The organism is Sphingomonas sp. J344, from assembly GCF_024700005.1.
Taxonomy (GTDB): Bacteria; Pseudomonadota; Alphaproteobacteria; order Sphingomonadales; family Sphingomonadaceae; genus Sphingomonas.
The window spans coordinates 564,619-791,245 of record NZ_JAJONB010000001.1; the positions used below are offsets into that span (position 1 = coordinate 564,619).

The window sequence follows — 226,627 nt, forward strand, 5'->3', positions numbered from 1 at the left end:
ACCCGTACATCCTGATCCACGAGAAGAAGCTGTCGAACCTCCAGTCGATGCTTCCGATCCTCGAGGCGGTCGTGCAGTCGGGTCGCCCGCTCCTGATCATCGCCGAGGACATCGAGGGTGAGGCGCTCGCCACGCTGGTCGTCAACAAGCTGCGCGGCGGCCTGAAGGTCGCAGCGGTCAAGGCTCCGGGCTTCGGCGATCGTCGCAAGGCGATGCTGGAAGACATCGCGATCCTGACCAAGGGCGAAGTGATCAGCGAAGACCTGGGCATCAAGCTCGAGTCGGTCACGCTGGGCATGCTCGGCACCGCCAAGCGCGTGTCGATCGACAAGGACAACACCACCATCGTCGACGGTGCGGGTGAAGCCGATGCGATCAAGGGCCGCACCGACGCGATCCGTCAGCAGATCGAAGTCACGACTTCGGACTATGACCGCGAGAAGCTCCAGGAGCGTCTGGCGAAGCTGGCCGGCGGCGTCGCCGTCATCAAGGTCGGCGGCGCTTCGGAAGTCGAAGTGAAGGAGCGCAAGGACCGCGTCGACGACGCGCTGCACGCAACCCGCGCAGCCGTCGAAGAAGGCATCGTCCCCGGTGGTGGCACCGCGCTGCTGTACGCGACCAAGGCGCTCGACGGTCTGACCGGCGTCAACGAGGACCAGACCCGCGGCATCGACATCGTCCGCAAGTCGCTGACCTCGCTGGTTCGCCAGATCGCGGCGAATGCCGGCCATGACGGCGCGGTCGTGTCGGGCAAGCTGCTCGACCAGTCGGATACGTCGTTCGGCTTCAACGCCGCGACCGACGTGTATGAGAACCTGGTCACCGCCGGCGTGATCGACCCGACCAAGGTCGTCCGCACCGCGCTGCAGAACGCGGCCTCGGTCGCCGGCCTGCTCATCACCACCGAAGCGGCGGTGAGCGAGCTGCCGGAAGACAAGCCCGCCATGCCCATGGGCGGCGGCGGCATGGGCGGCATGGGCGGCATGGATTTCTGATCGAGAACGGCCTGAGCCAAGCACGCTTGGCTCAGGACTCGTTCCGATCCGGACGGCGGGTCGGCTTCGCCGAACCCGTCCGACGCCCCGGCTTTGCCGGCGCGGGATCCAGAAGCCCGGCAACCACACCGGACAAAAAAGGGCCGGGGAGGCGACTCCCCGGCCCTTTTCGTTACGCAACGCTACCCGTTACTCACCGCATCCCGAGCAATCGGAATGCCGCAATCGCCTGATCCATCGTCTCACGCTCGCCCGGAGCCTCATCGCTCGGCGGCGGCGCGCTGACCATGATGCTGCCCACGCTGTAGCGCGGCAGCTTCGCCCGCTTCTCCTTGGGCAGGCTTGCCGCCACCGGCAGCCGTCGCCCGAAATCGCTGGGCAGTGCGTGGCGGTGATATCCGCTGCGCCACACGACGCGATATTTGCTCGGCACCGTCCGCCACGGCCCGTCGGCGCGCATCATGTCGCGGCCGCAGCGGGTGCAGCGGGTGAAGAAATATCCCTCGTTCCAGATCTCGTCGCCCGGCTGATGGCCGGTCAGGTGACAGCGCGCCATGGCCCCCACCCTCGCTTACTGAAGCTTGGTTGCGGAGTGGACCAGTGCGACCAGGTGCGGATCGTCGGACTTCATCGCATCCTCGATCGACCAGATTTCGAAGGTCTCTCCGGTACCGACGAACAGCGCGACATTGGCGATGCCGGCGACCGCGCGTGCCCAGCTCGGCAGTTTCACGAATTCGTTGGGCCGCCAGAATTCCTCGCAGAACCCGAACAGGCGGCGCGACGGGGCGGGCGGCGGCGGAACGGCGCGGCGCGCGGCGCTCTCCGCATTTTCAGTCTGCTGGTCGTCGCAGTTCATCGTCAGTTGCTGCCACCACTGGACGCTCGATCCGACCAGGCAGTTCTGCGACCCGTGCAGGCCAAGAAAGATGCTCGGCCCGTCACTGGTCACGTTGCGGCGGACAAACGAGGGAAGGCGCACCAGGCCATTGGCCTTCACCGGAACAATGCAGTGACCGGCATAGGGAACGAAACCACCCATCGGACGGGGCCGCGACGGGCGGGCCGGAGGGGCCGGGGCGAAGCGACCATCGGTCGGGGCGAACAGGCTGCGGCCGTTTCCGGACGCTGCAGGCCAGGGGGCGATCCTTCCGCCGCGCGGGGCAATTTGAACGCTTTCGAACGCTACATTACGCATGACCATCTCCGTACCCGACTCACGGTCTCAACAAGCACCTTTTCCCTCGATTCATGGTTAATTTGCGATATCGGGATTCTACGATCAGAGAATCTACAACTCGTAAAATGACGATTCGACGCGCAGTCGCCATAATATTCTCTATGAAAATATTTTAGCCATCTCGGGAATTATGTATTATAGTGCAATGACTATACATAGATATACACAGCCTGTGCTTTGCGATTCTAAATTTATCCTTAAAAACATCTATAAAATTCTTGGGCACCAAAGAGACGCATCAACGCGAGCGATTCTCATCTTGATGGCTGGCAAATGAAGGAATCATCGCAACTCCGCGAGTCGCGGCGGTCGACATTGGGAAAATACGGAGCCGCAGGACCGTCCGATCCGGGCAGATTTCCGGGTCGGAAACGAAAGTAATTTCTCCCGATTGCGCGCCCCGCCTGCGACGCATCACAGGGGAATCGCGGTCGCTCAAAGACATGCCGCAGCTTGGGGAAATTTAACGCTTCGGCGTTAGGCCATGCGCGTGATCCAGGGTCAGCAGGAACGGCAATGAACGCGGTAACCGCTATTGACGCAGCAAGCGCTCGCGCGCCTGCGCGCACTGCGCCCCGCGCCGGGCGCGCGACGGCGCGGGTCGAGATACTGCCGCTCGGCACACCCGGCCCCACGCTCGCTGCGGATTGGGATGCCCTCGTCGCCGACGCCGCCGAGGCCGATGTGTTCGCCGAGCGCTGGTTTGCCGAGGCCAGCCGAACCCTCTCGCCTGCCGGTGTCCGCCAGTTCCTTGTCCGTCGCGGCGATCAGCTGATCGCGCTGATGCCCATCGTCGCCGCGAGCCGCTATGGCCACATCCCCATGCGCCACAGCGAGAATTGGGCCCACTACCACCGCTTTCTCGGCGCTCCGCTTCTCCGCCGCGGGGATGAAGTCGAGGCGTGGACCGCAATTCTGGGCGCGCTCGACGCCGACCGCGATGCGGGTGCGCTGCTCCATATCAGCGGAATGGTCGAGGGCGGCCCCGCGCATCGCGGGCTGATCGAAGCCGCGCGACAGCTGGGTCGGCCCTGCGACACGGTTCATCGGATCGAGCGCGCGATGCTGTCGAGCACGCTGTCGCCCGAGGACTATTACGCGGCCACGGTGCGGAAAAAGAAGCGCAAGGAACTGGCGCGGTTGCGCACCCGACTGATGGAGCAGGGCAAGGTCGAAACTCGTCGCCTCGCTCCCGATGCGCCGGTGCAGCCATGGATCGACGCCTTCCTCGCGCTCGAACGCGCCGGATGGAAGGGTGAGGCCGGCTCCGCGCTTGCATGCACCCCGGAGACCGCAAGCTTCTTCAACGAGGTCGTCGGCGGCGCGCATCGGGCGGGCAAGCTCGACATGCTGCGCATCGATCTCGATGGAGCGCCGGTCGCGATGCTGGTCAATCTGCTCGCCGCGCCCGGTGCCTTCTCGTTCAAGACCGCGTTCGACGAACGGCTGTCACGCTTCTCGCCCGGGGTGCTGATCCAGATCGAGAATCTTCAGCTGCTGGCGCGCGGCGATACTGGCTGGATCGACAGCTGCGCGGTCGAGAACCACCCGATGATCAACAGCCTGTGGGGCGAACGCCGCGCGATCGTCCGGGTCTCGGTGCCGCTCGCGGGCGCGCGCCGGCGCGCGATGTTCACCGCAGCGCGCGGGCTGGAGAAGGCCGCCGCGAGCCTGCGCCGACTCCGCACCCCGCACCCTGCCCCCGTCGTGGAGAGCGACACATGACGACCCCGATCTTCGACGCCGAAGCGCGCTCCGCCTTTTCCGCCCTCTATCCCGAGCGGTCGGGCGTGTTCGGCCATCAGCTGTGCGGTCACGAGTTGTTCGAACTCGATGCGCTGGTCGCGCTGTCGCAGCGCATCCGCCCGGTCGATGTCGAACAGAATCTCGCCAACATTCCGGTCGGGATCGACCCGTCCGACCTCAAGTCCAACGGGCTGTCGGTCGAGGAGTCGATCCGCTCGATCGAGGAAAATGGCTCATGGATGGTGCTGAAATTCGTCGATCAGGACCCGCTCTACCGCAACCTGCTCGACACCGTCCTAGACGAAATCGAGCCGCTGGTCGCGCGCAGCACCGGCGCGATGCTCAAGCGCGAGGCGTTCATCTTCGTCTCCTCGCCCGGCGCGGTCACACCCTTCCATATCGACCCGGAGCACAACATCCTGATGCAGCTGCGCGGGGAGAAGGTGATGACCGTCTTCCCGGCCGCAGATCCTGAACTGGTGCCCGGCGCGCTGCAGGAGGCGTTCCATGAGGGCGGACATCGCAACCTGCCGTTCCGCGACAGCTTCGCCGCCAAGGGCACGCCACTGCGCCTGACGCCGGGCGATGCGCTGTACGTGCCGGTCAAGGCACCGCACTGGGTGCAGAATGGCGACGCGATGTCGATCTCGCTGTCGGTCACCTGGCGCTCCGAATGGAGCTATCGCGAGGCGGACGCGCATGCACTAAACCGCCTGCTGCGCAAGGCTGGGCTCGACCCGGCAATGCCCGCACGTTTTCCGAGCCAGAACCATCTCAAGTCGGTCGCCTGGCGCGGCATCCAGAAGGCGCGACGCATGACGGGCCACGCCGAATGACCGCGCATTTCCCGCTGATCGAGGCCGCATCGGCGCGGGTTGAGGCACGCATCCTCGACTCGCTTGACGCACTGCGCATCGATGCGGCGGGAATGCTCGACCGCCCGTTTCAGTGCGGCCAATATGATCGGATCGACTGGCTGGCGCTGACCGCCCGGCACCTCTGGCCCGACGCGCCGCTCGCCGTCGCGTCAGCGCGGCAGGGACCGCATGCGCTGTGGCTCCCGCTGCGGGATATCGGCACGGGCCGGGCGCGCGGCTTTGCCAGTTGGTACACACTCGCCTTCGCACCCATCGCGACCCCGGGCTGTCCGGCGGGGGTCCGCGCGACGCTGCTCGCCGCGCTGGTCGGTGAAGTCGCCAGGCGCTTCGGCGCGCTGACGCTGTGGCCGCTGGAACCCGATGTCGCGGCGCAGTTGCAGGCCGCGTTCCGCAGCGCCGGCTGGGTCGCAATCGACCGGGTCGAGGCGGCACACTGGGTCGCCCATACCGGGGGGCTTGATTTCGACGCCTATTGGGCACGTCGCGGCTCGAAGCTGCGCAACACCGTCCGCCGTCGTGCCAGGAACAGCCCCGTCGAGACGATGATCTTCGACGGCTTCGATGCCGAGGCGTGGGCGGCCTATGAGGCGGTCTATGCCGGAAGCTGGAAACCGAACGAGGGCTCGCCCGCCTTTGTCCGCGCCTTTGCCGAACAGGAGGGCGCGGCGGGCACGTTGCGACTCGGCATTGCGCTGCGCGACGGCCAGCCGGTCGCCGCCCAATTCTGGACGGTCGAAAATGGCGTTGCGACCATTCACAAGCTTGCACATCTGGAGAGTGAACGCGCCCATTCGCCCGGCACCCTGCTGTCCCATGCAATGTTCCGCCACGTCCTGAACCACGACCGCCCCGACCTGATCGACTATGGCAATGGCGACGAGGGCTATAAGGCCGAATGGATGGATGAACGCCGTGCGCGATACCGACTGCGGCTGTTCAACCCGCGCAGCCTGAGCGGGCTGTCGGCGGCAGCGTTGACGGGCGCCCAGACGCTGCTGCGTCGCTTCGGTCGCTGACATACTGGTGCGACCGGACGGTGCACCCTAAAGCCGCGATATGCGCGCCGCCGACCATCGCCTTCCGCTGATCCTGCTGCCGATCGCGCTGTTCGGGATCTTCTTCCACTGGCAGATCCTCGACATCGCCAATGTCGGCTGGCTGCTGCGCGGCACCGACAATGGCGAGAATGCGCTGGGGCTCCATGCCTGGCTCCACGATCCCGCGCCCGGCTTCCTGCGCACCACCCTGCTCGGCGCGCCGGAAGGGACGCCGTTGCTGTTCACCGACAGCAACCCGTTGCTTTCGGCGATCGGGTTTCTGCTGAAATGGGCGCTGCCCGCCGATGCGCAGCTGATCGGATGGTGGCTGCTCGCCTGCATGTTCCTCCAGGTCTTCTTCGCGTGGTTGCTGCTCCGCCGCTATGCGCCCGGCCCGGTCGCCCTGTGGTGCGGCGTGCTGTTGCTCGCGGCGCTCCCGAGTTTGTTCAATCGCGTCATCCATGTGAACCTCATGGCGCATTGGCTGATCCTGTGGGCGCTCTGGCGGTTCGACGATCCCCAGCGCTCGGCATCCAATCGCGGATGGGCGGTGCTGATCGCACTCACCACCTTCGTTCACAGCTATCTGCTAGTCATGGTCGCCGCGATCTGGGCAAGCGCGATGCTCGAGCGGCTGGGCAGGGATCGCAGCGCCGCGCCGCGGCTGATCGGCGAGGGGGCCGCCATGGTCGCGATGGTGCTCGCGATCGCCTGGACCCTCGGCGTGTTCGGCGACTTTCAGGCCTCGGGGAATTACGGTGCCTTCGCGATGCCGCTCGATGCATTGTGGAACCCGGCCGTCGAGACCTATTCGACGTTCCTCCCCGCGATCGAGCAGCGGCCCGGACGCGCGTTTGAGGGGTTTCAGTATCTCGGCCTCGGCCTCCTGATCCTCCTCCCCGCCGCTGCGTTGCTCGCGCGTCGCCTCCCCCGCCCCGGACCAGATGCCACAGAGAGCCTCACGCGCTATCGCTGGCTGATCCCGGCGCTGGTCGCGCTTACCCTGCTGGCAATCAGCACCTATCCCGATATCGCGGGATACGCGCTTCCGAGACTCCATCTGCAAGCCGACATTGCCAACGCGCTCGACGCGGTGCGCGCGTCAGGGCGGCTGTTCTGGCCGGTCGCCTATGTGCTGATCTTCGTCGCGCTGCGGATCCTGTATCGCCTGCCCGAGCGTACCGCGCGGCTCGCGCTGATCGCCGCTACAGTCATTCAGGTCGCCGATCTCGCCCCGATGGCCGTCGCGATCCGCGCGCAGTCTGCAGAGGCGCGCCGCGCGCCACTCTATATCCGCACCGCTTCGCCCGAATGGGACCGCATCATCGCCCAGGCCGACGACATCGCCTTCGTCCCCGGCGACGTGACCAAGGGACTCGGCCATTTTCAGGAGATCGCCTGGCGCGCGGCAAAGGCCGGGGTGCCGGTACGCAGCGTCTATGTCGCGCGCGTCTCCCACGCCAGCGCGGCACGACAAGAGGCAGAATCAGCCCGCTTCCGTGCCGGAGAGGTCGTTCCCGGCCGCCTCTACATCCTGATCGACGGCGAGCGGGTGCCACCGCCGCTGATGCTCCAGGCACGCCCGCTCGACGGGGTCACGATCGTGTTCGAACCAAAGCGCTAGAGTTTGTTTCAGCAGCGCTGAATCCGACTCAAAGGTCAGTCCTTCATCGCCGCCAGCACGTGCTTCACCTCTTGGCTGCGCCCGCGCGGCAGGATCAGCACATCGTCGCCATCGACCACCACGATCAGGTCCGACACACCGACCAGCGCCACCTTCTTGCCCTCGCCGGCGCGGACCAGACAATTGGCGGTGTCGATCGCCACCACATCGCCGCGACACGCATTGTTGCTGGCGTCACAGGCACTGATTGCGTGGAGCGCATCCCAGCTACCGACATCGGACCAGCCCATCCGCACCGGCACGACCGCGACCCGGGACGCCTTCTCCATCACCGCATAGTCGACCGAATTCGACGGCGATTTGGCGAATTCCACTGCGTCGGGAAGGATGCGGTTCCCGTCCCGCACCGCGCGGTCCATCGCCGCCTGCGACGCTGCCAGCATCTCCGGCGCGAACTGCGCCAGCGCATCGAGGAACACGTCCGCGCGGAACAGGAAGATACCCCCATTCCAGAAATAGTCGCCACTCGCGACCATCGCCTCCGCCGCTTCGAGCGCCGGTTTCTCGACAAAGCGTTGCACGCGATGGATCCCGTCGCCGATGGCCTCGCCGCCTCGGATATAGCCATAGCCGGTCTCGGGATGGTCGGGGCTGATTCCGAACGTCGCCATCCACCCGTCGCGCACAGCCGGAAGCGCGGTCTCGATCGCCGCATGGAATGCCGGAATGTCGGCAATGACATGGTCCGACGGCATCACCAGCAATGGCGAGGACCCGCCGACCGCCAGCGCAGCAAGCGCGATCGCGGGCGCGGTATTGCGACCCATCGGCTCCAGGATCATTGCCTGAATAGCTTCGATCCCGCCCAGTTGCTGCTCGATCATCTCGGCATGCAGCGCGTTGGCAACCACCACCGGCGCTGCGAACCCCGCCTCAGTCGGCGCGCGCCGCGCGGTGAGCTGGAGCATCGTCTCATCGGCGGTCAGCGCCAGCATCTGCTTGGGCCGTTCGGGCCGCGACATCGGCCACAGCCGGGTACCCGATCCGCCCGACAGGATCACCGGAACGATCGCTTCGATCTCGCTCATTGACTGCCTTTCCGAACCCGCCGCCATCGACCCATAGGCGGCACGCGCCGCCCCAACCAAACACTTATGTGAACAGCAGTTTCCGCCGTTCAGCATTTCTTCGTCAATTTCGCCGACATGCGGGTCTAGTGTCGGATTTGTTTACACTCGCGCATTAGGGTTGGGCCACCATGATCCGCCTGTTCAAACATTATATCCCGAATGCGGTGCTCTTGCTGGCGCTGTTCGACCTCATTCTGCTGTTCGCAGCGGCGGAGTTCGGCTGGCTCTATCGCGCGCAGCAGATCGGGATGGACGTCGATCCGATCGTCACCCGCATCCCGCAAATGCTCAGCTTCGTCGCCAGCCTCGAGCTCGCGATGATCGCCGTCGGGGTATATGGGGCCGACGCGCTCCAATCGAACCGGGTCGCGACCGCACGGCTGCTGGTCGCGATATCGCTCGGCACGATCTTCTTGTCGGTGATCTTCTTCCTCGTCCCCTCGCTGACCTTCTGGCGCTCGAACCTGCTGTACGCGATGCTGGCGTCGTTCGTGGCCTTGTTCGCGCTGCGCATCCTGCTCGGCAAGACTCTGGGCAGCCAGGTGTTCAAGCGCCGGGTCGTGGTGCTGGGCGCAGGCGCGCGCGCGGAGCGCTTGAAGCAGCTCTCCAAAAAGCCCGGATCGGGCTTCGTCGTCGTCGGCTATGTGTCGATGAGCGAGGCCAACCGCGTGATCCCGGAAGCGATCGCGCGTGATGCAATCTATAATCTCGCCGACCATGTCGTGCTGCTCAACGCAAGCGAGGTGGTGCTGGCACTCGAAGAACGCCGCAACGCGCTCCCGCTCAAGGATTTGCTGCGGATCAAGACCACCGGCGTCCACGTCAACGAAATCTCGACCTTCCTCGAACGCGAAACGGGCCGCGTCGACCTGCAATCGGTCAACCCCAGCTGGCTGATCTTCTCCGACGGATTCTCATCAGGGCGGATGCTGTCGAGCATGTTCAAGCGGCTGTTCGATATTGCGGCCAGCCTGATCCTGCTCGCGCTGTCGCTCCCGCTGATCCTGCTCGGCGCGCTCGCGGTGAAGCTGGAAAGCAAGGGCCCCGCCTTCTACCGCCAACGCCGCGTCGGTCTGTACGGTCAGGGTTTCGACATCATCAAGCTCCGCTCGATGCGACAGGATGCCGAGATCGCGGGCAAGGCGATCTGGGCCGAAAAGGACGATCCGCGCATCACCCGGGTCGGTCGCTTCATTCGCAAGGTGCGGATCGACGAATTGCCGCAATGCTGGAGCGTACTGAAGGGCGAGATGAGCTTTGTCGGCCCGCGCCCCGAACGGCCCCAGTTCGTCGAGGATCTTGAGCAGCAGCTGCCCTATTATGCCGAGCGCCACATGGTAAAGCCGGGCATCACCGGCTGGGCGCAGATCAACTATCCCTATGGTGCGTCGATCGAGGACAGCCGGCAGAAGCTGGAGTACGACCTCTACTACGCAAAGAATTATTCGCCCTTCCTCGACCTGCTGATCCTGCTCCAGACGATCCGGGTGGTGCTGTTCCCGGACGGAGCGCGGTAACTTCATGCTCGCGACGCTGATCCTGTGGGGCCACGCGCTCGCCGCCCTGTTGTTCGGCGCGATCGGCCTGTGGGCGTTGCGCAGCGACGGGGCGGCGATGCCGCGCGTGCCGCTGGTCTCGGCTCTCGCGGTAACCGCGCTCTGGGCGCTGGCGGTAGCGGGGATCGGCGAAGGCGACCTCGTGACCCAGATCGCCGCAGCAGCGCGCAATCTCGCCTGGTTCGGCTTCATGGTCGCGCTCTACCGCAGCGGCGCGATCGACCGCCCGCCCGCCGCGATCGGCACGGTCTTCGGCGTGGTCGCGGTGGTGATCGTCATGGCCGCAACGCTCGACGTGCTGACCAGCGCCGCCAGCAACCTGCCGCGCCCCGTGCTCGACGCCGCGCTGCTGCTCAAGATGCTGGCGACGGTCGCCGCGCTGCTGCTGGTTCAGGGGCTGCACAGCGCACTCGCCCCGCGCCAGAGCCATGCGGTACGACCGGTGATCCTCGCGCTCGGCGCGATGTGGCTGGTGGACATCAATCTGCTCGCCGTCGCATGGCTGGTCGAACGCTGGCCGCTCCAGCTGGTCGCAGTGCGCGGCTTTGCGATGGCGCTGATCGCGATGGCCATCGCTTCCGGCCTCCAGCACCGCGGCGAACGGCCGGTGCAGATGTCGCGGACAATGGTCTATCAGGCGCTCACTCTGGTCGCGATCGGGGTCTATGTCGCGTTGCTAGCCGCAGCCACCAGTGCGCTGGCCGCGATCGGAGGTCCCAACGCGCGTCTGCTCCAGACCGCCTTCGTCTTCGGATCGACCGCCGCGATCCTGACGTTGGTGTCCAGCTCGTGGCTGCGCGCCTGGATCAAGGTCAAGCTCGCCAAGCACTTCTTCCGCCACCGCTACGATTATCGCGCAGAATGGATGCGCTTCACCGAAACGCTGGGCGAGCCCGAGGGTGCCGCCTCGCTCGACGAACGAATCGTCAAGGCACTCGCCGATCTCACCGACTCTCCGGCCGGAGTGCTGCTGCTGCCGCAGGGCGACAACCTGACGGTCGGCGCGGGATGGAATGTCGCGCGCGCCGATCTGCCGACTGGCTATGGCGAGAGCTGGCAGCTCGACCGCGTCGATCCCTCGCTTGTGGTCGAACTCGACACCGGCGCGGGTGCGGACGCGGTGCCGCCGTCGATCCGTGCATGGGATCAGGCATGGGTCGTGGTGCCGCTGCCGCATCAGCAACGGCTTGCCGGCGCGATCGTGCTCGCCCGCCCGCCGGTACCGCGCGCACTCGACTGGGAGGATTTCGACCTGCTCAAGGCCGCCGGCCGTCAGGTCGCGAGCCATATCGCCGAGGAACGTGCGCAGGAGGCGCTCGCCGAAGCCGAACGGTTCGACGAATTCAACCGCCGCTTCGCGTTCATCATGCACGACATCAAGAATCTGGTGAGCCAGCTGACGCTGGTTGCGCGCAACGCCGAACGCCATGCCGACAATCCCGATTTTCGCGCAGATATGGTCGCGACGCTTCAGGATTCGGCGGGGCGGATGAACGACCTGCTCGCGCGCCTGTCGCAGCATCATCGTGCGCGCACCGATCCGCCCGTCGCGATGCCGCTGACCCCGCTCCTGCGCCGCATCGCGCGCAGCCGGGAAGCGACTCATCCGATCGAAGTGGTCAGCAAGGGCGATCCGATCGCCATCGCCGATCCGACGCGGCTCGAAACCCTGATCGGCCACCTTGTCCAGAACGCGATCGACGCCAGCGAGCCGGACGCGCGCGTCACTCTGGCCATCGTCGAGCTGGGGGATGCCGTCGCGATCGACGTGATCGACCGCGGCTGCGGCATGTCGCCCGCCTTCATCCGCGAAAAGCTGTTCCGTCCCTTCGTCTCGTCCAAGCCCGGCGGGTTCGGCATCGGCGCGTTCGAGGCGCGCAAGCTGGCCGAGGATATGGGCGGACGGATCGACGTATCGAGCGCGGAGGGGCGTGGCAGCCGCTTCCGCGTCACCCTGCGCGCCGCGCGCGCCGACACCAACGCACTTGGAAACGCCGCATGACCGACAAGCCCGCCGCCCTGCCGAAACTGCTCGTGGTGGAGGACGACCCCGGCCTTCAGCGCCAGCTGCGCTGGGCCTATGAGGGCTATCAGATCCTGCCCGCGAGCGACCGCGAGAGCGCCATCGCGCTGCTCCGCGCCGAGGAACCGGCGGTGGTCACGCTCGACCTCGGTCTGCCCCCGATCCCGACGGCACCAGCGAGGGGTTCGCGGTGCTCGAAGCCATCCTCGCGCTCAAGCCCGATACCAAGGTGATCGTCGCCTCCGGCCATGGCGCGCATGAATCGATGCTGCGCGCCATCGCGATGGGGGCGTGGGACTTCTACCAGAAGCCGATCGACATCGACGCGCTCGGCCTGATCGTCGCGCGCGCCTTTCACGTCCATGCGCTCGAAGCCGAGAACCGCCGCCTCGCCGCGCGCGAGGAACGCGGCAACGCGCTGGGGGGATCATCACCGGCGCGCCCGAGATGCTCAAGGTCACCCGCACGATCGAGCGCGTCGCCCCCGCCGACGTTTCGGTCATGCTGCTCGGCGCGAGCGGCACCGGCAGAGGAACTGCTCGCGCGCGGACTGCACGAGGCAAGCGGGCGCAAGGGTGCGTTCGTCGCGATCAACTGCGCCGCGATCCCCGAAACCCTGCTCGAAAGCGAGCTGTTCGGCCATGAGAAGGGCGCGTTTACCGGCGCGGTCAAGACGACCGAGGGCAAGATCGAACAGGCGCAGGGCGGCACCCTGTTCCTCGACGAGATCGGCGACGTGCCGCTCCCGCTCCAGGTCAAACTGCTGCGCTTCCTGCAGGAGCGCGTGATCGAGCGGATCGGCGGACGCAAGCCCATCCCCGTCGACACGCGCGTGGTCTGTGCGACGCATCAGGACATCGACGGTATGGTCGCGGCGAACAGCTTCCGCGAGGACCTCTATTACCGCCTCGCCGAGATCGTCGTGCGCATCCCCAGTCTGGCCGAGCGCCCCGGCGATGCCGGGCTGCTCGCGCGTCACCTGCTTCACAAACATGCGACCGCGATGAAACTGCCCGCCAAGAGCTTCGCCCCCGACGCGCTCGACGCGATCGATGCGTGGCACTGGCCGGGCAATGTCCGCGAGCTGGAAAACCGAGTAAAGCGCGCGACGATCATGGCCGATGGCAAGCTCGTCACCGCCGCCGATCTCGACCTCGCGCCCGCCGAGGTGGCCGAACCGATCAACTTGAAAGCGATCCGCGAAGCCGCCGACCGCCGCGCCATCGCGCATGCGCTTGCCCGGGCCGAGGGCAATATCTCCGGCACTGCGCGCCTGCTCGGGATCAGCCGTCCGACCCTCTATGACCTGATGAAGGCCTATGACCTCCAGCCCTGAACCCCGCCGTCGCCGCCGTTCGGGCGAAGTGCGCGCGCGGCGCGGCGTCACGCTGCGCCGTCTGGTCGTGTTCGGCCTGTGCCTCGGCGCGTTCGCGGTCGCGCTCTTCGCGTTCAAGTCGGTCGTCACCGGCGGCCCCGATCCCGCCGCCGCGCGCGAGGCGCTGGCGCGCAGCGAAGCCTATCTGAAAGCCAGCAACGCCTCCGCCGCGCGCAGCCAGGCGTTCAGCGCGGTCCGCGCCGACCCGGCATGGGGCGAGGCGCATCTCGCGCTCGCCCGCGCCAATCTCGCGCTCGACGAAGGCGTCGCCGCCGAAGCCGCGCTCCGCCGCGCGCTCGACAGCGGCATCGCCCCGGCGCGCACCCATGCGCTGATGGCGCACGCGATCCTGTTGCAGGGCGACCCGCGCCGCGCGCTGGTCGAAAGCCGCAAGGCGCCGGATGCCGACCGCCTCTACGCCCTGCGCGTCCAGACCCGCGCCTATGTCGCGGGCGGCAACCTTGCAGCCGCGCAGGAGGCGGCGCTCGCAGCCGTCACCCTCGCCCCGCAAAGCGCCGACGCCTGGACCGAACTCGGCCGCTTCCGCTTCAACGCCGGCGACGTGGTCGGCGCGATCGAGGCGAGCGCCAAGGCGGTCGATCTCGACAAGGGCAATACCGACGCGCTGCTGCTGCGCGGCGAGCTGGTGCGCACGCAATATGGATTGGTCGCGTCGCTTCCCTGGTTCGACCGGGCGTTGCAGCGCGACCCCTATCGCCACGCGACGCTGATCCAGTACGCCGCGACGCTCGGCGATGCGGGCCAGACCCGCGCAATGCTCGACCTCACCCGCCGCGCGATGGAGGTTCGCCCGCGCAGCCCGCAGGCGCTCTACCTTCAGGCCGTGCTCGCCGCGCGTGCGCAGCGCTTCGACCTTGCCCGCCAGCTGCTGACCCGCGCCGGCGGCGGTGTCGGCCAGCTTCCCGGCGGGCTGTTGCTCGGCGGCGCGCTCGATCTCGAGGAAGGTGCCTATGCCCGCGCGATCGAAAAATTGCGCACGCTGATCACCCTCCAGCCGATGAACATCAATGCGCGCAAATTGCTCGCCGCCGCGCTGCTCCGCGCCGACGCGTCGAAGAACGGCATCGACGTGCTGCGCCCGGTCGTCGCACGCGGCGACGCCGACACCTACGCCCTCACCCTCGTCGCGCGCGGCTATGAGCGGATCGGCGAGCGGGCCGAGGCGGCACGCTATTTCGACCGCGCCGCGCTCCCCGTCCGGGACAATCCCGACTGGTTCAGCTCGGACGATTCGCTCCCGATCCTTGCCGCTGCGGCGGGCAAGGCGGGCGGCGACGATCCCAAGACGCTGATCCCGCTGCTGCGCGGCCTGATCGAGGGCGGTCGCGGGTCCGAAGCCCTGACCCGCGCCGAAGCCGTGGCGCGCCGCAACCCCGGCGCGCCGGCATCGGCCAGCCTGGTCGGCGACGTGCTGATGCTGCTCAAGCGTCCCGGTGACGCGGTGGCGTGGTACAAGACCGCCGCCGGCATCCGCTTCGACGAGCCCGCGATGCTGCGCCTGGTCGAGGCGCTCGACCGCTCGGGCCAGCGCCAGACCGCCTCGACCACATTGGCGCTGTTCCTCTCGCAAAACCCGTTCAACCTGTCCGCGCTGCGCCTGTCCGCGCATTGGCAGGCTGCGGCCGGCGATTTCGACGCGGCGATCGATTCTGCTCGAAGCGATCCGCCTGCGCATCGGCAATCGCGACGCGGCTTTGCTCGCCGAACTCGCCTTCGCCTATGCCGGTGCCGGCGAGCCCGACCGCGCCGCACGCTATGCCGAGGCGGCGTATATCATCGCCCCCACCAACCCGGCGGTTGCCGGCGCGATGGGCTGGGCGCTGGCACAGGGTGGCGATCATGCGGGCGGCATCGAGCTGCTGCGCAAGGCCGTGACCCTCGCCCCGCGTCACCCGATGCTCCGCTGGCAGCTGGCACAGGCTTATGCCGACGCCGGCCGTAGCGCCGAAGCCGTCGCCGAAACCCGCGCCGTGCTGGCAATCCCTGGCTTCACCGACAAGGGCGCGGCGGAGGCCCTGCTGGCCAAGCTGGCATAACCCGCCTCTCTTCGTCGTCCCGACCCTGCGCCGGGACAGGGCTTTCTTGCTTTGGACAGCGTGCAAGGAAGTCCGGTCCCGGCTCAGGGCCGGGACGACGGTGTAGCTTGCCAACCCCGCCCCACCCCCTAGCCCTCGGGCCGATGACCGACCCGCTGGACCGCATTGCCGCCGCGCTCGAACGGCTCGCGCCGCCACCGCCGCCCGCGCCGGACCTGACCGCGCACCCGGCCTATGTCTGGCACCGCGGATATCTCCAGTCTGCCCGCGCCTTCGCGCCGCTCCCGCTCGCCGAACTCGTCGGGATCGACGCACAGAAAGCCACGCTGGTCGAAAATGTCCGCCGCCTTGCCGCGGGCCTGCCCGCGCACGACGCATTGCTGTGGGGCGCACGCGGCACCGGCAAGTCGGCGCTCAGCAAGTCCGCAGTCGCGGCAGTACAAGCCGAAGGCGGAGCGGTCGCGCTGGTCGAGGCACAGGCCGACGCGCTCGACACGCTCCCCGACCTGTTCGCCACACTCGCCGAGGCACCCCGCGCGTTCGTCGTCTTTCTCGACGATCTCGGCTTTGACGCCGCCTCGGACGGCCGCGCGCTGCGCTCCTTGCTGGAGGGCGGGGCCGAGGCGCGCCCGGCCAACACCCGCCTCTTCGTCACCGCCAACCGCCGGCACCTGATCCCCCGCAACCTCGAGGAACAGGCGAGCGCGATCAACCCGCGCGACAGCATCGACGACAGCCTCGCGCTCGCCGACCGCTTCGGGCTCAGCCTCGGTTTCCACGCGATCGATCAGGACACTTATGTCGCGATCGTCCAGACCTATGCGCAGGACCACGGCCTGCCCTTCGACGCGGCGGAGGCGATCAACTGGGCAACCCGGCGCGGCAGCCGATCGGGCCGCGTGGCCTGGCAATATGTCGTCGATCTGGCGGGACGGAACGGCAAGCGCCTGTGAGGGGCCAGCTCGCGATCCAGCATGTCCATATCCATTGGGACAAGGCGGCGCGGGGGATGCCCTGGTCGGGCGTGCGCAATGCGCTGCCCCGCGAACTGCCCTTCGATCCGCCGCGCGCCAGCGAGCGCGGCTGGTATCAGCGCATCGATTATCAGGCCCGCGACAGCTTTGTTCCAACGACCAGCTATGGCGAGCTGGGCGAGATCGAGGACTGGCGCGTCCCGCTCGCCACGCGGATGGAGGGGAAGGATCACCTCTGGATGCGGTTCAGCGTCGTCAACCGCGAACCCCGTCGCCCGAATCTCGACGAGTGGATCGTCCGCCTACCCTACGGCCAGCGCGTCACCTTGCGCAGCAATTCAAAGTCGGACGGCGACCATGACCGCTGGTATTTCGAGGATGTGATCCATGTCGGCTGGGCCGACACCGCAACCCTCGACCTGCCGGTATTCCGCGAGATCGACGAACGTGCCCTGCTGTTCTGACGGCGCGATGGACCTTCCCGGCCCGCACGCGGTTCTTGCGCCATGACAACGCCCCTCCCCGTCCCGCGCGAAGCCGTATTGATCGTGAACGCCAAATCTCGGCGCGGCGCGGCGCTGTTCGATGAGGCACGCGAAAAGATTGCGGCAGCGGGCATCCGCCTGATCGCCGCACACCCGGTTACCGATCCCGACCTACTCGACGAAACCGTCCGCGACGCGATCCGCAGCGGCGCGCCGATGGTGATCGTCGGGGGCGGCGACGGGTCGCTGTCGGGCGTCGTCGACGACGTGGTGGGCAAGGACGTGGTGTTCGCGGTCCTGCCGCTCGGCACTGCCAACAGCTTCGCGCGCACGCTCGGCCTACCGCTCGACCTAGACGGCGCGATCCAGGCCATCGCCACCGGCAAGCGCCGCCGCGTCGATCTCGGCATGATCGACAACGACTATTTCGCGAACGCCGCTGCGATGGGTTTGTCACCGATGATCGGGAAGACCGTGCCGCACAATCTGAAACGGTATCTGGGCCGGGTCGGCTATCTTGCCTGGGCGCTGTGGTGCTTCGCCCGCTTCCGCCCGTTCCGCGTCACCGTCACCGACGCGCGCGGCGCGCACCGCATGTGGGCGAGCGAGGTGCGCATCCTCAACGGCAAGTTCCATGGCGGCGTGGTGATGAGCGACGAGGCCGGTGTCGAGAGCGGCGAGATGATGATCCAGGTCGTTACCGGCCGAAACCGCTGGCGGCTCGCCTGGGACTGGTATCTGCGCTTTTTCCGCCTGCGCAGCGCCGAGAAGATGGTCGAGGAATTCCGCGGCACCGAGTTGAAGGTCGACGCCCGCCCCCGCCGCAGCATCTCGATCGACGGCGAAGTGCTCGCGCGCGTGCCCGTGACGGTGCGGGTGGCCGAGCGCGCAATCGACGTGGTTGTGCCGTCCGGAACTTCGGACAGCTAGTCGAGTGAGCAAACCCTAGGGTCGGGACCCATAAACGGGATTCCCTTGGCGGCTGGGATGTGATTCATGCGCTGCGCCAGCAGGAGCGTGGATTTGAGCGAGTTTTGGTTGAGTGAAGCCCAGTTCGAGCGGCTGCGTCCGCTGCTGCCGGACAAGGTGCGCGGTGTGGCGCGGGTCGATGATCGGCGGGTGATCAGCGGCATCATTCATGTGGTGAAGTCGGGCGGGCGCTGGGTCGACGCGCCGGCCTGCTACGGGCCGAGGAAGACGCTCTACAACCGGTTCGTGCGCTGGGCGGCAAAGGGTGTGTGGCAGGAGCTGTTCGTCACGCTCGCGGCAGCAGGCGGGCCGCCCGCCGAGGTCCTGATCGACAGCACGCATATGAAGGCGCACCGCTCCGCGGGCGGTGGAAAAGGGGGCGCTCGTCCAGGCGATCGGGATCAGCCGGGGCGGCCGCAACAGCAAGCTCCACGCGCTCACCGACGGCGAAGGTCGGCCGCTCCGCTTCCTGCTGACCGGTGGCCAGGTCGCCGACTGCCGCGCAGCCGATGTGTTGCTCGATGATCTCGCGCCGCGCACCATCGTGCTCGCGGACAAGGCTTACGACAGCAATGCGATCCGCGACCTGATCGAGCGGCAGGGTGCCGTTCCGAACATCCCCTCCAAGACGAACCGCCGCTGGAAAAGCTGCTTCTCCAAGACGCTCTACAAGGGCCGCAACGCCGTCGAGCGCATGTTCTGCCGCCTCAAGGATTATCGCCGCATCGCCACCCGCTACGACAAGCTCGCCACCAACTTCCTCAGCGCCATCTACCTCGCCGCAGCCGTCACATGGTGGTTATGAGTCCCGACCCTAGCTACATTCCGCACAAAATAGGGGGCACTATGGCGGAAGCTCGTATCTTCATCAGCATGGGAACGCCATACACTGACGAACAACGGCGCTTCAGAGACGATCTGGAGACCTTCTTGCGCGATACTTGCGGGGTCAACCCCAGGATTATCGGAAAGAATGAATACCCGGATGGCAACCCGCTAACCAAGATAAAATCTGTCATGTCGCAGTGTCACGGCGTGATTGTTGTCGCCTACGAACGAAAGTTCTTAGAAACCGGAAAAGAGAGGCGGGTCGGACCGACACCGTCCGATTTGACGCAACGAGCCTACACGACGCCATGGAATCATATCGAATCGGCGATGGCATATACCCTCGGGATCCCTCTTTATATTCTGTGCGAAAATGGCCTGACAGAGGAAGGTCTGATTGAGAGCAAGTTAGACTGGTACGTACAACGGATCGCGGTTCGATCTGACGAGTTAGCCCGTCCGGACGTTCGCCAATCGCTTCAAGGCTGGGTTGCAAATCGCGTTGCGCCACTCAGCCGCCGCCCGCGAATACTTCGGACCATCGAGGGCAATGTAAAGCTCTCCGATATGACACCGAAGGAAATGCTTGGCGCCTTGGCGATCATTGTCGCTGCATTCACAACAGGTGCCACAGTGGCAACGCTCGTCCCGCAATTGTTCAAGTGAACTGCAGACGAGGCCCTCAGCCCAACCCCTCGGCCATCTCCGCCAGCTCCAGCCAGCGCAGTTCCGCCGCATCCTTCTCGTCGCGCGCCTTGGCGATCGCCGCCATCAGCGCATCAAACTTCTTCGGATTCCTGGAATACAGGTCCGGGTCGGCCAGCGACGCCTCGTCGCGCGCAATCGCCGCGTCGAGCTCCTCGATCCGCTTGGGCAACAGGTCGTAATCGCGCTGATCCTTGTAGCTCAGCTTGGTCTTCGCCTTGGGCGTCTCCGCGACCGGCGCGACCTTCACCGCCGCCTTCTTCGCCTCGGTCCGTACCTTGCGCTTGGCTTCCCAGTCGGCATAGCCGCCGACTACCATGTCGACCGTCCCCGACCCGTCGAGCCCGATCGTCATCGTCACCGTGCGGTCGAGGAAATCGCGGTCGTGGCTGACGATCAGCACCGTGCCGTCATAATCCGCGATCACCTCCTGCAGCAGGTCGAGCGTCTCGAGATCGAGGTCGTTGGTCGGCTCGTCCAGCACCATCAGGTTCGAGGGGCGCGCGAATTCCCGCGCCAGCAGCAAGCGCGAGCGCTCGCCGCCCGACAGCGTCCCCACCTTCGCCTCGACCATCTCGGGCGCGAACAGGAACTCCTTCAAATAGCCATGAATATGCTTGCGCACGCCCAGCACATCGACCCATTCGCCGCCATCCGCGACGACCTCGCGCACCGTCTTGTCCGGCTGCATCCGGCTGCGCTGCTGGTCGATGATGACCGGATCGAGCGTCTTCGCCCGCGTGACGCTGCCGCTGTCGGGCGCGATCTCGCCGGTCAGCAGCTTGAGCAACGTCGACTTGCCCGCGCCATTCTTGCCGACGATGCCGATCCGGTCCTTGCGTGTGATGCGCAGCGTCAGGTCGCGGATGATCGTGCGGTCGCCATACGCCTTCGACGCATGCTTCGCGTCGATCATCACCTTGGTCTTCGAATCGTCCGCCGCCGTGGTCAGGTTCGCCGCGCCCTGTGGCCCGGTCATCGCCGCCCGCTCGGCGCGCATTTCCAGCAGCTTGGTCAGCCGTCCCTGGTTGCGCCGCCGCCGCCCGGTCACCCCGCGCTGCAGCCAATGCTCCTCCAGCTTCAGCCGCGCGTCGAGCTTCTCGACCGCCCGCTGCTCCTCGGCATAGACCTGATCGGTCCACGCCTCGAACCCGCCGAACCCCACTTCCGCCCGCCGCATTGCCCCGCGGTCGAGCCACAGGGTCTGCTTGGTCAGGCGGGTGAGGAAGGTGCGGTCATGGCTGATTACCACGAACGCGCCGCGATAACGGGTCAGCCATTCCTCCAGCCATTCGATCGCATGGATGTCGAGATGGTTGGTCGGCTCGTCGAGCAGCAGCACATCCGGATCCTGCGCCAGCGCCCGCGCGATCGCCGCGCGGCGTCGCTCGCCGCCGCTCGCCGTCGCTGCCTCGCGCGTCAGATCGATGCCCAGCTGGTCGGCAATCGCCTCCGCCTCATGCTGCGCGGGCGCGTCGTCGCCCGACAGGACATAGTGCATCAGCGTGGCACAGCCGGTCATGCGCGGCTCCTGCTCCAGCATCACCACGCGCGTCCCCGGCTGGATCGTCCGGCGTCCCTCGTCGCTGTCGATCTGTCCCGCGATCAGCTTGAGCAGGGTCGTCTTGCCTGCGCCATTGCGCCCGATCAGCGCGAGCCGGTCGCGTTCTCCGATATGGATGTCGAGGTTGCGAAACAGCCAGCCCGATCCCTGGATCAGGCCAAGCTTTTCATAGGAAAGTACGGGTGCAGCCATGGCGGGGGCAGGTAGGGCCATGCCGCGATCCGGGCAACCCGTTGCGCACGGCGATCCTGACAGCCACCTTTCCGCCGCATTCACGGGCTGTTCAACGCGCCAACCCTATGCCATCCCCGTTATGAAGATGATTGGCGTTCTTTGTCTCGGCGCGTGTCTCGCCGCCGCCGTCCCGGTACACGCTTCGCCGCAAGATCGGCGCAGCGACCAGGAGGCTGCGCGCGAAGGGCGGATGCAGGGCAAGCTGTTGCCGCTGCGCGTGATCGAGGCCCGGGTGGTGCCGCACATGGTGCGACAGGGCGCACAATATCTCGGCTTCGACTTCGATTCGGGAACCGGCATTTACACGCTGAAGTTCCTGCGCAATGGAAACGTCATCTGGGTCGATGTCGATGGCCGCACCGGTCAGGTGATGAGCCGGTCGGGCGGCTGAGCCGGCGATAAAGAGGGAAACACCGATGCGCGTTCTGATCGTCGAGGACGAACCCAATCTCCGCAACCAGCTCCAGTCCACGCTTGAGGGCGCGGGCTATGCGGTCGACACCGCGAGCGATGGCGAGGAAGGCCATTATCTCGGCTCGACCGAGGCCTATGACGCGATCGTCCTCGATCTCGGCCTGCCCGAGGTGGACGGGCTGACCGTGCTCGACCGCTGGCGGAAAGAGGGCAAAACCACCCCCGTGCTCGTGCTCACCGCGCGCGACAGCTGGTCGGACAAGGTCGCCGGGCTCGATGCGGGCGCGGACGATTATGTCGCCAAGCCGTTCCAGTCGGAAGAACTCATCGCCCGCCTGCGCGCGCTGATCCGCCGCGCATCGGGCAATGCCTCGGCCGAATTGATCGCGGGCGACATCCGCCTCGACACCCGCTCGGGCAAGGTGACCAAGGCCGGCGACCCGGTGAAGCTGACCGCGCAGGAATACAAGCTCCTGTCCTATTTGCTCCACCACAAGGGCAAGGTGGTCAGCCGGACCGAGCTGATCGAACATATCTACGACCAGGACTTTGACCGCGACTCGAACACGATCGAGGTGTTCGTGACGCGCATCCGCAAGAAACTGGGCGCCGACGTGATCACCACCATTCGTGGGCTCGGCTACAGCCTCGAGGAACCGGCGGAGGCCGGTGCCTGACCTGCCCTTTGGACTGACGCTGTCGCGATCCTTCCCGTTCGTGCGCCGCACGCCGGCGCAGGACGTGGCGGCACCGGTCGAAACACGCCCCGGCGACCCCGCGCCGCGTATGTACACCCCCAGCACCGGATCGCTCAGCCGCCGCATGATCCTGATCGCGGCAGCGTGGATCACGTTGCTGCTCGCGGGCGGCGGCTTTGCGCTCGATCGCGTGCTGACCGGGGCGATCACCCGCAATTTCGACGACCAGCTCGAATATTTGCTGACCTCGATGATCGTGTCGGCGGAAATCGACGCAGAGGGAAATGTAGCGTTCAACCGCGCATTGGGCGACCAGCGGTTCCTCGAGCCTTATTCGGGCCTCTACTGGCAGGTCGCGGGCAAGGGGGTCGAACCCTTCCCCTCGCGTTCGCTATGGGACCGTCGGCTCGACACCGCCCGCGTCCATGATGGTCGCGACCTCGAAACCTATGATTCGATGCAGTTCGACCAGCGGCTTCGCGTCGTCGAGCGTGACGTGACGCTCCCCGGATCCCCGGTGCGCTGGCGCTTTCAGGTCGCCGAAACGCGCGAGGTGCTCGACGCGCAGATCGACGCGCTGCGCAAGACACTGGTACGCAGCTTCCTGCTGCTCGCCGCTGGCCTGATCGCGATGGCGGCGCTCCAGACCTGGTACGGCCTCCTCCCGCTGCGCAAGCTGCGGCTGGCGATCCAGAAACTGCGCACCGGCGAGACCCCCGAATCGAGGGCGCGATGCCCGCCGAGGTCGCGCCGTTGGTCGAGGAACTGAACGGGCTGGTCGCGCATAACGACAAACAAGCCGAAGAGGCGCGACGTCACGCCGGCAATCTCGCACATGCGCTCAAGACGCCGCTCACCGTCATCATGAATGCCGCGACAGCGCAGTCCGACGACCTCCCCGCGACGGTGGTGCGGGAGGCGCGGACGATGCGGCGACAGGTCGACCATCATCTCGCCCGCGCCCGCGCGGTCGGTCGCCGCGGCAGCGCACACAGCCGCGCCGCCGTCTGGCCCAGCGTCGAATCGGTCGAGCGCGCGGTCGCCCGCCTCTATCCCCATGTCCGCATCGACACCGACGGGGCCAAGGATCTGGTCGCGCATATCGAGCGTCAGGACCTTGACGAGATCATGGGCAACCTCGTCGAAAACGCCGCCAAATACGGCGGGGGCAGCGTGTTCATCACCGTCCGCATCGAGGCCGGCTTCGTCGAGATCCTGATCGAGGACGACGGCACCGGCATTCCCGAACCCGACCGTATCCGCATCTTCGACCGCGGCGTGCGGCTCGACACCGGCAAGCCCGGCACCGGCCTCGGCCTCGCCATCGTCCGCGATGTCGCCGAAATCTATGACGGCACCGTCACGCTGGAGGAGAGCGAGGATCTCGGCGGGCTGATGGTGCGGCTGCGGCTGCCCGCCGCGACCGCTTAACCCATTACGCCAACGAACCGCCACCGCCCCGTCACCGGGCTCAACACCAGATCGCAGCCGCAATCTCGGCACTGGGTTTCGAACTCGCCCCGGCCGGGACGGTCGCGGCGGCGCGGGCGGTGGATGCCGAGATGGCACCGGACGCCGGGACGCGCGGACGGGGTTGACGCATTCATCGTCAGTCTCCTGTTCCGGCCCCTGTCGATCCACTCGTGGCGGCCAATTCAGGCGGGATTCAGGCGTCCAGATGGCGCATCGCGGCGGCGGCGATCGACAGGCTCTTCTTGCGCGCTTCGGGATCGAAGATGGAGCTGGTCAGCATCACCTCTTCCACCCCGGTCCGCGCGATAAAGCTCTTCAACCCCGCGCGGATCGCCTCCGGACCGCCGATCGCGGTGCATTCAAGGACATGGTCAAGCATCGCCCGTGCCTGGGGCGGCAGACCTTCGCGATAGCCCGCCACCGGCGGCGGCAGTGGCACGCCGGTCCCGGTGGACCGCAGCGCGACGAACGCCTGCTGCATCGAACTGGCGAGCAATTTTGCTTCCGCATCATCATCCGCCGCGAACACGTTGAACCCGGCCATCGCATAGGGCTTGTCGAGTACCGCCGAGGGGCGGAACTGACGGCGATAGACATCCAGCGCCTCGTCGAGCGCGCTTGGCGCGAAGTGCGAGGCGAATGCATAGGGCAACCCCAGTGCCGCAGCGAGCTGGGCGCCATAGAGGCTCGACCCCAAAATCCACAGCTGCGGCTTCGCGCCCCCGCCCGGCACCGCGCGGATACCGGTCTGCCCGTCATCGGCGAAATAGCTTTGCAGCTCCATCACGTCGCGCGGGAACCCGTCCGGGCTGCTCTCCAGCGTCCGCCGCAGCGCCCGCGCCACGGTCATATCGCTCCCCGGCGCACGCCCCAGCCCCAGGTCGATCCGCCCCGGAAACAGCGCGTCGAGCGTGCCGAACTGTTCGGCGATCACCAAAGGCGCATGGTTGGGCAGCATGATCCCACCCGCGCCGACGCGGATCGTCGAGGTTGCCGCGCCGACATGCGCGATCACCACCGCCGTCGCCGCACTCGCGATCCCCGCCATGCCATGATGCTCCGCCACCCAGTAGCGAGAGTAACCCTCGGCTTCGGCATGGCGTGCGAGATCCGCGGCGCTGGCGAAGGACTGGCTTGCCGACCCGCCCTCAAGGATCGGGACGAGGTCGAGCAACGAATAAGCGGTCATACACGCCCAGATAGGTGCGCGAAGCTAGAACCCAAGGGTAAAGCGCATCGCGACGCCCAGATCGTCGGGCAACACGGCGAAATTGCCGGGGTCGCGGCGATAGAACAGGTTCGCGCTGACATCGCCGAACCGCAGCGTCCGGCCATAGGCGAATTCGACGTCGACCTCCCGCCCGGTGGGGGGCAAGGTTCAGCCGCTGCGCGCTCCATCCGTCGACCTGCTCGCCGTCATAGGTGTAGCTGCTGGGCAGCAGCAGATCGAGCCCGCCGGTGGCGACACGCAGCGGCTGTGTAATCCGCAACCCTGCGTGGTCCCACCGGTCGAATATCCCGCGCTTCACCAGATCGACCGAATAGGCGCTGGTACGCAGCAGCCCGCTCCCCTCCACCCCGCCGCGCAGACGGGCGTGGGTCCAGCCAAGCCGTGCGGTGCCACCGAGTTGCCAGCCACCACCCAGATCCCACTGCGCGCCGCCGTCGAGGAAGGTCGATCGCGCCCGCGCCGCACCCAGCGCGCCGCCGAAACGCGCACCCAGCACCGTGTCCGCTTCCACCAACAGGGTCGCCCCCGCCTGAAGCGTCACCGGACCCAGCGTCCGGTCGACCGCCAATGCCCATTGACCATAGCCTAGGCGACGCTCGCGCCCGAACCGGGCGAGCAGCGGCGCTTCATAGGATCGACTGATCGCCGCGCCGCTCTCCGCGCTTGCCGTCACGCCGAAACTGCCGACCATGTGGCGCAGCGCCACCGCGCCGTGCACGTCGCTCACAAATCCCGCACCGCCCGATTCCGGTGCCACGAGAAATGCCGGGCCGGAGCAGAATCGTGCCGCCGACGCGCGCGGCCAGCGCATTGCCGCGCTCCGACGCCCCGATCGCGAATGAGGTCCGCGCGCCCAGCCGGCCCGTGACGCTGCCGGCGATCGCGCGCGCGCGCTCCGCGTCGTGGCGACCGATCGACATCCGGTCGATCCGCGTCTCGCCCGGCCCCGGCACGATCGTGACCGCTACCGCCATGTCCTTGACCCCGACAGACAGACTGCGGTGGCGTGCGCGCAATGCACCGTCCAGCCGGCGGGCCGGACCGCTGCGCTGGATCGTGCGGGCAAGATCGAGCGCATAGGCGCGGTCGAATCCGTCGAGCACGATCGCGCCGAGGCTGGCGGTGGCGGCGTCACCCATTGCCGCCGACAGTGCCGCATTCGCGCCTTCCGACGCGGGCGCGCGCGATCCGGCAAGCGACAACGCCCCGATCGGCTGGAACGCACGGGTCAAATCCATCACCCCGCGCCCGTAGACCGCGTCCGGACCCGGCGCCCCCGCGTCGCGCGCCGAGGCATAGAGCAACGCGACGATCTCGGCTCCGGTCAGGTTCGGGAAGGCCGATGCGAGCAACGCGACAGCGCCCGAGATTTGCGGTGCGGAGAACGACGTCCCCGACCACAGAAAGGGCGTGTTGTTGTTGTCCGGAGCTCTGACCTGCTCCCCCACTGCCGACAGATAGAAGTTCGCGCTCGTCCCAGCGCGGTTCGAAAAGCTCGACATCTGGTCCGACGCGCCGACCGATCCGGCGATGATGACCAGCCCGCGCGAGATCGCGTCGTTGGTCGCAGGAGCAGTGAACGGATCGGGCTGCGCGGCACCGTCATTGCCCGAGCTGATCACGATGATCACCCCTGCCTGGGTCGCCCGGTTGATCGCCTGGTTCAAGGTGTTGGTGGCGCTTCCCCCGCCCAGCGAGATGTTGATCACCCGCGCGCCATTCTGTGTCGCGACGTCGATCGCGCTGGCGATGGCGGTGGTTGAAAAGCTGCAACCATCGTCGTCACCGCTGGTGGTCGAACAGCTTCCCGGCGTGTCCGCCCTCAGGGCGATCACCGTCGCCTCAAAGGCGACTCCGTGCGTGCCCGCGCCATTGCGTCGGCCCGCTGCGGTGAAAGCCACCGCCGTGCCATGACCGTCTTCGTCGTCGGCGCTCGGCGACCCTGCGGTCGAGCGTGACGCCGGATCGATCCGACCGCCAAATTCGGCGCTGTCGAGGTCGATTCCACTATCGATGATGCCGACCTTCACGCCCTGGCCCCGACCGCCGGCATTATAGGCGGCGAGCGCGTTCATCGAAACGGCACCGCCGGTCGCGCGATATTCGCTCGTATCGAAATTGGTGGCCGGCGGCGTCGGAGTAGGGGTTGGGCTGGGAGCGGGGCTCGGACTCGGACTCGGACTGGGCGTGGTCACCGGGGGAGCGGGGCTAGGTCCGCCGCCGCCGCTGCTGCACGCCGCCAGCCCCGACGCGACCGCAAGCAGCGGAACCACCGGTGTCGAGATCAAGAGGCTGAACCGGATACGAATCCCGATCGAACGCGCCATGTTACTCTCCCTGTCCTGACCGACAGAATGACCCCTTATAGTTCACAAGCCATTGTCGCGCGCGTCCAAGTTTCACCTCCTTGCGGGGCGTCCGAACCGAACCTACAGGCGGTCGGGCATGCACCCCGACCTCGCCCATATCGACGCCTGGTTGTTCGACCTGGACAACACGCTCTATCCGGGCAGCGCCGACCTGTTCCCGCAGATGAACGCGCGCATCGGTGCCTATGTCGCTCGGCTGCTGAACCTCGATCCCGAAACCGCGCACCGCGTGCAGAAGGACTATTTCATCAGCCACGGTACCACGCTCGCCGGGCTGATGGCCGACCACGGCATCGACCCCTATGAATATCTGGCCGATGTCCACGATATCGAGATGGACGTGCTCGAACATAACGCGCCGCTCGCCGCCGCGATTGCGAAGCTGCCGGGGCGCAAGCTGGTCTTCACCAATGCCGACGCGCCTTATGCCGAAAAAGTGCTCGACCGGCTCGGCATCCGCGAGCATTTCGAAGCGATCCACGACGTCCACGCCAGCAGCTACCACCCCAAACCGCACCCGCACGCCTATGCCAGCGTGTGCGAGGCGTACCGCATCGAGCCGAAGCGCGCATTGTTCGTCGAGGACATGGCGCGCAACCTCGCCCCGGCCAAGGCGATCGGGATGACCACCGTCTGGGTCGACAATGGCTCGGAACAGGCGCCGGACGCCGACCGCAGCTTCATCGATTTCATCACTCACGACATCTGCCACTGGCTCGAAACCATTCAGGAGCAATCATGACCGACCTCGCCGCCACGATCGACGCCGCCTGGGAAGACCGCGCCAACATCTCGCTCGCCACGACCGGCGCGGTGCGGGGAGGCGGTGGCCGAGGCGCTGAACCTGCTAGACAGCGGTGCCGCGCGCGTTGCCGAGCCGACGGCAAGCGGCTGGCAGGTCAATCAGTGGCTCAAGAAAGCCGTACTCCTGTCCTTCCGGCTCAACGACAATGCGGTCGACCATGGCGGCTTCGACAAGGTGCCGCTCAAGACCGCGGGCTGGGACGATGCCGCCTTCCGCGCCGCCGGCTTCCGTCAGGTGCCGGGCAGCGTCGTCCGCCACGGCGCGCATATCGGTCGCAACGTCGTGCTGATGCCCAGCTTCGTGAACATCGGCGCGTTCGTCGGTGAGGGCACGATGGTCGACACTTGGGCGACCGTCGGCAGCTGCGCGCAGATCGGCAAGAACGTCCACCTGTCGGGCGGCGTCGGCATCGGCGGCGTGCTCGAACCGCTTCAGGCCGACCCGGTCATCATCGGTGACGGCGCGTTCATCGGCGCGCGCGCCGAAGTGGCCGAGGGCGTGCGCGTCGGCGAGGGCGCGGTGCTGTCGATGGGCGTCTATCTCGGCGCGAGCACCAAGATCGTCGACCGCGCCACCGGCCACATCTATCGCGGCGAAGTGCCCCCCTATGCCGTCGTCGTCCCCGGCACCCTACCCGCCGAGGATGGCAAACCGGGCCTCTACTGCGCGGTCATCGTGAAGACCGTCGACGCCCAGACCCGCAGCAAGACCGGGATCAACGAACTGCTGCGGGATTGAGCGGCACGCGGGGCGCAGAAACGATTTTCCTACAAGGCATGCGATGCGCTAACCCGTATCGCATGCGACCAACCCCACCCCCCGCCCCGGCTGACACTGCCCGCACACACGCATTTTTTGTCAGCATTGTCGTCAGTTTCGTCGGAGGGGCGGCGGCATGACCGAGCCGATGACCTATGGGCGCTACCTTGCGCTCGACCAGCTGCTGACCGCGCAGCATCCGATCTCGGACGAGCATGACGAGCTGCTGTTCATCGTCATCCACCAGACCAAGGAACTCTGGCTCAAGCAGATGATCGCCGAGCTGGAGGTCGCGCTCGACCTCGTTCGCGGCGACCGACTGGTGGAAGCGTATAAGGGCCTCGCACGGGTCAGCCGGATCCAGGCCGTGATGACGCTGTCTTGGGAAATCCTCACCACGATGACGCCGAGCGATTACACCCGCTTTCGCGATGTCCTGGGGTCGAGCAGCGGGTTCCAGTCGGACCAGTTCCGCGCGGTCGAAACCTTGCTGGGGGTACGCGGCGGCGGGGTGCCGGGGCCGTTGACCGAACTATATGGCGCACAGCCGAGCTTGTGGGACGAAGCCAACGCCGCGCTCGCCCGTGCCGGGTTCGAGCTGCCAGAAGCGGCGCTTAGCCGGGACTGGGCCAAGCCCTATGAGGCCGATCCGCAAGTCGAAGCGGCATGGGCGAAGGTCTATCGTGAACCGGGCGCGAATTGGGAGCTGTACCAGCTCGCCGAAAAGCTGGTCGACATCGACGACGCGCTCGCCACCTGGCGGCACAAGCATGTGCTGACCGTCACCCGCGTCATCGGCATGAAGCCCGGCACCGGCGGCACGCCGGGCGCGTCCTATCTTCAGTCGACGCTGACCAAGCGCGCCTTTCCCGAACTCTGGTCGCTGCGGACGCTGCTGTGACCAGCTACAAACACCTCTTCCAGCGTTCGATTGCCGCCGCCCCCGATCGGCTGCACTTCGCCGCGCACAGCCACCACCTTTGGCCCGACGCCTCCTTCGTCGGCCATCAGGCCGCATGGCAGGACGCGGCGCGCCTCGCCGACCGCAAATGGGACCGGGTCATGGGCGAGATCTGGCCCGCAGCCCAGGCCCATGTCGCCGCCGAGTTGGCGCTACCCGACCCGGCGTCGGTGGTGTTCGCCGGAAACACGCACGACCTGATCCTGCGCATCGTCTCCGCCCGCGCCGAACGCCCGCTCCGCGTCCTCGCCAGCGACGGCGAATTCCACAGCTTTCGCCGCCAGTCGCAACGCTGGATCGAAAGCGGGCGGATCACCCTCAACACCGTCGAGCGCGGTCCCGATTTCGACGCGCGTTTCGTCGCGGCGGCCCACAGCGGCGACCACGACCTGATCTTCGTCAGCCAGGTGATGTTCGAAACCGGCGCGGTGTTCGACGCCATCGCCGATCTCGCCGCACTCGCTCGCCCCGATGGCCCATGGGTGGTGGTTGACGGCTATCACGGCTTCATGGCGATCGAGAACAACCTGTCGGCGGTCGCGGACCGCATCTTCTACGTCGCCGGGGGCTATAAATACGCCATGGCGGGCGAAGGCGTCGCCTTTCTCCACTGCCCGCCCAGCTTCGGCGCGCGGCCGGAGATTACGGGCTGGTATGCCGAATTCGCCGACCTCGAAGCCCCGCCGCCCGGGCAAATCGGCTATGCCGCCGATGCGATGCGATTCATGGGATCGACCTTCGACCCCAGCGGCCTCTACCGGCTGGTCGCCGTCCGCGACATGCTGCGCGAGGAAGGGCTGACCACCGCCGCGATTAACGCCCATGTCGCCCCGCTCCGCGAACAGCTTCTTGCCGGACTGAACGGCACCCCGCTCGCCGATGCAGAGCTGCTCAACCCCGGCACTGACCCGCGCGCGCGTTTTCTCGCCTTCCGCTCGCCGCGAGCCGCAGCATGGAAAGCCGCGCTGATGGAGCAGGATATCGTCACCGATGTGCGCGGCGATGTGCTGCGGATCGGCTTCGGCCTCTACCACGACGAGCGCGATGTCGACCGGCTAGTCGGCGCCCTGAACGATCTTGGAGACGCCTAGCCGAGGGATGTCGATCGCCGGACAGCGGTCCATCACCACCGTCAGCCCCGCCGCCTCGGCCCGCGCTGCCGCCTCGTCGTTGATGACGCCCAGCTGCATCCACACCGCCTTCGCCCCGACCGCAATCGCCTCATCCACCGCCTCGCCAGCCGCGATCGGGCGGCGGAAGATATCGACGATGTCGATCGGCTCGCCGATTTGCGCGAGCTCGCGAAACACGAACTCGCCATGAAGATGCTCACCGGTGATCTGCGGATTGACCGGAATGACGCGATAGCCATGCTCCTGCAGCATCGCCATCACCCGAAAGCTTGGCCGGTCGTGCCGGTCGCTCGCCCCGACCAGTGCGATGGTCCGCGCCCCTTCGAGCAGCGCCTTGATGTCGGCATCATCGGTCAGCGGCATGGCTCAGCCTTTCTGCGTCTCCAGCCAGGAAAGCACCTTCCCGGCCATCTCAGCAAACGCCGCGCCCTCGACCCCGTTCCCCGCAGCCGGCGGGGTGCCAGCGTCGGACGCGGTGCGAATCGCGATATCGAGCGGGATGCGCCCCAGAAACGGCACGCCCAGCCGTTCCGCCGCAGCCTCCGCCCCGCCCTTGCCGAACGGGTCCGATACCTCGCCGCAATGCGGACAGGCATAGCCCGCCATATTCTCGACGATCCCGATCACCGGGATGCCCGCCTTGGCGAACAGGTCGATCGCCCGGGTCGCGTCGATCAGCGCCAGATCCTGTGGGGTCGAGACGATCACCGCACCCGCTGGTCGATGCTTCTGGATCATCGTCAGCTGCACGTCGCCGGTGCCCGGAGGCAGATCGAGCACCAACGTGTCCGCCGCGCCCCAATTGGCATCGACCAGCTGGGTCAGCGCCCCCGCCGCCATCGGCCCGCGCCACGCGATTGCCTGCCCCTCCTCGACCAGCCCGCCCATCGACAGCATCGGCACGCCGAACGCGGTCGCGAGCGGCACCAGCTTCTTGTCGTGCGCGACCGGCTTGCGACCCTCGACCCCCATCAGCTTGGGCTGGGACGGGCCATAGATATCGGCATCGACCAGCCCCACCTTGCGCCCGGCACGTCCCAGCGCGATGGCGAGATTGGCCGAGACGGTGGATTTCCCCACCCCGCCCTTGCCGCTCGCCACCGCGATCAGGCGTCGACTGACGCGCTGCGCCGTGCGGGCGATTCGCACTTCGTCGATCCCCGGCACCATCGCAACGGCGCGCAGATCGGCCTCCAGCGCATCCTGCGCCGCGTCTGGCAGCCCGGTGACGTCGAGGATGATGCTGGCGCGTGCCCCCTCGACGCGCACCGTGGCGCGGCCAGCGGCGATGGGGGCGAGGAGGGCCTGAAGTTCGGTCTGATCGGTCATGCCGCGCGACATAGGACGGCTTTCGACTAGTGCCACTGTAAATCCGCCGCGCGGTCCCTATAAAGACCGGTATGGCGAGACTGAAAGGCTGGATCGCGCGCGCTGCCGGAGTCGGCGGAGTGCTGTGGAACGAGAACAAGGGCCCGTGGGGCGGTGGCAGCGGCGGGAGCGGCGACGACGACGGCAAGGGCGGCGATGCCGGCTCGGGCGGTAACGGCGGCGGGCCGCGCAATCCCTGGGCATTCCCGCCCGAGGGCAAGCGTGGCGGCAAGTCCAATGTCAGCAGCCTCGACGATTTCCTGAAGCGCGCGCGCAAGGGCGGCGGCGGAGGCGGGGGCCGTGGTGGCCTGCCCACCGGCATGCCCGGCCGGCCGGTCGTGCTGATCGCGATCGGGCTGCTCGTGCTCGCCTGGATCGCCTTTACCAGCGTCCATGTCATCACCCCGGAACAGCGCGGCGTGGTGAAGTTGCTCGGTCGCTACTCCCACACGATGGAGCCAGGCATTGCCATGACCCTGCCCGCACCCATCGCGACGGTCGACAAGGTCAATGTCCAGAAGATCACCAATGAGGATTTCCCGCAGGGCAGCGGCGAGAATCTGATGCTGACCCAGGATCAGAATATCGTCGACCTCGCCTATGCGGTCCGCTGGGACATCGCCAATCCGGAGGATTTCGTCTTCCAGATCGCCGAGCCCACGACGACCGTGCGTGCGACGGCGGAAAGCGCGATGCGTGCGGCGGTCGCCGGGGTCACGCTCAACGACGCGATCGGTCCGGGTCGCACGGTGATCGAGGCGCGGGTACAGCAGACGATGCAGACGATCCTCGACGAGTATAATTCCGGCGTCCGCGTTCGCGGCGTTTCGATCAAGAACGCCTCGGCCCCGGCTGCGGTGGATGAGGCATTCAAGCAGGTCACTGCCGCGCAGCAAGCCGCAGAAGGCGACCGCAACCAGGCACGCGCCTATGCCCAGCAGGTGCTCGCGGGCGCGCAGGGTGCCGCGACCGAGTTCGACAAGATTTACGAGCAGTACAAGCTCGCCCCCGAGGTTACCCGCCGTCGACTCTATTACGAGACGATGGAAGCGGTGCTGGCCAAGTCGAACAAGACCGTGATCGAGACGCGCGGCGTGACCCCCTATCTTCCGCTCCCGGCGGCGCGCGGCAATCCCGCACAGCCACAGGTTCAGCAAGGCCAGCAGGCGCAACCTGCCCAGCAAGCCCAGCAACAGGGAGGCGCACAGTGAACTCGATCCTCACCCGCCCCGTCCTGTTCGGGGGCTCGCCCTCGCGCTGCTCTTCGTGCTGCTCAACACCGTTTTCATCGTCGACGAGACCAAGCAGGCGGTGATCCTTCAGCTCGAGCAGCCGGTCCGCACGATCAACAAATATCAGCCAGGCGAGCAATTCGGTCGCAGCACTGGCGCCGGCATCAAGGTCAAGGTGCCGTTCGTTCAGCGCGTGGTTTGGGTCGACAAGCGCGTGCTCGACATCGAGCTGGAGAACCAGCCGGTGTTGTCGACCGATCAGCTGCGGCTGGAAGTCGATGCCTTTGCCCGCTTCCGCGTCGTCGATCCGCTGCGCATGGTGGTGACGGCAGGGACCGAGCGTCGCGTCGCCGACCAGCTCCAGCCGTTGTTCGGGTCCGCGCTGCGCGCCGAACTCGGCAAGCGCACCTTCGCGTCGCTGCTCAGCCCCGAGCGCACGGCGGTGATGGACAACATCCAGGCCGGCCTGCAGCGCTATGCCAGCCAATATGGCGTCGAGATCGTCGACGTCCGGATCAAGCAGGCCAACCTGCCCGAGGGTAGCCCGCTGCAATCCGCCCTCAACCGCATGGCGACCGCGCGCCAGCAGGAAGCGACGACGATCCGCGCCAACGGCCAGAAGGACGCGACGATCATCCGCGCCGAAGCCGATGCGAAAGCGGCGGAAATCTATGCGGCCGCGTTCAACAAGGATCCGCAATTCTACGATTTCTGGCGCGCGATGCAGTCCTATCGCACCACCTTTCTCGGCAATGGCCGTGATCCGATGGGCGAGACGTCGATCATTCTCTCGCCGGACAATGACTATCTGCGCGAATTCCGGGGCCAGGGCCGTTAGGCTCTGGTCACCACGTGTCAGGAACCAACCGGACCCCAACGGCTGTCGGTTCGTTCATATTCAATCGCCGTTCAGCTATCTCAGGCGAGTAATACACCGATGACCGAAACTTCGCCCGGCAAGGGCCGCAACTCCAAGGGCCAGATGACCAAAGGAACCACTCAAGTGCGCTATGCCTATGCGATCACCTCCGCGCTCCTGATCGGCGGCGCGAGCGCTGCGCTGGTGCTCCAGAACCCAGCCGGTGCCCAGACAGCACAGAATGAGCCGGGCGCAATTCAGGCATCGGCGCCGCGCGCCGAGCGCGCCGATGAGCTTTGCCGACATGGTGGCAAAGCTCCAGCCTGCGGTGGTGAACATCTCCACCACGCAGCGGGTGCAGGTCCAGGCCAATCCGTTCGCGGGCACGCCGTTCGGTGACCTGTTCGGCGGCCAGCAGGGCGGCGGCGGCCGACCGGTGACGCGTCAGGCCGAATCGCTCGGCTCGGGCTTCCTCATCTCGGCCGATGGCTATGTCGTCACCAACAACCATGTGATTTCGGCGGGCCAGCGCGGCGCAGTGGTCGAAACGATCAAGGTGACGCTGGCCGATCGCCGCGAATATACCGCCAAGCTGATCGGCCGCGATCCCGCCACCGATCTCGCCGTGCTCAAGATCGAGGGCGCGAACCTGCCCTTCGTCCGTCTCGGCGATTCGAACCAGTCGCGCGTCGGCGACTGGGTGATCGCGATCGGCAACCCCTATGGGCTGGGCGGTTCGGTGACTGCGGGCATCATCTCGGCGCTGCATCGCGCGACCGGCCAGGGCGGCCCGCTCGACCGCTTCATCCAGACGGACGCGTCGATCAACCGCGGCAATTCCGGCGGTCCGCTGTTCGACCTCAGCGGCAACGTCATCGGGATCAATTCGCAGATCCTGTCGCCGACCGGCGGCAATGTCGGCATCGGTTTCGCAATCCCCTCGTCAGAGGCAAAGGCGATTATCGAAACGCTGATGAAGGGCAGCAGCGTCGAGCGCGGCTATCTCGGCGTCGGCATCCAGCCGCTGACCGACGATCTCGCCAAGTCATTCGGCGTGCCCAAGGGCAAGGGCGAGCTGATCAGCCGGGTCGAACCGGGCGAGGCTGCGGCCAAGGCCGGGATCAAGCAGGGCGACATTATCGTCAAGATCGACGGGAAGGACGTCACCCCCGACCAGACCCTGTCCTACCTCGCCGCGCGCGTTGCGCCGGGCACGCGCATCCCGGTCGAACTGATCCGCGACGGCAAGCCGATGACGGTGCAGGTGACCGTCGGCAAGCGCCCGCCCGAGGAGCAGATCGGTGGCTTCGATCCGGATGCCGATGAAGGCGCGCCCGGTGGCGACGACGCAACCCAGGCCGGCCCCGCTTCGCTCGGCGTCAGCGTGACCGCGCTGACCCCGCAGATTGCGCGCACCATTGGCGTCGATCCGGCAACCAAGGGCGTCGTCATCGTCGGAGTCGACCCGGCGAGCGACGCCGCACAGAAGCAGCTGACACGCGGCCTCGTCATCACCTCTGTTAACCGTCAACCGATCGAGACGCCGGCGGACTTCGCCCGCCTGGTCAACGCGGCCAAGGCATCGGGCGCGGACTCGGTCGTGCTCTACATCATGGCGCGCGGCGGCGTCGGCACCTATCGCGCGGTCGCATTCGCCCGCTGATAGGGGCTGGCCTCGGCACGCATTCTCCCTAATGCTGCGCTTCTGATCATCGGGAGCGCAGCATGTCGGACGAGAGCGATCTGTTCATTGGTCTGGGCGGGGGCGAACGTCAGGCGCTGGTCCTCAAGCGCGCCAACCGGCATGGCCTTGTCGCGGGCGCGACCGGCACCGGCAAGACGGTCACGCTTCAGGGCCTCGCCGAAAGCTTCAGCCGCGCAGGCGTTCCGGTGTTTGCCGCGGATGTAAAGGGCGATCTTTCGGGTATGGCGATGGCCGGATCGCCGACCGCGAAGACCCACGAGCCGTTCACCAAGCGCGCCGTGGAAATCGGCTATACCGACTGGCAATATGCCGCAGCGCCAGTGCAATTCTGGGATCTGTTCGGCGAGCAGGGGCACCCCGTCCGCACCACGGTCTCCGAAATGGGGCCGCTGCTGCTCGGGCGGCTGCTCGGGCTCAACGACACGCAGGAAGGCGTGCTCGCCATCGCTTTTCAGGTCGCGGACGATGACGAGTTGTTGTTGCTCGACCTCGACGACCTTCAGGCAATGCTCGCCGCATGCAGCGAGCGGGCGGATGAACTGAGCGCGCGCTACGGCAATGTCGCCAAAACCAGCGTCGGCGCGATCCAGCGGCAATTACTCCAGCTGCGCAGCCAGGGCGGCGAACATTTCTTCGGCGAACCGGCACTGTCGATTCAGGATTTCATCAAGACCGACGACAATGGCCATGGCGTGGTCAACATCCTCGCCGCCGACAAGCTGATGGCCTCGCCCCGGCTCTACGCCACCTTCCTGCTGTGGCTGCTGTCCGAGCTGTTCGAATCGCTCCCCGAGGTCGGCGATCCCGACAAGCCCAAGCTCGTCTTCTTCTTCGACGAGGCGCACCTGCTGTTCGAGGAGGCACCAAAGGCGCTGCTCGACAAGGTCGAACAGGTCGTTCGCCTGATCCGGTCGAAGGGCGTCGGCGTCTATTTCGTGACCCAGAACCCGATCGACATCCCCGAGGACGTCGCCGGCCAGCTCGGCAACCGCGTCCAGCACGCGCTGCGCGCCTTCACCCCGCGCGAGCAGAAGGCGATTCGGGCCGCCGCTGAAACCTTCCGCGCCAACCCCGACCTCAATGTCGAAACCGCGATCACCGAACTCAAGGTCGGTGAGGCGCTGGTGTCGGTGCTGATGGCCGACGGCGCGCCCTCTCCGGTCCAGCGAACGCTGATCAAGCCGCCACGCGGTCGCGTCGGGCCGGTCACGCCGGAGGAGCGCAAGATCCTGATCGAGACCGATCTGGTCGGCGCGAAATATGACGCACTGGTCGACCGCGAGTCCGCCGAAGAACTGCTGACCGCCAAGGCGACCGAAGCCTCCGCCGCCGCTGCCGAAGCCAAGGCGCAGGACGCGGCCGAAAAGGCTGCGCTCGCCCAAGCCAAGGAAGAGGCACGCGCCGCCAAGGAAGCGGAGCGCCAGCGCCTCGCTGCACAGCGCGAAGCCGACCGTCAGTCGCGGCTGGAGGAAGCGGCGAAACGCAAGGCCGAGCGCGAGGCCGCGAACAATCCATGGAATCGCGCAGTCAAATCCGCGACCCAGTCCGCCTCGACTGCCGCCGGTCGCGCAGTCGCGGGCGAGGTATCAAAGGCGATCTTCGGCAAGAAATCCGGCGTCGGCGCCAGCGTCGTCGGCGGGATCGTGCGCGGGATTCTCGGCGGCTTGTTCAAGGGGCGGTGAACCCGCCCCCTACATCACCGCCAGCAACGACTTGATCGACACGAAGGCGAAGGCAACCGAGCTGTCGGCGACACCATAGGGGATGAAGATAGAATCCCCATGGCGGAGCGCGCCGCACGAATAGACGACATTGGGAACATAGCCCTCGCGGTCCTCGCTCGCCGCCGCCAGGATCGGCTCGCTGGTGCGACCGATGACCTTCGACGGATCATCCTTGTCGAGCAACGCCGCGCCGATCGAATATTTGCGCATCGCCCCGACCCCATGGGTCAGCATCAGCCAGCCCTCGTCCAGCTCGATCGGCGGGCCGCAATTGCCCATCTGAACCAGTTCCCACGGGAATTTGGGGGTGATCAGCTTCACCCCTTCGTCCCAATGGGTCAGGCGATCGGATTCGATCAGGAAGATATTTTCCCCATCCTGTCGCCCGATCATCATGTACTTGCCGCCGACCTTGCGGGGGAACAGACCCATGCCCTTGTTGCGCGCGGCGCTGCCGGTCATCGGGACCAGATCGAACTCGCGCCAGTCGCGGGTGCGCAGCATCTCCGACTGGATCTGCGACCCGTTATAGGCGGTGTAGGTCCCCAGCCACTCGTCGCTTCCGTCGTCATGGGTGAAGCGCGTCAGGCGCATATCTTCCAGCCCGTTGGACTGGGCGCGGGTGATCGGGAACAGCAGCGTCCCCGACAGCGTCGAATCGCGGTGGCGATAGACCTTGACCGGCCCCTCCGGCGCGCGCTCCTCCGCCTCATGGGCGTCGGCAGAGGTCGCGAAGGGCGGTTCGGGCGCGAGCGTCAGCTCGTTCTTGTCGGTGATAATCCCCTCGCGAAACGCGACCGAGGAGATATGCCCCTCCCCCACCGCACGCAGGCTCATCAGGATGCGCAGGCTGCCCCTGGGCATTCCCGACTGGTCGTAATGTGGCACCGCGCTCGGGTTCATCAGCGCGGCGGCGGCATAGCTGTACTCGTGGCAGAAATAGGCACCGATCAGCTGGCGTTTCTCGTCGCCAATGCTCGCGCCGTCGAGGCCCAACTGTACCTCGATCTCGTCATAGCGGGTCATGAACACGCGCCGCGTCTGCCAGTGGCGCGCCTCGAAATCCTTGAGCACTGTCTCGAGCTGCGCGCGCGCCTCGCCCGGCGACATGTCGAGCACCGCACGCACCAGCCGCTCGGTCCGCGACGGCGCGCCATTGGTCGACTGCCAGCCGATGTGAAACGGACGCACCACCACCCGCGAGGGGTCGGCGTGAAGCCGCAGCGGATGATGATACAGGTCGAGCATGCGTCCCCCCGGACTCTTCAGCGCGGTCGCCATGACTAAGCGACGGCTTTTCCCGGGTCTGCCACGAATTGCGCGCGACGCGAAAGGGCGGAAATGGCGCAATTCGCCAGTTGGAGTGCCAGGATCGATTCGGCACCTTGGTTGCGGTTGAGCCCGTGCGGGGTCAGCCCATCGAAACAGCCGCCATCCGCAGCGCTGGCGAGCGGCAGGTCGAGGTCGTTCTGACCGAGATACCAGCGATAGGCGCGATGCGCCTCATCCACCCAGCGCGCTTCACCCTTCGCGTCGAACGCAGCGGCGCAGGCATCGATCGTCGCCTGTGCCTCCAGCGGCTGCTGGTCGAATGGCATCGGATCGGCATAGGCGCGCCCGAAGCTCTCCGTGCCAACCGCGCGGAAGCGCCCTCGGGCGAGGTCTGCTGCCCGACGATCCAGCTCAGCGTCGACAGGCCGCACGCAACGAAATCGGGTCGGTCGAGCGCGCGTCCGGCACGGATCAGCGCCTCAGGGAGTCGGGCATTGTCATAGGCGAGGACGATCTCGAACCATTCCCATTCGGGCCGGCGCGCGGCGTCGAGCAGGCTGACCAGCTCTTCGCCAAAGCGTTCGAGCAGCGTCCGCGACAATGCATGCCCCGGATGCGCGTCAAGCATCGCGGCGGCACCCAGCATCGCAAAGGCGCGGGCGCGCGGGCTGCCGAAATCGAACGCGATCGACGCGGTCTGGTCGAACAGCACCCGCGCCCAGTCGCGATATTTGACGTCGCGCGCCTCAGCAGCGGTGACGCCAAGCGCCCACAGCGTGCGACCGTTCGAATCCTCCGATCCCTCGTCCTCGCACCAGCTGCGGTCGAATCGCATGAAATTGCGGAAGCGGCGTGCATCGGGGTTCCACGCAAATTGCACGAACGCGGCATAGATGCTGGTCCAGCGGTCGCGCTCGCTCGCGTCGATCGGGTCGATGCGATGCATCAGGATCAGCGCGCGGGCATTGTCGTCGATGCAGTAGCCGTGACGCCGGTCGGGCACGGCATAGATCGAATGCTGGAGCATCCCCGTCGCATCGCTCATCCGCTCGACCGCGCGGAAATCGCCCGCCAGCACGGTCGCGCGCGACGTCGGATTCACCACAAGGCGCGGCGGGCGCGTGTCTCGCACCGCATCGATCAGGGTCGCTACTGCCTCCGCGATCCGCGGCCAGATCATCGTCCGCCCGCGCGCATAGGCGCGGCGCGCCATTTCCGCGCGCGCATCGCCGTCGTCGAGCAGTGCACCGATCGCTTCCGCGAACGCGCTGCTGTCGCCGAACGGGACCAGCACACCATGATTGTCGGCGAGGATCTCTGTGGCATGGACATAGGGGGTCGACACCACCGGCTTGCCCATCGCCACGGCATAGGACAGCGTCCCCGACGTGATCTGCGCCGGGTTGGGATAGGGCGTCGCGTAAATGTCCGCCGCCTGAAGATAATCGAGCAGTTCGTCCTGGTCGACAAAGGCGTTGACGAAGGCGATGTGCCGTTCGACCCCCAATTGCGCGGCCAGCGCATGGAGCCGGTCGCGATACGCCTCGCCCTCATGCGCCACCAGATTGGGGTGGGTCGCGCCGAGAATCACATAGAGCGCGTCAGGATGCTTCGCCGCGACTTGCGGGAGCGCCTCGATCACCGTCTCGATCCCCTTGCTGGGGGCGAGCAGGCCGAACGTCAGGATGACCTGGCGCCCGTCCCAGCCGAAGCGGCTCTTCATTGAATCGGGATCGACATAAGCGCGGTCTGGCACCCCGTGGGGGATCACCACGACTTTGCGCGGATCGACGCCATGCGCGCGGCGAAGAATGTCGCGCCCCTTCTCCGCCATCACGATCACGCGCGCGGCGCGACGCAGCAGCGCTTCCATCACCCGGCGCTCGTCGGAATTGGGCGCTTCGAGCACCGTGTGCAGCGTCGCGATAACAGGAAGGCCGGTGCGGTCGAGCAGCGCGATCAGATGCTCGCCCGCCGATCCGCCATAGATGCCATATTCATGCTGGACCCAGATCGCCTGCGCGCCCGAGGCATCGATGGCGCGCGCAGCGTCGAGATAGGCGGCACGGTCGTCCTGCGGGATCGTCGCAGTGACGGCGGGTGGGAAGGCATAGGCCCCGGGCCTGTCGTCCATTGCGTAGACATCGACCCGCATATCCGGGAAGCGCGTACGCAGCGCCTGGTAACAATCCGTCGTGAAGGTCGCGAGCCCGCACTTGCGGGGCAGGAAATTGCCGACCAGCGCAATATGATCGACCCGATCAGGCAACGGCGACGTTCGCGTCATCCCGACATCCTTCGCAACAGCAACATGGGTTAGCCCGAATGCCGGGCAAGCAATCTCCAAACGTTATCGTGACATTATGGTTGCAACCATGCTGCGATGCAACATCGTTGAATCGGTCGAAATCACCCGCGCGCGCGGTAGCCCGGGACGTCCTGTGCCGGGATCCACACGCCCTTGGGCGGCTCCCCCGATTGCCAGAAGACATCGATCGGAATGCCCCCGCGCGGATACCAGTATCCGCCGATGCGCAGCCATTTGGGCTGCATCTCGTCGAACAATCGCTGGCCGATGCCGACGGTGCAATCCTCATGGAACGCGCCATGATTTCGGAAGCTGCCGAGGAACAGCTTGAGCGACTTGGATTCGACGATCGTCTCGCCCGGCACATAATCGATCACCAAATGCGCGAAATCAGGCGCGGCGGTGATCGGGCAGAGCGAGGTGAATTCGGGCGCGGCGAAGCGGATCAGATAATCGGTGCCGGGTCGCGGATTGGGGACGTAATCGAGCACCGCCTCTTTGGGGGAAGCGGGAAGCGCGCTGGTTTGGCCGAGATGCTTTGGAGTCATGTCGGCCATTTAGGCGTTCGTGCGCGATTCGGAAACTCGACGCGGCACCCTGCGCGGATTAGGGTGAAACGATGGACGCGCTGGTAACCCCGCAATGGCTGGAGGACGCGCTCGGCGCGGCCGACCTCAGGATCCTCGACGCGACATGGTTCCTGCCCGATGCGGGACGCAACGCGCGCGCGGAGTTTGAGACGGGGCATATCCCCGGCGCGGCGTTCTTCGACATCAACGCGATTGCGGACAGCACCAGCCCCCCTCCCGACGATGCTCCCAAACGCCGGACAGTTCGCAACGCAGCTGGGCGCACTGGGCGTCGGAACGGGCGACCGGATCGTGCTGTACGACAATGCCCCCCACCATACCGCGACGCGCGCCTGGTGGATGCTGCGTGCGTTCGGGATCGAGGCGGCTTTGCTCGACGGCGGCTTTGCCCGCTGGGTGAAGGAAGAGCGTCCGGTCGAGACCGGCGCCGCCAACCCGGCCCCGGCAACACTTGCGGTCACCCCCGATCCGGCGCGGGTCCGCACGCGCGATCAGGTGCTGGCCAATATCGTCAGCCATGCCGAGCAACTGGTCGATGCCCGCTCTGCCGCCCGCTTCACCGGCGAAGAGAAGGAAACCCGGCCCGGCTTGGCCAGCGGCCATATTCCGGGCAGCGCCAACATCCCCTATTCATCCTTCTTCAACCCCGACGGGACGTGGAAGCACCCGACCAGCCTGAGGTTGGCGTTCGAGGATGAGGGGGTCGAGGTCGAGCGACCGGTGATCGCCACCTGCGGATCGGGGATCAGCGCGGCGGTGATCGTGTTCGCGCTCCATTTGCTCGGCCATCCCGCCGCGCTCTATGACGGCAGCTGGGTCGAATGGGGTGCGCATCCCGACACGCCCAAGGCGACGGGCGCGGCATGAACAATGGCGAGGGCAAGGGCGACGGGACGAAGGTCGTCGGCGCGGGACGGCGGCCCGAATGGACCCAGGGCATCGTCAACCCCCGGTGTGGCGCGCGTCGACCATCCTCTACGACAATGTCGCGCAGCTGCGCGCGGCGGCGGGGCGCGACACCCACCACCGGCTGTTCTACGGCCGCCGCGGCACCCCGACGCAGTGGAGCCTCGCCGAAGCGCTGACGGAACTGGAGCCGGGGGCGGAGGCCACGTTCCTCTACCCTTCCGGTGTCGCCGCCGTCTCCGCCGCGCTGCTCAGCGTGCTGTCGCCCGGCGACGAGCTGCTGCTGGCGGACAGCGTCTATGACCCGACGCGCAGCTTCGCGACCGGCTTCCTGACGCGGTTCGGCGTGACCACACGCTATTACGACCCGATGATCGGCGGCGGCATCGCCGACCTCATCGGCGACAACACCCGCGCGATCTTCATGGAAAGCCCGGGCAGCCTGACCTTTGAGGTACAGGACGTCCCCGCCATCGTCGCTGCCGCCAAGGCGCACGACGTGACGACGATCATCGACAATACCTGGGCGACACCCTTGCTGTTCCCGGTGATGGCGCTGGGCGTCGACCTGTCGATCCTCGCCTGCACCAAGTATGTCGTCGGCCATAGCGACGTGATGCTGGGCAGCGTCACCGCCGCGCCGTCGCACTGGGCAAAGCTGCGCGACACCAGCTTCGCGCTGGGCCAGACCGCGAGCCCCGACGATGCCTGGCTGGGCTCGCGCGGCCTGCGCACCATGGCGGTGCGGCTCAAGCATCATGGCGCAGTGGCGCTGGAGATCGCGCGCTGGCTGGAGACGCGGCCCGAGGTGGCGCAGGTGCTGCACCCAGCCCTCCCCTCCTGCCCCGGCCACGACCGGTTCGTCCGCGACTTCAAGGGGTCGGCGGGACTGTTCAGCTTCGTTCTCAAGGGCGGGACCGAGGCGTCGCGCGCCGCGCTGATCGACGGGTTGGAGCTGTTCGGCATCGGCTATAGCTGGGGCGGATTCGAGAGCCTGGCCATCCCGATCGACCCGCAGCGCCACCGCAGCGCGACAAAGTGGGAGGCAGCGGGGCTGGCGGTGCGATTGCAGATCGGACTGGAGGATTCCGCCGACTTGATCGCCGACCTTGCCGCCGGGCTCGACCGGTTCCGGGCGACGACGTGATTCCGCCCGCGCTTGCCCGCTGGCTCGCCGACAGCGGATTCGGTGCGCCGAGCACAGCAGAGCTGATCGAAGCCGCGATCGCTGGCGGCATCGCCATTGCCGTGCTCACCGCCGGCTGGCTGGCCGGACGCCGGCTGGGTCCACCTATTGCGACATTATGGCAGGCGCGCGTGGGCAATCATGTCGAGGGGCTGGCGCACCGGATGAATGCGCTGGTCCGTCACGGCAGCGCGGCATTATTGCTCGCCATCGTGCTCAATTCCTGGACCTGGACACGTCTGGCGGAGGCAGGGCTGGGCTTCGCCCTCGCATCGGCCAGCGCGATGACGGTGCTGGTATTCATGCGTGGGCTGCACATGCCGCGATGGAGCGCTTGGGCGGTCGCAACGACCATGTTCGCCGCGATCCTGAGCCATGCGATCGGCGGGTTCAACGTCATCACCGACACGCTCGACCGGATCGGCATGGATGTCGGGACGCGGCGAATCTCGCTGCTCGCGGTGGTGACGATCCTGATTACCGCCATCGCGCTCTACGCCGCCGCGCGCCTCGCCAACCGCGTCATCGCGCATTCGATCGGCCAGGCGCGGGGCTTCGACGCGACCCAGAAACTGCTGGTGCAGAAGCTGGCCAGCATTGCGGTGATCGTCGTTGTCTTCCTGCTGGGCATAGACCTGCTCGGGATCGACCTGACCAGCTTCGCGGTCTTCTCCGGCGCGATGGGCCTCGCGGTCGGCTTCGGCCTGCAGAAGACCGTCGGCAACCTGATCGCAGGGATCATCCTGCTGATGGACCGGTCGATCAAGCCGGGCGATGTCATCGTGGTCGGCGACAGTTTCGGCTGGGTCAACAAGATCGGCGTGCGCGCGGTGAGCGTCATCACCCGCGACGGCAAGGAACATCTGATTCCGAACGAGAATCTGATGACGCAGGAGGTGGAGAACTGGTCCTTCTCCGACCGCAATGTCCGTGTCCGCATTCCGGTCGGCATCGCCTATGAGTCCGACGTCAAGCTGGCGCAGAAGCTGATGCTCGATGCCGCCCTGGAAAGCCCGCGCGTGCTCGACACCCCCCGCCCCAATGTCTGGCTCACCTCGTTCGGCGACTATGCGCTGGAGCATGAGATCCTCGCCTGGATCAGCGATCCCGAGGGCGGCGTCGGCAATGTGAAGTCGGACGTGCTCAACCGGCTATGGGTCAAGTTTCAGGAACACGGCATCGAAATCCCCTTCCCGCAGCAAGTGCTTCACTTCCGCAGCAGCAAGGGCGACCGCATCGGCAGCGTCGCGGGCGTGCGCAGTGAAGCGCCGCTTGGCGGAAACGAGGACGCTCCCTAGATCGGACCCGTGCCAGAGACTGTTTCAGCCCGCATCGCCGAAGGAGTCGCGTCGATCCCGGCGACGCAGTGGGACGCCTGTACGGGTCGCACCAACCCCTTCCTGTCGCACGCTTTCCTGTCGGCTTTGGAAGCATCGGAATCTGTCGGGGTCGCGGCGGGGTGGCAGGCGCTGCCGATCGTGATCGAGGACGCGGACGGCGTCCCCGCGGCCATCGCCCCGACCTATGCCAAGAGCCACAGCCAAGGCGAATATGTGTTCGATCACGCCTGGGCCGATGCCTACGAGCGCGCAGGCGGCAAATATTACCCCAAGATTCAGGTCGCGGTGCCCTTCACCCCCGTACCGGGCCCGCGCTTGTTGCTGCGCGATCCGGCGCTGGCCCCCGCGCTGATCGCGGGCATCCGCGCGTTGACCGACAATAACCGGCTGTCGTCGGCACACGTCACTTTTGTCGACGAGGGCCAGCTTCCGCTGTTCGAGGAAGCCGGGTGGCTGGTCCGGGCGGGGACGCAGTTTCACTGGCACAATCGCGATTATGCGGATTTCGACGCCTTCCTCGCCGTGCTGTCCTCACGCAAGCGCAAGGCGATCCGCAAGGAACGTGAGCGGGCGCTGGATGGCCTGACGATCCGCCACCTGACCGGCGGGGAGATCACCGAGGCGCATTGGGACGCCTTCTGGGCCTTCTATCAGGACACCGGCAGCCGCAAATGGGGCCGCCCCTATCTCACCCGCCCCTTCTTCTCGATGCTGGGCGCGGCGATGGGCGATCGGGTGCTGCTGATGTTCGCCGAACGCGACGGGCGGCCGATCGCGGGCGCGCTCAACCTGATCGGCGGCGATGCGCTGTACGGGCGGTACTGGGGCTGCGTCGAGGACGTACCGTTCCTCCACTTCGAGCTCTGCTATTATCAGGCGATCGAGGCGGCCATTGCGCGCGGCCTGTCACGAGTCGAGGCGGGGGCGCAGGGCGAACACAAGCTGGCGCGTGGCTATGTACCCGTTACGACCTGGTCGGCGCACTATATCCCCGACCCCGGTTTCCGCCGCGCGATCGAGGAGTATCTGGTGCGCGAGCGCGACGCGGTGGCGCGGGAACAGGAATTTCTGGGCGAAATGACGCCGTTCAAACGGGGCGGTTAGGCTTCCTTTTTCGCCGCCTTCCACGCCTCCAGCTGCTTCTGCTTGTCGCGCTCGAGAAACTCGCGCATTTTCTGGATATGGCCGCGATAGGGGCCGAGATCCTCCGGGTTCAGGATCGCGGCGGGCGTGCCATGATCGATCTTGAACAGCGCGCTGTTGCCGTCGCGCCAGACCGGGATCAAACCCGCCTCAAGCCGCTTGTCGTAATTGGGCGGGCTGATCACCCACAGATAGTCATAGGCATGGCGCGGGAAGCGCGCGAGGCTGACCGCGACCGGCCGCCACCACTCGCGCGGACATTTGGTGTCGGTGACGATCTGTGACGGGTCATGGCTGAACCCGCGCGCCTGTTTGTAGCGGACCGTGAGCAATTGCCCGCCCGCCATCGACCATTGGTCGTTGGTGTATGCCAGCTTCCGCACCATCGCCATGCCGGGCAGATGCTGGAGCCGCGTCATCGTCCATTCGTTGTAGCAAGTCTCGCCGACGAAGCTCAGCAGCCGCGCGCCTTCGGGCACATGATCAAGCGCCTTGAGCTCACGATCATAGGACTTGTCGTAAAGATAGTTGCTCCACGTCGTCGTACCCATGCGGACGAGGAAGAAGGCGAGTCCGGCCATCGCCAACAGCTTCGCGCCCTGGGTCGTCATCCCCGGCTTGGGCCGCAACGCGATCACCGCGATGGCGATCATGTACGGTGCCAGCCGCATATCGGCATAGGCCGACCCGAACACCACGCGGGGCAGCAGGATGAACACTGCGATCAGGAACAGCGCGGAGATGCCGAGATGCCGCGAATATTCGATATTGGGATCGCGCAGCCCCTTGAGCAGGACGAGGAACAACACGCCGAGGCAGGCGATGTCGAACAGCTGCCAGCGGTCGCGCAGGACCATCAGCACCCACCAGATTTTCGCACGCCAGTTGAACCAGTCGCCGGTGACCCCGCTGACATCCCCCGCGCTGCGCCACATCAGCATCAGCACTGCGGCGGGAATCAGCGACAGGCAGTGAATGCCCGCCATGAACCAGGGCACGACCCAGCTTTGCACGAAATTGGCGTGCCACGGCCCTGTGCGCGGCCCACGCATATCATGCTGGCGGATCAGCTCGGCGGCGAAGCACAGCACGCCCAGCGTGCCCCAACCAAAGGTATGCGTGACCCAGATCAACATGCCGATCGGCACGAAGATCACCGCGCGCAGCCGGATCTTGCCCAGCCGCGCCAACCGCAGCCACAGCGCAAAGGCGTTGAGCGCCAGCGCCATCGACAATGCGAAGTTCGCAAAACCGAAATGGAAGGCGTAGTTGTAGGCCAACGGTAGCGCGAACAACGCGGTCGCGGGGATGCGCCCATGCACCTCGCGCGCGATCCACAACAGGCCGGTGACGGTCAGCACCGGAATCGTGATGACGATCAGCTTGACCGCCAGCTCCAGCCCGAAAATCGGCTCGAGCGGTATGATCAGCAGATCGAGCCCGAGATTGCCGATGAGGCTCCACTCGAACTTGTACCAGTCGTTGAGCCAGGGCACCTCGGCATGGCTCAGCTGGACGCGATAGCGCGCCATGTGCCCGGGCAGGTCGACCTGCGGCGGGATATCCGGCCACAACAGCGGGATCGCCGCCGCGAACGCCGCGAACAGCACGAACCAGCGCGTCTGCCACCATTGCGGCGTTTCTGTCGGAATGCCCCCTTGCATCCGACCGCCTTTACTGCGGCGCAGCACCTGCGGGCAAGCGGCTTGCCGAACGGTCGACCGCATAGAGCGCCGACCCGCCCTGTTTCCAGACGAGAGTCAGGCCAGCGGCGGCATGTGGCGGGATCGGCGCATCGATCAGCCAGACATGCGTGAACAGGTTGTGCGGAAAGTCCGTCAAGGCATCGGCGCGGGGCAGCAGATTGGGATCGTGTGGACAGGGCTGTACGACCGAAATCTGTGACGGGTCATGCGCGAAATAGCCCGCTGGAACTTTGACGCTCAACAGCGGCGCCCCCTCCATCCGCCATTGATCATTGGCGAAGGCGGCGCGGCGCGCGGTGGCGAAGGCGGGCAAATGCGTGCGGCGGCTGTGCGCCCAGGGCTGGTCGCAGCTGTCCCCGACCAGTGCGAAGACGCGCGCCCCACGCGGGAGGTGGTCGAGCGCGACGAGTTCGCGCTGCCAGTCGGCATCGTATAGCGCGAAGCTGGTGGCGGTGGCGAGGGTGCGGACAAGGAAGAAGGCAAGTCCTGCCAGAGCGATCGCACGCACCGGTGCGCCCTCCTTCGGGTTCAACCCGGCGAGCGCCACGGCGAAGGCGAAGGGGAGCAAACGCAGATCGGCATAGGCCGATCCGAGCAGGGTGAAGGGCAGCAGCAGAAAGGCGAGGGCGGTCAGCGCGGCAGCGGCGGCCGCCTGTGGCGCGATCCGCCCAGCCTGTCCCCGGATACCGGCATAGACGGCGGCGACGACCACCAGCAGGGCGGGCAGGTCGAGCCAGATCCAGCGGTCGCGCAGCACGCTGCCCAGCCCCTTGAGCTTCGCGACCAGGTCGATGAAGCGCCCGGTCTCCGCCGCGCCCCCGCCGCCACTCCAGACCAGCATCGCCAGCACCGGCGGTGCGAGCGGGACCGTGGCGATGGCGGCATCGAACGCGGCGCGCAGTATTGGTCTGTCCTTGGCCCGCGCCGCCCATTCGCCCGCGACGACGAACAGGCCCAGCATCGCCCAGCCCATCGCGTGGCACGTCCACACGATCAGTCCGAAGGGCATGAAGATCGCGGTGCGCAGCCCGATCCGGTTCAGGCGTCCGAGCCTAAGCCAGAACGCCCAGCCGCCGAGCGCAAGCGCCATGGCGAGGCAGTAATTCACGAACCCGAACTGAAACGGATAGCTGTAGGCCAGCGGCAGCGCGAACAGCGCCCATGGACTGACCCGCCCGGTCAACTCGCGGCTGAGCCACAGCAACGCCCCGGTCGTCAGCACGGGGATCGCGATCACCACCAGCTTGACCGCAGGTTCCAGCCCGATGATGGGGCCGAGCGCGGCCACCAACAGATCGACGCCGAGATTGCCGACCAGCCGCCATTCGAAGCTGTAATAGCGATCGAGAAGCGTCGCCTCATCGCCCAGCATCACGCGGTACCGTCCGATATGGCCGGGCAGATCGGTGAGCGGCGGCACAGCGGGCCACAGTAATGGGAGCGCCGCGAGCAGCAGCGCGGAGGCGAAGAACCACCGGCTTTCCCACCAGCGCCCGCTCATCGCGCCACCCGATAGACGCTCGCGCCCGCCGCAACCGGGGTCAGCCACTCCGGTGGCGTCCCTGCCCGCAACGCGGCGCGCAGCGATCCGGCGGGCGGGGCGCCCAGCTCGTCCCACGCACCGCCGCAGTCGGCGAGATAGTCGATCCGAAGCCGCCCCGCCTCGGCCTGTGCCCGCGCGACCGGCAAATCAACCAGCCGATAGACGGCGAGGTTGCCTTCGGCATTGCGGTGGTACGGTGCGGCGAGGATGCGGTGGCGCGTCTCGGCCAGCGCATAGGCACCCAGATCGATCGGCGCGGCGACCGTCCCGGCGGGTTGCGCCGCGAGTTGCGCGAGCACAGCCCCGCCGTCGCACTGCGCCGCTTCCGGCTTGGGCGCAGCAAGACCTCCCAGCGCGGGATAGACCAACCCCGCCGACGCGATCCATGCGGCGGCAAGCACCAGCGGCCCGCGTTGCCGTGCCTCGGCGATCAGCGCGGCCAGCGCCGGTGCGGCGAGCAAGGTCCCCGCATAAATTCCGCGTAGCTGGACCAATGCCAACGCCAGCGCCGCCAGATGGAACGCGGCCAGTACCGCCCATTCCACCGCGCGCGACTGCCGCCACTGCCACGCCGTCGCGCCAAGCCCGACCAGCGCCAGCCCGACATAGCCGATGGCACGATCCAGCGGCGCGACGAACAAGGGCTGTGCCTCCGCCACCCGCGCCAGCCACAGTCGCTCAAGCAACGGATCGACCCCGCCATAGGGGGGACAGACAGGCCGGAGAGAGAGCAAGCGCGACGGCGGCCGCGACACCGCCGAGCAGGATCGCCGCGCCCACCCGTGCGCGTGGCGCCACAAGGCGGCTTCCGGCCAATGCCAGCCCGGGCGGCACAAGCGCGGCCACTTGCGCGGCGCGCCACAGCGGTGCGGCAAAGGCATCACAGCTGGCGACGTTCCACCCGCTCGTGCGGAACAACAGCGCGGCGATGCCGAGACCCGCAACCAGCGCCACGCCATAACCGAGCAGCCGAGGCCGCTCCCCCTCCCCCGCGACCGCCCAGCGCAACACCAGCACTCCGCCGCCGAGCCCAAGGAAGGGCGCCGTCTCCATCCCCACCACCAGCGAGGCGACGCTCGCCACGCCCGCCGAAACGCCGCTGCGCCACCCGCCCGGGCAGATCAGCGCGCGGACGAGGATGAGCACCAGCACCAGCTGCACCCCGTGATGGTCGATGCGGCCGGGCAGGAACAGCGCACTGGCGGGGTAGGCCAGCGCGGCGACCACCACCGCCACCGGTGCTGAAACCTCCAGCCGTCGCGCGATCGACGCAATCAGCATCAGCGCGGCTGCAAACAGCAGCATCGGCGACAGCATCACCGCGACCAGCTCCGCCCCATGCGCCCCCAGCAACGGGGTCAGCAATGCGACGATCGCCCCCGGCACCAGATCGGGCAGCCGCGACCAGTGCATTTCCAGCCCCTCGGGGCCGAGCCGATGCTGGGCAAGGTCGTTCCACCCCTGCCCTGCCAGCCAGTCGCGGATCTGCTGCAACCGCATCACATCGTCGGTATCGGGCAACTGCAACGCCGACAGCGCCGCCCAATCGCGCCATGCCCAAACGAGTGCGAGCAGGGCCGCCAGCCCAGCCGCCACCGCGTTGTCACGCCAGACTATCGATCGCCCCGCCCCCATGACGCTTCGCTATCCCATCCCGGTTAACGTTCGTCGAGCGCGATTGCGCACCCGAGCCCTACCGTTAGGCTGGCGGAATGAAACGCATCCTCCTGATCGGCCTGCTCCTCGGCCTCGCATTGGCCGGCTATGGCTATTGGGGGGCGCTGCGCGATCCCACCGTGCGCACCGCGACCATCGCGATGGCGGACTGGCCGAAGGGCCAGCCGCCGCTCCGCGTCGCGCTGCTCAGCGACCTGCATGTCGCGGGACCCGACATGCCGCCCGAACGGCTCGCCCGGATCGTGACTCAGGTAAACGCGCTCAGGCCCGACCTGGTGCTGATTGCGGGCGATCTGGTGAGCGACAAACGGGTGTCGACGCACCGCTATGCGGAGACTGAGGCCGTCGCCCCACTTGGCGGGCTGCGCGCGCGGCATGGCGTCGTCGCGGTGCTCGGCAATCACGATCATTGGCGCAACACCGCCGGGATGCGTCGCGCGCTGGAGGCGAACCGGGTCACCGTGTTGAGCAACAGCGTCACCCGCCGAGCCGGGCTGATCCTCGCCGGGGCGGACGACGACTTCACCGGCCGCGCCGATCCGGCGGCGCTGATCCGCGCCGTCGCGCCGCTCACGGGACCGGTGGTCACGCTCAGCCATTCGCCCGATATCGTCCCGGACCTACCCGAGCGCTTCGGGCTGGTGCTCGCCGGGCACACGCATTGTGGCCAGGTCGCGCTCCCGCTGATCGGGCGACCGGCGACGATGTCGCGCTATGGAGATCGCTTCGCCTGCGGGCTGATCCGGGAGGGCGCGCGAACCATCGTGGTCGGCGCGGGGCTTGGGACCAGCGTATTGCCGATCCGCATCGGCGCCCCGCCCGACCTGTGGTTGATCGAGCTTACTGCCCCCGCCGCCCCAGCAACCGCAGCCGCAGCGCGTTGAGCTTGATGAACCCCGCCGCGTCCCGCTGGTCATAGGCGCCCTGGTCGTCCTCGAACGTCACGACCTTTTCGCTGTAGAGCGAGTAAGGCGACTTGCGCCCGACGACATAGACGCCACCCTTGTAGAGCTTCAGCCGCACGGTCCCGGCGACCTTTTGCTGCGAATAGTCGATCGCCGCCTGCATCATCTCGCGCTCGGGCGCGAACCAGAAGCCGTTATAGATCATCTCGGCATAGCGCGGCGCCCATTCGTCCTTGAGGTGTGCGGCGCCGCGGTCGAGCGTGATGCTCTCGATCCCGCGATGCGCGAGGTGATAGATGGTGCCGCCCGGCGTCTCGTACATGCCGCGCGACTTCATGCCGACGAAGCGGTTTTCGACCAGATCGAGCCGGCCGATGCCATGCTTGCGCCCCAGATCGTTGAGCGCCGCCAGCAGCGTCGCGGGCGACATCGCCACGCCGTTGAGCGCGATGCCATCGCCCTTCTCGAAATCGATCGTGATATATTCGGGCGTGTCCGGCGCGTCCTCCGGGTTCACCGTGCGCGAATAGACATAGTCGGGGGTTTCATCCCACGGATCCTCGAGCACCTTGCCCTCGGACGAGGTGTGCAGCAGGTTCGCGTCGGTCGAGAACGGCGCTTCGCCGCGCTTGTCCTTGCTCACAGCAATCTGGTGCTGTTCGGCGAACTCGATCAGCTTGGTGCGGCTGGTCAGGTCCCATTCACGCCACGGTGCGATGACCTTGATATCCGGGTTGAGCGCATAGGCCGACAGTTCGAAACGGACCTGATCATTGCCCTTGCCGGTCGCGCCATGGCTGACCGCATCGGCATTCACTTCCTTGGCGATCTCGATCAGCCGCTTGGAGATCAGCGGGCGCGCGATCGACGTGCCGAGCAGGTACAGCCCCTCATACAGCGCATTGGCGCGCATCATCGGGAACACGAAATCGCGGACGAACTCCTCGCGCAGATCATCGATATAGATGTGCTCGGGCTTCACCCCGGCATTCAGCGCCTTTTGCCGCGCGGGCTCCAGCTCTTCGCCTTGCCCCAGATCGGCGGTGAAGGTCACCACCTCGCACTGATATTCCTGCTGCAGCCATTTCAGGATCACGCTGGTGTCGAGACCGCCCGAATAGGCGAGAACCACGCGATTGATCTTGTCGGCCATTGCTGTTGCTCCAGAGGGAAGTTCGGGTGCGCCTCTAGGCCCGGGGGGCGGGTTCCGCAACCGTGGCGAACAGCCGGGGCAGATGGATCGCGAGCAACCCGGCGCGGAAAAAGTAGCTCGCCAGCAGCGCCAGCCACAGGCCGGTCGCGCCGAGCGGGCGCAGCAACAGGTCGGTGGCGATGTAGAAGGTCGTGGCGAGGATCGCGGCGTTGCGCAGCGCTCGCCCCTGCGTCGCACCGATGAACACGCCGTCGAGCAGCCATGCCGGAACCCCGACGATCGCGGCCAGCGCGGCGAGCGGAAGGACGGCGCGGGCGGCCTCGCGCACCTCGACATTGGTGGTCAGCAGGTCGATCAGCGCGCCGCCGAACAGCAACGCGGCCAGTGTCGCGAACAGGCCGAAGCCGACCGAAAACTCCCCCGTCAGCCGGATCGCGCGCCTCAGGTCGCTGCGTGACCCCCTCCCCACCGCCTGCCCGACCCGCGATTCGGCGGTGAAGGCGAAGCCGTCGAGGACGAAGGCGAAAATGCTGACCAGCTGCATCAGCACATGGTTCGCAGCGAGCGGGACGGTGCCGAGCCGCGCCCCGGCATTGGCGAGCCACAGGAACAGCGCGAGCAGCGCGATCGTACGCACCATGATGTCGGCGTTGACCGCGAAGAGCTTTTTCCACGCTTCGCCATGGAAGAATCCGGCGCGCTGGGCGAGCAGGGCGCGCGGGCCGGCCATCCGCACGACCAGCACGATCCCGGCGATCAGCCCGACCCATTCGGCGATCGCGGTGCCCAGCCCCACGCCGCGCGCTCCCATGTCGAACTGCCAGACGAACAGGACATCCAGCACTCCGTTGACGAGGTTGACGAGGATCTGGAGCGCCAGCGTCTCGCGCGTGCGGCCCAGGCCGTAGAGCCAGCCATTGATCGCGTAGAAGCCGAGCGCGGCGGGGGCGCCGAGGAAGCGCGCCGTGACGAACTCCCGCGCCGCCGCGTCGAGCGCCCCACCCCCGGCCAGCAACGCGAACGCCGCCGGGACCAGCAGAATCTGGAGCGCCACCAGCACCGCACCTATCCCCAGCCCCGCCGCGACCCCGCGCACCAGCAGGCCATCGACTTCCGCCCGCGCGCGCCGGCCATGCGCCTGCGCGGTCAGGCCCGTCATCCCCATGCGCAGGAAGCCGAACGCCCAGAATATGAAGCTGATGATCGCCGTCCCCAGCGCCACCCCGGCCAGCGCGGCGGCATCGCCGGTCCATCCGATCACGGCGGTATCGACCAGCCCGACCAGCGGCACCGTCGTCTGCCCCAGCATGATCGGCCAGGCCTGCGCCAGAATCGAACGGCGGGTGAGCGGGGCCGATTGCATCGCCGCCCCTTGCGGCTAGACTGGCGGAAAATCCAGCGAGGTCATGCCGTGGCCGAGATCAAGACCAAGCCCACCCCCGTCGATGTCGGCGCATATCTCGACGCGGTCGACAATCCCATCCGCCGTGACGACGCAAAGACCGTCTGCGCGATGTTCGAACGGATCACCGGCGAGTCGCCGAAGATGTGGGGACCGTCGATCATCGGCTTCGGCAGCTATCACTATAAATATGACAGCGGGCACGAGGGCGACATGTGCCGACTCGGCTTTTCGCCGCGCAAGGCGGAACTGGTGCTCTATGTCCTGACCGAAGACCCCGGCCAGCCGGAGAAGCTGGCGCGGCTGGGCAAGCACAAGACCGGCAAGTCGTGCCTCTACATCAAGAAGCTGGCCGACGTGGACATGACCGTGCTGGAGGAGATCACCCGCGACGCGCTCGCCTATATGAACGCGAAATATCCGAATTGAGTTAGGCGGCACTCGCTCTGGCCGGAACGGGACGCACCCCGTCTATTCACGGCATTGCCCGAACCTCCCGCATGGAGGATAGGGAAGTATGACAGATCAACGACAGGCGCCGCCCGCACTCGAGCGGGTCCAGCAGAATTGGCTGGCGGCAAGCGAGCGCCGAATCCTCAACTGGCTGTGCGCGCATATGCCATCTGCGGTCACGCCGGACATTCTGACCGCGATCGGCATGATCGGCGCGGTGATGGTCTTCGTCGGCTATGTCGCGAGCAATTGGAGCATGGACTGGCTCGCGCTCACGCTGGCGGGCTATGCGGTGCAATGGTTCGGCGACTCGCTTGACGGCAGCCTGGCGCGATGGCGGCGGATCGAGCGGCCGTCCTATGGCTATTTCATCGACCATAGCTGCGACGGGCTGGCCAATCTGCTGATCGTCGCAGGGATTGGGCTCAGCCCCTTCGTGACGATGGACATCGCGATGATCGCGTTGGCCGGATATTTGCTGATGTCGATTCACGCCTTTCTGTCGGCGCGCGTGGTCGGCGAACTGCGCCTGTCCTATCTTGCTGCGGGGCCGACGGAATTGCGGCTGATGCTGATTGGCATGACGGTGATGATGTGGGTACTGGGGCCGGATCGCGGTCTGTTCGGCACAATTTCCGGCTTTGACCTGTTTGTCGGCGGGATCGGCACGATCCTGATCCTGCTGTTCCTGGTGCAGACGATCACGACCGGACGACGGCTCGCGGCACTGGAGCGACGGCCATGAACGTCGCCCTCGCCCTGCTCGCGTTTCAGGCACAGCCGATGGGCGTCGCCCCCGGCCCGTTGCCCAGAGCCGAAGCCGAGCGCCGCGCCGCCGAGCGCTTCGCCGATCTGGACCTCAACGAAGACGGGTCGATCGAGCGCGACGAAGTGCGCGCGCGCTTCGATTTCGAGGGGAGCGCGGAGGCGACCTATGCCGCAGCGCGCCAGTCGAAGAAGGCGAGCGCACCGCGCGCGCCGGTCAGCTCGCCGCGTACCGATTGGGCAAAGGCCGATGCGTGGTTCGCTGCGGTCGACAAGGATGGCGACGGCAAGGTGACACGTGCGGAACTCGGCACCTATCTCGGCGCAGACGTCGAGCAGATCGGCGTCCAGTAATCAGCTGCGCAGCCGCGCTTCCTCCTCTGCCATATAGTCCCGGGTGATCGGCAGCGCGGTGCGCGAACGGCAATATTGCAGCTGGTAATTGACCAGCCCGCCATTCTCGAAGCTGACCAGCGACCCGGCGAGATAATAGGTCCACATCGCGAAGAAGCGCTCGTCGTACAGCGCGACGATCTGGTCGCGCGCGGCCATTGCGCGGTCGTACCAATGCTGAAGCGTATGGCCGTAATGCAGGCGCAGCACCTCCACATCGGTCAGGAAAAAGCGCAATTCCTCATGCCCGCGCAGGATTTCCGACAGCGCCGGGATATAGCCGCCGGGGAAGATATACTTGGCGGTGAACGCATCGGTCACCCCCGGCCCACCCGCGCGTCCGATCGTGTGGAGCAGCATCACCCCGTCGGGCGTCAGCAGCTCGCGGCATTTGGCGAAGAAGGTGCGATAATGCGCCGGGCCGACATGTTCGAACATGCCGACCGACACGATCCGATCGAATTGCCCGGTGACGTGGCGATAGTCGATCAGCTCGAACCGCACCTTGCCCGCCACCCCCGCCGCCTCCGCCCGCGCGCGCGCGACTTTGAGCTGCTCCTCGCTCAGCGTGACCCCCAGCACCTCCGCCCCGGTCTTTTCGTGCAGGTAGAGCGCCATCCCGCCCCAGCCGCAGCCGATGTCGAGCACCGACATGCCCGGCTGGATCGCCAATTTGGCCGCGATATGCGCCTTCTTGTCCAGCTGCGCCTGTTCCAGGCTGTTCGCCGGATCGGTGAAATAGGCCATCGAATATTGCCGGTCGGCGTCGAGGAACAGGTCGTATAGCCGTGCCGACAGGTCGTAATGATGTGCGACATTGCGCTTCGACCGCCGCGCCATGTTCACCCGGTCGAGCCGGAAACGGACATTGTCGAACGCGCGCCTGAACGCGCCGGGCGTCAAGTTGCCGGTCTTGTCCTCCCACCGGTTGTTCGCGGTCATCAGGCGCAGCAAGGCGAGGATGTCGCCTCGCTCGATCACCAGCTGCCCGTCCATGAAGCTTTCGGCAGCTCCCAGCGCCGGATCGGTCAGAATATGACGACCCACCGATGGATGCGTAAAGCGGATCGTGACGGGTGCCAGATCAGCATCCGGCGCACCGAAACTGCGCGCGCTGCCATCCGCGTGGATCACAGTGAGCTCGCCGCGCTTCACCGCGCGGGTGAAGAAATGGTCGATCAGCGCCATGGATGACAGGCTAACGGCTCGGCACTTCTTCGCAAGTGCGAAGGGGTTAAGCCGCGAAGCTAAATCCCCGCATACCATTCGTAATCAGCGACATCCTCCCAATATCCCCCCTTGCCGCGCCCGACACCGTCCAGCGACGCCACTGCCTCGATCCGCATGACATATTTGGCGTGCTTGTAGCCGAGCTGTCGCTCGACCCGCAGCCGCACCGGCGCGCCATGCGCCACCGGCAGGATTCGGTCATTCATTGCCCAGGCCAGGATCGTCTGCGGGTGAAAGGCGTCGATCAGGTCGATCGACTCATAATAGGCGCCACCACGCAGGCTGTCGGCACAGTGGAACACCAGATACCGCGCGCCATCGCGCAGACCCGCCGCATCGAGGATCGCCGACAGCTTCGGTCCCTGCCACTTGCCGATCGCGCTCCATCCCTCGACGCAATCATGCCGCGTGATCTGCGCGCGCTGCGGCAATGCCCGCAGGTCGTCGAGCGACAGGCTGAGCGGACGCGCGACCAGCCCGTCGACGCGCAACCGCCAGTCGGCAAAGCGGTTCGCCGCCAGCGCCTGATAGGCTGGCGTGCCGGGGTTGCGCGTGCCGTTCGACCGGAAGCGCGGCGACATGTCTTCGGGTGAAAATTCTCGCGCGAGCGCGTTGCGGTTGGTGATGACCCGCTGAAGGCTGCGATGCACCGCCTCCGCCTTGAACAAGATGTCGCGCCCTGCCTCGCTCTTCCCGACACGGTCGCATCCGGCGAGCAGCCCGCCCGCCCCCGCGACGATCAGGTTGCGGCGGGTGATGAGAGTCATGGCGCATCCTCCGGCGGCACGCGCCACTTGCCGGTGAGCATCGATCGCACCTCGTTCACCGGCCCGGCGAGGATCACCAGCGTCAGGTGGACGATGATGAACAGCGCCAACAGCATCGCGACGATGAAATGGATCGACCGCGCACTCTGTCGCCCGCCAAAGACATCGAGTAGCCAGGGCCAGGCCGCATTCATCCCCGGCGACATGGCAAGTCCGGTGAAGATGACTAGCGGGAGCAGGACGAAGATCACCGCCGCATAGCTCGCCTTCTGGAAGATATTGTACGCGCGGGGATTTTCCGGATCGTGGAAACGCAACGCCCAATGCGCCTTGAGATCGGCGCGCAGGTGCCCGCGCGACAGATCGCTCCACCGGATGCGCAGATCGCGCTGGAAATGCCGGTTGAGCAGGCTGACGATCATGTACGCCAGCAACGCGAACCCCAGCACCAGCGCAAAGAACAGGTGCCAGCGCCGCGCCAGCGCAAGATTGTAGGTCGAGGGGATCGTCAACCATCCCGGCACCCGCGCGGTGTCGAAGAACCAGATCAGCTTGAACCAGGGCCGGTCGAAATTCGCGCCATATTCGCCCCAATAAAGCTGACCGTGCGCGTTGAGGATCATCAGCCCGCTGCCCAGCAGGATGATCACGCTGATTGCGGTGACCCAGTGCCAGATCCGCGTTGCCAGCGCGTGGCGACGAATCACCGTCGAGGAAGGATCATCCATAGGCACGGACGAAGAATATCACCGTCGTCGCCGCCGTCACCAGCAACGTCCAACCGCGCACGACGCCCGGCGACATCCGCTTGCCGATCGCCGCGCCGCCGAACCCGCCCAGGATCGAACCGGCCAGCATCGGCAGACACGCGCGCCACTCGACCATCGCGAAGCCGATGAACACGAACGCGGCGGCGAGGTTGGCGACCGCGAGCATCAAGGTGCGGATCGCGAACAGCCCGCGCGGCTCGATATTCGCGAGCAGCCCGTAGATCGCGGTGGTCATCAGCCCCACTCCGCCACCGAAATAGCCGCCATAAATGCCGAGCAGCCCCTGCGCCCCGATCAGCGTCCGCCGCCCGATCGTCACCCGCGCGTGCAGCCAGTCCGCCGCGCGTCGCCCGAACGCCATCACGACGAACGCGAACAGCAACAACCAGGGGATGACTACATCGAACGTGTCACTCGGCGTCAGCACCAGCAACAGGCTGCCCGCCAGCCCGGCGGTGAAGGTGATGGTGGCGAGCAGCAGCACCGATAGCCCGGCTACTGGCCCCAGCTCGTCGCGAAACCCCCCATGCGCTGGTCGCGGCGCCGGGCAGCAGCGCGACGTTGGAAGTGGCATTGGCGATATTGGCGGGCAGGCCCAGCGCGATCAGTGCCGGAAGCGTGGCGAACGTACCGCCCCCCGCCAGCCCGTTCATCGCGCCGCCCAATATGCCGGCCCCGGCGGCAAGGAATAGTCCGGCCATATCCATGTGCCGCCTCTTGCGGGATGCCGCCAGGCACCACAAGTCCCGCACGGACAAACCGGGGGATATGATGAAGCTCGATCTGGTCGACGTATTCGGGGCGGACGGAAACACCGGCAACCCGCTGGCGGTCGTGCACGACGCCGCGGCGATGGACGCCGATGCGATGCTTGCCCTGACCCGCTGGCTGGGCTTTTCGGAAACGACCTTCCTGATCCCCGCCACCGATCCGGGCGCGGATTATCAGGTCCGCATCTTCTACCCCGCGGGCGAACTGCCCTTTGCCGGACATCCCACGCTTGGCACCTGCCATGCCTGGCTTGAGGCAGGCGGCGTACCGCGCGATCCGGCGCTGATCGTCCAGCAATGCGGCGCGGGGCTGGTCCCGATCGCGCGCGACGGCGAAATGCTATCCTTCCGCGCCCCGCCGCTGATCCGGTCCGGTCGGCTCAGCGACACCGAGCGCGCCGAGGCCGCACGGCTCGCCAATGTGCCAGCCGAGGCGATCGTCGATGCGGTTCACGCGAATAACGGGCCCGGCTGGCAGCTGTTGCGGCTGCGCACGGCGGCGGATGTGCTCGCGGTCGATCCGCCCCGCGCGCGCGCCGGTCGGCACCGATATCGGGCTGGTCGGCCCGCATCCCGACGGTAGCGACATCGCGTTCGAGCTGCGCGCCTTCTTCACCGACGGCAATGGCCGACTGGTCGAGGATCCAGTGACCGGCAGCCTCAACGCAGCGACCGCGCAATATCTGTTCGAAGCCGGGTTGGCGCAGGGCAGCTATACCGCCGCGCAGGGCCGAATGACCGGATGTGATGGGCGAGTCGCGGCACGGATCAATGCCGACGGCCATGTCTGGATCGGCGGACGCACCGCGACCGTTGCCCGGGGCGCATCCTTAGCCTAGCGCCGCCTGCTTTTCCTCGGCCAGACGGTCCAGCTCGGCGCGGCTCTTCTTCTCGCTCGCCGTCTTGAGCTGACCGCAGGCTGCATCGATGTCGCGCCCGCGCGGGGTGCGCGCCGGGGCGGAGATGCCGGCCCCGAACACGATCTCCTGAAACGCGCGAATCCGCTCGGGCGTCGAGCATTCATAGGGCGCGCCGGGCCAGGGGTTGAACGGGATCAGGTTGACCTTGGCGGGCAGCTTGTACTGCTTGATCAACCGCACCAGCTCACGCGCATCGGCATCGCTGTCGTTCTTGTCACGGAGCATCACATATTCGAAGGTGATCCGCCGGGCATTGTTCGCGCCGGGATAGTCGGCGCACGCCTGGAGCAGCTCCTCGATCCCGAATTTGCGGTTCAACGGCACGATCTCGTCGCGCACTTCCTTGGTCACCGCATGGAGCGAGACGGCGAGGTTGACCCCGATCTCCTCCCCCGCGCGCGCCATCATCGGCACGACGCCGCTGGTCGACAAGGTGATGCGTCGCTTCGACAACGCGATCCCGTCGCCGTCCATCACGATCTTCAACGAATCGCGGACATTGTCGAAATTATAGAGCGGCTCGCCCATCCCCATCATCACGATGTTGGTGAGCATCCGTCCCTCGGGCTGGCTCGGCCACTCGCCCAGCGCGTCGCGCGCCAGCATCACCTGCCCGACGATTTCGCCGGGTTCGAGGTTGCGGACGAGCCGCATCGTGCCGGTGTGGCAAAAGCGACAGTTGAGCGTACAGCCGACCTGCGACGATACGCACAGGGTGCCCCGATCAGCGTCGGGGATGAACACCATCTCGTAATCTTGACCGTCGTCGGACCGCAGCAGCCATTTGCGCGTTCCGTCGGTCGATACCTGCGCTTCGACCACCTCGGGCCGCGAGATTACGAATCGCTGCGCCAGCCAGGGCTGCATCGCCTTGGAAATATCGGTCATCAGCGCGAAATCGGTGGCCCCGCGATGATAGATCCAGTGCCACAATTGCTTCGCGCGCAACTTGGCCTGTTTCGGCTCAAGCTGCGCCGTCTCCAGCGCCATGCGCAGGTCCGCCTTGGACAGGCCGAGCAGGTCGATGCGCCCATCGGCACGCGGTTTCAGGCTGCGCGGAACGGGCACGGGATCGATGTGCCCGGGGATGGGCATGGGAGGCGACGAGACTGACTGCATGGCGCGCCTATAGCGGAAGTGACGCCGCATTTCCATGCCCCGCCCATCCCGGGGGAGCCACGGCCCGCCGAGGAAGGGTTGCGCATCTGGGTTGGGGTCTCAAATTCTTGTGGTGCGCGTCCCAGACGCTTTGTTTCCAATGACTTTGGAGTTTCACCTTGACCCATTTGACCCGCTGGGCGCTGGCCGCGTCCGCTTTGATCGCCTCGCCTGCCATCGCCCAGACCGCCGCGCCCGCAGCTCCGCCTACCCAGACCGAAACGGCGACCCCCGCCCCGGTCACCGACGCCGAGATCAAGATGTTCGCCAAGGCTGCGCTCGCCGCCGATGCCGTCACCAAGGATGTGTCGATTCCCGCCGCCGACAAGACCGCCAAAATGACTGAGGCGGTGACCGCTGCAGGACTTGAAACGGCGCGGTTCAACCAGATCGCTACGCTCGCCCAGAGCGACCCGACGGTGAAGGAGAAGGTCCAGGCCGAGATCATCGCCGTGCGCGACGGGCAGCAGACAGGCGCTCCGGCACCGACGCCAAGCCCGACGCCAGGCCAGCAGCAATAATCGGCCAGCGCGCGGCCTTACCGCCGCGCGCAACCCATCGCGGCGGCGTCGATCGCGGTCGCCGCGCCCTTGAGCGCATAGACATCGGCAAAGGCGCCGCCGCCGCGCGCGACGCTCTCGACGCTCATCGACCGGCTTGAACGGATCGCGGCGACGATTGCGCGATCGGTGCGCGGATCGGGTGCCCAGGCATCGCTTGCCCCGGCGATCAGTTCGAACCGCCGCTCCCCGATCGCCAACGTCACCTTGGCACGCGGATCGCGGGCGCGGCTCAGTCGAACATGGAACTGGTTGCGCGCGCCGGATCGCGGCCAGTTGGCGATGCTGGCAAATGCTCCAGCTCTGCCCCGTACTGGCTGGCCGATCGCGTAGCAGCGCGCCGGCGCTGCGTCGCGGAACGCCCCCCAGCCGTCGAACACGCCGAGAGACTCGCGTCCCTGCCCCTGCACGGCAAACGCAGCGGCGAGCAGCAGCGCGATCATGCCGGCGCTCGCCCGGTGCCCAGATGCACGACCGTCTCCACTCCGCGCTCGATCATCACCACCGAACCTTGCGGCAGGCCCGGCGCTATCGGGGTCGCGAATTCAGGGTGCGCGCCCTGCCCCGTCATCACCCCGCGCAGCACCCGGCTGGAAATGCCGTGCATGACGATCAGGCGATCACCGGGATCTTCATCCGTGTCGCCGAGCCAGGCCGAAACGCGCGCCGCAATCTCGGAATAGCTCTCGCCATCGGGGGCGGGGTAGAGCAGCCCGGTCGCGGCGAGGACTGGCAGATCGCCCGCAACCAGTTCGTCATAATAGCGTCCACCCCAGCACCCCATGCCGATCTCGGTCAGCCGTGCATCCTGCCGCGCCGCGTGCCAGTCGAGCTCGAGATGCTCGGCCATCACAGCCAGCGTCTGAAGCGCGCGCCCAGTGTTCGACGCCCATAATGTCAGCGCCGGCGCGGCCCCGAGCAGACCGGCGAGTGCGCGGCCCATCTCGTCCGCCTGCGCGAATCCGGCGCGGGTCAGCGGGGTGTGCGGGTAATCGCCCTGCAACCGCCGCGCCGCGTTGAACACCGTCTCGCCGTGCCGTGCAATAAAATCGCGTCCCTTGCGCATAGCCGCATTGCTTGGGTTCCGTGTGGCCAAAAGGCAACGGTTTTCCGCGTTTATCCGGCGTTCATGCAACTTGTGCGGCGCAGCGCCATTTGACCTCCCGACCCGCAAACGGGTCCAGTACAAGGAGTTTTGTATGCGTTACGCAATCGCCGCCGCACTGGCCGCATCGACCATGATCGCGGCTCCGGCTCTCGCCCAGGACAGCACCGACCCGACCTTCACCGGCTTCCGCGTCGGCGTCGTCGGCGGCTATGACATCATCCGTCCGGGCAGCACCGAGGACAGCGATATCGATGGCGACGACCAGAATGTCGACGGCTTCCTCTATGGCGTCGAGCTGGGCTACGACATCGGCGTCGGCGGCGCAGTGGTCGGCGTCGAGGCGGAGCTGTCCGATTCGACCGGTAAGGTCGAGGCGCGGTCGACCGACCCCAATTTCTTCGGCTTTGGCGAAGTCGGCACCGGTCGGGATATCTATGTCGGCCTGCGCGCCGGCGTCCTCGCCTCGCCGAGCACGCTGATCTATGCCAAGGGCGGTTACACCAATGCACGGCTGAACGTACTCGCCACCGACGGCACGACCGAGCTGCGCGAGAATTTCGAGCTGGACGGCTGGCGGATCGGTGCTGGCGTCGAGAAGGCGATCGGGACCAACACCTATGCCAAGCTCGAATATCGCTATTCCAACTATTCGAAGGCGAATTTCGAATATGACAATGGCGCGATCACCGAGGATTTCGACATCGATACCGATCGGCATCAGGTCGCGGTGGGCGTTGGCTTCCGTTTCTGAGCGGCCCGCCATCCACAAATGAATGACGCGAAGGGCTGGAGCGGCTTGCTCCAGCCCTTTTTCACGTTAAGGATATCTCGAACTTCCGACGGCAATCCACGCGCCGTCAGTTGAATTTGGGCGGCCGCCCGGGGGTTTGGAATACACATGAAAGCGACGATCGAACGCGCCACGCTCCTCAGGGGCCTCAGCCACGTCCAATCGGTGGTCGAGCGGCGCAATACCATTCCGATCCTATCCAACGTGCTGATCGAGGCATCGCTCGACGGATCGCTCCGCCTGATGGCGACCGATCTCGACCTGCAGATCGACGAAACGGTTCCTGCCGCGGTGGATCAGGCCGGCGCAATCACCGTCCCCGCGCACACTTTGTTCGACATCGCGCGCAAGCTGCCCGAAGGGTCGCAGGTCGAACTCACCGCAGCGGAGGGCAAGATCAAGGTCAATGCCGGCCGCGCCAAGTTCGAACTCGGCACGCTGCCGCGCGACGATTTCCCGGTGATCGCGGAGGGCGAATTGCCCACCGTGTTCGAGCTGCCGGCCGAAACGCTCAAGCAGATCATCGACAAGACCCGATTCGCGATCTCGACCGAAGAGACGCGCTACTATCTCAACGGCATCTTCCTCCACGTCGCCGACGACATGCTGAAGGCCGCCGCGACCGACGGCCACCGTCTCGCCCGCGTCACCGTGCCGCGCCCCGAGGGGGCCGAGGCGATGCCCGACGTGATCGTGCCGCGTAAGTGCGTGGCCGAGCTGCGCAAGCTGCTCGACGAAGTCGACGGGTCGGTCGGCGTGTCGCTGTCGGGATCGAAGATCCGCTTCGACCTGGGCGCCGCGATCCTGACGTCGAAGCTGATCGACGGCACCTTCCCCGATTACAGCCGCGTCATCCCGACCGGAAACGACAAGATTCTCAAGATCGACCCGCGCAGCTTCATGCAGGGCGTCGATCGCGTCTCGACCATCGCGACGGAAAAGACCCGCGCGGTGAAGATGGCGCTCGACCGCGACCGGATTACTTTGTCGGTGACCAGCCCCGACAACGGCACCGCGGCCGAAGACGTCCCCGGCGAATATGCAGCCCAGCCGTTCGAGATCGGCTTCAACTCACGCTATCTGATGGACATTCTCGGCCAAATCGAGAGCGACCTGGTCGAAGTCCACCTCGCCGACGCCGCCGCGCCGACGCTGATCCGCGAGAATGACAAGTCGCCCGCGCTCTATGTGCTGATGCCGATGCGGGTGTAATCGCACCCTCTTGCGTCGCCCGCGCTAATCACTTATTTACACGACTGTCAGTAAGGACGGTCGGATATGGCAACGCAGGCAATCGACTGGAGCAAGCCCCGCAAGCGCGAATGGGGAACGGCGCTCACCGCATTGCGCCGCCTGCTTTCCAATGGCGACGACACCGTGCAGGTGTTCCGCATCATGCGTGCGCTCAACGGCGACACGGTGGGCAAGAATTATCGCAAGCTGCTGACCACGCCGAATGGCGGGCGCATCGCCTATCGCCGCACCGAGCTGGCGGAGAAATTCTCCGACCGGGCCTGGCTCGATTCGCTGCCCGAGGGCAGCGTCGGTGCAGCCTATCGCGCGTTTCTCGACCGTACCGGCTATTCGGCGCAGGGGCTGGCCGATGTCAGCTATGCCGATGCCGATGTCGAGCGCGGGATCGAGCATCCCCACGCCTGGTATGGTCGGCGCGAGCGCGACATCCATGACATCTGGCATGTCATCACCGGTTATCAGGCGGACGAGCCATTGGGCGAGGCGTGCCTCGTCGCCTTCTCTTATGCCCAGACCCGCGGGCTCGGCTGGGCGTTCATCGCGCTCGGTGCGGCGCTCAAGAGCCTGCGCGTCACCGGATCGCGCAGCTTCGCCAAGGCGGTGCGCGAAGGCTATCGCCACGGCAAGGCCGCGCACTGGTTGTCGGGCGAGGATTATGAGGTGCTGCTCGCCGAACCGCTCGACGCGGTGCGAGCGCGGCTTAACATCGGTGACCCGGTCCTGTACCGCGCGGCACAGGCCGAACTGCGCGACAAGGGCGTGCAGGGAATCTGACGCGCGGCCAGACCGTCGGCGCTATCGCACGCTCTCGGGAATGGCTAGGGCACTCTGATGGCCCTCACCCGCCTCGTCCTCACCGATTTCCGCAATCATCGTGACACGATCCTGACCCCAGGTGCTGGGTTCACCGTGCTGGCTGGCGACAACGGCGCGGGTAAGACCAATGTGCTGGAGGCCGTGTCACTCCTCGCCCCCGGTCGCGGCCTGCGCCGCGCGCCATTGGCCGAAATGGCGCGACAGGGCGGCAGCGGCGGGTTCGGGGTGGCCGCGCAGCTCGATGGTGAGGTCGAGATCGGGACCGGCACTCAAGCCGCCTCGCCCGAGCGCCGCATCGTCCGCGTCAACGGCGCGACCGCCGCAGCAACGTCGCTCGGCGAGTGGCTGACCGTGCTGTGGCTCACGCCCGCGATGGACCGGCTGTTCGCCGAACCGGCAAGCGAGCGGCGGCGCTTCCTCGACCGACTCGCCCTCGCGCTAGCGCCGGGCCACGCGCATCACAGCGCCCGCTACGAAGCCGCGATGCGCGAGCGCAACCGGCTGCTGGGGGCAGAGGAGCCCGCCGATCCCGACTGGCTGACTGCGCTGGAGGCGCGCATGGCCGAGCATGGCGCGGCAATCGACGCGGCGCGCCGCACCACCGTTGCCCAGCTCTCCGATCGTCTCATCGCGCAACCCGAAGGGCCGTTCGCCCGCGCGGGCCTTGCCATCGAGGGTGACGATGCGACCGACCTCGCCGCGCGCCTGCGAGTCGGCCGCTCCCGCGACGCCGCCGCCGCGCGCACGCTGATCGGCCCGCATCGTCAGGATCTTGCGGTCACGCATCTCGGCAAGGGCCAGGCCGCGCATCTCTGTTCGACCGGCGAGCAAAAAGGCGCTGCTGCTCGCCATCATCCTCGCCCATGCCGAACTGGTCGCCGATCGGACCCAGCGCGCGCCGATCCTGCTACTCGACGAGGTTGCTGCGCATCTCGACCCCCCGCGTCGAGCGGCGCTGTTTGAGCGTCTCGCGGGACGCGGTCAGGTGTGGATGACGGGCACCGAACCTGAGCTATTCGCCGAGGCAGGAGCCGCCACCCGGCTCAGCGTTCGGGACGGCGCGATCCACCCCGCTTAAGGCCCATTTCGCTTCCGTTTTGTGACTGCGGACCCTATATGCTGGGCATGGCATCAGACGACAACAACACCACCGATTCCGCTCCCAACTCCAACGCCTACGGCGCCGACAGCATCAAGGTCCTCAAGGGCCTCGACGCGGTGCGCAAGCGGCCCGGCATGTATATCGGCGACACCGATGACGGATCGGGCCTGCACCACATGGTGTTCGAGGTCAGCGACAACGCGATCGACGAAGCTCTGGCCGGGCATTGCGACAAGATCATCATCCAGCTGAACGCCGATGGTTCGGTTTCGGTCGAGGACAATGGCCGCGGCATCCCGACCGGCATCCACTCCGAAGAAGGCGTATCGGCGGCCGAGGTCATCATGACCCAGCTCCACGCCGGCGGTAAGTTCGAAAACACGTCGGACGACAACGCTTACAAGGTCTCCGGCGGTCTGCACGGCGTCGGCGTGTCGGTGGTCAACGCGCTGTCCGAATGGCTCGATCTCAACATCTGGCGCGATGGCGAAGAGCATTACATGCGCTTTGCCTATGGCGATGCCGTCGCCCCGCTCAAGGTGATCGGCCCGGCGAACGGCAAGAAGGGCACGCGCGTGACCTTCCTCGCCTCGACCGAAAAGACGCCGGGCGATGGCGGCACGTTCAAGAACCAGATCGAATATGATTTCGACAAGCTCGAGCATCGCTATCGCGAGCTAGCGTTCCTGAACTCGGGCGTGCGCCTGTTCCTGCGCGACGCGCGTCATGAAGAGGTCAAGGAAGTCGAACTCTTTTACGAAGGCGGGATCGCCGCATTCGTGGAGTGGCTCGACCGCAACAAGTCGCCGCTCTTCCCCGAACCGATCTCGGTCAACGGGCAGCGCGACGATATCGGCATCGACGTCGCGCTGGAGTGGAACGACAGCTATTACGAAAACGTCCTCTGCTTCACCAACAACATCCCCCAGCGTGACGGCGGCACCCACCTCGCCGCGTTCCGCGCGGCGCTGACCCGCACCATCAACAATTATGCCGACAAGTCAGGCCTCCTCAAAAAGGAGAAGGTCACGCTGACCGGCGACGACATGCGCGAGGGGCTTACCGCGATCGTCTCGGTCAAGCTGCCCGATCCCAAGTTCAGCAGCCAGACCAAGGACAAGCTGGTGTCGTCGGAAGTCCGCCAGCCGCTCGAAGCGCTGATGGCCGACAAGATGTCCGACTGGCTGGAGGAAAATCCCGCGCTCGCCCGTGCGATCATCCAGAAGGTGATCGACGCCGCCGCTGCACGCGAGGCCGCGAAGAAGGCGCGCGAGCTGACCCGGCGCAAGGGCGTGATGGATATCGCCTCGCTCCCCGGCAAGCTCGCCGATTGTCAGGAGCGCGATCCGGCCAAGTCCGAACTGTTCCTGGTCGAGGGTGACTCGGCCGGCGGCTCGGCGAAGCAGGGCCGCGACCGCCATTTCCAGGCGATCCTCCGCTGCGCGGCAAGATCCTCAACGTCGAGCGCGCGCGTTTCGACCGGATGCTGTCGTCCAAGGAAATCGGCACGCTGATCCAGGCGATGGGCACCGGCATCGGGCGCGACGACTTCAACCTCGAAAAGCTGCGCTATCACAAAATCGTCATCATGACCGACGCCGACGTGGACGGCGCGCATATCCGCACTTTGCTGCTCACCTTCTTCTACCGCCAGATGCCCGAGATCATCGAAAACGGGCACCTCTTCATCGCCCAGCCGCCGCTGTACAAGGCGACAAAGGGCCGGTCGGAAGTGTATCTGAAGGACGATGCCGCGCTCGACGATTACCTCGTCGAGGCGGGGGTCGCGGGCAACCGGCTGGAAACCGCCGACGGACCGCGCTTCGGCGAAGACCTGGCGGGCCTTGTCGACCATGCGCGTCGCATGAAGACGCTGATGCGTTATGTCCCCCGCCGCTACGATTCCTCGATCATCGAGGCGCTGGCACTGGGCCGCGCGCTTGATCCCGAAGCGACCCGCGAGCAGCGCGGCGAGCGGCTGGCGGCGGTGACGCAGCGGCTCGACCTCACCGACAGCGATGCGCGCTGGACCGCGCGGGTGACCGAGGATGGCGGCTTCCATTTCGAGCGCTGGTGGCGCGGCGTGACCGATCACCACATCATCGAAGCCGCGTTCCTGACCTCGGCCGAAGGGCGCAAGCTCCACGCGCTCGCCGCCGAACAGGCCGACAGCTATGCGCAGATCGCCAAGCTGGTCTCCGCGAAGGTGGCGCAGGCTGAAGAAGCGGCACCGGTTGCGGAAGGCGAAGAGGAACTCCCCGTCGCCGCCGCAAAGGGCGAGACCCTCGTCGCGCGCCCGAGCGAGCTGCTCGACGCGATCCTCGCTTCCGGCCGCAAGGGCCTGTCGATCCAGCGCTACAAGGGACTGGGCGAGATGAACGCCGAACAGCTGTGGGAAACCACGCTCGATCCGGCCAACCGCTCGATGCTCGTTGTGCAGGTCGATCAGGCCGATGTCGCGGACGAGATCTTCACCCGCCTGATGGGCGATGTCGTCGAACCGCGCCGCGAATTCATCCAGGAAAACGCGCTCAGCGTCGCCAATCTCGACGTCTGATCGCAGAATCCAAACAGCGCGGCGCTGGACGGATTGCCGTCCGGCGCCGTCTCTGTTTCACCCCGGACCGAAAGGGGCCGGGGACCATGCGGGACATCATCGCTGTCGCATTGCTGATCGCCGCCGCGCCTGTCGCGGCGCGGGATGCCGCTCCGACCGCCCCCGCTTCCAGCGCATCGGCCGTTCTGGCGAGCGGCATGGCGAGTTATTATGGCGACGCCCATGCCGGCAACCGTACCGCCAGCGGCGAGCGGTTCGACCCCGACGGCATGACCGCCGCGCACCGCAGCCTGCCGTTCGGTACGAAGCTGCGCGTTACCGATCCCTCGACCGGGCGCAGCGTCATCGTCCGCGTCAATGACCGCGGGCCGTTCCACAAGGGCCGCATTCTCGACCTGTCCGAAGCCGCCGCGCGCGAACTGGGCATTGTCCGCCGGGGCCGCGCCCATGTCGAGATCGCGCTGGCGAGCGACGCCGCGCCCTCCCCCGCCGCCGACTGAATCCCATTTCGCAGACCTGAGCATCATGTTAGCCTCCGCGCGGGAGGTCCGACGCCATGCCCCTGTTGCTGCTTGCCCTCGCATTTCAGTCCGGTGCCGCTGATGATCCGCTGCGCAGCTATCGCGAAAAAGACGCGCGCGGTGATCCCGTGCGAGAAGACCGCCGATCCCGACGAGGTGACGATCTGCGCCGCGCGCGAGGCGGACAAGAAATACCGCGTCCCCTTCGTCACCGCGCGCGCGATCGACAACCGCCCGGCAGAGACCGAACGGGTGCTGGAGGACACCATGTTCCAGTGCGGCGTATCCGGTCCTTTCCTGACGCAATGCGGCGGAATGGTCGGCGTGACGGCCTCCATGGGCTTTGACGGCAAGGTGGTGCGCAAGCGCGAACCGGCGCCCTAAGCCGCCCTCACTCGCCGAGGATGTGCATCCACATCGGCTCGCCCGCGAGGCTCTGCGAGCCACGCAGCTTTTCGAGCGCCTGGGCGACGCAGCGTTCGGGCCCTTCGTGCGTCACGATCGCGAGCAGGACGCTGCCGTCGGCCATCGCGCCGCGCTGAATCAGCGATTCTGATCGACACGCCCGCGTCGCGCATCGCCGCCGCGATCTCGGCCAGCACGCCGACCTTGTCGGGGACGGTGAAACGCAGATAGGCGCGGCCCCGCCGCTCCCCGCTCGGCGCGGCGGGTTCTTTGGCCAGGCTGGCGGCGGGCATTGCATAGGGGGGGCCGAATTCGGTTCGGGCGATGTCGATCAAGTCGGCGACGACTGCGCTTGCGGTCGGACCGTCGCCTGCACCTGCGCCTTGAAAAAGTAGACGACCGACAAAATTGCCCTCCGCCACCACGGCATTGGTCGCGCCCGTGACATGCGCGAGCGGATGGGCGAGCGGGACAAGGTGCGGGTGGACGCGCTGGAACAGCCCGTCGCCATTCAGGTCGGCGATACCGAGCAGGCGTACGCGATAGCCGAGCGCCGCCGCCTCGGCGATGTCGGCGGCAATCAGGTTGCGGATGCCATGGATCGCGACATCGCCGAACGCCGGCTGGGTGCCGAAGGCGAGACTGGCGAGGATCGACAATTTGTGCGCGGCATCGACGCCGTCGATGTCGAAGCTCGGGTCCGCCTCGGCAAAACCCTTGGCCTGCGCCTCGGCCAGCACTTCGGCGAAATCGCGCCCCTCCGCCTCCATCTTCGACAGGATGAAATTGCAGGTGCCGTTGAGGATGCCATAGACGCGGTCGATCACGTTCGCCGCCGCGCCCTCGCGCAGCCCCTTGATGACGGGCACGCCACCCGCGACCGCTGCCTCGAACTTCATCGGCGTGTCGGCCTGTTCGGCGACCTTTGCCAGCTCCAGCCCGTGATGCGCGATCATCGCCTTGTTCGCGGTGACCAGCCCCTTGCCCGCCGCCAGCGTCGCGCGGGCGAGCGCGAGTGCCGGGCCGTCGGACCCGCCGATCAGTTCGACAACGACGTCCGCGCGCGGATGCTGCGCCAGCTCGCGCATGTCGTCGACCCAGTCGAAGCGCGTGATGTCGACGCCGCGATCCTTGGTCCGGTCGCGCGCAGAGACCGCGACGATCTCGATCGGCCGCCCCGCACGCCGCGCGATCAGATCGGCATTGGCATCGATCAGGCGAATGACGCCCGCGCCAACGGTTCCAAGTCCGGCAAGGGCGACGCGCAACGGTTCGGTCATCGGCTACTCCAGTTCAGGAGCAGCGCGTTACTGGATCAGCGCCCGATTGGGAACACAACCTTAGTTTGCGGCGTGCCTATTCCGGCTGTTCCGCACGGCGCGGAAAATCGCGGTGTCCTGCTCACGCAGAACATACTGCGCCGTCTCGGCCCACACGCGCCGGGGCATGCACGCCTGAACCGCAGCCTGGAGTGCCGCCGGCTTGGCGGGGATTGCCCGTTCGGCCAGCGCACGGTCGATGAACGCAGCCGCAGCGACCGGCTCACGCCGCACAACGCACTGGCCGAACTTGTCGGCGGTCTTCTCGGCAGAGCGCTGCGACCAGTCCGATCCCAGCGGTTCCATATATTGTCCAGGGTGCGGCATCATCGCATCGGCGCTCTGCGCAGACACCGACGGAGCTGCAAGGGCGATCAGGGTTACGGAAAGCAACATACGCATGGGCACGCTCCGACCGTTTTGGGTAGCCGGAGGTACCATGGATTGCCGAGTGAGACAAACCGCGAGCGGTGCCTACTTCTTGGTCAGCCCGATCTCGGCCAGCCGCTCCGCCAGATAGTCGTGCGCGGTGATCGGCGGCTCGCGCTCCGGGTTCTCGGCCGTCACGGTCTGGGGCAGCGCCTTGATCAGGAAATCGGGTGCGGGGTGGAGGAAGAAGGGCATCGAATAGCGCGAATGGCCGCGCCGCTCGACCGGCGGGTTCACCACGCGATGGGTGGTCGAGGGCAGGACATGGTTGGTCAGCCGCTGGAGCATGTCGCCGACATTGACCACCAGCGCGCCCTCGGGCGGCTTGACCGGCAGCCATTCGCCATCTTTTTCGAGCAGTTCGAGCCCCGCCTCTTCGGCGCCGAGCAACAGGGTGATGAGGTTGATGTCCTCATGCGCGCCGGCGCGCACGTTCGGCGCATCCTCGGTCACCGGCGGATAATGGAGCAGGCGCAGCACCGAATTGCCGTCCTTCACCGCATGGTCGAACCAGTCGGGCGCGAGGCCGAGATGAACGGCGATCGCCGACAGCAATTTGTCGCCGGCCGCGTCGAACGCGGCGAACAACTCGATAAAGGTCTCGCGGAATCCCTCGGGCTGGTCGGGCCAGACATTGGCCGCCATCAGATCGCTGAAGCGATGCCCCGCCGCCAGCTCGCGCCCGACATGCCAGAATTCCTTGAGGTCGACATGGGTCGCGCCCTTGGCGATCTCGGTCTTGAACGGGGTATAGCCGCGCGCACCGCCGCCGCCCGCGATGAAATAGCTGCGCTTCACATCTTCGGGCAGGTCGAAAAATGCCTTGGTCATTGCCCAGGCGCGGTCGACCAGATCCTGTGGGATGCCGTGGTCGGCAACCATCGCAAAGCCGAACCGCTCGAACGACCCGCCCAGCGCGGCAGCGAAGCCCTCTGGGTCGCTTGCCTGATCGGCGAGGCTGACGAGCGGAACCTGGGCGAGAACGGTATCGGGCATTTCAAAGCGACTCCGGGAAACGAATCTCCCTCAGATAGTCGCCTTGGTGACGATCGAACAGGGGCGGGAAATCCCGGATATGAAAGCGCGGGAGGGGCGCGGGTGCCGTGCGCCCCTCCCGCTGCGCCGTCCGCCTACGCACGGACGGCGGGTTGGAAGATCAGTTCCCCGAGACCGTAAGCGTCCCGCGGCTCTTGGCGTCGCCCGCCCCGTCGATCTTGAGCGTATAGGGGCTGCCGGATTTGGTCTTGCCGGTCAGTTCGTCGCGATTGCCAGTGACGGTAAAGCCCGCCCCTTCCATCTGCTCGCGGAACCAGTCGCGTACGCGTGCCGCTTCGGCGGGGGCGTCGAACGTGACCTTTACCCCGCCATTCCCGTTGTCCTGACGGTCGTCGACATTCAAGCTGGCGATCGTCGCGCCGGGATAGAGCTTGACCCCATCGACCTCGAAATTCTCCGCGCCGATGGTGAATTTGGGCAGTTTGATCGATCCTTCGAAGCCGGGTGCCTTGACCGACACCTTGCCGTCCTTGTCGGCCTGGGCGGTGACCGAACCATTGTCGCCCTGGATCGAGATGCTGGTCCCCTCGCCCTCTCCGCCACAGGCGGCGAGAGTCGCCGCGAGCGGAAGCGTCAGCCAGATCGATTTCATCGCAGTCTCCAAGCGTGTTATTTGAGCAATACACTATCGTGGTTTTGCGAGCGCGTCAAATGGCGGGGGTGACGTGCTGATTGCGATGCGGCATGGGCAGCCGCATGGACGCGCGTACGCCCCACCTCGAAACCGCCGCTCCGGAAAACCGGTCGCCCATCCCGATGGGCGAGTTCGTGGCGCTGATCGCGTCGATCATGGCGCTGACCGCGCTGGGGATCGATGCGATGCTCCCCGCCTTGCCCGCCATCGCCGACCAGCTTGGGGTAAGCGAGCCGAATCACCGCCAATATGTGATCACCGCCTTCATGCTGGGCTTCTCGGTGGCGCAATTGATCCACGGCCCGCTCGCCGATCGCTTCGGGCGAAAGCCCGTGATCGGCATCGCGCTGGCATTCTATGTCGTCACCAATCTGGTCGCCGCAGTGGCGGGCAGCTTCGAATTGCTGCTGATCGCGCGAGCCGCGAGCGGGGCTGCGGTCGCAGCGGGGCGCGTCGTCACCGTGGCACTGGTCCGCGACTGTTTTCAGGGGCGGGCAATGGCGCGGGTGATGAGCCTTGCGTTCATGACCTTCATGATCGTGCCGGTGCTGGCCCCGGCCTGGGGCCAGCTGATGGTGATGATCTTCGGGTCGTGGCGGCTGATCTTTGGCGGGATCGGCATTGTTTCGGCGCTGGTGCTGGGCTGGTTCCTGTGGCGGATGCCCGAGACGCTGGACCCGCAGTCGGTGAATCGGCTCGACCTCAAGGAGATCTGGCGCGGCTATCGCATCATGTTTCGGGACCGGTGGGCGGTGGGATACACCTTTGCCACAGCCGCGATCTCCGGCTGCTTTTTCGCATTCATCGGATCGATCCAGCAGATCGTTTACGACGTGTTCAAGCGGCCCGAGCTGCTCACCGTCGTGTTCGCATCGATCGCCGGGCTGATGGCGGCAAGCGCATTCGCCAATTCGCGGCTGGTGATGCGATTCGGGATGCGGTTCCTGTCGCACCTCGCGATCGTCGTCACGACTCTCCTCGCTGCGATCCACCTCGCGATCATCCTGCTTTATGGCGAGACGCTGGTGACGTTTATCGTCCTCCAGGCGCCGATGATGGCGGCGATGGGGCTCGCCAATTCGAACTTCTCCGCCATGGCGATGGAAAATATGGGCGAGATCGCCGGACGTGCGTCGAGCCTTCAGGGGTTCATCGCGACCCTGGGTGCAGCGGTGCTAGGCGCGGTAATCGGCCAGGCATTCGACGGATCGACAGTTCCGCTGTATATTGGCTTCACCACGCTCGGCCTGACGGCGCTGGCCATTGTCTTCGTGACCGAGCGCGGCAAGTTGTTTCGCCGCAACTGAAGCCGCTCGTCGCACATCGCGGAACCAGCCGCGCCCGCCCGCCGTTCGCGTCTTCAGGATGGATGCAAGGAGATGGCGATGGGTGGTCACCAGGTGCCCGGACATGGAACGGGCGACGACGGCTATGACGAGGACGGCTATGACGAGAGCCAGCGCGCCGAGATCTTGGAGGCGACGGTTGGCGGGCCGGGGGACGGTCTGTTGGTGACCGATCTCGACCCCGATCTGGGTCAGGACATCGACGCTGACGATCCGGAGGACGAAGTCATGGAACTCGCCGACGACCCTGAGACTGGCGAGGCGGCCGACGACGAGGACGACGACTCGATCGTTCCCTGACCACCATCCGATTGACTCGCGACCGGCGCGGGCGGAGCATGGCGGCGGGAGGAGCCGCGCATGACCAGAGACCCGCGGATCGACGCCTACATCGACAAACAGGCCGCATTCGCGCAGCCGATCCTGATCTGGTTGCGCGATCGCGTCCACGCCGCCTGCCCCGATGTCGAGGAAGGCATCAAGTGGAGCATGCCCGCGTTCAGCCATGAAGGCCGCCCGCTTGCGCATATGGCCGCGTTCAAGGCGCATGCGAGCTTTGGCTTCTGGTATCGCGACGCGATGGAAACGGGCAAGGAAGGCGAAGCGATGGGCCAGTTCGGCCGGATCGCCTCGCTCGCCGACCTGCCCGACGCCGCCGTAATGGAAGCCCAGGTGCGCGAGGCGGTGGCGCTGATCGAGTCGGGCGCAATTCCCAAACGCACGGCAAAGGAAGCCAAGCCCGAGGCAGAGGTACCGCCCGCGCTCTCCGAAGCACTCGCCCGCGATCCCGAGGCGGCAGCGAAGTTCGATGCCTTTCCGCCCGGCGCGCGCCGCGACTATTGCGACTGGATCGCCGACGCGAAGCGCGACGCAACGCGCGACAGGCGCGTCGCCGAAGCGATTGGCTGGATCCGCGAGGGCAAGAAGCGCCACTGGAAATATGAGAGCTGTTAACGGCTTGCACGCCGTTCCAATTATGGCATGATACATCATCTCTTAACGAGAGGAGGTATCGATGCCCCGTGCACTTGCCTATCGCAGCCGCGACGACGCCGAGCCGTTCAGCGCGCTCAACATCACCCCGCTGATCGACGTGATGCTGGTCCTGCTCATCATGCTGATCGTCACCATCCCGAGCATGACGCACAAGGTTCCGGTCGACCTGCCGCAGGGGGAGACGCAGGCTCAGCCATCCCTGCCCAACCGCCTCGACATCGCCGCCGATGGATCGCTGTTCTGGGACGGCGCGCGAATCACCGATGCCCAGCTCCCCGTGCTGCTCAAATCCGGAGTCGGTGCCGACACCGCGTTGCTGATCAAGACCGACGAAGCGGCGCGCTATGAACGCTTCGACGCCATCCTCGCGGTGATCAAGCATGCGGGCGTCACCAAGCTCGGCTTTGTCGGCCATGAGCGGATGAAGTTCGACTGACGCCAAGTCCTGTTTGCAGCGCAGCAAGGTTGCCGTTAACGTCAAGTCATGACGCGCTTTACGAAGAGCATCACGGCCCAGCCCGACGACATTGACGAGCTGGGCCATGTCAACAACGCAGTCTGGGTCCGCTGGATTCAGGATGTGGCGGTGTCACACTGGGCTGCGGTAGCCCCGCCCGAGCATCGCGACGCCTATGTCTGGGTCGTGACCCGGCACGAGATCGACTATCGCGGCAATGTGAATGCGGGCGAGACGGTGGTCGGCGAAACCTGGGTCCCCGATCCGCCCAAGGGCGCGCGCTTCGACCGCCATATGCGCTTCACCGGCACCGATGGCAGGGTGAAGGTGGAGGCGGTGTCGACCTGGGCGATGCTCGACCGCGCCACCGGACGGCTGGTACGGGTGCGGCCGGAAATCGCCGCGCCGTTTCTGGAGACCTAAGTCCTCCCCGGAACGGGGAGGTGGCAGCGCGCAGCGCTGACGGAGGGGGCCCGAGGCAAGCGATTCCGATGCCTCGGGCCCCTCCACCAGCCTTCGGCTGGTCCCCCTCCCCGTTCCGGGGAGATCTGATCAGCCCGAATTGCGCAGCGCGGTCGCGATGGCGTTGATCGACAGCAAAATGCCCTGCTCGATCTTGGGGTCGGTCTCACCCGCGCGGTGGCGCTTGAGCAGTTCGACCTGGAGCAGGTTGAGCGGCTCGATATAGGGCAGGCGCAGCTTGATCGAGGTTTCGAGCGCGGGGGTGCTTCTCCAGCAACCGCGTCTGGCGCGTCACTTCGAGCAGCTGGTCATGCGTGCGCTGCCAATCCTCGCGGATGCGTCCGAAGATCGTATCGGCGAGCGCGCGATCCTCGACCAAAGCCGCATAGCGCCCGGCGATGCCCATGTCGGACTTGGCGAGCACCATTTCCATATTCGCCAGCGTCGAGGCGAAGAGCGGCCAGCCCGCCGCCATCTCGCGCAGCAGCCCCCGGTCGGGGAACGCCGCGAGCGCCTGACCGACGCCATACCAGCCTGGCAGCATGACGCGCGCCTGTGCCCAGCTGAACACCCAGGGGATCGCGCGCAGATCCTCGATCGCGTCGCTCTTCTTGCGGCTCGCCGGGCGGCTGCCGATCTTGAGGCCAGCGATCTCGGCGATCGGGGTCAGCTGGCGGAAGAAGGTGGTGAAGCCCTCGGTGCCATAGACCAGATCGCGATACGCCTTGAACGCGGTGGTCGAGAGCTGTTCCATCGCGCCTTCGAACCGCGCGGCGTCGCCCTCCGACAGACGCTGCGGCTCGAGACTGGCGAGCAGGGTTGCCGACGCCATCGCCTCGAGGTTGGTCTGCGCGCTTTCCCGCGTGCCATATTTCGCAGCGATCACCTCACCCTGTTCGGTGATGCGGATGCGGCCCTGAACCGTTCCGGGCGGCTGCGCCTGGATCGCCGCAAAGGACGATCCCCCGCCGCGCCCGACCGCGCCGCCGCGGCCGTGGAACAGCTGCATGCCGATTCCCGCCTCCTCGAACACCGGGCGCAGCGCGGTCGATCCCTTGCTCAGCCCCCAGGTCGAGGTGAGGTAGCCACCGTCCTTGTTCGAGTCGGAATATCCGATCATCACTTCCTGATGCCCGCGCTTGCCCGCGATCGCTGCGACCTCGGGCAGCGCGAACCAGGCGCGCATGATGTCCGGCCCGGCGTCGAGATCGCCGATCGTCTCGAACAGTGGTACTGCCATGATGTGCGCCTGTGCCGGCTCGCCGGGAGTATAGAGTCCGGCTTCCTTGAGCAGGACATGGACTTCGAGCAGGTCCGACACCGACTGCGCCATCGACACGATATATTGGCGAATCGCGGCGCGTCCGTATCTGGCATGGACTTCGGCAGCGGCATGGACGATCGCCAGTTCCGACGCGGTCTCGTCCGAGTAATCGGCATAGCGGCTGGTCAGCGGGCGCGGGCTGGCGAGCTCGCGGCGAAGCAGCGCAATGCGTGCGTCCTCGTCGAGCGCGGCATAGTCCGCCTCGACCCCCGCCACCTTGAGCAATTCCGCGACCATGCGCTCATGCACCGCGCTGTTCTGACGCATGTCGAGCGTGGCGAGGTGAAAGCCGAAGATATCGACCGCGCGGATCAGCCGGCCGAGCGACCCACTGGATGCCAGCGTCTCACCGCCATGCGCCGCCAGTCCCTTGGCGATGGCCGACAGATCGGCACGGAATGCGGCGGGATCGGCATAGCGCTCGCCTCTCAACGGGCCGGGGCGCGGAGCGGGCTTGCCGGTCAGGTCGCGATAGGTGGCGGCTAGGCGCGCATAGACGCCCGAGAGCGCGCGGCGATAGGGTTCGTCGCTGCGGCTCGCGGCATCGTCGCCGCTTGCTTCGGCCAGCGCCGCGACCCCGGCGTCGATCTCGGCATGGCGGCTGGAGATCGACAGCTCGGCCCCGAGTGCGTGGACCGAGTCGAGATAGTAAGCCAGCACCGTCTCCGCCGAGCGCGCCATTGTGAGGCGCATCGAATCGGCGGTAACAAACGGGTTGCCGTCACGGTCGCCGCCGATCCAGTTGCCCGGGCGCAGAAAGGCGGGGACGCGGCTGCCCAAAGCCCGATCCCAACGGGCATAGAGCGCGGGCAGGGTCGGCAGGAACACGTCGCGCAGATAGGACAGCACATTCTCGATCTCGTCGGCGACATAGAGCCGTTCGAACCGCAGCACGCGCGTCTGCCACAGCAATGCCACCTGCCGCACGATCGCCTCATCGACCAGATCGCCGTCAGGGGTTTCGGCGACGCCCGCATCCTTGAGCCGCATCAGCTCTGCGATGCGGTTGCGGTGGTCGAGCATCGACTTGCGCCGCACCTCGGTCGGGTGCGCGGTCAGCACCGGGGCGACCAGCGCATCGGCGAGCAGCTCGGCGATCCGCTCGCGGCCGATGCCATGTTCCTTGAGCTTGGCCACGGCATGCTCGATGTCGGCGCCCGGCTCGGCGGCGATCCCCTGCCGATCCTCGGCGAGGTTGGCGAGCATCGAGAACAGCATGAAGCTGCGCACGAAATCGAGCGTCTCGTCGAGGCTCAGGCTGTCGAGGCCCGGGTCGATCGAGTCCGCGCCCGCGATCCCGCGATGCCGGTCGACCGACGCCGACCGGATATATTCGATCCGCCGGAACAACGCATCGCCGCCATAGGCGCGGATCACGTCGCCCAGGACGCGACCGAGGAAACGGACATCGGGATTGTTGGTGATCGGGGGTGCACTGGCCATGCGCGCGTGCTGCACTGCAAGATGGATTGCGTCAACGAGTCGGTATCCGGCGTTACCAATCGTGCGGCCCATGCGAATTTGGTCGCGATGACAGCGTTGGCGGGCATCGACAAGCCCGGCGCACGCACCTATCGCCCCGATGAAACAGCCAGATAGAGGACCGCCCAACCCATGCAGACCGCCAGTCAGCTTCTCGACCGCGTCCTTGTCTTAGAAATGGTCCGGGTGACCGAAGCCGCTGCCATCGCTGCATCGACCTTGGTCGGACGCGGTGACGAAAAGGCCGCAGACGCCGCCGCCGTCGAGGCGATGCGCGCCGCACTCAACGAACTGTACATGGACGGCACCGTGGTGATCGGCGAGGGCGAGCGCGACGAGGCACCGATGCTGTTCATCGGCGAAAAGGTTGGCTCGGCCCCCGGCAAGGGGCCAAAGATCGACATCGCGCTCGATCCGCTGGAAGGAACCACCATCTGCGCCAAGGCGGGTCCGAACAGTCTTGCCGTCCTCGCCATCGCAGAAGAGGGCAATCTGCTCAACGCCCCCGACGTCTATATGGACAAGATCGCGGTCGGCCCCGGCTATCCGCCCGAGGTGATCGACCTCGACAAATCGGTGACCGAAAACATCAAGGCCATCGCTGCGGCCAAGGGCGTCGAGCCGCGCGAGATCATCGCCTGTGTGCTCGACCGTCCGCGCCATGAAAAGCTGATCGCCGAGCTGCGCTCGCTGGGGTGCGGCGTGGTGCTGATCGGCGACGGCGACGTCGCGGGGGGTGATCGCGACCACCGATCCCGACACCACGATCGACGTCTATATGGGCCAGGGCGGCGCACCGGAGGGCGTACTGGCCTGTGCCGCGCTGCGCTGTGTCGGCGGCCAGTTCAAGGGCCGGTTGCTGTTCCGCAATGAGGATGAGCGTGCCCGTGCCCGCAAATGGGGCATCAGCGATCTCGACAAGCAGTACGACCTGTCGGAACTGGCCAAGGGCGACTGTATCTTCGCCGCGACCGGCGTGACCGACGGGTCGCTGCTGGAGGGCGTCAAGCGCAAGAAGGACAAGATGACCACCGAGAGCGTGGTGATGCGCGCCAGTTCCGGCACGGTGCGCTGGGTCAAGGGCGAGCATCGCATCGGTTGATGGGCGCAATCCCGTCCGTCGCGCCGCTCGACGTCGCGCTGCTGATTGCGCTGGTCGGCGCGTATATCTGGTACGTCCGGGGTGATCGCAGCGGGCGCGCGCCCGCCGACCGGATCGCCAGCTATCGCCGCTGGATGCGCCGCGCGCCGTTGGCGTTTGGGGCGAGCGCGGTGGCGGCGCTGCTGGTCGCGAGCAGATGGGATGCCATCGAGGTGCTTCCGCCGGAGTTTGCGCCGCTGATTCCGCCCGCGCGCCAGATCGCCGGATTTGGGGGCAATGTCCTGCATCTCAAGATCGCGGTGCTCGCCGGATTTGCGTGCGGGGCGGTGATCGGGCTTGGCATCCAATGGTGGCGCGCGCGGCAGGGCAAACGCCAGCTGATGTCGGGCAAATTCGCCGCCCTGCTTCCCCGCACCCCCGGCGAAACCGGCTGGACCGCCGCGCTGGGCATTACCGCCGGCGTGGTCGAGGAGCTGTTCTTCCGCCTCGCCCTGCCGCTGTTCGTAGCCCGGGTTTCGGGCGATGCGCTGCTCGGCATGGCGCTCGCTACCGCGCTGTTTGCTTATGCCCATCGCTATCAGGGCTGGGCAGGAGTCGCGGCGTCGGCGCTGGTCGGCGTGACGCTCACGATCCTCTACCTCGCCACCAGCCAGCTATGGTTTGCGATGCTTGTCCATGCGCTGCTGAACCTCAACGCGCTGGTGCTGCGGCCGCTGCTGGTTCCCGTCAGTTCTTCAGCCGCCAGCCGGTCTTGAAGATCCAGCCGATCACGCCGAGGCACAGGAACAGGAACGCTGCGGTGAAGCCCAGGCTCACCCCGATCGCGACATCGCCCTTGTCGAAGAACGCCCAGCGGAAACCGCTGACCAGATAGACGACCGGGTTGGCGAGGCTGATGGTGCGCCACGGTTCGGGCAGCATGTTGATCGTGTAGAAGGCGCCGCCGAGGAAGGTCAGCGGTGTGACGATCAGCGCGGGGACGAAGCTCAATTGCTCGAACCCTTTGGCCCAGATTCCGATGATGAAGCCGAGCATCGAAAAGGTGACCGCGGTCAGCACCAGCATCGCCAGCATCACGAACGGATGCGCGATCGGCACGTCGACGAACACCATCGCGGTGAACAGGATGACGAGGCCGATCGCGATCGACTTGGTCGCCGCGGCGCCGACATAGCCAATCACCATTTCGATCGCCGTGACCGGGGCGGAGAGCAGTTCGTAGACCGTGCCGGTGAATTTGGGGAAGTAGATGCCGATCGACGCGTTGGAGATCGACAGCTGGAGCAGGTTCATCATGATCAGGCCCGGCACGATAAACGTACCATAGGACACCCCGTCGAGCTCCTGCATCCGCGACCCGATCGCGCCGCCGAACACGACGAAATAGAGCGCGGTGGTGATCACTGGCGTGACCAGGCTCTGCCCCAAGGTGCGCAGCGCACGCGCCATCTCGAAGCGATAGATCGCCCACACGCCGTGATGGTTGAACCCGGTCATGCCGCCACCTCCTCACGCTTCGCGGCTACAAGGTCGACGAAGATGTCCTCCAGGCTCGATTTCGACGTGTCGAGATCCTTGAACGCGATGCCCAGTTCGGCAAGCTTGCGCAGCAGCGACGGGATGCCGGTCCGCTCGGCCTGCGCGTCGAAGGTGTAGCGCAGCCGCGTCCCCTCGTCGGTCAGGGTCAAATGCCATTCGTTCAGCTCTGCCGGAACGGTCATCATCGGCTCCACCAGCGCGATGTCCATCTCGCGCTTGCCCAGCTTCTTCATCAGCACCGCCTTGTCCTCGACCAGCAGCAGCTCGCCCTTGTTGATCACCCCCACCCGGTCGGCCATTTCCTCGGCCTCTTCGATATAATGGGTGGTCAGGATGATCGTCGTGCCGCGTTCGCGCAGCCGGTGGACCAGCTTCCACATGTCACGTCGCAGTTCGACGTCGACACCAGCGGTTGGCTCGTCGAGAAACAGGATTTCCGGCTCATGCGCCAGCGCCTTTGCGATCAGCACGCGACGCTTCATCCCGCCCGACAATTCCATGATCTTGGAGTTGCGCTTGTCCCATAGCGACAGGTCCTTCAGCACCTGCTCGATATAGGCGTCATGACCAGGGCGGCCGAACAGGCGGCGGCTGTAGCGCGTGGTGGCCAGCACGGTTTCGAACATGTCGACCGACAATTCCTGCGGCACCAGCCCGATCATCATCCGCGCAGCGCGCGCCTGCGCAATCGTATCGTGCCCGCCGACGGTGATCGTACCTGAGCTGGGCGTCACGATGCCGCAGATGATGCTGATCAGCGTCGTCTTGCCCGCGCCGTTCGGGCCGAGCAGCGCGAAAATCTCACCCTTGTTGATGTCGAGATCGACCGCACCCAGCGCCCGATGCCCGGAAGCATAGGTCTTGCTGACACCGCGGACGGAAAGAATAGGCTGCATGCACGGCCCCCTGCATGTGGAGCCGGGCATCTAGGAACGAAGCCGGAACCCGACAAGGGCGGGACGATTATTTCGCCGGCTTGCGCGCGGCTTCGACGGCTTGCTTCAGAACTTCATACGGCACCATGCCCGAGATGACCTGATCGCCGATCACCCAGCTGGGGGGTGCCGGTGACGCCGAGCTTGCCGGCGGTGTCGAGGTTGCGCGCGACCTCCGCCTCGACCCGGTCGCTACCGATCGACTGCTGGGCGCGGGCCGTGTCCAGCCCCGCGGCGGCGGCGGCGGCGGCGATCGACGCCTGGCTCAATTGCCCGCCCGAATAGAGCGCAGTGTGGAACGGCTTGAACTTGCCCTGCTCGGCGGCGGCAAGACCCCAATAGGCGGCGACGCGGCTGCCCTCGCTCAGCACCGGAAGCTCGCGATAGACGATGCGCAGCTTGGGGTCTTCCGCCACCAGCCGGGCGATGATCGGCAGGCTGGCACGGCAATAGCCGCAGGCATAATCCATCCACACCGACACCGTGACGTCGCCCGATGGATTGCCCTCCCACGCGCCGGCATAGGCGTCGAAGATCGCGGCGCGGTTGGCGGCGACCGCCTTGCCGCTCTCGCGCTCCTGCAATCGTTTCATCGCCTCGGGCAGGATTTCGGGGTTTTCGAGGACATAATCGCGGACGACCTGACCGATCGCCTTGTCGTCGCGCGGAGCCTGGTCGGTGACGAGCGCCTGCATACCGATCACCACAAGACCGCCGACTACACCGGACAGCACCAAAGTGCCGGCCAGCGCCAGCGGGCTTTTCGCCAGTTTCTCGATCACTTGCGCTTCCTGTCCTGCATCATCGCCTGGCCCGCCATGACGATGTCCTGCGCGCGAATCCAGTCAGGGGTGCCCTGTGGCAGCCCCGCCATCGCCGCCTGCGCGCTGGGAATCGCGCGGCCGTAGTCGCCCATCATGCTGGCCCGTTCGGCCGTAGCGAGTGCAGCGCGCGCGCTATCGCCCTTGCGCTCATAGAGCATGCCGAGCTGATACCAGGCGAAGGGGTTTTCCTTGTCGCGGACCACCGCCTGACGCAGCACCCGCTCTGCCTCTTCCAGATGCGTCGCATCCTCGGTTGCGAGCAATGCGTGCCCGAAAGTGGTGGCGATCAGCGGCTGAAAATTGGTCTGCGTCGTCGCCGCGCGCAGCGGCGCGAGCGCATCGCGCGGCTTGCCGGATTCGAGCAGTATCTGCCCCTCCAGCTCAAGGAAATAGGGGTTTTGCGGCTCGGCGCGGACCAATGCCGCCGCCTCGCCCGCCGCTTCCCTGGGATAGCCGCCGAGATGATAGGCATAGGCGCGGGCGTAGCGCGCGACGACCGTCGTGTCGGTGGCCGGATAGCGGCGAAGCGTGTCCTTGGGTTCGGCAACATAGCCACGCAGCTTGGCCTGAACGCGCTTGAACCGCGCCTCGATCTGCGGGTCATTGGGCTTGCTCCACGCCGGATCGGCCTGGAGGTCTGCGGTCAGCGTCGCGATGCGATCCCCCCGACATCGGGTGGCTCATCACATAGCTGGTGTCGCTACCGCGCTTCAGTCCCCAGCGATACTCCTGCTGCTGCAACTTCTTGAAGAAGTCCAGCATGCCGCGGCCGCTGACGCCCGCGCCCGACAGATATTTGACCCCGGCGGCGTCGGTCGTCGCCTCCTGCGCGCGGCTGAAGGCGAGGTAGCTGCCAAGCGCCGCGCGCTGGCCAAGCTGCATCAACCCCATGCCGGCATCTGCAGAGCCCGCCGCCATCGCCGCCGCGCCGAGGAGCAGGCTGAGGATTGTGATTCCGGTGGCGCCTTTGCCCATCCGGTCGCTCAACGAGACATGTCCGCCGGTAATATGGCCGAGTTCGTGGGCGATCACGCCCTGTACCTCATTGGCGCTGCTGGCGGCGTCGATCAGGCCGGAATGGAGATAGACCGTCTGCCCGCCCGCGACGAAGGCGTTGATCGACTGGTCGTTGATCAGGACGATGCGGACATTGGCGGGCGAGAGGTTCGCCGCCTTGATGATGTCGCGCGACATGTCGGCAAGCAACGCCTCGGTCTCCGCATCGCGCAGGATCGATTGGGCATAGGCCGGGCTGGTGACGCACAACAGCAGCAGCGCGAACAGGGATACAAGGCGCTTCATCGGCGGCATCATGGCGGATTTTTCCCCGCGATCAACGGTCGGCGTGACCGGACGCATCGGCGATGCGGTGGCCGGGGCGGCATGAACCGGCGATGAAAGAGGGGGATGGAAAAGGGGCGGGAGCGTCCAGCGCCCCCGCCCCTGTATTCGCGATCAGGCCCCGAAGGTACGCTGCCACCAGCCACCGCGGCGCGGCGCGCTGCCGTCCTCGCCGCCTTCGCCGACACCGGCCTCGGCAGGCTCGCCTTCGGCTGCGGCCGGAACGGTCTCCACATCATCGGCTGCGGGCACAAGATCCTGCACTACGGCGGCAGGGGCTTCGTCGGCCTTTTTCCGACGGCTGCGCTTGGGCTTGGCCGGTGCCTCTTCGACGACCGGAGCCTCCACGACCTCGGCGACCGCCACCTCGGCGGGGGCGGCGTCGGCGACCGAAGCCTCTTCGCCCTTCTTGCGGCGGCTGCGCTTCGGCTTGGCAGGAGCCTCCTCGGCGACCGAAAGCTCGACCGGAGCTTCAACAGCAACGGCCTCGACGGTCTCGGCAGCCTCGCTCACCGGCGCGGCATCGGCCTTTTTGCGGCGACTGCGCTTGGGCTTGGCCGGCGCTTCTTCGGCAACCGGTTCGGCCTCGGGCTGCGCATCGACGACCGCATCGGCCTCGACATCGGCTTCGTCACGAGCCTCGCCGACGCCGTCCTCGCCACCGCCATTGCCGCGACGTCCGCCACGGCGCCCGCGGCGACGGCGCTTGCGGCCTTCGCCCGCCTCGTCGGCAGTCGAAACTTCGGCAGCAGGCGCATCCTCGCCCTCGCCAGCTTCGTCCGCGCCCTCTGCGTCGGAATCCCGCTCGCTCTCGGCATCCTGCGGGCCGTCGCCATCCTCGCGGCGTCCGCGACGACCACGGCGGCGGCGACGGCGCTTGCGTCCATCGCCCTCGGACTCGCCTCGGTCGCGACGTTCACGCGGGGCGCGCGCCTCGACCTCCTCTTCCTCCTCTTCTTCCTCTTCGTCGATTTCCTCGACGAAATCGTCCTCGATCTCCTGGATCGCGGCCGCGAACTTCGGCGCGTGCGCAGGCGGCGGCCCGCTCGCCTCGACCGACATGCGCGCGCCTTCCAGTTCGCCGTCCGACAGGATTTCGACGCGGACGCCGTAGCGATCCTCGATCTCGGCGATGTCGGCGCGCTTGTTGTTGAGGACGTAGAAGGCCGCTTCCTGGCTGCAGCGCAGCGTGATGTGCGACCCGCGACCGCGCGCGGCCTCATCCTCGATCAGGCGCAGCGCGGACAGGCCCGCCGACGATGCGGTGCGGACCAGGCCGGTGCCCTCGCAATGCGGGCACTGGCGCGTGCTGGCTTCGAGCACGCCGGTGCGCAGCCGCTGGCGGCTCATCTCCATCAGACCGAACGCCGAGATGCGACCGACCTGGATGCGGGCGCGGTCGTTCTTGAGCGCCTCCTTCATCGCCTTCTCGACCTTCCGGACGTTGGACGAATGGTCCATGTCGATAAAGTCGATCACGACGAGACCGGCCATGTCGCGCAACCGCAGCTGGCGCGCGATTTCCTGCGCGGCTTCGAGGTTGGTGGCCGTTGCGGTCTGCTCGATCGAATGTTCGCGGGTCGAGCGGCCCGAGTTGATGTCGATCGACACCAAAGCCTCGGTCGGGTTGATGACGAGGTAGCCGCCGGACTTCAGCTGCACCACCGGGTGGTACATCGCGGACAATTGCTCCTCGACCCCGGCGCGCTGGAACAAGGGCACGGCGTCGCTGTAATGCTTCACCTTCTTGGCGTGGCTCGGCATCAGGAGCTTCATGAAGTCCTTGGCCTGGCGATAGCCGTCATCGCCCTCGACGATCACCTCGTCGATGTCCTTGTTATAGATATCGCGGATCGCGCGCTTCATCAGATCGCTGTCGCCATAGACCAGAGCGGGCGCGGAGGATTGCAGCGTCTTTTCGCGGATCTCGTCCCACAGCCGGGCGAGATAGTCGAAGTCGCGCTTGATCTCGGTCTTGGTGCGCTGAAGCCCCGCAGTGCGGACGATGCAGCCCATCGAGGGCGGCAGCTTGAGGTCCGCCATGATCGTCTTCAGGCGCTTGCGATCGGCGGCCGAACTGATCTTGCGGCTGATCCCGCCGCCATGCGCGGTGTTGGGCATCAGCACGCAGTAGCGGCCCGCGAGCGACAGATAGGTGGTCAGCGCCGCACCCTTGTTGCCGCGCTCTTCCTTGACGACCTGAACCAGCAGCACCTGGCGCCGACGGATCACGTCCTGAATCTTGTACCGGCGGCGCAGGTTCATGCGGCGCTGGCGCAGCGCCTCGACCTGATCGTCGCTGCCCTTGCGTCCACGGCGGCGGCGACCGCCACCCTTGCCCTCTTCGCCCTCGCCTTCGGACTCGCCGGCTTCGGCACCATCCTCATCCTCGTCGGACGGGCGCTCGATCACCTCAAAGTCGCCGTCCTCGTCCTCATGGTCGTGATCGTCGCCGTCATCAGCCTCGCGGAGGGCAGCCTCCTCGGCGGCGTGCTCGGCCTCTTCGCGCAGCAGCGCGTCGCGGTCTTCCTTGGGGATCTGGTAGTAATCGGGGTGGATTTCGCTGAACGCCAGGAAGCCATGACGATTGCCGCCATATTCGACGAACGCCGCCTGAAGCGACGGTTCGACGCGGGTCACCTTGGCAAGATAGATATTCCCCTTGAGCTGCTTTCGCTCGGCACTCTCGAAATCAAACTCCTCGATTCGATTTCCTTTGACGACAGCCACGCGGGTTTCCTCCCGGTGGCGTGCGTCGATCAGCATACGCATGGTCATTATTTGGTCTCCGGGCGCGCCAGGCGGGTGTCAGCCGCGGCGCGCGAACAAGATTGCGCCCCGTCAAAATGGGGGCGCAGGGGTTTGGTGATGCCTCTGCTGCATTGGCACGGCCGGACCCGTGGGTGCCCGCCTCCGCCGCCTCGCGCGCGACCGCCTGAGCAGTGCGATGCGGGATGGACGGAAATTGCCTCATGCAGCGTCAACCTGAATTACCGGGCCAAGTGGGGCCGGCGATGGATACCGAATTGACCCAAATTGGGTTTCGGTCGCCGGGATGCCTAGCATCGGCGGACCTGCGCGGCAACAATTTGCGTGCCAGCCATCATCAAGGCGCACACGCGGCAATTGATTGCCGCCTGTCGGCAAAAAGATGCCGAATCCGGAATTAACCGCACCGCTTCACCGTGCCGGAAGGACCACCCGATTATCCAGCACGGGTCAGGGAGACTTATTTTTGTGAGTACCAATGCATGCTTTTGGGCTGGACCCCCCCAGCCCGGCGCGGCATATCGCCCGGGTGTCTTTATTTCTTGCCCTCCTCGCCGGCTTTCTAAACGGCGCGCCGAGTTGGGCCGGAACAATTCGTGCCATCGACATGCAGTCGAACCGGATCGTGATCCGATTCGACGAGCGCGTCGCAGGTGCCAGTAGCTTCGTCCTTGCGGGTCCGAACCGGATCGCGCTCGACCTGATGGGTGCGCGTCCCGGTGCCGCGCCCGACCAGCCACGCGGTCCCGTTGCAGCGGTGCGCCAGGCGGTGCAGGGCGACGGCGCGCGCATCGTATTCGACCTTGCCCGCCCGGCAATCGTGACCGAGGGCAAGTTCGGTGCCGATGGTTCGACACTGACGCTGGAGCTGCGCACGGTGGACGAGGCACGCTTCGCCCGCGCCGCCGCAGAAGGCCGACTGAGCTTCCTGCCGCCGTTCAGTTTCGCGCGCGCTTCGAGCCGTCACAGCTATAGCGTATCGGTGCCGGTGCCGCCGAAGCCGATGCCCTTTGCGATGCCGAGAATCTATGGCGCGGACGACGATCGCCCGCTGGTGGTGATCGACCCGGGTCATGGCGGCCATGATCCAGGCGCGATCTCCGCCGACGGCATCCAGGAGAAGGAACTTGCGCTCAAGATCGCCAAGGCGATCCGCGACGAACTGGTCGCTTCGGGCCGGGTGCGCGTCGCGCTGACGCGGGAGGATGACCGCTATCTGCTCCACCGCGACCGGTTCGAGATCGCGCGCACGCTGGGCGCAGCGTTGTTCATCTCGGTCCATTGCGACGCCGCGCTGCATCCCGGGGCGAGCGGGGCAACGGTCTATACCCTGTCCGAAGTGGCATCCGACAAGGAAGCCGCACGGCTGGCGGCGCGCGAGAACAAGTCCGACATCCTCGCCGGCATCGACCTGGCGGGGACGAATCGCGACGTGTCGTCGATCCTGATCGACCTGACCCAGCGCGAGACGATGAACGCATCGGCCAAGTTCGCGCGGCTGCTGGGGCGGGAGGCACAGGGGCTGATCCCGGTCAAGGAGAACCCGCATCGCATGGCGTCGCTGCTGGTGCTCAAGGCGCCGGACATGCCATCGATCCTGTTCGAGGCTGGCTATATCTCCAACGCCAATGACGTCGCGTTGCTCAAGACCGAGGATGGACGGCGGCGCGTGGCGCAGAGCGTCGACCGCGCTGTAGCGATCCATTTCGCCACGCGGATGGCGGCGCGCTAGTTGCTGTCGGCTGTGCCGAGCGGCACCGGCGCGCTCCCCCACCCGGCCACCCACAAGGTATCATCGATGGGTGGCCGGGTGGGAGAGCGCGCCCGTGCCGCGACCGGTTCGGATTGCCCGACCGAATCAGAACTCCCCCCTCACCCCATCGCATCCCCCGCTGGCAAGGCGGCGATATCCTGCTAAACCCCGCGCGCAATGGCGGACCAGACCCAACCCAATTTCACGCTCAAATTCACGCGCGAGGATGTCGGCGATCGCTTTGCCCGGATTCGCCGCACCTGGTGGTTCAAGGTACTGGCCTGGCTGGCCCTGCTCGCCGGGATCGCGACAATTGCGCTCTGGGCGCTGTTCCTGCGCGACCTGCCCTCGGTCGACAAGCTGCGGACCTATGAGCCGCCGCTACCCACCAATATCCGCGCGGGTGACGGCACGCCGCTGCGCAGCTATGCCCGCGACCGCCGGGTCGAACTGTCGTTCGAGGAATATCCCAAGCTAATGGTCGGCGCGTTCCTGTCGGCGGAGGACAAGACGTTTTTCCGGCACAGCGGCGTTGATTATCCCGGGCTTGTTCGCGCCGCGTGGCAGGGATTGACCAGTGGCGAGACGCCGCGCGGCACCTCCACGATCACGCAACAGGTGGCAAAGAATCTGCTGCTGACCAATGAGGTGAGCTATGTTCGCAAGGCGCGCGAGGCGATCCTGGCGTTCCGCATCGAGAGCTCGCTGTCCAAGGAGCAGATCCTTGAACTTTACCTCAACCAGATTGCGCTGGGGCGGAATGCGTTCGGGGTCGAGGCGGCGGCCAATGCCTATTTCGACAAGAGCGTCCGCGAGCTGACCGTCCCCCAATTCGCCTATCTGGCGATCCTCCCCAAGGGGCCGAGCAACTATATGCCCGAACGCCATGAGGCGCGCGCGATCGAGCGGCGCAACTGGGTGCTCGGGCAGATGCTCGAAAACGACTATATCGATCAGGCGCAGCATGACGCCGCAGTCGCCGCGCCGCTGGGTGCCGTCCCGCGCAAGACACCGAAGACCGACCCGCTCGGCGGCTATTTCATCGAGGAAGTGCGCCGTCAGTTGATCGACCGATTCGGCGAGAATGAGGAGTCGGGACCGTACAGCGTCTATTCGGGCGGGCTTTGGGTGCGCACCTCGTTCGATCCCGAGCTGCAAAAAGCGGCGCAAAAGGCGCTGCGCGACGGACTGATCCGCTATGATCGCGGGCGCGGCTGGTCCGGGCCGATGCGTGAGCAGGACATCAGCGGCGACAATTGGCGCAGCGCGCTGCTCAATACCAACATCGACCTCGATTATGAGGATTGGCGCGCGGCGATCGTCATTTCCAAGAGCGCCGGCAGCGCCCAGATCGGATTTGGCGATGGCGCGACCGGCATACTCCCGCGCGGCGGGGCACAGATGCCGGTACGTGGCAAGGGCGGCACTGCTTTCGCCGCGTTGAAGCCCGGCGACGTGATCGCGGTGGCGCCGGAAGGCGGGGTGTTCGGCCTGCGTTCGGTTCCCAAGATTTCGGGCGGCATGGTGGTCGAGGATCCGCGCACCGGCCGCATCCTGGCAATGCAGGGCGGGTTCGACGCGACGGTGCAGGCGTTCAACCGCGCGACCCAGGCCCAGCGCCAGCCAGGATCGACGATCAAGCCGATCGTCTATGCGGCCGCGCTGGAAAACGGGATGACTCCGGCGTCGATCATCGTCGATGGCCCGTTTTGCGTGTGGCAGGGCGCGGCGCTGGGCGAGAAATGCTTCCGCAACTTCGGCAACACGCGCGGTGCGGGACCGCGCACGATGCGCTGGGGCATCGAGCAGTCGCGCAACCTGATGACCGTGCAGGCGGCGAACCAGACCGGCATGGACAAGGTCGTCGACCTGATGCAGCGGATGGGCGTCAGCCAGCAGAAATATCCGCCGTACCTGTCCTATGCGCTGGGCGCGGGCGAGACGACGGTGATGCGGATGGTCAACGCCTATTCGATCCTGGTCAATCACGGCCGCGCACTCAACCCGACGCTGATCGACTTCGTCCAGAACCGGCAGGGCAAGGTAGTGTGGCCGGAGAACTGGCGGCCCTGCGATCGGTGCAACATGCCCGATTGGGACGGCAAGCCGATGCCGCGCCCGATCAATCGCGCGCGCCAGGTGCTCGACGCGATGAGCGCCTACCAGATGGTCCATATTACCGAGGGCGTGATCCAGCGCGGCACCGCCACGGTGCTGCGCGACCTCGGCCGACCGATCATGGGCAAGACGGGCACCTCGTCCGGCCCGCGCGACGTGTGGTTCATCGGCGGCACGCCACAGATGATCGCCGGCCTCTATATGGGCTATGACACGCCGACCAATCTGGGCGGCTATGCGCAGGGCGGGACCATCGCCGCACCGATCTACAAGGCATTCGCGCAAAAGGCGCTGGAGAAGGAGGACGTTCTTCCCTTTACCGCGCCCGCCGGGGTCCGCATGGTCCGCATCGACCGCACCACCGGCAAGCGCGTGTTCGGGGCCTGGCCCGGGACCGACCCCAAGGGCGCAGTGATCTGGGAAGCGTTCAAGCCCGAGAGCGAACCGCGTCGTCGCACCCGCGGCGAGGAGGAAGCGCCCAAGGCCGAGGTGAAGAAGAAAGCGGTGCGCCAGGAAGGGCCGCGCGACAGCGACTTCTTGCAACGCGAGGGCGGAATCTACTAGCGGCACTATATCGTCGCCCCAGCGAAAGCTGGGGCCTCCAGCCTCACGCCGCGCGCTTGCGGCTTGAGACCCCAGCTTTCGCTGGGGTGACGGTTTAACTTGAAAGGTTTTTACGATGCGCGCCGAAGCGCAGGCACATGCCGACAAGATCAACGCCGCGCTCGCCTTACTGCGCCGCTTCATCGACTGGGACAAAGCGTTGCGGCGGCTCGACGAGTTGAACGCGCGCGTCGAGGATCCGACCCTGTGGGACAAGCCCAAGGAGGCGCAGGACGTGATGCGCGAGCGCCGTCGCCTCGACGAGTCGATCACCGCGACCCGCGCGATCGAGCGCGAACTCATTGAAACCAGCGAACTGATCGAAATGGCCGAGGCGGAGGGCGACGAAGAGATGGCGGTGGAGGGCACGCAGGCGCTCGCCGCGCTCTCCGCGCGCGCCGAGGAGGACAAGGTCAAGGCGCTGCTGTCGGGCGAGGCCGACGCCAACGACACCTATCTCGAAGTCCATTCGGGCGCGGGCGGGACCGAAAGCCAGGACTGGGCCGAGATGCTCCAACGCATGTACACGCGCTGGGCCGAGCGCCATGGGTTCAAGGTCGAGCTGATGGACTATCACGCCGGCGAACAGGCGGGGATCAAGTCGGCCACGCTGCTGATCAAGGGCGAGAACGCCTATGGCTATGCCAAGACCGAAAGCGGCGTGCATCGCCTGGTCCGCATCTCGCCCTATGACAGCTCGGCGCGACGGCACACCAGCTTCTCGTCGGTATGGGTCTATCCGGTGATCGACGATTCGATCGACATCGAGATCAACGAGAGCGACCTGAAGATCGATACCTATCGCGCGTCGGGCGCGGGCGGGCAGCACGTCAACACCACCGATTCGGCGGTGCGCATCACGCACGTGCCATCGGGCATCATTGTCGCCAGCCAGCAGGACCGGTCGCAGCACAAGAACCGCGCGACCGCGATGGGCATGCTGAAGGCGCGTCTGTACGAGGCCGAATTGGCCAAGCGCGAAGCAGCCGCGCTGGGCGAATATACCGCCAAGACCGAAATTGGGTGGGGCCACCAGATCCGCAGCTACGTCCTCCAGCCCTATCAGCTGGTGAAGGACCTGCGCACCGGGGTCACGTCCACCGCACCGTCGGATGTGCTCGACGGGGCACTCGACCCGTTCATGGCTGCTGCGCTATCACAGCGCGTGACCGGCGAAACGGTCGAGGTGGAGGACGTCGATTGAGACTGGCCGGCGCTGCGTTGATCCTGATCCCGGCGCTGCTGATCGCCGGGTGTGACGAGACGCGCCCGCGCCCCCAGCCCGAGCCGAGGGAAGACCTCAGCTTTCCCGCCGCCGACCGGCCGGTTGCACCGATCGTGTCGTCGCGCTGGTCGACCGAAGAGGCGCGCGACCGGCTGAACGAGGCCGATACGGTGATGAACCTTGCCGAAATTCGCCCCGGCACGACCGTTGCCGATATCGGCGCAGGCGAAGGCTATTACACCGTCCGCCTCGCCGCGCGCGTCGGGGCCAAGGGCCGGGTGCTGGCGCAGGACATCGTCCCCGAAGTCCGCGATGCGCTGGCGCAACGCGTGGCGCGCGACCGGCTCGACAATGTCAGCGTGCGGCTGGGCGAGCCCAACGATCCCAAACTGCCCGAAAACAGTTTTGACCGTGTATTCATGGTGCACATGTATCATGAGATCGAGGAACCCTATGAGTTCCTGTGGCGGATGCGGCCTTCGCTGCGCCCGGACGGGCTGGTCGTGGTGGTCGATGCCGACCGCGCAACGGAGAATCACGGGACGCCTCCCGCGTTGCTGAAATGCGAATTCGCCGCAGTCGGCTATCGCCAGGTGTCGATCCGCGACATGCCGTCTGCGGGGGGCTATATCGCGATGTTCAAGGCCGAAGGGCCGCGCCCCGAGCCGTCCGCGATCAAGCCCTGTCCCAACCGCCCCAGCGGGAAGGCGAGCGGCACGCCGATGGGCGACGAGTAAGCGCTAGAGCCACCCTGCCGCGCGGAAGCTCCACGTTGCGCCGTCGCGTCCGACCACGACATGATCAACCAGCCGGGTGTCCACTGCCGCGAGCGCGCGGGCGAGGCGGGCGGTGACATCGCGGTCAGCGCGGCTGGGCCAGGCTTCGCCCGCCGGATGGTTGTGCGCCATCACCACGCGGGCGGCATCGAGCAGCACCGCGTCAGCCACGATTCGTCGCAGCGGCAGATCGACCGAGTCGGCGCATCGCGATTCGATCCGGCGCGTGCCGATGACATTGCCGTGCGAATCGCAGAAGGCGAAGGCGGCGACCTCGCGCGGCTCGCCCGCAATATCCGCCGCGAGCCGGCTGGCCAGCGCGTCGGGGGGAGCTTCCGGGGAGAATGCGGACCACGCGCCGGCCATGGTGGCAGGGTTGCGCGGTGGCGCTGGCGGGTCGAGCGCAACCGGGTCCGACTTGGAGGGACTTCACACCAAAATGGTGCGACCACGCTTGGCGGCTTCGGAGCGCTCCGCTAGGCTCCGGCCATGCGGCAATATCTCGACCTGATGGAACGCGCGCTGCGCGACGGCGCGGTGCAGGATGACCGGACCGGCGTGGGGACGCGCAGCGTATTCGGCCACCAGATGCGCTTCGACCTGTCCGAGGGGTTTCCTCTGCTGACCACCAAGAAGCTGCACATCCGGTCGATCTTCATCGAATTGCTGTGGTTCCTGCGCGGCGACACCAATGTGAAGTGGTTGCAGGACCGCCGCGTCAGCATCTGGGACGAATGGGCGGACGAGAATGGCGATCTCGGCCCGGTCTATGGCAAGCAGTGGCGCGACTGGGAGGCGCCCGATGGCCGCCATATCGACCAGATCAAGGAGCTGATCGAGACGCTGAAGACCAGCCCCGCCTCACGCCGCATGATCGTTTCGGCGTGGAATCCGGGCGAATTGCACGCGATGGCACTGGCGCCGTGCCACTGCCTGTTCCAGTGCCATGTCGCCAACGGCAAGCTGTCGCTCCAGCTCTATCAGCGCAGCGCCGACATCTTTCTGGGCGTGCCGTTCAATATCGCGAGCTATGCGCTGCTGACCCATATGCTGGCGCAGCAATGCGATCTGGAGGTCGGCGAATTCATCTGGACCGGGGGCGATTGCCACCTCTATTCCAACCATGTCGAACAGGCGGAACTGCAGCTGTCGCGCGCGCCGGGGCCGCTCCCCCGCCTCGAGATCCTGCGCCGTCCGCCGTCGATCGACGCCTATGAATTCGAGGATTTTGCGCTGCACGATTATGTCGCGCAGCCGCACATCAAGGGGGCGGTGGCGGTTTGATCACCTTTCATCTGGCGCGGGCCGATAATGGGGTGATCGGGGTCGATGGCGCGCTGCCCTGGCGGCTGCCCGCCGACCTGAAGCGGTTCAAGGCGCAGACCATGGGCAAGCCGATGGTGATGGGGCGCAAGACGTTCGAGGGGTTTCCGAGCCCCCTGCCCGGCCGCCGCCACATCGTACTGACCCGCGATCTCGCCTGGCGGGCCGAGGGGGCGGAGGTGGTGCATTCGGTCGCCGAAGCGCTGGAAGTTGCGGGTGACGGCGATGTCGCGGTGATCGGCGGGGCGGAGATTTTCGCGCTATTTCTGCATCTTGCCGGGCGGATCGAGCTGACCGAGGTGCATGCGTCGCCCGAAGGGGATGCGGTGGTGCCGGCGTTCGGAGCGGAGTGGCGTGAAGTCGCGCGGGAGGATCACCCGGCCGAGGGCGAGCGGCCGGCGTATAGCTTCGTCACCCTCGAACGCCTCTAGTCCGTCACCCCGGCCTTGTGCCGGGGTCCACGGTGTCGCAAAACCCGAACGGATCGGATGCGCGGCACGGTGGATGCCGGAACAAGTCCGGCATGACGACTGGGGGGATGGGGCGATGCGGAAATGGATTTGGGGTCTGGTTGCCCTGATCGCGGTGGCGTTGTTCGCCTTTTTCGCTTTTGCCCCCGGATATGTCGAACAAGGGATGAATCAAGTCGTCGCGACCAAGTTGCCGGTCGTGTCCGATTCCACCCGTCAATTACACGCACGTCTGCAGATCGCGGATCTGCATGAGGACACTCTGCTGTGGAAACGCGACGTACTGGAGCGCGCGGATCGCGGTCATGTCGACCTGCCCCGGCTGATCGAGGGCAACGTCGCGCTGCAGGTCTTCTCGTCGGTGACCAAGACGCCGAAGGGGCAGAATTACGACGCGAACAGCGCGGAGACCGACAATATCACGCTGCTGACGGTCGCGCAGTTGCAGCCGGTGCGCACCTGGACCTCGCTTCTCGAACGCTCGCTATTCCATGCGCAAAAGCTGGAGCGAGCGGCGGCGCGGTCGGAGGGGCGGTTGCACGTGATCCGGTCGCCCGGCGAACTCGATGCGCTGCTGGCCGCGCGTGCGGCGGGGCAGAAGGCGGTCGGCGGGCTGCTGTCGATCGAGGGGCTACAGAATATGGAGGGCAAGATCGAGAATATCGACCGGCTCTACACCGCCGGCTTCCGCATGGCTGGCCTCGTCCATTTCTTCGACAATGAGCTGGCCGGGTCGATGCACGGCGAGAAGAAGGGCGGGCTGACCCCGCTCGGTCGCCAGACGATTGCGCGGATGGAGCAACTTGGCATGATCGTAGACATCGCCCATGCCAGCCACGCCAGCGTCGCCGAAATCCTGAAGATCGCGAAACGCCCGGTTGTCTCGAGCCACGGCGGGGTGCAGGCGGTGTGCAAGGTCAACCGCAACTTGAGCGACGCCGAGATTCGCGGCGTGGCGAAGACCGGCGGGGTGGTCGGCATCGGTTACTGGGATGCGGCGATTTGCGGGACCGAGCCGGAAAAGGTCGCGGCGGCGATCGCGCATGTCCGCGATCTGGTGGGGATCGATCATGTCGGGCTGGGGTCGGATTTCGACGGCGCGGTGACAACCGGATTCGATACGGCACAGCTGGTCTATGTGACCCAGGCGCTGGTCGATCGCGGGTTTACGCCGGAGGAGATCGGCAAGGTGATGGGCGGCAATGTGCTGCGGGTGCTGCGCGCGGGGATGGCGCCGGGAAAGTGATCGGTCACGGGCATTAGAGGAGGCGAGATGGACAAGGATATGGCCCGAATCTTGGCCAATGGCGGAACCGCTGCCTCGCGCGAGCTGGTCCGGCTATATGATATTTTGAAGCATCATCTGCCGGAAGATTCCGATCTTCGAAACGGCGTAGCGAGCGCGCTTGCTGAGATCGGATTGCGCGTTACGCAGCCAGCGTTCGATGCCTGGCCGGAGTTGCGGGAAGAGTTTGAGCTTCGGCTCGACAAATATGGCGTAGCTACCTGAGCGGCAGTCCCGGTCATCGGTGACGACGCCTTAGCGGCATTAAACAATCCTCCCCGGAACGGGGAGGTGGCAGCGCGCAGCGCTGACGGAGGGGGCCCGAGGCAAGGGTTTCCGTTGCCTCGGGCCCCTCCACCATACTTCGCATGGTCCCCCTCCCCGTTCCGGGGAGGATTTGCACGTCTCTTCTCAAGCTCTATAGCCGCGCCGATGGAGCGGCTGGACGGAGCGGCTTCGGTCCCCGGGCATCTGCGCGGCGGGATCGTGGCGCTGGGGAATTTCGATGGCTTTCACCGCGGCCACCAGGCGGTGGTGGGCCGTGCGGTGGCGCGTGCGCGCGATGAAGGGCGTCCGGTCATCGTCGCGACGTTCGACCCGCATCCGGTGCGGCATTTCCGGCCCGACACCCCGCCCTTTCGCCTGACGACGCTGGACCAGCGTGCGCGATTGTTTGCGCAGGCTGGGGCGGACGCGATGCTGGTGTTCCAGTTCGACGGTTCGCTCGCCTCGCTGTCCGCGCACGAATTCGCGCAGCAGCGGCTGGTCGAGCTGATCGGCGCGGGCGGGGTCGTGACCGGCGCGGACTTCACCTTCGGCAAGGGACGCGACGGCAATGTCGCGGTGCTGGCCGAGCTCGGCGCGGAGCTGGGGTTCAGCGTCGATACCGTCCTGCCGGTCGCGGCGGAGGGCGAAATCGTATCGTCCAGCCGCATCCGCGACGCGCTGCGCAAAGGGCGTCCGCGTGAGGCCGCGGCGTTGCTGACCCGGCCGTTCGCGATTCTGGGCGAGGTCGAGGGCGGCGCGAAGCTGGGCCGCGAACTGGGCTATCCGACCGCCAATATCCGGCTCGGCAGCTATCTGCGCCCGCGTTACGGGATTTATGCGGTGCGGGCGCGGCTGGGGGACGGGCGCGTGGTCGATGGCGTCGCCAATCTGGGCGTGCGGCCGACCTTCGACCCGCCGGTCGAGTGGCTCGAGCCCTATTTCTTCGATTTTTCGGGCGATCTTTATGGCCAGATGGTCGAGGTTCAGCTGGTCGACTTCCTGCGCGACGAGGCCAAATATGACGATATCGACGCGCTGAAAGCGCAGATCGCGCGCGATTGCGACGCGGCACGGGAAGCACTGCGAATTACCTGACTCCCCTCCCGCTTGCGGGAGGGGTCGGGGGGAGGGCATGTCCCCGCAACGGTTCGCTTGCAGTCGCGCGACAGGCCCTCCCTAGCCCCTCCCGCAAGCGGGAGGGGAACGCTCTTTCCGCCCCGCCCGCTTTCCTCTAATCGGCGCAGACCCATGACCGACACCAACGACACGCAGCGCGACTGGCGCGACACCGTCTTCCTGCCGAAGACCGACTTTCCGATGAAGGCGGGGCTTGCCGCCAAGGAGCCGGAGATCCTGGCGCGCTGGGCCAGGCTTGGCCTGTACGACCGGCTGCGCGAGCAGCGCGCGGGGCGTGAGCGCTTCATCCTGCATGATGGCCCGCCTTACGCGAATGGCGACATTCACATGGGCCATGCGATGAACAAGATCCTCAAGGACATCATCGTCCGCAGCCAGTCGTTGATGGGCAAGGACGCGCCCTATGTCCCCGGCTGGGATTGTCACGGCCTGCCGATCGAATGGAAGATCGAGGAAGCCTATCGCGCCAAGAAGCTGAACAAGGACGAGGTGCCGGCGGCGGAGTTCCGCGCCGAATGCCGCGCCTATGCCGAGAAATGGGTCGCGGTGCAGCGCGAACAGTTCGAGCGGCTGGGCGTGATGGGCGATTGGGACGATCCGTATCTGACCATGAAGTTCGACGCCGAGGCGACGATCGCGGGCGAATTGCTGAAGTTCGCGGAGTCTGGCCAGCTCTATCGCGGGGCCAAGCCGGTGATGTGGTCCCCTGTCGAAAAGACCGCGCTGGCCGAGGCCGAGGTCGAATATGAGGATGTGGTGTCGACCCAGATCGACGTCGCGTTCGAGATCGTCGATGCGCCGAACGCGCCGGAACTGGTCGGCGCGCATGCGGTGATCTGGACGACCACGCCGTGGACGATCCCGGTGAACCAGGCTTTGGCTTATGGGCCGGATGTTGAGTATCTGCGTTTCGCGATGTGGTGGGATGGAACCACCGGCACCAAGCCATCCGACGGCGGCACGTTCATCGTCGCCGAGCCTCTTTTGGAAGCGTTTCGCGACCGGCTAGAACGGCTCAATCTACAAGCGGACGGCTCCGGCCCGAAGCTAATGGAAGAGTATTTCGGTCGAGTACGAGGTTCACAACTCGCCGGTGCCACTGCCCGCCACCCGATGCATCATCTCGGCGGCTTCTTCGCCAAGCCGCGCCCGTTCCTGCCCGGCGACTTCGTCACCACCGACGCCGGCACCGGCCTGGTCCATATGGCGCCCGATCATGGCGAGGACGATTTCCTGCTGTGCAAGGCGCATGGCATCGACCCTGTCTTCGCGGTCGACGATGCGGGCATGTACCGCGCCGACTGGCTGTGGCTGGGCGGTCAGGGATCGGTGATCAACAAGAAGTTCGTCGCATCCGACGGGCCGATCTGCACCGACCTGCGCGCCGCCGGGGCGCTGCTCGCCGCGTCGGACGATTTCGCGCACAGCTATCCGCATAGCTGGCGGTCCAAGGCCAAGATCATCTTCCGCTGCACCCCGCAGTGGTTCATCCCGATGGATGGGAGCCGTTCGTCCGTCGCCCCAGCGAAAGCTGGGGCCTCAGGCGAGAGCGCGGGACAGGAGCCGCACGAGACCCCAGCTTTCGCTGGGGTGACGGGGAGAGATGTCGCCGCCGAGCTGCCCGGCTTTGCCGCCGACATCGGTTTCGGCCCTATCGTGAACCCGTCCAACGCGCCCACCCTGCGCGGTCTGGCGCTCGACGCGATCGAGCGCACCCGGTGGGTGCCGGAGAAGAGCCGCAACCGCATCCATGCGATGGTCGAGGGCCGCCCGGACTGGGTGATTTCGCGGCAGCGCGCCTGGGGCGTGCCGATCCCGCTCTATGTCCACCGCCAGAACGGCGACTATCTGCGCGACGACGCGGTCAATGTCCGCATCCTCGACGCATTCCGCGCGGGTGGCGCGGATGCTTGGTTTGGGGCGGATCATCAGGCGTTGCTGGGGCCGGATTACAACCTCGCCGATTATGAGGTGGTCAACGACATCCTCGACGTGTGGTTCGACAGCGGATCGACCCACAGCTTCGTGATCGAGCAGCGTTACGGCGAGGGCGTGCGCGCAAACCTGTATCTCGAAGGGTCGGACCAGCATCGCGGCTGGTTCCAGTCGTCGCTGCTGGAGAGCGCCGGGACGCGCGGGCGCGCGCCCTATGACGCGGTGCTGACGCACGGCTTCGCGCTCGATGGGCAGGGGCGCAAGATGTCCAAGAGCCTCGGCAATGTCGTCGATCCGCTCAAGATCATCGGCGAGAGCGGCGCGGACATCCTGCGCCTGTGGGTCGCGCAGACCGATTATTTCGAGGATGTGCGGATCGGCAAGGAGGTGCTGGCGGGCACGGGCGACGCGTATCGCAAGATCCGCAACACCTTCCGCTATCTGCTCGGAGCGCTCGATGGCTTCAGCGATGCTGAAAAGGTCGGGGTCGAGGCGATGCCCGAACTGGAGCTGTATGTGCTTCACAAGCTCGGCATGCTCGATGTCGAGCTGAAGGCGGCGGCGGAGGCGTATGAGTTCAACCGCTATGCCCGTGCGGTGTCGGACTTCATGAACGAGGACCTGTCGGCCTTCTTCTTCGATATCCGCAAGGATTGCCTCTACTGCGACGCGGCGGACAGCCCGAAGCGGCGGGCGTATCGCACCGTGCTCGACACGCTGTTCCACGCGCTGGTCCGCTATGCCGCGCCGATCCTGGCGTTCACCGCCGAGGAAGTGTGGCAGGCGCGCTATCCGTCCGAGGACGGCTCGGTCCATTTCCTTGAATGGCCCGAGCTCCCGGCGCTGCCCGGCGATGACGCGATCTCGACCGAGTGGGAGGATATCCGTCGCCAACGCGAGACGGTGACCGAGGCGATCGAGCCGCTGCGCCGCGAGAAGGTGATTCGATCGAGCCTCGAGGCCGAGGTGACGGTTCCGAACCTGCTGCGCCCCGCCGCCGAACTGGCCGAGGTGTTCATCGTCGCCGATGTGCATCACGGGTCGGACGAGGGCGTCGCGGTCAAGCGGACCGATCACAAGAAGTGTGGCCGGTGCTGGCGTCTGCTTCCGGAGGTTGAAGCCGATGGCGCGCTGTGCCACCGCTGCGACTCGGTAGTTTCCTGAAAGACATGGGGTCCATGAACCGCAACCGCACGATCGGCTTCGCCCTCGCCTTCCTGATCTTTGTCGCCGATCAGGCGATGAAGGCGTGGGTGGTCGAGGGGCTGGGCATCGACGCGCCGGGCAAGGCGATCGAGGTCGTTTCGTTCTTCGACCTGCGCTTCGTTGCCAATATCGGAGTGTCGCTGGGGCTGCTCGCCGCCGAAACCGACACGATGCGCTGGGCGCTGGTCGCGCTGACCGCCGCAATTGCGGGGGCGTGGGCTGGTGGATGGTCCGCGAGACCAATCGCCAAGACATGTTCGCGCTCAGCCTCGTGCTGGGCGGCGCGTTGGGCAACATCGTCGACCGGGTGCGGTTCGGCTATGTCGTCGACTATGCCGATCTGCACTTTGGCGAATGGCGCCCTTTTTTGGTCTTTAACGTCGCCGATGCTGCGATTACCATCGGCGTTCTGATCCTGCTCATCCGGGCGCTGTTCGTGCGAGAGAAACCCAAGGCCGATGACACCGGCGCCCCTGTGGAGAATGCCAATGCGTAAGTCCGTGCTTGTTGTCGCTGTATGCGGCGCGGCGACCCTGCTCGCCAGCTGCGGCAGCAGCCTGTTGGGCGACCGCAAGCGTCCCGACGAATTCGCCGTGGCGCGTCAGGCGCCTCTGGTGATCCCGCCCGACTTCGCGATGCGCCCGCCGCAGCCGGGTGCACCGCGTCCACAGGATGCCGGCGGTCCCGCGCAGCAGGCGCTCGAAGCGCTGTTCGGCGGCAGCGCGCCGCGCAGCGCGTCGGAACGCGCCGCTCTTGATGCGGCCGGTGCACGTACCGGTGCCGATGCCGGCATCCGCTCCGGCGTGGGCAGCCCCGACACCAGCGTGGTCGACAAGGGCAGCACGACCCGCGACATCGTCGCCGCGCCACAGGGCGATGGCCGCGACGCGCAGACCCAGGCTGGCGGCGCCCCGGCCCCTGCCCCGTCGCCTACGCCGCAAGACTAGGGGTTTGGAGCCCTTTCCCGCTTGCGGGAGTGGCAGGAACACCAAAGCAAAAAGGGCCGCGGAACCATCGTTCCGCGGCCCTTCGCTTTGGCTGGTGCCGGTCGGCTTAGAACGCCGCGCCGAGCGTGAACAGCACGGCCCCGTCCGCGCCAAACGTTTCCTTGAACGGAGCACGCTCATTGGTGTTCACATAGGAGACGCCGAAGGTCAGCGCCTTCCAGCTGGCTTCCGCGCCGATCGAATAGTCGAGCACCCGGCCGTCGCCGTCATAGCCGCCAAGGAAGCTGTCGCTCCACGCATGGCCCAGGCTGCCCTTCACCTTGAGAGGTGTTTCCGGAATGGCGATGGTGACGGTGGCCGAGGTGTAGAAGGAACCGGCATCGCCCAGCGAATCCTGCCCGTCGGGTGCCCAGGCCACGAAGCCCTTGATCGTCGCCGGACCGACGGTGCCGGTCAGCGAGAAATAGGGTTCGATGATCGAGCTGTCCGCCGTGCCGGGATAGAGATAGACGGTCGCGCCGATATCGGCGGTCAGGCCCGAGGCCACTTCCTTCGCAAAGCCGGCGAACACGTCGATTTCGGTGCCGTTGGCAAAGCCGATGCTCGACCCCCAGGTGCCGACATAGACGCCGCTCTCATGCGCGACGGTAAAGCCGCCCTGAATGGCTGCCTCTTCGTTCGACTGCGTGAAGCCGCGGAAGCGATAGTCGCTGACGACGGTCGCCGACCCGGTGATGGTGAAGGCGTCGGGTGCCTCGGTCTCGTCCTGCGCGAACGCGGGGGTGGCGGTGGCGGCGAGCAGCAGCGCGCCGGCGATGGACTTGGTGAAACGCATGGGATCCCTTTCGTCTTGGTGCGATTTCGGTCCCATCCTGCAATGGAAGGGCTGCCGCATGGCTCAGGACATATGTCCCGGCGCGGCTATTGCCTCCCACCGAGGGAAAGTTGCAGCATTTCGTTGCGCTGCACAATTCTATTTCGCGCCCCGAACGCAATTGCGTCGCCGCTGTTGCGGCGGCGCAACAGAATTGTAACAGCGGTGACCGTTACTTTACAGCAACAATCGCGTCGATCTCCACGGCAGCCCCACGCGGCAGCACCGCCACGCCGACTGCGGCGCGGGCATGGCGGCCGGCTTCGCCGAACAGCTTTTCCATCAGCTCCGACGCGCCATTGGCGACCTGGGGCTGCTGCGTGAAGCTGGGATCGGAGTTGACGAATACGCCGAGCTTCACGATCCGCTCGACCCGGTCGAACCCGCCCAGCGCCTTGCCGATCTGGGCAACAACCATCAGGCCGCAGCGCTCGGCGGCTTCCTGCCCATAGGCAAGGTCGCGGTCTTCGCCGAGGCGACCGGTCATCACGACGCCGTCCTTGAACGGCAACTGGCCGGAGACGTGCATCAGCCCGCCCGCAGTGACGGTGGGGACATAGGCCGCGACGGGCGCGGCGGCTTCGGGCAGTTCGAGGCCGAGTTCGGCGAGGCGGGCAAGGACGTCGGTCATGCTGGGTTCTCCTGAGAAAGGGATTGCGGGGCAGGCGTGCCATCGGCGAAGCGCGCGGAAATCCAGCGCTGCGCCTCACGCCAGTCGTCGATCCGCGCGTGTGCGTGCGGTGCAGCCGGAACATGCGGCGCGAGGCGGGGTTCGGACACCATGTGCAGGCGGAACACCTGTGGTGCGATGCGCGCGACCGATTCGTGGTGGGTAGCAAGATCGTCGACGAACACCGCGACGCTGGCACCATGTTCCTCGACCAGCCGCTTCACGGGCCGCCCCTTCCCGCCCTGATTGCATTCGACGCGGTGAACGATGCCGTGCGTGTCGAGCTGGGCGATGCGGTGTTCGCGGCAGTGATCGCGGAGATTTGTGAGGATGACGATGTCGGCCTGTTCGGCGAGCAGCGTCAGCGATTCACGCGCGTGCGGAACGAGCGTCTGGCGGTCCATTTGCGCGGGGAAAAAGCCGTCGAGATAGACCCACATCGCCTCGGGCGTCAGCGTGCTGCCGTCGCGCGGCTTCATCGCCTGTGCCCACTCATGGCTCGTCAGGTCGAACTCGATATCATGCGCCTCGTCGAGCCACACCCCGAAATGCCGCACCATGTGCAGCAGCACTTCATCGCAGTCGCAGATCAGGAGCGGCTTCATTGGGTCTCCAGCGCGTGGCGAGCGGCGACGAGCGCGGCAGGGGTTGTTCCGGTCGCGTCGGCGCAGGCGATCAGGTCGGGCTCATGCGCCTCGAGGAAGCCGAGCACGGCAGTGAGAACATCGGCGTCGCCGGCACGCGCGCGCAGGTCGTGCGGCGACAGGCCGGTCAGGTCGAGCAGCCGGCGCGCGCGCGCCGCATCGGACAGCGCCCAGGCCAAGGCACCCAGCGCCAGCGTCCCCGCCTGCTCATTTGTCACCGCGTCGCGCATCGCCTAGAGCTTCGCCCAATCGTTCGTTGGCCAATCGTTCGTCGAAGGGATCGCGTGGCAAAAAGGGTGCTGGTTGTCGAGGACAACGAACTCAATCTCAAACTTTTCTGCGACCTGCTGCGCGCGCACGGCTTCGAGACCTCGGCGGTCCGCGACGGGCGCGAAGCGGTGGCGACCGCGCGCGCCTTTTCGCCCGATCTGGTGATCACCGATATCCAGCTGCCGCATATTTCGGGCATCGAGATCATCGGGCGGATGCGCGGTGATCCGGTGCTGAAGTCGATTCCGGTGATGGCGGTGACCGCCTATGCCGGGCAAGAGGACGAGGCGCGGATCCGCGCGGCGGGGGCGAACGCCTATGTCACCAAGCCGATTTCGGTGATGCGGTTTGTGGAAGAGGTGCAGGCGCTGTTGTAGGGGGTGGGCTGGGGTGCGGTGGGTATTGGGTCGGGGAGTCTCTCTCCGTTGAGAGCCTCCTCAACTTAACCGCATCCGGCGATGGATGCCCAGTTTTGTCAACAGTGGCTAGAGACAACAGAGCCTAGAACTGTATCGCCCCGAATTTGATGTTATGAATTTTCGCAATATGTTTGCCTAATGCATCTGTTGCCGCTCGATAACGCCCGTTCTTTTTCAATTGATTGCACATCAGCTGATCGATATTCGGCAGTCCTGTCGAAAGTGTGACCGTACAGCGCTCAACGCGCCCAAAGTAGTTGACAAGCAAATCTGCGCTAAACGGGCCAATCGAACTTCTTTTTACTGTAAGCGCCCGGTCAATAGCATCGACGTCGAGCCATCCAGCCATGTTGCCCTGAGGGGTCAGTGGACGATTGGGCGGTGGGGCGATCGGGCGGCAATTGTCGAGCGCGGCGCGGGCGCCACTAAAGTCTGCCAAGGTGAATGTTTCCACGACCCTGCCTTGATAGGCATAATCGAACGAGCGGCTGGACCGGGACAGCCATTCCAGCAAATCATAGCCACCATAAAGCGTGATGACTGGGAACTCGAGATCTACGGGGAAGCCTTGAATGATCCTTTGGCCCTTCCGCTCCGTCGACACATTGTATCGGATACTTGGATTGCCGGAGGATCGGGGCTGCACCTTTATGCCAATTCCGCCGGAGCCGGCCCAAGCGGGCAGCGCATTGCTCGACCGTACGCTTATCATGAACGGAGCGCCGTTGGCGAATGGATGATCGCGGTACACCGAGACCCGAAGTGTCCCCGACGCACCATCTACTCCAAGGCACTTATATTCGTCGCTTCGCGCTTTCCATCCACCGCTTTGCGCCTGAGCCGACGGACTGACGAGCGGGCTCGTCATCAGAGCAGTCGAGAGTCCTGCAATGACAAGAAACCTTTCCATGGCGATACGCACCCCATTGGCCTAGGGTCGGGACCCATAAACGGGATTCCCTTGGCGGCTGGGATGTGATTCATGCGCTGCGCCAGCAGGAGCGTGGATTTGAGCGAGTTTTGGTTGAGTGAAGCCCAGTTCGAGCGGCTGCGTCCGCTGCTGCCGGACAAGGTGCGCGGTGTGGCGCGGGTCGATGATCGGCGGGTGATCAGCGGCATCATTCATGTGGTGAAGTCGGGCGGGCGCTGGGTCGACGCGCCGGCCTGCTACGGGCCGAGGAAGACGCTCTACAACCGGTTCGTGCGCTGGGCGGCAAAGGGTGTGTGGCAGGAGCTGTTCGTCACGCTCGCGGCAGCAGGCGGGCCGCCCGCCGAGGTCCTGATCGACAGCACGCATATGAAGGCGCACCGCTCCGCGGGCGGTGGAAAAGGGGGCGCTCGTCCAGGCGATCGGGATCAGCCGGGGCGGCCGCAACAGCAAGCTCCACGCGCTCACCGACGGCGAAGGTCGGCCGCTCCGCTTCCTGCTGACCGGTGGCCAGGTCGCCGACTGCCGCGCAGCCGATGTGTTGCTCGATGATCTCGCGCCGCGCACCATCGTGCTCGCGGACAAGGCTTACGACAGCAATGCGATCCGCGACCTGATCGAGCGGCAGGGTGCCGTTCCGAACATCCCCTCCAAGACGAACCGCCGCTGGAAAAGCTGCTTCTCCAAGACGCTCTACAAGGGCCGCAACGCCGTCGAGCGCATGTTCTGCCGCCTCAAGGATTATCGCCGCATCGCCACCCGCTACGACAAGCTCGCCACCAACTTCCTCAGCGCCATCTACCTCGCCGCAGCCGTCACATGGTGGTTATGAGTCCCGACCCTAATGAAGAATGACGCCCCACATGTTCGCTAGCGGCCATAGCCTACTTTGTTAGCCACTATAGCCTGCATCCTAAATACCGGAGACGCAATGGCTTCGAACGAAAAGAGCTAGTTGGTTATTTATTCTACGGAGCAAATTCGTTACTCGCTCGTTACGACCACCTTTCACGCCTCGTTCGGCCGCGCTATCCCCACCATGCCATCCACCGAAGCAATCGGTGCCAGCAGGCCTTTTCGGACAAGATGTGTATGCGCTCGGCGGTAACCGGCCTGCCGAGGCGTCGCCGCGCGCCTAAGCCGATGTTTGTCGCTGTTGCCCGATCCGGAACCCTGTCCATTTCATCGTGGCACATTCCGATGACGACGGGTGCGGCGGAGTTTCGCCGATCCGCATCAACGCTGCACCTGGGATATCAACGCCCGGAATCGCTGCACCGTTCATTTGGGACGGGGCGCTTTCGGGCTTGGTAATGGGAGAAGATTCTGGGGATAAAATAGGTAATCGTGGCGAGCTTGGAACCTCACCCCCTCATCACCGCCACAACATCAATTGAAGTGACGCCCCGGCCAACACACAAAAAAGCCGCAGAAGCGATCCTTCTGCGGCTCCGCGTGCCGTGGGCGGCCCCGGCCTGCGCCGGGGCTGCGTAAGATCGGCTGACGCCGGTCTTACTTGATCTTCGCTTCCTTGAACTCGACATGCTTGCGCACGACGGGGTCGTACTTCCGGAAGCTCAGCTTCTCGGTCAGGTTGCGCGGATTCTTCTTGGTCACGTAGAAAAAGCCGGTGTCAGCGGTGCTGACGAGCTTGATCTTGACGGTAGTCGGCTTGGCCATCGCCCGGGTCCTGCAAAAATCAAAAACGAATAAAGCGGCCGCGCGCTGGCAGACCGCTCTCAGGAGGGGGCGCATGCCGCCTTGGCGCGGCAATGTCAAGCGCGTGGTCGTCCGCGTGAGTGTGTTATCATGCTGTTAACCATATTGTCGCACGCTCTCGCCATAGAGGAGAACGGACGAGCGGAGGCGGTAATGACGGGCGGACTGAACTGGGTGCTGACGAACGAACTCCACCAGCGAATCGATTCGATCGGCGCGCGCGCGGCGCGCGCGGCGACGTCCGACCTCGCCGCCGATCTTGACGCGATTCGGAAGATCGCGATGGCCAATGGCCTGACCCCCGCCGTGTGCATCGTCCACGCGATCGAATCTGCGCTGGCGCAGGGACAGCGCGGACCGATGATCGCCGACGGCCTGTCGCTGCTGCGCGACGCGGTGGCGTGCGGGCGTACCGATTCGCGCACCGGCGCGGCGTTCGCCGCCGCCTGCTCGATCCGCCTCGCCAGCTGAGACACTGAATTATGGAGGCGGTGGTCCCTGCGTTCATCGCCGCACTGCTGACGCAGGCCGGGGATCGTTCGCCCTGGCTCGTTGCGATCCTGGCCGATCGCTATGGCCGCCCCTTCACTGTCGCGTTCGCCGCGCTGCTCGCCCATGCCGCCGGCAACGCCATCGCCGCGACGGGCGCATTGCTGATCGCACCGCTGCTCACACCCAATGCCAAGCAATTGCTGCTCGCGCTCGCGCTGATCTTTGCGGCGATGGGGGCGTTGTGGCGGCTCAAGGCGCCCGACCGGCTGGAGGGCTGGCGGCTGGGTGCGTTGCTGACGCCACTGCTCGGCATCTTTATCCTCGCGCTCGGCGATACGACGCAGTTCTTCACGCTGGCCTTCGGGGTGCGCGCACAGACCCCGTGGTTTGCGCTGGGCGGAGCGTGCGCGGGAATTTTCGTGGTGAACCTCGCCGCCGCGTTGATGGGCGAACTGAGCTGGCGCCAGCTGCCGATACGCGGGTTTCGCATTGCGTTCGGGCTCTTCTGCCTGCTCGCAGGCGTAGTGATCGGTGCGGCCGCGCTGCGACTGATCTAGGTGTTTAGTCCCGCAGTGTGGTGGTACGACTGACCATCATATTTTGCGGGAAGAGCTATGGGCCAGGTTCTACACGGCAGCGCCACCACGACTGAGGCAGTCCGTCGAGCGATACAGCGGAGTGAAGAGAGCGTAAGAGCGCTCGCCCGTCGCCACGGCATCAGCGCCACGACGGTTCAGAAGTGGCGCAAGAGAACGCATACCGCCGACGCCGCGATGGGGCCGAAGGCCATTCATTCCACCGTCCTCACCACCGAGGAGGAGGCGATGATCGTGGCCTTCCGGCGCCACACGCTCTTGCCGCTCGATGACTGTCTGTACACGCTGCAGGCCACGATCCCCCACCTGACACGCTCGGCTCTTCATCGCTGCCTGCAGCGTCATGGCATCAGCCGACTGCCAGATATGACCGGCGACAAGCCTGCCAAGCAGAAGTTCAAGGCGTACCCGATCGGCTACTTCCACATCGATATCGCCGATGTCCGCACCGAAGAGGGCAAGCTTCACCTCTATGTGGGCATCGATTGCACCTCGAAGTTCGCCTTCGTCCAACTGCACCACAAGGCAGATCGGCCGACGGCGGTGGCATTCCTCGAGGCGCTGCTCGAGGCGGTGCCGTACAACCTGCATACCATCCTCACCGATAACGGCATCCAGTTCGCCGACCTACCGCGTAACCGCGATGGATGGACCGCCCGCTATCGCGTCCACCGTTTCGATCAGATCTGCCGCGAGCACGGGATTGAGCACCGCCTCACCAAGCCAAACCATCCCTGGACCAACGGCCAGGTCGAGCGAATGAACCGCACCATCAAGGATGCCACGGTCAAACGCTACCATTACGATAGCCACGACCAGCTTCGGCAGCACCTCCAGCTCTTCATTGACGCCTACAATTATGGCCGAAGGCTCAAGACCATACGCGGCCTCACGCCCTACGAATACATCGCCCGCGTCTGGACAGACGACCCAGACCGCTTCAAAATCGACCCGTGTCGCCACACCCCGGGACCAAACACCTAAGCTGTCAATATGCCTGATCGGGCAATTGCGTCAGCGAATGCGGACCCCAAATGGGTATGAGTCGTTCCACATCCGACTCAACCAATAGCGAGGGACCCCGACCATGGCCGATACCGACGCCGCGCTGAAGACGCCGACCGATCTTGCCCGCAACGATACGAAGAGCGTGGCGGACGCGCTCAATGGCATCTTGGCGGACAGCTTTGCGCTGTACCTCAAGACCAAGAATTTCCACTGGCACGTATCCGGCCCGCATTTCCGCGACTATCATTTGATGCTCGATGATCAGGCGACGCAGATCCTGGCGACGACCGACGTGATCGCCGAGCGGGTGCGCAAGACCGGCAACACGACGCTGCGATCCATCGGCGACATCGCCCGCCGCCAGACGATCAAGGATAATGACGCCGAGTTCGTCAGCGCCGAAAAGATGCTCGCCGAACTGCGCGAGGATAATCTGAAGCTGGTCGAGAAGCTGCGCGAGGCCAAGGAAATCGTCGACGACGCCAAGGACAATGCGACCAGCGGCGTGCTCGACGACTGGACCGACCAGGCCGAGGAACGGGCATGGTTCCTGTTCGAGAGCAGCCGAAAGGGGTGAATGAGCCAGCCGGGCCGCTACGCGGTCCGGCACTTGGCTGGGCATGGGAAGATTGGCGCACCCGAAGGGATTCGAACCCCTGGCCTCTGCCTTCGGAGGGCAGCGCTCTATCCAACTGAGCTACGGGTGCGTGGGATGCAGCGCCTAGCAAAGGCTTGCGCGCTGCGCCAGCGCTAAACCGCGGCTTCTTTCCAACCCTTGGGCGCGGGAGTCTTGGGCTTGTAGGCGCACAGATCGACAACCGGACAGCGCCAGCATTCGGGGGTGCGCGCCTTGCAGATATAACGGCCGTGCAGGATCAGCCAGTGGTGCGCGTGGAGGCGGAAGGGCTGCGGGACGACCTTTTCCAGCTTCTTCTCGACCGCAAGCGGGGTCTTGCCGGGTGCAAGGCCGGTACGGTTGCCGACGCGGAACAGATGCGTGTCGACCGCGAACGTCTCATGCCCGAACGCGACGTTCATCACGACATTGGCGGTCTTGCGACCGACACCGGGGAGGCGTTCGAGCGCGTCGCGGTCCTCTGGAACCTGGCTGCCATGCTGCGCGATCAGCGCTTCGCTGAGTGCGATGACGTTCTTGGCCTTGCTGTTGAACAGGCCGATCGTTTTGATGTGCTGCTTGAGGCCATCCTCACCCAGCGCGACCATCTGCTCGGGCGTCGTGACCTCGGCAAACAGGCGCCGGGTCGCCTTGTTCACTCCGGCATCGGTCGCCTGCGCCGACAACACGACGGCGACGAGCAACGTATAGTCGTTGACCGATTCGAGTTCGGTCTCGGGGTGCGGGTTGGCCGAGGCCAGCCGCTCGAAAAAGGCGAAAATATCGGCCTTCTTCAAAGCCCGAGCACCGAATCCATCGTGTAGCGCCCGGCGGGCTGGCCCGCTAGCCACAGCGCCGCGCGCACCGCGCCGCGCGCGAAGATCGCGCGATCCTGGGCATAATGCGCCAGCTCGATGCGCTCGCCTTCGGTCGCCAGCATGACATTATGGTCGCCGACGATGCTGCCGCCGCGCAGCGACGCGAAGCCGATCGTCCCCTCCGCCCGTGCGCCCGACAGGCCGGCGCGGTCGGCGACGCGGACTTCGCCGAGCGAAACGCCGCGCCCGGCGGCGGCGGCTTCGCCGAGCATCAATGCGGTGCCCGAGGGCGCGTCGAGCTTGTGCCGGTGGTGCGCCTCGACAATCTCGATATCCCAATCGGGGCCAAGCCGCGCCGCCGCCTCGCGTACCAGCCGGGTGAGCAGCACGACGCCAAGCGAGGTGTTGCCGGTCTGGAGCACCGCGATGTCGCGCGCGGCATCGTCGATTGCGGCGTGATCGGTGGCGGTGAGACCGGTGGTGCCGATAACGATCGGCGTCCCCGCGTCGCGCGCGGCGGCAAGATGCGCGGCCAGCGCCGAAGCGGTCGAGAAATCGACCAGCGCATCGGCGGCGCGCGCCAGCTCGGTGGGGTCGTCCCCCGCGTCCGCGCCGCCGGCAAGGCGCACGCCTTGAACGGCCAGGATGTCGCGGATGGCGGTGCCCATGCGGCCGAGGCTGCCGTAGATGCCGATGCTGGTCATGGCTTGTGCTTGGCGGGGGAAGGCGGCGACTGCAACAGGGGAATTGCTGCGTGGCGGGGCGGTTCGGCTTTTCGCTTGCGGTGCAGGCGGTTGGCGGCGAAGCAACGGGGATGCTTGTTCGCGCGCTCGCCCTTTCCGTCGCCCTGCTCACCCCCGTCGCCGCGTCGCCGGATCAGTTGTTCGAGGATGTCCGCATCCTCGCAGCGGATGGCATGCAGGGGCGACTGGTCGGGACGCCGGGGTCGGCCAAGGCGCGCGCCTATCTGATCGGGCGGATGCAGGCGATCGGGATCGAACCGTTCGGCGAGGGGTATGAACAGCCCTTCAAGGCGCGGCACAAGGACCAGACACTCGACGGGGTCAATCTGGTCGGCCGGATTCGCGGGACGCGATCGAGCGACCGGGTGCTGGTGATCGGCGCGCATTACGACCATTTCGGCGTGCGCGACGGCAAGGTGCTCAACGGCGCGGACGACAATGCGTCGGGGGTCGCGACATTGCTGTCGATCGCGGCGAGTTTCGCCCGCGAGCGCCCCGTGCATGACGTGATCTTCGCGCTATGGGACGCCGAAGAGCAGGGAATGTACGGCGCGATGGCGTTCGTCGAAGCGCCGCCGGTGCCGCGCGGACGGATCGTGCTGAACCTCAACCTCGACATGATGAGCCGTAGCGACAAGGGCGAATTGTGGATCGCAGGGGCCCATCACTATCCTTTCCTGCGTGCGCGGTTCGAGGCGCTGGCGAGCGGTGCGCCGGTGACGCTGAAGATCGGGCATGACGGGCCGCTGTGGAAGGGCAGCGACGACTGGACCGCGGGGTCGGACCATTATGCCTTCCACCGCCGCGGCATCCCGTTCGCGTATATGGGAGTCGAGGACTATCCCGATTACCACCAGCCGGGAGACGATTTCGACGCGATTCCGAAAGAGTTTTTCGCGCGTTCGGCTGCGACGGCGTTGATGGCGGCGCGGCTGTTCGATCGGGAGTTGGGGGCGATTGCTAACGAGGCCGGGCGGGGGAGTGATGCCCATCAATCCTCCCCCGCAAGGGTGAGGCCTTTCTACGCCCCCTCCAGCGCCTTCTGCCGTCTGCGCTGGACCGAACTGCCGATGCCCATCGCCTCGCGATACTTCGCCACGGTCCGGCGGGCGATGTCGAAGCCCTTGGCGTTGAGCATCTCGACCAACGTGTCGTCGGACAGGATCTTCTTGGGATCCTCCGCCTGGATCAGCGCGCGGATCGCGCTCTTCACGGCCTCCGCCGAAACCGCGTCGCCGCCATCGGCGGACTGAATCGCCGAGGTGAAGAAATATTTCAGTTCGAACAGGCCGCGCGCACAGCTGAGATATTTGTTGCTGGTCACGCGGCTGACGGTCGATTCGTGCATCTCGATCGCATCGGCGATCTGGCGCAGGGTCAGCGGCTTCAGGTGGCTGACGCCGTGGCGGAAAAACGCTTCCTGCTGCTTCACGATCTCGCTCGCCACCTTGATGATCGTGCGCTGGCGCTGGTCGAGTGCCTTGACCAGCCAGTTGGCGCTGGCGAGCATGTCGCTGAGCCACGCCTTGCTCGACTTGTCCTGCGGCCCCGCCGACACCTCGGTATAATATGCCCGGTTGACCAGCACGCGCGGAAGCGTCGCGCTGTTGAGTTCGATCGCCCAGGCTTCGCCGCGCCGCGCCACGAAGATATCCGGGGTCACAGCCGAAACCGGCTCCCCGCCATAGCGACAGCCGGGCTTGGGATCGTAGCTGCGCAGCTCGCGGATCATGTCCGCCATATCCTCGTCATCGACGCCGCAGATGCGCTTCAGCCGCGCCAGCTCGCCGCGCGCGAGCAGGTCGAGATCGCGATCAGCGCCGCCATGCACGGGTCGTAGCGGTCCGCCTCCTTGGCTTGGAGCGCGAGGCATTCGGCGAGGTCGCGCGCGCCGACGCCGGTCGGGTCGAGCGTCTGAATCACCGCCAGCACCGCCTCCACCCGTGCGAGCGGCACGCCGAGCCGGCTGGCGATATCGAGCAGCGGGGCGGTCAGATATCCGGTCTCGTCGATCTGATCGATCAGATGCTGGGCGATGAACAGGTCCGCGCCGTCGATCACCGCACCGATCTGCGCCGTCAGGTGATCGGCAAGGCTGAGGTCGGGGGACGAGAAGCTGTCGAAATCGGGGCCATCCTCGCTGCTGCCCCCGCCCCGCTCATACCAAGGCCACCGTCGAGGCCACCGACCGAATCGGCGGCGCTGTCATGGTGAAAGGTCTCGGCGGTCAAATCGACGTCGAGCGCGGCTTCGCCAGTCGCATCGCCGGAGGAAAGAAGTTCGCTCGAATCCGCCGGGCCGTCACGCTCTACCACCGGCTCGTGCGGCTCGCCCGGTTCGGCGATATCGCCCCGCTCGTCATCCGCGCGCCCAGTTTCGAGCAGCGGGTTCTTCTCGATCTCCTCGGCGATGAACGTTTCGATCTCGAGGTTGGACAGCGCAAGCAGCTTGATCGCCTGCTGCAACTGCGGCGTCATCACCAGCGATTGCGACTGGCGCAGATCGAGGCGGGGAGCCAGGCTCATGGCTTAGAGCGAGAAGCCTTCACCAAGATACAAGCGACGGACATTGGCGTCGGCGACAAGGTCCGCCGGCGAACCGGCGAACAATACGCGACCGTCATAGATGATCGAGGCGCGGTCGACGATGTCGAGCGTCTCGCGAACATTATGGTCGGTGATGAGGACGCCGATATTGCGCGTCTTCAGCTCCTTCACCAGATCGCGGATATCAGCGATCGAGATCGGGTCGATGCCCGCGAACGGTTCGTCGAGCAGCATGATCGAAGGATCGGCGGCGAGCGCACGGGCGATTTCTGCGCGGCGGCGTTCACCGCCCGACAGCGCCATCGCCGGTGCGTCGCGCAGGCGGGTCAGCCCGAATTCGTCGAGCAGCTTTTCCAACTTGCCTTCGCGCGCGGCCTTGTCCGGCTCGGACAGTTCGAGCACGGCGGAGATGTTCTTGGCGACGGTCAGGCCGCGAAAGATCGAGGTTTCCTGCGGCAGATAGCCCAGGCCCAAGATCGCGCGGCGGTACATCGGCAGCGGGGTGATGTCGTGGCCATCGAGCATGATGCGGCCAGCGTCGGGCTTCACCAGCCCCATCACCGAATAGAAGCAGGTCGTCTTGCCCGCGCCGTTCGGACCGAGCAGCCCGACCACTTCGCCGCGCCCGACCGACAGCGACACGTCGGACAGCACGACGCGCTTGTCATAGGATTTGGCGATCGACACGACGGCCAGTCCCGAACTGGGCGGGGCACCCGCGTCGATCTTTTCCGGTTCGAGTGTCTCGACGTCTGCCATAATGCCCTTCCTGATCGCAGGAGATGCTTAACGAATCCCCGCCGCCCAGTCACTTGGCAAGTTTCGTGCATGGAGAAAGGCGGCGACCCGCCCGGATGCCCCGATCAGTCGCGGTCGGGGACGGTGAAGCGTCCGGTAACGCGACCGCCGGAGCGGACCACGGTACCGTCAGGAGCCCTGGTCGTCGCGACCCCCGACCCGTCGATCGCGGCGCGACCGCTGTCGAGGTCGATCGTCAGCCGCCCGCCGCTGACGGTATTGCCGCCCTGGGTCAGGGGTGACATTGCCCAGCATCGTGATGACGCGGCGGTTGATGTCGTACACGCCATATTGCGCACGCGCAGTCTGGTCGGGTCGGGTGACGGTGACCCCGCCCGACGCATCGAAGCGCGTAGCGGCGGGCGATCCGTCGATGATCTGACCGCTATAGGTCACGGTAACCCGCGCGGCGCTGAGCGTCAGATTCGCCTGTGTGATCTTGACCCCGCCCGACAGGATCGCCCGGTTCGCGCGGTCATCCAGCTGGAGGTTCTGTGCGTCGAAATTGATCGGCGCGCTCGAATCATGACGCGATTGGCCGACCGCTGCGCCGCCGATCAGGGCGGTGGTGAGAAGGGCCGCAGAGGCGGCAATCAGCAGGGGGCGGGGCGCACGAGCCATGGTGTCACCTATTTGCGCGCTTGGGATCGATCCGCAAGCGGGCATTGCCCTCTATTTTTACGGTTCGCTTGTCGAGATCGGCGGTCATCTTGTCGCCGCTGAAGTTGCCGAGCGGCGTGCTGCCGTCGACCTTGCCGGTCCCGGTGAGCTGGCGCGACTTCAGATCGATCGTCGAATCGCGGGTGTCGAGGCGATATCCGTCCGAGGTGCGGAACTGGATCGGGCCATCCACCGCGACCTGTTCGCGCTCCATGTCGTATCGGCCCTTGTCAGCCTTGACCTGTGCCGGGCCGTCCGACAGCTGGATGCCGGCGATCAGGTCGTTGAGCTGCACCACCGGCTCGGCCGAGCTTTTCTGGACTGCCGATCCGGCCTGAAGCACGAACGGCTGGCCCTTGGCATCGGCCCCGCGATAGCGCGCCGACTGGATGCGCAGCCGCTCGCTCGCGACATCGACCTTGTTCTTGTCGAGCATGAACGACACGTCACCGCCCATGAACAACGGCGCCATTACCAGAAACGCGCCGAGCACGCCGATGCCCGCAGGCAGGACGGTCAGCAGCGTCCGCACGATGCGGTCGTGACTGCTGCCAGGCCGCGCCCAGCGCTTGCGCCGCGAGCGTTCCTGGACAGCGATCTCAGACATTTTTGACACCTTCGATGGGGCGGGACCGGCCCGCTCCCGGTGAACCAAACTCACGCATGCGCAAAGATATCCGTCTCGGGCCATCCGGCGAGGTCGAGGTCAGCGCGGTGCGGCAGGAAGTCGAAGCACGCCTGTGCCATCACCATCCGCCCTTCGCGTTCGAGGCGCAGGTTGAGTTCGGTGCGCATCGCGTGGAGATAGCGCACGTCGGACGCGGCATATTCCTTCTGCGCGTCGGAGAGCACCGGACCACCCCAGTCGGAGGATTGCTGCTGCTTGCTGAGCTCTACCCCCAGCAACTCGCGCACCAGCTCCTTGAGGCCGTGGCGGTCGGTATAGGTGCGGATCAGCCGTGACGCGATCTTGGTGCAATAGACCGGCGCGGCGGTGACGCGGAGATAGTGGCGGATCGCGGCGAGATCGAAGCGCGCGAAGTGATAGAGCTTCACCCGCGCCGGATCGGCGAGCAGCGCGCGCAGATTGGGCGCGGCATAGTCACTGTTCGGGCCGAAGCGGACGAGATGCTCGTCCGGGCCGCCGTCGGACAGCTGGACGAGGCATAGACGATCGCGCGGGGTGATCAGCCCCATCGTCTCGGTATCGACGGCAATATCGGCGCCCGGCGCGAACACAGCGTCGGGCAAATCTTCTTCATGGAGATAAACGGCCATGGCCTGCGCCTAGCCGCTTATCGCTTAACGCTCAATAACCGTGCCGAGTCAGTCGCCAGCGGGCGGCGCATTCTTCGTCGCGCGGCGGCGTGCGGCCATGTTGAGCATCTCGACGGCCGCCGAGAAGGCCATCGCGGCATAGATATAACCTTTGGGCACGTGCACGCCGAAGCCGTCGGCGATCAGCACCGCGCCGATCATCAGCAGGAAACCGAGCGCGAGCATGACCACGGTCGGATTGCGCTTGATGAAATTGGCGAGCGGATCGGCGGCGAGCAGCATCACGATGACGGTCACGATCACCGCGACGAACATGATCACGATCTCGTCGGTCATGCCGACTGCAGTTAGGATCGAATCGACCGAGAACACCATGTCGAGCACGATGATCTGGAAGATCGCCGATCCGAAATTCATCGTCGCGACCTGTTTCTTGTCGAGCACGCCGTGATCGGTCGGCACCGGATCGATCGTGTGGTGGATTTCCTTGGTCGCCTTCCACAGGAGGAACAGACCGCCCGCGATCAGGATCAGGTCACGCCACGAGAAGGCGGTCTCGAAACTCGGCTCGCCATGCGCGCCGGGTGCACCCTGAATGCCGAGGTCGAACACCGGGGTGGTCAGCGACACGATGACGAAAATCATCGACAGCAGCAGGATACGCATGACCAGCGCGAGCCCAATGCCGATTCTGGCGGGCCTTTTGCTGCTGATGCTCGGGCAGCTTGTTGGTCAGGATCGAGATGAAGATGAGGTTGTCGATGCCCAGCACCACCTCCATCACGATCAGGGTGATGAGTGCGGCCCATGCAGCAGGGTCGGCGATCAATGCGGCGATATCCATGGCGCCTCTCTGCCGTCGCGCGCCGCGCTGCGCAAGTATCCGTCGAAACGGTGGTAAAATCGCGACGAAATCGTTCGCGCATCTTCGCGAACTGGTCTATGTCCTGATTCCATAGGCGTGTCGCAAACGCCGGAATCGCTGCGCCTTCGCCCGGTGTCAGCTGTTCGATTGGAATATGGGCGAACCGGGAAGACGAACAGGGCAATGAGTTTTGATCGAGGGCGCCGCGGCGAGCGCGGTGGACGTGGCAGAGACAAGCGCGACGGCTTCGGCGGCGACGATTTCGGCGGTGGTAGCAGCTTCGGCGACCGTGGTGGCTTCGGCGGCGGCGGTTTTGGTGATCGCGGCGGCTTCGGCGGCGGCGGCGACCGCTTCGGCGGCGGCGGCGGCGGCGGCGGTTACCGCGGCGGCGGCGGCGGCTTTGGTGGCGGCGGTGGCGGCTTCGGTGGCGGCGGCGGCGGCGGTGGCCGCGGAATGCCCCCGCAGGTCGTTGGCGAAGGCACGGGCGTCGTCAAATTCTTCAACGCGCAGAAGGGCTTCGGCTTTGTCGTTCGTGATGACGGCGGCGAGGACGTGTTCGTGCACATCAGCGCGGTCGAGCAGGCTGGCCTCACCGGTCTGGCCGAGGGTCAGCCGATGGGCTTCACCCTGGTCGATCGCGGCGGGCGCATCAGCGCGACCGACCTGAAGATCGAGGGCGAGCCGTTGCCGGTCGAGGACCGCGGTCCGCCGCGTGACCGCCCCGAGCGCGGCCCGGGTGGCGGCGGCATGGGCGGTCCCCAGCGCCAGCTGACCGGCGAGAAGGCGACCGGCACGGTTAAATTCTTCAACGCCATGAAGGGCTTCGGCTTCATCCAGCGCGACGACGGCCAGCCCGATGCGTTCGTGCACATCAGCGCCGTCGAGCGCGCTGGCATGCCGACGCTTAACGAGGGCGACCGGCTCGAGTTCGAGCTGGAGGTCGATCGTCGCGGCAAATATGCTGCGGTGAACCTCACGCCCGGCTCGTAAGGACCAGTCCCGTGATCCGGCTTGCCGGATGGGGGATCATTTCGGGGGCTGCCTTGGCCATAGCGGTCGCGGCAGCCCCTCTTGATTCCGACCCCGTTGGCTCTGCACCCCGTGCGCCGCAGGCCGTCGCGCCATCGCCGACCGCGGTTCCGGTCGAGGCGGCACGCATCGTCGCCACCCATCCGCACGACAGCAATGCGTTCACCCAGGGGCTGTTCTTTGCCGATGGCGCGCTGTTCGAAAGCACGGGGCAGCACGGCGAATCGGTGATTCGCGAAGTCGATCTCGCCACTGGCCGGGCGAAGCGCGAGGTTCGGTTACCGCGCGAGTATTTCGGCGAGGGCAGCACCGGCTGGGGCGACACGATCGTCAGCCTGACCTGGAAGCACCGTACCGGATTCCGCTGGGACCGCCGCACGCTGCGCCAGCTCGGCACGTTCAGCTATCCCGGCGAAGGCTGGGGGCTGACGCAGGACGGCAAAAGCCTCATCCTGAGCGACGGCACAGCCGAGCTCCGCTTTCTCGACCCCGTTACCTTCACCGAACAGCGACGGATTACCGTGACCTATCAAGGTCGCCCGATCCGCCGCCTCAACGAGCTGGAGATGGTGCGCGGCGAGATCCTGGCGAACATCTGGCATCAGGATCTGATCGTGCGGATCGATCCGACGAGCGGGGTGATCACGGGCGTCATCGACCTGCGCGATCTGGTCGCATCGGTCCCGGTGCGCGATTCGGAATCGGTGCTCAACGGCATCGCCTATGACGACAAGACCGGAAAGCTCTACGTCACCGGCAAGAACTGGCCTTCGCTGTTCGAAATCGCGTTGCCGAGCGGGATGTAATCAGCGCGGCACCGCCCTGGCCCGCCACACGGTCAGCCAGTTGGTCGAGCCCCGGCATTCGCCCATCGCGCGCGCGCCGACCAGGCGGAACCGCTTGCCGTCCCAGACATAGGTTTCGGAGCTGCCGCAATCGCCGATGCCGCGCCCCTTGGCATAGCTGCCCAGTTCGCCGGTCGTGGGGTCGAAGCCGGCATTGACCAGCATTGGCGGGCCGTCATCGCCACCCCAACCCGGCGGCGAATCGAACTCGGCGAGCACCGCCTTGCCGCCGCGCACGACATAGGGGACACTGGAATAGTTGTACGCCCCTGCGCCGCAGGGGACGAGCGCGAGCGTCGCGCCGTCGCCGAGCGCATGGCGCTCGACCGAGGGAAGCCCGTCCCCGTCGTAATTTTCGCCGCAGTCGGATTCGGCCCAAAGCTGCTTGAGCGTGGCAGGCGACAGCACCGCCGCGCCGCGCGGGCGGACCGATGCGATCACCGGGATTGCGGGCGCCGCCGGGACCGCACTGGCGGGACGCGCACCGGTGGCGACTGCGGCGGTGACGGTCTCCGCCCTGCCCTGCTGCGCATCGATGAAGCGCAGCGATGCCGACGATCCGGTCAGCGAGACGCGACCGATCAGCGTGCCCCGGGCGTCGTGTAGCTGCGCGATCCGGCCATTGACCATTGCGCGGACGATGGCGAGCGCCTGTCCGCCGGAGAATTCGGTGCCGCGCCAGACCGCTGACGCGCTCGCCGCGTCGCTGCCCGCGATGCTCAGACGGATGCCAGGTTTGACCTCGCCCATCAGCTCGACCGACCAGAGGCCGGTTGGCCCCGCCTCCCGCACCACCGAAATCTGCCAGTCGCCTTCGGCGCCGATGTCCGCTTCGGGCAGCAGCGAGGTCATCTCGCAGCGCTTCCCATTGTCGCAGGCGACGACCCAATCGCCAAAGGTCTGCATCGGCCCTGGTTGCGGAGCGGATTGGGCGAGCGCGAGTGCGGCAAGGATCAGCATGGCACGCATCCTAGCGCTTCGCGAGCCGAGTCGGTAGGAGGCCGGCAACGATTTCCAAGGAGATGGCGATGAAGACGGTTGGCGTGATCGGCGCGGGGCAGATGGGGGGCGGGTATCGCGCAGGTATCGGCACAGGCCGGATACCGCGTGCTGCTGTCCGACATGGACGTCGCGCGCGCCGAAAAGGGCAAGGCAGGGATCGGCAGGCAACTCGCCCGCGCGGTCGAGAAGGAAAAGATCACCGCCGACGCCGCCGAAGCCGCGCTCGCCCAGATCGAGTGCGTCGGCGGGACCGATGCCTTTGCACCCTGCGATCTGGTGATCGAAGCGGCGACCGAGCGCGAGGAGATCAAGCGGAGCATCTTCGCCAATGTCGGCAAGGTGCTGAGCGACACCGCGATCCTCGCCAGCAACACGTCGTCGATCCGATCACGCGGCTGGCGCAGGCGTCGCCCGATCCTGCGCGGTTCATGGGGGGTGCATTTCTTCAATCCCGTGCCGGTGATGGGCCTGATCGAACTGATCCGCGGGCTTGCCACCAGTGACGCCACGGTCGGGGCGGTCGAGGCCTATGGCAAGACGCTGAACAAGCGGATCGTCCATGCCAACGACGCGCCCGGCTTCATCGTCAACCGCGTGCTGATGCCGTTCCTTAACGAGGCATGCTTCGCGCTGGGCGAGGGCGTGGCGACGATCCCCGATATCGACGCGGCGATCCAGCTGGGGCTCAACCACCCGATGGGGCCGTTCACGCTGGCGGATTTCATCGGGCTCGACACCTGCCTCGAAATCACCCGCGTGCTGTTCGAGGGCACGGGCGACCCCAAGTTCCGCCCCGCGCCGCTGCTGGTCAAATATGTCGAGGCGGGCTGGTATGGCCGCAAGACTGGGCGTGGCTTCTACGACTATTCGGGCGCGGAGCCGGTGCCGACGCGGTGATCGTCCAGCGCGTGCAGATGGTTGCCGACCACTTCCAGCAATCGCTGAAAGCTCTGGTCGGTTCCCTGCACGGCGAGCGCGATATCGCCAAAGCCCATCCCCTTGTTCAGACTCGCCAGCCAGCCCAGGGTGGATCGCGCGGGATAGCGTTCCGGCGCGTCCAGCCATAAGCACAGGAATTGCTGGCCGCGGATAGCGCGCGGCTCAGCGCGGGTGATCGCGCTCCATGGGATGACCTGATCCGACCAGCGCCGCCACAGGATGCCGCGCGCGTCGATCTCCATCACTAGACCGTCGCGGAACAGCTGGCGAATGCCGATGACGGCGAATCCCGAAAACAGAAGAATCGCGCCCCAGCCAAAGGCGATAATCGCCGCGATCTCCTCGATCCGCACGATCCATACGCCGATCGCCACGAAGCCGAGTGACAGCGCCACCAGCAGCGATGTCTTCAACTTCGAGACATGGGCGATCAGCCGGTCCCGCATGGCGTTACGGCAGCATCAACCCGGCCAGCGCTGCACTCATCAGGTTGGCGAGGCTGCCCGCGAGAAGCGCCTTCACCCCCAGCTTTGCGATTATCGGACGCTGATTTGGGGCGAGGCTGCCAGTCACAGCCATCTGGATTGCGATCGAGCTGAAATTGGCGAAGCCACACAGCGCGAAGGTAACGATGGCGCGGCTGCGATCGGACAGGGTGGTGAGGTTGCCCAGGTCGATAAAGGCGACGAATTCGTTCAGCACCACCTTGGTTCCGAACAGACCGCCCGCGACCTGAGCTTCCTCCCACGGAATGTTGAGCAGGAACATGACCGGCGCGAATACCGCGCCGACGATGCCCTGGAAGCTGAGCTGCGAATAGCCGAACCACCCGCCAACCATGCCGAGCAATCCGTTGGCGAGCGCAACCAGCGCCACGAATGCCAGCACCATCGCGCCGACCGCGACGGCGAGTTTCACGCCGGTCTGGGCGCCCATCGCAGCGGCCATGATAATGTTGGCGGATTTCTCTTCCTCGACCACGGCTTCGACCGGGGTGACCGGGGGTTCTTCCAGCATCGCGGCCGGCCCCTTGGCGCTGACCCGATGTTCGGACAGTGTGACCTCGTCCAGCACCTTTGCCGGCGCGTCATCGGGCATCATGATCTTGGCCATCAGCAATCCGCCCGGCGCCGCCATGAACGACGCCGCGAGCAGATAGGGCAGGAACTCGTTGCCGAGGAAGGTGGCATAGGCGGCCAGGATCGTCCCCGCCACGCCCGCCATGCCCACCGTCATGATCGCGAACAGTTGAGACGGTGTCAGGCTGGCCAGATACGGACGGATTACCAGCGGCGATTCACTTTGCCCGACGAAGATGTTTGCGGCCGAACAAAGCGACTCGACCTTGGAGATCCCGGTCACCTTCTCGATCGCACCGCCGACCCAGCGCACCACCTGTTGCATGATACCGAGGTGATAGAGGATCGAGATCAGGCTGGCGAAGAAGACGATGACGGGAAGCGCTGCGATTGCGAAGCTGTTGCCGCCGATCTCGGGCGAGGCGAGTGGGCCGAACAGGAAGTCGGTGCCGTTCTTGGCATAGCCGAGCAGCGCCGACACGCCGTCAGAAGCAGCGCAGATCGCTGCGCGGCCAGCAGGCACATAAAGCACGAGAAACGCGATGCCCGCCTGAAGCGCGAAGGCCGGGCCGACGACCCGGAGCCGAATCGCGCGCTTGTTCGAGGAGAGGAGGAAGGCGATCGCGAGAATCGCGACGATGCCGAGAATGCCGATCGGAAGATTGTTCAACTGGAGACCCCTTTGGGCCGCGTCTTGCGCGCGGCATTCGGGATGGCACCATAGCGCGCGTTTCCAACACTGCTAGGTGCTTCCGTATCGCGTGAAACCGCGTTACGCAGCGCAATGACCACACCGGCCCCGCTGACGCGCTCGCTCTTCGTCCTCTCGATCTTCTATGGCGGCATGGTCTGCATCGCGGGCGTGCTGGGCAACAAGCAGGTGGCGCTCGGGCCGCTCGCGGTCGAGGCGGGGATCTTCGCCTTCCTGCTGCTGGTCGCGGTCTCCAGCGCTGTCGCGGAGCTTCACGGGCGGGTGACCGCCAACCAGCTGGTGCGGTTCGGCTTCATTCCGCTGATCGCGTCGATGCTGTTGTCCTGGCTGGTCTGGGCGCTGCCCGCATCACCCAAGATGATGCCGGAATATCGCGACGCAATTCAGCTGATCCTGGGGACGACCTGGCGCATCTGGGGTGCGGGCATCGTCGCCTATGGCGTGTCGCAGACGCTCAACGTCACCATTTTCAGCGCGATGCGCGGGGGCGAGGGCAGCAAGATGCTGTGGCTGCGCGCCGGGGTCGCGGGCATCCTCAGCCAGATCGTCGATACGCTGATCTTCATCACCCTCGCCTTTTACGGCGAGTTCCCGATCGGCCCGCTGCTGGTGGGGCAGCTGATTTCGAAGATCGTGCTGTCGGCGCTGCTGGTGCCCGTGCTGATCTATGGCTTTGTCGCGCTCGGGCGCCGGCTGGACCGGGCGGGCTGAAACCCGCCCGCGCACATCACGCCCGCGCCTTGGTCCGCAGCGACTGGCAATAGCCGATGGTGATCGCCAGACCGGCGACGACCGCCCCGCCTCCGACGAATACCGCCGTCTGGATCGGCAACACCGCGAACGCCCCGGAATAGATCAGCCCGCTGATCACGAGCGACCAGCCGCCGACGCGATGGACCTTGCGCGCCAGTTCGCTCGGGACGAAGCGCTTGGGCATCATGTTGCCGAACCAGGCCACCATCAGGCCTGTCGCGCCAAGCACGATGCGCGTCACCGTGTCATGATCGATGTGGCCGGCGCTGCGTGCCGAACTGAGGCCCAGCGCCAGCACGATAATGCCCACGCCCCAGGCGAGGCTGACCTTGGTTTCGCTGTTCATCATGCACGCTCCTTGCCGGGCGCGGGCGACCCGCTGCCCCCGAATGAATCGACAAAGCCCAGCAGCGCCTCTTCGAGCACCGAGAGCTTGAGGTGATAGATCACCGACTTCCCCGCCTTTTCGGCGTGGACGAGGTCGGCATCCTTAAGCACCGCGAAGTGCGCCGACATGGTCGGCTTAGACACGTCGAACTGATCGCTGAGGTCGCCCGCGCTCATCGGCCCCTTGCGCAGCAAATGCAGCACGCGGCGGCGGGTGGGGTCGGACAATGCCTTGAAGACCTGGCTCATGATTCGTCGTTTAGCTAATTATCGAATTGAGTCAAGCGACGCATCGCTTTTCCAGCGGCGCAACTCCCGCTAAGGGCGCGGCATGACCGATCATGCACCCGACCCCGCGATGCTGGCCAAGGCCGAGACGCTGACCGACGCGCTGCCCTATATGCAGCGGTACAAGGGCAAGACGTTCGTTGTGAAATATGGCGGCCACGCCATGGGCGATCCCGAGCTGGCGCGCGACTTTGCCGAGGATGTCGTGCTGCTGAAAGCGGTCGGCATCAATCCGGTGGTCGTGCATGGCGGCGGGCCGCAGATCGGGTCGATGCTCAAGCGGCTCGGCGTCGAATCGCGGTTTGTCGGGGGCTTGCGCGTCACCGATGCCGAAACCGCGCGCATCGCCGAAATGGTGCTGGCGGGATCGATCAACAAGGAAATCGTCAGCTGGATCAGCGCCGCCGGCGGCAAGGCGCTGGGCATTTCGGGCAAGGATTCCGGCCTCGTCACGGCGCGCAAGGTGCAGCGCGACGCCGCCGATCCGCTGCAGGGGATCGAGCGCCATGTCGATCTGGGATTCGTCGGCGAGCCGGTGGCGGTCGACGCCTCGGTGCTGACCACGCTGAGCGATCAGGGCTTCATCCCGGTGATCGCGCCGATCGCGCTGGGCGCCGATGGCCACACCTATAACATCAACGCCGACACGATGGCGGGGGCGATCGCCGGGGCGCTGGGCGCGGCGCGCTTCTTTCTGCTGACCGATGTTCCGGGCGTGCTCGACAAGGACAAGCAGCTGCTGACCGACCTCGACCCCGGCCGGATCATGGCGCTGAAGGCCGATGGGACGATCAGCGGGGGGATGATCCCCAAGGTCGAGACCTGCGTCGCCGCGGTCGATGCCGGGGTGGACGCCGCGGTCATCCTCGACGGGCGCATCCCGCATGCGATGCTGCTTGAGATTTTCACGACGCAGGGCGCGGGCACCTTGGTTCACCGCTAAGGCGTATTATATTCGCAACACAGTTGCCGATGCGCGCCGCTTTCCTGTAGAAGCGCCAAAACTCCGGAGGCCCGATTGGACCCGTTTCTGAACATGCTTTTCGGGATCGTACAGATCCTGCTCAACGTGCTGTGGTGGATCATCGTCATCCAGGCGGTGTTGTCGATCCTGATCTCGTTCAACGTGATCAACACCTATAACGATTTCGTCAGCTCGCTGTGGCGCGGGCTGAACACGCTGACCGAGCCGATCTATCGCCCGATCCGCCGCATCCTGCCCGACACCGGGCCGATGGATTTCGCGCCGTTCGTGGTGCTGATCCTGATCGCAATCGTAAACTATGCGGTGATCCCCAACCTCGCCATGGCGCTGGCCAGCCCGGCGGCGTGAGCCAGCCCTGGCGGGAAGCCCCGCCGGGCCTGGTCATCGCGGTGCGCGCCACGCCGCGCGCGTCGAAGAGCGTGCTGCTCCCCGGCACGCCGGAGCATTTGGCCGCGCGGATCGCCGCGCCGCCGGTCGAGGGCGCGGCCAATGCGGCGCTGATCGAGCTGGTCGCCAAGGCGTTCGGCGTGGCGAAGCGCGACGTGACCCTCATCGCGGGCGAAACCGCGCGGGTGAAGCGCCTGTCGATTGCGGGCGATCCCAAGACGCTGGCGGGAATCGCCGCTTCGCTTTATGGGGCGAGACATGAGCGCTGAGATCATCGACGGAAAGGCATTTGCCGCAAACCTGCGCGCCCGGGTGGGCGAGGCTGCTGTCGAGTTCGCGGGCCGCGCGGGTCGCAAGGCGGGACTCGCCGTGGTGCTTGTCGGCGACGATCCCGCGTCCGCCGTCTATGTCCGCAGCAAGGGTAAGGCGACGGTCGCCGCCAATATGGCAAGCTTCGAGCACCGCCTGCCCGCGGACACCGATCAGGATACGCTGGTCGCGCTGGTGCGCCAGTTGAATGCCGATGCGGCGGTGGACGGCATCCTCGTCCAGCTGCCTTTGCCCCGCCATCTCGACGAACAGGCGGTGGTCGCCGCGATCGACCCGAACAAGGATGTCGATGGGCTGACCCCGATCAGCGCCGGGCGGTTGGCGCTGGGCATCGACGGGCTGGTGCCGTGCACCCCGTTCGGTTGCCTGATGCTGTTGCAGGATCAGATCGGCGACCTGACGGGGCTCGATGCGATCGTCATTGGCCGCTCCATTCTGGTCGGCAAGCCGATGGCAGCACTGCTGACCGCAGCCAATTGTACCGTCACCCTCGCCCATTCGCGCACCCGCGACCTCGCCCATCATGTCAGCCGCGCCGATATTGTCGTCGCGGCGGTGGGCCGGGCGGGCTTCGTCAAGGGCGAGTGGCTCAAGCCGGGCGCGACGGTGATCGATGTCGGGATCAACCGGGTCGAGGGCGCGCTGGTCGGCGATGTCGAGTTCGACAGCGCAGCATCGGTCGCGGGCGCAATCACCCCGGTTCCGGGCGGCGTTGGGCCGATGACCATCGCCTGCCTGCTACGCAACACCCTCGTCGCGGCGTATCGCAACGAGGATATCGACTTCGACTCGAGCGCGCTGTGATCGCGCTGGCCCTGATCCTCGCGATGCAGGGCCAGAGCGCGGTCGATGCCGAGCGCGCGTTCAACCACATGGCGCAGACTGAAGGGCAATGGGCCGCATTTCGCGCCTATGCCACCGACGACGCCGTGATGTTCCTGCCGCAGCCGTCAAACGCGCAGGCATTCCTGAAGGATCGCAAGGAACCCGCGATCGCGGTGCAATGGTGGCCCGCCGAGAGCTATGTCGCGTGCGACGGCACCACTGCGGTCAATACGGGGCCGTGGGTGCGACCCAGTGGATCGGGTTATTTCACCACCGTCTGGCACCGTCAGGGCGATGGCAGATGGAAGTGGAGCTATGACGCGGGCGATGCGCTGGCCAAGCCGCGCGCATTGCCCGAACAGCCCAAGATCCGGCGCGCAGCATGTGGCGGTACGCCCAGGCCCCCGTCCTCCGCGCCGGATGAGCGCAGCGGCGGCGGTGCCTCGCGCGATGGGACGCTGATCTGGCGCTGGGAGGTCGATCCCGACGGAGCGCGGCGCTTCACCGCTTCCCTCTGGACCGGTCGCCGTTATGAAACCGTTGTCGAGGATCGCGTGGCTGCCCCACAAGGCTGACCGCGCGGAAACGGCACCTCATCGCAGCGCAGCAATTTCCTACTTGTGACGTTGTATCATTGCACCTAAGGATGCGCGCAAATTCAGTTCAGGGAATTTGCGTAGCCATGAAGTTCACTGCCCTCCTGCTCGCGACGAGCGTGCTTGCCGCCCCCGCCTTTGCCCAGACCAGCGACCACGCCGAACGCGACCGGTCGAGCCGCAACCCGGTGCATGGCGAGACGGTCGATGAGGTGGTGATCAGCGCGCCAGGCCTTGAGCGACTCGATCTGCTGGCGGGCACGTCGGTCATCACCGGCGATGAACTGGTACGCGACATTCGCGGACAGATCGGCGAATCGCTGACGCAAGTGCCGGGCGTGTCGGCAACCTCGTTCAGCCCCGGTGCTTCGCGCCCGGTGCTGCGCGGGTTCCAGGGTGAGCGCGTCCGCGTGCTGACCGACGGGCTCGGCACGCTCGATGTCTCCAACACCTCGACCGACCATGCGGTGTCGATCGAACCGCTGACCGCCGAGCGGATCGAGGTGCTGCGCGGTCCTGCGGTGCTGCTGTTCGGCAGCCAGGCGATCGGCGGCGCGGTCAACGTGCTCGACCGCCGCATCCCGCGCGCGGTGCCGGAGAATGGCTTCCATATCGACGCGATCGGTGCCTATGGCTCGGCGGCGGATGAGCGTGGCGGTGGCGTGGCGGTCGACTTTGCGATCACCCCCCAGATCGTCGCGCATATCGACGGCAGCTATCGCAAGAGCGACGATCTGCGCGTTGGCGGCTATGTGCTGAGCGACACGCTGCGCGAGGAGCAGTTGCACATCGCCGAGCATGAAGCCGAAGAAGGCCATGCCGAAGAAGCCGCCGAAGCACTGGAACTGGCGAACCAGCGCGGCCGCCTGCCGAACAGCGGCACGCGCACCTATACGCTGGGCGGCGGCATTGCGCTGATCAACGAAGGCGGTAGCCTGGGCTTTTCGGCCGGCTACTACGACACGCGCTATGGCATTCCCGCGCGGCCCGGTGCCGAACATCATCATGAGGACGAGGATCATGATGACGAGGATCACGACCATGACGAACATGCCCATGGCGAGGAGCCGGTCACGATCGGCCTGAAGCAGTTCCGCGCCGATGTGCGTGGCGAGGTCAAGATCGGCGGCTTCATCGACGCACTGCGCGTCCGCGCCGGCTATTCGGATTACGAGCATACCGAGTTCGAGGGCGACGAGGTCGGCACCGTGTTCAGCGCGGAAGGGTTCGAGGGCCGCCTGGAACTGGTTCAGGCCAACCGCAATGGCTGGCGCGGCGTGACCGGGTTCCAGGGCTTCACGCGCGACTTCGCGGCGGTCGGGGCCGAGGCGTTCGTGCCCCAGAATGTCACCGACCAATATGGCTTCTTCACGCTGCAGGAAGTCGATCTGGGTGCCATCGGCGTTGAAGGCGCCCTGCGCTACGAACACACCCGAGTCCGCTCGAACGATGTAAAGCTGGATCTGGACGAGGATGGCCCGACGGGCGCGTTCGACCGCCGTTTCGATGCCTTTTCCGGCGCGATCGGCCTGTCCTATGCGGTCACGTCGTCGGTCAAGATCGGTGTTAACGCCTCACGCGCGGTCCGCGCGCCTTCGGCGGAAGAGCTGTTCTCCAACGGCCCGCATATCGCCACCCAGGCCTATGAGGTCGGCAACCCCAATTTCCGCACCGAAAAGAGCTGGGGCGGCGAACTCTATGCGCGCGGTGCCACCGGGCCGCTGCGTTTCCAGATCGCCGGCTACGCCAACTGGTTCGACGATTACATCTATGAAGTCGCGACCGGCGACGAGATCGACGAACTGCCGGTGTTTGAATATCGTCAGGCGGGCGCCCGCTATCTCGGCATTGAGGGCGAGGTGTCGACCACCTTCATCGACGGCGGCGAGGGCGGCTTCTCGCTCGGCGGCAATCTGGTCGCGGATTATGTGAACGCCCGGCTGGAGGATGGCAGCGCCGTGCCACGCATCCCCCCTTCCGCGTGCTCGCCGGGATCGACGCCAGCCAGGGCGCGTTCGGCGGCCGGGTCGAGGTCGAGCATGCGGTCCGCCAGACCCGCGTCGCGGCGTTCGAGACGGAGACTCCGGCCTTCACCCTGGTCAATGCGTCGGTCACCTGGCACCCGCTGGGCGAAAAGCGCGAGACCGCGATCATCCTGTCGGCGAACAACATCTTCGACGTCGATGCGCGCCGCCACGCCAGCTTCACCAAGGATTTCGCCCCGCTGCCGGGTCGCGACATCCGCGTGTCGGCGCGGTTGAGCTTTTAACGGCAAAGCCGTCACCCCGGCTTTCGCCGGGGTGACGGCTAGATGGGCGGCAGCGCCCAGTCGATCGTCCCGCGCCCGTTCGCCTCCAGAAACGCATTCGCCTTCGAAAAATGGCGGCACCCGAAGAACCCGCCATGTGCCGACAGCGGCGAGGGATGGACCGATTTCAGCACCAGATGGCGCGAATCGACCGACGCCGCTTTCTTCTGTGCATGGCTGCCCCACAGCATGAACACCACCGGATCGGGCAGCGCATTGACCTGCGCCACCACCGCGTCGGTGAACCGCTCCCACCCGCGCCCCTTGTGCGACGCCGCCAGCCCCATCTCGACCGTCAGGCAATTGTTGAGCAGCAGCACCCCCTGCTTTGCCCAATGCTCAAGGAATCCGTGGCGCGGCGGGTCGATACCAAGGTCGCTCTTTAGCTCCTTGTAGATGTTCACAAGGCTCGGCGGCACCTTCACCCCCGGCTGAACCGAGAAGCACAGGCCATGCGCCTGCCCCTCGCCGTGATAGGGATCCTGGCCGAGAATGACGACGCGCACGTCCTGTGGCGGGGTCAGGTCGAGCGCGCGGAACCAGTCGCTGCCCTTGGGAAAGATCCGCTTCCCCGCCGCCTTCTCCGCCAGCAGGAACGCGCGCAGATCGGCCATGTACGGGCTGTCGAACTCGGGTTGCAGCGGGGCGAGCCAGTCGGGGTGCAGCTTCACGGTCATGGGCAGGGACTGGGCGAATCCGGCCGCCTGTGTCAATCGACCCGCGACGGGAGATTCCAATGCACATGACCCACGCCGCCGACGCGCCCGCCGCGCCGAAAATCAGCTTCGACCAGTTCCTCGCGGTCGATATCCGCGTCGGCACGATCATCGCCGCCGAGCCGTTTCCCGAGGCACGCAAGCCGGCGTTCAAGCTGACCATCGACTTCGGCCCGGCGATCGGGGTGAAGCGGTCGTCGGCGCAGATCACCGAACATTACCGCCTCGACGACCTGCCCGGGCGGCAGGTAGCGGCGGTCGTCAATTTCCCCCCACGCCAGATCGGCCCGATGATGTCGGAGGTGCTGACGCTCGGCTTCCCCGATGCCGAGGGACAAGTGGTGCTGTTCCACCCGAGCGTGCCAGTGCCCAATGGCGGGCGGCTGTTCTAGGCGCGCCGCGCGGTCAGCAGATAGTTGAGGCTGGTGTCCTCGCTCAAATGAAACCCCGCGCCCGGGGAGAAGCTCAGCCCGCGCAGGTCGCTCACCACCATCCCCGCAGTTTCCAGCAATGCGGTCAGTTCCTCGGGCGTCAGAAACTTGGCGTGGTCATGCGTCCCGCGCGGGATCATGCCGAGCCCCTCGCCCACCGTGATCATCGCCAGCCGCGACAGCGGGGTGCGGTTGGGGGTGGACAGGATCATCAGCCCGCCCGGCGCGAGCGCGGCGACAAGGCCCGCGACAAAGGCGGCGGGATCGGCGACATGCTCGATCACCTCCATCGAGGTAACGAGGTCGAACTGGCGCCCCGCGACCTGATCCTCGAACTCGCCCGCGCGATAGTCGATGATAAGGCCCGATGCGGCGGCATGCGCCCGCGCCGCACCGATATTCTCCGGTGCCGCATCCACCCCGGTGACCTGCGCGCCCAAACGCGCCAGCGGTTCGCACAGCAACCCCGCGCCGCACCCGACATCGAGCGCCGTGCGGCCCTTCAGCGGCGCGAAATCGCGCGGATCGACATCCCAATGCGCGTCGATCGCCTCACGCACATAGCGCAGCCGCACCGGGTTCAGCCGGTGGAGCATCGCGGACTCACCCTTCGGATTCCACCAATCGGCCGCGAGACGACCGAAATGTTCAGCTTCACGGGGGGTCAATCGTTGCTTTGCTTGTCATCGCCATTTCCCCCTCCTATCAGCGCGCCCACGGCTTCCCAAGAGGACATGGAGCAGATGGCGCGTATCGTGATGAAGTTCGGCGGCACGTCGATGGCGGGCATCGAGCGGATTCGCAACGTCGCCGCGCGGGTGAAGCGCGAATGGGAGGCGGGCAATCAGGTCGCGGTCGTGGTCTCCGCAATGGCGGGCGAGACCGACCGGCTGGTGGGATTCTGCAAGGAAGCCTCGCCGCTCTACGACCTGCGCGAATATGACACGGTCGTCTCGGCGGGCGAGCAGATCACCAGTGGGCTGCTGGCGATCGCACTTCAGGCAATCGGCGTGCCCGCGCGGTCGTGGCTTGGCTGGCAATTGCCGATCCATACCAGCAGCGCCCATGCCAGCGCCCGGATCAACTCGATCGACACCGACGCTCTCAATGCAAGCCTGGCTGACGGCGCGGTAGCGGTGGTGCCCGGCTTTCAGGGACTGGCCGACGACAATCGCGTGACCACGCTGGGGCGCGGCGGTTCGGACACCAGCGCGGTCGCGGTCGCGGCGGCGATGCGCGCCGACCGGTGCGACATCTACACCGATGTCGACGGCGTCTACACCACCGACCCGCGCATCGTCCCCCGCGCGCGCAAGCTGACCAAGGTCACTTATGAAGAGATGCTGGAACTGGCGAGCGTCGGGGCGAAGGTGCTCCAGACCCGCTCGGTCGGGCTGGCGATGAAGGAGGGGGTGCGCGTCCGCGTCCTCTCCTCGTTCGAGGATACGCATGACGAGGCCGGCCATCGCGGCACGCTGATCGTCGGCGAAGAGGAGATCAACGACGTGGAACGGCAGCTCATCACCGGCATCGCCGCGGACAAGAACGAAGCCAAGGTGACGCTGACCAACGTCCCCGACCGGCCCGGCGCTGTGGCGCATATCTTCGGTCCGCTGGCCGAGGCGGGGATCAACGTCGACATGATCGTCCAGAACGTCGCGCACGCGACCGGGTCGACCGACGTGACCTTCACCGTGCCGCGCGCCGAACTCGCCCGCGCGCTCGACGTGCTGCAAAAGGCGAAGGGGCCGATCGGCTATGACGAACTGATCCACGACGCCAAGGTCGCGAAGATCAGCGTCGTCGGGGTCGGGATGCGCAGCCATGCGGGCGTCGCCGCGACGATGTTCGACACGCTGGGCGAGCGCCGCATCAACATCCTTGCGATCACCACCAGCGAGATCAAGGTCAGCGTGCTGATCCACGAGGACGAAACCGAACTCGCTGTCCGCGTGCTCCACACCGCTTATGGGCTGGACGCGCCGGAAGTTGACGCTGCCTGAAACTGCTCAGCGAAGCGTAAGCGTCGCTGCCACACCATAGTGATCCGACGGAAACTCGCCGTCCACCGCGTCGGCGATGCGGCGGGCGTCGATAACTTCGAACGTGCGCGGGTCGGCGAAGATATGGTCGATCACGCGCGGCTTGTGCCCGCGTGACACCACCAATGTCGTATCGACCGCGCCGGGCGGAAGCGCGGACTCCAGCCCCCGGATCGCGATCGGGGCAAGCGCGGCCTCGTCGAGCGGGGCGTTGAAGTCGCCCATCAGCAACAGCGGAACATCGTCGCTCGGCAGCCAGCCCAGCAGCCCGCGAATCTGCTGCGCGCGCATCGGCCCCTGATCGGGCTGCCAGGCGAGATGGGTGTTGACGATATCGACCATGCGCCCATGCGCATCGACCCGCACCCGGATCGCGGTGCGGCTGTCGGCCAGCGGCTCGAGCTTGATCGTATCTACCGCGCGAACGGGCAACCGCGACAGGATTGCATTGCCATAACGGTTGGCCGCTTCGAGCGGCGCGGTGGACATGAAGTTGACGCTGTATCCGCCCAGCGCCGCCGCAATCGTCTCCGCTTGATTGGGCAGGTTCTTCTTCGAATCCTGCAACACTTCCTGCAGTGCGATCACATCGGCATCGGCGGCGCGCAACACATCTGCGATCAGCTTGAGCCGCAGCGGCCAGTTCCCGGCATCGTGCCAGATGTTGAGCGTGACGACGCGCAACGGCCGACGCGGCGCGGCGGCGCGTGGTGCGCAGGCGGCAAGTGGGGCGGCGGCGGCAGCGGCGAGCAGGGTGCGGCGGTCGATCATGGAGAATTCAGTATCCGACGCCGCCAGCAAATGGAACCGGTTACATCGAGCTGCGATGCCGGATTTTCGTCTGGTTCACGCCCCGATCAAATGCAGCGCGACCTGTCGGCGATGGCTCGCGCGACGATGTTCGAACAGATAAATGCCCTGCCAGGTGCCGAGCAACGGGGCGCCACCCGCCACGGGGATGGCGATCGACGTGGTGGTGATCGCCGCACGCAGATGTGCGGGCATATCGTCCGCCCCCTCATCGTCATGCTCATAATCGCGGCTCTCCGGCGCAATTCGCGCGATCCAGCGTTCGAGGTCGCGGCGTGCCGCCGGGGCGGCATTCTCCTGAATCAGCAGCGAACAGCTGGTGTGGCGGACGAACAGCGTCAGCAACCCCGTGTCGATCCCGCTGTCCGCGACCCAGCGACACACCGGTCCGGTGAACTCATGCAGCCCCTGACCGGGCGTTTCGATGTGAAGCTGGTGGAGTGCCTGTCGCATCGCGCGATCCTGCAGGATTGAACCGCGCGGCGTCTACGGCATTGTGGAGGCATGCGACTTCCGATTCTCGGCCTCATCGTGGCGCTCGCCGCCTGCTCCCCCGCCCCGGCCCCGCCCGCGAACGAGACAACAGCGCCGCCCGCGCCGATCGAATCGGTGATCCCGCCAGGCCCGACGCCTTCGCCTGCGGCAATCGAGCTCGACGCAGTGACCGAGGCGGCAGCGGGCGCACTCAAGGGCGAGTTGCGCTGCGCCTTTCTGTCGGACGCGAGCATCCTGATGCTGGTCGGCGCGGGCGATGTCGATGCCGCCAGCCGGGCCACGGCGGTCGTCATGCGGTCTGGCAAGCCGGTGCTGCTCACCGCGCGCGAGACCGGCGGGTTCGACGCGATGGCGCGGGGCGGCAGCTTTGCGGGTGAGGGGCTCACGGCGTCGATCACGCGCGGCGCAGCGCGTGAGACCGAACATGAAGGGTCGAGCCACACCGCAACGCTGTCGGTCGAGGCACCGGGTAGCGCGCCTCAGGCGATCGACGGCGTCTGGGAATGCGGACCGTGACGGATCAGTCCTTGAGTGCGAACAGCCTGCGCGCATTGCCGTAGCGGATGGCGGCACGCTCCTCCGCAGTGAGGCCCAGCCGGTCGAGCGCCGCTGCGTTCTGCTCCAGAGAGAATTGCGGATAGTCTGACCCGAGCAGGATATGGTCGATGCCGACATTCCGCATCGTCCAGACGAACTCTTCCTCGATCGGCGACTCCGCAGCCAGCGTCACCGTCGCGGAAATGTCGAAATAGATATTGTCGCCGAACAGCCCCTCGGCCGTCCGCGCCGCCTTGAGCAGGTTCCAGAAGCGGAAGCCCATCGCACCCATATGCGCGAAGATGAACCGGGTCTTGGGCGCGGACAAAGCGAGGTTGAACAGCTTCTCATTGTCGGACGGCACGATCCCGGCATTGTCCATGAGTACGACCAGTCCGGCTTCGCCCGCAGCCCGCACGACCGTCAGCACGCGCGGGTCGGCGGCATCGAACTTTGCGTGTGCGGATGGATCTTGAGCAACCTCGCCCCGCGCGCGGCGACGCGCCGCACCTCGGCCACGGCGGCCTCGCCATCATAGGGGTGGACCGTGGCGACGGGCAGCAGATTGGGGTGGCGCGCGGCGAGCGCAAGGATTCCGTCATTGCCTGCACGGATCGCATCCGGGTTTCCGGCCAGCGCCTGATTGGGACCGCCGAACCACATCGCGGCGGCGACCGGATCATGGCCGGCCGGCCGCGACTGTGCGACATAGGCGCGCAGCGACTCCTCGCCGTTCCACAGATGGACATGGCCGTCGAACGCGCGCTCCTGCGCGGTGGCCGACGTGGCGGTAGCCAGGGTGAAGGCGGCGAGAACGAGGCGGACCATGGCCGCAGCCCTAATGCGCGCATGCCGCGCTGACCAGACTTGCGGGAAGTATCGGGCGAGCGCTAGGGCGAGCACATGACCATTGGTGAAGAGCGCCTCCACCGCCGCATGGCGCGCGGCATCGAATTTCTTGGCAGCGAGACTGCGATCCTGTGCGGCGCGATGTCGTGGGTGAGCGAGCGCAACCTTGTCTCCGCCATTTCCAATGCGGGCGGCTTCGGCCTGATCGCGTGCGGCGCGATGACGCCCGAGCTGCTCGACGCCGAGATCGCCGGGACGAAGGCGCTGACCGACAAGCCGTTCGGCGTGAACCTCATCACCATGCACCCGCAGCTGTTCGATTTGATCGAGGTCTGCGCGAAGCACAACGTCACGCATATCGTGCTGGCGGGCGGCCTTCCCCCGCCGGATCGCTCGACGCGATCAAGGGCAATGGCGCCAAGCTGATCTGCTTTGCCCCCGCGCTCAGCCTCGCCAAGAAGCTGATCCGCTCGGGCGTCGATGCGCTGGTGGTCGAGGGAATGGAGGCCGGCGGCCATATCGGCCCGGTGTCGACCAGCGTGCTCGCGCAGGAAATCCTGCCCGAGGTCGCGGCGCAGGTCCCCGTGTTCGTCGCGGGCGGGATCGGCCGGGGCGAGGCGATCGCGGGCTATCTCGATATGGGCGCGGCGGGGGGTCCAGCTCGGCACGCGCTTTGCCTGTGCGACCGAGAGCATCGCGCATCCGAACTTCAAGAAGGCGTTCTTCCGCGCATCGGCGCGCGACGCGGTCGCGAGCGTCCAGATCGACCCGCGTCTGCCGGTCATCCCGGTGCGCGCGCTCAAGAACGCATCTTCGGAGCTGTTCACCGCCAAGCAGCGCGAGGTCGCGCAACTGCTCGACGAGGGCAAGGTCGAGATGATGGAGGCACAGCTCCAGATCGAACATTATTGGGCGGGCGCGCTGCGCCGCGCAGTGATTGAGGGCGATGTCGATAATGGGTCGCTGATGGCGGGGCAGTCGGTCGGCATGGTCAGCAAGGAAGAACCGGTCGCGGACATTATCGCCCAGTTGATGGCCGAAGCCGCGCACGCGCTGGAGAAGCGCGCGGCCTGAACCGCCCTAACCCGTCTTAACCATCGCCCTTAAGCGCGATTTGACGCTGCCGCGTGCATGGGAGAGCGATGGTCCGGACCTCGCTCCCGCTCGCTGTCGCGTTCATCGCCCTGCCGCTTGCCGCCTGCTCGAGCAGTGGCGACAACCCCGGGGTTGCCGCGCCGCTGCCCGTGCCGGACGCCCCCACCGTCGTGCGCAGGGCCGCACCGACTCCACCCGATGGTGCGGCAGCCGGACTTGCCATTCCGGCGAGGCTTGCCGAGCGGACCTACGCGACGCCGAACCACGGCGTCCCGCACTTTGCCGCCGCCTGGCATCTGCGCGTTGCGTTCAATGTCGCGGCGCTCAACTGCGCGGATCCCGCGATCGCGTCCGCATATAATCGCGTCCTCCACACCCATCGGCGCGAGCTGGATGCGGCGCACCGCCGCGTCGCGGCCATGCATGGCGGTGATTTCGACCGGGCAATGACCCGGCTTTACAACTACTTTGCCCAGCCCCCGTGCTGCCGCAATTCTGTTCTATCGCATCAGACATGGCGCAAGAGGCGGCGAGCTGGCCAGCATCCAGCCTTGCCGAGACCGCCCCGGACGCGCTGGCACGGATCGACCAGCCGTATCACGCATTCTACGCGCGCTACGATGCCTATCGCGTCGCGCTCATTGCGTGGCGCAGCGGCGTCCCGGCTGCAACGCCGAAACTGGCCTATGACGGCGGCGCGCTCGCTGGAGACACGCGCGTGACCGGAGGCAGCGTGACGCTCGCCGCGCGCTGAATTTCTTGGCGCTTTGGGGACGATCTGATAGCGCCACCTTATGCCCGTTTCCGCCGCCGCCTCCGCCCGTGAGATCCTGACGCGGTTGCACGACGTGATGGCGTCGCGCACCCCCGCCCAGTCCAAGCTGAACGCGGTGGTCGAGATCATCGGGGAGTCGCTGCGCAGCGAAGTCTGTTCGATTTATTTGCTGCGCGAAGGCGTGCTGGAGCTGTTCGCCACCCGCGGCCTCGCGCAGGCGGCGGTGCACGTCACCAAGCTCGCGCTCGGCGAAGGTCTGGTCGGCACGATCGCCAAGAATGTCGAGACTCTGAACCTGGACGAGGCCGCATCCCACCCCGATTTCGCCTATCGCCCCGAAACGGGCGAGGAACAGTTTCACAGCTTTGCCGGCGTGCCGATCATCCGCAAGGAGCGCGCGGTCGGGGTGCTCGCGGTGCAGCATGCCGATCCGCGCAAATATGAAGAGGTGGAGATCGAGGCGCTGCAGACCGTCGCGATGGTGTTGTCGGAGCTGATCGCCAATGCCGGGCTGATCGACAGCGCCGACGCCAGCGCAGGCGGTTCGACCCGCGCCCAGCCGACTGCGACCGCGCGCATTGCGGGGTTCAAGCTGGTCGAGGGGATGGCGGCGGGTGCCGCTGTCTTCCACCAGCCGCGCATCACCATCGAGCATACCGTGGCCGAGGATACCGAGGCCGAGCGCCACCGCGTCTATGCCGCGTTCGACAAGATGCGCGAGCAGATCGACCGCATGACCAGCCAGGCCGAGTTCGGCGTCGGCGGGGAGCATGAGGAGATCCTCGAGACCTACAAGATGTTCGCCTATGACGAGGGCTGGGGCCGTCGCATCAATGAGGCGATCGACAGCGGCCTGACCGCCGAAGCGGCGATCGAGCGCGTTCAGCAGCGCACGCGGATGCGGATGCGGCAGATCGACGATCCGCTGCTGCGCGAACGGATGCACGATCTGGAGGATCTGTCCAACCGGTTGCTGCGGATCGTGTCGGGGCAGTTGGGGACCGCAGCGCAGCTGGGCCTCAGGCAGGATTCGATCCTGATCGCGCGCAATCTAGGCCCAGCCGAACTGCTCGAATATGACCGCCGCCGGTTGAAGGGCGTGATCCTCGAAGAAGGCTCGCTGACAGCCCATGTGACCATCGTGGCACGGGCGATGGGGGTGCCGGTGCTCGGCCGGGTCAAGGATATCCGCCGTCTGGTCGCGGAGGGCGACCGATTGCTGCTCGACGTCACCGAAGAGTCCGTCGTGGTGCGCCCGACCAGCGCAATGGAAGAGGTGTTCGAGGCGAAGCTGCTCATCACGCAGAAACGCCGCGCCGTATTTGCCGCGATGCGCAACCTCGCGCCGGAAACCCGCGACGGCCACCGCGTGACGGTGATGGTCAATGCGGGGCTGCGCGACGATGTCGCCGCGCTCGACCTGACCGGGGCCGACGGGATCGGCCTGTTCCGCACCGAATTCCAGTTCCTGGTTTCCGCCACCCTCCCCCAGCGCGAGGGGCAGAAGCGCCTGTATCGCGACGTGCTGGAGGCTGCGGGCGACCGTCCGGTCATCTTCCGCACGGTCGATATCGGCGGCGACAAGGCGCTCCCCTATCTCGACCATGACGAAAATGGCGAGGAAGAGAACCCCGCGATGGGCTGGCGCGCGCTGCGGCTGGCGCTCGAGCGCGAAGGGTTGATGAAGGTGCAGGCGCGCGCGCTGCTCGAAGCGGCGGCGGGCCGGACGCTGAGCGTCATGTTCCCGATGGTGTCGGAGCCGTGGGAGTTCGAACAGGCGCGCGCGATCTTCGAGGCGCAGCGCGCCTGGCTGGAGGCACGCGGTCACAAATTGCCGCTTCAGGTCCGCTATGGCGCGATGCTGGAAGTGCCGGCACTGGCCGAGGTGCTCGACATCTTGCTGCCCCAGCTCGACTTCCTGTCGATCGGCACCAACGACCTGACCCAGTTCCTGTTCGCGGCCGACCGCGCACATCCCAAACTGGCCGTCCGGTACGACTGGCTGTCCCCCTCGATCCTCCGCTTCCTGCGCCGCGTCGCGCGGGAGGCGCATGCCGCGAACGTGCCAATCGCGGTGTGCGGCGAGATGGGCGGGCGGCCGCTGGAGGCGATGGCGCTGATCGGTCTGGGGATCGACCGGCTGTCGATTACCCCGGCTGCGGTTGGGCCAGTCAAGGCGATGGTGCGCAGCCTGGACCACGCCGCCCTGGGCAAGGCGATGGAGACATTGCTCGCGACACCGCCGCGCGACATGCGTGGCGCGCTCGAAAGCTGGGCCGAAGCGCATGGCGTCGAGCTTGCCTGAGCGAAAAGCCACGGATTTCCGGTAGTGCGCACGTTGACACTCCTTTAAGGAGTGCAGCAACGTGCGCGCATAACTGACACCGGAGGGAATTGAATGGACGGCGAACCGGGCGACACCCCGAACCTGTTTCCGGTGAAGGTCGGGGAAAAGTTGCGCGACGCCCGGCTGGCGGCGGGATTGGAGCTGGCCGACATCGCCGGTCGCACCCGCGTGCCGCAGCGACACCTCGCCGCGATCGAGGCGTCGGACTATTCGGGCCTGCCGTCCCCCACTTATGCCGTCGGCTTCGTAAAAGCCTATGCCCGCGCGGTCGGGGCGGACGAGGTGGCGCTGGCCCGCGAGCTGCGTGAGGAAACCTCCGCCACCTTCGCCGCGCGCGAAGTCTATGAAAGCTACGACCCCGAGGATCCGGTGCGCGAGCCGCCGAGCGGCCTTGCCTGGGCCGGGGCGATCGTGGCGGTGCTGCTGCTTGGCGCGGTTGGACTGTGGTACGGAACCGACTTGTTCCGCGGGGGCACGACCGTCGCGCCCGATCCGACACCGTCCGCCCTCGCGACGCCCGACGCAGCTCCGACCGCAGCCGCAACCCCGGCGAGCGGAGGTCAGGTCACGCTGATCGCGACGCAGCCGGTGTGGCTGCGTATATATGACGCTGCAGGAACGCGGCTGTACGAAAAGGAAATGGCCACGGGCGAGCGCTATGACGTGCCCGCCGATGCCAAGGGTCCGATGATCAATGTCGGTCGTCCGGAAGCGGTGCAGGTGACGATCGACGGGGTCGAGGTCGCTTCGCTCGGACGTCCCGGCGTTGCGATCAAGGATGTGCCGATCAGCGCCGACGCGCTGCGCGCCCGGGGCCAGCCGACGGAGGCGGCGACGCCTGTTCCGACCCCGACCCCCACGCCTGCTGCACAGCGCTCGCCTGCTGCGCGGCTCAACCCCGCGCCGACGCGCAGCCCGGCGGCTCGGCCGACCGCCGTCGCGCCTGCACCGGTCGCGCAGCCGACGCCGTCACCGGTCGCGACCGCGACGCCGGATGCTTAAGGCTGGGGTCAGCATCGGCAGCACAGTGAATGATGCTATATTGGATCGAGCGAAGCGTATCGCGGGTGGGGAATGACATGCGGTTTCTGAACAAGAGTGCGGCGATGGCGGTGGTGCTGGCGGGGATGGCGTCGATCGCCCTCCCGGTGGCGGCGCAGACCAGCCGCGAGGGGGATCGAGGGCCGGATCGACCGGCTGGAGCGAGAGATGCGCGCGGTGCAGCGCAAGGTGTTTCCGGGCGGCGCGGGCCAGACGGTCGAGCCCCAGATCACGGCACCCCAGCAAAGCGGCGGCGCGCCGGGCACCCCGGCGAGCGGCGTGGTCACCGACCTGACCGCGCGGGTCAATGCGCTCGAATCGCAGCAATCCGCGTTGACGGGCCAGATCGAGCAGACTCAATATCGCCTGCGCCAGCTGGAGGAAGCGTTCACGGCCTATAAGCGCTCGACCGACGCGCGGTTGAAGGCGCTGGAGGACGGCGCATCGGCGGTCGGCGGGACGGCCCCGGTCACCGGGATCGGCCCGACGACAGGTGCGACCCCGCGTCCGACGACACCACGCCCGACCACCCCGGCCCCGACCACCAGCGCACCCGCGCCGACAACCCCGGTAGCCGGAGTCGAACGGCCCAGCACCGACGACGCGGCCGAGGACGCTTATGTTTATGGCTTCCGCCTGTGGCAGGCGAAGCAATATGACAAGGCGATCGTCGAGCTGCGCAGCGTGGTACAGAAGCATCCCAAGCATCGCCGCGCCAGCTATGCGCAGAACCTGCTCGGCCGCGCGCTGCTCGATCAGGGCAAGCCCGCGCTCGCCGCGACTGCCTTCTTCGAAAACTACCAGAAAATGCCCAATGGCGAGCGCGCGCCGGACTCGCTCTATTATCTCGCCCAGGCGCTGGTGAAGATGAAGAAGCCGGCGAGCGAGGTCTGCAAGGTCTATGACGAGCTGACCCAGGTCTATGGCGACCGCCTCTCCGAAGCGATGAAGATGGATGTCGCCACCGGCCGTTCCGCCAGCAAGTGCCGCTGACGCGCTGAACCCGCTCGACCCGGCGTGGGTCGAGCGGTTTCGGGCGGATTTCGATAATCTATGCGTCCGCGCGTTCGACGGCGCGCTCGCCGAGGACGCACGGATCGCGCTGGCGGTGTCGGGCGGTGCGGACAGCATGGCGATGCTGCTGCTCGCGAGCGCCGCTTTTCCCGGTCGCGTCGTCGCGGCGACGGTCGATCACGGATTGCGCCCCGAGGCAGCGGACGAGGCCGCGATGGTCGCGGAGGTCTGCGCGCAACTCGGCGTCCCCCACGCCACGCTCACCCCCGCCGAGCCGATCAGCGGGAGCAGTTTGCAGGGTCAGGCGCGCGCGGCACGCTATGCCGCGTTGTTCGCGTGGATGCGACAGGCCGATGCCCTCCTGCTGCTCACCGCCCACCATGCCGACGATCAGGCCGAAACGCTGCTGATGCGGCTCAACCGCGCGTCGGGGGTGGCGGGGCTGAGCGGCATTCGCCCCGTGCGACATGGCGAATTTCCGGTGCTGCGCCCGCTGCTCGAATGGCGGCGCGACAGCCTTCGCGCGATCGTCGCGGCGGCGGGCACTGTTTGGGTCGACGATCCCAGCAACGCCGACTTGCATCATGACCGCACCCGGTTTCGCGAGCTGCTGGCCAGCCAGACCCTGCTCGATCCGGCTGCGCTGGCCCGGTCCGTCGCCCACATCGCCGAGACCAATGCCGCGCTCGACGCACTGGTCGCGCAGTTCTGGGCGGAGCGCTGGGATGATCGCGGCGCGACGCTACGCGCACGGGATCTGCCGCGCGAAGTCCAGCGCCGCCTGGTGCGACAGGCGGTTCGCGCCACACGCGACCGGCACCACATCGCGTTCCCGCTGTTCACCGATTCGACCAATATCGAATCGCTGCTCGACGCACTCGCGCGCGATGCCGGGGCCACCCAGGCGGGGGTTCAGGCGACCGCAAAGGGCGAAATCTGGCATTTCCGCTCCGCCCCACCGCGTCGATCACTCTGATCGAAGCTGTTCCATTGCCATTAACCTGCGACCGCCTATCTTGTGGGCTGAGGAAGGTGCATTCGACAGATGAGCGACGACAACAAGACCCCCGGCCCCGACAATAACGGCAATCCGTGGATGAAGAGCCTGCTGGTGTGGGTCGGCATCCTGGCCGCGCTGGCGCTGTTCGTCAGCATGTTCGGCGCGCCGAGCAGCACAACGGCGGGCACGACGATCGCCTATTCCGAATTCCTCGACAATGTCGAGCAGGGCAAGGTCAAGGACGTCAATGTCGCGGGCAGCGTCATCACCGGTACGCTCGACAATGATTCGAAGTTCCGCACCAACGCCGTTGCCAATCCCGACCTGATCCCGACGCTGCGCAAGCAGGGCGTGACGATCAGCGCGCGGCCCGAGGAAGGCCCGTCGATCTGGCAATATGTGCTGGTTCAGGCGCTGCCGTTCCTGCTGTTCCTCGGCATCGCCTTCTTCGTGCTGCGCCAGATGCAGAAGGGCTCGGGCTCCGGCGCAATGGGCTTTGGCAAGTCGCGCGCGAAATTGCTGACCCAGAAGGAAGGCAAGGTTACCTTCGACGACGTCGCGGGCATCGACGAAGCGCGCGAAGAGCTGGAGGAGGTCGTCGAGTTCCTCAAGGATCCGACCAAATTCGCCCGCCTCGGCGGCAAGATTCCCAAGGGCGCGCTGCTGGTCGGCTCGCCCGGTACTGGCAAGACGCTGCTCGCCCGTGCGATCGCGGGTGAGGCGGGCGTGCCGTTCTTCACCATCTCCGGCTCGGACTTTGTCGAGATGTTCGTCGGCGTCGGCGCAAGCCGCGTGCGCGACATGTTCGAACAGGCCAAGAAGAGCGCGCCGTGCATCGTCTTCATCGACGAAATCGACGCGGTCGGCCGCCATCGCGGCGCGGGCCTGGGCAATGGCAATGACGAGCGCGAGCAGACGCTGAACCAGCTGCTGGTCGAAATGGACGGCTTCGAGGCGAATGAGGGCATCATCATCGTCGCGGCGACCAACCGTCCCGATGTGCTCGATCCCGCGCTGCTGCGTCCGGGCCGCTTCGACCGTCAGGTGGTCGTGCCCCGCCCGGATATCGAGGGTCGCGTGAAGATCCTCCAGGTTCACATGAAGAAGGTGCCGCTGGCCCCCGATGTCGACGCGCGCACCATCGCGCGCGGCACGCCGGGCTTCTCCGGCGCCGACCTCGCCAACCTCGTCAACGAAGCCGCGCTGATGGCCGCGCGCAAGGGCAAGCGCCTCGTCGCGATGAGCGAGTTTGAGGATGCCAAGGACAAGGTGATGATGGGTGCCGAGCGGCGCTCGATGGTGATGACCGACGACGAGAAGCGGATGACCGCCTATCACGAGGCCGGCCACGCGATCGTGTCGCTGCACGAACCGGCGTCGGACCCGATCCACAAGGCGACGATCATCCCGCGCGGCCGTGCACTGGGCATGGTGATGCGCCTGCCCGAGCGGGACAGCTATTCGTATCACCGCGACAAGATGTACGCGAACCTTGCCGTCGCGATGGGCGGCCGCGTCGCCGAGGAAGTGATCTTCGGCTATGACAAGGTCTCGTCGGGCGCGAGCGGCGACATCCAGTACGCCACCGGCCTGGCGCGCGACATGATCACGAAGTGGGGCATGTCGGACAAGCTCGGCCCGGTCGAATATTCGCAGCCCGAAGGCGAGAGCTTCCTCGGCTATTCGGCGTCGCAGCCGCGGCATATGTCGAACGAGACCCAGCAGCTGATCGACGCCGAGATCAAGGCGACGGTCGAGGGCGGCCTCAAGCGCGCGCGCGACGTGCTGACCGAGCATATCGACCAGCTCCACACGCTGGCCGGCGCGCTGCTCGAGTACGAGACGCTGTCGGGCGAGGAGATCAAGAATCTTCTCAGCGACGGCGATATCGGGCGTCCCGATCCGTCGTCGAGCAAGGGCCCGGTCGGCGTCGCGGGAACGTCGATCCCCAAGACGCGGCGTCCCAAAGGTCCGTTCGGCAACCCGGCTCCGCAGGGGGCGTGACGGTTCGCCCATCCTCCCCCGTCAGGGGGAGGATGGCGACTCCCTATTTCTTCTCTGACTTCGGAGCGGCCCGCGCGATCAGCGTGGGCCGCATTGTCTTGGCGATGTCGGCATCGTCCTGCGCGACCAGCGCCTCCATCATCGCGATCCGTGCTTCGCATTTCGCCACCGGATCGCTGCCATCGAGCGCCCTGGCGAAGCGATCCGCCGCCGCCGCATCGCCATTGGCGGCGATGCGCAGCAGCTCGATTGCCTTGATCTCCCGACCCGTGGTCAAGCCGCGAATATCAGCCGGCTTGCTCGCGGCCACCCGCAGCGCATGCGCATAATGCCGCTCGCGCAGCGGCTTGCTCAGCACGGGCTCGGCGACACCCGGTTCGCCCGCACAGGCACGCGGACTAGCGCTGCGATCTTCGCGCAGCCGGGCGAGGCGGATATCCATCTCAGCCGCGATCAATGACGCCGGCGCGAGCGCGAGCCGTTTCCGATAGGCGGCGTTGACCAGCCGGTCGATCTCCTGCGACCCCTTGTAAAAATCACGCGACCCGTCCGCCATCCCCTTCCGGACAGCTGCGACCGCCGCGTAGAGTTCGGGATTGCCGGTCTTCACCGCGCGAAAGCCCGGCTCGGCCGCCTCCAGCGCCATCATCGGATCGGCGGGAACCACCGAAATCGGCGGGGGCAGACCGTTGCCGCCCGGCTTGTCCGGAACCGACAATATGGCGGCGACCACCAGCATCGCCCAGAGCAGCATGTTGGCTAGCGACGCGACCCCGTCGCCGCGCCCATTGGGGTCGCCGGCACGCAGCCCGCTCATCAGCACGAGGCCCGTACACGCCGCCGCGCCCCATGGGATCAGCGGCGTCCCCGGCATCCAGTCACTTCGCATGACCGCCGCGACGATCAGCGCAAGCAACAGTCCCAGCGCGATCAGGATCGGGCGTGGCGCGATCAGCTGCGCGATCGCCGTGCGCGCCGACAGGCCGACCAGCCCGCTCGATGCCGCAAACACCAGCACCAGCGCCTGTTCCTCGACCCGCATAGCGGCAAAGGCCGGGCCGACGAACGCGCCGACGACCCCGAGCATGATCACCCGCCGCCACGGCACGCCGCCACCGCCTTCGCTCCCGTCGAGCACGAAGATGGTCAGCGCCAGGGTAAAGGCCGATGCGGCGATTCCTGCCGCGACCCATGGGCTCAGCGGCAGGCCGATCGCCGTCAGCGTAACCACAAGCCACAGCCCGAACCGCCAGCCAAAACCCGCGGGCGTCGCCGCCAGCCCCTGCCCGCGCCGCCAGCGCAGCGGGGTGACGAAGCGCCAATGGAGGATCGCAAGCACGACCCCCACAGATCCCGCCGCCGCCGCGCCCCACAGACGCAGCGCCGGGGTCGCGCCGACCAGCGCGAACAGCCCCGCCGCCAGCGTGCCGATCAGCAGCAGCGAAAGCTCGGCAAACCCAAAGCGCGGCGCGTCGAGATGCGCGCGCCACCAGTCCGCCGCCTTGGGGTGGAAGCTGTGCGCGATCCCCGGCACCTCATAATCGGCAAGGTCGAAGAGCTGGCGAATTTGCCCGGCGATACCGGGACGCAGCGCCACAATCCGCCTGCGCCAGCCGGGTGCCTTGCCGTCGATCAGCGCGCGCCAGCCCGCGCCCAGCCCGTGATCGCCACGTCCGAACGACGCGATCAGCCGCCATTCGTCCAGCCGTGCCCGCAGCGACCACACGGCGGGCGGGTGGTTGCCCTCCGCTTCCCAGCCGAATGCCGCCATCGCTGGTTGCAGGATCGCGTCGCTGCGCGGGATGGTGTCGGCGATCAGCGCGGCGAGGCGGTATTCGGTGCGCGCGCGCCGATCGATCTCCATCAGCGCGGGGGTGCCCATCACTGCGTCGAACGTGGCGCGCAGTGCCTCGCGATCCTTGAACCACGGCCCGCGCAGCCCGGCATCAAGTTCGCCGAGCAGCCGTTCAAGTTCGGCGGCTTCAGCCGCGCGTGTCGCTTCGAACGGGTCGGGCGGAACCGAAGATGCCGGTGGCGCATCGGGCGGTAGCGGCAGCGCAGGTTCGAATGCCTCGGGTTCGTCGACGGCGACAAGGACAGGAACCGGATCGTCAGCGGACGGCTCGACCTCCGCCTCTTCCTCCGCGTCATCCCAATCGTCGAAATACTGATATTCAACCCAGCGCAGCGCCTGTTCATAGGCTTCGCGCAGCGCCATGAATCCCTTGGCGTCGTCCTCGGGATTGGTGGTCTTGAGCTTGGCGGCATAGGCGCGGCGGATGGTCGCGCGGTCGCTCCCGCGCGGCACGCCGAGCACCTGCCACCATTGCTTCACAGAAAGGTCTCGCCCTCAAGCTGGTCGAGCGCGGCGTGGAGTTCCTTGCGCGCGGTCTCGATCGTGCGCGGATCCTGTGTCTCCAGCGCGGCGGCAAAGCGCGACATCGCCTCCCCCACCCAGTAACGCTGCTCGCCCAGGAAATTCTCGTAGCATTTTTCGCCGCGCGCGATCGCCGCCTTGTTCTCCGCCTCGTCGCGCGGATGTACCTTGAGCCCCGCCAGTGCCGCCCGCGCCTTTTCCAGGGCGGCCGGGTCCGCGACATTGCCGTCGTTGATCGTCAGGCTGACCGTCTCCCCGGTCTGCGGCACGACGATATCGACCTCCAGCAGGCCGGAGATGTCGTATGAAAAGCGCACATCGACCGCCTGCCCCGCTGCCGCGCGCGGTACCTGTACCGTCGTTCGCCCGATCTCGACATTGTCGCGGACCAGCCGTGCCTCGCCCTGGAAGATGCCGAATTCCACCTTGGTCTGGTTGTCGTGCATCGTGCTGAATGTGTGCATCCGGCTTGCCGGGATGACCGTGCCGCGTTCGATGATCGGCGCGAACAACCCGTCCTCGATCCCGCCGCCTGGCAAGCGCCGGGCGACCTCCACCCCAAGCGAATAAGGGCAGACATCGGTGACGACCACCTCGTTGAGCGCCGAGTCCCGCGACTTCAGCCCCGCCTGCACCGCCGCGCCCAGCGCCACCGCCTCGTCCGGGTTCACCGTCGCATTGGGAAAGCGACCGAACATCCGCGTTACCGCGCTGCGCACCACCGGCATCCGCGTCGCGCCGCCGATCAGGATGATTTCGGACAGCTCCGCGCTCTTGATCCCCGAATCGCGCATCGACCGCAGCACGGGTTCGCGCAGCCGGTCGATCAGCGGCTTGGCCGCTACCTCGAACATCGCGGTGGTGACGGTGTGGCGATATTCGGCATCGTTCCACACGATCCGCATCTCCGCCTCACCCGTACTGCTCAGCGTGCGGCGTGCGCGTTCGGCGGCTTCGCGCAGTTTCTGGTGCAGCGCATCGTCGCCGCGCCCGGCATCGCCGAATTCGCCGGCATGCGCGTCGCGCATCAGGCTCACCAGCAGCTCGTTGAAATCCTCGCCGCCCAGATGATTGTCGCCGGTCGAGGCGCGCACCTCGATAATGCCTTCGAAAATCTCGACGATCGACACGTCGAACGTGCCGCCGCCCAGGTCGAAGACCAGGAAGCGCGATTCATCGGCGAGCTGATGGATGCCGTATGCGAGCGCGGCGGCGGTCGGTTCGTTGACCAGCCGCTCGACCTTCAGCCCCGCCAGTTCGCCCGCGCGGTGCGTCGCCTTGCGCTGCTTGTCGTTGAAATAGGCGGGGACGGTGATCACCGCCTCGGTCACTTCCTGCTTGAGGAACTCCTCGGCATCGGCCTTGAGGCTGCGCAGGATCAGCGCCGACAATTCCTCGGGCGCGAAGCTGCGCTTGCCCAGCTTCGTCGTGCGCTGGGTACCCATATAGCGTTTGAATGCGGTGGCCGTGACGTCAGGATGGCTCGCCATCCGCTCGCGCGCCGCAAGCCCGGTAATGACGTCGCCATTGGCGTCGATGCTGACCGCCGACGGGGTCAACATATGACCGAGCCGGTTGGGGATCAGCTCCGCCGCTCCATCACGAAAGACCGCCGCGGCACTGTTCGTGGTGCCGAGGTCGATACCGATAATCATGTTACACAATCCCCCGTCGAATCGGTGGAACTCTAACGGGCAGAGCGCCGCTGTGAAGCTGACGAATTCATATGGCGTTCAAGCCGCTTGTCGTGTTTCTTCGCCGGATCGAGGGAGGATGCGGATGCGGGCGATGGTGGCGGTATTGGCGGGGGCGGCGCTGCTCCTTCCGGTAAGTGCGCAGGCGATGAGTGTCGCCGAGTTCCTGGCCAGGGCGAATGCGCTCAAGGCCAAGGGGTTTCTCGCGCTCGGCTCCCCTGACATCAAGCTGCTGAAGGGCGAGATGGAGGGTGTCGCCACCGCCTATCGCGCCGACATCGTCGCCGCGCGTCAAGCAGGGCGCACGCCGCACAGCTGCCCCCCGCCCAAGGGCAAGGCCAATATCGGCAGCAAGGAACTGCTCGCCGAGTTCAGAATCGATTCCCGCCGCCCAACGCGGCATGAGCGTCAAATCCGCCTTCTACGCCATGATGAAGAAGCGCTATCCCTGTCGAGGCTGAGGTTCAGCCCAGCAACCCCAGGCCCAGCAGCAGCAGGGCGAACAAGGTCACAATAATGCTGATGAACACCAGCAGCGCAAAGGTACGCAGCAGCGCCTTCCACGCTGGCTGGCGATAGGCGCCCTTGAGCTGGAAGAAGATATGCACCGGCGGCGCGAACATCGCGACCGACGCGATCACATCGCGCGGCACACCCAGGGCCGACCCGATCATCAGCGCGATGAACAGCAGCGACATGAACGCGAGCGAATAGGTGACAAAGACCGCATGGTCATATCCCTTGAACCGCGGTCGCCACAGGAACAGCGCCCATACGAACGGGATCGACAGGGGAATCAGCGCCCAGCTGAATTTGTAGCTGTTCGTCTGGAGCTTGTAGAGCGCGAGACCGGGGTTCCGCTCCATCTTCTCGATCCCCTTGTCGAGCCGCGGCCAGCCGGTCTTGAGCCCGGAGGGCAGGCCGGTGCGACCGCTCAAGGTCGTCGGTATGCGGTTGAGCTCCTCAAGATCGGTGGACAATTTGTCGATCTTCTTGTCGAGTGCCTTGGCACGCTCACTCCCGGTTTCCGCCTTCGCCCGCGATGCGCGCGCAGCGTTGAGCGATTCCTCGGTATTCTTGCGCGCGAACTGAAGGCCGCTCTCGAACTGCGCGGTGGTGCCGACCTCCGCTGGCGGTGACACGCCCATGATCTGCAGCACCGCGAACATCGTGAAGACCGAAAACAGGAACATCGCCATCGGCGACACGAAATGCGCGCGCTCGCCGAAGATGTAGCGGCGGGTCAGCTCGCCCGGGCGAAAGGCGAGAAGGGGGAAGCGTGTTCCACAATTTGCCCTCGAAATGGACGACGCCGTGCAGGATTTCGTGCCAGATCGCCCCGATCGTGCGGTGGACATGCCCGACCTGTCCGCAGCGATGGCAATGCGGCCCAACCAGCTGCGTCCCGCAATTCAGGCAGATTCCGGGGCCGTGATCGCCGCCCTCGCCATGCGATCGCTCGACCGCGCGGCCGAACAGCGTGCCCGTGACCAGATCCCCGGCTGCGTCGAATTCCCCCATGAAGCTCATCTATCAGCTTGGAAAAGCCCGCGCGATAGGGACTTTGCAGCTGCAGCATGATAGCGCGGTGCGATGGAACAGGATGCGCAGACGTTGATCGCCGACATGGGTGCCCGCGCCCGCAACGCCGCAATCTTGCTGGCCGGACTGCCGACCGAGGCCAAGGCGGCAGGACTGCGCGCGGCGGCCGCGGCGATCCGCACGGATGCCGATGCAATTCTGGCAGCCAATGCGCGCGATGTGGAAACTGCGACTGCAAACGGCCTGTCGGGCGCACTGCTCGACCGGCTGCGGCTCGATTCCGCGCGGCTCGACGGCGCGGCGGCAGGGGTCGAGGCGGTCGCAGCGCTGGCCGATCCGGTCGGTGCGGTGATCGACGCCAGCGAACGCCCCAATGGCTTGCAGCTCAGCCGCGTGCGCGTGCCGATCGGGGTGATCGGCATCATCTATGAAAGCCGCCCCAACGTCACGGCCGACGCGGCGGCATTGTGCGTGATGAGCGGCAATGCCGCGATCCTGCGCGGAGGATCCGAAGCGGCGCACAGCAATCGCGCGATCCACGCCGCCTTTGCGCGCGGCCTGGTCGAAGCGGGCCTACCTGCCGATGCCGCACAACTGGTGCCGACCACCGATCGCGCGGCGGTGGGTGCGATGCTCAGGGCAGATGGCCTGATCGACCTGATCGTCCCGCGCGGCGGCAAGAGCCTGGTCGCGCGGGTGCAGGCTGAAGCGCGCGTCCCGGTGCTCGCCCATCTCGACGGCATCAACCACCTATATATCGACCGCGCCGCCGATCCCGCGATGGCGGTGGCGCTCGCGGTCAACGCCAAGATGCGCCGCACCGGCATTTGCGGCGCAACCGAGACGTTGCTGATCGACCGCGCCTTCGCCGATCCCGCACCGGTCCTGTCCGCGCTGGCCGACACCGGATGCGAGCTGCGTGGCGACGCCGATGTCCGCATGATCGAGCCGCGCGCGGTCGCCGCGAATGCCGAGGACTGGGACACCGAATATCTCGACTCGATCCTCTCGGTCGCTTTGGTCGACGGGATCGACGGCGCGCTGGCGCATGTCGCGCGCCACTCCAGCCGCCACACCGACGCGATCGTCACCGACGACGACGCCACCGCCGAGCGCTTCCTCAACGCCGTCGACAGCGCGATCGTGATGTGGAACGCCTCGACCCAGTTCGCCGACGGCGGCGAGTTCGGACTCGGTGCCGAAATCGGCATCGCCACCGGTCGCCTCCACGCCCGCGGCCCGGTCGCGCTTGAGGGGCTGACGACGTATAAATGGGTCGTGCGCGGGACGGGTCAGGCACGTCCTTGAAACGCGTCGGCCTCCTCGGCGGGTCGTTCAACCCGGCGCATCGCGGGCATCGCGCGATCTCGCTCCACGCCTTGCGCGCGCTCGAACTGGACGAGGTGTGGTGGCTGGTGTCCCCCGGCAATCCGCTCAAGGAAGCGAAGGGCATGGCCCCCTTCGCCGCGCGGACGGCCTCGGCGCGCGCGATGGCGCGCCACGCGCCGATCCGGCCGACCGCAGTCGAACAGCGGCTCAAGACCCGCTACACCGTCGATACGCTCACGAAACTTCCTCGCCTCTTTCCCCGTCACCAGTTCGTCTGGTTGATGGGCGCGGACAATCTGGCACAGTTCGACCAGTGGCGCGGGTGGCGGCGGATCGCGCGGCAGGTTCCGATTGCGGTGATCGCGCGTCCGGGCTATGACAGAGACGCTCATGCAAGCCCTGCAATGAGCTGGCTGCGGCGTTTCGTGCGGCCCGCACGCCAGGCGAAGAACTGGACGAAGTGGAGTTTGCCGGCCCTGGTGCTGTTGCGCTTCCGCCCCGACACGACTTCGGCGACCCGCCTCCGCGCCGCCGACCCCGGCTGGCATCGGACCTATGCCCATGGCCGCACGCCGCCCGATCCGACTGAAATTTAGTCCTATGCACATCAACCCAGGAGTCACCTTGCCCGCTTCCCCTCAACTCGATGCCCCCGCGTCCGCCAAGGGCATCGCCCCGGACGCCGACGCGCTGCATCGACTGGTCCTCGCTTCGCTCGACGACGATCAGGCGGTCGAAACCGTCTCGATCCCGCTCGCAGGCAAGAGCAGCATCGCCGACTATATGGTCGTGGCGAGCGGCCGATCGACGCGCCAGGTCGCATCGATGGCACAGAAGCTGGCCGAGAAGATCAAGGCCGAACGCGGCCACAGCCCGCGGATCGAAGGTCTGCCGACCGCCGACTGGGTGCTGATCGACGCGGGCGACGTGATCGTCCACCTGTTCCGTCCCGAAGTCCGCACCTTCTACAATCTTGAGCGGATGTGGGCGTTTGGCGACAGCACGCCCGCGGGCAACGCCTGAATTGAACCGCGGTACCGGCCTTCTGGACTGATCCGATGCTCCTGCACATCGTCGCGCGCGGGCGTATCGGTCGCAGCCCGGAGGCCGAACTGGTCGATCGCTATCTCAAGCGCGTCACCCTGCCCACGCGCGTGACCGAACTTCCGGAAAGCGGCGGCAAGATGCCGGCAGTCGATCCCGGCACGCGCATCGTGATGCTCGATGAAAAGGGCGAAAACATCCCCTCGCGTGTCTTTGCCGAGCGACTTCAGGCATGGCGCGAGGACGGGGTGCGCGAGACACGGTTTCTGATCGGTGCCGCCGACGGGTTCGACGATGACGCGCGTGCCGGGGCCGACCTGCTGATCTCCTATGGCCGCGCGACCTGGCCGCACATGATGGCGCGCGCGATGCTGGCCGAACAATTGTGGCGCGCGACCAGCATCCTCGCCAACCACCCCTATCACCGCGAGGGGTAGAGATGGGCGACGCATCCCCTTCATTTGTGCTCCCGCGAAGGCAGGAGCCCAGGGTTGAACGCGCATCGCTCCTGGTCCTGGGCCCCTGCCTTCGCAGGAGCACATATCTTGTCGCAGCAGTCCTGCTCCTGGCAACCGCCGGGGCCGCTGCCCTGCGTGCGCAGACCCCTTCGATCACCGACCAGCGTGCGCAGCTCAGCGCCGCGAACAAGGCGGCGAAGGACGCCGAGGCACGCGCACAGCAGCTCCAGCGCGCCGCCGCCGCCGAGCGCGACGAGGCCCGCCGCGCCCGTACCCGCGAAGCCGCGATCGCCGCCAGCATCCAGGCGGCGGAGGCGGAGATCGCCGCGGCCCGCGCACGCATCGCGATCGTCGACCGGATGCTGGCGGCGCAGCGTACCAGGCTCGCCGAGCGCCAGGGACCGATCGCGCGGCTGATGGCGGCGCTTCAGTCACTCGCCCGCCGCCCCGCGATACTCGGGCTGGTTCAGCCCGGATCGACCAAGGATATCGTGCATGTCCGCGCTGTGCTGGGCGCGGTCACCCCGGCGATGCGTGCGCGCACCGCCGATATCCGCGCCGAGATCGCCCGCACCCGCCGATTGCGCGACGGCGCTCAGATCGCGGCCAAAAGCCTCGCCGATGGCCGTGCGCGGCTCCAGAACGACCGGCTCGCGCTGGTGGGGGCCGAGGCCGAGCACCGCCTCAAATCGGTCGGCTACCGGCGCGAGGCGATGTTCAGAATCGGATCGCGCACTGGCGCTGGGCGAACAGGCCCGCGACCTGGTCGACCTGATGGATACGATGGGCGAGGCCGCCGAGACCCGCGCCGCACTGGAGGCGCTGCCCGGCCCGCTGCCCCGCCCGGCCACGGGCGACGCCACCACAGCAGCGGTCACCGCCGCTCCAAAGCGCAGCGGCCCGCCGCCCTATCGCCTGCCGGTCGCGGGCACGGTCGTCACCGGCCTTGGCGAGCTGTCCGACACCGGCGTGCGTGCGCGCGGGCTGACGCTGGCGACATGGCCGGGCGCGCAAGTGGTCGCACCGACCGCCGGCCGCGTGATCTATGCCGGTCGCTTCCGCCGCTATGGCAATATCGTGATCCTCGATCATGGCGGCGGCTGGACATCGCTGGTTGCCGGGCTCGATGCCGTGATGGTCAAGGTCGGCGACACGCTGATCCAGGGCGCCCCGCTCGGCCGCGCACCCCAGCGCGACGGCCCGCGCGTCACCGTCGAGCTGCGCCGCCAGGGTCGCCCGGTCGATCTGGCGCAGTTGCTCGATTGATGCCCCGCCATTGCCGCCCGCTTGCCGCTTTGCCGCCACGCGGTTCCGGTCTATCTTGTCCCGAAATCCCGCTGAGGAAGTACCGCGTATGATCCGTCCCATCCTCCAGGTTTCCGCTGCGGTCGGCGCGCTGGCGCTGATCCCCGTGACCACCGGCGCAATGGCAAGCGTCGATACGTCGAGCTATCGCGAGCTCGACGCGTTCATGGACGTCTACACCCGGGTGAAGGCCGCCTATGTCGAGAAGGTCGACGACAAGACGCTGATTCAGGGCGCGATCGACGGCATGCTCGCCAGCCTCGACCCGCACAGCTCCTATGTCGACGCGCTCGCCTTCGACAATCTGCGACTCCAGACCGACGGCAATTATGGCGGGCTCGGCCTTTCGGTCACGATGGAGGACGGCGCGGTCAAGGTGATCACCCCGACCGAGGATACCCCGGCATGGAAGGCGGGGATCAAGGCGGGCGATTATATCACCCATCTCGACGGCAAGCTGATCTATGGTGGCACGCTGGACGAGGCGATCACCCAGATGCGCGGCGCGCCCGGCACCAAGATCACCGTCCGCATCGTCCGTCCCGGTCGCGACAAGCCGTTCGATGTCGCGCTCGTCCGCGAGACGATCATCCAGAAGGCGGTGAAGTGGGAGGTGCAGGACGGCATCGGCATCCTCAACATCAACACCTTCAGCGCCACCACTGCGTCCGACATGCGCGCCGGTATCGCGGCGATCGAAAAGCAGCTGGGCGGCAAGCCCAAGGGCTATGTCATCGACCTGCGCGGCAATGGCGGCGGTCTGCTCAATCAGGCGATCGAGGTCAGTGACGCATTTCTGACGCATGGCGAGATCGTGTCGCAGCGCGGCCGCGAAAAGAGCGATATCGAGCGCTGGTACGCCGAATCGGCGATCCGCGGCGATCTGACGCGCGGTGTGCCCTTGGTCGTGCTGGTCGATGCCGGCACCGCGTCGGCGTCGGAAATCGTCGCGGGCGCGCTGCAGGATCACCACCGGGCGCTGGTGCTCGGCGAAAAGACCTTCGGCAAGGGGTCGGTCCAGTCGCTGCTCCAGCTCGGCCCGCGCACCGCGCTGCGCCTGACCACCGCACGCTACTACACGCCGTCGGGCAAATCGGTGCAGGAGGGCGGGATCGAGCCCGATATCGCCGTCCCGCAGATTTCCGACCCCGATTACAAGACCCGCCCCGTGTTCCGTGAGGCCGACCTGCGCCGCCACCTGATCAACGAGACCAAGGTGGATAATGCGGTGCTGGAGGAAGATACCAAGACCGATCCGCGCTTCGCCGCCACCGCCGAAGAATTGGAAAAGAAGGGGATCAAGGACTTCCAACTCCACTACGCGCTGCAGACCATCGCCCGCACCGCCACGCCTGCACGCATGGCCGCGGGCGGCGCGACCAAGGCCGGGACGCGCTGAGGTCCGCGATGACGCCCAGCCGCACCGCGCAATCGCTGGCGCTGCTCATCCCGCTCGCGCTGATCGCGGGCGCGCTGACCAGCCAATATGGCTTTGGCCTGTTCCCGTGCGAGATGTGCATGTGGCAGCGCTGGCCGCACTACACCGCGATCGTGCTGGCGGCGCTGTCGTTCGTCGTAGCGCCGGCACGGGCGCCCTTGGTGGCGCTCGCGACGCTCGCCATCGCGGTCAGCGGTGCGATCGGCGCGTTCCACGCCGGGGTCGAATATGGCTGGTGGGAGGGGCTCACCCAATGCGCGACCAGCTTTGGTGGTGAGGGCAGCGCGCTCGACCGGATCATGAATGCGCCGGTTGTGCGCTGTGACGTCGCACCCTGGGATCTTTTCGAGTGTCACTGGCCGGATGGAATGCGATCTTTTCGCTCGGGGGAGCGTTGGTGATCGCGATTCTCCTGCTGAAGGGCCGCAAGACGTGAAGTGGAAACCCGGAGACCCCCGTCGCGACATCGACTCGATGATCCGCGTCGATCAGGCTGGCGAATATGGCGCGACGCGCATCTATGCGGGCCAGCTCGCGGTGATGGGCGACCGGCACGACATGGCGCGCGCGATTTCCGGCATGGCCAATCAGGAAGAACGGCACCGCGCCTTTTTCGATGCGATGATCGCGCGGCGGGGCGTGCGCCCGACCGCGCTGCAACCGGTGTGGAACGCCGCGGGCTTTGCGCTCGGCGCGGCGACGGCGGCGATCGGCCCGGCGGCGGCGATGGCGTGCACGGTGGCGGTAGAGACCGAAATCGACCTCCACTACCAGGAACAGCTCGACGCGCTGGGTGAGGACGATCCGGAACTGGCCGCTGCAGTGGCCGAATTCCGCGCCGAGGAGCTGGAACATAGGGACAGCGCATTGGCGGCGGGTGCGGAGACGGCCCCCGCCTATCCGCTGCTCGCCGGGGCGATCCGTTTGGCATGCAAGACCGCGATTGCGGTATCGAAGCGGCTGTGAGCGCCGCAAGGAGTCGATGACGATGAAGACGATCCTGCTGACCCTGTCCGCCGCCGCATCCGCGCTGGCGCTGCCCGCGCTCCCCGCCCTGGCCCAGAACGCGCCGCAGAACGGCGTCTTGGTTATCTATGGCGATGACAAATGCCCGACCAACGCCGATGGCGACGAGATCGTGATCTGCGTCCGCCGCCCCGCAGGCGAGCGGTTCCGGATTCCGAGCGAGTTGCGCGACACCGAAGTCTCGCCCCAGCGCGAAAGCTGGGCGGTCCGCCAGCGTTCGGCGCTCACTGCGGGCGACACCGGAATCGGAAGCTGCTCGGCAGTCGGCCCGGGCGGCGGCATCGGCTGTTCGACGCGCGAAATCCAGGCGGGCAAAGCCGAGGCGGACCAGCGCAAGCGGGCGGAGAAGGTTCTGCCAGACTAGAGTCTGCGGCGCGCGCCGACATGACTCGACACGGAAGTAGTTGGAACATATAAAGAACATATGGCCCAACTCGACCTGCGTGAGAAGCCTCGAAATCCTTGCCGACGCCGCGAAATATGACGCGTCCTGCGCGTCGTCCGGTACGGCCAAACGGAAATCCTCGGGCGGCAAGGGGCTTGGGTCGACCGAGGGGATGGGCATCTGCCACGCTTATGCCCCCGATGGACGCTGCATCAGCCTGCTCAAGATCCTGCTGACCAACAGCTGCATCTTCGACTGCCATTATTGCATCAACCGCAAGAGCTCGAACGTCCGCCGCGCGCGCTTCACCGCGCAGGAGGTCGTCCGCCTCACCCTCGATTTCTACCGCCGCAATTATATCGAAGGGCTGTTCCTCTCCTCGGGCATCATCCGCTCGCCCGATTACACGATGGAGCAGATCGTCGAAGTCGCGCGCAGCCTGCGCGAGGATCATGATTTCCGCGGCTATATCCATCTGAAGACGATCCCCGACGCCGATCCGGGCCTGATCCATCAGGCCGGACTGCACGCCGACCGGCTGTCGATCAATGTCGAGCTGCCCACCGTCGCCGGCCTGACCCGTCTCGCCCCGGAAAAGTCCGCGCCCCGAATCGAAGGGGCGATGCGCGACCTGAAGCGCGACATCGAGGATACGGGCGACGCGCGCAAACGCTACCGCTCCGCCCCGAAATTCGCGCCGGCCGGCCAGTCGACCCAGATGATCGTCGGTGCCGACGCCGCCACCGACCGCGACATCGTCGGCCGCGCCGCCGGGCTGTACGGCCGCTTCGGCCTGCGCCGCGTCTATTACTCCGCGTTCAGCCCCATCCCCGACGCGAGCGCCGTCCTCCCGCTCCAGCGCCCGCCGCTGATGCGCGAACACCGTCTCTACCAGTCCGACTGGCTGATGCGTTTCTACGATTATCGTCCCGACGAGGTCGCCGATGCCGCCGATCCCGCGACCGGCATGATGCCGCTCGACATCGATCCCAAGCTCGCCTGGGCGTTGAAGCATCGCGCCAGCTTTCCGGTCGACGGCAACACCGCCCCGCGTCAGGCATTGCTGCGCGTCCCCGGCCTCGGCGTGAAAGCCGTCGACCGCATCCTGGTCTCGCGCCGCTGGCGGCGGCTGACACTGGCCGATGTCGCGCGGCTCACCGTGTCGGTGAAAAAGCTCAAGCCCTTCCTCATCACCAGCGACTGGCGCCCGACCTTGCTCGCCGACCGCGCCGACCTGCGCCCGCTGGTTGCGCCGCCGGCAAGGCAGATGGAGCTGTTCGCGGCGTGAGAATGAGTCGCGTGTGAAACAACCCGTCGTGCGAGCGGTTGAGCGCGCAAAGGAGACTTTGCATGGCCGAGGAACGCATTTTCGAAGACCTGATCCAGGACCATAATCGCCAGCGCGACCTGCTCGACCGCATCGCCGCGACCAGCGGCGACAGCGAGGAGCGCCGCACGCTGTTCGAGGAACTGCGCGTCGAGCTTCAGGCCCACGCCGCCGCGGAGGAGGAATCGCTCTACGCGACGATGCTCGCCAACCCCGAGCTGCGCGACGAGGCCCGCCATTCGGTGTCGGAGCATAAGGAAGTCGACGACATGCTGGGCGAGCTGGTCGAGATGGAAATGTCGTCGAGCGGCTGGCTGACCAGGTTCAAGACGATGCGCGACCGCTACCTCCACCATATCGACGAGGAGGAGGAAGAGATGTTCCCCGCCGCATCCAAGGATCTGGACGACGCGACCAAGGCCAAGCTCGCGGCGATCTTCGAGAAGCGCAAGCCGAAGGAACTGGAACGCGCCGAAGACGAAATGCCGGGCGACGCGCGGGAGTAGCGATACTCTTGATCGTCACCCCGGGCTACTGACACCCGTGTAAACGGCTGGACGAGACCAACGGACTCGGTAAGCTCCTCAAAAAACGAGGAGAGGCCCATGATCCGCACCGCCGTGAGCGCCATCGCGTTGCTCGCCACCGCGTCCATCGCGCACGCCGAAACGCTCAAGGTCCCCGCCGGCCCCGACGCGCAGGAGCGGCTGCAACAGGCGCTGCTCGACGCCAAGCCCGGCGATACCATCGAAATCGGCCCCGGCCGGTTCGAGCTGACCGACGGCCTCAGCCTCGACATCGACAAGGTCACCGTGCGCGGCGCCGGCCCGGACAAGACCATCCTCAGCTTCAAGGGCCAGCTCGGCGCGGGCGAAGGCCTCCTCGTCACCTCCGACGATGTCGTCCTGCGCGGCTTCGCGGTCGAGGACAGCAAGGGCGACGGCATCAAGTCCAAGGGCGCCGACCGCATCGTCTACAAGGACATCCGCGTCGAATGGACCGGCGGCCCGAAGGAGAGCAACGGCGCATACGGCGTCTATCCCGTATCCAGCAGTCACATCCTGATCGACGGCGTCACCGTGAAAGGCGCGTCGGATGCCGGCATCTATGTCGGCCAGTCGGAGCGGATCATCGTCCGCAACAGCTTCGTCTCGCACAATGTCGCGGGGATCGAGATCGAGAACAGCAATCACGCCGACGTGTTCGGCAACACCGCGACGAAGAATACCGGCGGCATCCTCGTGTTCGACCTGCCCAACCTCCCCCGCATGAACGGCGGCGCGGTGCGCGTCTATGGCAACAAGGTGTTCCTCAACGACACCCCCAATTTCGCGCCCAAGGGCAATATCGTCGCCACCGTGCCCAAGGGGACCGGCGTTCTCGTGATGGCCAATGACGGGGTGCATGTGTTCGACAACGACCTGACGGACCATGCCACCGCCAACGTCATCATCATGTCGTATCGCCAGAGCTACGAGGACAAGAACTACAATCCCTATCCGCGCCATGTCGTCATATCCGGCAACCGCCACGGCCGCGCCGGGTTCGAGCCGGGGGTCGAGGGTGGCGGCTTCCTTGTCGCGGCGTTCGGCGGCGCGGCACCGCCGGTCTGGTGGGACGGCACCGGCACTGTCGCCGAGCTGGGCCTGCACGTCGCCGATCCGGTGCCGATCCTGACCCTCGGCCTCGCACTCGGCGCGCCGACCAGCTCGGCCAAGCCGGGCAAGGCGGAGTTGAACGCTCCCGCTGCACCACGCCCCGCCGCCGTGGTGCTCCCCGCAGCGATGGAGGCAGCGGCCAAGTGACCCGCGCGGGACTCGCCCTGTTGGCCCTATGCGCGGCGGCGTTCGGCGTCGCTGCGGCAAGCCAGCCTGCGCGGGTCAACGATGCCGCGATCACCGCCGACGGCTACCCCGCCAAACTGTCAGACTATGGCTTCTTCACCGACCTGGCCAGGCGCACCCCTGCGGCGCGCGTGGTGGGCTACGACCTCGAAACCGCGCTCTTCTCCGACTACACCGCGAAGCAGCGCTTCATCTATGTCCCCGCCGGAGCACAGGCGAAGTATGACGCAAATGCCGCGTTCGACTTCCCGGTCGGTTCGGCCCTCATCAAGACCTTCGGCTACGGCGCGGGCACCGCGTTCAAGCCGATCGAGACCCGCCTGCTGCTCCGTCGCGCCTCGGGCTGGGTCGCGATCCCCTATGTGTGGAACGCCGAAGGCACCGATGCCGTCGTCAAGCGCGCCGGCGCCCGCCTTCCGGTCAGCTTCACCGACCCGTCAGGCCGCGCGCGCCACATCAGCTACGCCGTTCCCAACCAGAACCAGTGCAAGGATTGCCACGCGCTCGCCGGCCAGATCGCGCCGATCGGCCCAAAGGCACGCTACCTCAACCATCACGGGCAGCTACAGGCGCTGGTCAAGGCGGGCCTGCTCGACCGCGCACCTGCCAACGCCCCGCGCGTCGCCCGCTGGGACGACAAGAAAGCCCCGCTCGACGCTGCGCGCGCGCCTATCTCGAAATCAACTGCGCGCATTGCCACAATCCGGCGGGGGCGGCGTCCAACTCCGGCCTGTTCCTCGAACTCGACCGCACCGACCCGGTCGCACTCGGCATCGGCAAGCGCCCGGTCGCGGCAGGACGCGGGAGCGGCGGGCGCGACTTCGCGATTGCGCCGGGCAATGCCGAAGGCTCGATCCTCATCTACCGCCTGCGCAGCACCGACCCCGGCATCGCCATGCCCGAACTCGGCCGCGCCACGGCGCACGACGAAGGGATCGCGTTGCTCAGCGAATGGATCGAAACGCTCCCCGCGCGTTAGATTGCGTTCGGCTACGCCGAAGACGGCACCAGCCCGCTCCCCCACCCGGCCACCCATTTCAGAATATCCTGTCGATGGGTGGCCGGGTGGGGGAGCGGGCTGGTGCGGCAACCGTTTCAGCTTTGCTGAAACCGCAAAGGACTCAAATGCGCGTCGTAGCACTAGCTTCACAGGATGATTTTGACGGCTGGCGCGACGCCGCCCGGTCGCTCGCCGCCGCGCGCATCGATCCGTCGGACGTGGTGTGGCAAGTCGGCGATCATCCCGCCGACCTGTTCGGCGACGAAGCCGTCCTCCCCTCTGCCGCTCCCGAACTGCGCGTCTCGCGCCGTTTCATCGAACTCGCGCGCGAGGCGATCCTGCACAGCGACCCCGAACGCTTCGCCCTGCTCTACGCGCTGCTTACCCGCGTGATCGCCCGACCGGGCAGTATCGAGGACAAGGCCGATCCGCTGCTCCGCCGCCTCGACGACATGGCCAAATCCGTCCGCCGCGACATTCACAAGATGCGCGCGTTCCTGCGCTTCCGCGAAGTCACCGACGACAGCGGCGCCCGCTTCATCGCCTGGTTCGAGCCGGATCATCACATCGTCCGTGCGAACGCGCGCTTCTTCGTCGACCGCTTCCACACGATGCGCTGGTCGATCCTGACGCCGGAGGTCTCGCTTCATTGGGACGGAGAAGCCCTGAGCGAAGGGCCGGGTGCCAGCAAGAGCGACGCGCCGCAGGACGATCCCGTCGAGGCCATCTGGAAGACCTATTACGCCTCGATCTTCAACCCCGCTCGGCTCAAGACCGGCGCGATGCTCAAGGAAATGCCGCGCAAATACTGGAAAAACATGCCCGAGACCGCGTTGGTACCGGACCTCATCAAGGGTGCCCGTGCCCGCGAGCTGGCGATGGTGGAGACGGCACGGATGACCGGCCCCGGCGACAATGCGACCAAGGCGTGGGAATCGCTGCGCGACGAAGCGATGGCCTGCACCCGCTGCCACCTCTACAAACATGCGACCCAGACCGTGTTCGGCGAAGGCCCGGTCGATGCCCCGCTGATGCTGGTCGGCGAACAACCGGGCGATCAGGAGGATCTTGCCGGTCGTCCGTTCGTCGGCCCCGCCGGGCAGTTGCTCGACGAGGCACTGGCGCAGGCGGGCATCGACCGTACCGCCGCCTATCTCACCAACGCGGTCAAGCATTTCAAATTCGAACCGCGCGGCAAGCGCCGCATCCACGCCACCCCCGATGCGGGAGAGGTCAGCGCCTGCCGCTGGTGGGTCGAACAGGAATTGCTGATCGTCCGGCCTAGGGTGGTCATCGCGCTCGGTGCCACCGCCGCGCGGTCGCTGCTGGGGCGAGCCGTGACCATCTCCCGCGAACGCGGCCGCGCGATCCCGCTCGATTCAGGTGCGGAAGCCTGGATCACCGTCCACCCCAGCTATCTGCTGCGCCTCCCCGACCCGGATGCCAAGGCCGCGCAGCACGCCGCCTTCATCGCCGACCTGCGCGCCGCCGCCGCGCGACTTTGACAGCGCGCGCCGACAGGATCACTCTGCGCGTCGAGGTGGCATGATGCGACTCGGGGTGATCGCAGCGTTGACGCTCGCGGCCTGTGGCTTGCCATCCACATCCACGCTCGCGGCACATGCCCAGACCATGCCGCCGCCGCCACCGCCGCTCCTGCCCGCGCCGATGCCGATGCCGCCGCCACCGCCGCCGGTCGTCATCACCCCGCCGGTCGAGCCTTCGGATTCCGCCGTGCCCGACGCCGAATGCACGCCGCGCACCCCGCTGCCCCGCCCGAGCGGCGCACCATCGACGCCGACCGGCGGCGCGACGACCCAGCGCGACGAGCCCAAAGCCCCCTGCCCCACCTGCCCGCCGCCCTGTTAGAGTTGCATCCAGCTAAGCCGGTGTCAGTCCGGCTTCCTGAGCTTAGCCAACGCCGCGAACGGCCCGGTCTCGTCCTCGCCCAGCACGCCCGCCGCCCGCAGCACCTCGTCCGCGCGCGGACTGCGCGGAAACGGGTCGAGCGCCAGCGCCAGCGTCTCCGCCGCCGCCTCGCCCAGGTCGATCGCCCCGCCGGTGTAGAACACGGTGTCGCACTCTTCATCCGACAGCTCGATCTCGTCCCCCTCGACATTGCCTTCGGGCAGGAAGCGGATCGCGAAGTCTTCCTCGATCTGCGCGGGAACCGGATCGCCGGTAACGCTGCACGGCTGCACGACCGCGCCCGACAGATGTCCGCGCGCGATCACCCCGGTCGCGTCGCGATGCACGCCAATCTCCGCGTCGAGCCGCTCGATCGCGATCAGCCCGAATCGCTTCGCCAGCGCCGCACGCTCATCGGCATTCGCCGCGATCGTGACGCGGTGTTCGCCCTTGCCGATCGCATCGAGCCGCTGGGGCCGGGAAAATTCAGGCGCGATCACGGCATTCGTCCGGCGAGCAGATCGTCATGCGGCACATCGGCAAGCCGCGCGCGCAGCGCGCGCAGCCCGGCGGCGGAATGCGCCAGCGCGTCGGCACCCGGATCCTCGCCACGATAGAGGTTGCGCAGCAGCGCGTCCTCGAACGCGCCAGGGGCCGCATCGTCGGCCAGCGCGTCGCGATACGCGCCGATGCGCCCGCCGAGCAGCGCCATCATCTTGCCGATCCCCTTGCCGACGACGACATCGCCGATCCCGATCTGGCGCAGCTGGCCGTCCATGTCGTCGACGAAACATTCGGTCAGCCGCGCGGTGGTTTCCGCTGCGGTCGGATCATGCTCGATCCGCAGCATTACGATTCCCAATACGCTCGCGATCATGTCGAACCGCCCGTTGACGGTGTCGGGCACCGCCCCCGCCTCGTACCAGTGCGGCTCCCGCCCGCGCGCCACCACCGCCTGATAGAGCGCCGCCGCCGGGTTCTCTGGCTTTCGCCCGGTCAGCTTTTCCCACAATCGCATTGTCAAACTCCAATCGCCTCTCGGCGCTTGTTTGCCGGGGCCGCCCCGCATATTGAGGGGAACGGCCCGCGATGCAATGCGTGGCCTGTGCCCGCTTGGGGAGAGTGAGTTTGATGAAGTCCGCCCGTATCCTGTCCGTTGCGCTGTGCGGAACGATCCTGCTCGGCACCAGCGCCTGTGTGAAGCCGCTGCGCGGCTATCAGGGTTATGTGGTCGATGCGGATCTGGTGAACTCGGTCCAGCCGGGCGTGGATAATCGCGAATCGGTGCTGCAGACGCTGGGCAAACCGACGCTGACCAGCCAGTTCAACGAGGGCGAATGGTATTATGTCGGGCGCGCGACCCGCAACTTCGCCTTCAACAATCCGCGCGCGGAGCAGCAGACAACGCTGCGCATCCGGTTCGACGCGGCGGGCAACGTGACCGAAGTGACGCGCACCGGCTCGGAGCAGATCGCGAAGATCAACCCGACCGACAAGACGACCCCGACGCTCGGTCGCAAGCGCGGATTCTTTGAGGATCTGTTCGGCAATATCGGCACGGTCGGCGCGCCCGGCACCGGCGGCGGCGGACCTGGCGGGCCGTAACCCCTGTTGCGGTAGAACGGCACCGGTCGGCTCGCCTTTCTGGCGGCTTAATCGCCTATTCCCGAGCCGTTCAGCCGCAACCGCGTAATTTCCTCCCATACCGGTCAGAAGGACCGAGTCTAAGGAGGACGCAATGAAAAGATTGATCGCAACCGCGCTGATCGCCGCCGTCGCCATTCCGGTGATGGTGCCTGCCGCCAGCGCCCAATCGCAGCGCGAAGTACGCCGCGAACGGCAGGACCTGCGTGAAGAGCAGCGCGAACTGCGCGACGCGCGCCGCTATGGCGACCGCCGCGACGTCCGCCGCGAACAGCGCGACGTGCGGGAAGCCCGCCGCGACTATCGCGACGCGGTTCAGGATCGCAACCGCCGCTGGGGCGACAATGACTGGCGCACCTATCGCGGCTCGAACCGCGGCGTCTATGCCCGTGGCAACTGGCGCGCACCGTTCCGCTACCAGGGCTTCCGCGCCGGTGTTCGCATCGCGCCGACCTATTATGGCAGCCGTTACTTCATCAATGACCCGTGGCGCTATCGCCTGCCCCCGGCAGGTCGCTACCAGCGCTGGGTGCGTCACTATGACGACGTGCTGCTGGTCGACACCCGTCGCGGCGTCGTGATCCGGGTGCTGCGCAACTTCTACTGGTAAGTCACACCAAAAATGGCCGCGCCGACGGTTACGCTGTCGGCGCGGCCTAGACTTGGTTCCGGCCCGAAAGGGTAAGGACCGGATGCCAGAACGCGCCGGATTCGCATTGGTTCAGCGGACGGTAAACACCACCTGGTCGACCACCCGGCCGCCCGGTGCCACCAGCCGCAACTGGTGCCGTCCCGGCCCCGCGAGCACCATCGGCCGCGCATCCGCTACCCCCAGATCGCGCCCGTCGAGCGTCAGCCGATGGCCGATCATTTCCCCCGACACGCTGATCGCCATGCGTTGCCGCTCGATCGGGATATCCGGGTCGAGCGCATAGACGCTGCCCGCCACCGGGCTGACGATTCGCGGACGCCGCGCCACCGCCGGGGCCGCCGCAACCTGCGTCATCCCCGTCCCCGCCAGGAAATATTCGCGGCGCGGCTGTTCGATATTGCCGCCAAAACTGACCTGGCGCGCCTCGATTCCCGCCGGGCGTTCCGGCGCGCGCCCGGGTCGCTCGGCATGCAGCGCCATCATCACGTCGCGCCACACCGGCGCAGCGCCGCTGGTGCCCGAAACGGCGCGCATCGGATCGCCTTCAAGGTTCCCGACCCAGACGCCGACCGTGTAGCGGTCGGAAAAGCCGATGCACCAATTGTCGCGCATCGCCTTTGACGTCCCCGTCTTGACCGCGGCCCAGAAGGGCAGGCGCAGCGCCGAATCCATGCCAAAGGTCGAAGCCCGCGCCGCCGGATCGGCGAGCATATCGGCGACCAGCCACGCGGCCTGCGGCGTGGTCGTCACGCGATCTGCATCCGCCTTGGCATCCGCTTCGACATAGAGCGGCGCGAACCGCCCGCCCCGCGCAAGGCTGCGATAGGCGGCGACCTGCTCGACCAGCGTCACCTCCGCCGACCCGAGCGCAAGGCTGAACCCGTAATAGTCGCCGCTCTCGGTCAGCCCGCGATAGCCGCTGTCCCACAGCCGGTCGCGAAACGCCTCGACCCCGGTCAGGATCAAGGTCCGCACTGCCGGCACGTTGAGCGACCCCGCCAGCGCCGATCGCGCACTCACCGGTCCCTTGAACGCGCGGTCGTAATTCTGCGGCACATACAGCCCCGACGCGGTGTCGAGCTGCACCGGACTGTCGTCGAGGATCGATGCCGGGGTCAGATACCCCTTCTCGATCGCCTGTGCGTAGAGGAAGGGCTTGAGCGTCGAACCCGCCTGCCGATAGCTTGCCGCGCCATCGACCGACGGCGCGGTCGAGGCCCCGCCGATCCCGCCGACCCACGCCAGAATCTCGCCGGTCGCATTGTCCGCAACGATCACCGCCCCGTCCCGCGCGCGGGTGCCGCCAAGGCCGACCAGCTGTCGCCGCAGCGCACGGATCGCGACGCGCTGTACGTTCAGGTCGATCGTCGTCCTCACCCGCAGCCCCGGCTGGGTCAGCATCCGGTTCGCCAGATGCATCGCCAGCCCCGGATCGAGCGCAAGGCTGCGCGCCGGCCCCAGCATCGACGCCGCCGCCCCGGCAAATCGGCTGCAATCCGTGTCCCGCGACAGCGCGCACGCCCGCCGCGCAACACTGTCAGCCCCCGCCGCCGGGTCGGGCAGCAGCGCCGCGAGCAGCAGCCCATCGTCGCGGGTCAACGCATCGGGTGTCTTGCCGAACAGCCCTAGAGCCGCGGCACCGATCCCCTGCGCCTCACCGCGAAACCCGGCGAGGTTCAGATAAGCGTCAAGGATCTGATCCTTGCTCCACCCACGTTCCAGCGCCGCCCCCGCGCGCATCTGGCGCAGCTTGTCCATGAACCCGCGCGATCCCGGCGCGGCAAGATCGGGCGACAAATAGGCCGCAACCTGCATCGACAGCGTCGACGCCCCCGCGCGCGTCTGCCCTCAAGCCGGTCGCGGATCGCCCCGGCGACCGCCCACCAATCGACGCCGTCGTGGTCGCGAAACCGGCGGTCCTCTGCCTGCGCGATCGCCGTCACCGCTTCAGGCGAGATCTTGTCGAGCGGCGTCCATGCCAGCCGCCGCGCCTGAAAATCCACCCGCGAACTGTCGAGCAACCGCCCTTCGCGGTCGTACAGCCACGCCTCGGACGGCTTCCACCCCGCCACCGTCGTGCGATGCGACGGCAATGGCGGCGGCAGCGTCGCCCAATCGACCGCGACATGCACCCCGGCGAGCGTCAGGATCGCCGCCACCGCAATGCGCGGCCCGGTCCACCACGCGCGATGCGTGACGGCTTCGGCGCGGGTCCACAGGCCGTGAAGCCGGTGCCAGAGCTTTTCCACCCTCGTCACCCCGGCCTTGTGCCGGGGTCCACCGGGAGGCGAGCGCGAAGCCAGAGCCTGGAGCATCGGACGTGCGGCGAAGTGGACCCCGGCAAAAGGCCGGGGTGACGACGAGATGTCTGCTTACGCATCACACCGGACCCACAAATCTCACCGCTGCGCCACCACCATCGGCTGGTTCGGCACCGCCGCGCGGATCTCGGGCGAGTACATCGCCTCAACCCGGCTCGGGGGCAGCTGCAAGCGGCCCGCTGCATTGAGCCGCATCGCATAACTCACTGTATGCGTCCCGCGCGGCATCCACGCGAAATAGCCGCGCCACGCATCGCGCCCGCGCTCGACATAGCTTGCGCCGCCGCCGCCCGTGCCCTCGGCCAGCATCTGCGATTGCCCGCCCAGCGATCCGATCACTGTCGCGCCCGCCGGAACCGGATCGCTGATCACCACCCAGTTGCGGTCCGCACTCGCCTCGACCGTCAGCGTCACCTTGAGCACGTCGCCGCGCGTCAGCACGCCCTTGGTCTTGGCCTGTACCATCTCGACCTTGCGGGTGAGCTTGTAGCCCGCGTTGAGCGTCTGCGTCAGCGGCACCGCCGCCTTGACCTGCACGCTCGCCCACGGCCCCGCCCCACCGGCCTGGCTCAGCGCCAGCGGCGTCTGCACACGCGGCAGCGCGAACAGCAGGTTGCGCTGAGGATCGGGCAGCGGCCACGCCCGGGTCACGGTCTGCATCCCCAACGTCGCGGTCGTCACGCCCGCGACTTCTGCCGCCGGATAGACCCCCTCGAACTTGCGCGCGGCGATCACGCCCCAGGCATTGGCGGTGGTCGTATCCCAATGCCCGCGTTGCTGGCGCAGCGCCGCGCCGACCATCATCTTCGGCCCCTCGCCCTGAAATGCCGGGCGGCCCAGCGTCGCGACCAGCGCCTTGAGCACCGATTCGTCGCCCGACGCCATCAGCCACCACGGCACATTGCCCTTGTCGACCAGATCGATCCGCGTCCCTTCATAGTTGAGCCGCGTCTTGAGCACCGCCTCACCCGCAGCGCGCAGCTGCGCGCCATTGGCAAGCCCCGGCACCCGACCCAAAGCCGCGAGATAATCGGCCAGAGTCGATGTCGGCATGTCCTGCGGCGTGATGCCCAGTTGACCCAGCATCCCCGCATTCGCCGCGCCCTGCCGCGCCAGCGCCGCGAACGCCGCGACCTTTTGCAGCCGGACATCGCCATAGTCGTCATGCCGCAGCCGCCCGTCGAGCACCGCTTTCAGCGCCTCGATCATCCGGCTCCGCGACGCTTCTGGGATCGGAAGGCCCGCTTCCGCCGTGATCGACAGGATATAGCTGGTCAGCGCCTCCGACCCGCGCAGGCTCTCCGACGGGAAGTATCGCAGCAAGCCATCGCGATCGAGATAGACCGGCATCTCGCCCGCCAGCCGGTTCCACGCACCCATATCGCCCAGCACCACCGCCTGCGACGTGCGCTGCTCGAAACAGCCATAGGGGTATGCCGCCATATAATCGCGCACGCCCTGCAATGGCGGGACCAACGTCTCGGTCAGCCGCACCGTCACGCTCCCCACACCCGGCAGCGCGCCAGCAGGTGGCGCGATCGATATCGGCCCACCCTCGCCCACGCGCGCCAGCGTCGCGGCCCAGGTTTCGATCGGCACCGCCGGCGCAATGTCCTGCGTGACCGTCACCGCATCGACCGCCTTGCCCGATTCGTCGCGGGCGGTGACCTTCCACTGCAGCTTCTCGAAGCCCTTGGGCGCGGTCAGGTTCCACGCGATGGGCACCGCGCCCCCGGCAGGAATCTCGACCGTCAGGTCGCGCCCGGTCGCCACCTTGGGCGACAATTCGACCTTGGCGGTGACCTTCATGGCCTTGTCCGACCCGTTGCGCAGCGTGAAGCCCGCCGAGAAGAAGTCGCCGTCGCGCACCAAAGGCGGAATCCCGGCAAAGATGCTCAGATCCTGCGCGGTGCGCACCGCCGTCTCGCCCATGCCGAACGTCTGGCCATTGTCGCCGGTCGCGACCGCAACCAGCTTGAACGCGGTCAGCGCATCGCTCAGCGGCACATCGACCTGCGCGCGCCCCTGTGCGTCGAGCGGCACCTTGCCGCGCCACAGCAGCACCGGCTGGAAATTCTCGCGATTGAGCGCCGACAGATCGCCGCCGCCCCCGCCGCCCGCCTCGACCGCCTTGCGCCCATAGTGCCGCTTGCCGACCACCTGAGTCTGCGCGGTAGAGGTCAGCACCGACAGCGGCCGCTCGCCCATCATCGCTTTCAGCACATCCAGGCTCTCGTTGGGGGCGAGCTGGAGCAATGCCTCGTCCACCGCCACGAACGCGACATCGGCCTTGGGCGCGACGCTGCCATCGGGGTTGTTGACCTGCAATGCCACCTTCGCGGTGTCGCGCGCGGCATAGCTCGCCTTGTCCGCCTTGACGGCCACCGCCATGCGATGCCCTTCCCAGCCGACCTTGATCTTGGCGATGCCCAGCCGGAAGCTCGGCTTGGCCAGATCGACCAACGCCGTCGGCTTGGCCCCTTCACGGCCGAAGAAGGGCAGGTTCCAGCGCCGCGCCAGATCCGCCCACCACAGTTTCCACCCGCCGACGCGCCCGCGCACCGCCATCACCGACACGAACACATCGGGGGCATAGACGCCCTTCAGCGGCACCTCGACCACCGGATTGTCGCCCGACAGCTCGGTGACGAAGCTCGACAGCACGCCCTCACGCTCGACTGTGACAAGTGCCGTGGCCTGACGGAACGGCATCCGCACCTGGAATCGCGCGGTATCGCTCGACTTGTACTCCTGTGCCTCTGCAATGACGTCCATCCGGTCGCCATTGTCCCCCCCGAACCACCAGTCATCCTCCCCCGCCAGCCACACCGACGTCGTCGCCCGCGCGACATTGCCCGCGCTGTCGGTGGTGGTCGCCACGACATGCACCTCGCCCGATACGCCCGGATCGATCGAACATTGCGCAAGGCCAAGTTCGTCGGTCCTCGCCGAACAGGACGCGCCGATCCTGGTCGTGCGCATGTTGTTTTCGTACGCGTAGAAACCACCGATCAGCCGCCGCCGCGCGGTCAGGATTTCGCGGCTGTACACCGCGACCTGCACGCGTTGGCCCTTCAACGGCTTGCCCTGCGTATCCAGCGCGACGAAGCGCAGCCGCAGGTCGTCCTCCTTCATCAGCCAGCCATCGGTCTTGACGCCCAGCTGCACGCCCGAACCGAACAGGGTGATGCCGCGCGATGCCGTCAGCACCTCGCCATTCGCGTCCTGATAGTCCATCTCGACCCGCATCCGGCTGTTGCCGGTCAGCGTCTGGGGGATGTCCACGCTGGTCCGCGCGGTGCCATCCGCGCCGAGCGTGACGGGCAGCGTCTGCATCGGTGGCAGCTGCGTCGAATCCTCTTCCTCGCCATCGCCGTTGAGCGGCTTGGTCCCCTCCTCGATCGCGCGGCCACCGAAGGTATAGCCGTCCCACCCATCGGGCGTGTCGCTCTCGTCATAATAGCCGATGCGCAGTTCGACCGGCAGGTTCGACGCCCCGCCGCCCGAGAGGTACCCGACGAACAGATCGAGCGGCAGCGTCTTGGGCCGCACCGCCGCTTCCTTTGGCCCGGCGACCGACGCCTTCATCGTCGGCAGCTTGTACTCGTCGACCTTGATCGACTGGCTGGTCCAGACCGTCTCCTCGCCGCCCTTGCCGTCCGATTTGACGAATTGCAGGTTGTAATCGCCCATCGGCGCACCCTGCGGCACGTTCCACTGGCTCTCGCCGCTACCCATCGCGCTGATCGCCACCGGCAGCTCGAATTGCGTGTCCGATCCGCTGTGCGACAGGCGCAGCTTGCCGCTGAACCCGTCGGGGAACACGAAGCCCGTCGCCACGGGGCGACGCAGGATATGCTTCATGTTGACGCTCTCGCCCTGGCGGACCAGCGCGCGGTCGAACACGGTATGGACGATGTCGCTCGCGGCTTCATAGCCATAGCGCAGATCGAAGTCGTACGGACGGATGCCCTCGCCCCACGCGGTCAGCGTGAAGCTCATGTCATCGCCCTTGCGCGCCGACACCATCAGCGGCGGTGATGCGCCATCGTCGCACCCGCCCCAGCTTTGCGGCTCGGGAATCCCCTCGACCACCGCCAGTCGCCCATATTGATCGGTCTTGCCCGTCGCGAGCGATCTGCCCGAACAGCTGTCGGTCACACGCACATCGGCGCTCGCCACCGGCTTGCCGCTGTCGAGCGCGGTGACCCACACCAGCGAACCCTCACGGCCCCATTTGAAATGCACCGCCATGTTGGTGACCAGCGCGCCCGCGGCGACATAGCGCGGCGCATCGCGGCCAAGCAGCGCCTGGCCCAATTGCGGCGACGCCAGCTCGACGACATAGAATCCGGGCTTGCCCAGCGGGATGCCGACGACCTCGAACTCCTTGCCCTTGCCGGGCAGCGCGATCGGCTGGAGCGCGGCACCGACATTGCCGGTCAAAATCGACTTGGCCCCGGTCTGGTTGATCGTGACCGTCTCGGACCCGCGCTTGACCTCATCGCTCTTGTAGTCGTCCGCCTCGTCGATCGTGCGCAGCCATTTGGCGATCACCCCGTCCGATGCCTCGACGCGCAGATGCTGGCCCGCGACGGTCAGCCCCTTGCCCTGCAGCGACGGTTCGACGTTGCGCACGGTGACGGGCAGCACGCCGCCCTCCTTCGCCTCGATGATCCCGAACGGCGCAGCGAATTTCACCAGCGGCGGCGCTTCGTCGAAGCGGACCTCGAGCGGGAAGCGCTGGCCGTTGGCCAGCACGCGCCCGCTTTCGTCCTTCAACCCCTCGGGCAGCACCACCTTGGCGGTGGTCGATGCCGGCAGCGGTCCAGCAAACTTGATGTCGCTCACCGTTTTGGCGCGCTTGTCCTCGTCGCTCAGCGCAGGGACGAGTTGCTTGCCATCGGGCAGCGCGATGCGGATTGCCTCGGCCTGCTCGCGCGGGATGCGCGCAGAAAAGCGGACCCATGCCTCCTTGACCGGATTGCACCCCGCCTGCGGATTGACCCGCGAACATTCGAAGCGCGCCTCGAACGGCTTGCGCACGGTAAAGTCGAATCGCTGGTCGGCCCCTGCGGTCTTGCCGCCCGCTCCAGCAACGCCCGCGCCCCACACCAAAGACACATCACGCCCCGGCGGCAGCGGCCGTCCGCATTTCAGCGCTACGACATTGGACAGCACCTTCGCGCGATCCTCGGCCTTCTCCGGCAGCGCCTCGGCCATCCCGGCATCGCTCAGGAAGTTGCGCACTTCCCAGCGCTTGGGGTTCAGGTCCTGCAGCAGCTTGCCCGGCACGTCCTCGGCGAGCAGTTCGACCGGAATCTTCTCGCCGATCCCCTCAACCGCGCAATAGGCGTTGGCCGCGACCGACTGGCGGGTGGCGGGCATGTTGGTCCCGATCAGGAAGACCTGATCCTCCTCGATCTCCCCGCCCCAGCGTTGCGGCAGCATCGCCTTGACGGTCGGTCCACCGGCATCGACGGTAAACTCGCGCTTGCCCGACACGGCATAGCCCGCGACGCTCTTCAGCTTCTCTCCAAGCGTGATCTTGCACGTCGTCCCGCCCGGCAACGGGCTGGCGAACTCCCAGACATAGGTTTGCTGATCGACCCAGCGCCCCTCGCCGCCGACCGCGCACGCGACCTTGATCGGGGACGCCGCGCGCGGATCGCCCAGCGGCACCATCGGCTGGCTGAAGCGCAAGGTGTAGCGCTCGATCGCGCCGCCGCCCATGCCGGGGGTGGCGAGCACCACCTGCGGACTCGAATCACCCCATGCCGCGATCGGCGTCAGCGCCAGTGCGAAAACAGCGGCCGCGCGTGCGAGGTGCTTCATCGAACCCACTCCCCCCAGTCAGGTTGCGGGCCGGAGCCTACGCGCCTTGGAGCCGGAGTCCAGTGTCAGTACGCGTCGTCGGGCTGAAACAGCAGCACGGGCAAAACCCGCGCCTGGCGTCGGACGGGTTCCGCTGCGCGGCCCCGCCATCCGGGCGGGGCGCTGCGCCGATTGCTCGGCGCACCGGGGGCGGGCGTGGCCGCCCCTGCGCCCCTCAGTACATATGCTGCCCGCCATTGATGCTCAGCGTCGAGCCGGTGACGAACCCGCCCTCTTCCGAGCACAGGAACGCCACGCCGCGCGCGATTTCGTTCGCCTGGCCCAGCCGCCCGACCGGGATCTTCGCGACGATCTTCTCCAGCACTTCCGCCGGAACTGCAGCGACCATGTCGGTGTCGATATAGCCCGGCGCGATCGCGTTGACCGTCACTCCGGCACGCGCGCCTTCCTGCGCCAGCGCCTTGGTGAATCCGTGGATGCCGCTCTTCGCTGCGGCATAATTGACCTGGCCGTACTGGCCGGCCTGGCCGTTGATCGACCCGATATTGACGATGCGGCCCCATTTGCGGTCACGCATGCCAGGGGAACACGCCCTTGGCCATGTTGAAACACCCGCCAAGATTGGTGTCCATGACCTCCTTCCACATCTGGTAGGTCATTTTGAGGATCGTGCCGTCGCGGGTGATGCCGGCATTGTTGACCAGCACGTCGACCGGCCCCAGCGCCGCCTCGACCTCCGCAATGCCCGCCTGGCACGCATCATAATCGGCGACGTCCCATTTGAACGCCTTGATCCCGGTCCGCTCGGTGAATTCCGCCGCGCGCTGGTCGTTGCCCGCATAGTTGGCGGCGACGCTCATACCCATGTCGCGCAGCGCCACGCTGATCGCTTCGCCGATGCCGCGCGTGCCGCCGGTTACGATCGCTACCCGTGCCATGAACCTCTCCCGTGTTGGTTGGCCTTATGGCTAGGTTAGCTCCGCCCAGCCTGCAAGCTCCGATGCGACGATGCTGCGCAGCATCGCGATGCCCGGCGCACTATCGTTGAGACATGACAGATAGGCGAAATGCGTTCCGCCTGCCTCGACAAATGACTCGCGTCCCCGGATCGCCAGCTCCTCCAGCGTCTCCAGACAGTCTGCGGAAAAGCCCGGCGCGACGATCGCAACCTTCTTTACGCCCTTGCCCGGCAGCTCCTCCAGCACCGTGTCGGTTGCCGGCTCCAGCCACTTCGCCCGGCCAAAACGCGACTGGAACGTCACGGTCAGTTCGCGGCCCAGCGCTTCGCCCAGCAGCCGCGCAGTCTTGCGGCAATGGCAGTGATAGGGGTCGCCCAGCTCCAGCGTCCGTTGCGGCATCCCGTGAAAACTCGCCAGCACGGCATCCGGCTCGAAATCGAGCGCGGCCAGTTGCCCTCGCACCGATTCCGCCAGTGCCGCAATATAGCGCGGATCGTCATAATAGGGCGGCAGCGTGCGGATTGCGGGCTGCCAGCGCATCTTCGCCAGCGTCTCGCCCACCTTGTCCACCACCGTGGCAGTGGTTGCGGCGCAATATTGCGGGTAAAGCGGCGCAATCAGGATGCGGTCGCAGCCATAGGCTTTCAGCCCGCACAGCCGGTCGCCGATGGCGGGCATGCCATAGCGCATCGCCCAATCGACCATCACCTCGGGCGTCGCACCCGCGAACGCGACTTGCAACGCCTCGGCCTGGCGCCTGGTGATCGCGGCGAGGGGTGACCCCTCGTCGGTCCACACCTGCCGATACGCATGCGCAGACTTCACCGGGCGCGTGCGCAGGATGATGCCGCGCAGGATCGGCTGCCAGATCAGCGCCGGTATCTCGACCACCCGCCGATCCGACAGAAATTCGCCCAGATAACGTCGCACCGCACCCGCATCGGGCGCGTCGGGCGTTCCGAGATTGACCAGCAATACGCCGACGATCCCGCTCGGCGCGAGCGGATGCTTCTCGGGAATCATTCGCCCCCGGAATCAGTGGCAGCTGGCGCAAGCGCACGCCCGTAGCGGCATGGATCGCATTGGCGATGGCGGGCGCGACCGGCGGCACCGCCAGCTCGCTCACCCCGCCCGGCTCGGCTTCGCTCGCGATCAGCTCGATCATGATCTCGGGCGTGTCGGACAGGCGCGGCAGATCGAGATCGGCGAAGCCCCGCGCATCGGCCATATTGCCGGTAAAGCCGGTCGTGACCCCCAGCGCCCCGGCCATGCCAAAGATCAGTCCGCCCTCGATCTGCTGCTGCACCACATCGGGGTTGACCACGCGACCGCAATCGACCGCCGCGACGATGCGGTCGACCTTGATCCGCTGGTCGCCGCCGACCGACGCCTCGACCATCACCGCGATATAGGATCCGCGAAAGGCGTGGCACGCCAGCCCCTGCCCGCTCCCCGCAAGACCACCCTGCCATCCGCCCAGCGTCGCGACGGTGGACAGGCACCGCGCCAGCCGCGGCTCGCCGCCCAGCATCGCGATGCGGAAGCTGTGCGCCTCGATCTGCGCGACATGCGCCAGTTCGTCGATGAAGCTTTCGGTGAAGAACGCGGTCGCGCCATGCGATCCCGACCGCCAGTAACCGGTCGGAACGCCGATATCGGCCGGGTGGTGATCGACGGCCAGATTGGGAATGCGATAGGGCGGGCGCGCCCCTGCCACTGCCGCCGGGTCGCCACCGCCCGCCAGCGCAAGCCCCGCCGCAATCGCATTGTCCCCCGCCATCAGCCGCGCCGCCAGCTCATGCCCGCTCGCCGGCGCCGCGATCTTGGCGAGCCACCCCGCCACCGCGCCGTTCGCACCGAGCCGCGCGGTCATCCGCGCCGCCGTCGGCGCCCGATAGCGATCGTGCAGACAGGTCTCGCCACGCGACCAGGTCAGTTGCACTGGCTTGCCCACCTCGCGCGCGATCAGCGCGGCCTGCTGTGCGACCTGATGCTCCAGATTCTGCCCGAACGATCCACCCGCGAATACCGGGTGGATGATGACGCTCGCCGGACTGATTCCCAGCACCTCCGCGACCGCCGTGCAGGCAAGGCCCGGTGCCTGGGTGGCCATCCAGATGCGGCAGCGACCGTCGGCAAAGCTCGCCGTCGCCGCCATCGGCTCGATCGCGGCGTGCAGCGCCACCCCGACGCGGTACTCGGCGGTGACCACTCGCGCGCCCCTGAACGCGGCGGACAGATCGCCCTCCGACTCCATCCGGGCTCCGTCACCATTTAGAGCTGCGTCGAGCGCCGCCTGGATCGACGCGCTGTCGACCCTGGTCGCGACTTCGAATTTCGGCTTCATTGCGTCGAGCGCGCGCTGGGCCGCCCAGCTGTTGTTGGCAACTGCAGCGACCCAGCGCTCGTTCTTCACGACATGCAACATGCCGGGGACGGTGCGCGCACCTGCCTCGTCCAGCGCGGCGAGCTTGACCGTGCCGATCGGCCCCTGCCGAACTGCGGCAAAGACCATGTCGGGCAGGCGGATGTCGGCGGCAAAGGTCGCGGTGCCGTTGACCTTACCCGGCCCGTCGAGCCGCGGCGCGGCCTCGCCCCGCAGTCGCGTGCCATCGCCCTCGCGCAGGGCCAGGTCGGCGGGTACGTCTTCACCCGCTGCGTCCGCAGCCAGCTCGCCGAACCCGATCTTCTGCCTGTCATGGACGACAAAGCCGTTGGCAGTGTCACATGCGGTCCAGTCGACACCCCAGCGCCGCGCCGCCGCCTGGCACAGCATCGCCCGCGCCGCCGCGCCGGCCTCGCGCAGCGGCCCCTCGAACGCGCGCATCGACGTGGACGCGCCCGTCAGCATCAGCGCGGTGCGCCGCGCATGAGTCGCGCGCAGCCGGTCGGGCAGGACAGCCGGGAACAGCTCGCCTGCGGCCATCGCATTGGCATAGAGCGGGCTCAGCGGTGCCTGTTCGACCCCCACCCGTCGCCAGTCCGCGCCCAGCTCATCGGCGACGATCTGCGGCAGGGTGGTGAACACGCCCTGTCCATATTCGCATTGCGGCACCGCCACGGTGACCTGCCCGTCAGGCGCGATCTTCAGCCACGCCCCGAACCCCGCCTCGCCGTCTCGCAGCGGCAGATTGGGCAGATAGGTGCGCGGCCATGCCGCCCACGCGACGACCAGCCCGATCCCCGCTCCGCCACCGATCAGCAGCGTGCGCCGGTCGATCCCTTTCAAGCCCTTGCGCTCCATTCGGTTCGTCTAGCGGGGCTGATACCGCTGCGCCACTCCCCAATCCTCCCCCGCCAGGGGGAGGATAAACTGAACCCCATCCCGCCCCTTGGCCCCGGCGTCATATCCCGATAGGACAGCGCCGAACTCCCGGGGAGAGCCCAATCGTGATCCTGACCGCCGCCGCGCAAGCCGCATCCCATATCCAGTTCAGCGATCTCGGCCTGCATCCGGTCGCGCTCGACCTCGGCTTCTTCCAGCTCAAATGGTATTCGCTCGCCTATATCGCGGGCATCCTGGTCGGCTGGTGGTACCTGCTCAAGCTGCTTGCACAGCCGGGTGCGCCGATGGCGCGCCGCCATGCCGACGACATGGTCTTTTATGCCACGATCGGCATCATCGTCGGCGGGCGGCTCGGCTATGCGATCTTCTACCAGCCGGCGCTGTTCCTCGAGCCGATCAAGCTTCTCCAGCTCTGGGAAGGCGGCATGTCCTTCCACGGCGGCGTGCTCGGCGTCACGCTCGCGATCCTGTGGCTGTGCCGCAAGGAAAGCTCAACTGGCTCCGCGTCCACGACTATGTCGCCTGCGCGGTGCCGTTCGGGCTGCTCTTCGGCCGCCTCGCCAATTTCGTGAATGGCGAGCTGTGGGGCCATCCGACGACGATGCCATGGGGCATCGTGTACGATCATAATGGCGTCCAGCCGACCGGTGAGACCTTCGCGCGCCACCCCAGCCAGCTCTATGAGGCAGGGCTCGAGGGCCTCGTCGTCGGCCTGGTCCTGTGGTTCCTGTTCTGGAAGACCGACGCGCGCTATCAGCCGGGCAAGCTCGTCGGCACCTTCATCCTCGGCTATGGCCTGTCGCGCTGGTTCGTGGAATTCTTCCGCGAGCATGACGCGCAGTTCGACGGCACGATCTTCGCGACGCCGGGGCTGCACATGGGCCAGCTGCTGACGCTGCCGATGATCTTCGGGGGCCTCTACCTCATCGCCACCGCGAAGAAGCGCCGCGAACGGGTCGAACCCTTTGCCGGCGACCAGACAATTGCATGAATCTCCCTCCCGCTTGCGGGAGGGGTCGGGGGAGGGCATGTCGCCAAGCGATGACCGAACAGGCTAATCCAGACGGCCCGCTGCCCGAGCGGATCGCCCGCGCCATCACCCTGGCCGGGCCGATCCCGCTGTCGCAATATATGGGCGCCGCCAACACCCATTATTACGCGACCCGCGATCCGCTCGGCACGCGTGGCGACTTCACCACCGCGCCCGAAATCAGCCAGATGTTCGGCGAGCTGGTCGGCCTCGCGCTCGCCGACCTGTGGGACCGCGCCGATCGCCCCGACTGCCATTATGTCGAGCTTGGCCCGGGGCGCGGCACGCTCGCTGCCGACGCCTTGCGCGCGATGCGCAGCGCGGGCCTGACGCCCCCTGTCCATTTTGTCGAGAACAGCCCCGCGCTGCGCGCCGAACAGGCAAAGGCGGTGCCGGACGCCGAATGGTCGCTCGATCTGGTCGGCATTCCCGACGACAAGCCGCTGCTGGTCGTCGCCAACGAATTTTTCGACGCGCTTCCGATCCGTCAGCTGGTCAAGACGCAACAGGGCTGGCGCGAACGGCTCGTCGCCTGTCAGGACACGCTGTTCATCCCCGTGATCGGCAACACCATCTTCGATCCGATCATCCCTCCGCAATTCCGCGATGCAGAGGACGGATCGATCCTCGAAACCTCGCCCCCAGTGTCGCAATCCTGCGCGCCCTCGCCGCGCGATTGCTGCAACAGGGCGGCGCGGCGATCGTGATCGACTATGGCTATGCCGGGCCCGCGATCGGCGACACGCTTCAGGCGGTGCGCGGCCATGCTTACGTCAATCCGTTCGAGGACCCGGGCGAGGCCGACCTCACCGCCCATGTCGATTTCGGCACGCTGATCGAAGCCGCGCGGGTCGAGGGGCTGGAGGCCTATGGCCCGGTACCACAGGGCGCATGGCTCCGCGATCTCGGCATTGAACCGCGTGCCGATGCCCTCACCCGCTCCTCGCCCGACCGCGCCGCCGACATCGCCGCCGCCCGCGACCGGCTGACCGGCGACGACGCGATGGGCGAATTGTTCAAGGTCGTCGCGCTGACCGCTCCCGGCTGGCCCATCCCTGCGGGGTTCGGGGAATGAGCGCCGTCCTCACGATCGACACCCCCACCCCCCGCGGACGCAATCGCACTCGACGCGATGGCGGAGGCAAGCTGGCGCGACACCTTCGCCCATTTCTACAAGCCCGAGGATCTCGCCGCGTTCCTGGACGAGAGCTTCGGTCCAGAGGGCCGCCTGATCCGCGACCTCGCCAACCCGGCAATCACCTGGGCCATCGCGCGCCTCGACGGCACCATCGCCGGCTACGCAAAGATGGTCCCCCCGACCCTCGAACAGGCCCAGCCGACCGACGCCCAGCTGTCGCAGCTCTATGTCGCCACCGACTGGCATGGACGCGGCGTCGCGCACGCACTGATGGATTGGGCGATGGCCACCGCCCCGCGCGCGCCACGCACCCGCGCTGCTGCTGACCGTGTTCGAGGAAAACCACCGCGCGATCGCCTTCTACGCCAAGTTCGGTTTCGTCCATGTCGGTGACTATGCCTTCCCGGTCGGCCGCCAGATCGACCGCGACCTCGTGATGCGGCTCGCGCTGTGAGCGAAGCGCTCACCATTCTGCGCGCCACCACCCTCGACGGCATCGCGCACGGCTTTATCGGCCGCACCGGCGGGGTCACGACCGGCCCCACCGCCAGCCTCGACATGGGCCGTCGCGGCCTGCCCCCCACGCCCGAACTGATCGAGAACCAGCGCCGCGTCATCGCCGCCGTCGCGCCCGACAGCCGCCTCGCCACCGTGCATCAGGTCCATTCTCCCGACGCGGTAATCGTCGGCGACGACTGGGACGAGGACAGCCGCCCGCACGCCGACGCGCTCGTCGCCGACCGCCCCGGCCTGCTGCTCGGCATCCTCACCGCCGATTGCGCCCCCGTGCTGTTCGCCGACCGCACCGCCGGCGTCGTCGCCGCCGCGCATGCGGGGTGGAAGGGCGCGCTCCACGGCGTCACCGACGCGACACTCGCCCGCATGGAAGAACTCGGCGCCGACCGCAGCCGCATCGCCGCCGCGGTTGGCCCCTGCATCGCCCGCGCGAGTTACGAAGTCGACGACGGCTTCCTCACCCGATTCGCCGCCGCCGATCCGGCCAACGAGCGCTTCTTCACCCCCGGCAAGCCCGGCCACCACCAGTTCGACCTCGAGGCCTATGTCGTCCACCGCCTCGCCGCCGCCGGGGTGCGCCGGGTCGCGGCGCTCGGCGCGGACACCTATGCCGATCCGGCGCGTTTCTTCAGCTATCGCCGCGCCACGCATGAGGGCGCACCCGATTACGGCCGCCAGATCAGCGTGATTGGATTGACGGGGTAGCGGAACGGTGCGACGGCAGCGGTAACTAGTTACATCTGATACCAGGAGCGGACGCACCATGACCGACAAGCCGGGCAAGCCCACCGAAGCCGATCTCACCGGTGCCGAACCGCGCCGCCGTCCCAAGCCCTCGGCCGACACGATCGGCAATCGCAAGCTCAGCCCCGCGACGATGATGATGGGCCACGGCTATGACCCGATGCTGTCGGAAGGTTCGCTGAAGCCGCCGATCTTCGCGACCTCGACCTTCGTCTTCCCCAACGCCGCCGCCGGCAAGCGCCATTTCGAAGGCGTGACCGGCAAGCGCCCCGGCGGCGCCGAAGGCCTCGTCTACTCCCGCTTCAACGGCCCCAATCAGGAAATCCTCGAAGATCGCCTGGGCGTGTGGGAAGAGGCGGAGGACGCGCTCGCCTTCTCCTCCGGCATGTCGGCCATCGCCACCCTGTTCCTCGCGATGGTCAAGCCCGGCGACACCATCGTGCACAGCGGCCCGCTCTACGCTGCGACCGAAACGCTGATCGCGCGCATCCTCGGCAAGTTCGGCGTGCACTGGCTCGACTTCCCGGCCAGCGCGACCCGCGAAGAGATCGACGCGGTGCTCAGCAAGGCCGCCTCCGGCAATGTCGCGCTCATCTATCTCGAAAGCCCCGCCAACCCGACCAATGTGCTGGTCGATGTCGAGGCCGTCGCCGCCAGCCGCGACGCGATCTTCACCGGCGCCAACAAGCCGCCGATCGCGATCGACAACACCTTCCTCGGCCCGCTCTGGGCGCAGCCGCTCAAGCAGGGCGCCGACCTCGTCGTCTATTCGCTCACCAAATATGCCGGCGGCCATAGCGACCTCGTGGCGGGCGGCGTGCTGGGGAGCAAGGAGCTGATCAACACGATCCGCCTGATGCGCAACACCATCGGCACGATCTGCGACCCCAACACCGCCTGGATGCTGCTGCGCTCGCTCGAGACGCTCGAACTGCGCATGAGCCGCGCGGGCGAGAATGCGGTCAAGGTCTGCGAATATCTCCGCACCCACCCCAAGGTCGAAAGCGTCGGCTATCTCGGTTTCCTGCCCGAGGGCAGCCGTCAGCGCGACATCTACGACCGCCACTGCACCGGTGCCGGATCGACCTTCTCGCTCTACCTCAAGGGCGGCGAGAAGGAGGCGTTCGCCTTCCTCGATAGCCTCAAGATCGCCAAGCTCGCGGTCAGCCTCGGCGGCACCGAAACCCTCGCCAGCGCCCCCGCCGCGATGACCCACCTCTCGGTCCCCGACGCGCGCAAACAGGCGCTCGGCATCACCGACAATCTGGTGCGCATCTCGATCGGCGTCGAAAATGCCGACGACCTGATCGCGGACTTCGAGGAAGCGCTGAAGGCGGTGTGAGTCTTTTGTCTGAAGGCGGCACCGGCCCGCTCAGCGGCGGCGGTCGAGAAATCCGAGCGGAATGTCGATCCGCTCGCGCCACGCCCGCTCATTGTGGTCGGTGCCGGTGAAGCTGCGCAGCTCATAGGTTTGCCCACGCACCCAGCCGATCGTCGGCAGCATCGCGTCGATCGCCTCGGCAAAGGGCGGGTAGGACGCGTCGAGCCCGGCAGTGCCATGGTCGAGATAGACGCGATTGCGCTTCGGATCGAACCGGCTGCCCGACAGCCAGGCGCGGAATGCCGCCGCCACCGCCTGCGGCCCCTCGGGCGGGCGGTTATGCGCCGCCATCGGCGCGGTCAGCGGCAAATGGATCGACAGGCACGCCGCCTGACCGAACACGTGCGGATACTCCGCGATCGCATAGAGCGAGATCAGCCCGCCCATTGACGATCCCATCACCGACGTGTCGGCCGGACCCGCCAGCGTCCGAAAACGCTTGTCGATCGCCGGCTTCACCTCCTCGACGATGAAGCGCAGATAGGCATCGCCCAGCAACGGCCCGTCCGCCATCGCCAGCACCGCCGCACGATAGGCTTCGGGCAGATGCGCCGCGACCTTTGCGGGAAATATTCGCGATACCGCGCCGGCGTGTTGACCATGCCCACGACGATCGTGTCGCGCAGGTCGCCGCGCGCCGCCATCCGCGCGATTGCCTCGTCCACCCCCCACTCCCCGGCAAAGGCGGTCTTGCCGTCGAGGATATTCTGCCCGTCATGCATGTAGATGACGGGAAAGCGCGCCGCGCGCCGCCGGTCATATGCCTCGGGCAGCCACACGATCACCTTGCGCGGCGCGACATGGCGCGACGGAAAGGGGTCGATCTCGACGATCCGCCCGCCCGTCACCTGCGCCGCCGCAGGCAGCGCCACCAGCCCCAGCCCAGCCAGCGCGCCGCCCAGCACATCGCGCCGCATGACCTTCATTCGCCTCTCCCTTGTCGTTCCCCCGAACCTATCAGGCCGCACGCGCAACGGGAGGATGCATACGAATGCAATGACCTCGGCAGTGCCCTTTCCCATCCGGACATGATCGCCTACGCCGCGAAGATGCCCGATGAATTCGCCTTCCTCACCGCCCTGCGCGCCATCGCGACGCACCCGGCGGCGGTGGGCCTCGCGGACGACACTGCGCAACTCGATGTCGCGGCGGGCAAGCTCATCCTCACCAGCGACACGATGGTCGAGTCGGTCCACTACCGCCCGCACGACCCGCCGGAGTCGGTCGGCTGGCGGCTCGCGGCGGTCAATCTCTCCGACCTCGCCGCCAAGGGCGCGACCCCGCTCGCGTGCCTGCTCAATTACAGCCTGTCGGGCGATGCACAGTGGGACCGCGCCTTCCTGAACGGCCTCAACGACGCGCTCACCCGCTATTCCATGCCGCTGATCGGCGGCGACACGGTGGCGATGCCCGCTGGAGCGCCGCGCAGCCTGACGCTCACCGCCATCGGCGCCGCCCCCGCCCGCACCCCGCTGCGCACCGGCGCCCGACCCGGCGACAGTCTCTGGGTGACGGGCACCATCGGCGGCGCAGCGTTCGGCGCGGATGGGGAACCGCGCGACCTGGCCCGCTACCTCCACCCCGTCCCGCGCCTTGCCGAGGGACAGGCGCTCGCCCCCCTTGCCACCGCGATGATGGACGTCTCCGACGGCCTGCTGATCGACGCGCAGCGGCTCGCGGCGGCCAGCAGCATCGCGCTCGCCATCGACCTCGACGCCATCCCGCTCGCGCTCCCCGGCCCCGTCCTCGACGCGGCCAGCGCGGGCGACGATTACGAACTCCTCTTCACCCTCCCCGCCGACACCGAACCGCCCGTCCCCGCCACCCGCATCGGCACCGCCAGCCCCTGCGACGGCCTGACCCTCACCGCAAACGACGCGCCGGTGCCCCTCCCCACCAAGCTCGGCTACCGTCACGGCTAAGCTCACGTCACCCCCGGCCTCGAGCCGGGGCCCAGCTTCTTCTCCGACGCGAAGCAGTCGATCGCCCCAACAACCCCCTTCAAATGTTGGATTTCATCTGATCTACCCTGATAGATGAACCCGCCAGCACCCGACTCAGGCCGCCGCGCGTCGCCAACCCGGCGCGTTCCTGTCGCGTCGCTGGTGTCAGCCTGTCGCATCCCCGTCGCGCCCCGGTTGTCAGCCTGTCGCGCGCACGTCGCGCCACTGCCGCGTACCCGTCGTGCGGGCGTCGCGAACCCGTCGCATTCCGGTCGCCAACCCGGCGCGTTCCGGTTCACCGCGCGGGACACCCCCCATTTTCGTCAGGATCGTCGGACGCCTCACCGATCCACGCGGCTTGACAGCCCCCCGCCCCTCTCTACGCTCCGCCCCGACGCGCGTTGTACCGGGCATCAAGACCTGGGCGACCTGCGGGATTCACAGGGGAAGGATACCAGATGACGGTTGTCACGATCGCCATCGGGTGCGGCTTACTCGCCGTGCTCTATGGCATTTTCACGAGCTACCAGGTGCTCGCCTATTCGGCCGGCAATGCCCGGATGCAGGAAATCGCCGCCGCCATTCAGGAAGGCGCGCAGGCCTATCTTGCCAAGCAATATACCGCGATCGCGGTCGTCGGCGTGATCGTCGCGGCGCTGGTCGGCTATTTCCTCGGTCTCACCTCGGCAATCGGCTTCCTGCTCGGCGCGGTGCTGTCGGGCGTCACCGGCTTTATCGGGATGAACATCTCGGTCCGCGCCAATGTCCGCACCGCCGAAGCAGCACGCACCTCGCTCCAGTCAGGCCTTACCGTCGCATTCCGCGCCGGCGCGATCACCGGCATGCTGGTGGCGGGTCTCGCCTTGCTCGCGATCTCGGTCTTCTTCTGGTACCTCACCGGCCCCGCCGGCTACGCGCCGCAGGATCGCCATGTCGTCGACGCACTCGTCGCACTGGCGTTCGGCGCGTCGCTGATCTCGATCTTCGCCCGCCTCGGCGGCGGCATCTTCACCAAGGCGGCCGACGTCGGCGCCGACATGGTCGGCAAGAACGAACTCGGCTTCGACGAGGATGACGACCGCAACCCCGGCGTCATCGCCGATAACGTCGGCGACAATGTCGGCGACTGCGCCGGCATGGCCGCCGATCTGTTCGAAACCTATGTCGTCACGATCGGCGCGACGATGGTGCTGACCGCGTTGCTCGTCACCGGCATCGACAATGCGTCGCTGCTCGCGCTGATGGCGCTGCCGCTCGCGGTGGGTGGCATCTGCATCATCACCTCGATCATCGGCACCTATGCCGTCCGGCTCGGCTCGGGCACCAACATCATGGGTGCGCTCTACAAGGGCTTCTTCGCCACGGCCGTCCTCTCGATTCCGGCGATCTATTATGTCACCGCGCAGACGCTGGGCGGCATGGACACCCAGGTCGGCGGCGGGCTCGGCTTCACCGGCATGGACCTCTTCTGGTCGATGATGGTCGGCCTCGGCGTCACCGGGCTGCTGGTGTGGATCACCGAATATTACACCGGCACCAACTATCGCCCGGTCAAGTCGATCGCCAAGGCATCGGATTCGGGCCATGGCACCAACGTCATTCAGGGGCTGGCCGTGTCGATGGAATCGACCGCGCTGCCGACGTTGGTCATCGTTGTCGGCATCATCGCCAGCTTCCAGATCGCCGGCCTGATGGGCATCGCCTTTGCCGCCACGTCGATGCTGGCGCTGGCTGGCATGGTCGTCGCACTCGACGCTTATGGTCCGGTGACCGACAATGCCGGCGGCATTGCGGAGATGGCGGGCCTCGACAAGGAAGTGCGCGAACGCACCGATGCGCTCGACGCGGTGGGCAACACGACCAAGGCGGTGACCAAGGGGTATGCGATCGGTTCGGCCGGCCTCGCGGCGCTCGTGCTGTTCGCCACCTACACCGTCGATCTGGGTGAGTTCTTCGCCGATGTCGCGGTGAACTTCTCGCTGTCCAACCCCTATGTCATCGTCGGGCTGCTGCTCGGCGCGTTGCTGCCCTACATGTTCGGCGGCATGGCGATGACCGCCGTCGGCCGCACGGCGCAGGCGGTGGCGCTCGATATCCGCGCGCAGTTCAAGGAGAACCCCGGCATCGCCGACCGCAGCGTGCGTCCCAACTATGCACGCACCGTGGGTCTGGTGACGGCGGGCGCGATCCGCGAGATGATCGTGCCTTCGCTGCTCCCGGTGCTCGCGCCGATCGTCGTCTATTTCGCGATCACCGCAGTCGCCGGTCAGGCCAATGGCTTCGCCGCGCTCGGCGCATTGCTGATCGGCGTGATCGTCTCCGGCCTGTTCGTCGCGATCTCGATGACCAGCGGCGGCGGCGCGTGGGACAATGCCAAGAAGGTGATCGAACTCGGTGCCTATGGCGGCAAGGGCAGCCCGGCGCATCAGGCGGCGGTCACCGGCGACACGGTCGGCGATCCCTACAAGGACACGGCTGGCCCTGCGGTCAATCCGATGATCAAGATCACCAACATCGTCGCGCTGCTGCTGCTCGCGGCGCTCGCGGCGGGCTGATCGAAACGACCTTCATGGCCCCGCCCGGCGCGTCCGGGCGGGGTCTTTATTTTCAGGGCCAGCGATAGTCGGCAACCACCGGAAAGTGATCCGACGGAAACCGCCCGCCCCGCCCGAAATCGACGGTCTCGACCGCCACCGGCGTCAGGCCGCGGGACATCACCCAGTCGATCCGCTTCCCCGGCGTTCCGCTGAAGCCATGGAACGTCCCCTCCGGCCCCTTCCGCTTCGGCGCCGCGGTCCAGGCATCGGCCAGATGGGTGGACAGGATACGATGGCTCTCGCTCTCCGGCCCGGTGTTGAAGTCCCCGGTCAGCACCACCACATCCCCGGCAGGCCGCTGCGCCACCCACTCCGCAATCGCGGCCGCACATTTGCTTCGCGCCGCCTCATCCTCGGCCCGATACGGAAAATGCGTGTTGATCAGCCAGAAGCGCTTGCCTGCCCTGGTCTCGAACAACCCCCATGTCGCCATCCGCGGATAGGGATGCCCCCAGCTGATGCTCCCCGGCACGCTCGGCATATCCGACAACCAGAAATTGCCCAGTTCGATCACCTTCATCCGGTCGCGGCGAAAGAACACCCCCCATATGCTCGTCGCCATGCCCACCGCGCCGATCGATCCCGAACCAGGAATAGCCGGGCAGCGTCTCCAGCACATAGTCGCCCTGGATCTTCCACAATTCCTGCGTACCGATGATGTCGGGATCGGTGCGCCGGATCGTCTCGACGAACAGGTCGCCGCGCGCCTCCCACCGGTTCACCCCATCCTCGGCGCGCGGCAGGCGGACATTGAACGCCATCACCCGCAGTCCCGTCGCCGGTCGCGCCGCGCGGGCGGGCAGCGCCACGATCGCCGTTGCCGCCACTCCCCCAGCATAGTCCGGCGATCCATGACTCAACTCCACTCTTGCCTGTTGCCAACGCTGTCACCTATGCCTGACCCGTCAGGGAGGCAAATGGCGCGACGGCCCACGATCAAGGAAGTTTCGAAGCTCGCGGGCGTGTCGTTCAAGACCGTCTCGCGCGTGCTGAACAACGAAAAGAACGTCAGCGAGGAAACCCGCCGCCGCGTCGAGCAAGTCGTCGCCGAACTCAATTTCCGCCCCAGCCTCGCCGCACGCACGCTCGCCGGCCGCAAGTCATTTCAGGTCGGGCTGCTCTACGACAACCCCAGCCCCTATTATGTCTATCACCTCCTTGCCGGCGCGCAGGAGGGGTGCGCCGAACATGGTTATCGGCTGCTGACCCAGCCAGTCGACAGCGCCGCGCCGGGGCTGGTCGCCGATGTCTGCGCTCTGGTGGACGAGACGCATCTCGACGGACTGATCCTATCCCCGCCAGTGACCGAAAGCGAAGCCTTGCTCGACGAACTCGACCGGCGCGGGCTGCCCTATGTGCGGATCGAGCCGGGGCTGCGCCGCGATGTCGGGCGGTCGGTGACGATCGACGACGCCAGCGCCGCGCGTGAGGCGACCGCGCATCTGCTCGGCCATGGCCATCGCGCCATCGCCTTCATCAAGGGGCCGGACGCGCATATCTCGTCGGTCGAGCGTCTAAAAGGCTATCGCTCGGCGCTCGACGCGCACGGCGTGGCGTTCAACCCCGATCTTGTCGTACCTGGCGATTACAGCATCGAATCGGGCCGCCGCGCCGCGCGGGCGTTGCTTGAACTCCCGACGCCGCCGACCGCAATCTTCGCGGGCAATGACGACATGGCCGCCGGCGTGCTCGCGATCGCACATGAGCGGGGCATCGCCGTCCCCGAACAATTGTCGATTGCCGGGTTCGACGATCGGGATCTCGCGGCCGCCGTCTGGCCGCCGCTCACCACCGTTCGCCAGCCGGTGCACGAACTGGCCCGCAGCGCCGCCGACCTGCTGCTCGATTCAAAGACGCCGCGTGACCGGTTGACCTTCGATACCCGGCTTATCCCCCGCGCCAGCACAGGCCCCGCGCCGAGACGCTGATCGTCGAGTTGTCCGACATCTCGGTTGACTCCCCTCCCGACTTGTAACACAACTCGGTTGACACCGGTGTCTAAACCCGGGTCGATCGGGCGTAGGCCGGGACGGGGATGCAGGGCGAGAGGCGCGCCTTCCCCACCCCGTGCCGCGCGGATACAGGGGAGGAAAAACATGGACATCAGAACATCCGTCAAAACGGGGATCGCCATCGGCGCACTCGCAACCGCGCTTACATGCGGCACGCCCGCCATCGCCCAGGACGCAGCACCGCAGTCGGAAACGGATTCCGACGAGATCGTTGTCACCGGCATCCGCGCCTCGCTGGAACGCGCGGCCGACATCAAGCGCGAGGCCGATCAGGTGCTCGACGTGATCACCGCCGAGGATGTCGGCAAGCTGCCCGACGCCAACGTGGCCGAAGCGCTTCAGCGCGTAACCGGCGTCCAGATCACCCGCGTGTTCGGCGAGGGTCAGTCGGTGTCGGTGCGCGGCCTGCAACAGGTACGAGTCGAGGTCGACGGTCGCACGCTCCTCGGCTGGTCGGCGCGGCTGTCGCCACCGGAGAATGACCAGCTCGGTCGCTCGTCGGGCCTCGATCTGGTCCCGTCGAGCATGTTCGGACGGCTGGAGGTACGCAAATCGCCGCTCGCCAGCCAGGCCGAAGGCGGCCTTGGCGGCACGGTCAACCTCGTCACCCCCAAGCCGCTCGACTTCCGCAACACGACCGTCTCGCTGCGCGCGACCGGTGTTTATTCGGAAAACAGCGAGACGTTCGAACCGGTGCTCACCGGCTTTGCCACTACCAAATTCGCCGACGGCAAGGTCGGCGTGATGCTCGCGGCGGAGTATCAGAAACGCACCTCGACCACCCAGGCGTTCGAGCGCAACAACTTCCTCAATCGCACCTATACCGGCACCGGCGGAGGGGTGATCCCGACCCCCGTACTGCTGCAGTACGAGAATTTCGTTGTCGACCGCTCGCGCATCGGCCTCAACGGCGCGGTGCAGGTCGAGGTTACGCCGGATTTCGTGCTGACCGCCGACGCGCTCTATTCACGCCTCACCACCGGGCGCATTCAGGACTTTTTTTGCTTTCCGCCTGCCCACCGGCAGCAATCCGGTCACCAACCGCGTGGTCGAGAACGGCGTGGTCGTCGCGGGCAACGCCAACGGCACCGTCACCACCGCGGGCCAGATCCGCAACGAGCCGACCGAAAGCTATCTTTACGGCCTCAACGGCAAATATGAGAGCGGCGGGCTGACGATCGAGGCGGATGGCTATTACAGCAAGGGCACGATCGACCAGACGATCCAGATCATCACGCTACAGGCGACCGCAGCAGTCCCCGGCGCGTTCGATTTCCGCAACACGACGATCCCCAGCCTGAGCCTCGGGGCCTGGAACCCGACGGTCTATTCCTCATACAATCCGGCCAGCAACGGCGTGCGCAGCAACCGCCTGCTCGGCCTGCTCGAGGAATGGACCGGCAAGCTCGACCTGTCCTATGAATTCGACAGCGGCTTCACCATCTCGACGGGGGTGCGCTATACCGATCTCCACGCGCTGACCAATGCCTATCGCAGCCAGGTTACTCCGACCCGGGCGGAGATCGAACCCTATCTGCGCCAGGTCAGCATGGGATCGTTCCTGCCCGACATTCCGGGCAGTTTCCCGCGCAGCTTCCTCAGCACCGCACCGACCTATGACTATGTCTTCACGCGGGCTCAGGCCGCACAGCCCAACCCCGATCCCAATGACCGCTCGACGCTGCTGCCCAACGCCCAACGCGACTATGACTTCAGCGAGCGAACGCTGGCCGGCTATCTGATGGTGGCAGGCAAGGGCGAGATTGGCGGCGTCCCCTTCTCGGCCAACGCCGGGTTACGCATCGCCCGGACGCAATTGTCGGTGGATACGTTCAACACGGTCGGGACGACGGCGACGCTGGTCACCGACGAAAGCAGCTACACCAACGTCCTGCCCAGCGCGAATGTGGTGTTCAACGTCACCGACAACTTCCTCGTCCGCATTTCGGGGTCCCAGACGATGCAGCGCGCGTCGATCGCCGACCTTGCGCCGTCGAACTTCTTCAACGCGACCAACCTGTCGGTGACCGGCGGCAATGCCGCGCTCGAACCGCCGATCTCGACCCAAGGCGATATCAGCTTCGAATATTATACCGGCAAGAGCTCGCTGATCTCCGGCGCGTTCTTCTACAAGGACGTTTCGAACTTCATCGCCAGCTTCGTGACCACCGGGATCGACACCAATCTCGACCCGGCCGGGCGCGAACTGACCTTCTCCCGCCCCGAAAACCTCGCCAGCGCGCGGATCAAGGGGTTCGAGATCGGCATCCAGCAATTCTTCGACTTCCTTCCCGCCCCGCTCGACGGGTTCGGCATGATCGCCAACTATACCTATTCGGACTCGGAAGATAATGGTGGCTTCCCGCTCGTCGCAGTGTCGAAGCACAGCTACAATCTGGTCGGCCTGTACGAAAAGGGGGCCGTTCTCGGCGCGTATCGCCTATAACTATCGCGACGAGGCGGTGTTCGAATTTTCCGAAGGCCGCCCCAGCTTTGTCGGCCCGCGCTCGCAGCTCGACGCCCAGATCGGGATCGACCTGGCGAAGGGGATCGCGCTCTCGCTCCAGGCGCAGAACCTGATCCCCGAGGATTCGGCGACGACCGAGTACAGTGCCGCCGGGCCGATCGCGCTCAACAGCTATGCGCTGTCCGAACGACGCTTCTCGATCGGCGTGCGCGCCAAGTTCTGAACCGTGCGGGGGCGTCGGCACATCCGCCGGTGCCCCCGTCGCTCAGCGGCGCATCGCCGCCCGTAGCCGCAGTAGCGCGTCGGCGATCCACCGGCCGGGCTGGCGCAGCGGACGCCGCACGCGAACGCGCAGCACCACGCGGGTGCCGCCCGTGTCGTTCCACGCCTCATGGTCATAGGTGTCGTCGAACACCAAGGTCTCACCCTCAGCCCAGCGCAATACGCGGTCTCCAACCCGCATCCGCGCATCGCCGTCACGCGGGATGATCAAGCCCAGATGGCAGGTGAGGAGCCCCCGGGTCGCCCCGCGATGCGCAGGCACATGGGTGCCGGGCGGAAGAATCGCGAAGCTCGCGCTGTCGAGACCGGGGATCGTCGCTATCGCTGCTGCGGTCGCCGGGCAGCGCGCGGCATTGACCTCGACCCGGTCGCCGCGCCGCCACAGGATAAAGGCGGCGCGCGCGTCGCAGGCGCGCGTCGCGGCACGCGCCTCGTCCCGGATCGCGCGCCAGTTGTCGCGCAACTCGCGTGTCCAGCCGAATGCCCGCACATCGAGTACCGGCGCGATCGGAACCAGCGAGAAGCCGCCGATCACCCGATCGGCAAGGGCATGTGCGGGTCCGCGATTCGACACGTCACGCGGTACTACGGCGGACAAAGCCGTCGCGCCGTCGCTGTTCCGATCGATCGTCCGCTCGAACACGCTACGCCCCACCCAACCGGCCGCTGGCACGATTCTCGGCCACGGCTTCAGGTGCGGGGCTAGGAGCACACTGGGTCCAAAACATGGCCGAACCCGCGCCAAAGTCGCGCGCGACGGACCGTTGCGGCACCGGCTGGCACGGCGCGCGCATCCAAGCTAAGCTCCCGCACGATGGCTTTGTTTTCGCGCCTCCGGCCGCTCGCCCTTCCCCTATTTTTCGTCGCAGCCGCGCTGCCCGCGCTCGGCCAGTCGAGCGCCCCGGCACCCCAGGCCACAGCCGCGCCTGTCGCGGTCGACAAGACGCCCTGGCTGTACAAGGGCAGCGACATTGAGCACGACCCCGAATGGCGGTTCGGGACGCTCCCCAACGGCCTGCGCTATGCGGTGCGCAAGAATGGCGTGCCCCCGGGCCAGGTATCGGTGCGGCTGCACATGGCGGTGGGATCGCTGATGGAGCAGGAGAGCGAGAAGGGCTTTGCCCATCTGCTCGAACACCTCTCCTTTCGCGGATCGTCCAAGATCCCCGATGGCGAATCGAAACGGGTGTGGCAGCGGCTGGGTGTCACCTTCGGATCGGACAGCAACGCCAGCACCACGCCGGTATCCACCACCTACAAGCTCGACCTTCCCAATGCGAACGAGGCGAGCCTCGACCAGTCGATGATGATCCTTGCCGACATGATGGCGGCACCCAACATCACCACCCAGTCGCTGACACAGGAGCGGCCGGTGGTACTGGCGGAACAGCGCGAGTCGCTGGGGCCGGGAGAGCGGCTGGACGATCTGCGGCGCCGCCTGTTCTTCGCGGGGCAGCGGTTCGCCGATCGACCCGTCATCGGGACGGTGGAGACGTTGACCGGAGCGACCGCCGACACGGTCCGCGCCTTTCACCAGCGCTGGTACCGGCCGGAACGCACAACATTGGTGATCGTCGGCGACCTCGATCCCGCGCTGTTCGAGGCGCAGATCGTCAAGCATTTCGCGGCATGGAAGGGCGTCGGCCCCAACCCCGCAAATCCCGATTTCGGCAAGCCGAGCGACACCCACCCAAAAAGCGCTGCCTTGGTCGAACCGACCCTGCCGCCCATCGTCGCCCTCGCCGTACTGCGCCCCTGGACCGTGTTCGAGGATACGGTGAAGTTCAATCAGGAGCGCTGGGTCGATTTTGTCGCGGTCCGGATCATCAACCGCCGCCTCGAACGGCGGGCGCGATCCGGGTCGAGCTATATCGGCGCGGGTGCCGACCTGTCGGACGCCGTGCGATCGGTGAACGTGACGACGATCCAGGTGCTTCCGGTCGGCGAGGATTGGGAGACCGCACTCAAGGAAGTACGCGGCGTCGTCGCCGACGCGCTCGCCACCGCACCGACCCAGGCCGAGATCGACCGCGAGGTGAACGAGATCGCGTCAGAGATGCGCAACGCGATCGAGACCGCGCGCGTGACCGCCGGGTCGCAGCGCGCCGACACGCTGATCGCCGCAGTCGACATCAACGAGGTGACGACCAGCGAACAGGCGAGCTTCGGCATCTTCCAGGGCGCGATCAATCAAAGGATGTTCACGCCGGAGCGCGTGCTGGCATCGACCCGGCGGGTGCTTCAGGGTGTCGCAACCCGCGCGCTGATCACCACGCGCGCGCCCGACGCCAATGTCCAGACCAAGCTCGCCGCCGCGCTTGAGGCCGATGTTTCGGGCCTCGCCGGCACCCGCGCGGCGTTGCGCAACGTCAGCTTCGCGTCGCTGCCCAGGCTCGGCACGCCGGGCAAGGTCGCGATGCGGGCGGTGGCAGTACCCGATCCGAAGATCGAACAGGTTCGCTATTCCAATGGGGTTACCGGCCTGTTCTTCCAGAATCCGGGCGAAGTCGGTCGCATCTATGTCTCGGTTCGCTTCGGGCGCGGCATGCAAGCGCTGCCTGCCAACCGCCAGACCCCTGCCTGGGCCGCCAACCTCGCGCTGCTGGAAGGCGGCATCGGCAAACTTGGCCAGGAGGAGATCGACCAGATCACCGGCGACCGGCGCATTTCGATGCAGTTCGGGGTCGGCGACGACGCCTTCGTCATCGCGGGGCAAACCTCGCCCGCCGACCTGACCGATCAGCTGCGGCTGATCGCGACGAAGCTCGAAGTACCGGGCTGGGATCCCAAGCCGGTCGCCCGTGCCCGTGCGGTCGCGATCTCCGGCTATGCCGCGCGCAACGCCTCCCCGATGCCGTGATCGGCAACATGCTGGATCATCTCCTCCACGCCGGCGATCCGCGCTGGGGGATGCCCGAACTCGCGGAGATCGAGAAGCTCAACGCCAAGGACTTCCGTGCCCTGTGGGAGCCGCTACTCGCCAGCGGGCCGATCGAGGTGCAGGTGTTCGGCGACATCGACGTCGACAAGGCGATCGAGGCGGTGCGCCAGACCTTTGGCGCGATGAAGCCACGTCGGGCATCGGCCATCGTCTCGGCCGCCGTGCGCTTTCCGGCCCATGTTGAGAGCCCGCTGGTCCTCCGCCATACCGGTGAACCCGATCAGGCCGCTGCCGTGATCGCGTGGCAAGCGGGCGGCGGCGCGGTCAATATTTCCGAAGGCCGCAAGCTCGAAATTCTCGCTGCGGTGATGCGCGACCGAATCCTCGACCTAATCCGTTCAACCGAGGGGGTGAGCTACTCGCCCACGGTCATCAGCCAATGGCCGGTCGGCCAGCCCGGCGGCGGGCGGGTGATCGCGCTGACCCTGTTGCCCCCTGACAAGACCGACCTGTTCCTCACCGTGGCGCGAGAGATCGCTGCCGACCTGGTCGCCAAGCCGATCGAGTTGGACGAGTTGCGCCGCGCACTGGTGCCGACGGCCCAGATGGTCGCGCGCCGGTCGAGCGGCAACCCCTTCTGGATGCAGCAGACAGAGGGCGGGACGTTCGACCCGCGCCGCCTGGCCGCGGTCAACACGCTGGGAAGCGACTATGGCCGCACCGGGCCGGAGGAGCTTCAGGCACTCGCGATCAAATATCTGGCGCGCGACAAGGATTGGGCAATGATCGTGCTACCCAAAGGCTGGGAAGCCGTCGCACCGGTGGCGGGAACGCGATAGACGCTCCCTTTCGTCACCCCGGGTCAAGCCCGGGGCGACGCAAAGCTAGCCCTTGTACAAGCCGTCCAGCCGCGCCCCATACACCTCTTTGAGGATATGGCGGCGGATCTTGAGGCTGGGGGGTCAGCTGCTGGTTCTCGATCGTGAACGGCTCGTCCGCCAGGATAAAGCGGCGCACGCGTTCGATCACCGACAAATCCTTGTTCACCCGATCGACCGCCGCGCCGATTGCGCTGCGATAGTCCGGGTCGTCGCGCAGCGCCTTGAGGTCGCATTTTGCCCCGGTCTTGGCGCACCATTCCTGCGTCCATTCGGGGTCGGGAACCAGCACTGCGGTCATGTACGGCTTGCGGTCGCCCGCGATCATTGCCTGCATGATTTCGGGCTGAAGGGTAAGCATGCCCTCAACCTTTTGCGGCGCAACATTGTCGCCCTTGTCGTTGACGATGATGTCCTTCTTGCGGTCGGTGATCTTGATTCGGCCCCTCTCGTCGATCAGCCCGATATCGCCGGTATGCAGCCACCCGTCCTTGAGGACGCGAGCCGTCTCGGCCTCGTTGCGCCAGTAACCGTGCATCACCAGCTCGCCGCGCACCAGAATCTCGCCATCCTCGGCGATCTTCACCTCGACGCCCTCCAGCGGCGGGCCGACCGTGTCGTGCTTTAGGCCGGCGCTCGGGCGGTTGCAGCTGATGACGGGCGCCGCCTCGGTCTGACCGTACCCCTGCAGGAAGGTGATTCCGAGGCTCTCGAAGAACACTCCGACCTCCGGGTTGAGCGGCGCGCCGCCCGACACCATCGCCTTGATCCGCCCGCCAAACTTCTTCGACAATTTTGGCTTCAACGTGCGGCTCAGGAAGAGGCTCATCGGCACGTCGAGCACCGAACTCTTCCCCGCCGCCTTCTTGCCCCCGATCGAAACCGCGCGGTCGAGCAGGTAATTGGCAAACTTGCCCTGTTTCTCGACCTGCTTGGTAATCCGCGTGCGCAACACCTCGAACAGCCGGGGCACGACGACCATCAGCGTCGGGCGCACCTCCTCGATATTCGACGCCAGCTTGTCGAGACCTTCGGCATAATAGATCTGCGCGCCCAGCCCGATCGGGAAATGCTGCCCGCCGGTATGCTCATAGGCGTGGCTGAGCGGCAGAAACGACAGGAATATCTCGTCGTCCCAGCCGAAATCCTCGCTGATCACGGTGCAGCAGCCCTCGACATTGGTCAGGATCGCGCCGTGATGCTGCATCACGCCGCGCGGGGAGCCGCCGGTGCCGCTGGTGTAGATGATGCACGCCAGATCCTCGCGCTTCATCCGCGCCGCCGCAGCTTCGGCGACCGCCACGTCTGCGGCATTGGCGGCGATCAGCGCGTTCCAGTCGTGAAAGTCGATCGCGCCCGGCTGGCTGAGCTTCATCTCGTCCATGCCGATCACCACATGCCCGACGCTACCCGCCGTGCGCAGGATCGCAGGGAGCAGGGTCTTGGCCAGCTTCGCATCGGACACGATCGTCATCGTCGCGCCCGAATTGTCGATGATATGCTGGTGATCGCGCTCGGTATTGGTGATGTAGGTCGGCACGGTCACCCCGCCCGCCGCCATGATCGCAAGGTCGCTCAGGCACCATTCGGGCCGGTTCTCGCTGACCAGCATCACCCGGTCGCCCGGTTTCAGACCAAGCGATTTCAGCGCCGCCGCCAGGCTCGCGACCTTGCGCGCCGATTCCGCCCAGCTGATCGACTGCCACGTACCGCCGCTCTTGGCCCAGAGGAACGGCGCGTCGCCCTGTTCCCGCGCGCGGGTGAAGAACATCGAAACGAGATTGTCGAATTTTTCGAGCTTGCGCATCCTGACCCCAACTCCTGCGGCGCGGGTTCGTGCCCGCGCTCAATCATGCGCGAACCCTAACGACACCGCTGGCAATCGCAATGCCGCTACGTCACAGACGGTTGACGATCCGCCGCACCAGCCCCGGCCCTTCGAACACCAGCGCCGAATATATCTGCACCATCGCCGCCCCCGCATCGAGCCGCGCCAGCGCCTCTTCGGGCAGAATCGATCCCGCCGACCGCGATCACCGGCAGCGCGCCATCGGCAATCTCGATCGCCATTGCCAGTTTCTCACGGGCAAGCGCGGCCAGCGGTCGCCCCGACAGACCGCCCGCTTCGGCGGCCAGCGGGGAACGCAGCGTATCGGGCCGTGAAATCGTCGTATTGCCGACAATCAGCGCATCGACCGACGCATTGGCCGCAGCCGCGACCACCCCCGCCATCCCCGCACGGTCGAGATCGGGCGCGACCTTGAGAAACAGTGGCACGCGCGCGCCCTCCAGCACCCGCGCCGCACTCGCCGCGTTCAGCAATTCGTCCAGCGCCGGTCGTGACTGAAGGTCGCGCAGCCCCGGCGTGTTGGGTGAACTGACATTGATCGTCACATAGTCCGCATGCGGCGCGACCTTCGCCACGCCGAGCGCATAATCCGCCACGCGATCGTCGCTGTCCTTGTTCGCCCCGACATTGATGCCAAGCACGCCCGGCCGCTTCGCCCGATTGACGCGCTCGATCGCCGCATCGATCCCGCCATTGTTGAACCCCATGCGGTTGACCACCGCGCGGTCCTCGACCAGCCGAAACAGCCGCGGCTTCGGATTGCCCGCCTGCGGGCGCGGCGTCAGCGATCCGATCTCGACGCTGCCGAACCCCAGCCCCATCAGCCCGTCGATCGCCTCGCCATCCTTGTCCAGCCCCGCCGCAAGTCCGACGGGGTTGGGGAACGCCACCCCGCCGATCGTGACCGGCCGCACGCGCGGGATGCTGCCACCCGGCGACAGCGCGGACGCGCGAATAGCCAGACGGTGCGCGCGTTCGGCGTCGAGCGTGAAGATCAGCGGCTTGAGCAGGTCGTAGAGCATGGACGCTGCCCTTAACGCCTGTCGCCCCGTCGCGTCACCCCGTCGCGCGGAAGTTTACACAAGGCTTACACTATCAGCCCCGGGGGGTCCGCGCCTTGACACACCCCCTCTCCAAGCCCATCTGCCCAATCGGAACGAATCATTCCGATTTGAGAATGGCTCGCAATCAGTTCGGCAGGCCGCAGCGCTTTTGCGCGTAGGCCCAACAGGGAATCCATGCGCCTCTCCGCCCAGACAGACTATGCCGTCGTGATGCTCTCCGCCGCCGCGCGTCACTGCGGCGTCAGCGGGCGGCTGAACGCGACGCTGCTGGCGGACGAGACCAGGTTGCCGCTTCCCACGGTCCAAAAGCTGGTCAGCCGCCTCTCCGCCGCCGGCCTGATCGAAAGCGCGCGCGGCACCGGTGGCGGCTTCCGCCTCGCCCGCCCGCCCGCAACGATCACCCTGGCCGACATCGTCGAAGCGATCGAAGGACCGATCGCGCTCACCGCGTGCGTCGACACCGGCAAGCATGACTGCTGCATCGAACAGAGCTGCCGCGTGAAACCGCACTGGAACAATGTCAACGCATCGGTCCGCGGCGCACTCGCCGGCGTCACCCTCGCCTCCCTCTCCTCCCAGCCGGTACCCGCATAATGGCCACCAAGAATGCAGAGGCGATCGCCGCCGCCAACAAGAAATACGAGTGGGGCTTCTCCTCGGACATCGAACAGGACTTCGCGCCCAAGGGGCTGAGCGAGGACACGGTCCGCTTCATCTCGGCCAAGAAGAACGAACCGGAATGGATGCTCGACTGGCGGCTCAAGGCCTATCGCCACTGGCTGACGATGACCGCACCCGACTGGGCGAAGCTCGACATCGACCCGATCGACTATCAGGACGCGTACTATTACGCCGAACCCAAGGCGAAGCCCAAGCTCGGCAGCCTCGACGAGGTCGATCCCGAAATCCTGCGCGTCTATGAAAAGCTCGGCATCCCGATCGAGGAGCAGAAGGTGCTGGCCGGGGTCGAGGGCGCGCGCAAGGTCGCGGTCGACGCGGTGTTCGACAGCGTCAGCGTCGCCACCACCTTCCGCAAGGAACTCGAGGCGGCCGGCGTCATCTTCCGCTCGATCAGCGAGGCGATCCGCGAATATCCCGATCAAGTCCGCAAATGGCTGGGGGAAGGTCGTGCCGATGCACGACAACTATTTCGCCGCATTGAACTGCGCGGTCTTCAGCGACGGCACCTTCGTCTATATCCCCGAGGGCGTGCGCTGCCCGATGGAGCTGTCGACCTATTTCCGAATCAACGCCGAGAATACCGGCCAGTTCGAACGCACGCTGATCGTCGCCGACAAGGGCAGCTATGTCAGCTATCTCGAAGGCTGCACCGCCCCGATGCGCGACGAGAACCAGCTCCACGCCGCCGTGGTCGAACTGGTCGCGCTCGACGATGCCGAGATCAAATATTCGACCGTCCAGAACTGGTATCCGGGCGACGAGAATGGCGAGGGCGGCATCTATAATTTCGTGACCAAGCGCGCTTTGTGCCAGGGCCGGAACTCCAAGGTCAGCTGGACCCAGGTCGAGACCGGCAGCGCGATCACCTGGAAATATCCGTCCTGCGTGCTCAACGGCGAAAACAGCGTCGGCGAATTCTACTCGGTCGCGGTCACCAACAACCGCCAACAGGCCGATACCGGCACGAAGATGATCCACAATGGCAAGGGATCGCGCTCGACGATCATCTCCAAGGGGATCAGCGCGGGCCGCAGCAACAACACCTATCGCGGCCTCGTCCGCGTCGCGCCGGGCGCGGAGGGCGTGCGCAACTTCACACAGTGCGACAGCCTGTTGCTCGGCTCCGAATGCGGCGCGCACACCGTACCGTATATCGAAGTCAGGAATCCTTCAGCCCAGATCGAGCACGAGGCGACCACGAGCAAGATCAGCGAGGACCAGATGTTCTACGCCATGCAACGTGGGCTGGATCAGGAAGCGGCGGTCGCGCTGATCGTCAACGGCTTCGCCAAGGAGGTGCTCCAGCAGCTCCCGATGGAGTTCGCGGTCGAGGCGCAGAAGCTGCTCGGCATCTCGCTCGAGGGCAGCGTGGGATGATCGCCGCGTTCGCCCTTCTGGCCATCGTGCCGCAGGACGCGGTCGCCGCGCCCGAGCCCGAATATGAAGAAGTGGTCATCACCGCCCGGGTCGGCCGCGTCGCGTTGGTGTTCGACCGCGCGCCCGATGGCCGCCTGATCAACTGCCGCGTGTTCAAGTCGTCGGGGACGAAACGGATCGACGACGCGGCCTGCACCTCGCTGCCCGATTGCGTCACTTCGACCAAGGGACAGGAATTTTGCGGCGGCGCAGGCGCGGGTCTGACCGCGACCGCGCCAAAGATCCTGACGACGGAGCCCAAGCTCGGCCTCGGCGTCTCGCTCAAGCCCGAAACGCCCAAGGCTCCCGCCGTCGGCCCGGTCGTCGGCGAGGCAAAGGACGAAGACCCCAACCGCCTCGGCAAGCTCCCGCCCCCGCCCAAGGACGAAAGCGGCACCCCCGCAATCACGCTGGGCGGAATGAAGCCGCAGGAGGAGCCGCGGTGACCCCTACCCACCGTCATGCTGACGCACTTCAGAATTTGCACGCAGGATAACATGCTCCAGATCACCAATCTCCACGCCGAAATCGACGGCAAGCCGATCCTCAAGGGCCTGACCCTCAGCCTCAATGCCGGCGAAGTCCATGCGATCATGGGCCCCAACGGCGCGGGCAAGTCGACGCTCGGCTATGTCCTTGGCGGCCGCCCCGGCTACGAGGTGACCGAGGGCAGCGTGACCTTCAACGGCACCGACCTGCTCGAGCTCGAACCCCATGAGCGCGCCGCCGCCGGCCTGTTCCTGGGTTTCCAGTACCCGGTCGAAATCCCCGGCGTCTCGAACGTTCAGTTCCTTCGCGAAAGCCTCAACAGCCAGCGCCGTGCACGCGACGAGGCCCCGCTGTCGGGGGGCCGAGTTCCTGAAACTCGCCCGCGCCCAGGCCGCCGCGCTGGAGATGGACGCAGAGATGCTCAAGCGCCCGGTCAATGTCGGATTCTCGGGCGGCGAGAAGAAGCGCAACGAGATGGTTCAGATGGGCATCCTCGATCCCAAGCTCGCGATCCTCGACGAAACCGATAGCGGCCTCGACATCGACGCGCTGCGCATCGTCGGCGACGGCATCAACCGCATCATGCGCGCCCCCGACAAGGCGGTGCTGCTGATCACCCACTATCAGCGCCTGCTCGATTATGTGAAGCCCGACTTCGTCCACATCCTCGCCGATGGCCGCATCGTGAAGACCGGCGGCCCCGAACTCGCGCTCGAACTGGAGCGTGAGGGCTATTCGCAGGTGGCGGCGTGATGACGTCGCGGCAAGGCTGGATCGCGGCGCTGCTCGGCACCAGCCTGTGGGCGTGCGGCGCGGGAATCGTCCACTTTCTTCCCTTCCTGTTCGACGGCGGGATCGCGACCGCGGCGATGTTCGGGGTCGGCGTCATCACCAGCCTGATCACGGTCGAAGTGGCACGCCGCCTCGGCAGCGCGTCGGGCGCGCCGCTGATCGCCATGATGGCATTGGGAACCGGAATCGCCCTGCTGCTGGACGGAATCGGTTTCGCCTTCCTGCCCGATATCTATGCCGGGCGCAGCTTCGCCAGCCAGGCGGGCGCGGCCTTCATCATGTGGGCCGGCGGTGTCGGACTGCTGATCGCTCTGGTGACGGAGCGGAAGCGATGAGCCTGCTCGCACTCGCACTCCAGGCCGCCGCACCGCCGCCGATCGACCCGACGACTGAAGAAGAAATCCTCGTCATCGCGCCAAAGCTCGACCGCATTGCCGTGTCAATCACGCGCAAGCGGGGCGACCAGTATGACTGCTCGCTCAGTGAGACGACCGGCGTCGACACGCTGGATGCCGCGCTATGCCGCACTGCGGTCGGATGCGTGCGCCACGGCAACAAGACCAATGATGCGATCAAGGGGTGTGTCGCCCGCGCCCGCCCGGCGCTGGTCGCGCAGCTGCGCCAGCACTTGAAGGGGCGCCAGCCATGACCCACGGCCTTGTACTCGACGCCCCGATCGCGGAAGATTGGCGCTGGTTCGACGCCGCGCCGCTCGATGCGCTCGCAGCAACGCCGCGCGGTGCCGCGCCTGACGTCGCGCACCTGTGGATCGACCGCCCCGGCCCGCGCCTGTTGTTCGTCGACGGCGCATTCGTCGCGGAGGCGAGCGCCCCCGGCCCGGTCGAGATTTCCGCCGCGCCGATCCGCACCCCTGCCAACCCCTATTCGGAAGCGGCATGTACCTACGCTCAGGCAGGCTATGTCCTGTATCTGAAGTCTGGAGCCGCACTCGACGGCCCGGTACAGGTGATCCACGTCACCACCGGCGGCGTCGCGCATCTGTCGAACAAGATCGTGCTTCAGGCTGATGCGGTCGCATCGCTCGTCGAAACGCATGTTGGTCCCGGCTGGAGCAACGCCAATCTGTGGGTCGAGCTGGGCGAAGGCGCGCGACTGATGCGCGCCGTCCGCGTTCTCAAGGAAGACGGCGCACACACCGACTACGCCGATGCCACGATCGGTAAGGCGGGCAGCTTCGTCAGCACCGCGCTCGTCACCGGCTGCCGCACCGCACGGGTCGAGGCGCGGCTGACGCTGACCGGCGAGGGTGCCTATGGCGAGGCTGGCGGCGCGCTGCTGACCCGTGGCGGCGAGAAGGCCGATGCCGCAACCGTCGCCGATCATGCCGCGCCGGAAGGGACCAGCCGCCAGATCTGGCGCGCGGTCGCCGCCGACACCTCGACCGCCAGCATCGCCTCGCGCGCGCAGGTCCGCCGCGATGCGCAGAAGACCGATGGCGAGCAATCGCTGCGCGGCCTGCTGCTCAAGCGCACCGCGACAGTGAATCTGAAGCCCGAACTCGAAATCTTCGCCGACGATGTGAAATGCGCCCACGGAGCGACGGTGGGCGAGCTCGATGCCAAGGCGCTGTTCTACATGCAGTCGCGCGGCATCCCCGAGGCACAGGCCAAGGCGCTGCTGACTCGCGCCTTCGTCACCGACGCAATCGACCGGATTGACGACGAAGCGGTGCGCGCGGCGTTCGCGGCGGATGCCGACGCCTGGCTGGAGGCGGCGTTGTGAGTACGCTGACGGCGACCGCTCCGCTCGACCTCCTCGCCGATTTCCCGGCGATCCCGGCGGGCTGGGCCTATCTCGACACCGCCGCGACCTCGCAAAAACCGCGCCCGGTGATCGACGCGATCACCCGCGGCTACGCGCAGGATTACGCCACCGTCCATCGCGGCGTGTATCAGCGCTCGGCCGACATGACCCTCGCCTATGAGGCCGCACGCCGCCGCGTCGCGACCTTTATCGGCGGGCGCGAGGACGAAGTCGTGTTCGTGCGCGGCGCGACCGAGGGGATCAACCTCGTCGCGCAGAGCTGGGCGATCCCCAACCTCAAGCCCGGCGACCGCATCCTGCTCAGCCAGCTCGAACATCACAGCAATATCGTGCCGTGGCAGATGGCGGCGGAGCGCACCGGCGCGATCATCGACGTGGTGCCGCTGACCGACGACCACCGTATCGACCTCGACGCGATGGCGGCGATGCTGACCGAGCGGCACAAGCTGGTCGCGCTCGCCCATGTCTCCAACGTCATGGGCTCGATCCTCGACGTGCAGCGCGCCACCGAATTGGCGCATGGCGTCGGCGCGAAGATCCTGATCGACGGCTGTCAGGCGGTCCCCCGGCTGCCCGTCAACGTCGCCGAGCTCGGCTGCGACTTCTACGTCTTCTCCGGCCACAAGCTCTACGGCCCGACCGGCATCGGCGTGCTGTGGGGCCGCCACGACCTGCTCGACGCGATGCCCCCTGGCAGGGCGGCGGGTCGATGATCGACCGCGTGACCTTCGCGAAAACGACCTACGCCCCCGCCCCAGGCCGGTTCGAGGCGGGAACCCCGCACATCATCGGCGTTACCGGGTTGCACGCCGCGATCGACTATGTCGATGCCATCGGCCTCGACCGCATCCACGCGCACGAAACCGCGCTGGTGAAGCAGGCCCGCGACGCGCTATCCGGCCTCAACAGTGTGCGGCTGCTCGGCCCCGACGACAGCGCCGGAATCGTCAGTTTCGTCGTGGAGGGGGTGCATCCGCACGACGTCGCCACCATCTTGGACGAGGGCAATGTCGCCATCCGCGCCGGGCATCACTGCGCCCAGCCGCTGATGGACAGCCTCGGCGTCCCGGCGACGGCACGTGTCAGCTTCGGGGTTTAGCAATGGCGCGGCGGACATCGCCGCGCTGGTCAAGGGGATAGAGCGAGTGACGAGGATCTTCGGATGAACGAAGAACGCAGGATCGAAGTCGAGCAAGTGGACGCCGTCGCCGCCCCGCCGCGCGCCCGTGTGGAAGATGCGCGGGAAACGTTCGAACGCAAGCGCGACTATCTCGAAGGCTTTTTGTCCCAGAAGCCCTCGGATGTCCCCAAAGGCGAACCCGGCGGCGCGACCTATGAAGCGATCATCGACGCCTTGAAGGACATTTTCGACCCCGAAATCCCGGTCAACATCTACGACCTCGGCCTGATCTACAATGTCGAGGTCACCGATGCCGGGCATGCCGTGGTGACGATGACCCTCACCACCCCGCACTGCCCGGTCGCCGAATCCATGCCGGCCGAGGTCGAGCTGCGTGTCGGCGCGGTGCCGGGCGTCGGCCACGCCGAGGTCAACCTCGTCTGGGATCCGCCTTGGGACCCGGCGAAGATGAGCGACGAGGCCCGGCTCGAACTGGGGATGCTGTGATGACCGAAGTCAAAACCCGCGCCCGCCCCGCCGCGATCCTTCTGACCTCCGCCTCGGAAGCCCGCATCGCCGACCTGATGTCACGCGCACCGGAAGGGGCGATCGGCGTCAAGCTCTCGACCCCGCGTCGCGGCTGTTCAGGCCTTGCCTATTCGGTCGATTACGTCACCGCCGCCAATCCGATGGACGAGCGGATCGACACCCCCGGCGGCACCCTGTTCGTCGATGGCGGGTCGGTGCTCTACCTGATCGGATCGACGATGGACTGGGTCGAGGACGATTTCACCGCCGGCTTCGTGTTCAATAACCCGAACGCCAAGGGCGCCTGCGGCTGCGGCGAGAGCTTCACTGTCTGACGAAGCCCCCAAGTCGAACACCGCCCGCAACGCCGCCCTCGCCGCGACGGTGCTGCTCGCACCCGGCGGGTTCATTCTCGGCGGCATCCTGATCGCCCGCGCGCTCAGGAAACGGCGGGAGGCGAAGGAAGCGGAAAGCGCGGATTAAACCGCGAACAGCTGCCCGATATCCTTGAATGCCTTGAATTCCAGCGCGTTGCCGGCGGGATCAAAGAAGAACATCGTCGCCTGTTCGCCGGGCTGTCCGGCAAAGCGGATATGCGGTTCGATCACGAACTGCGTCCCCGCCGCCTTCACCCGATCGGCCAGCGCGTGCCACTCGTCCCAGTCGAGCACAAGCCCGAAATGCGGCACCGGCACCGCATCGCCATCGACCGCATTGCGCAGGCGGACCCCAGCACCTTCCCCCTTGTGCAGCACCAGCTGATGCCCGCGCAGGTCGAAATCGATCCAGTGATCCGGGTCCTCTCGCCCCTGCGGACAACCGAGCAGGTCGCCATAGAATGCGCGCCCCGCCTCCAGATCGTCGACCGGGATCGCCAGATGAAAACGCGGCATCGTCATCACATCCATCCTTCCAGAACCTGATCGGGCGGACGATGGCCGTCGGCCCAGAAACGGATATTGGCGATCACCTTCTCGCCGGTCGCCTGCCGCCCCTCGAACGTCGCGGACCCCATATGCGGCGTCATCACGACATTGGGCAGTGCGAGCAGGCGCGGGTCGATTTGCGGCTCGAACCGCCATACATCCAGGCCCGCCCCGGCGAGCCTCCCGGCCTCCAGCGCATCGACCATTGCCTCTTCATCGACGATCCCGCCGCGCGAGGCGTTGATGAGGTAGACATGCGGCCCAAGCAACCCGATCCGCCGCGCGTCGATGAGGTCGCGGCTCGCGTCGTTGAGGGGCGTGTGGATCGTAAGGATATCGATCTCGCCCAGCATCGTATCGAGATCGGCATGGAATGTCGCGCCCAGTTCCGCCTCGACCTGTTCAGGCAGGCGATGGCGGTTGTGATAGTGGATCGACAGGCCGAATGCCCGCGCGCGCCGCGCGACCGCCTGGCCAATCCGGCCCATGCCGACAATGCCCAGCGCCTTGCCGCCGATGCGATGTCCCAGCATCCCGCCAGGCGACCAGCCCTTCCACTGGCCCGACCGCACCAATTTCTCGCCTTCCGCCAGCCGACGCGGAACGGCAAGGATCAGCGCCATCGTCATGTCGGCGGTGTCTTCGGTCAGCACGCCCGGCGTGTTGGTCACGACGATCCCCCGCGCACGTGCCGCCCGCAGGTCAATATGGTTCACCCCGGCACCGAAATTGGCGATCAGCTTCAGCCGCTCGCCAGCCGCAGCAATCACTTCGGCGTCGATCGTATCGGTGACGCTGGGCACCAGCACGTCGTAATCGCGCACCGCCGTGATCAGCGCCGCGCGGTCCATACCTTCCTCGACGGGGTTGAGGGTCGTATCGAACAGCTCGACCATCCGCTGCTCGACCGCGTCGGGGAGCTTGCGGGTGACGATCACGCGGGGCCGGGATACGCGCGGCTGTGCCATGCCGGATCGCTTGGCCCCGCGACGCGCGCACGTCAACGGTTGATGCGGACGCATCGCGCCCTCTAAGATCGTTTCAATCCGAACTTTGGGGGATTCGATGCAGTTGCGTGTGGTTCTGGCGGCGCTGGTGACGCTCGCGCTCGGCGTGTGCGCGATCGGCGATGCCTGGGCGCAGCAGCGTAAACCGCCCTATTTCGCGTCGATCGCGGCTGGCAAGGCGCGGATGCGCACCGGGCCGGGACGCAACTACCCCTCCAGCTGGCTCTATGTCCGCGCCGATCTGCCGATCAAGGTGATCGAGGTGTATAATGATTGGCGCAAGGTCGAGGACCCGGACGGCACCCAGGGCTGGATGCTCGTCTCGCTTCTTTCAAGCCAGCGTACCGCGATCGTCGTCGGATCGGTACTGGAGATGCGCGACGAACCCCGCTTCGGCGCACGGGTCAACTGGCGCGCTGCACCCGGCGTGGTGGGTAAGATCAGCAAATGTCGGCGGGGGTGGTGCTGGCTCGATGTCCGCGGGCGCGGCGGCTATGTCGAACAGAACCGCGTCTGGGGCACCGACCCGGGCGAAGAAGTGCCCTGATACTCGCGTCCGTTTGTGCTGAGCTTGTCGAAGCACCGAAGCACCGAAGCGCAGACTAGCGGCCCTTCGACAATGATCAGGTGGAACGTCCCCCGGACGTTCCAGCCAAAGCTGGGAGCTTTGGCGACCATCATCATCAGGGCAAACGGCGTTCAGGGGGTCGGCGCTTCAAGTTTCGGCGTCATCCGAAGCCATAGGCCGCCCCTTGAACCCCTGCGCTACCACGAACCACTCGACCGATCCCTTGCGGCTCGACGGCGGCTTGGCGTGCTTCACGCTCGCGAAGTTGCGCTTCATCTCCGCAACCAGCGCGCTGTCCGCGCCACCAGCGAACACCTTGGAGACGAACACCCCGCCCGGCACGAGATTGCGGATCGCGAAGTCGAGCGCGGTCTCGACCAGTCCCATGGTGCGCAGCGCATCGGTCTGGGCATGACCGACCGTGTTCGCCGCCATGTCCGACATGACGAGGTCGGGCGCACCGCCCAGGGCCTCGACCAGCAGATCCGGTGCGGCATCGTCCGTGAAGTCCATCTGGAAGATGGTGACGCCCTCGATCGGATCGACCGGCAACAGGTCGATACCGACCACTGCGGCCTTGGGCAGCTTGCGGCGAATCACCTGCGCCCAGCCGCCCGGCGCGATGCCGAGATCGACGACCCGCTTTGCGCCCTTGAGCATGTCGAATTTCTCGTCGAGTTCGATCAGCTTGTACGCCGCTCGGCTGCGATACCCTTCCGCCTTGGCGCGCTTGACATAGGGGTCGTTGAGCTGGCGTTCGAGCCAGCGAACCGACTGGGTGGTCCGCCCGCGTGCAGTGCGCACGCGCGTGTGACCACGACTGCCCCCGGCTCACAGCGTGCGTCCGTCGATCAGGCGGCGCAAGATGCCCTCGCGAATGCCGCGATCGGCGATGCCGAGCCGTTCGGCGGGCCAGATGTCCATGATCGTCTCCAAAATCGCACAGCCCGCGACTACCAGGTCAGCGCGCTCCGCCCCGATGCAGGGAATCGCCGACCGGCCGGCAAGGTCAAGCTCCGCAACGCGCTGACTGACTGCGCGCATCGAAGCCGCCGGCACAATCAGACCGTCCACTGCGTTGCGATCATAGGACGGCAGGCCGAGATGCACGCTCGCCAGCGTCGTTACCGTTCCGCTGGTTCCAAGCAGCCGTGGGGTGCCGCGAATCGTCGGAAGGCGCGCGACAAAGGGAGCAAACGCCTCCTCTACCGCCGCGCGCATCCGCGCATAGGCGGCGATGCGGGTTTCGGCATCGTGATCCCCGGTAATGCCCCGCGCTTCGGTAAGGGATACCACCCCCAGGGCGCGCTATGCCAGTCGAGGATGCGCGGACGCTCACCCGTCGAATCGACGACCACCAACTCGGTCGATCCACCGCCAATGTCGAACACCAGCGCAAGACCATCACCCGGCTCAAGCAAGGCATGACAGCCCAGCACAGCCAGCCGCGCCTCTTCCTCCGCGGTGATGATGTCGAGCACGATTCCGGTCTCGCGATAGACGCGCTGGATGAATTCAGGGCCGTTCGCCGCCTGACGGCACGCCTCGGTCGCCACCGATCGGGACAAAGCGACGTTGCGACGGCGCAGCTTGTCAGCGCAAATGCGCAATGCCGCGATCGTCCGCTCAATCGCGGCGTCCGACAGCCGTCCGCTCGACGCCAGTCCCTCGCCCAGCCGGACGATCCGTGAAAAGGCATCGACCACGGTAAAGCCACCCCCGGTCGGGCGGGCGATCAGCAACCGGCAATTATTGGTGCCCAGATCCAGCGCGGCGTAGTGGCGCGCCTCCGGCCAGCGCGCGCGACCGCCATTCTGGCCCGGATTCGAGGCCGGACTTGGGGCCGGGCGGGCCGGTTTCTTGGCCGGCGGGCGCGGCATCCTGGCGGAGCCATCCCCCATGTACCTACTCACTTATGTTCTTCCGTCACGGCCGAAAGGGGCCGCCGGTGCTTGGCAGCCAAGCTAGCGCAACGACTTGGGGCAAGCAAGCGGCGCTCAGGGAACCCCGTGACGTTACCTATTGACCCGCGCCGCAAGCCCGCATAAATGCGCGCCCTCCGAGCGTGATGCCCTGTCGTCTAATGGTAAGACCACGGACTCTGACTCCGTTAATTGTGGTTCGAATCCACACGGGGCATCCAATTTCCTGACCATCGCTGACCACGACCGGCGCTCCGCACCGGTCGCGTCGCGTGCCTTCAGTCGATCAGTTCCAGCGCCACAGCGGTCGCCTCGCCGCCGCCGATGCACAGCGACGCGACGCCGCGCCGCTGGCCATTATTCTGCAGCGCGGCGATGAGTGTCGCCATGATCCGCGCGCCGCTTGCGCCGATCGGGTGACCCATCGCGCACGCGCCGCCATTGATGTTGAGCACATCGTGCGGGATGCCCAGGTCGCGCATCGCGATCATCGCGACCACCGCGAACGCCTCATTCACCTCGAACAGGTCGACATCGCCGATTCCCCAGCCCGCCTTGGCCAGCGCCTTTTGCATCGCATTGACCGGAGCCGTGGTGAAACGCGCGGGGGCGTGCGCGTGGCCGGCATGGGCGACGAGGCGCGCGACCGGCGTCAGGCCCAGCCGCTCGGCGACCGACGCGCGGGTCATCACCAGCGCCGCTGCCCCGTCCGAAATCGACGAGGCATTGGCGGCAGTCACCGTGCCGTCCTTGGCAAAGGCGGGCTTGAGCGTCGGGATCTTGGCGGGGTCGCCCTTGGCGGGCTGTTCGTCGAGCGCGACGGTGACCACGCCCTTGCGCGTCTTGACCTCTACGGACACGATCTCGCGATCGAACGCGCCCGAACCCTGCGCCGTCTGCGCGCGGGTCAGGCTGGCGATGGCATAGGCGTCCTGCGCCTCGCGCGTGAACTGATATTCGGTCGCGATCTCCTCCGCATAGGTGCCCATCGCGCGGCCCGGCTCATAGGCGTCTTCGAGGCCATCGAGGAACATGTGATCGTACAGCCGATCATGCCCGATCCGCGCGCCGTTGCGGTGCTTGAGCGAGAGGTAGGGCGCATTGGTCATGCTCTCCAGCCCGCCCGCGATGATCAGGTCCGCCGATCCCGCCGCCAGTGCGTCCGACGCCATGATCGCCGCCTGCATCCCCGATCCGCACATCTTGTTGACCGTCGTCGCCTCGATATGCTGCGGCAGCCCCGCCCGGATCGCCGCCTGGCGCGCGGGGGCCTGTCCCAGGCCAGCGGGCAGCACGCAGCCCATATAGATGCGCTCGATCGCCTCGCCCTTGAGGCCCGCACGCTCGACCGCCGCGCCGACCGCAGTCGCGCCCAGCTCAGTGGCAGTCACATCGGCCAGCGCGCCCTGCATGCTGCCCATCGGGGTGCGGGCGTAAGAGACGATGACGACGGGGTCGGTGGACATGTTGGCCTCTCCAGGAGTTTCGTTTCGGGCGATCTAGGCGCGTGCCTTCGCAAATGCAAAAGGGAGCGACGATGGAACTGCTCGACATCCTCAAATGGTTCGCCTCGATCAGCGGCATCGTCGCGGCGTTCATGGTCAGCCTCGACAATGGCCGGCGCGTGACCGGATGGGGTTTCGCGCTGTTCGTCGCGTCGAGCATCGCGTGGATCAGCGGCGCGCTGATCGAGGGTGAAACGCCGCTGTTGTCGCAGAATCTGGTGCTGTTCGGGATCAATATCTTCGGCGTCTATCGCTACCTGATCCGGAAAAAGGCCGATGGCTGACTGGGCCTGGCCCCTCCTCCTCGGTATCCTCGGACTCGTTTTCGGCAGCTTCATCGCGACCGTCGCGCTGCGCTGGCCACAGGGACGTAGCGCGATGCGCGGGCGGTCGGCATGCGATGGGTGCAACAAGGCACTGGCCGCGCATGAGCTGATTCCACTCTTCAGTTGGGTGGTCCAGCGCGGCCGGTGTCGGGCATGCGGCAATCCGATCCATGCGGCGCATCCCGCAACGGAGGCAGCAGGGCTGGCAATCGGCATCGCGGCTGGCCTGGTAGCGCCGGGTTGGGAGGGGGTCGCCGGGGCAGTGTTCGGCTGGCTGCTGCTCGCACTCGCCGCACTCGACCTCGCCGCCTTCTGGCTGCCCAATGTGCTGACCGCAGCGCTTGCGGTCGCGGGAATCGCCGACGGCATCTTCTTCGCGCCCGGCTGGATCGACCGCATCCTCGGCGGGCTGATCGGTTTCGGGCTGCTCTACCTCGTCGCCTTCACCTACCGCCATGTCCGGGGTCGCGAGGGACTGGGCGGGGGCGACCCCAAGCTGTTCGGGGCGATCGGCCTGTGGCTCGGCGCGTCGATGCTCGCCCCCGTTCTGCTCGGCGCAAGCGTCACCGGGCTCGCCGTCGCGCTCGCCATGAAACTCTCGGGACGCGAAATCGGGATGACGAGTCGGCTTCCACTCGGCACATTGCTCGCGATCGCCGCATTCCCGGCGTGGCTCTATTCGGTTGGAGTGTGACGATGCGCGCGATTCTCGATGCCCAGCGGGCGGCGTTCATGGCGGAGCTGCCGGTCGGGCTGGACGTGCGCAAGGATCGGCTGAAGCGCGCCGCCGCGCTGGTCCGCGACAATGCGCCACGCTTCTGCGACGCGCTGAGCGAGGATTTCGGCCATCGCAGCCGCCAGCAATCGATGATCACCGACATCGCCGCATCGGTCTCCCCGCTCGATCATGCGCGCAAGTCGCTCGACCGCTGGGCGCGGCGCGAGAAGAAGCCGGTGATGTTCCCGCTCGGCCTGCTCGGCGCAAAGGCCTGGGTCGAGTATCAGCCCAAGGGCGTGGTGGGGATCATCTCGCCGTGGAATTTCCCGGTCAATCTGGTGATGAGCCCGCTCGCCGGCGTGTTCGCCGCCGGCAACCGCGCGATGGTCAAGACCAGCGAGTTCACGCCCGTGACCGCGGCGTTGTTCGAGGAACTGGCCCCGCGCTATTTCGACCCGACCGAGCTGGCGTTCGTCAGCGGCGGCCCGGAGGTGGGCAAGGACTTCGCGGCGCTGCCGTTCGACCATCTGCTGTTCACCGGAGCGACCGCAATCGGCCGCCACATCCTCCACGCCGCCGCCGATAATCTGACCCCGGTGACGCTGGAGTTGGGTGGCAAGTCGCCCGCGATCCTCGGCCGCTCCGCCAATCTGTCACAGGCGACCGAACGGGTGGCGATGGGCAAGATGCTCAACGCGGGTCAAATCTGCATCGCGCCCGACTATCTGATGGTCGCTGCGGAGCAGGAGGCAGCAGCAGTCGACGGGATCGTCGCGGCGGCTTCGGCGATGTACCCCAGCCTGCTGGCCAACCCCGATTACACCTCGGTCGTCAACGACCGGCATTATGCCCGCCTGACCGCCGCCATTGCAGACGCGCGCGACAAGGGCGCGGAGGTGATCGAGGTGAACCCGGCGGGCGAGGACTTCGCCGCTTCGAACAGCCGCAAGCTCCCGCTCCACATCGTCCGCAACCCGACCGACGACATGATCGTGATGCAGGAGGAGATTTTCGGTCCGATCCTCCCCGTCCGCAAATATGACAGCATCGACGGCGCGATTGCCGAGGTGAACCGGCGCGACCGCCCGCTCGCGCTCTATTACTTCGGCAGCGACGAGAGCGAGCGTCGTCGCGTGCTCGACCGGACGATCTCGGGCGGAGTCAGCCTCGACGACACGATCTTCCATGTCTCGATGGAGGAATTGCCGTTCGGCGGGATCGGACCGTCAGGCATGGGCGCCTATCATGGCGAGCCGGGCTTTCGCACCTTCAGCCACGCCAAGTCGGTGTTCAAACAATCGAAGCTCGACGTCGCCAAGCTCGGCGGTCTCAAGCCGCCTTATGGCAAGGCGACCGACACCGCGATCAAACGGCAGCTCGGCTAGAGCCCCCGCAGCCACTCCGCGATCATCGCCCGGCCTGCGGTCACTGCAAATGCGCCGTGGCGGTCATGCTGGGCGCGCAGTTCGGCAACCGTCAGCCCGGCTTGCCCGACATAATCGTCCGCGCCGTCGAGCCACTGGTCGAAGCGCGGGTCCTCGCCCATTTCGGCGTGAAACTGCAGCGCGAGAATTTCTGGCCCGCGCCGGAATGCCTGATGGCGATAGGCGTCGGTCGAAGCGAGCAGCTCGACCCGCTCGGGCAGCGGGAAGGTGTCGCCATGCCAGTGCAGCACCGGCACGTCGGCGACATGTCGCAGCGGCGAATCGGCCCCCACATCGTGCAGCGCGACCGGGGCGAAGCCAACTTCCTTGACCGGCCCGGCATGGACCTTCTCTCCCATCGCGGCTGCGATCATCTGCGCGCCAAGGCAGACGCCCAATGTCGGCAGACCCAGCGAGACTCGACTCGCCAGCCTGTCGATTTCGCAGTCGATCCAGGGGTTCGCGTCGCGCTCATACACCCCCATCGGCCCGCCCATCAGGATCAGCAGGTCGGGGGTGTTGAAATCGGTGCGCGAAAAATCCGGATCGGTGACGTCGATCCGCTCCAGCTCATACCCCGCCGCCTCGACCGGCTCGCGGAAGCCGGCAATCCCTTCAAAGGGTACGTGGCGGACGATCAGGGCACGCTTCATCCCTGAATTATAGAAACGCGCGATGCCGAAGCGAACAAGCGATGCTTGATTCGGGAAAAGGCGGCGCGCGGTTGGCCGCGCGCCGCCTGGATCAGTCGCCGGTCAGGATGCGGTCGACCAGCTGCTTCACTGTCGGCACGAAGCCGTTGGAGTAGAAGGGGTCGCGCTTGAAATTATACGCGGCATGGCCCGCGAACATCAGATTCTCGTCGGTCGGGCCACCATGGGCGATGTCCTGCAGCGTCTTCTGGATGCAGAAGCTGCGCGGATCGGCGAGGCGGCCGGTCGAGTTGGTTTCGGTGTCCGCCCAGCTCGAGAAGCTGCACTGGCTGAGACAGCCCATGCAATCGGCCTGATCCTTGCGAATCAGCTGCTTTTCGGTCGTATCGACGAAGATCAGCGTATTGTCGGGCGTCTTGAGCGCGTCGGTAAAGCCCAGTCCCACCCATTCGCGGGCGCGCAGCAGGTCGTTGCGCGTTACCCAGAAATTCTTGCCCTTCACCCCGGCGTCGAGCTGGAAGGTGTGATCGCCCGCCTGCTCGGTCGAATAGGGGATCTGGCGCTCCGACCGCGCTTCGAGATTGCGCAGGAACGGGTTGCGCACTGCGGAGGAATAGAAGCCGGTCGGCGAGAAGCGGTGGAGGAGCACGTCGCCCTCCTCGATCTCCATCAGCTTTGCCTTCCACCCTTCGGGGATCGGGCTTTCCTTGGTCAGCAGCGGGCGGGTGCCGAACTGGAAAACGATCTGGCCCAGCTCAGGATTGTCGATCCAGTCGTTCCAGTCGCGCAGATACCAGACGCCGCCGGCCATCACGATCGGCACGCTGTCCGGAATACCCCCTTCACGCATGACTTCGCGCAGTTCCTTGACGCGCGGATAGGGATCCTGCGGCGCGCGCGGGTCTTCGGCGTTCGACAGGCCGTTATGGCCGCCGGCAAGCCAGGGGTCTTCATAGACCACCGCCGCCAGCCATTCCGCCGCCTTGGAATAGGCGCGCTTCCACAGCGCGCGGAAGGCACGGCCCGACGACACGATTGGCAGGTAATTGACGCCGTAGGACGAGGCGATTTCGCTGAGCTTGTACGGCATGCCCGCGCCACAGGTGACGCCGGCGACCATGCCGCGGGTCCGTTCCAGCACGCCGTGCAGCACGCGCTGCGCGCCGCCCATTTCCCACAGGACGTTGATGTTGATCGCGCCCTTGCCGTCCGAAATCTCGAACGCGCGCTTGACCTGCTGCACCGCGCCTTCGATCGCGAAGGCAATCAGTTCCTCGTGCCGCTCGCGCCGGGTCAGCGCCTTGTAGATCTGGGGAATGATCTTGCCTTCGGCGTCATAGCTGTCGGCGTTGACCGCGCTGACCGTACCGATGCCGCCGGCTGCGGCCCAGGCCCCTGCCGAGGCGTGGTTGGTTGCTGCGACGCCCTTGCCGCCCTCTACCAGCGGCCAGACTTCGCGGCCGTTATAGACGATCGGCTTCAAACCCTTGAACAACGACATCCTCCAGAAAATTTCGCGCTACGTTTAGCGGCGATCCTTGATTTTAGCGAGGGGAATCACCCCAGCGCGCCCGGCCGACCAGCGGCCTCCGAATATAGCTTTGCATAGGCCGCGATCATCGTCTTTTCGTCGAACAACGCACGCGCCCGCGCCTGGTTCGCCTTGCCCACGGTGCGGCGCGCGTCGGGATGCGCGGCCAGCACCTCGATCCGGTCGCGCAGATGGACCGGGTTCCAGTCCTTGCTGATCGTCGACACATTTTCGGGATCGATCATCTTGGCAACGTCACCGACCGGGGTCGATGCGATCGGCAGCCCCGCCGCCATCGCCTCCATCACCGCGATCGGCTGTTGCTCGCTCTTCGACGAGAGCGCGAAGATGTCGAACAGGCCCATATATTTGTGCGGATCGGGCAGGAAGCCGGGGAGCAGCACCTGCTTTTCCATCCCCATGTTGGCGATCGTATCCTCGATCGCCTCGCGGTCCGGCCCTTCGCCCACAATCACGAGCTGCGTCTTGGTCTTCGTACCCCCGACCGCGCGGACCAGCATCGGCAGATCCTTGACCGGCCGAAGCCCGGCCAGCGTGCCGACCACGACATGGCCGGGCAGGCGCTTAAAGCCCGGAATCGCTTTGGGATCGGGCTTGCGGCCATAGGCAGCGACATCGATGCCGTTGGAAATGCGATGGATGCGCGCCACTGGCTGTTTCCACACATGGTAGGCAATGCTCTGCAAGGTGTGCGAGGGCACAACCACCCCATGCGCCGCGGTCAGCGCGATGCGGCGGTACATGTTGCGCATCCGGTTGAGGCGGAACGCCTCATCGGAATTGAAGCCATCTTCGTGATGGATCACCGGCGGCATGTTCTTGCCGAACACGCGCCGCGCCATCACCCCGTCGATCGCGCCCCAATTATAGGTGAGGACGAGGTCGAAGCGCGCCATGAACTTCGCAATCGCCTCATAGCGGGCGACCGAGGGCTTGCCGGTCAGCGGCGGCGGGTTCTGCGCGATTTCGTAGCGGATGCCCTTCGCAATCGCGTCGCGGGCGCTCAGCGCGCCGTCGACCCCGGAAACGATGACATGCTTCGCCCGGTCGCCAAAGGCGTTCATCAGCCGGACGGCGCGGGCTTCCTTGCCGCCCAGGTCGAAGCTGGAGTGGAGGTGGAGGATGTTCAGCATCGGGCCTTTGCAGTCCTGATTTCCGGGACGGTGTCAACCGGGGTGTCCGACGAAGCTGACGTAAATGCGGGGGGCTTTAGGCGGAAGCGACTGCGACGCGACCGGGAGGCGACGGGTTCTGGATCGAGGCGCGACATGGGAGTGACAGCGGCGCGACGGGGACGCGACAGTGTCAGGCGGGGTGTTCTGCGGCTGGGGGAGTCGGATCGTGTCCACCCCAAGGGTAGATCAGAATAAATCCAACATTGGAAGATGTTACGGGCGATCAGCCCCGAAGTATGCCCCTCTTAGCCCTGTCCCATTCGCGGGAGAGGGCTAAGAAGTAGTGGGGTTTGCCTCTAGCTTACTCGCGCCAGCAGCCGGTCGATCGCCGCCGCTGCTTCGGGTTCGTCCAGCGTCGGGGTGTGGCCGGTGTCCGGGATCGTCACCAGTTCGCTGCCCGCGACCTGCGCATGCATCCGCTCCGCTACTGCGGCGGGCAGGATATCCGAGGTGCCGCCGCGCACGATCAGCAGGGGGTTTGTCGGCCAGCCCGTCGAATGCGCGCCACATGTCGGGCCCGGCTTCGTTGCCGGGGACGCGGAAGGGTTCGGCGATCTTCATGTCATAGTCGAGCACGATCCGCCCCGCGCTGGTCAGGCGGTGGAGCCGCTTGGCCATGTCGAGCCATTGGGTGATGTCCCAATGCGGATAGACATGCGCGTTGGCTTCGGCGACCGCACGGGCGGCGTGCATCCAGGTCGGGTGCCAGGTCGATTTGCCGACATAGCCGCGGATGCGCCCCAGCCCTGCGGGATCGATCTCCGGCCCGACATCGTTGAGCACCGCGCCCGCGATCCGTTCGGGATGGGTCGAGGCCATCAGCATCGTGAGGATGCCGCCCAATGACGTGCCGACCGCGACGAAGCGGTCGAGCTTCAGCTCCGCGACCAATGCCTCCAGATCCTGGAGATAGGTGAGCGGGACATAGCTCATCGGGTCCTTGGCATAGCCGCTCTCGCCACGCCCGCGCAGTTCGACCGCGATCACCCGCCATTCACCTGCCAGCCGCTCGGCCAGCTTCTCGTAATCGCGCGCATTGCGGGTCAGGCCGGGGATGCAGATCAGCGGTGGGCGATCGGCCCGGCCCGGATAGTCGCGATAGTGCAGCCGCAACCCGTCCCCCGACCACCAATAGCCGTCGACATAGTTGGGCAGGTTGCGCGCGGTCGCCATCGCGCCCCATATCGCCGCATGGTCGATTTCCCGCAAGCGCCGCAATTGCCCTGGTACAAGCCCGACCCGGCGGTGCTGAAACTGGGCGACGCATTCTATGATCCCGTCGCGGCGGCGGATTTTCCGCAAACGATCCTGCGCTTTCGCAACGACCGCGCGGCGGCGGAGGTGGGGCTGGACCCGCTGAGCGACGATCAGTGGATCGCGCATTTCGGGCGATTCGAGCCGCTGCCGGGCAATTTGCCCCAGCCGCTGGCGATGCGATACCATGGCCATCAGTTCCGGGTGTACAATCCGGACCTTGGCGACGGGCGCGGCTTCACCTTTGCCCAGATGCGCAGCCATGACCGGTTCGACCTGATGGAATTGGGCACCAAGGGGTCGGGCCAGACGCCGTGGAGCCGGTTCGGCGACGGGCGGCTGACGCTGAAGGGCGGGGTGCGCGAAGTGCTAGCGACCGAGATGCTCGAGGCGCTGGGGGGTCAAGACGTCGCGCAGCTTTTCGCTGATCGAGACCGGCGAGGCGCTGGAGCGCAATGACGAGCCGTCCCCCACCCGCTCCGCAGTGCTGGTGCGGATGAGCCTCGGGCAGATCCGCATCGGCACGTTCCAGCGGCTCGCCTATCATAACGACACCGAGAATATGCGGCGGCTGGTCGACTGGTGCCTCGACGAGATGATTTCCGTCGAGAGGGACGAGGACCCGGTCGCGCAATTCTTTGGCCTGGTGGTTGCGCGGGTCGCGAGCCTTGCCGCGAGCTATATGGTCGCGGGGTTCGTCCATGGCGTGCTCAACACCGACAATATCAACGTGATGGGCGAGAGTTTCGACTATGGCCCGTGGCGGTTCGCGCCGACATTCGACCCCGGATTCACCGCCGCCTATTTCGACCATGCCGGGCTCTATGCGTTCGGCCGCCAGCCCGATGCGATCTTGTGGAATGTCGCGCAGCTCGCGGTGTCGTTGCGCATCATCAGCGAGGCGCCGCCGCTGATTGCCAAGCTGGAGGAGTTCGAGACCTATTACCGGCTATTCTATCAGGACCCGCTGCAACGCCGGCTGGGCATCCTGACGCGCGACCGCAAGGACGACACCGAGCTCGGCTGGCGGCTCAAGGGAGCGGTCGAGCGCGCGCTGATGGCGACGGGGCATGGAATCGACCGCTTCTTCTTCGATGCCTATGGCGGGGTGCTTCCCGAAAGCTATGGCGCGGAATGGGACGCGGTGCGTGGCGTTCTGGCCGAATATGACCCGATCCCGGAGGGGCGCTCGCATCCTTATTTCGCGGGGGAACCCTGTTCGATGCTGATCGACGAGGTCGAGGCGATCTGGGCCGCGATCGACCGCGACGACGATTGGGGGCCGTTCCATGCCAAGATCGCGGCGATCCGCGCGATGGGGGAGGCGCTGGACGCGGGGGGTCGTTACTGGTGAGGTGGCATCGCGCAACATTAATGCTAGACGGGCATTATCCGCGGGGGCTCTAGACCGAAGAAAGACTGAATGCCGGGAACGGAAATCATTTCGACCGAACCCGCCACCGGCGCCGTCCTGTGGCGGCGAATGAGCGGCGATGTCGATGCAGAAGTGGCCAAGGCCCGCGCAAGCTGGGCCGAATGGGCCGCGCGCCCGCTCGCCTACCGGATCGAAGCGCTGCGCCGCTTCGCCAATGTCGTGCGGCAGAAGAGCGACGCCTTTACCGACCTGATCGCGCGCGAGACCGGCAAGCCATTGTGGGAAGCGCGGACCGAGGTAGAGACGGTGATCGCCAAGGTCGATATCTCGATCACCGCATTCTCCGAACGCACCGGACAGCGGCGGATCGACGCGGCGATGAACACGCGCCTCGCGCTGCGGCACAAGCCGCATGGCGTGCTGGCGGTGCTCGGCCCGTATAATTTCCCGGCGCACCTGCCCAACGGGCATATCGTCCCGGCGCTGCTCGCGGGCAATGCGGTGGTGTTCAAGCCGTCGGAAAAGACTCCGGCGACCGGCGCGTTCCTGGTCGAATGCTTCCATGCTGCGGGGGTGCCCGAAGGGTGTATCCGGCTGCTGATCGGCGGGCCGGACGAGGGCAAGGCGCTGGCCAGCCATGACGGGATCGACGGGCTGCTGTTCACCGGCTCGGCGCGGACGGGCATCGCGCTCAACCGCGCATTCGCGTCCAAGCCCGAGAAGATCCTGGCGCTGGAGATGGGCGGCAACAACCCGATCATCGTCTGGGATACGCCCGACCTCTATTCGGCAGCGGTGCTGGTGGTGCAGTCCGCCTTCACCAGCGCGGGGCAGCGCTGCACCGCCGCGCGCCGCCTGATCGTCGACGAAACGCTGTTCGAGCCGCTGGTGGGGGAGGTCAACAAGCTGATCGGCCGCCTGATCATCGGCGAGCCGCATGCCGACCCCGCGCCGTTCATGGGGCCGGTGATCGACAACGACACCGCCGACCTGCTGACCGAGAGCTTCCTCGAGCTCACCTTCCTCGGCGGCAAGCCGCTGCGCCATATGGAGCGGCCGATTCCGGGGCGTCCGTTCGTCACCCCGGCGATGATCGACATGACCGACGCCAAGGAAAAGCCCGATGTCGAGCTGTTCGGTCCGATCCTTCAGGTGATCCGCGCGAAGACATTCGAGGAAGCCATCGCCGAGGCGAACAATACGCGATACGGCCTGTCCGCGTCGCTGGTGAGCCAGAACCCCAAGCTGTACGACCAGTTCTGGGCCAATATCCGCGCCGGCATCGTCAACTGGAACAAGCCGACCAATGGGGCCAGCTCCGCGGCGCCGTTCGGCGGGATCGGCTGGTCGGGCAACCACCGCCCCAGCGCCTTCTATGCCGCCGATTACTGCGCCTATCCCGTGGTGTCGTCGGAATCGGAACAGGCGCGGGTGTCGATCGGGATCGGGTTGCGCGAGGGCTGAGAACAGGGAGAGCGGGATGACCAGCCGACGCGGGATTCTGGCCGGAGCCGCCGGGCTTGCCGCCGCGACCGCCCTGCCCGCCCGCGCCGCGCCGCCGGGTCCGTTCGTCCGCCGCAGCGGCACGCGCTTCGTGCTCGGCGGAAAGCCCTATCGCTTTGTCGGCGCGAACATCTGGTACGGGGCCTGGCTCGGCGCGAACGACCGCCCGCGCCTCGCCCGCGAACTCGACGCGCTGGCGGCGAGCGGGGTGACCAATTTGCGCATCCTCGCCGGGGCGGAGGAGGGGCCGCTCAAGAACTCGGTGAAGCCCGGCTTTCGCGGCAAGGGATCGGACTGGAACCCGGCCTTGCTCGACGGGCTCGACTGGGCGCTCGCCGAACTGGGCAAGCGCGGCATGAAGGCGGTGCTCTACCTCACCAATTTCTGGGAATGGTCCGGGGGATGAGCAGCTACCTGTGGTACGATACAGGCAGCTACATCGACATGGGCGATCCGGCGCATCCCTGGCCCGCCTTCGCCAACGCCGCGTCGCGCTTCTACGGCAATCGCAACGCGGTGAAGCTGTACCATGACTGGGTCGGCGCGATCGTCGGGCGGACCAATGGCGTTACCGGCTTGCCCTATCGCGACGACCCGACAATCATGGCCTGGCAGCTGTGCAACGAGCCGCGCCCCGGCGGGACGCCGGAGGATGCCGCGCCGAAGCTGGCGAGTTTCTACAGCTGGATTCGCGACACGGCGCGCCTCATCAAGTCGATCGATCCCAACCATCTCGTCTCGACCGGGAGCGAGGGGCTGAAGGGCACGGTCGAGAGTGGCGACATCTATCGCATCAGCCATGCGATCCCCGAGATCGACTATGCGACGGCGCATATCTGGCCGCTCAACTGGAGCTGGATCGATGCGCGCGACCTGGCCAGGACGGCAGCGGCGGGCGAGGCGAAGGTGCGGGAGTATCTCGACCAGCACCGCGCGCTCGCCAGCCAGATCGGCAAGCCGCTGGTGATCGAGGAATTCGGCTATCCGCGCGACGCGGGCTACGCCGCCGAGGCGACGACAGTCTATCGCGACCGATATTATCGGCAGGTGTTCGCCGCGGTCGAGGATAGCGTCCGCACCGGCGGGCCGGTTCAGGGGAGCAATTTCTGGGCGTGGAACGGGGCGGGACGCGCGGCGCATGGCGACCATCGCTATCGCCATGGCGACCCGCTGCTCGGCGATCCGCCACATGAGCCACAGGGCTGGTACGGCGTCTATGACAGCGACGCATCGACCCGCGCACTGGTCGCGGAACATGCCCGCACGCTGGCGACGATCGGCGAGCCGGTGGCGCGCTGAACCCTCCGTACCAGCCGGTGGAACGCCCGTCCCAGACCTGCCCCTGCCGCTCCCCCTGTCCGGCTTGCTAGAAGGTCCGCCAGGGAGTTTCCGCACAATGTTGGGATGGATCTGCACGCTGGCCGGTCACCGCCGGGTCAGGAAGCGGGTATGGAATGACGGGACCGACTGGCGCACCAACTGTGCGCGGTGCGGCACGCCGATGGT

At 66.5% G+C, this 226,627-nt stretch carries 203 protein-coding genes, 2 tRNA genes and 31 pseudogenes (2 of these 236 running past the window's edge); 143 read left to right on the forward strand and 93 right to left on the reverse strand.

Going from position 1 to position 226,627, the window contains the following annotated elements; translation table 11 throughout:
• On the forward strand, positions 1-995 hold the 3' portion of the coding sequence (gene groL, locus LRS12_RS02805; protein ID WP_257843217.1) for a chaperonin GroEL. Its footprint begins 649 nt before the window's first position; 995 of the gene's 1,644 nt are visible here — the last part of the coding sequence; its start codon lies beyond the left edge, outside the window; it ends in the stop codon at positions 993-995.
• A 193-nt stretch (positions 996-1,188) separates the two neighbouring features.
• On the opposite strand, the gene LRS12_RS02810 is transcribed toward groL, so the two are convergent.
• Together LRS12_RS02810 and LRS12_RS02815 are read right to left on the reverse strand one after the other, a co-directional pair.
• Positions 1,189-1,551, reverse strand: a complete 363-nt coding sequence (locus LRS12_RS02810) for a hypothetical protein (protein ID WP_257843219.1) — start codon at positions 1,549-1,551, stop codon at positions 1,189-1,191.
• A 15-nt stretch (positions 1,552-1,566) separates the two neighbouring features.
• A complete protein-coding gene (locus tag LRS12_RS02815) occupies positions 1,567-2,193 on the reverse strand; it encodes a hypothetical protein (protein ID WP_257843220.1) in 627 nt (208 codons plus the stop codon).
• A gap of 558 nt (positions 2,194-2,751) precedes the next feature.
• On the opposite strand from LRS12_RS02815, the gene LRS12_RS02820 reads away from it, so the two are divergent.
• The 4 genes from LRS12_RS02820 to LRS12_RS02835 are packed head-to-tail and all read left to right on the forward strand — an operon-like array spanning position 2,752 to position 7,520.
• Complete coding sequence (locus LRS12_RS02820) at positions 2,752-3,960, forward strand: GNAT family N-acetyltransferase (RefSeq protein ID WP_257843221.1); 1,209 nt, start codon at positions 2,752-2,754, stop codon at positions 3,958-3,960.
• Positions 3,957-4,817 (forward strand): cupin-like domain-containing protein, encoded by an 861-nt coding sequence (locus LRS12_RS02825; RefSeq protein ID WP_257843222.1) that lies wholly within the window; start codon positions 3,957-3,959, stop codon positions 4,815-4,817. Before LRS12_RS02820 ends, LRS12_RS02825 begins: the two co-directional genes overlap by 4 nt.
• On the forward strand, positions 4,814-5,875 hold the full coding sequence (locus LRS12_RS02830) for a GNAT family N-acetyltransferase (RefSeq protein ID WP_257843223.1): 1,062 nt from the start codon (positions 4,814-4,816) through the stop codon (positions 5,873-5,875). Before LRS12_RS02825 ends, LRS12_RS02830 begins: the two co-directional genes overlap by 4 nt.
• A 40-nt stretch (positions 5,876-5,915) precedes the next feature.
• A complete protein-coding gene (locus LRS12_RS02835; protein WP_257843224.1) occupies positions 5,916-7,520 on the forward strand; it encodes a DUF6311 domain-containing protein in 1,605 nt (534 codons plus the stop codon).
• A gap of 35 nt (positions 7,521-7,555) precedes the next feature.
• Here the strand turns inward: LRS12_RS02835 and LRS12_RS02840 are convergent, their stop codons facing one another.
• A complete protein-coding gene (locus tag LRS12_RS02840; RefSeq protein WP_257843226.1) occupies positions 7,556-8,608 on the reverse strand; it encodes a mannose-1-phosphate guanylyltransferase/mannose-6-phosphate isomerase in 1,053 nt (350 codons plus the stop codon).
• A gap of 170 nt (positions 8,609-8,778) precedes the next feature.
• Here LRS12_RS02840 and LRS12_RS02845 point away from each other — a divergent pair, with 170 nt between their 5' ends.
• The 11 genes from LRS12_RS02845 to LRS12_RS02895 all read left to right on the forward strand — a co-directional run bounded on the left by LRS12_RS02845 (position 8,779) and on the right by LRS12_RS02895 (position 19,583).
• Positions 8,779-10,167, forward strand: a complete 1,389-nt coding sequence (locus LRS12_RS02845) for a TIGR03013 family XrtA/PEP-CTERM system glycosyltransferase (RefSeq protein ID WP_257843227.1) — start codon at positions 8,779-8,781, stop codon at positions 10,165-10,167.
• A gap of 4 nt (positions 10,168-10,171) precedes the next feature.
• Complete coding sequence (gene prsK / locus LRS12_RS02850) at positions 10,172-12,208, forward strand: XrtA/PEP-CTERM system histidine kinase PrsK (protein ID WP_257843228.1); 2,037 nt, start codon at positions 10,172-10,174, stop codon at positions 12,206-12,208.
• On the forward strand, positions 12,205-12,462 hold the full coding sequence (locus LRS12_RS02855) for a hypothetical protein (RefSeq protein WP_257843229.1): 258 nt from the start codon (positions 12,205-12,207) through the stop codon (positions 12,460-12,462). The genes prsK and LRS12_RS02855 overlap by 4 nt, the downstream gene beginning before the upstream one ends.
• Positions 12,420-13,565 carry a sigma 54-interacting transcriptional regulator gene (locus tag LRS12_RS02860; protein ID WP_257843230.1) on the forward strand — a complete coding sequence of 382 codons (1,146 nt, stop codon included), beginning with the start codon at positions 12,420-12,422 and terminating at the stop codon, positions 13,563-13,565. The genes LRS12_RS02855 and LRS12_RS02860 overlap by 43 nt, the downstream gene beginning before the upstream one ends.
• Positions 13,549-15,567: a tetratricopeptide repeat protein gene (locus LRS12_RS02865; RefSeq protein WP_257843231.1), complete on the forward strand. Its 2,019-nt coding sequence runs from the start codon at positions 13,549-13,551 to the stop codon at positions 15,565-15,567. The genes LRS12_RS02860 and LRS12_RS02865 overlap by 17 nt, the downstream gene beginning before the upstream one ends.
• The gene (locus tag LRS12_RS02870; protein ID WP_257843232.1) at positions 15,497-15,661 is read left to right on the forward strand and encodes a hypothetical protein; all 165 of its coding nucleotides are present in this window, start codon (positions 15,497-15,499) and stop codon (positions 15,659-15,661) included. Before LRS12_RS02865 ends, LRS12_RS02870 begins: the two co-directional genes overlap by 71 nt.
• Positions 15,662-15,804: 143 nt before the next feature.
• Positions 15,805-16,614, forward strand: a complete 810-nt coding sequence (locus tag LRS12_RS02875; RefSeq protein WP_257843233.1) for an ATP-binding protein — start codon at positions 15,805-15,807, stop codon at positions 16,612-16,614.
• The gene (locus LRS12_RS02880) at positions 16,611-17,099 is read left to right on the forward strand and encodes a hypothetical protein (protein ID WP_257843234.1); all 489 of its coding nucleotides are present in this window, start codon (positions 16,611-16,613) and stop codon (positions 17,097-17,099) included. Before LRS12_RS02875 ends, LRS12_RS02880 begins: the two co-directional genes overlap by 4 nt.
• 42 nt (positions 17,100-17,141) lie before the next feature.
• Positions 17,142-18,050, forward strand: a complete 909-nt coding sequence (locus LRS12_RS02885) for a diacylglycerol kinase family protein (protein WP_257843235.1) — start codon at positions 17,142-17,144, stop codon at positions 18,048-18,050.
• A gap of 66 nt (positions 18,051-18,116) precedes the next feature.
• Positions 18,117-18,894, forward strand: a protein-coding gene (locus LRS12_RS02890) for an IS5 family transposase (RefSeq protein ID WP_374579991.1) whose coding sequence is annotated in 2 segments (ribosomal slippage) — positions 18,117-18,478 and positions 18,477-18,894 — 780 coding nt in all. Because the reading frame shifts where the segments join, the coding sequence is not laid out codon by codon here.
• A gap of 41 nt (positions 18,895-18,935) precedes the next feature.
• Positions 18,936-19,583: a hypothetical protein gene (locus LRS12_RS02895; RefSeq protein ID WP_257843236.1), complete on the forward strand. Its 648-nt coding sequence runs from the start codon at positions 18,936-18,938 to the stop codon at positions 19,581-19,583.
• A 16-nt stretch (positions 19,584-19,599) separates the two neighbouring features.
• Here the strand turns inward: LRS12_RS02895 and LRS12_RS02900 are convergent, their stop codons facing one another.
• Positions 19,600-21,378, reverse strand: a complete 1,779-nt coding sequence (locus LRS12_RS02900; RefSeq protein WP_257843237.1) for an ABC-F family ATP-binding cassette domain-containing protein — start codon at positions 21,376-21,378, stop codon at positions 19,600-19,602.
• A gap of 127 nt (positions 21,379-21,505) precedes the next feature.
• Between LRS12_RS02900 and LRS12_RS02905 the strand changes: the two genes are divergently transcribed.
• The 3 genes and pseudogenes from LRS12_RS02905 to LRS12_RS02915 all read left to right on the forward strand — a co-directional run bounded on the left by LRS12_RS02905 (position 21,506) and on the right by LRS12_RS02915 (position 23,963).
• On the forward strand, positions 21,506-21,811 hold the full coding sequence (locus LRS12_RS02905; RefSeq protein WP_308222961.1) for a hypothetical protein: 306 nt from the start codon (positions 21,506-21,508) through the stop codon (positions 21,809-21,811).
• Between the two features lie 25 nt (positions 21,812-21,836).
• Positions 21,837-22,511 carry a response regulator transcription factor gene (locus LRS12_RS02910; protein WP_257843239.1) on the forward strand — a complete coding sequence of 225 codons (675 nt, stop codon included), beginning with the start codon at positions 21,837-21,839 and terminating at the stop codon, positions 22,509-22,511.
• 145 nt (positions 22,512-22,656) lie between these two features.
• Positions 22,657-23,963, forward strand: a pseudogene (locus tag LRS12_RS02915) (ATP-binding protein).
• 235 nt (positions 23,964-24,198) lie between these two features.
• On the opposite strand, the gene LRS12_RS02920 reads toward LRS12_RS02915, so the two are convergent.
• Genes LRS12_RS02920 through LRS12_RS02930 form a run of 3 tightly spaced genes read right to left on the reverse strand, consistent with a single transcriptional unit; the run spans position 24,199 to position 27,563 of the window.
• Positions 24,199-25,194: an LLM class flavin-dependent oxidoreductase gene (locus tag LRS12_RS02920; RefSeq protein ID WP_257843240.1), complete on the reverse strand. Its 996-nt coding sequence runs from the start codon at positions 25,192-25,194 to the stop codon at positions 24,199-24,201.
• Positions 25,154-25,963, reverse strand: coding sequence for a hypothetical protein (locus LRS12_RS02925; RefSeq protein ID WP_257843241.1), 810 nt, complete (start codon positions 25,961-25,963; stop codon positions 25,154-25,156). The genes LRS12_RS02920 and LRS12_RS02925 overlap by 41 nt, the downstream gene beginning before the upstream one ends.
• Positions 25,863-27,563 carry a S8 family peptidase gene (locus LRS12_RS02930; protein WP_257843242.1) on the reverse strand — a complete coding sequence of 567 codons (1,701 nt, stop codon included), beginning with the start codon at positions 27,561-27,563 and terminating at the stop codon, positions 25,863-25,865. Before LRS12_RS02930 ends, LRS12_RS02925 begins: the two co-directional genes overlap by 101 nt.
• A gap of 118 nt (positions 27,564-27,681) precedes the next feature.
• Between LRS12_RS02930 and LRS12_RS02935 the strand changes: the two genes are divergently transcribed.
• The 4 genes and pseudogenes from LRS12_RS02935 (at position 27,682) to LRS12_RS02950 (ending at position 31,221) form a co-directional block, all read left to right on the forward strand.
• Positions 27,682-28,347 (forward strand): pyrimidine 5'-nucleotidase, encoded by a 666-nt coding sequence (locus LRS12_RS02935; RefSeq protein WP_257843243.1) that lies wholly within the window; start codon positions 27,682-27,684, stop codon positions 28,345-28,347.
• A pseudogene (dapD, locus tag LRS12_RS02940) lies at positions 28,344-29,148 on the forward strand (2,3,4,5-tetrahydropyridine-2,6-dicarboxylate N-succinyltransferase). The gene LRS12_RS02935 and the pseudogene dapD overlap by 4 nt, the downstream one beginning before the upstream one ends.
• A gap of 157 nt (positions 29,149-29,305) precedes the next feature.
• Entirely contained in the window at positions 29,306-30,070 is a 765-nt protein-coding gene (locus tag LRS12_RS02945) for a tryptophan 2,3-dioxygenase (protein ID WP_257843244.1), read from the forward strand.
• On the forward strand, positions 30,067-31,221 hold the full coding sequence (locus LRS12_RS02950) for an aminotransferase class V-fold PLP-dependent enzyme (protein ID WP_257843245.1): 1,155 nt from the start codon (positions 30,067-30,069) through the stop codon (positions 31,219-31,221). Before LRS12_RS02945 ends, LRS12_RS02950 begins: the two co-directional genes overlap by 4 nt.
• Here LRS12_RS02950 and LRS12_RS02955 read toward each other — a convergent pair.
• Both LRS12_RS02955 and LRS12_RS02960 read right to left on the reverse strand, forming a co-directional pair.
• Complete coding sequence (locus tag LRS12_RS02955) at positions 31,186-31,626, reverse strand: CoA-binding protein (protein WP_257843247.1); 441 nt, start codon at positions 31,624-31,626, stop codon at positions 31,186-31,188. The two genes, LRS12_RS02950 and LRS12_RS02955, sit on opposite strands and share 36 nt — an antisense overlap.
• A gap of 3 nt (positions 31,627-31,629) precedes the next feature.
• Positions 31,630-32,592 (reverse strand): Mrp/NBP35 family ATP-binding protein, encoded by a 963-nt coding sequence (locus LRS12_RS02960; protein ID WP_257843248.1) that lies wholly within the window; start codon positions 32,590-32,592, stop codon positions 31,630-31,632.
• A 71-nt stretch (positions 32,593-32,663) separates the two neighbouring features.
• Here LRS12_RS02960 and hflK point away from each other — a divergent pair, with 71 nt between their 5' ends.
• From hflK to LRS12_RS02980, 4 genes and pseudogenes are all read left to right on the forward strand, one after another.
• Positions 32,664-33,842 carry a protease modulator HflK gene (hflK, locus tag LRS12_RS02965; RefSeq protein ID WP_257843249.1) on the forward strand — a complete coding sequence of 393 codons (1,179 nt, stop codon included), beginning with the start codon at positions 32,664-32,666 and terminating at the stop codon, positions 33,840-33,842.
• 55 nt (positions 33,843-33,897) lie between these two features.
• Positions 33,898-34,701, forward strand: a complete 804-nt coding sequence (hflC, locus tag LRS12_RS02970) for a protease modulator HflC (protein ID WP_257843250.1) — start codon at positions 33,898-33,900, stop codon at positions 34,699-34,701.
• A gap of 165 nt (positions 34,702-34,866) precedes the next feature.
• A pseudogene (locus tag LRS12_RS02975) lies at positions 34,867-36,385 on the forward strand (Do family serine endopeptidase).
• 62 nt (positions 36,386-36,447) lie between these two features.
• Positions 36,448-38,109 (forward strand): DUF853 domain-containing protein, encoded by a 1,662-nt coding sequence (locus LRS12_RS02980; RefSeq protein WP_257843251.1) that lies wholly within the window; start codon positions 36,448-36,450, stop codon positions 38,107-38,109.
• 9 nt (positions 38,110-38,118) lie between these two features.
• Here LRS12_RS02980 and LRS12_RS02985 read toward each other — a convergent pair whose 3' ends face one another.
• The 3 genes and pseudogenes from LRS12_RS02985 to queF all read right to left on the reverse strand — a co-directional run bounded on the left by LRS12_RS02985 (position 38,119) and on the right by queF (position 42,279).
• A complete protein-coding gene (locus LRS12_RS02985; RefSeq protein WP_257843252.1) occupies positions 38,119-39,399 on the reverse strand; it encodes a glycoside hydrolase family 130 protein in 1,281 nt (426 codons plus the stop codon).
• Positions 39,400-39,434: 35 nt separating this feature from the next.
• Positions 39,435-41,710: pseudogene (locus LRS12_RS02990) on the reverse strand (glycosyltransferase).
• Positions 41,711-41,832: 122 nt separating this feature from the next.
• Entirely contained in the window at positions 41,833-42,279 is a 447-nt protein-coding gene (gene queF / locus LRS12_RS02995; RefSeq protein WP_374581232.1) for a preQ(1) synthase, read from the reverse strand.
• A 264-nt stretch (positions 42,280-42,543) separates the two neighbouring features.
• Here queF and LRS12_RS03000 point away from each other — a divergent pair, with 264 nt between their 5' ends.
• The 4 genes and pseudogenes from LRS12_RS03000 (at position 42,544) to LRS12_RS03015 (ending at position 46,857) form a co-directional block, all read left to right on the forward strand.
• Positions 42,544-43,188 carry a sulfurtransferase gene (locus LRS12_RS03000; RefSeq protein WP_308222962.1) on the forward strand — a complete coding sequence of 215 codons (645 nt, stop codon included), beginning with the start codon at positions 42,544-42,546 and terminating at the stop codon, positions 43,186-43,188.
• Positions 43,185-44,374, forward strand: a pseudogene (gene metC, locus LRS12_RS03005) (cystathionine beta-lyase). The gene LRS12_RS03000 and the pseudogene metC overlap by 4 nt, the downstream one beginning before the upstream one ends.
• The gene (locus tag LRS12_RS03010) at positions 44,371-45,711 is read left to right on the forward strand and encodes a mechanosensitive ion channel family protein (RefSeq protein ID WP_257843254.1); all 1,341 of its coding nucleotides are present in this window, start codon (positions 44,371-44,373) and stop codon (positions 45,709-45,711) included. Before metC ends, LRS12_RS03010 begins: the two are co-directional and overlap by 4 nt.
• 9 nt (positions 45,712-45,720) lie before the next feature.
• Positions 45,721-46,857: a GNAT family N-acetyltransferase gene (locus LRS12_RS03015; RefSeq protein WP_257843255.1), complete on the forward strand. Its 1,137-nt coding sequence runs from the start codon at positions 45,721-45,723 to the stop codon at positions 46,855-46,857.
• Here the strand turns inward: LRS12_RS03015 and LRS12_RS03020 are convergent.
• Genes LRS12_RS03020 through LRS12_RS03035 form a run of 4 tightly spaced genes read right to left on the reverse strand, consistent with a single transcriptional unit; the run spans position 46,854 to position 51,741 of the window.
• Complete coding sequence (locus LRS12_RS03020) at positions 46,854-48,560, reverse strand: hypothetical protein (protein ID WP_257843256.1); 1,707 nt, start codon at positions 48,558-48,560, stop codon at positions 46,854-46,856. The genes LRS12_RS03015 and LRS12_RS03020 overlap by 4 nt on opposite strands.
• Positions 48,561-48,570: 10 nt before the next feature.
• The gene (locus LRS12_RS03025) at positions 48,571-50,151 is read right to left on the reverse strand and encodes a hypothetical protein (RefSeq protein ID WP_257843257.1); all 1,581 of its coding nucleotides are present in this window, start codon (positions 50,149-50,151) and stop codon (positions 48,571-48,573) included.
• The gene (locus LRS12_RS03030) at positions 50,100-50,831 is read right to left on the reverse strand and encodes a hypothetical protein (RefSeq protein ID WP_257843258.1); all 732 of its coding nucleotides are present in this window, start codon (positions 50,829-50,831) and stop codon (positions 50,100-50,102) included. Before LRS12_RS03030 ends, LRS12_RS03025 begins: the two co-directional genes overlap by 52 nt.
• Positions 50,824-51,741 carry a hypothetical protein gene (locus LRS12_RS03035; RefSeq protein WP_257843259.1) on the reverse strand — a complete coding sequence of 306 codons (918 nt, stop codon included), beginning with the start codon at positions 51,739-51,741 and terminating at the stop codon, positions 50,824-50,826. Before LRS12_RS03035 ends, LRS12_RS03030 begins: the two co-directional genes overlap by 8 nt.
• A 116-nt stretch (positions 51,742-51,857) precedes the next feature.
• Between LRS12_RS03035 and LRS12_RS03040 the strand changes: the two genes are divergently transcribed.
• Positions 51,858-52,706, forward strand: coding sequence for a metallophosphoesterase (locus LRS12_RS03040; RefSeq protein ID WP_257843260.1), 849 nt, complete (start codon positions 51,858-51,860; stop codon positions 52,704-52,706).
• Here the strand turns inward: LRS12_RS03040 and LRS12_RS03045 are convergent.
• Together LRS12_RS03045 and LRS12_RS03050 are read right to left on the reverse strand one after the other, a co-directional pair.
• Positions 52,663-53,880: an argininosuccinate synthase gene (locus LRS12_RS03045; protein ID WP_257843261.1), complete on the reverse strand. Its 1,218-nt coding sequence runs from the start codon at positions 53,878-53,880 to the stop codon at positions 52,663-52,665. The genes LRS12_RS03040 and LRS12_RS03045 overlap by 44 nt on opposite strands.
• 34 nt (positions 53,881-53,914) lie before the next feature.
• Positions 53,915-55,243 carry an MATE family efflux transporter gene (locus LRS12_RS03050; RefSeq protein ID WP_257843262.1) on the reverse strand — a complete coding sequence of 443 codons (1,329 nt, stop codon included), beginning with the start codon at positions 55,241-55,243 and terminating at the stop codon, positions 53,915-53,917.
• A 48-nt stretch (positions 55,244-55,291) separates the two neighbouring features.
• Between LRS12_RS03050 and LRS12_RS03055 the strand changes: the two genes are divergently transcribed.
• The 3 genes from LRS12_RS03055 (at position 55,292) to LRS12_RS03065 (ending at position 56,854) form a co-directional block, all read left to right on the forward strand.
• On the forward strand, positions 55,292-55,711 hold the full coding sequence (locus LRS12_RS03055; RefSeq protein WP_257843263.1) for a DUF1801 domain-containing protein: 420 nt from the start codon (positions 55,292-55,294) through the stop codon (positions 55,709-55,711).
• Between the two features lie 88 nt (positions 55,712-55,799).
• Positions 55,800-56,480, forward strand: coding sequence for a CDP-alcohol phosphatidyltransferase family protein (locus LRS12_RS03060; RefSeq protein ID WP_257843264.1), 681 nt, complete (start codon positions 55,800-55,802; stop codon positions 56,478-56,480).
• Positions 56,477-56,854, forward strand: a complete 378-nt coding sequence (locus tag LRS12_RS03065; protein WP_257843265.1) for an EF-hand domain-containing protein — start codon at positions 56,477-56,479, stop codon at positions 56,852-56,854. Before LRS12_RS03060 ends, LRS12_RS03065 begins: the two co-directional genes overlap by 4 nt.
• On the opposite strand, the gene LRS12_RS03070 is transcribed toward LRS12_RS03065, so the two are convergent.
• The 5 genes from LRS12_RS03070 to LRS12_RS03090 are packed head-to-tail and all read right to left on the reverse strand — an operon-like array spanning position 56,855 to position 60,361.
• Positions 56,855-58,081 carry a cyclopropane-fatty-acyl-phospholipid synthase family protein gene (locus tag LRS12_RS03070; protein WP_257843266.1) on the reverse strand — a complete coding sequence of 409 codons (1,227 nt, stop codon included), beginning with the start codon at positions 58,079-58,081 and terminating at the stop codon, positions 56,855-56,857.
• A 59-nt stretch (positions 58,082-58,140) separates the two neighbouring features.
• Complete coding sequence (locus LRS12_RS03075; protein ID WP_257843267.1) at positions 58,141-58,890, reverse strand: molybdopterin-binding protein; 750 nt, start codon at positions 58,888-58,890, stop codon at positions 58,141-58,143.
• A complete protein-coding gene (locus tag LRS12_RS03080; RefSeq protein WP_257843268.1) occupies positions 58,887-59,618 on the reverse strand; it encodes a cytochrome b/b6 domain-containing protein in 732 nt (243 codons plus the stop codon). The genes LRS12_RS03075 and LRS12_RS03080 overlap by 4 nt, the downstream gene beginning before the upstream one ends.
• Positions 59,611-60,144, reverse strand: coding sequence for a sulfite exporter TauE/SafE family protein (locus tag LRS12_RS03085; RefSeq protein ID WP_257843269.1), 534 nt, complete (start codon positions 60,142-60,144; stop codon positions 59,611-59,613). Before LRS12_RS03085 ends, LRS12_RS03080 begins: the two co-directional genes overlap by 8 nt.
• Entirely contained in the window at positions 60,071-60,361 is a 291-nt protein-coding gene (locus tag LRS12_RS03090; protein ID WP_257843270.1) for a hypothetical protein, read from the reverse strand. Before LRS12_RS03090 ends, LRS12_RS03085 begins: the two co-directional genes overlap by 74 nt.
• A 70-nt stretch (positions 60,362-60,431) precedes the next feature.
• Here LRS12_RS03090 and LRS12_RS03095 point away from each other — a divergent pair, with 70 nt between their 5' ends.
• Entirely contained in the window at positions 60,432-61,013 is a 582-nt protein-coding gene (locus LRS12_RS03095; RefSeq protein WP_257843273.1) for a PhzF family phenazine biosynthesis protein, read from the forward strand.
• The gene (locus LRS12_RS03100) at positions 60,934-61,269 is read left to right on the forward strand and encodes a PhzF family phenazine biosynthesis protein (RefSeq protein ID WP_257843275.1); all 336 of its coding nucleotides are present in this window, start codon (positions 60,934-60,936) and stop codon (positions 61,267-61,269) included. The genes LRS12_RS03095 and LRS12_RS03100 overlap by 80 nt, the downstream gene beginning before the upstream one ends.
• On the opposite strand, the gene rlmN is transcribed toward LRS12_RS03100, so the two are convergent.
• Positions 61,261-62,445: a 23S rRNA (adenine(2503)-C(2))-methyltransferase RlmN gene (gene rlmN / locus LRS12_RS03105; RefSeq protein WP_257843276.1), complete on the reverse strand. Its 1,185-nt coding sequence runs from the start codon at positions 62,443-62,445 to the stop codon at positions 61,261-61,263. The two genes, LRS12_RS03100 and rlmN, sit on opposite strands and share 9 nt — an antisense overlap.
• Positions 62,446-62,627: 182 nt before the next feature.
• Between rlmN and LRS12_RS03110 the strand changes: the two genes are divergently transcribed.
• Positions 62,628-63,029, forward strand: coding sequence for a DUF4168 domain-containing protein (locus LRS12_RS03110; protein ID WP_257843277.1), 402 nt, complete (start codon positions 62,628-62,630; stop codon positions 63,027-63,029).
• Between the two features lie 17 nt (positions 63,030-63,046).
• On the opposite strand, the gene LRS12_RS03115 is transcribed toward LRS12_RS03110, so the two are convergent.
• Both LRS12_RS03115 and LRS12_RS03120 read right to left on the reverse strand, forming a co-directional pair.
• Positions 63,047-63,511 carry a hypothetical protein gene (locus LRS12_RS03115; protein WP_257843278.1) on the reverse strand — a complete coding sequence of 155 codons (465 nt, stop codon included), beginning with the start codon at positions 63,509-63,511 and terminating at the stop codon, positions 63,047-63,049.
• Entirely contained in the window at positions 63,508-64,134 is a 627-nt protein-coding gene (locus LRS12_RS03120) for a histidine phosphatase family protein (RefSeq protein WP_257843279.1), read from the reverse strand. The genes LRS12_RS03115 and LRS12_RS03120 overlap by 4 nt, the downstream gene beginning before the upstream one ends.
• A gap of 133 nt (positions 64,135-64,267) precedes the next feature.
• Between LRS12_RS03120 and LRS12_RS03125 the strand changes: the two genes are divergently transcribed.
• From LRS12_RS03125 to LRS12_RS03155, 7 genes and pseudogenes are all read left to right on the forward strand, one after another.
• Entirely contained in the window at positions 64,268-64,927 is a 660-nt protein-coding gene (locus LRS12_RS03125) for an outer membrane protein (RefSeq protein ID WP_257843280.1), read from the forward strand.
• A 147-nt stretch (positions 64,928-65,074) separates the two neighbouring features.
• Positions 65,075-66,178 (forward strand): DNA polymerase III subunit beta, encoded by a 1,104-nt coding sequence (dnaN, locus tag LRS12_RS03130; RefSeq protein ID WP_257843281.1) that lies wholly within the window; start codon positions 65,075-65,077, stop codon positions 66,176-66,178.
• Between the two features lie 66 nt (positions 66,179-66,244).
• Positions 66,245-66,994, forward strand: a complete 750-nt coding sequence (locus tag LRS12_RS03135) for a ubiquinone biosynthesis protein COQ4 (RefSeq protein WP_257843282.1) — start codon at positions 66,245-66,247, stop codon at positions 66,992-66,994.
• 57 nt (positions 66,995-67,051) lie between these two features.
• Positions 67,052-68,114, forward strand: a pseudogene (gene recF, locus LRS12_RS03140) (DNA replication/repair protein RecF).
• Positions 68,115-68,152: 38 nt separating this feature from the next.
• Positions 68,153-70,695: pseudogene (gyrB, locus tag LRS12_RS03145) on the forward strand (DNA topoisomerase (ATP-hydrolyzing) subunit B).
• Between the two features lie 86 nt (positions 70,696-70,781).
• Entirely contained in the window at positions 70,782-71,195 is a 414-nt protein-coding gene (locus LRS12_RS03150; RefSeq protein ID WP_257843283.1) for a septal ring lytic transglycosylase RlpA family protein, read from the forward strand.
• Positions 71,196-71,297: 102 nt separating this feature from the next.
• Entirely contained in the window at positions 71,298-71,600 is a 303-nt protein-coding gene (locus LRS12_RS03155) for a hypothetical protein (protein WP_257843284.1), read from the forward strand.
• 7 nt (positions 71,601-71,607) lie between these two features.
• Here the strand turns inward: LRS12_RS03155 and LRS12_RS03160 are convergent.
• From LRS12_RS03160 to LRS12_RS03175, 4 genes and pseudogenes are all read right to left on the reverse strand, one after another.
• Positions 71,608-72,901: pseudogene (locus LRS12_RS03160) on the reverse strand (homoserine dehydrogenase).
• A 60-nt stretch (positions 72,902-72,961) separates the two neighbouring features.
• Positions 72,962-73,342, reverse strand: coding sequence for a hypothetical protein (locus LRS12_RS03165; RefSeq protein WP_257843285.1), 381 nt, complete (start codon positions 73,340-73,342; stop codon positions 72,962-72,964).
• A 72-nt stretch (positions 73,343-73,414) separates the two neighbouring features.
• Positions 73,415-74,365 (reverse strand): isopenicillin N synthase family oxygenase, encoded by a 951-nt coding sequence (locus LRS12_RS03170; RefSeq protein ID WP_257843286.1) that lies wholly within the window; start codon positions 74,363-74,365, stop codon positions 73,415-73,417.
• Positions 74,366-74,525: 160 nt separating this feature from the next.
• The gene (locus LRS12_RS03175) at positions 74,526-75,017 is read right to left on the reverse strand and encodes a hypothetical protein (protein WP_257843287.1); all 492 of its coding nucleotides are present in this window, start codon (positions 75,015-75,017) and stop codon (positions 74,526-74,528) included.
• Between the two features lie 92 nt (positions 75,018-75,109).
• Between LRS12_RS03175 and LRS12_RS03180 the strand changes: the two genes are divergently transcribed.
• The 5 genes from LRS12_RS03180 (at position 75,110) to LRS12_RS03200 (ending at position 78,281) form a co-directional block, all read left to right on the forward strand.
• A complete protein-coding gene (locus LRS12_RS03180; protein WP_257843288.1) occupies positions 75,110-76,366 on the forward strand; it encodes a multidrug effflux MFS transporter in 1,257 nt (418 codons plus the stop codon).
• A gap of 78 nt (positions 76,367-76,444) precedes the next feature.
• Positions 76,445-76,705, forward strand: coding sequence for a DNA primase (locus tag LRS12_RS19870; protein WP_308222963.1), 261 nt, complete (start codon positions 76,445-76,447; stop codon positions 76,703-76,705).
• Positions 76,706-76,765: 60 nt separating this feature from the next.
• Positions 76,766-77,359, forward strand: coding sequence for a YdeI family protein (locus LRS12_RS03190; protein ID WP_257843289.1), 594 nt, complete (start codon positions 76,766-76,768; stop codon positions 77,357-77,359).
• Between the two features lie 61 nt (positions 77,360-77,420).
• Positions 77,421-77,837 (forward strand): biopolymer transporter ExbD, encoded by a 417-nt coding sequence (locus tag LRS12_RS03195; protein ID WP_257843290.1) that lies wholly within the window; start codon positions 77,421-77,423, stop codon positions 77,835-77,837.
• 48 nt (positions 77,838-77,885) lie between these two features.
• Positions 77,886-78,281 carry a thioesterase family protein gene (locus LRS12_RS03200; RefSeq protein ID WP_257843291.1) on the forward strand — a complete coding sequence of 132 codons (396 nt, stop codon included), beginning with the start codon at positions 77,886-77,888 and terminating at the stop codon, positions 78,279-78,281.
• 129 nt (positions 78,282-78,410) lie between these two features.
• Here the strand turns inward: LRS12_RS03200 and ppc are convergent.
• Positions 78,411-81,087 (reverse strand): annotated as a pseudogene (gene ppc / locus LRS12_RS03205) (phosphoenolpyruvate carboxylase).
• A 6-nt stretch (positions 81,088-81,093) separates the two neighbouring features.
• Between ppc and LRS12_RS03210 the strand changes: the two are divergent.
• The 3 genes and pseudogenes from LRS12_RS03210 to LRS12_RS03220 all read left to right on the forward strand — a co-directional run bounded on the left by LRS12_RS03210 (position 81,094) and on the right by LRS12_RS03220 (position 82,983).
• Complete coding sequence (locus LRS12_RS03210) at positions 81,094-81,243, forward strand: hypothetical protein (RefSeq protein WP_257843292.1); 150 nt, start codon at positions 81,094-81,096, stop codon at positions 81,241-81,243.
• Positions 81,244-81,258: 15 nt separating this feature from the next.
• Positions 81,259-82,228 (forward strand): annotated as a pseudogene (gene glpX / locus LRS12_RS03215) (class II fructose-bisphosphatase).
• Positions 82,228-82,983, forward strand: a complete 756-nt coding sequence (locus LRS12_RS03220; RefSeq protein ID WP_257843293.1) for a CPBP family intramembrane glutamic endopeptidase — start codon at positions 82,228-82,230, stop codon at positions 82,981-82,983. Before glpX ends, LRS12_RS03220 begins: the two are co-directional and overlap by 1 nt.
• Here the strand turns inward: LRS12_RS03220 and LRS12_RS03225 are convergent.
• The 5 genes and pseudogenes from LRS12_RS03225 to LRS12_RS03245 form a co-directional block, all read right to left on the reverse strand.
• Entirely contained in the window at positions 82,955-83,725 is a 771-nt protein-coding gene (locus tag LRS12_RS03225; protein ID WP_257843294.1) for an ABC transporter permease, read from the reverse strand. The two genes, LRS12_RS03220 and LRS12_RS03225, sit on opposite strands and share 29 nt — an antisense overlap.
• The gene (locus tag LRS12_RS03230) at positions 83,722-84,663 is read right to left on the reverse strand and encodes an ABC transporter ATP-binding protein (protein ID WP_257843295.1); all 942 of its coding nucleotides are present in this window, start codon (positions 84,661-84,663) and stop codon (positions 83,722-83,724) included. Before LRS12_RS03230 ends, LRS12_RS03225 begins: the two co-directional genes overlap by 4 nt.
• A gap of 113 nt (positions 84,664-84,776) precedes the next feature.
• Positions 84,777-85,484 (reverse strand): DsbA family protein, encoded by a 708-nt coding sequence (locus LRS12_RS03235; RefSeq protein WP_257843296.1) that lies wholly within the window; start codon positions 85,482-85,484, stop codon positions 84,777-84,779.
• Positions 85,481-86,828 (reverse strand): annotated as a pseudogene (locus tag LRS12_RS03240) (M48 family metalloprotease). Before LRS12_RS03240 ends, LRS12_RS03235 begins: the two are co-directional and overlap by 4 nt.
• A gap of 153 nt (positions 86,829-86,981) precedes the next feature.
• The gene (locus LRS12_RS03245) at positions 86,982-89,645 is read right to left on the reverse strand and encodes a ribonuclease E/G (protein ID WP_257843297.1); all 2,664 of its coding nucleotides are present in this window, start codon (positions 89,643-89,645) and stop codon (positions 86,982-86,984) included.
• Between the two features lie 616 nt (positions 89,646-90,261).
• Here LRS12_RS03245 and LRS12_RS03250 point away from each other — a divergent pair.
• From LRS12_RS03250 to LRS12_RS03265, 4 genes are all read left to right on the forward strand, one after another.
• Entirely contained in the window at positions 90,262-91,368 is a 1,107-nt protein-coding gene (locus LRS12_RS03250) for an N-acetylmuramoyl-L-alanine amidase (protein ID WP_374580219.1), read from the forward strand.
• A 198-nt stretch (positions 91,369-91,566) separates the two neighbouring features.
• Entirely contained in the window at positions 91,567-94,071 is a 2,505-nt protein-coding gene (locus LRS12_RS03255; protein ID WP_257843299.1) for a penicillin-binding protein 1A, read from the forward strand.
• Between the two features lie 115 nt (positions 94,072-94,186).
• Complete coding sequence (gene prfB / locus LRS12_RS03260) at positions 94,187-95,314, forward strand: peptide chain release factor 2 (protein ID WP_257843300.1); 1,128 nt, start codon at positions 94,187-94,189, stop codon at positions 95,312-95,314.
• A gap of 41 nt (positions 95,315-95,355) precedes the next feature.
• Complete coding sequence (locus LRS12_RS03265; protein ID WP_374581235.1) at positions 95,356-96,072, forward strand: class I SAM-dependent methyltransferase; 717 nt, start codon at positions 95,356-95,358, stop codon at positions 96,070-96,072.
• Positions 96,073-96,075: 3 nt separating this feature from the next.
• Here LRS12_RS03265 and LRS12_RS03270 read toward each other — a convergent pair whose 3' ends face one another.
• The gene (locus tag LRS12_RS03270) at positions 96,076-96,477 is read right to left on the reverse strand and encodes a JAB domain-containing protein (RefSeq protein ID WP_257843302.1); all 402 of its coding nucleotides are present in this window, start codon (positions 96,475-96,477) and stop codon (positions 96,076-96,078) included.
• Positions 96,478-96,600: 123 nt separating this feature from the next.
• On the opposite strand from LRS12_RS03270, the gene LRS12_RS03275 reads away from it, so the two are divergent.
• From LRS12_RS03275 to LRS12_RS03310, 8 genes and pseudogenes are all read left to right on the forward strand, one after another.
• The gene (locus tag LRS12_RS03275) at positions 96,601-97,395 is read left to right on the forward strand and encodes a thymidylate synthase (protein WP_257843303.1); all 795 of its coding nucleotides are present in this window, start codon (positions 96,601-96,603) and stop codon (positions 97,393-97,395) included.
• A complete protein-coding gene (locus LRS12_RS03280; RefSeq protein ID WP_257843304.1) occupies positions 97,392-97,865 on the forward strand; it encodes a dihydrofolate reductase in 474 nt (157 codons plus the stop codon). The genes LRS12_RS03275 and LRS12_RS03280 overlap by 4 nt, the downstream gene beginning before the upstream one ends.
• Before the next feature lie 115 nt (positions 97,866-97,980).
• Entirely contained in the window at positions 97,981-99,150 is a 1,170-nt protein-coding gene (locus LRS12_RS03285; protein ID WP_257843305.1) for a dipeptidase, read from the forward strand.
• A gap of 27 nt (positions 99,151-99,177) precedes the next feature.
• Complete coding sequence (locus LRS12_RS03290) at positions 99,178-99,414, forward strand: hypothetical protein (protein ID WP_257843306.1); 237 nt, start codon at positions 99,178-99,180, stop codon at positions 99,412-99,414.
• 207 nt (positions 99,415-99,621) lie between these two features.
• Positions 99,622-100,551 carry a bifunctional riboflavin kinase/FAD synthetase gene (locus LRS12_RS03295; RefSeq protein ID WP_257843307.1) on the forward strand — a complete coding sequence of 310 codons (930 nt, stop codon included), beginning with the start codon at positions 99,622-99,624 and terminating at the stop codon, positions 100,549-100,551.
• A gap of 153 nt (positions 100,552-100,704) precedes the next feature.
• Positions 100,705-103,692 (forward strand): isoleucine--tRNA ligase, encoded by a 2,988-nt coding sequence (locus tag LRS12_RS03300; RefSeq protein ID WP_257843308.1) that lies wholly within the window; start codon positions 100,705-100,707, stop codon positions 103,690-103,692.
• A 5-nt stretch (positions 103,693-103,697) separates the two neighbouring features.
• A pseudogene (lspA, locus tag LRS12_RS03305) lies at positions 103,698-104,230 on the forward strand (signal peptidase II).
• On the forward strand, positions 104,223-104,681 hold the full coding sequence (locus LRS12_RS03310; protein ID WP_257843309.1) for a DUF3035 domain-containing protein: 459 nt from the start codon (positions 104,223-104,225) through the stop codon (positions 104,679-104,681). The pseudogene lspA and the gene LRS12_RS03310 overlap by 8 nt, the downstream one beginning before the upstream one ends.
• A gap of 106 nt (positions 104,682-104,787) precedes the next feature.
• Here LRS12_RS03310 and LRS12_RS03315 read toward each other — a convergent pair whose 3' ends face one another.
• The 4 genes from LRS12_RS03315 to LRS12_RS03330 form a co-directional block, all read right to left on the reverse strand.
• Positions 104,788-105,516 carry a TorF family putative porin gene (locus LRS12_RS03315; RefSeq protein WP_257843310.1) on the reverse strand — a complete coding sequence of 243 codons (729 nt, stop codon included), beginning with the start codon at positions 105,514-105,516 and terminating at the stop codon, positions 104,788-104,790.
• Between the two features lie 211 nt (positions 105,517-105,727).
• On the reverse strand, positions 105,728-106,186 hold the full coding sequence (locus LRS12_RS03320; protein ID WP_257843311.1) for a RidA family protein: 459 nt from the start codon (positions 106,184-106,186) through the stop codon (positions 105,728-105,730).
• Positions 106,183-106,830, reverse strand: coding sequence for an HAD family hydrolase (locus tag LRS12_RS03325; protein ID WP_257843312.1), 648 nt, complete (start codon positions 106,828-106,830; stop codon positions 106,183-106,185). The genes LRS12_RS03320 and LRS12_RS03325 overlap by 4 nt, the downstream gene beginning before the upstream one ends.
• Positions 106,827-107,099 (reverse strand): DUF3572 domain-containing protein, encoded by a 273-nt coding sequence (locus tag LRS12_RS03330; protein ID WP_257843313.1) that lies wholly within the window; start codon positions 107,097-107,099, stop codon positions 106,827-106,829. The genes LRS12_RS03325 and LRS12_RS03330 overlap by 4 nt, the downstream gene beginning before the upstream one ends.
• A 54-nt stretch (positions 107,100-107,153) precedes the next feature.
• Between LRS12_RS03330 and LRS12_RS03335 the strand changes: the two genes are divergently transcribed.
• Entirely contained in the window at positions 107,154-107,516 is a 363-nt protein-coding gene (locus tag LRS12_RS03335) for a response regulator (protein ID WP_257843314.1), read from the forward strand.
• A 124-nt stretch (positions 107,517-107,640) separates the two neighbouring features.
• Here the strand turns inward: LRS12_RS03335 and LRS12_RS03340 are convergent, their stop codons facing one another.
• On the reverse strand, positions 107,641-108,480 hold the full coding sequence (locus LRS12_RS03340) for a hypothetical protein (protein ID WP_257843315.1): 840 nt from the start codon (positions 108,478-108,480) through the stop codon (positions 107,641-107,643).
• A 60-nt stretch (positions 108,481-108,540) separates the two neighbouring features.
• Between LRS12_RS03340 and LRS12_RS03345 the strand changes: the two genes are divergently transcribed.
• Positions 108,541-109,318, forward strand: a protein-coding gene (locus LRS12_RS03345) for an IS5 family transposase (protein ID WP_374579991.1) whose coding sequence is annotated in 2 segments (ribosomal slippage) — positions 108,541-108,902 and positions 108,901-109,318 — 780 coding nt in all. Because the reading frame shifts where the segments join, the coding sequence is not laid out codon by codon here.
• Positions 109,319-109,998: 680 nt separating this feature from the next.
• Here the strand turns inward: LRS12_RS03345 and rpmG are convergent.
• Entirely contained in the window at positions 109,999-110,166 is a 168-nt protein-coding gene (rpmG, locus tag LRS12_RS03350; protein ID WP_257843316.1) for a 50S ribosomal protein L33, read from the reverse strand.
• Between the two features lie 192 nt (positions 110,167-110,358).
• Between rpmG and LRS12_RS03355 the strand changes: the two genes are divergently transcribed.
• The 4 genes from LRS12_RS03355 (at position 110,359) to LRS12_RS03370 (ending at position 112,878) form a co-directional block, all read left to right on the forward strand.
• Entirely contained in the window at positions 110,359-110,676 is a 318-nt protein-coding gene (locus tag LRS12_RS03355) for a hypothetical protein (RefSeq protein WP_257843318.1), read from the forward strand.
• Positions 110,677-110,687: 11 nt separating this feature from the next.
• The gene (locus tag LRS12_RS03360; RefSeq protein WP_257843319.1) at positions 110,688-111,254 is read left to right on the forward strand and encodes a TMEM165/GDT1 family protein; all 567 of its coding nucleotides are present in this window, start codon (positions 110,688-110,690) and stop codon (positions 111,252-111,254) included.
• 57 nt (positions 111,255-111,311) lie between these two features.
• Positions 111,312-112,277: an IS481 family transposase gene (locus tag LRS12_RS03365; protein ID WP_257843320.1), complete on the forward strand. Its 966-nt coding sequence runs from the start codon at positions 111,312-111,314 to the stop codon at positions 112,275-112,277.
• A 103-nt stretch (positions 112,278-112,380) separates the two neighbouring features.
• A complete protein-coding gene (locus tag LRS12_RS03370; RefSeq protein WP_257843321.1) occupies positions 112,381-112,878 on the forward strand; it encodes a Dps family protein in 498 nt (165 codons plus the stop codon).
• A gap of 53 nt (positions 112,879-112,931) precedes the next feature.
• Here LRS12_RS03370 and LRS12_RS03375 read toward each other — a convergent pair.
• The 3 genes from LRS12_RS03375 to dapB all read right to left on the reverse strand — a co-directional run bounded on the left by LRS12_RS03375 (position 112,932) and on the right by dapB (position 114,439).
• Positions 112,932-113,008: transfer RNA gene (locus tag LRS12_RS03375), tRNA-Arg, on the reverse strand.
• Between the two features lie 43 nt (positions 113,009-113,051).
• On the reverse strand, positions 113,052-113,714 hold the full coding sequence (nth, locus tag LRS12_RS03380; RefSeq protein WP_257843322.1) for an endonuclease III: 663 nt from the start codon (positions 113,712-113,714) through the stop codon (positions 113,052-113,054).
• Complete coding sequence (gene dapB / locus LRS12_RS03385; protein WP_257843323.1) at positions 113,711-114,439, reverse strand: 4-hydroxy-tetrahydrodipicolinate reductase; 729 nt, start codon at positions 114,437-114,439, stop codon at positions 113,711-113,713. The genes nth and dapB overlap by 4 nt, the downstream gene beginning before the upstream one ends.
• A 275-nt stretch (positions 114,440-114,714) precedes the next feature.
• Here dapB and LRS12_RS03390 point away from each other — a divergent pair.
• Positions 114,715-115,389 (forward strand): annotated as a pseudogene (locus LRS12_RS03390) (M20/M25/M40 family metallo-hydrolase); the annotation flags it as partial.
• 110 nt (positions 115,390-115,499) lie between these two features.
• Here the strand turns inward: LRS12_RS03390 and rpoN are convergent.
• The 6 genes and pseudogenes from rpoN to LRS12_RS03420 form a co-directional block, all read right to left on the reverse strand.
• Positions 115,500-117,003, reverse strand: a pseudogene (rpoN, locus tag LRS12_RS03395) (RNA polymerase factor sigma-54).
• A 3-nt stretch (positions 117,004-117,006) separates the two neighbouring features.
• On the reverse strand, positions 117,007-117,783 hold the full coding sequence (gene lptB / locus LRS12_RS03400; RefSeq protein WP_257843324.1) for an LPS export ABC transporter ATP-binding protein: 777 nt from the start codon (positions 117,781-117,783) through the stop codon (positions 117,007-117,009).
• Between the two features lie 168 nt (positions 117,784-117,951).
• Positions 117,952-118,443: an LptA/OstA family protein gene (locus LRS12_RS03405; protein ID WP_308222964.1), complete on the reverse strand. Its 492-nt coding sequence runs from the start codon at positions 118,441-118,443 to the stop codon at positions 117,952-117,954.
• Positions 118,444-118,447: 4 nt separating this feature from the next.
• Complete coding sequence (gene lptC / locus LRS12_RS03410) at positions 118,448-119,089, reverse strand: LPS export ABC transporter periplasmic protein LptC (RefSeq protein ID WP_257843325.1); 642 nt, start codon at positions 119,087-119,089, stop codon at positions 118,448-118,450.
• A 50-nt stretch (positions 119,090-119,139) separates the two neighbouring features.
• The gene (locus tag LRS12_RS03415; RefSeq protein WP_257843326.1) at positions 119,140-119,760 is read right to left on the reverse strand and encodes a ribonuclease D; all 621 of its coding nucleotides are present in this window, start codon (positions 119,758-119,760) and stop codon (positions 119,140-119,142) included.
• Positions 119,761-119,808: 48 nt separating this feature from the next.
• Positions 119,809-120,604 (reverse strand): annotated as a pseudogene (locus tag LRS12_RS03420) (TerC family protein).
• Positions 120,605-120,808: 204 nt separating this feature from the next.
• Here LRS12_RS03420 and LRS12_RS19875 point away from each other — a divergent pair.
• Both LRS12_RS19875 and LRS12_RS03440 read left to right on the forward strand, forming a co-directional pair.
• Complete coding sequence (locus LRS12_RS19875; protein WP_308222965.1) at positions 120,809-121,615, forward strand: cold-shock protein; 807 nt, start codon at positions 120,809-120,811, stop codon at positions 121,613-121,615.
• Positions 121,616-121,626: 11 nt separating this feature from the next.
• Positions 121,627-122,460, forward strand: coding sequence for a glutaminyl-peptide cyclotransferase (locus LRS12_RS03440; protein WP_257843327.1), 834 nt, complete (start codon positions 121,627-121,629; stop codon positions 122,458-122,460).
• Here the strand turns inward: LRS12_RS03440 and LRS12_RS03445 are convergent, their stop codons facing one another.
• Positions 122,461-123,459: a DUF1176 domain-containing protein gene (locus LRS12_RS03445; RefSeq protein ID WP_257843328.1), complete on the reverse strand. Its 999-nt coding sequence runs from the start codon at positions 123,457-123,459 to the stop codon at positions 122,461-122,463.
• Positions 123,460-123,606: 147 nt separating this feature from the next.
• Between LRS12_RS03445 and LRS12_RS03450 the strand changes: the two genes are divergently transcribed.
• Positions 123,607-124,398 (forward strand): 3-hydroxyacyl-CoA dehydrogenase family protein, encoded by a 792-nt coding sequence (locus LRS12_RS03450; protein ID WP_257843329.1) that lies wholly within the window; start codon positions 123,607-123,609, stop codon positions 124,396-124,398.
• Here LRS12_RS03450 and LRS12_RS03455 read toward each other — a convergent pair.
• Positions 124,365-124,886 carry an STM3941 family protein gene (locus LRS12_RS03455; RefSeq protein ID WP_257843330.1) on the reverse strand — a complete coding sequence of 174 codons (522 nt, stop codon included), beginning with the start codon at positions 124,884-124,886 and terminating at the stop codon, positions 124,365-124,367. The two genes, LRS12_RS03450 and LRS12_RS03455, sit on opposite strands and share 34 nt — an antisense overlap.
• A gap of 4 nt (positions 124,887-124,890) precedes the next feature.
• Complete coding sequence (locus tag LRS12_RS03460; protein ID WP_257843331.1) at positions 124,891-126,189, reverse strand: NupC/NupG family nucleoside CNT transporter; 1,299 nt, start codon at positions 126,187-126,189, stop codon at positions 124,891-124,893.
• A 114-nt stretch (positions 126,190-126,303) separates the two neighbouring features.
• On the opposite strand from LRS12_RS03460, the gene LRS12_RS03465 reads away from it, so the two are divergent.
• Positions 126,304-126,942, forward strand: a complete 639-nt coding sequence (locus LRS12_RS03465; RefSeq protein WP_257843332.1) for a queuosine precursor transporter — start codon at positions 126,304-126,306, stop codon at positions 126,940-126,942.
• Between the two features lie 16 nt (positions 126,943-126,958).
• On the opposite strand, the gene LRS12_RS03470 is transcribed toward LRS12_RS03465, so the two are convergent.
• Together LRS12_RS03470 and LRS12_RS03475 are read right to left on the reverse strand one after the other, a co-directional pair.
• Positions 126,959-127,330: an ammonium transporter gene (locus LRS12_RS03470; RefSeq protein WP_257843333.1), complete on the reverse strand. Its 372-nt coding sequence runs from the start codon at positions 127,328-127,330 to the stop codon at positions 126,959-126,961.
• Complete coding sequence (locus tag LRS12_RS03475; protein ID WP_257843334.1) at positions 127,330-127,620, reverse strand: autorepressor SdpR family transcription factor; 291 nt, start codon at positions 127,618-127,620, stop codon at positions 127,330-127,332. Before LRS12_RS03475 ends, LRS12_RS03470 begins: the two co-directional genes overlap by 1 nt.
• 82 nt (positions 127,621-127,702) lie before the next feature.
• Between LRS12_RS03475 and argB the strand changes: the two genes are divergently transcribed.
• The 6 genes from argB (at position 127,703) to LRS12_RS03505 (ending at position 133,043) form a co-directional block, all read left to right on the forward strand.
• A complete protein-coding gene (gene argB, locus LRS12_RS03480; protein ID WP_257843335.1) occupies positions 127,703-128,602 on the forward strand; it encodes an acetylglutamate kinase in 900 nt (299 codons plus the stop codon).
• A gap of 93 nt (positions 128,603-128,695) precedes the next feature.
• Positions 128,696-128,992, forward strand: a complete 297-nt coding sequence (locus tag LRS12_RS03485) for a YggT family protein (protein WP_257843336.1) — start codon at positions 128,696-128,698, stop codon at positions 128,990-128,992.
• The gene (locus LRS12_RS03490; protein ID WP_257843337.1) at positions 128,989-129,300 is read left to right on the forward strand and encodes a DUF167 domain-containing protein; all 312 of its coding nucleotides are present in this window, start codon (positions 128,989-128,991) and stop codon (positions 129,298-129,300) included. The genes LRS12_RS03485 and LRS12_RS03490 overlap by 4 nt, the downstream gene beginning before the upstream one ends.
• Positions 129,290-130,165: a bifunctional methylenetetrahydrofolate dehydrogenase/methenyltetrahydrofolate cyclohydrolase FolD gene (gene folD, locus LRS12_RS03495; RefSeq protein WP_257843338.1), complete on the forward strand. Its 876-nt coding sequence runs from the start codon at positions 129,290-129,292 to the stop codon at positions 130,163-130,165. Before LRS12_RS03490 ends, folD begins: the two co-directional genes overlap by 11 nt.
• A complete protein-coding gene (locus LRS12_RS03500) occupies positions 130,162-130,761 on the forward strand; it encodes a hypothetical protein (protein WP_257843339.1) in 600 nt (199 codons plus the stop codon). The genes folD and LRS12_RS03500 overlap by 4 nt, the downstream gene beginning before the upstream one ends.
• A gap of 107 nt (positions 130,762-130,868) precedes the next feature.
• Positions 130,869-133,043: a TonB-dependent receptor domain-containing protein gene (locus tag LRS12_RS03505; RefSeq protein ID WP_308222966.1), complete on the forward strand. Its 2,175-nt coding sequence runs from the start codon at positions 130,869-130,871 to the stop codon at positions 133,041-133,043.
• 46 nt (positions 133,044-133,089) lie between these two features.
• Here the strand turns inward: LRS12_RS03505 and ung are convergent, their stop codons facing one another.
• Positions 133,090-133,767: a uracil-DNA glycosylase gene (gene ung, locus LRS12_RS03510; RefSeq protein WP_257843340.1), complete on the reverse strand. Its 678-nt coding sequence runs from the start codon at positions 133,765-133,767 to the stop codon at positions 133,090-133,092.
• Positions 133,768-133,826: 59 nt separating this feature from the next.
• Here ung and LRS12_RS03515 point away from each other — a divergent pair, with 59 nt between their 5' ends.
• Complete coding sequence (locus LRS12_RS03515; protein WP_257843341.1) at positions 133,827-134,198, forward strand: tRNA-binding protein; 372 nt, start codon at positions 133,827-133,829, stop codon at positions 134,196-134,198.
• Here the strand turns inward: LRS12_RS03515 and ubiG are convergent.
• Positions 134,195-134,833 carry a bifunctional 2-polyprenyl-6-hydroxyphenol methylase/3-demethylubiquinol 3-O-methyltransferase UbiG gene (ubiG, locus tag LRS12_RS03520; protein ID WP_374580236.1) on the reverse strand — a complete coding sequence of 213 codons (639 nt, stop codon included), beginning with the start codon at positions 134,831-134,833 and terminating at the stop codon, positions 134,195-134,197. The genes LRS12_RS03515 and ubiG overlap by 4 nt on opposite strands.
• A gap of 147 nt (positions 134,834-134,980) precedes the next feature.
• Between ubiG and LRS12_RS03525 the strand changes: the two genes are divergently transcribed.
• A complete protein-coding gene (locus tag LRS12_RS03525) occupies positions 134,981-136,240 on the forward strand; it encodes an aspartate kinase (RefSeq protein ID WP_257843343.1) in 1,260 nt (419 codons plus the stop codon).
• A gap of 6 nt (positions 136,241-136,246) precedes the next feature.
• Here LRS12_RS03525 and LRS12_RS03530 read toward each other — a convergent pair whose 3' ends face one another.
• Positions 136,247-137,050: an endonuclease/exonuclease/phosphatase family protein gene (locus tag LRS12_RS03530; protein ID WP_257843344.1), complete on the reverse strand. Its 804-nt coding sequence runs from the start codon at positions 137,048-137,050 to the stop codon at positions 136,247-136,249.
• Between the two features lie 75 nt (positions 137,051-137,125).
• Positions 137,126-137,542, reverse strand: coding sequence for a secondary thiamine-phosphate synthase enzyme YjbQ (locus LRS12_RS03535; protein WP_257843345.1), 417 nt, complete (start codon positions 137,540-137,542; stop codon positions 137,126-137,128).
• Between the two features lie 51 nt (positions 137,543-137,593).
• On the opposite strand from LRS12_RS03535, the gene LRS12_RS03540 reads away from it, so the two are divergent.
• Complete coding sequence (locus tag LRS12_RS03540) at positions 137,594-138,100, forward strand: hypothetical protein (protein ID WP_257843346.1); 507 nt, start codon at positions 137,594-137,596, stop codon at positions 138,098-138,100.
• Between the two features lie 4 nt (positions 138,101-138,104).
• Here LRS12_RS03540 and LRS12_RS03545 read toward each other — a convergent pair whose 3' ends face one another.
• Positions 138,105-138,551 carry an amidohydrolase family protein gene (locus LRS12_RS03545; protein WP_257843347.1) on the reverse strand — a complete coding sequence of 149 codons (447 nt, stop codon included), beginning with the start codon at positions 138,549-138,551 and terminating at the stop codon, positions 138,105-138,107.
• Positions 138,545-138,949, reverse strand: coding sequence for a hypothetical protein (locus LRS12_RS03550; RefSeq protein ID WP_257843348.1), 405 nt, complete (start codon positions 138,947-138,949; stop codon positions 138,545-138,547). The genes LRS12_RS03545 and LRS12_RS03550 overlap by 7 nt, the downstream gene beginning before the upstream one ends.
• A gap of 108 nt (positions 138,950-139,057) precedes the next feature.
• Between LRS12_RS03550 and LRS12_RS03555 the strand changes: the two are divergent.
• The 7 genes and pseudogenes from LRS12_RS03555 (at position 139,058) to ftsH (ending at position 148,246) form a co-directional block, all read left to right on the forward strand.
• Positions 139,058-140,044, forward strand: a pseudogene (locus LRS12_RS03555) (NAD(P)H-dependent flavin oxidoreductase).
• A 535-nt stretch (positions 140,045-140,579) separates the two neighbouring features.
• Positions 140,580-140,819: a hypothetical protein gene (locus LRS12_RS03560; RefSeq protein WP_257843349.1), complete on the forward strand. Its 240-nt coding sequence runs from the start codon at positions 140,580-140,582 to the stop codon at positions 140,817-140,819.
• 40 nt (positions 140,820-140,859) lie between these two features.
• The gene (gene ptsP / locus LRS12_RS03565; protein ID WP_257843350.1) at positions 140,860-143,145 is read left to right on the forward strand and encodes a phosphoenolpyruvate--protein phosphotransferase; all 2,286 of its coding nucleotides are present in this window, start codon (positions 140,860-140,862) and stop codon (positions 143,143-143,145) included.
• A gap of 93 nt (positions 143,146-143,238) precedes the next feature.
• Positions 143,239-144,189, forward strand: a complete 951-nt coding sequence (locus tag LRS12_RS03570) for a helix-turn-helix domain-containing protein (RefSeq protein ID WP_257843351.1) — start codon at positions 143,239-143,241, stop codon at positions 144,187-144,189.
• A gap of 207 nt (positions 144,190-144,396) precedes the next feature.
• Positions 144,397-145,221, forward strand: coding sequence for a tetratricopeptide repeat protein (locus LRS12_RS03575; RefSeq protein WP_308222967.1), 825 nt, complete (start codon positions 144,397-144,399; stop codon positions 145,219-145,221).
• Positions 145,184-146,218, forward strand: coding sequence for a tRNA lysidine(34) synthetase TilS (tilS, locus tag LRS12_RS03580; protein WP_257843352.1), 1,035 nt, complete (start codon positions 145,184-145,186; stop codon positions 146,216-146,218). The genes LRS12_RS03575 and tilS overlap by 38 nt, the downstream gene beginning before the upstream one ends.
• A gap of 69 nt (positions 146,219-146,287) precedes the next feature.
• Positions 146,288-148,246, forward strand: coding sequence for an ATP-dependent zinc metalloprotease FtsH (gene ftsH, locus LRS12_RS03585; protein ID WP_257843353.1), 1,959 nt, complete (start codon positions 146,288-146,290; stop codon positions 148,244-148,246).
• Between the two features lie 43 nt (positions 148,247-148,289).
• On the opposite strand, the gene LRS12_RS03590 is transcribed toward ftsH, so the two are convergent.
• The gene (locus LRS12_RS03590) at positions 148,290-150,581 is read right to left on the reverse strand and encodes a J domain-containing protein (protein WP_257843354.1); all 2,292 of its coding nucleotides are present in this window, start codon (positions 150,579-150,581) and stop codon (positions 148,290-148,292) included.
• Positions 150,578-152,278, reverse strand: a complete 1,701-nt coding sequence (locus LRS12_RS03595) for an Hsp70 family protein (protein WP_257843355.1) — start codon at positions 152,276-152,278, stop codon at positions 150,578-150,580. Before LRS12_RS03595 ends, LRS12_RS03590 begins: the two co-directional genes overlap by 4 nt.
• 124 nt (positions 152,279-152,402) lie before the next feature.
• Here LRS12_RS03595 and LRS12_RS03600 point away from each other — a divergent pair, with 124 nt between their 5' ends.
• Positions 152,403-152,834, forward strand: coding sequence for a hypothetical protein (locus LRS12_RS03600; RefSeq protein ID WP_257843356.1), 432 nt, complete (start codon positions 152,403-152,405; stop codon positions 152,832-152,834).
• Here LRS12_RS03600 and LRS12_RS03605 read toward each other — a convergent pair.
• Entirely contained in the window at positions 152,782-153,675 is an 894-nt protein-coding gene (locus LRS12_RS03605) for a DUF3667 domain-containing protein (protein WP_257843357.1), read from the reverse strand. The genes LRS12_RS03600 and LRS12_RS03605 overlap by 53 nt on opposite strands.
• Here LRS12_RS03605 and LRS12_RS03610 point away from each other — a divergent pair.
• The 5 genes from LRS12_RS03610 to LRS12_RS03630 are packed head-to-tail and all read left to right on the forward strand — an operon-like array spanning position 153,674 to position 156,669.
• Entirely contained in the window at positions 153,674-153,898 is a 225-nt protein-coding gene (locus LRS12_RS03610; protein WP_257843358.1) for a hypothetical protein, read from the forward strand. The genes LRS12_RS03605 and LRS12_RS03610 overlap by 2 nt on opposite strands.
• Before the next feature lie 12 nt (positions 153,899-153,910).
• A complete protein-coding gene (locus LRS12_RS03615) occupies positions 153,911-155,167 on the forward strand; it encodes a glutamate-5-semialdehyde dehydrogenase (protein WP_257843359.1) in 1,257 nt (418 codons plus the stop codon).
• Positions 155,164-155,784 carry a nicotinate-nucleotide adenylyltransferase gene (locus tag LRS12_RS03620; protein WP_257843360.1) on the forward strand — a complete coding sequence of 207 codons (621 nt, stop codon included), beginning with the start codon at positions 155,164-155,166 and terminating at the stop codon, positions 155,782-155,784. The genes LRS12_RS03615 and LRS12_RS03620 overlap by 4 nt, the downstream gene beginning before the upstream one ends.
• Positions 155,785-155,812: 28 nt before the next feature.
• The gene (rsfS, locus tag LRS12_RS03625) at positions 155,813-156,211 is read left to right on the forward strand and encodes a ribosome silencing factor (RefSeq protein WP_257843361.1); all 399 of its coding nucleotides are present in this window, start codon (positions 155,813-155,815) and stop codon (positions 156,209-156,211) included.
• 35 nt (positions 156,212-156,246) lie between these two features.
• On the forward strand, positions 156,247-156,669 hold the full coding sequence (locus LRS12_RS03630) for a 23S rRNA (pseudouridine(1915)-N(3))-methyltransferase RlmH (protein WP_257843362.1): 423 nt from the start codon (positions 156,247-156,249) through the stop codon (positions 156,667-156,669).
• A 452-nt stretch (positions 156,670-157,121) separates the two neighbouring features.
• On the opposite strand, the gene LRS12_RS03635 is transcribed toward LRS12_RS03630, so the two are convergent.
• Positions 157,122-157,370 (reverse strand): hypothetical protein, encoded by a 249-nt coding sequence (locus tag LRS12_RS03635; protein ID WP_257843363.1) that lies wholly within the window; start codon positions 157,368-157,370, stop codon positions 157,122-157,124.
• A 94-nt stretch (positions 157,371-157,464) separates the two neighbouring features.
• Between LRS12_RS03635 and LRS12_RS03640 the strand changes: the two genes are divergently transcribed.
• The 10 genes and pseudogenes from LRS12_RS03640 (at position 157,465) to LRS12_RS03685 (ending at position 166,520) form a co-directional block, all read left to right on the forward strand.
• Positions 157,465-157,956 (forward strand): murein hydrolase activator EnvC, encoded by a 492-nt coding sequence (locus LRS12_RS03640; protein WP_257843364.1) that lies wholly within the window; start codon positions 157,465-157,467, stop codon positions 157,954-157,956.
• Positions 157,957-158,044: 88 nt separating this feature from the next.
• Positions 158,045-159,394 (forward strand): S41 family peptidase, encoded by a 1,350-nt coding sequence (locus tag LRS12_RS03645; protein WP_257843365.1) that lies wholly within the window; start codon positions 158,045-158,047, stop codon positions 159,392-159,394.
• Positions 159,395-159,402: 8 nt separating this feature from the next.
• A pseudogene (locus tag LRS12_RS03650) lies at positions 159,403-159,869 on the forward strand (disulfide bond formation protein B).
• Positions 159,870-159,907: 38 nt separating this feature from the next.
• Complete coding sequence (locus LRS12_RS03655; RefSeq protein WP_257845418.1) at positions 159,908-160,399, forward strand: demethoxyubiquinone hydroxylase family protein; 492 nt, start codon at positions 159,908-159,910, stop codon at positions 160,397-160,399.
• Positions 160,400-160,421: 22 nt separating this feature from the next.
• Positions 160,422-160,823, forward strand: a complete 402-nt coding sequence (locus LRS12_RS03660) for a hypothetical protein (protein ID WP_257843366.1) — start codon at positions 160,422-160,424, stop codon at positions 160,821-160,823.
• 60 nt (positions 160,824-160,883) lie between these two features.
• Positions 160,884-162,132: pseudogene (locus LRS12_RS03665) on the forward strand (putative DNA modification/repair radical SAM protein).
• Between the two features lie 62 nt (positions 162,133-162,194).
• Positions 162,195-162,677 (forward strand): hemerythrin domain-containing protein, encoded by a 483-nt coding sequence (locus LRS12_RS03670; RefSeq protein WP_257843367.1) that lies wholly within the window; start codon positions 162,195-162,197, stop codon positions 162,675-162,677.
• Between the two features lie 99 nt (positions 162,678-162,776).
• Positions 162,777-163,976 carry a parallel beta-helix domain-containing protein gene (locus tag LRS12_RS03675; protein ID WP_257843368.1) on the forward strand — a complete coding sequence of 400 codons (1,200 nt, stop codon included), beginning with the start codon at positions 162,777-162,779 and terminating at the stop codon, positions 163,974-163,976.
• On the forward strand, positions 163,973-165,172 hold the full coding sequence (locus tag LRS12_RS03680) for a hypothetical protein (RefSeq protein ID WP_257843369.1): 1,200 nt from the start codon (positions 163,973-163,975) through the stop codon (positions 165,170-165,172). Before LRS12_RS03675 ends, LRS12_RS03680 begins: the two co-directional genes overlap by 4 nt.
• The gene (locus tag LRS12_RS03685; protein WP_257843370.1) at positions 165,141-166,520 is read left to right on the forward strand and encodes a UdgX family uracil-DNA binding protein; all 1,380 of its coding nucleotides are present in this window, start codon (positions 165,141-165,143) and stop codon (positions 166,518-166,520) included. The genes LRS12_RS03680 and LRS12_RS03685 overlap by 32 nt, the downstream gene beginning before the upstream one ends.
• Before the next feature lie 18 nt (positions 166,521-166,538).
• On the opposite strand, the gene LRS12_RS03690 is transcribed toward LRS12_RS03685, so the two are convergent.
• From LRS12_RS03690 to LRS12_RS03700, 3 genes are read right to left on the reverse strand one after another with little or no spacing between them, the layout of a single operon-like run.
• Positions 166,539-166,865 carry a hypothetical protein gene (locus LRS12_RS03690; protein ID WP_257843371.1) on the reverse strand — a complete coding sequence of 109 codons (327 nt, stop codon included), beginning with the start codon at positions 166,863-166,865 and terminating at the stop codon, positions 166,539-166,541.
• 42 nt (positions 166,866-166,907) lie between these two features.
• Positions 166,908-167,423: a DUF177 domain-containing protein gene (locus tag LRS12_RS03695; RefSeq protein ID WP_257843372.1), complete on the reverse strand. Its 516-nt coding sequence runs from the start codon at positions 167,421-167,423 to the stop codon at positions 166,908-166,910.
• Positions 167,420-167,941, reverse strand: a complete 522-nt coding sequence (locus tag LRS12_RS03700; RefSeq protein ID WP_257843373.1) for a ubiquinol-cytochrome C chaperone family protein — start codon at positions 167,939-167,941, stop codon at positions 167,420-167,422. Before LRS12_RS03700 ends, LRS12_RS03695 begins: the two co-directional genes overlap by 4 nt.
• Positions 167,942-168,054: 113 nt before the next feature.
• On the opposite strand from LRS12_RS03700, the gene LRS12_RS03705 reads away from it, so the two are divergent.
• Positions 168,055-168,528 carry an outer membrane protein assembly factor BamE gene (locus LRS12_RS03705; protein ID WP_257843374.1) on the forward strand — a complete coding sequence of 158 codons (474 nt, stop codon included), beginning with the start codon at positions 168,055-168,057 and terminating at the stop codon, positions 168,526-168,528.
• A 133-nt stretch (positions 168,529-168,661) separates the two neighbouring features.
• Complete coding sequence (locus tag LRS12_RS03710) at positions 168,662-169,177, forward strand: RcnB family protein (RefSeq protein ID WP_257843375.1); 516 nt, start codon at positions 168,662-168,664, stop codon at positions 169,175-169,177.
• A 111-nt stretch (positions 169,178-169,288) separates the two neighbouring features.
• Here LRS12_RS03710 and LRS12_RS20230 read toward each other — a convergent pair whose 3' ends face one another.
• The 6 genes and pseudogenes from LRS12_RS20230 to LRS12_RS03735 all read right to left on the reverse strand — a co-directional run.
• On the reverse strand, positions 169,289-170,683 hold the full coding sequence (locus LRS12_RS20230; RefSeq protein ID WP_374581237.1) for a penicillin-binding transpeptidase domain-containing protein: 1,395 nt from the start codon (positions 170,681-170,683) through the stop codon (positions 169,289-169,291).
• A gap of 138 nt (positions 170,684-170,821) precedes the next feature.
• Positions 170,822-171,534, reverse strand: a pseudogene (locus tag LRS12_RS19890) (biosynthetic peptidoglycan transglycosylase); the annotation flags it as partial.
• An 84-nt stretch (positions 171,535-171,618) separates the two neighbouring features.
• On the reverse strand, positions 171,619-177,375 hold the full coding sequence (locus LRS12_RS03720) for an alpha-2-macroglobulin (RefSeq protein ID WP_257843376.1): 5,757 nt from the start codon (positions 177,373-177,375) through the stop codon (positions 171,619-171,621).
• A gap of 214 nt (positions 177,376-177,589) precedes the next feature.
• Positions 177,590-178,313, reverse strand: a pseudogene (phbB, locus tag LRS12_RS03725) (acetoacetyl-CoA reductase).
• A gap of 30 nt (positions 178,314-178,343) precedes the next feature.
• Positions 178,344-179,357 carry a ferrochelatase gene (gene hemH / locus LRS12_RS03730; protein WP_257843377.1) on the reverse strand — a complete coding sequence of 338 codons (1,014 nt, stop codon included), beginning with the start codon at positions 179,355-179,357 and terminating at the stop codon, positions 178,344-178,346.
• Between the two features lie 4 nt (positions 179,358-179,361).
• A pseudogene (locus LRS12_RS03735) lies at positions 179,362-181,578 on the reverse strand (molybdopterin cofactor-binding domain-containing protein); the annotation flags it as partial.
• 146 nt (positions 181,579-181,724) lie between these two features.
• Between LRS12_RS03735 and lgt the strand changes: the two are divergent.
• The 5 genes and pseudogenes from lgt (at position 181,725) to LRS12_RS03760 (ending at position 186,390) form a co-directional block, all read left to right on the forward strand.
• Positions 181,725-182,611: pseudogene (gene lgt / locus LRS12_RS03740) on the forward strand (prolipoprotein diacylglyceryl transferase).
• Between the two features lie 50 nt (positions 182,612-182,661).
• Positions 182,662-183,725, forward strand: a pseudogene (locus tag LRS12_RS03745) (class I SAM-dependent methyltransferase).
• Between the two features lie 57 nt (positions 183,726-183,782).
• Entirely contained in the window at positions 183,783-184,181 is a 399-nt protein-coding gene (locus LRS12_RS03750; RefSeq protein ID WP_257843378.1) for a GNAT family N-acetyltransferase, read from the forward strand.
• 57 nt (positions 184,182-184,238) lie between these two features.
• Positions 184,239-185,009, forward strand: a complete 771-nt coding sequence (pgeF, locus tag LRS12_RS03755; RefSeq protein ID WP_257843379.1) for a peptidoglycan editing factor PgeF — start codon at positions 184,239-184,241, stop codon at positions 185,007-185,009.
• A gap of 58 nt (positions 185,010-185,067) precedes the next feature.
• On the forward strand, positions 185,068-186,390 hold the full coding sequence (locus tag LRS12_RS03760; protein WP_257843380.1) for a cystathionine gamma-synthase family protein: 1,323 nt from the start codon (positions 185,068-185,070) through the stop codon (positions 186,388-186,390).
• A 30-nt stretch (positions 186,391-186,420) separates the two neighbouring features.
• Here the strand turns inward: LRS12_RS03760 and LRS12_RS03765 are convergent, their stop codons facing one another.
• Positions 186,421-186,942, reverse strand: a complete 522-nt coding sequence (locus LRS12_RS03765; RefSeq protein WP_257845419.1) for an alpha/beta hydrolase — start codon at positions 186,940-186,942, stop codon at positions 186,421-186,423.
• Positions 186,885-187,355, reverse strand: a complete 471-nt coding sequence (locus LRS12_RS03770; RefSeq protein ID WP_257843381.1) for an esterase family protein — start codon at positions 187,353-187,355, stop codon at positions 186,885-186,887. The genes LRS12_RS03765 and LRS12_RS03770 overlap by 58 nt, the downstream gene beginning before the upstream one ends.
• 123 nt (positions 187,356-187,478) lie before the next feature.
• Between LRS12_RS03770 and thiL the strand changes: the two genes are divergently transcribed.
• Together thiL and LRS12_RS03780 are read left to right on the forward strand one after the other, a co-directional pair.
• Positions 187,479-188,351 carry a thiamine-phosphate kinase gene (gene thiL / locus LRS12_RS03775; RefSeq protein WP_257845420.1) on the forward strand — a complete coding sequence of 291 codons (873 nt, stop codon included), beginning with the start codon at positions 187,479-187,481 and terminating at the stop codon, positions 188,349-188,351.
• Between the two features lie 479 nt (positions 188,352-188,830).
• On the forward strand, positions 188,831-190,927 hold the full coding sequence (locus tag LRS12_RS03780) for a sodium-translocating pyrophosphatase (protein WP_257843382.1): 2,097 nt from the start codon (positions 188,831-188,833) through the stop codon (positions 190,925-190,927).
• A gap of 52 nt (positions 190,928-190,979) precedes the next feature.
• On the opposite strand, the gene LRS12_RS03785 is transcribed toward LRS12_RS03780, so the two are convergent.
• Positions 190,980-191,402: an endonuclease/exonuclease/phosphatase family protein gene (locus LRS12_RS03785; protein ID WP_374581240.1), complete on the reverse strand. Its 423-nt coding sequence runs from the start codon at positions 191,400-191,402 to the stop codon at positions 190,980-190,982.
• Positions 191,317-191,835: an endonuclease/exonuclease/phosphatase family protein gene (locus tag LRS12_RS03790; protein WP_257843384.1), complete on the reverse strand. Its 519-nt coding sequence runs from the start codon at positions 191,833-191,835 to the stop codon at positions 191,317-191,319. Before LRS12_RS03790 ends, LRS12_RS03785 begins: the two co-directional genes overlap by 86 nt.
• Positions 191,836-191,886: 51 nt before the next feature.
• Between LRS12_RS03790 and LRS12_RS03795 the strand changes: the two genes are divergently transcribed.
• From LRS12_RS03795 to LRS12_RS03810, 4 genes are all read left to right on the forward strand, one after another.
• A complete protein-coding gene (locus tag LRS12_RS03795) occupies positions 191,887-192,897 on the forward strand; it encodes a LacI family DNA-binding transcriptional regulator (RefSeq protein ID WP_257843385.1) in 1,011 nt (336 codons plus the stop codon).
• A 168-nt stretch (positions 192,898-193,065) separates the two neighbouring features.
• Positions 193,066-194,142: a TonB-dependent receptor plug domain-containing protein gene (locus LRS12_RS03800; RefSeq protein WP_257843386.1), complete on the forward strand. Its 1,077-nt coding sequence runs from the start codon at positions 193,066-193,068 to the stop codon at positions 194,140-194,142.
• Positions 194,027-195,427 (forward strand): TonB-dependent receptor domain-containing protein, encoded by a 1,401-nt coding sequence (locus LRS12_RS03805; protein WP_257843387.1) that lies wholly within the window; start codon positions 194,027-194,029, stop codon positions 195,425-195,427. The genes LRS12_RS03800 and LRS12_RS03805 overlap by 116 nt, the downstream gene beginning before the upstream one ends.
• A 16-nt stretch (positions 195,428-195,443) precedes the next feature.
• On the forward strand, positions 195,444-195,671 hold the full coding sequence (locus tag LRS12_RS03810; RefSeq protein ID WP_257843389.1) for a hypothetical protein: 228 nt from the start codon (positions 195,444-195,446) through the stop codon (positions 195,669-195,671).
• 42 nt (positions 195,672-195,713) lie between these two features.
• Here the strand turns inward: LRS12_RS03810 and LRS12_RS03815 are convergent, their stop codons facing one another.
• Positions 195,714-196,373 carry an aspartyl/asparaginyl beta-hydroxylase domain-containing protein gene (locus LRS12_RS03815; protein ID WP_257843391.1) on the reverse strand — a complete coding sequence of 220 codons (660 nt, stop codon included), beginning with the start codon at positions 196,371-196,373 and terminating at the stop codon, positions 195,714-195,716.
• A 171-nt stretch (positions 196,374-196,544) separates the two neighbouring features.
• On the opposite strand from LRS12_RS03815, the gene LRS12_RS03820 reads away from it, so the two are divergent.
• Together LRS12_RS03820 and LRS12_RS03825 are read left to right on the forward strand one after the other, a co-directional pair.
• Positions 196,545-198,590, forward strand: a complete 2,046-nt coding sequence (locus LRS12_RS03820) for a M16 family metallopeptidase (RefSeq protein WP_257843392.1) — start codon at positions 196,545-196,547, stop codon at positions 198,588-198,590.
• An 8-nt stretch (positions 198,591-198,598) separates the two neighbouring features.
• Positions 198,599-199,450 (forward strand): insulinase family protein, encoded by an 852-nt coding sequence (locus tag LRS12_RS03825; RefSeq protein ID WP_257843393.1) that lies wholly within the window; start codon positions 198,599-198,601, stop codon positions 199,448-199,450.
• A gap of 45 nt (positions 199,451-199,495) precedes the next feature.
• Here the strand turns inward: LRS12_RS03825 and LRS12_RS03830 are convergent.
• From LRS12_RS03830 to pyrD, 3 genes and pseudogenes are all read right to left on the reverse strand, one after another.
• A pseudogene (locus LRS12_RS03830) lies at positions 199,496-201,296 on the reverse strand (long-chain fatty acid--CoA ligase).
• A gap of 91 nt (positions 201,297-201,387) precedes the next feature.
• A complete protein-coding gene (locus LRS12_RS20235; RefSeq protein ID WP_374581241.1) occupies positions 201,388-201,459 on the reverse strand; it encodes a hypothetical protein in 72 nt (23 codons plus the stop codon).
• Between the two features lie 67 nt (positions 201,460-201,526).
• Positions 201,527-202,360: pseudogene (gene pyrD, locus LRS12_RS03835) on the reverse strand (dihydroorotate dehydrogenase (quinone)); the annotation flags it as partial.
• A 216-nt stretch (positions 202,361-202,576) separates the two neighbouring features.
• Here pyrD and LRS12_RS03840 point away from each other — a divergent pair.
• The 10 genes and pseudogenes from LRS12_RS03840 (at position 202,577) to LRS12_RS03885 (ending at position 209,548) form a co-directional block, all read left to right on the forward strand.
• Positions 202,577-202,996 (forward strand): SUF system Fe-S cluster assembly regulator, encoded by a 420-nt coding sequence (locus LRS12_RS03840; RefSeq protein WP_257843396.1) that lies wholly within the window; start codon positions 202,577-202,579, stop codon positions 202,994-202,996.
• Positions 202,996-204,460 (forward strand): annotated as a pseudogene (gene sufB / locus LRS12_RS03845) (Fe-S cluster assembly protein SufB). Before LRS12_RS03840 ends, sufB begins: the two are co-directional and overlap by 1 nt.
• Complete coding sequence (locus LRS12_RS03850; RefSeq protein WP_257843397.1) at positions 204,457-204,945, forward strand: energy transducer TonB; 489 nt, start codon at positions 204,457-204,459, stop codon at positions 204,943-204,945. The pseudogene sufB and the gene LRS12_RS03850 overlap by 4 nt, the downstream one beginning before the upstream one ends.
• Positions 204,946-204,996: 51 nt before the next feature.
• Positions 204,997-205,741: pseudogene (gene sufC / locus LRS12_RS03855) on the forward strand (Fe-S cluster assembly ATPase SufC).
• Positions 205,741-206,115, forward strand: coding sequence for a hypothetical protein (locus LRS12_RS03860; protein WP_257843398.1), 375 nt, complete (start codon positions 205,741-205,743; stop codon positions 206,113-206,115). Before sufC ends, LRS12_RS03860 begins: the two are co-directional and overlap by 1 nt.
• Entirely contained in the window at positions 206,112-206,429 is a 318-nt protein-coding gene (locus LRS12_RS03865) for a hypothetical protein (RefSeq protein WP_257843399.1), read from the forward strand. Before LRS12_RS03860 ends, LRS12_RS03865 begins: the two co-directional genes overlap by 4 nt.
• Positions 206,426-207,523 carry a SufD family Fe-S cluster assembly protein gene (locus tag LRS12_RS03870; protein ID WP_257843401.1) on the forward strand — a complete coding sequence of 366 codons (1,098 nt, stop codon included), beginning with the start codon at positions 206,426-206,428 and terminating at the stop codon, positions 207,521-207,523. The genes LRS12_RS03865 and LRS12_RS03870 overlap by 4 nt, the downstream gene beginning before the upstream one ends.
• 5 nt (positions 207,524-207,528) lie before the next feature.
• Positions 207,529-208,731, forward strand: a pseudogene (locus tag LRS12_RS03875) (cysteine desulfurase).
• Complete coding sequence (locus LRS12_RS03880) at positions 208,728-209,192, forward strand: SUF system Fe-S cluster assembly protein (protein ID WP_257843402.1); 465 nt, start codon at positions 208,728-208,730, stop codon at positions 209,190-209,192. Before LRS12_RS03875 ends, LRS12_RS03880 begins: the two are co-directional and overlap by 4 nt.
• A complete protein-coding gene (locus tag LRS12_RS03885; protein WP_257843403.1) occupies positions 209,192-209,548 on the forward strand; it encodes an iron-sulfur cluster assembly accessory protein in 357 nt (118 codons plus the stop codon). Before LRS12_RS03880 ends, LRS12_RS03885 begins: the two co-directional genes overlap by 1 nt.
• Positions 209,549-209,692: 144 nt before the next feature.
• Here LRS12_RS03885 and LRS12_RS03890 read toward each other — a convergent pair whose 3' ends face one another.
• Both LRS12_RS03890 and LRS12_RS03895 read right to left on the reverse strand, forming a co-directional pair.
• A complete protein-coding gene (locus LRS12_RS03890) occupies positions 209,693-210,112 on the reverse strand; it encodes a VOC family protein (RefSeq protein WP_257843404.1) in 420 nt (139 codons plus the stop codon).
• Positions 210,112-211,107 (reverse strand): D-glycerate dehydrogenase, encoded by a 996-nt coding sequence (locus LRS12_RS03895; RefSeq protein ID WP_257843405.1) that lies wholly within the window; start codon positions 211,105-211,107, stop codon positions 210,112-210,114. Before LRS12_RS03895 ends, LRS12_RS03890 begins: the two co-directional genes overlap by 1 nt.
• Positions 211,108-211,204: 97 nt before the next feature.
• Between LRS12_RS03895 and LRS12_RS03900 the strand changes: the two genes are divergently transcribed.
• The gene (locus tag LRS12_RS03900) at positions 211,205-211,693 is read left to right on the forward strand and encodes an SH3 domain-containing protein (protein ID WP_257843406.1); all 489 of its coding nucleotides are present in this window, start codon (positions 211,205-211,207) and stop codon (positions 211,691-211,693) included.
• 168 nt (positions 211,694-211,861) lie between these two features.
• Here LRS12_RS03900 and LRS12_RS03905 read toward each other — a convergent pair whose 3' ends face one another.
• On the reverse strand, positions 211,862-212,518 hold the full coding sequence (locus tag LRS12_RS03905) for an RlmE family RNA methyltransferase (RefSeq protein ID WP_257843407.1): 657 nt from the start codon (positions 212,516-212,518) through the stop codon (positions 211,862-211,864).
• Positions 212,519-212,545: 27 nt separating this feature from the next.
• Positions 212,546-213,615: pseudogene (locus tag LRS12_RS03910) on the reverse strand (Ppx/GppA phosphatase family protein).
• A 168-nt stretch (positions 213,616-213,783) separates the two neighbouring features.
• On the opposite strand from LRS12_RS03910, the gene LRS12_RS03915 reads away from it, so the two are divergent.
• Positions 213,784-213,857, forward strand: a tRNA-Gln gene (locus LRS12_RS03915).
• Positions 213,858-213,914: 57 nt separating this feature from the next.
• Here LRS12_RS03915 and LRS12_RS03920 read toward each other — a convergent pair.
• On the reverse strand, positions 213,915-215,102 hold the full coding sequence (locus LRS12_RS03920) for an acetyl-CoA C-acyltransferase (RefSeq protein ID WP_257843408.1): 1,188 nt from the start codon (positions 215,100-215,102) through the stop codon (positions 213,915-213,917).
• Between the two features lie 71 nt (positions 215,103-215,173).
• Between LRS12_RS03920 and LRS12_RS03925 the strand changes: the two genes are divergently transcribed.
• Genes LRS12_RS03925 through LRS12_RS03935 form a run of 3 tightly spaced genes read left to right on the forward strand, consistent with a single transcriptional unit; the run spans position 215,174 to position 217,570 of the window.
• Positions 215,174-215,425, forward strand: a complete 252-nt coding sequence (locus LRS12_RS03925; RefSeq protein WP_257843409.1) for a hypothetical protein — start codon at positions 215,174-215,176, stop codon at positions 215,423-215,425.
• Positions 215,418-216,161, forward strand: a complete 744-nt coding sequence (locus tag LRS12_RS03930; protein WP_257843410.1) for an A24 family peptidase — start codon at positions 215,418-215,420, stop codon at positions 216,159-216,161. Before LRS12_RS03925 ends, LRS12_RS03930 begins: the two co-directional genes overlap by 8 nt.
• Before the next feature lie 2 nt (positions 216,162-216,163).
• Positions 216,164-217,570: a coniferyl aldehyde dehydrogenase gene (locus LRS12_RS03935; RefSeq protein WP_257843411.1), complete on the forward strand. Its 1,407-nt coding sequence runs from the start codon at positions 216,164-216,166 to the stop codon at positions 217,568-217,570.
• On the opposite strand, the gene LRS12_RS03940 is transcribed toward LRS12_RS03935, so the two are convergent.
• From LRS12_RS03940 to LRS12_RS03955, 4 genes and pseudogenes are all read right to left on the reverse strand, one after another.
• Entirely contained in the window at positions 217,567-218,262 is a 696-nt protein-coding gene (locus LRS12_RS03940; protein WP_257843412.1) for a glutamine amidotransferase, read from the reverse strand. The two genes, LRS12_RS03935 and LRS12_RS03940, sit on opposite strands and share 4 nt — an antisense overlap.
• Positions 218,263-218,353: 91 nt before the next feature.
• The gene (locus LRS12_RS03945; protein WP_257845421.1) at positions 218,354-219,757 is read right to left on the reverse strand and encodes a nitronate monooxygenase family protein; all 1,404 of its coding nucleotides are present in this window, start codon (positions 219,755-219,757) and stop codon (positions 218,354-218,356) included.
• A gap of 62 nt (positions 219,758-219,819) precedes the next feature.
• Positions 219,820-220,947 (reverse strand): glycosyltransferase, encoded by a 1,128-nt coding sequence (locus LRS12_RS03950; RefSeq protein ID WP_257843413.1) that lies wholly within the window; start codon positions 220,945-220,947, stop codon positions 219,820-219,822.
• Positions 220,948-221,285: 338 nt separating this feature from the next.
• Positions 221,286-222,144: pseudogene (locus tag LRS12_RS03955) on the reverse strand (alpha/beta fold hydrolase).
• A gap of 36 nt (positions 222,145-222,180) precedes the next feature.
• Between LRS12_RS03955 and LRS12_RS03960 the strand changes: the two are divergent.
• The 5 genes and pseudogenes from LRS12_RS03960 to LRS12_RS03980 form a co-directional block, all read left to right on the forward strand.
• Positions 222,181-223,597: pseudogene (locus tag LRS12_RS03960) on the forward strand (protein adenylyltransferase SelO family protein).
• A gap of 69 nt (positions 223,598-223,666) precedes the next feature.
• Positions 223,667-225,082 carry a succinylglutamate-semialdehyde dehydrogenase gene (astD, locus tag LRS12_RS03965; RefSeq protein WP_257843414.1) on the forward strand — a complete coding sequence of 472 codons (1,416 nt, stop codon included), beginning with the start codon at positions 223,667-223,669 and terminating at the stop codon, positions 225,080-225,082.
• A gap of 16 nt (positions 225,083-225,098) precedes the next feature.
• The gene (locus LRS12_RS03970; protein ID WP_257843416.1) at positions 225,099-225,527 is read left to right on the forward strand and encodes a hypothetical protein; all 429 of its coding nucleotides are present in this window, start codon (positions 225,099-225,101) and stop codon (positions 225,525-225,527) included.
• The gene (locus LRS12_RS03975; protein ID WP_257843417.1) at positions 225,524-226,420 is read left to right on the forward strand and encodes a hypothetical protein; all 897 of its coding nucleotides are present in this window, start codon (positions 225,524-225,526) and stop codon (positions 226,418-226,420) included. Before LRS12_RS03970 ends, LRS12_RS03975 begins: the two co-directional genes overlap by 4 nt.
• 97 nt (positions 226,421-226,517) lie before the next feature.
• Positions 226,518-226,627: the 5' portion of a hypothetical protein gene (locus LRS12_RS03980; protein ID WP_257843418.1), read on the forward strand. Its footprint extends 73 nt past the window's final position; 110 of the gene's 183 nt are visible here — the first part of the coding sequence; its start codon is at positions 226,518-226,520; its stop codon lies off the right edge, out of view.

Coding starts and splice junctions, on each gene's coding strand:
- LRS12_RS02875 (WP_257843233.1), top strand. CDS start 15,805: ATGACCGACCCGCTGGACCGCATTGCCGCCGCGCTCGAACGGCTCGCG.
- LRS12_RS03275 (WP_257843303.1), top strand. CDS start 96,601: ATGCGGCAATATCTCGACCTGATGGAACGCGCGCTGCGCGACGGCGCG.
- LRS12_RS02935 (WP_257843243.1), top strand. CDS start 27,682: ATGCACCCCGACCTCGCCCATATCGACGCCTGGTTGTTCGACCTGGAC.
- LRS12_RS03525 (WP_257843343.1), top strand. CDS start 134,981: ATGGCGCGTATCGTGATGAAGTTCGGCGGCACGTCGATGGCGGGCATC.
- LRS12_RS03605 (WP_257843357.1), bottom strand. CDS start 153,675: ATGTCCACCGCACGATCGGGGCGATCTGGCACGAAATCCTGCACGGCG.
- LRS12_RS02830 (WP_257843223.1), top strand. CDS start 4,814: ATGACCGCGCATTTCCCGCTGATCGAGGCCGCATCGGCGCGGGTTGAG.
- LRS12_RS03405 (WP_308222964.1), bottom strand. CDS start 118,443: ATGGCTCGTGCGCCCCGCCCCCTGCTGATTGCCGCCTCTGCGGCCCTT.
- LRS12_RS03000 (WP_308222962.1), top strand. CDS start 42,544: ATGCTCCCAAACGCCGGACAGTTCGCAACGCAGCTGGGCGCACTGGGC.
- queF (WP_374581232.1), bottom strand. CDS start 42,279: ATGACTCCAAAGCATCTCGGCCAAACCAGCGCGCTTCCCGCTTCCCCC.
- LRS12_RS03060 (WP_257843264.1), top strand. CDS start 55,800: ATGACAGATCAACGACAGGCGCCGCCCGCACTCGAGCGGGTCCAGCAG.
- dnaN (WP_257843281.1), top strand. CDS start 65,075: ATGAAAGCGACGATCGAACGCGCCACGCTCCTCAGGGGCCTCAGCCAC.
- LRS12_RS03880 (WP_257843402.1), top strand. CDS start 208,728: ATGAACGAAGAACGCAGGATCGAAGTCGAGCAAGTGGACGCCGTCGCC.
- LRS12_RS03200 (WP_257843291.1), top strand. CDS start 77,886: ATGACGCGCTTTACGAAGAGCATCACGGCCCAGCCCGACGACATTGAC.
- LRS12_RS03040 (WP_257843260.1), top strand. CDS start 51,858: ATGAAACGCATCCTCCTGATCGGCCTGCTCCTCGGCCTCGCATTGGCC.
- ubiG (WP_374580236.1), bottom strand. CDS start 134,833: ATGCTCCACCGGCTGAACCCGGTGCGGCTGCGCTATGTGCGTGAGGCG.
- LRS12_RS19870 (WP_308222963.1), top strand. CDS start 76,445: ATGGGTGGTCACCAGGTGCCCGGACATGGAACGGGCGACGACGGCTAT.
- LRS12_RS03865 (WP_257843399.1), top strand. CDS start 206,112: ATGAGCCTGCTCGCACTCGCACTCCAGGCCGCCGCACCGCCGCCGATC.
- LRS12_RS03800 (WP_257843386.1), top strand. CDS start 193,066: ATGGACATCAGAACATCCGTCAAAACGGGGATCGCCATCGGCGCACTC.
- LRS12_RS03685 (WP_257843370.1), top strand. CDS start 165,141: ATGCGCGTCGTAGCACTAGCTTCACAGGATGATTTTGACGGCTGGCGC.
- LRS12_RS03515 (WP_257843341.1), top strand. CDS start 133,827: ATGCACATGACCCACGCCGCCGACGCGCCCGCCGCGCCGAAAATCAGC.
- LRS12_RS03895 (WP_257843405.1), bottom strand. CDS start 211,107: ATGGCACAGCCGCGCGTATCCCGGCCCCGCGTGATCGTCACCCGCAAG.
- LRS12_RS03115 (WP_257843278.1), bottom strand. CDS start 63,511: ATGATCGCGCTGCTGCTCGCCGCTGCGTTTGCCGTGCAGGGGCAGGGA.
- LRS12_RS02960 (WP_257843248.1), bottom strand. CDS start 32,592: ATGACCGATCAGACCGAACTTCAGGCCCTCCTCGCCCCCATCGCCGCT.
- LRS12_RS03295 (WP_257843307.1), top strand. CDS start 99,622: ATGGAGCGGCTGGACGGAGCGGCTTCGGTCCCCGGGCATCTGCGCGGC.
- LRS12_RS03445 (WP_257843328.1), bottom strand. CDS start 123,459: ATGCTGATCCTTGCCGCACTCGCGCTCGCCCAATCCGCTCCGCAACCA.
- LRS12_RS02840 (WP_257843226.1), bottom strand. CDS start 8,608: ATGAGCGAGATCGAAGCGATCGTTCCGGTGATCCTGTCGGGCGGATCG.
- LRS12_RS03950 (WP_257843413.1), bottom strand. CDS start 220,947: ATGCTGAACATCCTCCACCTCCACTCCAGCTTCGACCTGGGCGGCAAG.
- folD (WP_257843338.1), top strand. CDS start 129,290: ATGAGCGCTGAGATCATCGACGGAAAGGCATTTGCCGCAAACCTGCGC.
- LRS12_RS03360 (WP_257843319.1), top strand. CDS start 110,688: ATGGAGGCGGTGGTCCCTGCGTTCATCGCCGCACTGCTGACGCAGGCC.
- ung (WP_257843340.1), bottom strand. CDS start 133,767: ATGACCGTGAAGCTGCACCCCGACTGGCTCGCCCCGCTGCAACCCGAG.
- LRS12_RS03850 (WP_257843397.1), top strand. CDS start 204,457: ATGATCGCCGCGTTCGCCCTTCTGGCCATCGTGCCGCAGGACGCGGTC.
- lptB (WP_257843324.1), bottom strand. CDS start 117,783: ATGGCAGACGTCGAGACACTCGAACCGGAAAAGATCGACGCGGGTGCC.
- LRS12_RS03530 (WP_257843344.1), bottom strand. CDS start 137,050: ATGATCGACCGCCGCACCCTGCTCGCCGCTGCCGCCGCCGCCCCACTT.
- LRS12_RS03475 (WP_257843334.1), bottom strand. CDS start 127,620: ATGAGCCAGGTCTTCAAGGCATTGTCCGACCCCACCCGCCGCCGCGTG.
- LRS12_RS03355 (WP_257843318.1), top strand. CDS start 110,359: ATGACGGGCGGACTGAACTGGGTGCTGACGAACGAACTCCACCAGCGA.
- LRS12_RS03245 (WP_257843297.1), bottom strand. CDS start 89,645: ATGACCATGCGTATGCTGATCGACGCACGCCACCGGGAGGAAACCCGC.
- LRS12_RS03930 (WP_257843410.1), top strand. CDS start 215,418: ATGGCTGACTGGGCCTGGCCCCTCCTCCTCGGTATCCTCGGACTCGTT.
- LRS12_RS03705 (WP_257843374.1), top strand. CDS start 168,055: ATGAAGTCCGCCCGTATCCTGTCCGTTGCGCTGTGCGGAACGATCCTG.
- LRS12_RS03080 (WP_257843268.1), bottom strand. CDS start 59,618: ATGGATGATCCTTCCTCGACGGTGATTCGTCGCCACGCGCTGGCAACG.
- LRS12_RS03710 (WP_257843375.1), top strand. CDS start 168,662: ATGAAAAGATTGATCGCAACCGCGCTGATCGCCGCCGTCGCCATTCCG.
- hflK (WP_257843249.1), top strand. CDS start 32,664: ATGGCGAGACTGAAAGGCTGGATCGCGCGCGCTGCCGGAGTCGGCGGA.
- LRS12_RS03570 (WP_257843351.1), top strand. CDS start 143,239: ATGGACGGCGAACCGGGCGACACCCCGAACCTGTTTCCGGTGAAGGTC.
- LRS12_RS02865 (WP_257843231.1), top strand. CDS start 13,549: ATGACCTCCAGCCCTGAACCCCGCCGTCGCCGCCGTTCGGGCGAAGTG.
- LRS12_RS03485 (WP_257843336.1), top strand. CDS start 128,696: ATGCTTTTCGGGATCGTACAGATCCTGCTCAACGTGCTGTGGTGGATC.
- LRS12_RS02985 (WP_257843252.1), bottom strand. CDS start 39,399: ATGCTCGACCTGTATCATCATCCGCTGCGGCTTCACGCCGACCCCTCG.
- ptsP (WP_257843350.1), top strand. CDS start 140,860: ATGCCCGTTTCCGCCGCCGCCTCCGCCCGTGAGATCCTGACGCGGTTG.
- LRS12_RS03970 (WP_257843416.1), top strand. CDS start 225,099: ATGACCAGCCGACGCGGGATTCTGGCCGGAGCCGCCGGGCTTGCCGCC.
- LRS12_RS03155 (WP_257843284.1), top strand. CDS start 71,298: ATGATCCGCTGCGCAGCTATCGCGAAAAAGACGCGCGCGGTGATCCCG.
- thiL (WP_257845420.1), top strand. CDS start 187,479: ATGCCCGATGAATTCGCCTTCCTCACCGCCCTGCGCGCCATCGCGACG.
- LRS12_RS03225 (WP_257843294.1), bottom strand. CDS start 83,725: ATGACCGGGTTCAACCATCACGGCGTGTGGGCGATCTATCGCTTCGAG.
- LRS12_RS03310 (WP_257843309.1), top strand. CDS start 104,223: ATGCGTAAGTCCGTGCTTGTTGTCGCTGTATGCGGCGCGGCGACCCTG.
- LRS12_RS02930 (WP_257843242.1), bottom strand. CDS start 27,563: ATGGCGCGTTCGATCGGGATTCGTATCCGGTTCAGCCTCTTGATCTCG.
- LRS12_RS03505 (WP_308222966.1), top strand. CDS start 130,869: ATGAAGTTCACTGCCCTCCTGCTCGCGACGAGCGTGCTTGCCGCCCCC.
- LRS12_RS03070 (WP_257843266.1), bottom strand. CDS start 58,081: ATGGCGCTGATCGACCATTTCTTCACCCGCGCGGTGAAGCGCGGCGAG.
- LRS12_RS03575 (WP_308222967.1), top strand. CDS start 144,397: ATGCGCGCGGTGCAGCGCAAGGTGTTTCCGGGCGGCGCGGGCCAGACG.
- LRS12_RS03365 (WP_257843320.1), top strand. CDS start 111,312: ATGGGCCAGGTTCTACACGGCAGCGCCACCACGACTGAGGCAGTCCGT.
- LRS12_RS03645 (WP_257843365.1), top strand. CDS start 158,045: ATGATCCGTCCCATCCTCCAGGTTTCCGCTGCGGTCGGCGCGCTGGCG.
- LRS12_RS03940 (WP_257843412.1), bottom strand. CDS start 218,262: ATGAAGCGTGCCCTGATCGTCCGCCACGTACCCTTTGAAGGGATTGCC.
- LRS12_RS03535 (WP_257843345.1), bottom strand. CDS start 137,542: ATGCGACAGGCACTCCACCAGCTTCACATCGAAACGCCCGGTCAGGGG.
- LRS12_RS03765 (WP_257845419.1), bottom strand. CDS start 186,942: ATGGCGGACGGGCCGTTGCTGGGCGATGCCTATCTGCGCTTCATCGTC.
- LRS12_RS02980 (WP_257843251.1), top strand. CDS start 36,448: ATGTCGGACGAGAGCGATCTGTTCATTGGTCTGGGCGGGGGCGAACGT.
- LRS12_RS02820 (WP_257843221.1), top strand. CDS start 2,752: ATGAACGCGGTAACCGCTATTGACGCAGCAAGCGCTCGCGCGCCTGCG.
- LRS12_RS03795 (WP_257843385.1), top strand. CDS start 191,887: ATGGCGCGACGGCCCACGATCAAGGAAGTTTCGAAGCTCGCGGGCGTG.
- LRS12_RS03320 (WP_257843311.1), bottom strand. CDS start 106,186: ATGACCGACGTCCTTGCCCGCCTCGCCGAACTCGGCCTCGAACTGCCC.
- LRS12_RS03370 (WP_257843321.1), top strand. CDS start 112,381: ATGGCCGATACCGACGCCGCGCTGAAGACGCCGACCGATCTTGCCCGC.
- LRS12_RS03190 (WP_257843289.1), top strand. CDS start 76,766: ATGACCAGAGACCCGCGGATCGACGCCTACATCGACAAACAGGCCGCA.
- LRS12_RS03120 (WP_257843279.1), bottom strand. CDS start 64,134: ATGCGCAAGGGACGCGATTTTATTGCACGGCACGGCGAGACGGTGTTC.
- LRS12_RS02810 (WP_257843219.1), bottom strand. CDS start 1,551: ATGGCGCGCTGTCACCTGACCGGCCATCAGCCGGGCGACGAGATCTGG.
- LRS12_RS03750 (WP_257843378.1), top strand. CDS start 183,783: ATGGCGGAGGCAAGCTGGCGCGACACCTTCGCCCATTTCTACAAGCCC.
- LRS12_RS02920 (WP_257843240.1), bottom strand. CDS start 25,194: ATGACCGCTTATTCGTTGCTCGACCTCGTCCCGATCCTTGAGGGCGGG.
- LRS12_RS02900 (WP_257843237.1), bottom strand. CDS start 21,378: ATGGCTGCACCCGTACTTTCCTATGAAAAGCTTGGCCTGATCCAGGGA.
- LRS12_RS03100 (WP_257843275.1), top strand. CDS start 60,934: ATGTGCTCGCGGTCGATCCGCCCCGCGCGCGCGCCGGTCGGCACCGAT.
- tilS (WP_257843352.1), top strand. CDS start 145,184: ATGTCGCCACCGGCCGTTCCGCCAGCAAGTGCCGCTGACGCGCTGAAC.
- LRS12_RS03720 (WP_257843376.1), bottom strand. CDS start 177,375: ATGAAGCACCTCGCACGCGCGGCCGCTGTTTTCGCACTGGCGCTGACG.
- LRS12_RS03780 (WP_257843382.1), top strand. CDS start 188,831: ATGACGGTTGTCACGATCGCCATCGGGTGCGGCTTACTCGCCGTGCTC.
- prfB (WP_257843300.1), top strand. CDS start 94,187: ATGCGCGCCGAAGCGCAGGCACATGCCGACAAGATCAACGCCGCGCTC.
- LRS12_RS03700 (WP_257843373.1), bottom strand. CDS start 167,941: ATGCGATTGTGGGAAAAGCTGACCGGGCGAAAGCCAGAGAACCCGGCG.
- LRS12_RS03300 (WP_257843308.1), top strand. CDS start 100,705: ATGACCGACACCAACGACACGCAGCGCGACTGGCGCGACACCGTCTTC.
- LRS12_RS03870 (WP_257843401.1), top strand. CDS start 206,426: ATGACCCACGGCCTTGTACTCGACGCCCCGATCGCGGAAGATTGGCGC.
- astD (WP_257843414.1), top strand. CDS start 223,667: ATGCCGGGAACGGAAATCATTTCGACCGAACCCGCCACCGGCGCCGTC.
- prsK (WP_257843228.1), top strand. CDS start 10,172: ATGCTCGCGACGCTGATCCTGTGGGGCCACGCGCTCGCCGCCCTGTTG.
- LRS12_RS03230 (WP_257843295.1), bottom strand. CDS start 84,663: ATGCAGCCTATTCTTTCCGTCCGCGGTGTCAGCAAGACCTATGCTTCC.
- LRS12_RS20230 (WP_374581237.1), bottom strand. CDS start 170,683: ATGCTGGGGCCGGCGCGCAGCCTTGCGCTCGATCCGGGGCTGGCGATG.
- LRS12_RS03975 (WP_257843417.1), top strand. CDS start 225,524: ATGAGCAGCTACCTGTGGTACGATACAGGCAGCTACATCGACATGGGC.
- LRS12_RS03045 (WP_257843261.1), bottom strand. CDS start 53,880: ATGGCCGACAAGATCAATCGCGTGGTTCTCGCCTATTCGGGCGGTCTC.
- LRS12_RS02845 (WP_257843227.1), top strand. CDS start 8,779: ATGATCCGCCTGTTCAAACATTATATCCCGAATGCGGTGCTCTTGCTG.
- LRS12_RS03150 (WP_257843283.1), top strand. CDS start 70,782: ATGCGGGACATCATCGCTGTCGCATTGCTGATCGCCGCCGCGCCTGTC.
- LRS12_RS03900 (WP_257843406.1), top strand. CDS start 211,205: ATGCAGTTGCGTGTGGTTCTGGCGGCGCTGGTGACGCTCGCGCTCGGC.
- LRS12_RS03195 (WP_257843290.1), top strand. CDS start 77,421: ATGCCCCGTGCACTTGCCTATCGCAGCCGCGACGACGCCGAGCCGTTC.
- LRS12_RS03290 (WP_257843306.1), top strand. CDS start 99,178: ATGGACAAGGATATGGCCCGAATCTTGGCCAATGGCGGAACCGCTGCC.
- LRS12_RS03270 (WP_257843302.1), bottom strand. CDS start 96,477: ATGGCCGGCGCGTGGTCCGCATTCTCCCCGGAAGCTCCCCCCGACGCG.
- LRS12_RS03630 (WP_257843362.1), top strand. CDS start 156,247: ATGCTCCTGCACATCGTCGCGCGCGGGCGTATCGGTCGCAGCCCGGAG.
- LRS12_RS03175 (WP_257843287.1), bottom strand. CDS start 75,017: ATGAAATCGATCTGGCTGACGCTTCCGCTCGCGGCGACTCTCGCCGCC.
- lptC (WP_257843325.1), bottom strand. CDS start 119,089: ATGTCTGAGATCGCTGTCCAGGAACGCTCGCGGCGCAAGCGCTGGGCG.
- LRS12_RS03860 (WP_257843398.1), top strand. CDS start 205,741: ATGACGTCGCGGCAAGGCTGGATCGCGGCGCTGCTCGGCACCAGCCTG.
- LRS12_RS03135 (WP_257843282.1), top strand. CDS start 66,245: ATGGCAACGCAGGCAATCGACTGGAGCAAGCCCCGCAAGCGCGAATGG.
- LRS12_RS02945 (WP_257843244.1), top strand. CDS start 29,306: ATGACCGAGCCGATGACCTATGGGCGCTACCTTGCGCTCGACCAGCTG.
- LRS12_RS03325 (WP_257843312.1), bottom strand. CDS start 106,830: ATGAAGCCGCTCCTGATCTGCGACTGCGATGAAGTGCTGCTGCACATG.
- LRS12_RS03655 (WP_257845418.1), top strand. CDS start 159,908: ATGATCCGCGTCGATCAGGCTGGCGAATATGGCGCGACGCGCATCTAT.
- LRS12_RS03075 (WP_257843267.1), bottom strand. CDS start 58,890: ATGACTCTCATCACCCGCCGCAACCTGATCGTCGCGGGGGCGGGCGGG.
- LRS12_RS03920 (WP_257843408.1), bottom strand. CDS start 215,102: ATGTCCACCGACCCCGTCGTCATCGTCTCTTACGCCCGCACCCCGATG.
- LRS12_RS03675 (WP_257843368.1), top strand. CDS start 162,777: ATGATCCGCACCGCCGTGAGCGCCATCGCGTTGCTCGCCACCGCGTCC.
- rlmN (WP_257843276.1), bottom strand. CDS start 62,445: ATGCCCATCCCCGGGCACATCGATCCCGTGCCCGTTCCGCGCAGCCTG.
- LRS12_RS03180 (WP_257843288.1), top strand. CDS start 75,110: ATGGGCAGCCGCATGGACGCGCGTACGCCCCACCTCGAAACCGCCGCT.
- LRS12_RS03825 (WP_257843393.1), top strand. CDS start 198,599: ATGCTGGATCATCTCCTCCACGCCGGCGATCCGCGCTGGGGGATGCCC.
- LRS12_RS03890 (WP_257843404.1), bottom strand. CDS start 210,112: ATGACGATGCCGCGTTTTCATCTGGCGATCCCGGTCGACGATCTGGAG.
- LRS12_RS03600 (WP_257843356.1), top strand. CDS start 152,403: ATGCGGGCGATGGTGGCGGTATTGGCGGGGGCGGCGCTGCTCCTTCCG.
- LRS12_RS02835 (WP_257843224.1), top strand. CDS start 5,916: ATGCGCGCCGCCGACCATCGCCTTCCGCTGATCCTGCTGCCGATCGCG.
- LRS12_RS03935 (WP_257843411.1), top strand. CDS start 216,164: ATGCGCGCGATTCTCGATGCCCAGCGGGCGGCGTTCATGGCGGAGCTG.
- ftsH (WP_257843353.1), top strand. CDS start 146,288: ATGAGCGACGACAACAAGACCCCCGGCCCCGACAATAACGGCAATCCG.
- LRS12_RS03220 (WP_257843293.1), top strand. CDS start 82,228: ATGGGCGCAATCCCGTCCGTCGCGCCGCTCGACGTCGCGCTGCTGATT.
- rpmG (WP_257843316.1), bottom strand. CDS start 110,166: ATGGCCAAGCCGACTACCGTCAAGATCAAGCTCGTCAGCACCGCTGAC.
- LRS12_RS02815 (WP_257843220.1), bottom strand. CDS start 2,193: ATGCGTAATGTAGCGTTCGAAAGCGTTCAAATTGCCCCGCGCGGCGGA.
- LRS12_RS02825 (WP_257843222.1), top strand. CDS start 3,957: ATGACGACCCCGATCTTCGACGCCGAAGCGCGCTCCGCCTTTTCCGCC.
- LRS12_RS02955 (WP_257843247.1), bottom strand. CDS start 31,626: ATGCCGCTGACCGATGATGCCGACATCAAGGCGCTGCTCGAAGGGGCG.
- LRS12_RS19875 (WP_308222965.1), top strand. CDS start 120,809: ATGAGTTTTGATCGAGGGCGCCGCGGCGAGCGCGGTGGACGTGGCAGA.
- LRS12_RS03840 (WP_257843396.1), top strand. CDS start 202,577: ATGCGCCTCTCCGCCCAGACAGACTATGCCGTCGTGATGCTCTCCGCC.
- LRS12_RS03770 (WP_257843381.1), bottom strand. CDS start 187,355: ATGAAGGTCATGCGGCGCGATGTGCTGGGCGGCGCGCTGGCTGGGCTG.
- LRS12_RS03330 (WP_257843313.1), bottom strand. CDS start 107,099: ATGCGCGACGCGGTGACAAATGAGCAGGCGGGGACGCTGGCGCTGGGT.
- LRS12_RS03065 (WP_257843265.1), top strand. CDS start 56,477: ATGAACGTCGCCCTCGCCCTGCTCGCGTTTCAGGCACAGCCGATGGGC.
- LRS12_RS03050 (WP_257843262.1), bottom strand. CDS start 55,243: ATGCAATCGGCCCCGCTCACCCGCCGTTCGATTCTGGCGCAGGCCTGG.
- LRS12_RS02895 (WP_257843236.1), top strand. CDS start 18,936: ATGGCGGAAGCTCGTATCTTCATCAGCATGGGAACGCCATACACTGAC.
- hemH (WP_257843377.1), bottom strand. CDS start 179,357: ATGATTCCCGAGAAGCATCCGCTCGCGCCGAGCGGGATCGTCGGCGTA.
- LRS12_RS03820 (WP_257843392.1), top strand. CDS start 196,545: ATGGCTTTGTTTTCGCGCCTCCGGCCGCTCGCCCTTCCCCTATTTTTC.
- LRS12_RS03465 (WP_257843332.1), top strand. CDS start 126,304: ATGACCACACCGGCCCCGCTGACGCGCTCGCTCTTCGTCCTCTCGATC.
- LRS12_RS03785 (WP_374581240.1), bottom strand. CDS start 191,402: ATGGCGACATGGGGGTTGTTCGAGACCAGGGCAGGCAAGCGCTTCTGG.
- LRS12_RS03550 (WP_257843348.1), bottom strand. CDS start 138,949: ATGGTCCGCCTCGTTCTCGCCGCCTTCACCCTGGCTACCGCCACGTCG.
- LRS12_RS03885 (WP_257843403.1), top strand. CDS start 209,192: ATGACCGAAGTCAAAACCCGCGCCCGCCCCGCCGCGATCCTTCTGACC.
- LRS12_RS03020 (WP_257843256.1), bottom strand. CDS start 48,560: ATGCAAGGGGGCATTCCGACAGAAACGCCGCAATGGTGGCAGACGCGC.
- LRS12_RS03760 (WP_257843380.1), top strand. CDS start 185,068: ATGACCGACAAGCCGGGCAAGCCCACCGAAGCCGATCTCACCGGTGCC.
- LRS12_RS03615 (WP_257843359.1), top strand. CDS start 153,911: ATGGAACAGGATGCGCAGACGTTGATCGCCGACATGGGTGCCCGCGCC.
- LRS12_RS03090 (WP_257843270.1), bottom strand. CDS start 60,361: ATGGCCGGACTATTCCTTGCCGCCGGGGCCGGCATATTGGGCGGCGCG.
- LRS12_RS03255 (WP_257843299.1), top strand. CDS start 91,567: ATGGCGGACCAGACCCAACCCAATTTCACGCTCAAATTCACGCGCGAG.
- LRS12_RS03285 (WP_257843305.1), top strand. CDS start 97,981: ATGCGGAAATGGATTTGGGGTCTGGTTGCCCTGATCGCGGTGGCGTTG.
- LRS12_RS03925 (WP_257843409.1), top strand. CDS start 215,174: ATGGAACTGCTCGACATCCTCAAATGGTTCGCCTCGATCAGCGGCATC.
- dapB (WP_257843323.1), bottom strand. CDS start 114,439: ATGACCAGCATCGGCATCTACGGCAGCCTCGGCCGCATGGGCACCGCC.
- LRS12_RS03315 (WP_257843310.1), bottom strand. CDS start 105,516: ATGCGTTTCACCAAGTCCATCGCCGGCGCGCTGCTGCTCGCCGCCACC.
- LRS12_RS02885 (WP_257843235.1), top strand. CDS start 17,142: ATGACAACGCCCCTCCCCGTCCCGCGCGAAGCCGTATTGATCGTGAAC.
- LRS12_RS03095 (WP_257843273.1), top strand. CDS start 60,432: ATGAAGCTCGATCTGGTCGACGTATTCGGGGCGGACGGAAACACCGGC.
- LRS12_RS03470 (WP_257843333.1), bottom strand. CDS start 127,330: ATGAACAGCGAAACCAAGGTCAGCCTCGCCTGGGGCGTGGGCATTATC.
- LRS12_RS03170 (WP_257843286.1), bottom strand. CDS start 74,365: ATGCCCGATACCGTTCTCGCCCAGGTTCCGCTCGTCAGCCTCGCCGAT.
- LRS12_RS03595 (WP_257843355.1), bottom strand. CDS start 152,278: ATGATTATCGGTATCGACCTCGGCACCACGAACAGTGCCGCGGCGGTC.
- LRS12_RS02855 (WP_257843229.1), top strand. CDS start 12,205: ATGACCGACAAGCCCGCCGCCCTGCCGAAACTGCTCGTGGTGGAGGAC.
- LRS12_RS03165 (WP_257843285.1), bottom strand. CDS start 73,342: ATGCGTATGTTGCTTTCCGTAACCCTGATCGCCCTTGCAGCTCCGTCG.
- LRS12_RS03560 (WP_257843349.1), top strand. CDS start 140,580: ATGGCGCAAGAGGCGGCGAGCTGGCCAGCATCCAGCCTTGCCGAGACC.
- LRS12_RS03415 (WP_257843326.1), bottom strand. CDS start 119,760: ATGGCCGTTTATCTCCATGAAGAAGATTTGCCCGACGCTGTGTTCGCG.
- LRS12_RS03125 (WP_257843280.1), top strand. CDS start 64,268: ATGCGTTACGCAATCGCCGCCGCACTGGCCGCATCGACCATGATCGCG.
- LRS12_RS03640 (WP_257843364.1), top strand. CDS start 157,465: ATGGATACGATGGGCGAGGCCGCCGAGACCCGCGCCGCACTGGAGGCG.
- LRS12_RS03455 (WP_257843330.1), bottom strand. CDS start 124,886: ATGCGGGACCGGCTGATCGCCCATGTCTCGAAGTTGAAGACATCGCTG.
- LRS12_RS02910 (WP_257843239.1), top strand. CDS start 21,837: ATGCGCGTTCTGATCGTCGAGGACGAACCCAATCTCCGCAACCAGCTC.
- argB (WP_257843335.1), top strand. CDS start 127,703: ATGACCGATCATGCACCCGACCCCGCGATGCTGGCCAAGGCCGAGACG.
- LRS12_RS03540 (WP_257843346.1), top strand. CDS start 137,594: ATGCGACTTCCGATTCTCGGCCTCATCGTGGCGCTCGCCGCCTGCTCC.
- LRS12_RS03670 (WP_257843367.1), top strand. CDS start 162,195: ATGGCCGAGGAACGCATTTTCGAAGACCTGATCCAGGACCATAATCGC.
- LRS12_RS03660 (WP_257843366.1), top strand. CDS start 160,422: ATGAAGACGATCCTGCTGACCCTGTCCGCCGCCGCATCCGCGCTGGCG.
- LRS12_RS03610 (WP_257843358.1), top strand. CDS start 153,674: ATGCCCGACCTGTCCGCAGCGATGGCAATGCGGCCCAACCAGCTGCGT.
- LRS12_RS02905 (WP_308222961.1), top strand. CDS start 21,506: ATGATTGGCGTTCTTTGTCTCGGCGCGTGTCTCGCCGCCGCCGTCCCG.